This window comes from Microbulbifer sp. CAU 1566, assembly GCF_023156515.1.
Taxonomy (GTDB): Bacteria; Pseudomonadota; Gammaproteobacteria; order Pseudomonadales; family Cellvibrionaceae; genus Microbulbifer.
Genome location: NZ_JALNMG010000007.1, coordinates 1 through 230,686 on the forward strand (window position 1 = coordinate 1; position 230,686 = coordinate 230,686).

The following is a 230,686-nucleotide window of genomic DNA, read 5'->3' on the forward strand; positions in this document are numbered from 1 at the left end:
ACAAGCGATTGAATCGCTTCTCGCTGCGTGGCAAACGTAAAGTGCAGGGGCAGTGGCAAATGTTCTGTTTGGTGCATAACATTGAGAAGTTGATGAATTACGGAGCTATCCACTGATTAACAGGGTTGTCCACACGTGCGGTGGCCAATTTCCCAAATACTGCGCACAAGCGTGATTATGTTAAAGGTTTGTGGTTAAATCTTGGTCAGGTAATAGTCAATTGAAAAGAGCTGGAAGAGAGTAGTGATGAATATCGTTTTTCTACAGGCTCGTTATGTGAAGTTATGAGAACACCAGAAAAGCTTCTTTTCGAAGGAAAAGTTGTAGCGAAACTCCATAATTTTAGCTACGAAACTCCGTGGGCCTCAGCTTCGCCCGAGTTCCTGGAAGCATCATTGGGCAAAAAGCTAGAAAATCTCGCAGCATTTCGGGTTTTCGATCAAGACCTTGAGGATAAAGGCTTACCCGATGATAAAGAGAATGTTCTCTGGGAAAGCAAGCTTTCGGAGCTAGGTTTGTCTTATCCTGATCTAAAGCTGGATAAAGACGGTTTTTGGAGGGTAATTTGTTCCAATGGCCAGGCTTACGAGGCTCGTTCTGTGTCTTATTCTGGTGGGGTTCTGAGGTGGCGTGCATAGGTCCACATAACAAACTCAAGCAGGATGCTCCGGGCCTTCGGCCCTCCGCGGGACGCCCAACGCTATGCACATTTTGTACGGGTCGCTGTGCTCCCAGTTTCGCACAAAACGTGCACAGCATTGGTCGCCCCTGCTGCGGGCGTTAACTTTTCAGATAGATCGTAACATTTAAGGAATAATGTGAAAGAAATTACCAGAATAAACCATATCGGGATTCGTGTTTCTGACCTGAATAAGTCCAGAGACTTCTATAAGAAAATTGGCTTTGAATTTATCGTTGGGCCTGTCGGTCCTGAGCCTGTCGCGATAATGGAGCATTCAACGGAAATAAATATAAATTTCATTCTTAATGCCAAGTAAGAAAAGGTGGAAAATGTTTTGATGGATATTCCAATAAAACATACTGGTTATACGCATATGGCTTTGGAGGTAACAGACATTGAATCTGTTAAATCTCAATTATCAGACAAAAAAACCCCCATCACGGGAGGCCCAATTATTTTGCCAGATGGTGCAGAATTCATATTTATAAGAGACCCTGATAGCAATGTCATTGAGTTTCATAAGCCAGCAAAAAGTTAACAAGACGCTGCAACCCACCTCCGGCAACTGTCACCTTTTGTGCATAACCCCTGCACAAAAGGCGCCAATTACCTACGGCGACTGAGCACGATGTTAGCCCTATGAGTAGAACATGACACTTAATGATTTAACTGTGAATTTTTCCCATCTTGAAAGAGAAAAAATCCTTTCTGACTGGCGGTGGCTAATCGGAGATGAAAAGCTTCCAATATTGATCACGGCGTTTGGCGAAGCCTTCCTACAAGATGTAAACGACAACAGTGTGCATTTTCTAAATGTCGCGGATGGAGTTATTTCTCATATTGCAGCCTCTCCAGAGGCATTGAAGGCAAAGCTATCTGACAAAGAATTTGTGTCGGAGTTTTTAGCTGTCCAAGCTGTCGGAGATTTAAGGCAAGCGGACAAGTTGCTTGAACATGGTCAGGTTTATAGCTTTAAGCTGGCGCCTGCTCTAGGTGGAGATATCACAGCTGACAATCTGGAACCGTCCGATATAGAAGTTCATTTTTCGGTTCTGGGGCAGATTCAGGAACAGGTCAAAAATTTACCAAATGGAACTGAAGTTGAAAGGGTGGAGTTTCAGCCCTCCAAAAAGCCTTGGTGGAAGCCCTGGGGCTAACAAAGTGCTGCAGCTGACGTCTTACTTTGTGCACTTTTTGCACGGTCGCTGCGCTCCTATTTTCGTGCAAAAAGCACACAAAGTAAGCCGCCGCTGAGCACGGCATCAAGCACAAAGGGATGAAACCATTGAGAATTTTAATAGCAGTTGTCATTTTGTTGTGTGTTTCAACATCGGCATTGTCTAGCACTCCTTTGTCGGAAACTGTACTGAAACATAAGGCGGAAGAATTTATTCGCGCAAAAAATGCGAGGCAACAACCGAACACCTCGATAGAAGATGTCGAAAAATTCATCTCACTATTCTCTGACAACTTCATTGATGAACATATAAAGTTCAATGTCACGGTAACAAAAAAGTCTGAACTCCGAAAAGGTATGGTTGCGAAGTTGGAAGACAAGGTCTATTTCTGCGAGGTAAAAATAGATCAATTAATGTTTGGTCGTAATGTTGCTTTCATAAAATATACCGAACACGCTAAAGTAAAGCCGTCACACATGAGCAAGGCAGTTGAATACACAAGCACCAATATTGTCTCATTAGAATTTGATGACAATGGACTTATCAAACATCTTCGACGGCATCACGGTTAGCTGTGCTTAACAAAGCTATGAAATTCGCGCCTTGCGGCGCCGGACAGCCTACGCTGCGCTCCGGCTGCCGGTTATGCCGACGTTCTGTGTTGTAGATACGATGGATCAATATAAATATCCTATATGGGCAAAAATCTACACGATTTGGATGGCTCTGTTTGCGTTTGCGATTTTGGCGTTTCTAGACCTTTTTTGGATTAATTCGGAGCATCCACAAGGTTATATTTGGTTGGTTTTGGTTGTTATTCTGCAGTACTTTTTTACTGAATATAGGGCAAGATATTGGCCCATTTCGGTGAAGCCAGAGGGGTTGCAGTTTCATGCGCGTAATTCGACAATTTGTGTCCCTTGGCAATCAATTGTATCTATCAAGTCATTTCCCTCAGCTGATTATCAGCCTGCGCAATGGAGCCAAGCTATGTTTTCGTCTGGCTCCATAATTTTCACTACGGAAGGGCGTGAGTACGTAATTTACGCAAAGATACGTGGGTATACTGAGCTAATTCGAAAGTGCAGTGAAAACACATAACTATGTGCTGCAGGCCGGCGCCCAACTTTGTGCACTTTATGGGTAAGTCGCTTCGCTCCTATTTTTGCGTATAAAGTATCCAAAGTAATCTGTCGCCGCTCGCGACGTTATACACAGTCAGTAACGGAGTACGAAATATGAAAAAATTAAAGTTCACTTTATTCAGTGTCTTGCTGGTAACTGCATTCTTTGCACACGCTAATGGGTCTTTTCGGCTTCCAAATGGAAAGCTCATTCAGGAAGGAAAAAGCAAGCAGGAAGTAATCTACATTGCGGGTGCTCCAATGTACTCGGAAGTAGAAACGATCGCCGTTGATGAAGGAAACGGCGGCACACCAATAAAGCGTGAAATACTATCGTATCGTCTTCCTAGTTCTCTTGGCGGTATGTCACTTGTCGTAGTTACGATAGAAAACAACAAGGTTGTTTCTGTTGAGTCTAAACAAGAGAGCAGGATGTAGAGTCAGAGCGGAGTTCGTGTATAGCAAGGCTGGGCAATATGCTCCAGGCCTGCGACCCTCCGCCGGACGGGTTACATTGTATGCGTCTTGCGCAGGTCATTTCGCTCCAGTTATGACGCAAATTGCCAAAAGGTAATCTACTTCTGCTGACGGCCTTATGTGTCAGAGTACTAAAGGAACTTCATGAGTATGAAAGGAAGCTGTTTGTGTGGTCAGGTTCAGTATCAAATAGAAAGGCTAGAAGGCTCAATTCAGCACTGCTCCTGCAAAACCTGTAGAAAAGCACATTCGGCAGCATTCAATACCGCTGCTGCAGTTTTGAAGAAAAATTTTAAGTGGAAAAAGGGCGAGGATAAGATTTCGGGTTACGAATCATCGCCCGGAAAAATTCGGTACTTTTGCTCAAATTGTGGATCTCAGCTAGTCGCCGAGAAAGAAGGTAATCCCAATTACGTTCTTCGTGTAGCTACTTTAGACGAAGATCCTGGGGTTAGAGCAGAGTTCGGTATTTGGAAATCCCACGAAGTTTCTTGGTTGGAGTACGGAGAGCATATCCCCGTGCACCAAGAGTGGCAGCCCGGTCGATAGCCCGCAATACATAATAATGCAATGCCGCCGGCGTCTTGCTTTGTACATTTTTTGAGTGGGCATTTTCGTGTGAAAAGCACACAAAGTAAGCCGTGGCTGGTTGCGGTATTCGGCTCCCGTGTTACCCACAATAAGTTCAAGATAAAGGAATTTTAGAATTTATGAGTTCGCTGTATCAGTATTACTTTTTGGATTGGGCAGGGATGATTCTTAGCCTGCTTTCAGCCTATTTGCTAGGGAATAGACAAAGGTTGGGTTTTTTATTGTTTGCCTTTTCTAATCTCATTTTCATATTTCTTGGTCTTACCTGGATGGAAAGTGTTGGAATGGCTGTGGGGAACGTGGCATTTATGATTATAAATATAAGGGGCTATGTTCATTGGACTAAAAATGTTGAACCTGAAGCCAGTGTCACTCCCGCTTGATCGCAAAAAGTTTAGTCTGGACCTTCGGGAATCTGCGGGGCATTAGAATTTAGTGAGCACTGAAACTAGAATCATTTTTCATGATGGTAAACTTTTTCTCTGGGACGAAATTGATTATAACGAGGCTCTAATTAATGTTGAGCCAGGTGCGGTTCGTTCACTAAGAGTCGGTGCCAAATGCTACAGTTGCGTCGGTCTAGAAAAGTTGATTTCAGAACTTGCAATTTACAATAACGTAACTGAAGTTGAGGTGGCAGATGATCGTATCCAAGATGAGGATATGGCGCATACAAGAAGTCTGTTTTTAGAAAAATTTCCTTCGGCTACTTTTAAATGGAGTTATGACTCGCTGGCAGGCGGTAAGCATGGTCGGTAGCGTGAAAAACTTAATTGGCTCAAGTATTGCGTTGCTAGCCTTCGGTTCTTCACGTAGTTTCTATGACCTAAATTTCGTAGGACAAAATGCAGTAAACGAAAAAGCCTCGAGAAGAACATCTGGTCGATTGCCATGATGTAGTCCTCGGGGCTTTCCGGTTCTGTTGACTGCTAAATGTCCGGCTCAGCTCATGAGAAGTTGAGCATGCGCGATCTTCGTTGCGTCTGGGCCCGAAGGCTTTCCGGTATGTGCCAGGTCATAAACTCCTGGACGGCATTTGAGAGCTGGTCTGGGTTTACATGCACTTCTTCAAAGTAGCGGTTGTACACCTGATTTGGTCGATTTTCGTCGAGGAACAGTTGCGCAAACCGATTGAACTGCTGTTTTATTTCCGGGGTGATGTCGATATTGCCGTAAGCGTTGGAGGTGGTTTGGTTGGGATTTTGCGCGAGCCTGGTAAGCTTTTCGCGCACCTCAAGGTTGGTTTTGTTCGTCCATTCACCGGTGGGGCTCATACTTAGTACATTCAGCATGTCGCGCACGGTACAGGTTGCTTTCGCACTTCTCACGGCCTTTAGACTACTGGCGACGGTTGCGCCATCCCGACGGCGCTTTCCCAGTTCCTTCAGGAAGGTTTTGTAGGTGTTACTAAAATTCTCCGCGCCTCGCGCAATAATGGGCAGGTTGTTGCCCTGGGCAAGTTCGTGAAGCGTCGCGTTGGCCTGAAGTCCTTCACCCGTCTTGTTTTTATGGTGCCAGCTCTGCAGGTGGGGAATGATGCCCGAAAGCCCGGTGGTGTGACCTTCCGCCTTCAGCATCAGGTAGGTTCGGTCATTGGTTTCCTGCCACTGTACCAGTAGTTCCCGGTAGCCTACGAGGAAGTTCCAGCCGCTGTGTGCGGAGCGCCCACTCTTGCTGAGGTGGCTACTTTTTCGCGTGGGTAGCTTTTTAAAGCCCGCCTTGACGTTATTGGCCTCGCTCTGCGTCATACGAATAAAGTAAGTGCCTTTTTCCATTGGCTTGTAGATCCAGCAGGCGACATAGAGTGCGTGGAAATCTACCGTTTTCCACTGGTCTTTATCGTTACCCTTGGCTTTCCAGGTGGCGTGAATGTCATGTCGCTGCCCAAAGTGCTCATCAAAATAACTGCAAAAGTCACCGTAGCTCTGGAACTTTGGGCCGAATATGCGGGGGCTGATGTTGCTTTCAATTAATGTGTACAGGAATTGGCTGATGTCAGAGGGTGTGTCGGGCATGGGGCATCCTTGCTAAATTTGAACTGCGGTTACAATCGCAATTTCGCGTGAATTAGTTGGTACTGCCGTGCGTGAATCGGGGCGGTCATCCGTGGAGAACACTGTCCTGAAAAATACCGCTGGTGCGTTTTCCTGTCCATGGGATATCGGCTCGACAGCTGCTGGAAGGAAATTTCGACGTCATTAATTGATTCTTTGGGCTTCGATCTTTGCCAGGGCGAGTAGGCTGTTTTGTGTGTGCGTCAGTTACGGGGTTCTGTCATTGGGGAATGACTAAATTTTCCGGATCGGTCCGTGGCGGTAGGGTGGTAACCCTATACTGTCATTTCCTGTATCGATGCAATTGTTCAAACGGTGGGTGATTTTTATGGAAGGTGTTTTTGGATTTCTCGTCCTGCTCGCGGATATTTACGCCATCATCAAAATTATTCAGAGCTCTGCGAGTGGTCTCAAGAAATTGCTCTGGGTATTGTTGGTCATCGTATTGCCGATTTTGGGGCTGATTCTCTGGTTCTTTATGGGGCCGGGAGGCAAGGGCGGCTAATACATTCATAAAGCCGTGGTTGCCCTATGACCGATAAGGTGAATCTTTTCCATGCGCTGCCTGATGCGAAAAATGCGGAAGTACTTGAAGTCCTTTTACGGCACCAGAATATACGGATTGAGCGCATCACTTCCCGCGGCCAGATAACGCCGAAGGGTGAGTGGTACGACCAGAAGGAGCATGAGTGGGTGCTTTTACTTCAGGGCGCTGCCCGGTTGGAATTTGAAAATCCATTTGAAGAAGTAAAGGGCGCGGGTACGGAAGGGGGGCGGGGTAAAGCCAGTGATAGGCAGGGCGACACCAGGGAGGTTGCGCTTGAGGCGGGGGACTACGTCAATATCCCCGCGGGTTGCCGGCACCGAGTCAGCTGGACGGATCCCGCCCAGCTGACGGTATGGTTGGCCGTTTTTTATCGCTGAGCCTGTTGGAGGCTGTCGGCTTAGCGATGGTCTCTGTCAGGATGTGCGGGCGCTGAGCACACCGGTGCTCTGGTCTGGCAGTGGCAATTGCGGCAGGTCGGATACCGCCTGCAGCAGGCCCTGCTCGTAGAGGCGGGCGGCCTGCTCCTTTTCGCCCAGGGCGTACAGCAGTCGGGCTAATTCCGCAGAGGTAACGGGATCCGAGCGTAGCAGCAGGCTTTTCTCAAAGTACTGACGGGCTTTACCCCAGATTTCATTGCGCAGGCACAGGCGGCCCAAGCAGGTGAGCAAGTCGGCATTTTCGCCGTACTCTTTCTGCCAGCCATCGGCGACGACCAGCTGTTGGTTGGGATCTGCTCCGGTGAGGTGTCCGTAGAGGCGTACGGTGTCGCCGCGCCATTCGCGGTTCAGAATCCAGCGCAGGTGCTTTTCCGCTTCGGTATCACTACCTACCTTGTGCAGCATTTCCCCATACAGGTTGCGCAGCTCGATATTGCGTTGCCAGCGGCCGTTCAGGCTCTGCCAGATCTCACGGAGCTTTTCACTGTCGTTGCGGTTGGCGGCCTCGCGTAGCAGGTTCTGGTATACCTCGAGTTCCAGTTGCTGCAGTTGCGATTCCGGCATGGTTCCGTGCTTTTCCAGTCTTGGCAGCAATTCCCGCAGACCGTTCCATTCACCGATGTGGTAGTAGGCCTGGCGCAGCAGTTGCAGTAGCGCCGGGTGGTTGGGTTCTTCCTGCATGGCGCGCTGCAAACTGGCGATACATTGTTCGTAGTGTTTATCCAGCAGCTGCATGCGGGCCTGGCTGATGGCGACGGCGAGCTGCGTATCGTCGCCGGTGGCTTCCGCTTTGGCGAGCAGTTCATTGGCTTCGTCCCGGTAACCGAGTTCGAAGGCGCTACGCGCCGCGGCCAGATAATTGATGATAGGGGCGTCGGACCGCGCGGCGCTTTTTAGCAGCAGGCGACGGGCGCGGGCCCAGTTACCCTCCATATATTCCACCAGGCCGTTGGTCAGGCGTCGCCGCGCCATGCGGCTGCGGCCGAAGCGGATACGGCTGAAGCCGCCCTCAATGGCACGAGCGAGGCTGCGCAGTAGCCAGAAGAACAAAAACAGCGCGAGTATGCCGAGAGCGAGGCCGCCGACCGCCACCCACAGGTTCATCTCGATGCGTTTGCCGGTATCGCCGCCAACCATCAACAGCAGGTATCCGGGGTAGGACCGCATAGCTTCGGCCAGTAGCGCACCGCCGAGCAGCAGTATCAGGGTGAAGAAGAGGAAGCGTTTCACGGGTAGCTGCCTCCGTTATCGTTATCGGGGGTTTGCCCGGAAGAAACCTTGTGCATTTTGTCGATGTAATTGCGCAGGGCACTTTGTGACGCGCTCAGGTCAGGAAACTCGGCCTCCACTTTATTTTGCGCCAGTTCCTCTAGTTCGCGCAGGATGACCTGCCGCTGGGGGTTGTCGACACCGTAATCCATCAGCAGTTGGCGGGCGTGATTAAGGGCGTCTTTGTAGACGGTTTCGTTCGCGCGCAGTACCGCGAGTTCCGCCTGCTCCATGTTCAGGCGCAGACTTTGGCGAAAGCGGGTTTCACTCTGGGGTGACAGTAGTACCGGGTCGATCTCCCCATCGCGGATGCGCACCGAGTCTTTGAGGAAGTTGACGAAGTTGCCCCAACTGGAGCGGAAGTGCGCTTCGCCGACGTCGGTGTTGTCTTCCTGCGCCTGTGCCGCTGCGGCGTCCCGTTTCGCGAGGTCAAATTTTGGCTGGATGTTGAGCTTCACCATCTGCTCTTCCAGTGCGCGCAGGCGGAGGTAAAGGCCTTCGCGGTCGACATTGTCCACCAGCTTGAGGGCGGTGATATCCCGTGCTAATTGCTGGCGCACGCCATAAAGATCCGGCATGTCCACTTCCCGCACGATGGTGTCCACTTCCTGTAACAGGCCGAGGGCAGCGCGGCTGTCCTGCTCGAGCATCAGGCGCTGGTTCGCCAGCCGCAACAGGTAATCGGCTTCCGCCAGCTGCCAGTCTTCGCGACTGGCGTTGCCTAGCTGGCTCAGGCGATTCCCCTGGGCGGTGACATTGCGCTGTACGCCGGCGAGCTGCTGTTGTAGCTGCTGGATGGTTTCATTTTGTTGCCCCAGTTGCTGGCGCAACTCAGCGATCAATCGTGCGCTGTGATCCGGTGGCGGAACCGGGGAGGTGGCCGAGGGGCGGGAGTCGCCGGGTTGCAGCATGGGTTGCTCTGGCACCGGCTGAGGTGCGCTTTGTTCCACGGATACCTGGGGGCTTGGCTGCGGCGTAGTCTGGGTCGCGGGCGCGCTCGCGCTATCGGTAGTTGAATCTGTGGACGAATCCGTGGGCTGGGATTCTGCGGCAATACTGTTAGAGGCGCTGCTTTCGGCCGGCGCCTTCACTTGGGCTCCATTTGCCGCGCTGGTGTCGCTTCGGAAATGTTTTCCGACTACCGGCAGCCCCTGCAGCTGCTGGTTGACCTGTTGGCGCACACTCGGGAGGAAGTACCAGGCGACTACGGCTGCGGCAACCAACAGCAGAATAAACAGCCAGAACCAGGTCCAGACACGGCTTCCTGTTGTGCTGCGTGCTTTGGGTGGGGTGCTGGTGGTTTTCTTTCCGTCGCTCTTGCCTGGCTTGCCGCCTGCAGCGGCCTTGGCGAAGTTGCTTTTGGGTTCGGCCTTTTGGGTCACCAGCGGCACATCTTGGTGCGGGTCTTTGGGGTGTGAATCTTTCTGATTGCCGGGATTGCTGTCGCCAGTGGAAGAGGCTGGGGCTTTTTTATCGCTCATGGACTCGCGTGCTCAGAATGTATGCCGTAGGAGCCGGTTGCTACCGGGTCCGCAGCGGGGCAGCGGCGGAAGGCGCTGGTGCCGAAAGAAATTTTGTCGCCAAATTATAGCGACTGCAGCCGTTCTTTATACGAAGTCTGGCGTGGAAATGAAATTTTTTACCGATACTGGCGCGAATTCAGGAATGCCCGGCAGCCAGCACTTCCTTCAGTGCGGCGAGCATGGCGCTATCGCTGGCATTGCTTGCGGCGTAGGCGTGGGAAAAGCCAAGGGCTTTGGCGTGGGACGCGACGCGCTGGCTGGGGCAAATCAGCGGGCACGCGCGCAGGGTGTTGCGGCCGCTAGCCTGCAGGGCGTGCTGCAGGTTGTCGAGTGTCTCGCCGCTGTGCACCGTAATGGCCTGCGGAGTATGGGGGTAGCTGCGCAATTGTTCTTCCGCGTCGGCGGGTAGCAGGCGCTGATAGAGCTCGCAGTAGTCGAGGCGCGCACCGCGTTCAACCAGGGTGTCACCCATCAGGGTGCGGCCGCCCTGGCCGCGGAAGATGATCACCCGCTGGCCTCCGGGGCTTCGCAGCCCGGGTAGGGACAGTAGCGCTTCGGAGTCCATGGAGGTGTTGTGATTATCCGTTTCCGGCTCTGCGCCACGGTTCTGGATGGCGCGGGCTGTCGCGGCGCCAATGGCGTAGTAGCGGGGACCCTGGGGAAGTTGCGGCCAGTAATCATCCAGCCAGTCGAAGGCATACTGTACGGCGTTCTGGGAGACAAAAATGGCGTGGTCGAACTGGTCGAAGTCCATAATCAGGCTTTTGATCGCCTGCGCCGCATCCCCGTCTTTTATCGGCGCAATGTCCAGCAGGGGAATACAGTCTGCCTCGGCCCCCTGTGCCAGCAACAGGTCGCGCCAGCCGCCACACTGGTGAGCGGGGCGGGTGATCAGTATGCGCTGGTGTTGCAGGGGCGAGCTCATCGGGTGTGGCGTCGTTACCGTTGGCAGGTGCGGCTTAAGGTGCGGCTTAAAGTGCCGCGAGAATTTTATCGGCACCGGCCTGCAGCAACTGCTCGGCAAGGCGAATACCGAGGGCATCGGCGTCGGCCTGGTGACCGTGTACTTCTGCAGTGAGCATGGTTTCGCCGTCGGGGCTGCCAACCAGGCCGCGCAGGTAGAGTTGTTCACTGTTGCCCGGGGTAAAGATTGCATAGCAACCGATGGGGACCTGGCAGCTGCCGTTCAGGCGGCGCACCATGGCGCGCTCTGCGACCAGACGGTGGCTGGTTTCTGCGTGGTGCAGCGGCGCCAGCAACGCTTCCAGCGCCGGATCGCGGCGGCATTCAATACCCACAGCGCCCTGGCCACCGGCGGGCAGCAATACTTCGGGCTCGATAAAGGCGGCGATACGCTCACGCATTTCCAACCGAAGCAGGCCGGCGGCAGCGAGAATAATGGCGTCGTATTCACCGGCATCCAGTTTCGCCAGGCGGGTGTTGACGTTGCCGCGCAGGAATTTCACCTGCAGGTCCGGGCGCAGGGCGAGTATCTGGCACTGGCGACGCAGGCTGGAGGTGCCGACTATCGCGCCCTGGGGAAGAGACTCGATGGTGTCGAAGTGATTGCTCACAAAGGCGTCGCGCGGGTCCTCGCGCTCGCAGATTACCGGCAGGTGCAGCCCCTCCGGGAATTCCATCGGTACGTCTTTCATGGAGTGCACGGCGATATCTGCGCGGCCTTCGAGCATGGCTTTTTCCAGCTCTTTCACGAACAGGCCCTTGCCGCCCACCTTGTTCAGGGGGATATCCAGCAGCTGGTCACCGCGACTGGTCAGGGGCAACAGTTCCACGGTGAGCTGCGGGTGGTGCAATTCCAGCTGTTGCTTGACGTAGTTGGCCTGCCACAGGGCGAGAGCGCTTTCACGGGTGGCGATGCGGATGGCTTTGATCGGAGTAGATGGAGAGTCGGACATGCGCGGAATCGGGGCCGGTTGGGAATTTCCGCGCAAGTTTAACAGCTTGTGAGGATTTAGTGACCGCCGTGCTGGCGCAACCAGTCCTCCAGAAAGATACGCGCGGCGATGGAATCCACGGGTTGCGTGGCATAGTTGCCTTTGTGGCCGCGGTCGCGCGCCTCTTCCTTGGCGGCACGGGTACTCAGGCGCTCGTCCACAAGCTCGACGGGCAGTCCCAGGCGGCCGTGCAGGCGCTGGCTGAACTTGCGCGCGCGGGCACCGAACTCACTTTCACTGCCGTCCATATTCAGGGGCAGGCCCACCAGTAGAACTTTGGGTTGCCATTCATCCACCACGCGTTGGACGCGATCCCAGTCCGGCTTGCCATCTTTGGCTGGCAGCGGGTCCAGTTCACGGGCACTGCCGGTGAGGCTTTGGCCATAGGCGACGCCGATGGAGCTGGTACCGAAATCGAAGGCGAGGGCGGTGATGGCTTTCATTTTGGGAGAGAAACCTAGGCGTGTCCGGACTGGGTGCCAATGCCAGACAAATCAATGCCGTGACGGGCGGCGGCCGTCTGCCAGCGCTTTTCCCAGGGGGTGGCGAACAGGATTTCCGGCGCGGCGGGCAGGGTCAGCCAGGCGTTATCGGCGATCTCTTCTTCCAGTTGCCCCGGTCCCCAGCCGGCGTAACCCAGTGCCAGCAGCACGTCGTCGGGACCGCGGCCGGCCGCCAGGGATTCAATGATGTCTTTGGAGGCCGTGAGACTGATGTCTTCAGAAACCTCGGCAGTGGAGGCGAATTGCATGCCGCGGCCGTGCAGGACAAATCCCTGCTCCTGGGCCACGGGGCCGCCCACCAGCACCGGCTCGTCGCCGCGCAGGCTGGCGTCATCCAGCGATAACTGGGAAAAGACTTCCTTCCACAGCACCTTGCTGGGGGCATTGATCACAATGCCCATGGTGCCTTCGGCGCTGTGCTCGCAGATAAAAGTGACCGACTGCTTGAAGCGCGGATCCTGCATGCCGGGCATGGCGATCAGCAACTGGCCGCGCAGACTGGTGTGGGTGAGGTCGCTGTCGATGGACGGTTTCATGGGCTGCATGGAATTAGTTTAGGTGTTCTCTGCTTTTGTGTCGCCGGCGCTGAATGGCGGGCGGACCAGCGTCAGCCGCGCTTCGGGCTGGTGCCGGCGGCGGTGGAGAAGCCGGTCATTTCAAAGCGCCAGGTGCGGATGATTTCCAGGCGATCTGCCTGCTTGCGGATTTCCGGCGGGAAAGGCGCGAAGGGCGCAGCCAGGCGCACGATTTGCTGGGCCGCGTCGTCGAGGATGCGCTCACCGGAGGAGTCGAGGATGACGACTTCCTCCACCGCGCCACTGGGCAGCAGCCGTACCATCATACGCAGGTCGCCGGTGATCTGGCGGGCCAGTGCTTCTTCCGGAAAATTGTCGTTGCCTATCGCTTCCACTTTCTGGCGCCAGTCGTGCAGGTAAGCCGCGTCTGCGGACGCCTTGGTGGCGACGGAAGTGAGGCGGCGCACGCGTGGGCGCTGGGCGATGGTCTGGCGGATCTTGTCCAGGCGCGCTTGCAGGCTGGCGATCTCCGGATTGCTGGGGGGCAGGTCCGTGGGGGCATCGCCACGCTTTTCGTCCGAACGCTTGTCTTCTGCCGGTAGCTCCGGTGCTTGTTGCGGACTGTCGCCAATGGTGGTGACCAGCTGGCGCAGCTGGTCGGCCGGGCGTGCGGCCTGCTGTTGGGGCAGTGGATTGACCTGGCGGATGCTGGTATCGGCGATTTCCGCCTGGCGATCGGTGGAGAGTTCTTTCGGGGTTTCCGCAGTTCCGCTGGCCTGCTGGTTGTGTTGTGCCAGGTAGTCGGCGTCTTCCGGCGCTTCCAGGGAGCGGTGCTGCGCCAGGGTGACCTCCAGGGTTGGCGGCGCCTCGCGGGCTTCCGGTGCCGTGAAGGTCACACCAAAGATCACCAGCGCGTGTGCCGCGCAGGCCAGAAACAGCGCAAAGGTAAAGCGGTCGCCCTGAGCTGGGGGCGCTGAGGTTGGGGTCGGGTGACGATTGGATTGGCTGGTGGCTGCTGTCATTGTGCTTATTGTTTTACTGCTTGTTGTACTACTTGTTCTACTGCACGTTGTTTGTTGTCGTGCCACCTGCAGCGTCCCATACGGACGCTGCAAAATGCGGTAGCCGCCAGTTTATCCTTTTTTGCCCAATCGGTCTGTGATCGCGCGCATCAATAGTTCGCCGATGTCGGTGCCGTAGGCGGCGTCGATTTCGCGCACGCAAGTGGGGCTGGTTACGTTCACTTCGGTCAGGTAGTCGCCAATCACATCCAGGCCTACAAACAGCAACCCCTTTTCCTTCAGTGTCGGGCCCACTTGGCGCGCGATCCACAGGTCGCGTTCACTCAGCGGGCGCGCTTCACCGCGGCCGCCGGCGGCCAGGTTGCCGCGGGTTTCTCCCGCCTGCGGAATACGCGCTAGGCAGTAGGGTACCGGTTCGCCATCCACCATCAGGATGCGCTTGTCGCCTTCCTTGATTTCGGGAATGTAGCGCTGGCCCATGATCTGGCGCTGGCCGTTGTCGGTAAGGGTTTCAAGGATGGCACCGATGTTGCTGCCGTCTGGCTTGACGTGAAAGATACCGGTGCCGCCCATGCCATCCAGCGGCTTGAAGATGACATCCTTATGCTGCGCGTGGAAGGCGCGCAACTGCTGCATGTCGCGGCTGACGATCAGCGGCGGGCAGCAGTCGGCGAAGTGGGTGGCAAATATCTTTTCATTGCAGTCGCGCAGGGATTGGGGCTTATTGGCTACCAGGGTGCCGGCGCGCTCGGCCGCTTCCAGGATATAGGTGGAATAAATGTACTCATTGTCGAAAGGCGGGTCGACGCGCATGAGCAAAACATCCAGGTCACCGAGGTGTATCGGATTGCGCTCTCCGAGCTGGAACCAGTTTTCCGCATCGTTGAACACTTCCAGGGGGGAGCCGTTGCCCATGGGCTTGCTGCCGTCCAGGTAAAGGTCGGACTGCAAGAAATAGTGAAGCTTGAACCCCGCGCGCTGGGCCGCCAGCAGTAGTGCCAGCGTGGTGTCTTTTTTGAAGGAAATATTGGCAATCGGGTCCATGACCACGCCGAGAGTTTGGCTCATGTGCGAATCCATCAATCTGAAATTGCCGCGGTCCCGGTCGGGGGCGGCAGGGTTGCTAGAGAGTTGCTAATGGTGGCTAAGGTAAAAGTAGTGGGCGGTGACTGCAAGGATGTTGCGGGCCGGTGAAAATCTTCACCGGGAGACGCAGAAGTGCGGTCTTGCTCACAAATTGATCATTGCCTGTCGCGAGCCCCGGTCGTCGCTAGATTCACTCTGGTATCTGTGATAAAAGTTTCCTCCTGACCTGTGTGCGCTTGGCGAGACCAATTTCGGTAGCTCTCAGCGACCGTCAGCAACACACGTCGGACCCCGTAATGAGGTTGCACAGAAAGGCGCTGAAACGGTACTCGTTTCCAGGCGGCGTCTGAAAATAAGTAAAAGGGGATTCAGGAACACTATGGAACTCAACTGGGAAAGTCTCACCGTGATGGTGATCGACGACAGTAAAACCATTCGTCGCACTGCGGAAACGCTGCTGCAAAAAGCAGGCTGTTCTGTAGTTACCGCTACCGATGGCTTCGACGCTTTGGCAAAAATCGCCGATTCGCGTCCGGATATTATTTTTGTAGACATCATGATGCCGCGTCTCGATGGCTATCAGACCTGCGCGTTAATCAAGAACAACAGCGAATTCCGCAGCACGCCGGTGATCATGTTGTCCAGTAAGGACGGTCTGTTCGACAAGGCCAAGGGGCGTGTGGTTGGGTGCGATCAATATTTGACCAAGCCCTTCAGCAAAAGCGAATTACTTGGTGCAATTTCTGCTCACGCCAAACCGCATCACGCGGCTTGATGAAATTAGTGGGAGTTGTCTCCCACTTGGCGCGTGAAATGTTTGGCAAAAATGGCGTAGACTATGCCGGCTCTCTTTTCTAGTAAGAGCCGGGGTGCGACATGAAAGTCCCGGTATTCACGAAAGTCAGCAGTAAATAACAAAGCGTGTGGTCGCACAGTGGAAACTCGTGCGATCTGTGCCAACAACAGCCGCCCGGCGGAGAGCAATGATCGGAGCGGAAACACTATCTCGGGGGAAAAGATGGCCAGAGTGCTAATCGTCGATGACTCGCCAACCGAAACTCACAAGTTGACCACCATTCTTGAAAAAAATGGCCATGCCGTGCTGACCGCCACCAATGGTGAGAATGGCGTTGATGTTGCTCGTGAGCAGCGTCCCGATGTCATTCTGATGGATATCGTCATGCCGGGCCTGAATGGTTTTCAGGCTACCCGCCAGCTCAGTAAGGGCGGCGAAACCAGCGGTATCCCCATCGTCATCGTGACAACCAAAGATCAGGATACCGACCGCGTATGGGGCATGCGCCAGGGTGCGCGCGCTTACCTGACCAAGCCGGTCGATGAGAGCAAATTGCTCGGCACTATCGAGGAGGTGTTGGCCTGAGGCCGACGTTGAGTCGACGTGCAATCAACTCTTACCCCCTATCTCGCGCTGGTTGATATTGCCAATCGCGCAAAAGCGCAGGCGCAGGGGCTGCCTGCCCGCCAGGAAATCAAACCTTACTGGACGGGCATCGGCTTTTCTCTTCTGGGACACCGCTTTGTCGCGCCAATGGAAGATGTCGTGGAATTGTTGGAGGTACCGCAGTACACCTTCATTCCCGGTGTTCAGCCATGGGTGCGAGGCGTGGCCAATGTGCGTGGTCGCCTGCTGCCATTGTTTGATATGGCAGCCTTTTTCGGCGGCCACCTGATCAGTCCGCGGCAGCGTCGGCGAGTGCTGGTGCTAGAGCACGATAAAATTTACGTCGGCCTGATTGTTGACGAGCTTCACGGTATGCAGCATTTGGCGCTGGAGTATGGTCAGCTGCCTCCTGCGGACTTGATGGAGCCGTTCGCGCCTATGGTCAGTGGCCAGTTCGTGCTGCAACAGGGGCGCTGGCTGGTGTTTGACCTTCAGGCCTTGATCAACGATTTCCAGTTTGCGAATGCCGCGGCGCACTGAGCCGCGGCATTCTGTTTTTTGAAGCGCCCGCTGCGCGGGCGTGCGGTCCGCTTAGGCTGGGCTGCTGAGGGGAAGCGCACGCTGTGCGTCAAACTTCTTGTAAACGGCGGAGCTTGCTCCGGTGTTTGTGAACCCTGGTGTTAGTGGCGCCAGTGTTTGCGAACCATAGTCGGCCATGGCCGGTTGGGGGTGCCCACTTACTGTGGGTGGTACGGGATGCGAAGTCGCTTGGCTTCGAAAGTGGTGATAACAAGAATTGGCCTGCTGCACAGGTCCGTCAGGAGTAAATTATGAAAACAGGCTCGCAGAGTTCATTTTCCGCGTTGCGCAGTAACCCTGCAGCGCTGTTTATGGGTTTGCTGGTACTCGCCACACTGGCGGGGCTGATTGTCAGCATCTACCTGGTGCAGAGTCACGCGGACCGCGATAAGGAATACCTGCAGGATGTGGCGGAACTACGCGCACTGTCCTATCAGGTTGTATCCTACGCGCCGGCAGCGACTGCTGGAGACGAGCAGGCGTTTGCGGACCTGGAGCAGACCGTCAACCAAATGTCGGCGACCTGGAACGAGCTGCAGGGCATGGACCCGAGCAGTAAGCGTGCGCTGGAGCAGGAGCTGGCGGTTTACGGCCAGGTATGGCGCCAGCTGCGCGAGCAGGCCGACACCATTATTGGTAACAAAGATTCCATTATCTTCCTGAACGATGTGGCGAGCACCCTGAACGACTCGCTGCCGGAACTGCAGGCAGAGCACAACAACATTGTGGAAATCCTGCTGGCCAACAATGCACCGGCCAACCAGGTGGAGCAGGCTCAGCTGCAGGTGTGGCGCGCCGAGCGTATCGGCCGGAACATCGATAAGATGCTGCAGGGCGGTGACGACGCTGAATCCGCGGCGGACCAGTTCAACACCGATGCCAGCCTGTTCGGTAAGGTGGTTGAGGGCATGAAGGGCGGCGACGTGGTGATGGGTATTTCACGCGTTACCGACACCGAGGCCCGAGAGTCCCTGGAAGAAATTACCGAGCTGTTCGAATTCGTAAGCTCCTCGGTGCGCGAGATCTTCGAAGCGACCCCGGCCCTGTTTGCCACCCGCCAGGCAGCCGATGGTATCTCCACATCCTCTCCCCAGTTGCTGGAAGCCCTGTCTACCCTAAACGACCGTATCGTGAGCCTGTCTGGTGAGCGTCAGCCCAACAACCAGACCATCGCGATCATTGCCGGTGTCTTCGTACTGTTGATCTTCGGCATGATGATCACCGCCTTCTCCGGTACCCGCCGTACCCTGAAAGAAGAGACCGAAACCAACGAGCGTAACCAGCAGGCGATTATGCAGCTGCTGGACGAACTGGCCGACCTCGCGGATGGTGACCTGACCACCTCTGCCACGGTAACCGAGGCCTTCACCGGTGCGATTGCGGACTCCATCAACTACACCATTGACCAGCTGCGCGTACTGGTGTCTCGAATCACCGGTGCTGCCCAGGAAGTATCCTCGCTGTCCCAGGAAACCCAGCAGACCGCTCTGCACCTGGCCGAGGCCTCCGAGCACCAGGCTCAGGAAATTGCCGGCGCATCCGCGGCGGTGAACGAAATGGCCGTGACCATTGACCAGGTATCTGCGAACGCCGCCGAATCGGCGCAGGTAGCGGAACGCTCGGTACAGATCGCGAGCAACGGTGCCAAGGTGGTACAGAACACCATCAAGGGCATGGATACCATCCGCGAACAGATTCAGGACACCTCCAAGCGAATCAAGCGACTGGGTGAATCTTCCCAGGAGATTGGTGACATCGTAAGCCTGATTAACGACATTGCCGACCAGACCAACATTCTGGCACTTAACGCCGCGATCCAGGCCTCTATGGCTGGTGACGCAGGCCGAGGCTTCGCGGTGGTTGCGGACGAGGTACAGCGCCTCGCAGAACGTTCCGCTGCCGCAACCAAGCAGATCGAAGGCCTGGTAAAAGCGATTCAGTCGGACACCAACGAAGCGGTAGTTTCGATGGAATCCACCACCACCGAGGTGGTGCGAGGTGCCCGCCTGGCACAGGACGCCGGTGTTGCCCTGGAAGAGATCGAAACGGTATCCACCAACCTCGCATCCTTGATTCAGAACATCTCCAACGCGGCACGCCAGCAGGCCTCGTCCGCGGGTCACATCTCCAACACGATGAACGTGATTCAGGAAATTACCTCGCAGACCTCTGCCGGTACCCAGGCTACCGCACAGTCGATTGGTAACCTGGCTCAGACCGCTTCCGCACTGCGCGACTCCGTTGCCGGCTTCAAACTGCCGAACGAAGACGAAGTGGAAGGCGAGAGCGATCTGTACGATGGCGACCTGGCCGAGCTGTCTGAAGAATTCCCGATGCTGGATGACGAGACTGTCTCCGCTGAGGAAGACGGTCTGGCCGCACTCTCCCAGGAAGAGCGCGAAGAGCGGGCCCTGGCCTGATTTACCGCAGATACCCATAACGACAAAAAAGCGGACACCCCGGCTGCGCCAGTAGCGGGGGTGTAAAGCAGCCCTCCGGCCGCGGCTTTTCCGGCCGCTGTCGTTTGGCGAGCAAACTGAATTACCGAGGACTTGGCGTGAGTCGCGACAATCCCAATTTTGTAGCCCTGGATTGGCTGATAGGCGAAATCAACGAGACGTTGGCTCAAGCGCGCCAGCAACTGGAAACTTTTGCCTCGGATTCTTCTGTTTCTGATTCCTCAGGCCTGGAAGCTTCCGCTGACTCCGCCGGCCTGCTGAAAAACTGCCTCAACCTGATTCACCAGGTGCACGGCAGCCTGCATATGGCAGAGCTGACCGGTGCCGCCATGCTTGCCGAAGAGATGGAGCAGCTGGTTCACGCCCTGGCCAGTGGCGAAGTGGAAAATAGCGATGAAACCCGCGAATTCCTCATGCGTGCGCTGCTGGAGCTGCCCCTCTACCTGGAAAAAATTGCTTTCCAGCGCCGCGACAATGCGGTGCTGCTGTTGCCGCTGCTGAATGATCTGCGCGCAGTGCGCCGCGAGCGCCTGATTACCGAGGGCGCGCTGTTTGCCCCGGATCTGTCGCCGTTGGATGTTGCCACCGGCAACCGCCAGCCTCTGCTGGGCAACCCTGCCAAATTGCAGGAGCTGGTGGCCAAGCTGCGCAAGATGTATCACGTCGCAGCCGCCTCCCTGATTCGCGATGTGAACAGCGGCGAAAGTCTCGCCTACCTGAATAAAGTCAGCGAAAAAATGGGGCTGCTGTACAGCGGCAGTCAGCGCCAGCACCTGTGGGAAATCTTGCAGGGTTTGCTGGAAGGCATCGCGGATCACCGCGTGAACGTGCTGCCGGCACTGCGTCAGCTACTGCGCCGGATTGATGTGGAATTTCGCCTGTTGCAGGGCCAGGGCGCGCGTGTTCTGGATCTGCGTCCCGATCGCGACCTGACACGCAACCTGTTGTTTTATGTTTACCTGTGTGGTCCCAATGGGCCGCGCACCAGCGCGCTGTATCAGCAGTACGCCCTCGACAAGGCAGTGCCCGGCACGCCCCGTCCGGATACCGAAGATGCACTGGCCATGGGGCCGGAGGCCATGGGTACCGCGGTGACCGCCCTGCGCGAAGAGCTTGCCAGCGTCCGTGAAGCGCTGGATCCGAGCGTCACCACCACTGAGCGCCCGCCGCTTTCCGATACCTCCATCGTTGCCAAGCGTATTGCCGACACCCTGGGCGTGCTCGGCCTTGAGAATCAGCGCAGCCGTGCGCGCAAGATTTACGAGCACCTGCGGGACGCCTCCCGTGCGGCAGATCCCGATGAATTACTGATGCAGGCGGCCTCCGAGCTGGTGCAGCTGGATTCCGGTCTTGCCGCCGCTGCTGAGCGCGACAAGAAAGTCGACAGCGAATCGCCGCTGATGGGGGAAGCTACCGATCAGGTACTGCGCGAGGCCCGTATCGGGCTGGAAACGGTAAAGGAAGCGGTAGTCGAATATATTGCCAGCCACTGGGATGCCGGCCACCTCTCCCAGGTGCCGAAGCGCCTGCAGGAAGTTTGTGGCGGTCTCGACATGGTGGGCTACCAGCGCGCCGGGGAAATTGTCGGCGCCTGCAAAAGTTATATTGTTGAACGGCTGATCGACGCCGGCGATCAACCGGACTGGAAGCTTCTGGATACCCTCGCTGATGCGGTAACCAGTGTCGAGTATTACCTTGAGCGCCGCGCGGACGGCATTGAAGATGCGGACATGCTGCTGGCTTTGGCTGAAGACAGTGTGGCCACTCTGGGCTACGCCGTTGCCAATAGTGAAATGCCTGCAGCGGACACCGCGCCTGTCGATACCAATTCCGCCGACATCCTGAGCCCCGCTACGGATGTGGTCGCTGCGGTTGAGTCATTTGAGTTGCCCCTGGCAGCCGAACCCACAGAAACCGAGTCTGCGGATGAAAGCCCAGAATCTGAGGTAGAGCAGGCGCTCGACAGTTTCGAGTTTACCCTGGATCCGGAAGTGCTCGCGGACGAGCCCGGGGAGACGGCCGCCGCACCGGTGAGCGAAGACCCGCTGGCCGGCCTGTCTGCATCGCTGGTTGAAGAAGCAGCGCGAGAGGCTGTGGATAACACTGTAGAAGACGCTGCGGAAGACACCGCGGGAGACACCGCAGGGTCGATTACCGGCGAGAATACGGACGAGCCGTCCCTGCTGGAAGAAAGCTGGTTTGCCGCCGACTCCGGCAGCAACCAATCTTCGGTCGAGCCGGAGGTAGAAGTATCTGCGGAAGCTTCTGTTGATGGTCCTTTTGAAGCTTCTTTTGAAGACCCTTTTGACGGTCCTGCGAAGGCGCCCGCCGTCAACGCGCCGGTCCTCGAAGAGGACGATGAAACCAGTATCATCGACGATGAGATCGTTGAAATCTTCCTAGAAGAGGCCAGCGAAGTCCTCGAAACCATCGGACATTATTTCCCGCTGTGGGCCGCCAATTTTGATGATCGCGATGCGCTGGTGGAGTTCCGCCGCGGCTTCCATACCCTGAAAGGCTCGGGCCGTATGGTGGAAGCGCTGGAAGTCGGCGAATTGTCGTGGGCTGTGGAAAACATGCTCAACCGGGTGCTGGATGAAACGGTATCCCCGGGACGTGCCCATGTGCGTTTGATCGAGCTGGTTGTTGCCAAGTTGCCATCCATGGTTGACGGCTTCCGCACCCGCAGCGGCGATCCGGACCCTGCGCGCACCGCCGAGCTTGAAGGCTGGGCCAAGCAGTTGGCTCATGGCGAAGTGCCTGAGGCGCTGCTGCAGGCGCAAGTGGCGGCCGCCAGTGATCAGGATAGTGAGACTGCCGCGGCAAATGCCTTTGTGGCAGAGCCCGTAGCGTCTGAAGATTTTGAGGTGGACGACAACGCCCAGCTGTGGGACATCTTTGCCCAGGAAGCCGAAACACATCTGGCAACCGTGGCAGAGTTCCTCAGCGAAATGGAGCGCGCCGCTCCCGTCTACGGCATTCCCTCCGACCCCCTGCACCGCGCACTGCATACCCTGAAAGGTTCCGCCCATATGGCGGAGGTAACCCAGGTGGCCGAGCTGATGGCGCCGCTGGAGCGTTTTGCCAAAGAGTTACGGACCTATCAGGTTGCCATCGACAGCGATATTTTTGATTTGATCGCCGATGCAGCAAGTTATGTGAAAGGTGTACTGAATCAGATTTACGCTGGCGAGCCGTTGTTTGTCGAGCGCAGTGAACAGTTCCTGGCGCGCGTCGCGGAACTGCAGGAACGTGCCGTGGGTCACCTGATCCGCGAGCGCGAGGCCAATGAGCCGAAAGCGGTAGACCCCCAGTTGCTGGCGGTCATTATGGCCGACGGCATGCGGGTGCTGCTGGACGCGGATGAAATGCTCAACCAGTGGCGCCAGCACCCGGGTGACAAGACCATATTGCTGCCGGTGGCGGAAGAGCTGGATGTGCTGCAACAAGCTGCCGGTCAGGCACAGCTGCCCACCTTGCAGGAACTGGCACTGCTGTTGCTGGCGGTTTATCGCCAGGTTATCGACGGGCACCTGGAGGAAGAGCCTGCCCTGTGGGCGGCGTTGGAACAGGGCCACAATGAATTGCTCGACCTGGTGGATGCCGTGGCCGCGGCCCAGGATCTCCCGCAGGTCAGCGATGCCGTAGGCGAAGCACTGCGTTATCTGGCACAGGGCGACGATAGCGGCGAAGAAGAAGAGTTTGACCTGTCTGAATACGGTATCGACAGCAGCGAATTCGAATATGCCGATAGCACGGCTGAAACTGCCGCAGATACCCCTGAAGACCTGACTCTGGTCGACGACGCTGCGGTGGCGGAAGACGTAGTACCGGTCGAAAGTGATATTGCCGACCTCAGTTTCGACGATCTGCTGGCGGCGGAAGCGGTCGACGAGGTGCCCGCTCCCGTGGCTGAGGTGATCCTTGAGGCCGACGCTGAAGAAGATGCGCCCGAGCTCACCGTGGAGTGGCTGGAGGCGGAACTCGCCGGCACCGACTCTGATCGCGACGATATTGCGAGTGGTGCTTTTGAGGGTGCGGTTGAGGGTGCGGTTGAGAATGCAGCCGAGAGCCTGCCGGAACAGCCCGCGCCCAGCGAAGATGAAATCCTCCTGGACGTCGACGTCGACGTCGCGATGGAAAGTCCTGCGGCTGCGAGTCAGCGGCAGGAAGATCTCAGCACTCCTGTGTTCTCTTCTGAACCAGTAGCAGCACAGCCTGTGTCCTCGGACGAGATCAGCGAAGCCCAGCGCGCGTTGCTCGCGGATATCGACCCGGATGTGGTGGAAGTATTCCTCGAGGAAGCCAGCGATCTGGTGGATGAACTGGAAGAGCTAATTCAGAACTGGGAGCAGGAACCAGAAGACAAGGCTTCGCCAGAAGCGCTCAAGCGTGTGCTGCACACCTTTAAAGGTGGTGCGCGTATGGCGGCGCTGATGGGCCTGGGTGAAGTGGCGCACCGTTTTGAAACCGTGATTGAGAATATGCAGAGCGGTAGTTCGCCTTCTGCCGGATTCTTTGCCGACGCCCATGGCATTTACGACCGACTGGCAGCCGGGGTTGAAACCGTGCGTGCCTGGATGGGTGGTGAAGAGCTGCCCGCCTTCTGTGCGTTACTGGAAACCCGCTGGGCAGATGGTCAGGTGTCTGAAAGTGTCGATCATGCCGACAATGGCATCGACACTGCGGAGGTTCTGGAGCCCACTGAGCAGCAGGCGACAGCCGCCATTCCCGAGTCCGGCGCGTCCGATGAGGCGGAAACGGAAAGTGCTGCCTCGACGGGCGATCCCGCTCCTGAAATTGAGGTCATCGAGAAGGGCGTTGTCCTACAGCCTCAGGCGCCGGCCGCGTCCAGCAATGTATTGCCGTTCATCCGCAAGTCGAAGAATGTCGGTGATCGTGATGGCGGTCAGCCCCGCAATCAGCCCCAGGAGATGGTGCGGGTTGCCTCTGAACTGCTGGAAGAGCTGGTAAACCTGGCCGGTGAGACCTCGATTTCCCGTGGACGCCTGGAAGAGCAGGTGGGCGAGTTCGGACTGGCACTGGACGAAATGGATTCCACTCTGTCCCGCCTCAACGAACAGCTGCGCCGCCTGGACAAAGAAACCGAAGCCCAGATTCTGTTCCGTCAGGAGCAGCTGGCCGAGCAGGACGGTGACTTCGATCCGCTGGAAATGGACCGCTACTCGTCCATCCAGCAACTGTCCCGTTCCCTGTTGGAATCCACATCGGATTTGCTGGAATTGCGCCAGACCCTGGGCCACAAGGCACGAGACACCGAAACCCTGTTGCTGCAGCAGTCTCGGGTCAACACGGAATTACAGGAAGGCCTGATGCGTAGCCGCATGGTGCCTTTCTCGCGTCTGGTGCCGCGCTTGCGCCGCATCGTGCGTCAGGTCAGTGCGGAGCTGAGCAAACAGGTGGACCTGGTATTCTCCAACGTAGAGGGTGAGCTGGACAGATCCATGTTGGAGCGGATGGTCGCACCGCTGGAGCATATGCTGCGCAACGCGGTCGACCACGGTATTGAGTCGCCGCAGAAGCGTCTTGATGCGGGCAAAGCCGAGCGCGGCCGTATCTCTGTCGCACTGGCCCGAGAGGGCAGTGAGGTGGTACTGACCATCAGTGACGATGGCGCCGGTATCAACCTGATGCGGGTGCGGGAAAAGGCGATCGAAAGTGGCCTGATGCGTCCGGATGCGGAGCTATCCAACAACGAAATTATGCAGTTCATTCTGCAGGCGGGCTTCAGTACCGCCGACAAAGTGACCCAGATTTCCGGGCGCGGCGTTGGTATGGACGTAGTGTCTGCCGAGATCAAGCAGATCGGTGGCAATGTCACCATCGCCTCGCAGGCGGGTCAGGGCACTGAATTTGTGGTGCGGCTGCCATTTACCGTATCGGTCAACCGCGCTCTGATGGTGAAGGTCGGCGAGGACCTGTTCGCGCTGCCACTGAATACGATCGAGGGTATTGTGCGGCTCAGCCCGTTTGAGCTGGAGCACTATTACCGCAGTCCTGAGGCCCGCTTTGAATACGCCGGCGAGCCCTACCAGGTCAATTATTTCGGCAACCTGCTGCAGTCCAGTGCCCAGCCGCGGTTGAACGTGGAAGACATGCAGTTGCCGGTATTGCTGGTGCGCTCGGAAAATACTGCCATGGCACTGCAGGTCGACGCCATCATGGGCAGCCGCGAGATTGTGGTAAAAAGCCTTGGGCCCCAGTTTGCCACGGTGCAGGGTGTGTCCGGCGCTACTGTGACGGGTGACGGTACCGTGGTGGTGATCCTCGACGCCCACGCGTTGCTGCGAAAACAGGCGGCACTGCTGGCGCGACCGGAAGTGCCGTTACTGCAACAGGCACCTGAGGTTAGTGCCCGGGAAGAACCGGAAGCTCAGAAGCTGGTAATGGTAGTGGATGACTCGGTAACCGTGCGCAAGGTAACCACGCGCTTCCTGGAGCGGGAAGGTTTCCGTGTAATAACGGCAAAAGACGGCCAGGATGCCATTATCCAGCTGCAGGATGTGATTCCGGATGTGATGTTGCTGGATATCGAAATGCCGCGTATGGATGGCTTTGAGGTGGCGCGTAATATTCGCTCCAGCAGCCGCTTGCGGGATATTCCAATCATCATGATTACTTCCCGTACCGGTAAAAAGCACCGCGACCACGCGCTGTCTCTGGGCGTAAACCACTACCTGGGCAAACCCTATCAGGAAGAAATATTGCTGGGCGCAATCCACGATTTCACCGAGGTGGAGGCGGGCGCCTGATGTCAGTAATCATCTTCCAGTCGGTGCACCACGCCGAACGAAATGACGGCCGCAGAAGCGGCGAAGAGGCAACAGCATGAGCGGAGTCGACGCCCTGCCAACGACCGAACTTCCCCAGGAAGTGAGCAGTCTTCTGTTACCGCTGTCGGATGGGCAGCTACTGGTACCGGTGGACACGCTTTCTGAAATTATTGCGCTGCAGAGCCCGGTGTCTGCGTTCGATGCGCCGGACTGGTATATGGGGGAACTGCACTGGCGGGAACTGCGACTGCCGCTGGTTTCCTTTGAAGTATTGCGCGGCAATCCGATGCCGATCCTGCGTAGTAACTGTCGAATCGCGGTGCTAAGCAGTGGCAATGCCGATGGCGATCTGCCGTTTTTTGCCGTGGTGCTGCAGGGCACGCCACGCCTGGTGCGGGTGACGCCGGATGACCTGGCGGGACGCGAGGGTGAATGTGCCATGGGAGAGTTGATGCATGTGGCACTGTCCGGCGAAGCAGCGGTAATCCCGGATCTGGGTGCACTGGAAGAGGCTTGTCTGGCCTATCGCAAGCGCCGCTAGCTTGAGAGGCCGGATGAGCCGGCCGGCACAAACCATCTTCCATAAAAAACGCCGCTTCTTCCGGAGCGGCGTTTTTATTTGTGGGGGCTTTTTAGGAGTGCGGGATTCTAGGTATAGGGTCTGCGCATCCGTCAGAGAAGCGAAGACCCTTTATTCGCGGTTAGAAGAGCTCTTCCGGCAGTGACTCCTGCGCCTGTTCGTTGCCGGCAGGTGGGGTGTCCGGGCCATCGGAGTAGATCGACGGGTAGTTGCTGTAGGTTTCGCGTCCGGGCACCCGGTCAGCGCGGAAGATTTCAAAAATACCGCCGCTGGACGTGCGCAATCCGGTGCGCGGATTGATGCGCATGGTCACTATGCCATCCGGTTGTGGCAGGTGACGCTCCGGCAAGCCCGCGAGGGCGTTGCTCATGTAATCGATCCAGATTGGCAGTGCCGCCGAGCCACCATATTCATTGCGGCCAATTGGCGTGTTGGCATCAAAACCCACCCAGGCGCTAGTGGCCAGATAGGGGCTGTAGCCGGAGAACCACGCATCGCGGGGACCGTTAGTGGTACCGGTCTTACCGGCAATATCCCCGCGCTTCATGACCAGTGCCTTGCGCCCGGTACCGCGCTTGATCACGTCTTTCAGCATTGAATCCATGATGTAGGCAGTTTCCGGCGACATGGCGCGGGGGGCTCTGGGGCGAGCCTGTTCGTCAGCCTCAAGCGGTGCCACCGGCAGGGTGCGCAGCTCCAGGGGCTCCTGCTCTTGTGCAGCCTGCGCAGTTTGTTGCTGCAGGGACTCGAGATCGATGGGCTCCGCGTCCGGTGTTGGCGCCTCGCCGATTTCCGGGCAGTCGCGGCAGACGGTCAGGGGCAGGGCCTGGTAGACGGTATCGCCGTGTACATCCAGCACCTGGTCCACCAGGTAGGGTTCCACCCGGAAGCCGCCGTTGGCAAATGCGGCATAGCCGCGGACCATCTCCAGCGGGGTGAGCGCGGAGCTGCCGAGGGCTATAGACAGGTTGCGCGCCAGCTTGCTGCGCTCAAAACCAAACCCTTCCGCGAAGGTCAGGGCGCGATCGAGCCCAAGGGACTGCAGCAGGCGAATGGAGACCATATTGCGCGACATATACAGCGCTTTGCGCAGGCGTGTCGGCCCGAGGAAGGTGCCGCCGTCATTTTCCGGTCGCCATACATCTTCCAGGTTAGTCTGTTCAAACACGATCGGCGCATCATTGATGATACTGGCGGCGGTGTAGCCTTTTTCCAGCGCGGCGGAATAGATGAACGGTTTGAAGCTGGAGCCGGGCTGGCGGGCAGCCTGAGTCACGCGGTTGAAGTGGCTCTGGCGGAAATCGTAGCCTCCCACAAGAGCGCGAATGGCGCCATCTTCCGGTTGCAGCGACACCAGGGCGCCCTGGGCAGCGGGGACCTGGGCCAGGTGCCACTCTTCCCGGGCCTGGGGTAGCTCTGCCGTTTCTGTTTCCTCCAGCCCTTCCGGGGTGGCGAACGGGTCTTCCGTGATCGCGGTATCGGCAAGGGCTTCAGCGGCGGATGCCACTGCTGCGGCACCGGCCTGCTTTTGCTTCTCTGCCAGCTCTTTCGCGACCTGTTCGGCGGAGACCACCACATGGCGCAGTCGAATGACGTCTCCTGGTGCGAACATTTCTTCGGCGGAGGTCAGGCGCGGTCCGCGGGCGTTTTCAGAAATATAGGGGCGCAGGCTGCTGAGACCGCGATCCCAGGGGATTTCAATCACACGGCGATCGCGCAGCTGCACACTGAGGCTCTGCGGCGCCACGGCAGTGACCACTGCGGGTTCCAGGTCGCCGAGCTCCGGAATCTCCTGCAGCAGGTCCACCAGCTGGTCGTTGTCATCCAGCAATTGCGGGTCCAGTCGCTGCTCGGGGCCGCGATAGCCGTGACGGCTGTCGTAAGATTCGAGACCACCCTGCAGTGCTTTGCGGGCGGCATCCTGCAATTTGCTGTCCACGGTTGTGATGACCTGGTAGCCGTCGGTGTAGGCGGCGTCGCCGAACAGGTCGACCGCCTCTTTTCGCGCCATTTCGGCGACGTAGGGGGCGCTAAGGTCCAGGTCGCGACCGTGATAGCGGGCAGTGACCGGGGCAGTTATGGAGTTTTTGTATTGATCCTGGTCGATGTAACGCAGGTCCAGCATGCGTTTGAGGATCCAATTGCGACGCACCAGTGCTCGCGACGGGTTGGCAATGGGGTTGTAGGTGGAGGGGGCCTTGGGCAATCCCGCCATCATCGCCCACTGGGCCAGGTTCAGCTCGTTGATGTCCTTGCCGTAATAGACCTGGGCGGCCGCCTGGAAGCCGTAGGCGCGGTTGCCGAGGAAGATTTTGTTGATGTAAAGGGCGAGAATTTCGTCCTTGCTGAGTTCCTGTTCGATTTGCAGTGACAGCAGAATCTCATTGAACTTGCGGATAAAGCGCTGTTCCCGACTGAGAAAGAAGTTACGTGCCACCTGCATGGTCAGGGTGCTGCCGCCGGACTGGATAGAGCCGCTCTGCACCAGTTGGCGGAATGCGCGCATCAAACCCTTGATGGATACGCCGCTGTGAGAGTAAAAGGTGTCATCTTCCGCCGCCAGAATCGCCTGGATAAACATCTCCGGCGTCTGCTCAATGGTGATGGGGCTGCGGCGTTTTTCGCCAAATTCGCCGATCAGCTGCATATCCCGGGAGTAAATGCGCAGGGGAGTCTGCAGGCGGATATCGCGCAGGCTCTCAACGGAAGGCAACCCGGGTTTCAGGTACAGGTAGATACTGGAAAATGCCATGGCGCCAGCGGCGGCACCGGCCAGGGCCAGCCACAACAGGGACAGCAGGCGGTTGCGGGCTTTCTCGGTCATTGGAATGCTTCTGTATACGTCTTAATCAATTTTAGCGGCACTGTTCGACAATTATACGAATAATGTGCGCTGATACCTATGCAAAAGGCGGTTGCGGCGGTAATTTAAAGTGCTATACCATCAAACCTCCATAACCCACGGAAAAGATAAGAAAAATGGGGATGCTCCCTTTCTTGAATAAGGGCCCGAAAGCCATGCTTGGGCTCGATATTAGCTCCACCTCGGTAAAGTTGCTTGAACTGAGTCGCAGCGGTGACAAATATCGCGTGGAAAGCTATGCAACCGAGCCTCTGCCACCGAATGCGGTTGTGGATAAGAATATCAATGACGTTGGGGCGATCGCCGAGGCCATCCGCAAGGTGGTGCGCCGCTCTAAAACCCGCCTGCGCCAAGCGGCCGTGGCGGTTTCCGGTTCTGCGGTTATCACCAAGACCCTGGATATGCCGGCAGACCTCTCTGACGATGCCCTGGAAGCGCAGATAGCGCTGGAAGCCGACCAGTACATTCCCTACCCGCTGGACGAGGTGAATCTCGACTTCGAGGTGCAGGGACCTTCCGAGAAGGGCGAGGGTCAGGTTGAGGTGTTGCTGGCGGCTTGTCGCAGCGAGAATGTCGAGCAGCGCATCTCAGCTCTCACCGAAGCGGATATGCAGCCCGGGGTTGTGGATGTTGAAGCCTACGCCATCGAGCGCGCTTACACCTTGATGGACAACCAGTTTCCCGCGCAGGAGCAGCTGGTAGTAGCGGTTATCGATATCGGCGCCACCATGAGTGCGCTGTCGGTGATGGTGGACGGACGCACTATTTACACCCGTGAGCAGCTGTTTGGTGGGCGTCAGCTTACCGACGAAATCCAGCGTCGCTACGGCCTGTCGGCGGAAGAGGCCACGTTGGCCAAGCGCCAGGGCGGCAGCGGTCTACCAGACGATTATTACCCCGAGGTGCTGGAGCCCTTCCGCGATGCGGTAGTGCAGCAGGTGACCCGCTCCCTGCAGTTCTTTTACTCTTCAACTTCCTATAGCGATGTGGATTACATCCTGCTCGGTGGCGGTGTCGCCGCCATGGAAGGGCTTGCCGACCTGGTGGGCCAGAAACTCAACAAACCCACAATGGTGGCTAACCCCTTCCGGGACATGAGCGTGGCATCCCGTGTCAATCGCCAGGCCCTGGTTAACGAGGCGCCGTCGCTGATGATTGCCGCCGGCCTGGCCATGCGCGAGCGGGAGTTCTAAGACATGGCAAAGATCAACTTACTCCCCTGGCGCCAGGAATACCGGGCGCAGAAGCAGAAAGAATTTCAACAGGTTGCTGCGCTGGTGGTGGTCGCCGCCGGCTTTTCCGTATTCATGTGGATGAAAACGGTAGATGCGCAGATTGCCAATCAGAATGAGCGCAACCAGCTGTTGAATACGGAAATTACCGCACTCAACAAGCAGGTAAAGGAGATTCAGGATCTCAAGAAGCGCCGCCAGGAACTGATCGACCGCATGCGGGTGATTCAGGAGTTGCAGGGTAATCGTCCATTGGCGGTTCGCTATTTCGATGAAATGGTGCGTGCGGCACCGGAAGGGCTGTGGCTTACCAACCTCAAGCGTACCGGTAAAACCCTGAAGATCTCCGGTGTGGCTGAATCCAATAACCGTGTTTCCTCATTTATGCGCAGCCTGGACCAGTCCGAGTGGTTTCAGTCCCCGAACCTCACCGGGGTAACTGCCAAGCCGGAATTTGGTGAGCAGGCCAGTGCGTTTGAAATGACGGTCAGTGTCAGCGGCCGCAAAAAAGAAGAAGATGGCGACGCCGCCAACAGTGGAGTCTAACCGTGGCCCTTGAAGATACTCTCAAACAGCTGAATCAGCTGGATATCAACGATATCGACTTTTCCCGGGTCGGTGTCTGGCCGCTGGCCGGACGAGTGGTGTTGCTGATCCTGATTGCCGCGGTACTGGCCGGTGGCGGTTATTTCTTCATGATCAAGGACCGCTATCAGCAACTGGAATTTGCGGCCAATAAAGAGCGTGAGTTGTTCACCCAGTTTGAACGCAAGTCTTTTGAGGCTGCGAACCTGGATGCCTACCGCGAGCAGCTGGTGGAGATGGAGGAGACCTTCGGTGCACTGCTGAAGCAGTTGCCCAAGGACACCGAGGTGCCGGGGTTGCTGGAAGATATCGATGAGTTCGGTCGTGGTAGCGGCCTGACGATCCAGAAAGTGGCCCTCGAGGGCGAGCAGGTGGGCGAATTCTACGTCGAGCTGCCAATTCGTATTGAGGTGCAGGGCGGCTACCACGAGTTTGGTGCCTTTATCAGCGGTATCGCCGGTATGCCGCGAATCGTTACCCTGCACGATTTCGATATTCAGACCAGTAAGGATGGCGCAGCACTACTTAACATGGTGGTGAACGCTAAAACCTACCGGTACAAGGATCAGGGAGAAGAGGGATGAATAAATACTTCGCTCTGACCGCTGCGCTGCTGGCTCTCGGAGGCTGCAGCCTGGATGGTAACCACAGTGATCTGCGCCAGAAGATGGCTGCGGTCAAGCACAAGCCCAAGGGGCAGATTGACCCGATTCCTACATTCACCCCATACAGCCCCTATGTCTACAGTGTGGCCGCGATGCGCAGCCCGTTTCTGCGTCCGGTACTGGAGGCAGATCAGCGTTTGGTCGGACGCAAGCTGGATGTGGCTCCGGACCTGAATCGGCAGAAAGAGTTGCTGGAGCGGTATCCTTTTGACGCCCTCGGCATGGTGGGAACTCTGTCCCGGGGTGGACAGTTATGGGCTCTGGTTAGCGACAGTGAAGGCGGTATTCACCGCATTACCGTCGGTAACTACATGGGTAAAAATCACGGGCGTGTAGTCAACGCCTCATCGTCACAAATCGATGTACTGGAAATTGTGCCGGATGGCACCGGCGGCTGGATCGAACGGCCGCGGGCTCTGACTTTGGAAGAGAAGGACAACTAAAAATGATTACCAAGCAACTCGCCAAAGGTTTGGCGCGGGTCGCCAATGTATTGCCGCGCACAAATGCGTTGCTGTTGGGCCTGCTGTTACTGCCGTTGGCGGCGCCATCCCTGGCTAGCCAGTTAAACGATATCCAGTTTTCGGAGCTGCCGGGCAGCCGCCTGCAGCTGCGGCTCACTTTCAGTGATGTGCCGCCGGAACCCACCGGCTACACCATCGAGCAGCCAGCGCGCATTGTGATGGATTTTGCTGGCGTGGAGAGTGTCCTGCCGGAGAAAAAATACAGCCTGGACATAGGCGCTGCGCGCAGCGCAGTGATCGTGTCCAGTGAAGATCGCACTCGCCTGATTCTGAACCTGGACCAGCTGCCGGTATACACCAGTGAGCGCGTGGGCAACCAGGTGGTTCTCGAGGTCGGTGCCGATACTGCAACGACCGCTGCGGTTGCGGCCGCGCCTAGCCATAGTGGCACCAATATCGGTGGCAGCGCCCAGTTCAAGCCGGCGGGCAATGTGGGCATCAACAATGTGGACTTCCGCCGCGGTGAAGGTGGCGAGGGCAAGGTCATCGTCAGTCTGACGGACCCCGCAGTAAATATTGATGTCGAGCGCACCAAGGGCAAGATTGTACTGACCTTCCTCGGGGCCGAGCTGCCGCCAGCGCTGCGCCAGCGACTGGACGTTACCGACTTTGCCACGCCGGTCAATTCCATCAGTGTGGACTATGACGGTCGCAATACCGTGATCTCTGTTGATCCTCATGATGGCGATTACGACTACCTGGCTTACCAGGCGGATACCGAATACGTGCTGAGCGTAAAACCGTTGACGGTGGCTCAGGTGCGTGAGAAGCAGAAGGAGTTCCAGTTCACTGGCGAGAAGCTGTCTCTGAACTTCCAGGACATTGAAGTGCGCTCCGTATTGCAGCTGATCGCTGACTTTACGGACCTGAACCTGGTTGCCAGTGACACTGTTCAGGGGCGTATCACCCTGCGCCTCGACGGTGTGCCCTGGGACCAGGCGCTGGAGCTGATTCTGAAGGCCAAGGGTCTGGATAAGCGCCAGGAAGGCAATGTGGTTATGGTAGCGCCGGCGGCTGAGATCGCAGAGCGCGAACGCCGCGAGCTGGAAACCCGCAAGCAGCTGGAAGAGCTGGCGCCCCTGCGCACCGAGTACATCCAGATTCGCTACGCGGATGCCCGTGAATTGTTTACTCTGTTCGCCGGCAATCAGAGCGGTCAAAGCGGCGGAGCCGGTGGCTTTGGTCAGGGCAATTTTGCCGGTGGCCGAGACGATCAGGAAGGCCGCAGCATTCTGTCGTCCCGTGGTAGTGCCATCGTCGATGACCGTACCAATACCATCATCCTGACCGATACCGAGGATAAAATTGCCCAGTTCCGCGATCTGATCAATGCCATTGATATCCCGATTCGCCAGGTGATGATTGAAGCCCGTATTGTTACTGCCAATACCGACTTCACCAAAGACATCGGTGTTCGCTGGAACTACATGGAAAGCCACAACATTGATAACGATGCCATCGGTATCGGCTCTGGTAGCCAGCTCGGACAGATCTCTGACGGCGATGGCAATGGCCCAAGCCTGTCTGCACCCGAAACCCTGCACGATCCCATGTTGGTTGATCTGGGTGTTTCCAATGCAGTAGGCAACGTAGCTTATGCCATCCTTAAAGATGACTTCCTGCTGGGCCTGGAGCTGTCGGCACTGGAAGATGTGGGTAAAGCCGAGGTTGTTTCCCAGCCCAAAGTGGTAACTGGCGACAAGCAGGAAGCCAGCATTCGTTCCGGTGTGGAAATTCCCTACCTGGAGGCAACCTCTTCCGGTGCGGCATCCGTTACCTTCAAGGAAGCGGTACTGTTGCTGAATGTCACTCCGCAGATTACGCCGGATGACAATATCATCATGAATCTGAACATCGATCAGAACAGTGTTGGTGAGTTGTTTACCAACGTGATCACCGGTGCGCAGATCCCGGCAATCAACGTGAACTCGCTGCAGACCAAAGTACTGGTGGCCAATGGCGAAACCATTGTCCTGGGCGGTATCTTTGAGGCGCAAACCCTGGAGGGTGAAACCAAGGTGCCTTTCCTTGGCGATATTCCTTTCCTGGGCCACCTGTTCAAGCGCACCAGTCGTGAGGAAGACAAACGCGAACTGCTGATCTTCATCACGCCGCGGATCATGCAAGACGAGTTCATGTCCTTCAGCAAGTGATCACGCAGCCCATCTTTCTAGTCGGCCCCATGGGGGCCGGCAAATCCACCATCGGCAAACTACTGGCAGCCCAACTGGAGCTGCCTTTTGCCGATTCGGACAAGGTTCTTGAAGACCGCACCGGTGCCGATATTCCCTGGATCTTTGATGTGGAAGGGGAGGCGGGCTTTCGCCGTCGAGAAAGCGAGGTGCTGAGAGACCTTTGCGGCGGTACCCCCCAGGTGGTCGCCACCGGTGGCGGTATTGTGCTGTTGCCGGAAAACCGTAAGTTGCTCAAAGCTCATGGCTTTGTGGTGTACCTGCGGGCTGGCCTCGAACAGCTGGTGGAGCGGACCTCCAAAAACAGCAATCGACCACTACTGCAGGTGGCGGACCCCAAGGCCAAGCTGCGGGAAATCCTGCAGCAGCGAGAAGCCTTTTATAGTGAGGTGGCAGACCTGGTTTGCGATACCGACGACTGTACCCCGAAGCAGGCTTCCCAGTTGGTGGCAGATCGCCTGGCGGCAAACGCTGTGGGTTGAACGATAGTTTGATTCGCCACACCGCCCTGGCCGCTAGCCTCTCCTCCACACTGGCCCCCGGTGCAATGTGCTAGAGTGCCGCCTTTCCTCTGTTTCTCATCTCTGACCTGTTTGTGCGCGAAAGGGAGTAGCCATGCACAGTCTTAATGTCGACCTGGGTGAACGTAGCTACCCGATCCTGATCGGTTCCGGGCTGCTGCAGGATCCGCAGTATTTTCAGCAGTATGTTCGCGGCCAGCAGGTGCTGGTAGTGACCAACGAAACCATCGCGCCGCTCTACCTGCAGTCCGTTCTCGAAAGCCTGCAGGGTTTTGCCAAGGTAGACTCGATCCAGTTGCCCGACGGCGAAGCCTTCAAAACGCTGGATACCCTCAATCGCATATTCGATACCCTGCTGGAAAAGCGTCACGACCGCAGTACCACTATCCTTGCGCTCGGCGGCGGGGTTGTAGGGGACATGAGTGGTTTTGCCGCGGCCTGTTACCAGCGCGGCGTGGATTTCGTGCAATTGCCGACCACGCTGCTGTCCCAGGTTGACTCCTCGGTGGGCGGCAAGACCGGAGTGAATCACCCCCTGGGCAAAAATATGATCGGTGCGTTTTACCAGCCGCAGCTGGTGCTGATCGATATCGATACCCTGTCCACTTTGCCCGATCGCGAACTGTCTGCGGGTATTGCCGAGGTGATTAAGTACGGCATGATCTGCGATGCACCTTTCTTTGAATGGTTGGAGCAGAATATGGATCGCCTGCTGGCGCGAGACCCGGAAGCTCTGGCGTACGCGGTGGAGCGCAGTTGTGCCGATAAGGCAGCGGTGGTGGCTGAGGATGAAAGGGAATCCGGGCGTCGCGCGATATTGAATTTTGGCCATACCTTCGGGCATGCGATTGAGGCGGTACAGGGTTACGGCAACTGGCTGCACGGTGAGGCAGTGGCGGCTGGAATGGTTATGGCCGCAGAGCTCTCGCAGTTGCGCGGCTGGATTTCGTCGGACGAGGTGGGTCGTCTGCGCGCTCTGCTAACCAAAGCCAATTTGCCGCAACAATCCCCCGCGGATATGGCAGTCGACGATTACCTGCGCGCGATGTCTGTGGATAAAAAGGTGCAGGATGGCAAATTACGCCTGGTGCTGCTGGAGGCGCTGGGGAGTGCGCAAGTTGTCGCCGATACACCGCGAGCGTTGCTGATAGACGCTTTGCACACCTGTGGTGCGCGGTGATGGTTTTGTAGTTTTACTACCGAACTGAGGATTCTTTGACAAAAAGCATCACGAAAAGAAGATAAATCGGTTAAACCTGCTGTCAGCAGCGAATAAATCTGGCGAATCTTGCAATTGCAGGGGGGCACGAGTAATATTGCGCGCCCCCTCGGTGAAAGCCGGGGTTAGGAGCCGATAACAACAAACGCAGGCTCGCATTCAGCGAGAAACACCCAAGCCCCTCACGCGGGCTTTTTTTGTCATTGGGGTTCCAAAAACTCAGTGAATTCTGCGGCACCTTTGGCTAGAGAGTAGATAAATATACCCCCAGGGCGGCCTTCGGGATGTGAACTGATTGTCAGTGTGGCAGATCAGGGCGTAGAAGGCTCCTTAGCGCGGGTAGCGATAACACTTTGAGGAATTCTATGGGTAGCGGTCTGTATCGATTGGATGAGTTCAAAGATAACTGTGGCTTTGGACTGATTGCCCACCTGAAGGGCCAAACCAGCCACAAGTTGTTGCAGACAGCGATTGAGTCGCTGACCTGCATGACTCACCGCGGCGGAATTGCCGCCGATGGCAAAACCGGTGACGGCTGTGGCCTGTTGCTGCAAAAGCCGGATGGCTTCCTGCGCACCGTAGCCAAAGAACAGTTTGGCCAGGACCTGAGCGACCTGTATGCGGTCGGTTCCATCATGTTGCCGCTGGACGAGGCCGAGGCCGCCAGCGCCCGCGCCATTCTCGAGCGCGCTGTAGAGGAGCAGGGGCTGCAAGTCGCCGGCTGGCGTGTGGTGCCCACCGATGAGGAGTGCCTGGGCCCGATTGCCCGTGAATCCCTGCCGCGTTTCGAGCACCTGCTGATCAACAATGCCGCCAGTGCGCTTGAGCAGCAGCAGTTCAATGCGCGTCTGTTTGTTGCCCGCCGCAAGGCTGAGCAGCAGCTGACCGACGCCACCTATATTGGCAGCCTGTCTACCTCAGTGCTGTCCTATAAAGGCCTGATGATGCCAGCGGACCTGCCGGCCTTCTTCCCGGACCTGGCAGACCCGCGCCTGGAAACCGCGATCTGTGTGTTTCACCAGCGCTTTTCCACCAACACCATGCCGCGCTGGCCGCTGGCACAGCCATTCCGCATGCTCGCGCACAATGGCGAAATCAACACCATTACCGGTAACCGCAATTGGTCTGTAGCGCGCACCAACAAGTTCATCACCGAACTGGTGCCGGAGTTGTCCGAGCTGAAGCCGCTGGTCAACCGCGTGGGTTCCGACTCCTCCAGCCTCGACAATATGCTGGAACTGCTTACCGTGGGCGGCATCGACATGCACCGCGCCATCCGCATGCTGGTTCCACCGGCGTGGCAGAACGTGGACACCATGGATTCGGAGCTGCGCGCCTTCTATGAATACAACTCCATGCATATGGAGCCCTGGGATGGTCCCGCAGGGCTGGTACTGACCGACGGTCGTCACGCCGTGTGTACCCTCGACCGCAACGGCCTGCGTCCCTCCCGCTGGGTGATCACCAAGGACGACTTCATTACGGTTGCCTCGGAAGTGGGTACTTACCAGTACGATCCTGCCGACGTGGTTGCCAAGGGCCGTTTGGGCCCGGGTCAGATCCTGTCGGTGGATACCCTGAAGGGTGAGCTGCGCCACACCGCTGAGGTGGATGGTGAGCTGAAAAATGCCCACCCGTACAAAAAGTGGCTGAAGGAAAAGGCCCGTCGCATCCGTTCCACCCTGGTGACTGCGCCGGTAGACAACAATTTTTCTTTCGAACAGTTCAAGGTCTATCAGAAACTGTTCAGCTCCTCACTGGAGGAGCGCGACCAGGTCATCCGCCCGTTGGCGGAAGCCGGTCAGGAAGCCGTGGGTTCTATGGGTGACGACACGCCCATGGCGGTATTGTCCGAGGGCAATCGCTGCCTGTACGACTATTTTCGCCAGCAATTTGCGCAGGTTACCAACCCGCCGATTGACCCGCTGCGGGAAACCATCGTCATGTCCCTGGAGACCTGCCTGGGCCGTGAAAAGTCGGTATTTGAAGAAACCGTCGAGCACGCCGACCGGGTAATCCTGTCCTCGCCAGTACTTTCCCATATGAAGTACACCGCGCTGCTGGATCTGGGGCGTGATGAATTTACCGCAAAAATTTTCGACCTCAATTACGATCCCGCGCAGCTGGACCTGAAGAGTGCCATTGAAAAGCTGTGCAGCGATGTGGCGGATTCGGTGCGCAAAGACGGCACCGTGATCGTGGTGTTGTCGGATCGCGAAATCGAAGAGGGCAAGCTGCCCATCGATGCGCTGATGGCCACCGGTGCGGTGCACCACCACCTGGTGCACAACGGTTTGCGCTGTGACTCCAATATCGTGGTGGATACCGCCAGCGCGCGTGATTCGCACCAGCTCGCCTGCCTGATCGGCGTGGGCGCTACCGCGGTACATCCGTATTTCTCCTACAGCATCATCAATCACCTGATCGAAACCGGTGAACTGTTGCTGGATGCGGCCACCGCACAGAAAAATTACCGTACCGGTATTTGCAAGGGGCTGCTGAAGATCCTGTCGAAGATGGGTATCTCCACGATTGCCTCCTATCGCGGTGCACTGCTGTACGAACTGGTGGGCCTGTCCCAGGACGTGATCGACCTGTGCTTCCCGGAGGCACCGGCGCGTGTTCTCGGCGCCGGCTTCCCGGAATTGGAAGACGATATGCGCGAACGCGCGCAGCTGGCGTGGAAGCCGCGCAAGAAAGTTTCCCCCGGTGGTCTGCACAAGTTTGTTTACGGTCAGGAATACCACGCCTTTAACCCGGATGTGGTCAAGGCGCTGCAGGAAGCAGTGCGTACCGGTGATTACGGGGCCTGGCGCGATTACGCGACCCTGGTGAACCAGCGCCCGGTGGCGACGCTGCGTGATCTATTGGGGCTGAAAAAAGATGTTCAGCCGGTTCCGCTGGAGGAAGTGGAGCCAGTGGAAAATATCCTGCGCCGCTTCGATAGCGCCGCCATGTCCCTGGGTGCCCTGTCACCGGAAGCCCACGAGGCATTGGCCCAGGCCATGAACCGACTGGGTGGCCGCTCCAACAGCGGTGAGGGCGGCGAAGACCCGGTGCGTTTCGGTACCGACAAGGTTTCCAAGATCAAACAGATCGCCTCCGGCCGCTTCGGGGTTACCCCGCATTACCTGGTGAATGCCGAGGTGCTGCAGATCAAGGTAGCTCAGGGTGCCAAACCCGGTGAGGGTGGCCAGCTGCCCGGTGGCAAGGTCAACGATCTGATTGCGCGCCTGCGCTATTCGGTGCCGGGCGTGACCCTGATCTCGCCACCGCCGCACCACGATATTTATTCCATCGAGGATCTGGCGCAGCTGATCTACGACCTCAAGCAGGTCAACCCGGATGCGCTGGTGTCGGTGAAACTGGTGTCTCGCCCGGGTGTCGGCACCATTGCCGCCGGTGTGGCCAAGGCCTACGCGGACCTGATCACCATTTCCGGTTACGACGGTGGTACCGCGGCGAGCCCGATTACCTCTATTCGCTACGCTGGCTCTCCGTGGGAGCTGGGCCTGGCAGAAACCCACCAGACCCTGCGGGCAAACGATCTGCGCGGCAATGTACGGGTGCAGACCGACGGCGGTCTGAAGAGCGGCCTGGATGTGGTCAAGGCAGCGATGCTGGGTGCCGAGAGTTTCGGCTTCGGTACCGCACCCATGGTGGCGCTGGGCTGTAAATACCTGCGCATCTGCCACCTGAACAACTGCGCCACCGGCGTCGCCACCCAGAACAAGGACCTGCGCGACGACCATTACATTGGCACCGTGGAAATGGCGATGAACTTCTTCAAGTTCGTGGCTGAGGAAACCCGCGAGTGGATGGCGAGCCTGGGCGTGCGCACCATGGACGAACTGGTGGGCCGCGTGGACCTGCTGGAGACTCTGGAAGGCCGCACCGCCAAGCAGAAAACACTGGACCTGTCGCCGCTGCTGCATACCGATGCACTGCTCGACAGCAAGCCGCAGACCTGCCAGCGTGCCAAGAACGAGCCCTGGGACAAGGGCTTGCTCGCCGAGCGCATGGTGGAAGAAACCCTGCCGGCAATCGAAAACCTGGCCGGTGGCGAATTCAGCTTCAAGCTGACCAACTGCGACCGCTCCATCGGCGCGCGCCTGTCCGGTGAGATCGCCAAGCGTCACGGCAACCAGGGCATGGTGGATGCGCCGATCAAGTTGCGCCTCACTGGCGTTGCCGGTCAGTCCTTCGGAGTGTGGAACGCTGGCGGCCTGGAAATGTATCTGGAAGGCGATGCTAACGATTACGTCGGCAAAGGTATGGCTGGTGGCAAGCTGGTTATCCGTCCGCCCCAGGGCAGTGAATTCGCGTCCCAGGAAACCAGTATCGTCGGTAACACCTGCCTGTACGGCGCCACCGGCGGCAAGCTGTTCGCCTCCGGCTGTGCCGGCGAACGCTTCGGCGTGCGCAACTCCGGTGCCTTCGCGGTAGTGGAAGGCGCAGGTGATCACTGCTGTGAGTACATGACTGGCGGTATGGTCGCTGTGCTGGGTAAAACCGGGGTCAACTTCGGTGCCGGTATGACTGGCGGCTTCGCCTATGTGCTGGATATGGATCGCGATTTCTTCGACAAGTGCAACCACGAGTTGATCGAACTGCGCCGCATCAGCAGTGAGGCCCTGGAGGAATACCAGAGCCACCTGCGCGAAGTGATCGAAGAGTTCGTTGCCGAGACCGGTAGTGCCTGGGGTGAGGAGTTGCTGGACAACTTCGACGACTACCTCAACAAATTCTGGTTGGTGAAGCCGAAGGCAGCCAGCCTCGCCGGACTGCTGTCCGATGTACGCAAGCGCGGCGAATAAGGGGGAGATTTACTTATGTCACAGCGTCTCAACAACGATTTCCAGTTTGTCGACGTGGGCCGAGTGGACCCCGCCAAAAAGGACATCATCACCCGCACCAACCAGTTTGTGGAAATCTACCAGCCGTTCTCCGAGCGCCAGGTAGCCAGCCAGGCGCACCGTTGCCTGGATTGCGGTAACCCCTACTGTGAGTGGAAGTGCCCGGTGCACAACTACATCCCCAACTGGCTGCGACTGGTCAGTGAGGGCAACATCATGGAAGCGGCGGAGTTGTGTCATCAGACCAACTCGCTGCCGGAAGTCTGCGGTCGCGTGTGCCCGCAGGATCGCCTGTGTGAAGGGGCTTGTACCCTGAATGACGGTTTTGGTGCGGTAACTATCGGTAACGCAGAAAAATATATTACCGATACCGCTTTCGCCCTGGGCTGGCGCCCGGATATGAGCGCGGTGAAGAAGACCGACAAGCGCGTTGCCGTTGTCGGTGCCGGCCCTGCCGGTCTGGCCTGTGCCGATATTCTGGTGCGCAACGGTGTACAGCCGGTGGTGTTCGACAAGTACCCGGAAATTGGTGGCCTGCTGACCTTCGGTATCCCGGAATTCAAACTGGAAAAATCCGTGATGCAGCAGCGTCGCGCGATCTTCACCGACATGGGTGTCGAGTTCTGCTTGGAAACCGAAATCGGTAAGGACATCACCTTCGACCAGTTGCTGGCCGACTACGATGCGGTGTTCCTGGCGATGGGTACCTACAACTACATGAAAGGCGGCTTCCCCGGTGAAGACCTGCCGGGCGTGTACGATGCGCTGCCGTTCTTGGTGGCGAACGTAAATCGCAATCTGGGCTTCGAAAAGAACCCAGAAGATTTCATCTCGGTGGAAGACAAGCGCGTTGTGGTACTGGGTGGTGGCGACACCGCGATGGACTGTAACCGTACCTCCATCCGTCAGGGCGCTAAGCGTGTAACCTGTGCTTACCGCCGTGACGAAGAAAACATGCCGGGTTCCCGCCGCGAGGTGGCGAACGCGAAGGAAGAGGGCGTACGCTTCCTGTTCAACCGCCAGCCGGTAGAAATTGTCGGTGACGGCAAGGTGGAAGGGGTCAAGGTCGTAACTACCAAGCTGGGTGAGCCGGATGAAAACGGCCGCCGTCGTCCGGAAGTGGTGCCGGGCTCCGAAGAGATCATTCCGGCGGATATGGTGCTGGTAGCCTTCGGCTTCCGTCCGAGCCCTGCTGAGTGGTTCGGTAACCACAATATCGAAGTGGCCGACTGGGGCGGCGTTGTTGCGCCCGAGAAGCAGGAGTACAAGTTCCAGACCAGTAATGAGAAGGTCTTTGCCGGCGGCGATATGGTGCGCGGTTCTGATCTTGTTGTGACGGCGATCTGGGAAGGGCGCCAGGCTGCCGAAGGTATTCTTGATTATCTTGATATCTGATTGAAAGTCGCATTGAAAAAAGGGGCGTTAACGCCCCTTTTTTTCGCCTGTCTATTTTCCATTTCTTGAAGCTTCTTTCTATTTCTTGAAGCTTCTTTCCATTTCTTGAAGCTTCTTTCCATTTCTTGAAGCTTCCCCGCGTTTCCGCCAGTCGCTCCATCATTCTACGACGGTAAATGATCAGGCCGGCATCAGGCCAGCATATAGCCGAGCGCGACAAAGCCTGCGCTGGACACGGCCGCTGCGATCAGCGCATAGGGCAGCTGGGTCAGCGCATGGCTCATTGGTGTACAGCCACTGCCCTGGGCCGCGAGCACGGTGGCATCTCCATAAAAACTGGCATGGCTGCCGAAGGCACTGGCGGATAGCAACGCGCCGATCGCCAGCGGCAGTGGGCAGCCTACCGCTTCGGCCAGGGGAATGACGATCGGAATCGTGATCGCGAAGACTCCCCAGGATGACCCCGTCGCAAAAGAGATCAGCGACATCGACAGGAATGCGACCAGCGGCAACCACTGCGCGGTCATCAGGGGCTTTACGGACTCAATGACATACTGGGGCATGCCGAGGCTGTCATTGACCGCCTTGAACATGAACGCAGCCACCACGATCGCCAGTGGCGCAATCATGGTTTTGAAACCTTCCAGTATCGTGTCGAAAATATCGCCCCATTCGATCAGTCGCTGAAAGGCCAGCAGTGGAATGGTGATTGCGAGGGTGGCAATCACGCCCTTCAGTACGTCGATGTCGTAGTACCAGCTGAAAGCTACCAGGCTCACGATGGGAAGGATGAAGTTCAGCGCGTGATACCGGGGCCGTACGGCGGCCGCGCCCAACGACTGGGGCACCAGTTCTATTTCATTCCGGTCGAGCGGCTGTACGTCTGTGGCCTGTGCTTCCGCTTTTTTCATCGCGCCGAGCAACGGAATGCGGCTGGTTGCCACAAGCGGGACCAGCAGCAGGGCCAGCCAGGAATACAGCATGAATGGAATCGCGCTGATATAGAGGCTCATGCCGGCGCCCTCACCGGCAATGCTGGAGGATTCCAGTATTCCCGAGAAATACACCGCCCAGGTCGATATGGGGATGAGGAAGCAGGCCGGTGCAGCGGTAGAGTCCGCGACATAGGCGAGCATCTGGCGAGAAATACCGAACCTGTCGGTGAGCTTTTTCATCGAGGCGCTGACGGCCAGCGCATTCAGGTAGTCATCGATAAAGATGACCAGCCCCAGCAGCCAGGTGCTGAGCAGGGCGCGGGCGCGGGTGTTCGCTCTGGCGGCGAGAATTTCTGCGAAGGCGCTGGCACCGCCGGCGCGTATCAGCAGCGCGATCAGGCTGCCGAACAGGCCGCAGACCAGAATGATCCAGCCGATCGTCTCGTCCATCATCACAGACAGCGCGGTGTCGGCGAGCGGGGTCATGATGTTGCCGGGGTCGAGCATTAAGAGTGCCACGATCACGCCGGTGACCAGTGCCACGATCGGGCGATGGGTCGCGACCGCGGTGGCCACCACCACCGCCGTAGGCAGCAAACTGAGGAGTCCGTAGGTTTCCATTGGAATTCCCGGGTTGCGGGGCTGCGGGATGCAGACCCGCCTTGGTTGATGGGGGCGCGACGGCAGCCCGGCGCACAGGGCACCGGAGCCGTCGCCGCTTCCGGTCAGAACTGCATGGTGAAATCCATGCCCACCGTGCGCGGCTTGCTGGGCCACACCTGGGTGTTAACCAGGCCATAGCCCCACTGGTTATCCACATCGGCATTGGCCCAGCCGCGTTCGAAGTACTGTTCTTCAAACAGGTTCTCCACCCACAGGGTCAGGTTCCAATCGGCATTGGCCTGGTAGCCCAGGCGCAGGTTGCTCTCCTGCCACGCTTTCTGTGCGACCAGCTCGATGTTGTCGATATCGCTGTACTGCTTGGACTGGGCAATGTGCTCGAAGCTGAACAGCAGTTCGCCGGAATTGAGTGGGTGGCGATAGCTAGCGATAAATGCGGTGCTCAGCTCTGGAGAAAACGGCAGAGACTTGCCCTTACACCCGGATTCATCACAGGCCTTACCGCGAATATCGCTGTCGTTGGTAATCTCCGTGTCCATGTATGACAGGGTAAAGAAGAAATCCAGTCGGTCGTTGGGCAGGTAGCGCAGGTCGAATTCCGCGCCGCGACCGCCGGCCTCACCCAGGTTTTCCACCAGCTGGCTGCCGTTGTCGAAGTACACGAACTGGAGGTCTTCGTAGGTGTACTGGTAGATGGCCAGGTTCGCCTGCAGGGAGTTGTTCAGCAGCTTGCTCTTGATGCCGGCCTCGAAGCTCTGCACCGTCTCCGGGTCGAATTGCATGGGGGTGGACCCCGGCATGGCGATCCCGTCGTCGTCGATGCCTGTCAGATCCACACCAAAGGTGGCGAAACCGCCGGTCTTGTAGCCGCGGGCAGCGTTGGCATAGAAGCTGATTTCATCATTCAGGGCATAGTTTGCGGCAACGCGGGGCGTGAATGCACTCCATTCGTCATCGGCGGAAATCCAGTCGGGAACTGCGAATTCATAGTTAAAGTTGTTGCCCAGCCAACCCCCGGAATCCGGGATCAGCATATCCATATCCTTGCGATCCACCGTGTAGCGCGCGCCCAGCATCAGGTCGAGCTGGCTGGTGGCGGACCAGGTGGCGTCGGCAAACACCGCCCATCCGGATGCGGAAACCAGGTTGAAGGTGTCCTCGCGCTTGTTGATGGCAAGCTCTTCGGCCTCCGGGGCGGCGTCGGCTTCCCAGTAATCCATCCAAAAACCGGGGTCGGCACAACCGCTCACTTCGCCGTCGAAGTCTTCTGCATCGGTGCGACTGATGGCGCGGCACAGGGCGTCCTCGTCATAGAGTGCCGACGCGAGGTTGTCGATATCCTCCCGGTACAGGCTGGCGCCCGCAAACCAGACGAAGTCACCACCGTCATCAAAATTGACGCGAACTTCCTGGCTGAGGTAGTCAACCTTGGAGTTCTGCAGGTAGTTGTTTACCCGTTCGGGGCTCGCGTCGTAATCCTCCAGATAAAAGAAATTGAAGGTCTTGTACCCGGTAATCGAAGTCAGGGTGTATTCGTCGGAGAGATTGATGGTGACATTGGCCGTGGCCGAAAAGATTTCGCCTTCATCAATCGCGTCGCGCCCGCGCAGATCGCTATTCACCTTGTTTTTGGGCAGGCCGGCTTCCGGATCCCAGTAGATCGAGCTGTTCTGCGCGCGATCTTCGTAGTTGAGTGTGAGAGTGGCGTCGGTACTTTCGCCCTCGTAGCGTAGCGCAGCGCGCGCGGCATTGCGTTCGTGGAATCCATAATCCTCGCCACCCTGCAGGTTTTCCAGCCAGCCGTCGTCGCTGAGGGTGTAGAGGCTGCCGCGGAAATAGAGGTTGTCGGTCAGTGGCAGGTTGATGGTGCCGGTCGCTTCGCGCTTGTTGTACTGGGCGACTCCCAGTTGCACCTTGCCCTCGAACTCCTCGGTGGGTTTGTTGGTGAACACGCTAACAGCACCGGCAATGGCGTTGCGTCCAAACAGGGTACCCTGGGGACCTTTGACCACTTCGGCACGCTGCACATCAAAGTAACTGGTCTGGACACCGCCGTTACGGCCCTGCCAGACACCGTCCATAAACACGGCAACCGAAGGGTCGCCGCCAACACCGAAGTCGTTGGTGCTGATCCCGCGCATGGCCATGGCATCGGAGAAGCTGTCTTCAGTGGCGCCATTGAATCCGGGGGACAGGGCGACCAGTCCGCGAACATCGTCGATATTCGCCTGTTCCATGAAGTTATCGCTGAATGCGGATACGGCGATCGGTACTTCCTGCAGCGTCTGCTCTCTCTGCTGGGCGGTAACCGTCACTTCTTCAATCTGTTGGGCATCGGCGGCAACCGACACCAGGCTGGCCACGGCGGCCGCGAGCGCACACTGGCGCAGGGGTACACTTCTCATAATTGAGTTCCCGGATCTTTATTGTATTTATCACCGCTGGGACGTGCCTTTAGTAATTTTCGTGTTAGGCACTGCAGACATACTATGAAGAGGTAGGGATGCAGGGTATACCCCAACTGGGGTACAAATCAGGAATCCGCAAGCTGCATGTTCATGTAGGTAGCGAGGGGATCCACATTGGGGGTGTGATCCAGGCAATGGAGTGAGCTCAGGAACAGGGAGAAGAGCTCATTCTGGGAGCTGATATCCAGCTTGCGGTAGATGTTTTTGCGGTGGCGGCGCAGGGTTTCTGCAGAAATACCCAGCCTTTCGGCCGCTACCCGACTGCGGTAGCCCTGCAGGATGAGGCCCAGTACATCGCGCTCGCGCCCGGTGAGCAGTGACTGCCCGAACAGGCCAAAGGCCTGTTCCACATTTTTCTCCATCCCAACCTGGGTTGCCGGCTGCGGCGGGAGGAGTTTCAGGTGCTGCCGAAGCAGTGCGCTGACGACAGGTTCAGCAACCCTCAGAAATTCCACTTCCCAGTCCGTGAAGCGCCCCGAGGCTTCGCTGCGCATCAGGCACACCTGCAGGGAGCTGTCCGCATTGATGTCCGCAATAAATACGATTTCATCGGTGGCATTGAGTAGCGCGTAGTAGCTTTTGTAATAGTCGCTGCGCTCAAAACGCTGGGCGGCGATTTCGGTGAGCCGGTAAACGCCCGGCTCACCCCGTTCGAACGCGGTGAGGTAAAAGGGGTCTTGCTTGTAGGAGCCGGCGACATACAGGTCTATCTGATTGCGCTCGTCATCCGGCGGCAGGTCGTAATAGAGGGGGGATGGGCTGTGCTCACGGTGATACAGCCAGACTTGCGGATAGTCGACCGGCACCTGGCTGCGAATGGTGGTCAGCAGTTCCCGGTAAAAGAGATCGCTACTCAGCGCTGTCACCAGATTGCCGAGGGCGCTGTGCCAATCCGCCAGGGGCTGCCCCTTGCCAATCACGGCACCGTACCCGCGGTGCCTGCCGGTTGCGCGTGGCTCGAAGAGCCACTCATATAGCCAGATATCGTCATCATAGGTGGTGAGACAATAGTCCCGCTTGCCCGGGTGGTCAATTGTCCGTCGGGCGGCAAGCCATCAGTGTTTTATCGCGAATCCTGTTTTCCCGCGCGGCACCCCGGTACAATGGCTGCCCATTTACCCAGCCGTTGCCCACATGTCTGATACCCAGTTTGCCCCGCTCCAGAACGACCGTTTCCTCCGCGCCCTGCTGCGCCAGCCCGTCGACCGCACTCCTGTATGGATGATGCGCCAAGCCGGTCGTTACCTGCCCGAATACCGGGCCACCCGTGCCAATGCCGGTACCTTCATGGACCTGTGTCGCAACACCGAGCTGGCCTGTGAAGTGACCCTGCAGCCGCTGGAGCGCTACCCACTGGATGCCGCCATCCTGTTTTCCGACATCCTCACCATCCCCGACGCCATGGGCCTCGGGCTCTACTTTGAGGAGGGCGAGGGACCCAAGTTCAAAAAGCCCGTGCGTACCAGCGCCGATATCGCGGCGCTGGAAGTGGTGAATACGGCAAAAGATCTCGCCTACGTCACCGACGCCGTCACCACTATCCGCCGCGAGCTGAACGGCCGGGTACCGCTGATTGGCTTCTCCGGCAGCCCCTGGACCCTGGCAACCTATATGGTCGAAGGCGGTTCCAGTCGCGATTTCGCCCGCTGTAAGGAAATGCTCTACAACCGACCGCAGGACATGCACCAGCTGCTAACGGTGCTGGCGGATTCGGTGATTGATTACCTGAATGCCCAGATTCGCGCTGGTGCCCAGGCGGTACAGATTTTTGACACCTGGGGCGGTGCACTGAGCCACACGGCTTATCGGGAGTTTTCCCTGCAGTACATGGCCCGCATCCTGCAAGGCCTGATCAAGGAACACGATGGCCGCCAGGTGCCGGCGATCCTGTTCACCAAAGGCGGGGGCCAGTGGCTGGAAAGCATGGCCGATACCGGTGCCGATGCACTGGGTCTCGATTGGACGACTGATATTGCCCAGGCCCGCGCGCGCGTTGGCGACCGGGTAGCGCTGCAGGGGAACCTGGATCCGGCCATTTTGCTGGCGAGCCCGGAGCGAATTCGCGAAGAGGTGGCGTCCATCCTTGCCGCCTACGGCCAGGGCAGTGGTCATATCTTCAATCTGGGGCATGGCATCACCCCGAAAGTCGACCCCGCCCATGCCGGCGCCATGATTGAGGCGGTGGTGGAGTTGTCGGCCCGCTATCACCAGTAACCAGCCTGTCCGCTGTTCTCTCCGGTAAGAGGTGGCGAGGGAAATGACAGCGTGAAGGTGATGGGGCGAAGGAAATGGGGCGAAAGAGGAATATTGTGCCAAACCGGTGGGATATTCCCGCAATTCGTCGCGGCCAGGTGGTATTCAGTTCACTTATCGTGAGATGCATCACAAAACAAATGTCTACTCGGGAGTAGACTTGTGTGACAATTCGCCCCGCTCTGGTTTTGCGACCTGGCGGGGCGCTGTCTGTAGGCTGTGCGGTCAGGGGAGCCGACTGGGCAATCTTGTGGGTAAGGCCCGCTAAGCAGCAGGCAGCGAGCATCGGGCAATTTGCCGATACAAAGATGCGCTAACAAATACAACAAAACATCAGCAATACGCGGCACACAATCAGTGGCAATCCAACAGGCGAAAGTATTCGTTGAAGACTTGCAGCGAGGCATGTTCGTGTCTCGTTTGGATCGCCCGTGGACCCGCACGCCCTTCGCCCTTCAGGGCTTCTATATCCGCGATCTGGAAGAAATCCGCCAGCTGCAGAAGTACTGCCGCTTTGTGTATGTGGATGTCGTAAAAACCGTTGGTGATGTCGGCGTCAAGCTGCGCAAGATAACCAGTGCGGCCAGCCAGGCAGCGGAAGTCGAAAAGACCGCTCCCGGTAAAAACAGCCGCCGCATTCCGGTGGCGATCAATTGCAAGCCGGTTCAGGTAAAGCACAATCACTACACGGCGCCAGAGCCCGCCCGCAAAGAAGCGGTCAAAGCCAAAGAGCTGCACCAGCGTATTCTGCAAGGGATGCATGAGGTGATGGTGCAGATGCGCAGCGACCATCCACTGCCCACCGCACAGATCAACCAGGCCATGTCGCAGATGGTCGACAGTGTGCTGCGCAGTCCGGATGCCTTTTCCTGGTTGGCACGGGTGCGGGAAAAAGATGAAGAGACCTACAGCCACTCGGTTCGCGCCAGCGTGTGGGCGGTGGTGTTTGGCCGGCATATTGGTTTGCGTCGCCAGGAGCTTGTACAGCTGGGGGTAGCGACCCTACTGAAAGATGTGGGCAAGCTGTACCTCTCTGAAGCCGTGCTGAAGGCGGAAAAGCGTGACCCGCGGGCGGAACTGGAATACCGCAAGTTTGTGGATTTCAGTGTGAAGTTACTGTCGGCGGACCCGAATATCGATCCCCAGGTGCTCACCATCGTTCAGTGCCACAAAGAGCAGTACGACGGTAGCGGTTATCCGAATGGTCTGCGTGGCGGACAGATTCCGGTGCTGGCGCGTATGTGCGGCATTGTCACCTTCTACGATGAGGCCACCAATCCTCGCGGTGCGGAATTCCCGGTGCCGCCGTCAAAAGCCGTTGCGCAACTTTACGATCTACGCAATTCCGCCTTTCAGGAGCAGCTGGTGGTGGAATTCATCCAGTCCATCGGCCTTTACCCCACCGGCACCCAGGTAGCGCTTTCCACCGGTGAAATTGCTGTGGTTGTCGAGCAGAGCCATCAGCGGCGACTGAAGCCGAAAGTGATGCTGGTGACCGATCGGGCAAAGAAACTGCTGGAAAAGCCGCAGTTGTTTGATATGGCTGCGGATGACGATCGCAAGCTGGCACTGGTGGACAAGGGCAAGAAATCCCTGGATCAGGTCGGCCTGGTTACCATTACCCAGGACCTGGACCCCAGCCGTTTTCCGCAAATCAATGTTGCCGCGGTTCGCGACCAGTATCTGTACGAGCAGCGAGTGCCAACCTTTCTGGCGCGTTTTCTGCCTCGCCGATAAGCCTCTTCCTTCCTCTTTTCGCCCATCAGGCGGTCGCCTGCTGCCGTTGCTGCATATTCGTCCTGCCTGCGACTGAGGTCAGCAGGCAGGCAGCAAAAACTATCCCCGCTAGTAGCAAGGCCAGGGTCATAGCATCCCATCCGTGATCCAATAGGAATCCGACCAATAATGGCGACGCCGCAGTGGAAAATACCATGCTGGCCTGAGAGATAGAGCGTATTGCCCCGAGGTGGCTACTGCCATAGCGCTCGGGCCACAGCGCACTGCCCGCGGTACCCGTGCCTGCCTGGGCGATGCCAATGAGCGCCAGGTAGACATAAGGCACCCAAGCCTGCTCGCAGAATGCCAGCAACAGCAGGGCGCCGATCATGGGGGCAAGCGCCAGGGGCAGGCTGCGTTGGGCGCCGATGCGATCCACCAGTGGTCCGGCAAAAAACAGCGCAAGCAAATGCCCCGCGGCATAAGCGCCAAAAGCTCCCGCCATTGTCTGTAGTGACCAGCCCCGCGCGTCGGCGATGGCACCCTGGTGAAACAGTACTGCGGTTACCACAAACGGCGTCATCAGCGCTGCTGGCAGCAGGCAGTAAAAACCCCGGTCGCGCAAAACCTGCGCGCGGGTGTAGTCGCCATTGGTTTCCGCTGCGGCCACCGCGCCCGCTTCGCTTTTTTCTCCGGCATTTCCCGCAAGCCAGACAAGAGCGGGGAACACCAACATTACCAGCAGTGCCGCAGAGGCCAGCCACACACTGCGCCAGCCGCTTCCCTGAATCATCAGGGAACCGGTGGTGGGCAGTAAGGCTTCGGCGATGGGGAAGCCCAATGCCGCCAGGGCAATGACCTTGCCGCGATTGCTGGTGAAATAGCGCCCGGCGGTGGTCATGCCCATATGGGTCATAAATCCCTGGCCGGCGAAACGCAGCAGGAAAAATCCCGGCAGTAACATCCAGGCGCTATTGGCCAGTGCCAGTGTGATACAGCCGGCGCTAAGCAATAAGGCCCCCAAAAGGGCAACACGCCGCAGCGGCCAGCGATCGACCAGTGTCCCTGCGCCCAGTAACACGAAAGCGGATAGCAGAGTCGCGGCACTGTAACTGGCGCCGTACCAGCTGTTGCTCAGCTGAAAGTCTTCGCGAATGGCCGCGCCAAAAATGGCGATAAAGAAGGTCTGGCCGAAGCCGGAGGCGGCGACCGCAAGCAGTGCGAAAAAGGCGAGTTTTGGGCTACTGCGAATAAATTCGGGGGTGGCAGGCATGAAAAATTTACGGGTATCGTGGTCGCTCGAAGGAGTCTTGGGGCGGTGCCGCTACCGGGTACTTGCTTGCGAGACACGCCGTGAACCCATCCCTGGGGGCTCTTCCGCGAGGTCCCTCTCGCGGAAGGTCTCGCAAGCAAGTACCCGGTATCGACACCTTCGCGTCGAGTTAAGTACTCCGAAAAATCTGGAATTATTTTTGGAGTTAAACCAGATCCCCAAAGTGCTCGCCCATTCTCACAGGCGTTTCCGCAGACAACGCTTCCAGCCACTTCACCTTGTCGGCACCAAATAGCAGTACCACGGTAGAGCCGAGTTTGAAGCGACCCATTTCGTCGCCTTTTTTCAGTGCAATGGGCTTCTGCTCATCGTAGCGGGTGGTGCGGATCTGGCGTTTGACCGGCGCTACCTGTCCCGCCCACACGGTTTCAATGGCGGCAACAATCATGGCACCGACAAGGATCATGGCCATGGGGCCGGCGGCGGTATCGAAGATGCACACCAGGCGTTCGTTGCGGGCGAACAGGCGCGGGACGTTTTCGGCGGTGGTGGTGTTGACCGAGAAGAGTTCGCCGGGGACGTAGATCATGCGCTGCAGTACGCCGTCCAGCGGCATGTGTACGCGGTGGTAGTCTTTGGGGGATAGGTAAATGGTGGCGAAGTTGCCGCCGGTAAATTGTGCGGCTACTTCGGGGTCGCCGCCGACGAGTTCCAGCAGGCTGTAGTCCTGGCCTTTGGCCTGGAAGATTCTGCCGTTGTGAATTTCACCCAGTTGGCTGATGGCGCCGTCGGCGCAGCCGGCGATGGTGTTTTCACCTTCGACGATAGGGCGGGCGCCTTCTTTCAGGGCGCGGGTGAAGAAGTCGTTGAAGCAGGTGTAGGCGGTGTAGTCTTCTTCCAGTGCTTCGCTCATGTCGACTTTGTATTTTTCCACGAACCATTTGGTAAATGGATTTTTAATGCCGCCGATACGGGTTTCTGCGAGCCAGCCTGCAGCTCGGGAGAGCAGATGTTGCGGGGTGATGTACTGCAGGAAAATAAACAGTTTCGGGTTCATTGAGTTTTATTGGTCCCGTTAGTGGTGGCTTGGTGCCAGGTTCTGCTGGCGCTCTGGTTATGTTGGCGTGGCGGCCAGGCACCGGGTATTCGTTTTCGAAACCGCTGTGAATACGTCCCTGTACGCTGCGTCGGCAACATCCTTGTTGCCGACGCTTTCGAAAACGAATCCCCGCCACCTGTCCTTCGCTTCAAAGATAATTACTTCGTTAGCGAGTAAAAATTCAGAATCAATTTTCTACCGGAGTGTCCGGCAAATTGCCCCACTCGCTCCAGGAACCGGGGTACGCCTTGATCGGGAACCCCAGTGACTTCCCCACCAGCCAGGTAAAGGCCGAGCGGTGGTGGCTCTGGCAGTGGGTGGCGATTTCCTTGTTGCCGTCGATACCCAGTGCGGCGAGGAATTCTTTTGCATCTTCGCGAATGCGCAGGTCGCGCTGTGGGTCCATGAGCTGGGTCCATTCACAGTTGATCGCGCCAGGGATGTGGCCGGCTTTCATTGCCAGTACCCGTTCTCCGCTGTACTCGGCGGGGGAGCGGGCGTCCCAGATTTGCAGGTCGTTTTGCGTCAGCCGCTGTTGAATCTGATCCGCGTCGAGCATGGGTGCGTCGGCGGCGATGGCAACGTCGATTTCGCTGGGGGTGATGCTGACTTCTTCGGTGGAGAGTGGCAGGTCGGCCGCTTTCCAGGCGAGCATGCCGCCGTTGAGGTAGCTGTATTTTTTGTGGCCAATGACTTCCAGTGTCCACAGTAAGCGCCCGGCCCAGCCGCCGCCTTCGTCGTCGCAGGCGACGATGTGGGTGTCGGGGGTGAGGCCGATGGCGCGGAAGACCTGGGTGAGGCGTTCGATTGAGGGCAGTTTGCCCGGAGCCGGTGGGGTGCCGGCCAGCAGAGCCTGGAAGGGCAGGCCAATGGCGCCGGGGATGTGTCCCGCCAGGTAGTTGGCGGGGGCGCTGAGGTCGACGACTTTGATCTCTTCGTGTTCCAGCAGTGGCGCCAGTTGTTCTGGCTCCAGGATCAGGGGTACTTCGCTCACGTGTTTTTCCTAGTGTGGTGTTGCCCTGCTCCGGGCTTATTCAGTTTCCAGGCTGTTGCGCAGGTGCAGGTAGCTGTCCATGCGTCTTTCGCTGACGTCCCCGCGCAGCAGTGCGCTCTGAATGGCGCAACCGGGTTCGCCCTGGTGGCGACAGTCACGGAAGCGGCAGTGGCCGATAAACGGGCGGAATTCCACAAAGCCTTCCAGCAGTTCCTGCTCGCTCATGTGCCAGAGGCCGAATTCGCGAATGCCCGGGGAGTCTATCAGATCGCCGCCACTGGGCAGGTGAAACAGTTCCGCGGCGGTGGTGGTATGGGTGCCTTTGCCGGTGGCTTCGGAGAGGGCGCCGGTGCGGGCATCGGTGCCGGGCAGCAGGCCGTTGATCAGCGAGGATTTGCCGACGCCGGACTGGCCGACAAACACGCTGGTACCCTGGGCCAGCAGTGCGAGTAATTCTTCAAGGCCCTCGCCGGTGCGGGTAGACAGTTTCAGTATGTCGTAGCCGAGCCCGGGGTAGGGCATCAGCAAATCGCTGAGGTGATCGCGGTTGCTGTCGTCGATCAGGTCGATTTTGTTCAGCAGTAGCAGTGGCTGAATACCGGTGGTTTCCGCGGCGACCAGATAGCGGTCGATGGCGTTGGCGAAGGGCTCCGGATAGGGGGCAATGACGATCAGGATGCGGTCGATATTCGCGGCGACGGTTTTCATATCGCCGTAGCGGTCCGGGCGCTGCAGCTCCGAGTGGCGCGGCAGGCGTGCGCCGACGACCCCGAGGCCACCGGTGGACTCGCCGATGGACGGGCGCCAGGCCACTTTGTCGCCGGTGACCAGGGTGTCGATATTGGAGCGTACATGGCAGCGCTGTCGCAGCTCGCTGTCGTTCTCACTTTCTACCAGTACCTGGGTGCCGTAGTTGGCGATGATGAGGCCGGTTTGCTCCTGCCCGAGGTCACCTTCTTCCCCGGCCTGCTCCAGGCTCTGCTCCTTTTTGCGTGCGCGCGCCTCCCGCTCCTGCTGGATTTTGGCGATGCGCCACTGCTGGCGGCGGTTGAGTTTGCGTTTGCTCATGGAGGCTCGGTTTGGGGAAAGCGCCGGATTATAACTTGCATCGATGGGGGATTGCGGTACCTTGCGCTTTTCCCGCCATTTCACCCGTTATCTGCCCGCCGCCGGGGCTAGTAAGGAGTTTACTGTGGACCAGAATAATCTGATCTGGATCGATCTGGAAATGACAGGCCTGGATCCGGAGAAGGAGCGCATCATTGAGATTGCGACGGTGGTGACGGATTCGCGCCTGAATGTGCTGGCGGAGGGGCCGGTCATGGCAGTGCATCAGAGCGATGCGCTGCTGAATGCGATGGATGACTGGAACACGGAACAGCACGGTGGCTCCGGGCTGGTGGCGCGAGTGCGTGAGTCTCACATCAGCGAGCGCGAGGCGGAGCGGGAGACCATTGAGTTTCTCGGCCAGTGGGTACCGGAGGGCGCCTCGCCCATGTGCGGTAACTCCATCGGCCAGGACCGCCGGTTCCTGGTGAAATATATGCCGCTGTTGGAGCAATACTTCCACTATCGCAACCTGGACGTGAGCTCGGTGAAAGAGCTGGCGCGGCGCTGGCGGCCCGATGTACTGGAAGGGGTGAAGAAAACTTCATCGCATCTGGCGTTGGATGATATTCACGATTCTATTAACGAGCTGAAACATTATCGTGAGCACTTTTTTCGCATGAGTTGAAGGTTTGGTGGTTTTTTGGCGCTCTGTTTTTGCTTTAGTGGCGGCGGAGCGCCAATAAAGTGAGAGCAGAGCACTCAATACCTCTGGGGGCACTAAGAAGACCGTTTGATCTTCCGTCTCCGCCGCCGTCCACTGCGCAACTGCCCCAGTGCCCACTCAATATGCTCTGCAACTAGCGGCGTTGCAGATTCCAGCGAACTTTCCAAAACCTCGAATATCTCCGGCGCAGGATCTGCATTGCCAAGGGCAACAGCCAAGTTCCGCTGCCAGCGCTCAAACCCGATTCGCCGAATCGCAGAGCCCTCGGTATTCTTCAAAAATTCCGGCTCGCTCCATTGAAATAGATTCACCAGCTCGCCACTGTCCAGCCCATGTCGCGGATGGAAGTCATTCTCCGCAGTGGGTTTGGCAAATTTGTTCCAGGGGCAGATGATCTGACAATCGTCGCAGCCAAAGACCCGGTTGCCCATGGGCTCGCGGAATTCCAGGGGGATGGGGCCCTTGTTCTCGATGGTCAGGTAGGAAATACAGCGGCGCGCGTCGAGGGTGTAGGCATCCACAAACGCATCCGTGGGGCACACCTTCAGGCAGGCGGTGCACTCACCGCACTGGTTCGGCTGCTCACTCACGTCCACCGGTAGCGGCAGGTTGGTGTAAATTTCCCCAAGAAAAAACCAGCTGCCTGCCTCGCTATTGATCACCATGCAATTCTTGCCAATCCAGCCGAGTCCGGCTTTTTCTGCCAGGGCGCGCTCCATCACCGGTGCGCTGTCGGTGAAGGCGCGACCGCTGGCCGCCAATCCGCGCTCTTCGCAATAGCGGTCAATCTGCTGTGCCAGCTGCGCCAGGCGTTTGCGGATCAGCTTGTGATAGTCGCGGCCGTTGGCATAGCGGGAGACATAGGCCTTGCCCGGGTCTTTCAGCACCTGTACCGGCTGTGTGTCCGGGGGCAGGTAATCCAGGCGCACACTGATGACCCGCAAGGTGCCCTCTTCGAGCAATTCCGGGCGCCAGCGCTTTTCGCCATGGGCACCCATCCACTCCATATCCCCGTTGTAGCCCGCGTCCAGCCAGGCCTGCAGGCGCTCGCCGTGCTGTTGCAGCTGGCAGTCGGTAATGCCCACCTGCTGGAAGCCGAGCTCCCGCCCCCAGAGTCGAATCTGCGCGGCCAGCTCCTGCATGGTGGCGGTATCGGAAGAGGGCTTGGGAGTGCTGGTCATAGGGGCAGTCGGGGGTGTGAAGCGGTATACTTTGCCGTTATTTTGCCACAGTTTAAAAATTGACCACAGTCGGAAGCAGTACGGATTTATGGATAGCCAGAACCAAGTGACCCCGGATGGCGCCCTCGCGCAGAAACTTTACAGTGCGGCCGCCGTGCGCGAGCTGGATCAGCAGGTCATCAGCCAGCAGCAGATACCGGCGCTGTCGCTGATGAAGCGTGCCGGTCGCGCGGCCTTTGATCATTTGCGCGGACGCTGGCCGGAGGTGAGCGGGCTGCAGGTATTTTGTGGTGGCGGCAACAACGGTGGCGATGGCTATGTGATCGCCGGCCTCGCGGCCCAGCGCCAGTTGCCGGTGGTGGTCTATAGCGCCGTACCGGCCGATAAATTGAAAGGGGAAGCGCTGGAAGCCTATCGCTTTGCCGAACGCGAGGGTGCGACCCTGGTGTCGGACCTCACTGCAATGCCCACAATCGAGGCAAATACCGTACTGGTGGACGCGCTGCTGGGTACCGGATTCAGCGGTGCGCTGCGCGCGCCCATGGATGCCACAGTGGCCTATATCAACCAGTTGTCCGCGCCGGTGCTGGCGGTGGACATTCCTTCGGGCCTGAATGCAGACAGTGGCGTCGCAAGCGATGCGGTGCAGGCGGATCTCACCGTTACCTTTATCGGCCGCAAGAGCGGGCTGTATCTGGGGCGCGGTCCCGCGTTGACCGGCGAGGTGCGCTTTGAAGACCTCGGCGCCGCGCCAGAGGTCTACACATCGATCCCGGCCTCCCTGTTGCGCTATGAGGGCAGCAGCCTGGAGCGGTTGGCGCCCCGCGCGGCCGACAGCTACAAAAACCAGTTTGGCCACGTGATGGTGGTGGGGGGTGATCACGGCTTTGGTGGTGCGGCCCTGATGGCGGCCGAGGCGGCTGCGCGTACCGGCGCTGGCCTGATTTCCATTGCCAGTCGTCCGGAGCATGTGGCGGCGGCATTGACCCGCTGCCCGGCGGTGATGGCACATCCGGTGGTCTCTGGCCAAGAGCTGGAGCCGCTGCTGGAAGCGCCAGGTGTTATCGCTGTGGGCCCCGGCCTTGGCCAATCTCCCTGGAGCGAACAACTGCTGGCGCGTGCCGGCCGTGCACCGGCGGCACTGGTGGTGGACGCGGATGCACTGAATATTCTCGCCGGCGGCCGGGTGCTGGCCGGTGTCCAGCGCGACGACTGGGTGCTGACGCCCCACGTGGGTGAAGCCGCGCGCTTGTTGGGCATGACCACCGCTGAAGTGATGGCGGATCGGGTGGCCGCGGCCAGAGCGATTCAGCAGAAATTCAGCGGCGTGGTGATACTTAAGGGCGCAGGCACTCTGATCGCCCACGAGGATGGGGTGGACCTGGTCAATACCGGTAACCCGGGCATGGCCTCCGGGGGTATGGGTGACCTGCTGACGGGAATTATTGCCGCATTGATCGGTCAGGGTATGGCATTGCCAGCAGCGGCGCGCCTCGGTGTCTGGCTGCATGGCGAGGCGGGTAACCTGGCGGCGGCAGATGGCCAGCGTGGCCTGTTGGCGACGGATCTGCTCCCGCATATTCGCCGTCTGGTCGATTAACTCCACTAAGTGAGGATTTGAGTTGATGGCAATGCAGCCCGCGCAGGTCACGCAGTTTCTCGCCGACGAGGTCGCCACCGTGGCCGCCGGTGAGCAATTGGGGAAAGCCTGCAAGGATTCCGGTCTCAGCGAGGGGCTGGTGATTTTTCTCGGTGGCCAGCTGGGCGCGGGTAAAACCACCTTTAGCCGGGGCGTGTTGCGGGCTTTTGGCCACCGTGGCGCGGTAAAAAGTCCGACGTATACTCTGGTGGAACCATATGAGTTCACCGAGCAGCGGGTTTACCACTTCGACCTGTATCGCCTGGGGGATGCAGAGGAACTGGAGTACATGGGGGTGCGGGATTACTTCGGCCCCGGGAGTCTCAGCCTGGTGGAGTGGTCTGAGCGCGGCACAGGCGTTTTGCCGGAGCCGGATCTGACGCTTTCTCTGAGCCTGGAAGGCGAGGGCCGCAGGCTGGTGCTTGAGGCGCTGAGCGAGGCGGGCAACCAGGTATTGGCGCAATTGCAGTAGCCGTTGCCGGGCACAAAATAAAAACCGATCGACAGGGCAATAAGAATGATCGCAGCAGGATTGCCGCTTGAGACACCGCCTGGAAAGCGGGTGTATCGTAATCATCACACCTCGCGGGCGCGTCGCGCCGGAGGCCTCTTGGGCCTGCGCAAAACATGGCTATTGCCTTTCCTGGCCGTTTTGAGTGTGCAGCCGACATTCGCCGCGGACGTGGAAGGTGTGCGCCTGTGGCGCGCGCCTGATCACACCCGCCTGGTACTGGACCTCGACGGCCCCGCCGAACACAAGCTGTTTACCCTGGAAAACCCGCACCGGGTGGTTATCGATGTGAGCGGCGCCAAACTCAAGGCCTCGGTAGACAACCTGCCCATTCAGGATACTCCCATTGCCGGTATTCGCTACGCGACCAAAGATAAGCGCGACCTGCGCCTGGTACTGGACCTGAAGCAGGCGGTAACCCCGCGCAGCTTCGACCTGCGCCGCCACGAAGCGCTGCCGGATCGCCTGGTCATCGACCTGCACGACCGCGACAAGGTGGAAGAGAAAACCATCGAGCAGGTACAGGTCCGCGGCCAGCGAGATATTGTGGTCGCCATCGATGCCGGTCACGGTGGCGAAGACCCCGGAGCCCTTGGTCCTGGTGGTGTGCGGGAAAAAGATGTGGTGCTGGCCATTTCTCGCCAGCTGCACAAGGAGCTCGATCGCGAGCCCGGCTTCAGCGCCAAACTGGTGCGGACCGGGGATTACTATATTCCGCTGCGCAACCGGGTGAAGAAGGGGCGCGAACTGCGCGCGGACCTGTTCGTTTCCATTCACGCCGATGCCTTCACCCGCAAAGAGGCCCGGGGCGTGGGTGTCTATGCGGTATCCTCCCGTGGCGCCACCAGTGAGACAGCGCGCTACCTGGCCCAGCGAGAAAATGAATCCGACCTGATTGGTGGTGTGGGCAGCCTGAGCCTGAACGACAAGGACGATACCCTGGTGGGCGTACTACTGGATCTGTCCATGACCGCCACCATGAGTGCCAGTCTGGATATCGGCAGCAGTGTGCTGAGCTCCCTGGGCAGCTTCACTCACCTGCACAAAAAGAAGGTTGAGCAGGCCAACTTCTCGGTACTGCGCAACCCGGATGTACCTTCGATCCTGGTGGAGACCGGGTTTATCACCAACCCCGGTGAAGCCCGCCGCCTGCGTGACCCGGCATTCCAGAAGCGCATGGCAGAAAAACTCAGCGAGGGTATAGTGGCCCACTTCAAAGCCAGGCCCCCGGCGGGGAGCTGGCTGGCGGCCAACGGCAACCGTATCGATCGCAAGCACACCATTTCCCGAGGTGATACCCTGTCGGGCATCGCCGCCCGCTACAACATTTCTGTGACCGACCTGAAGAAGGCCAACGGGATGCAGACGTCGATGATTCGAGTGGGGCAGACGCTTACAATTCCTTCGGGTTGAGTGGTAGCCCGCCGCTATATCTTGGGTTTTTTGCGCACCCGTTGTGGCGTCGGGCTGGTGGGTATGGGTTTTCAGGACCGCTGTGAACCCATCCCTGGGCGCTGCGGCGCAAACATCCTGTTTGCGACGCTCCTGAAAACCCATCCCCACCACCCCGCCTTCGCATTGAAGCCCGGTGGTAACGAAAACTTATAGTTCCTGACGTAGCTCAGAACTCCGAAGATAAGCCGGGGTGCCGGGTACTAGTTTTTGGAAGCGTCGGCGCCATGGACGACGCCGACGCAGCGTACAGGGATGTATTCACAGCGGTTCCAAAAACTAGTGCCCGGTGCGCCGGCGCCACCGGAATACCAAAGAACCCCAAAAAAGGGGGCGGCACACAGTCAATTCAAGGTTCAGTCGCAGATCCAATGCCAGAAAATATCCAGTTACTTTCCCCAAGACTCGCCAACCAGATTGCCGCCGGTGAAGTGGTCGAGCGCCCTGCATCCGTGATCAAAGAACTGCTGGAAAATAGCCTCGATGCCGGTGCCACCAGACTGGAAGTGGACCTGGATGCTGGTGGGGTAAAACGCATCATGGTGCGGGACAACGGCAAAGGGATCGAAAAAGACGATCTGCACCTGGCGCTGGCCCGCCACGCCACCTCCAAAATTCACGCACTTGAAGACCTTGAAGCCGTTGCCACCCTCGGTTTTCGCGGCGAGGCTCTCGCCAGTATTTCCTCCGTTGCCCGCCTGGCACTGACCAGCAGCCGTGACGACACCGGCAAAGGCTGGGTCGTCTCCGCCGAAGGCCGCGAAATGGAAACCCAGTTGGCGCCCGCGGCCCATCCGCGAGGCACCACCGTCGAAGTGCGGGACCTGTTCTTCAACACCCCTGCCCGCCGAAAATTCTTGCGTACGGAAAAAACCGAATTCAACCGTGTCGATGAGACCATCAAGCGTCTCGCGCTGTCGCGCTTCGACGTATCCATCAGCCTGCGCCACAACGGCAAGGGTGTACACAACCTGCGCGGTGGCACCAGTCGTGCGGAAATGGAGCGCCGGGTCGCGCAGTTGTGCGGTCCCGCCTTTATGCAAAACGCCCTGCACATCGAAATGGAGCGCAACGGCCTGCGTCTGTGGGGGTGGGTGGCGGAGCCTGCCTTTTCCCGCTCCCAAGCAGACCTGCAGTTCTTTTACGTCAACGGCCGCGCCATTCGCGATCGCGTGGTGAGTCACGCGGTGCGCCGTGCTTTTGCCGATGTGCTATACCACGGTCGCCACCCGGCATTTGTGCTGTATCTCGAACTGGATCCGGCATCGGTGGATGTGAACGTGCACCCGACCAAGCACGAGGTGCGCTTCCGCGATAGCCGGCTGGTGCACGATTTCCTGTTTGGCTCCCTGCACCGGGCACTGGCAGACGTGCGCCCGGGGCAAAAAGATGAGGTGGAAGAGGCGGCACCGCAGGTGTCCGGTCTCGCTGCCGGTGAATTCGGTGGGCAGGAGCGGATGCCGCTGTCCTCGGCGCCGTCTCAGCCGGTTCCGCAGGGCGTTGGGTTTGTCGGCCAGAGCTACAGCCAGCAGTCGTCACCGCAACGGATTCAGCAGCAAATGCAGGGTTATGGCGAATTGCACCAGCCCTATGAAGGCGGGGTGCAAGAAGCGCCGGTGGCCGCGGCAACCGCCGGGGCTTGGTCGCAGCAGATGCCCGCCGAGTCCGAAAGTGAAACTCCGCCCCTGGGCTTCGCCATCGCCCAGCTGCACGGTATCTACATTCTTGCGCAGAACGAGCTGGGCATGGTGGTCGTGGACATGCATGCGGCCCACGAGCGTATCGTCTATGAAAAGATGAAAAGCGCTCACGCCACCGGTGGTATCCAGGCGCAGCCGCTGTTGGTGCCGGTGAGTCTCGCGGTCAGCGAGCGCGAGGCAGATTGCTTTGAGGAGCGTGAGGAAGTCTTCACTTCACTGGGCTTTGTGTTGCAGCGCGGCGGTCCGGAAACCCTGATGGTGCGGCAGGTGCCCAGCATGCTGCACGGCGCGCCGGTGGAACAGCTGGTGCGCGATGTGTTGAGTGACCTTCTCGCCGAGGGCAGCAGCGATCGGATTGGCAACCAGATCAATGAAATTCTCTCTACCATGGCCTGTCACGGCTCGGTACGCGCCAACCGTAAGCTGACCATTCCTGAGATGAATGCACTGCTGCGGGATATGGAGCGCACCGAACGCAGCGGCCAGTGCAACCACGGTCGTCCCACCTGGACGCAGGTCAAGCTGTCCGATATGGATAAATGGTTTATGCGTGGCCAATAAACCTACTGCGCGGGCGGCTGGCGGCGTCCGGCGGTGCTCGGCTGCTCATGTATTAGCAATACACTCCGCTGCCTGCGCTCCGGCGGACGCCGCCAGCCGCCCGCTCGTTACGGTTTATACGGGTTATTTATGAACGATCCACGTCCTCGCGCTATTTTTCTGATGGGCCCGACGGCGTCGGGCAAGACCGACCTGGCCATGGCCATCAGTGACCATTTGCCGGTGGAGCTGATCAGTGTGGATTCCGCCCTGGTATATCGCGGCCTGGATATTGGCTCCGCGAAGCCCAATGCGGAAGAACTTGTCCGCTACCCCCATCGGCTGATTGATATCTGCGACCCGGCCGAAAGCTATTCCGTAGGTCGCTTTCGCGACGACGCCCTGGCGGCCATGGCGGATATCAGTGGGCGCGGAAAAATTCCGCTGCTGGTCGGTGGAACCATGCTCTATTTCAAGGCTCTATTGGAGGGCATGGCAGAAATGCCGGAAGCCGATCCGGAGTTCCGCGCCGCAATAGAGGCCCGCGCCGAGCAGGTGGGCTGGCCGGTACTGCATCGTGAGCTGGAGCAGGTTGATCCCGAGCTGGCCGCGGAACTGCACCCGAATCACTCGGTGCGGATCGAGCGCGCGCTGGAGGTGTTTCACCTGACGGGCAAGACTATGAGTCAGCTGCGCGCCGAGCAGGTGAGCGAGTCGCCACTGGCGGGTTACCGGGTGCAGCAGCTGACGATACTGCCGCGAGACAGGGCAATACTGCACCAGCGCATCGCGCTGCGTTTCGAGCGGATGCTGGAGCAGGGTTTTATTGACGAAGTGAAAGCGCTGCGCGCCCGCGGAGACCTGCACCCGGACTTGCCGGCAATCCGCGCGGTGGGTTACCGCCAGGTCTGGCAGTACCTCGACGGCGAGCTGGACTATGCGCAGATGCTGGAGGCGGGCATTGCTGCAACCCGGCAGCTGGCAAAGCGCCAGCTGACCTGGCTGCGCGGTTGGCCTGATGTGCATCCGATTTATGCACAGGAGCCTGGCGGCAAAGTACGCAAAATCGATGAAATGTTGACTGAGGCCTTGAAATTTCTCAGTTGAGCAGCCATAACGTGAGTGGGCCGGTGTATCCGTCCCAATTCAGTCAGTTACTCACAGAGCCTTGGTTACTTTTTGGCTCTTTTTATACGCCGCATCACCATGGCCGTTTCTTAGTCCGCGGGATTCGCGGGCGCGATCGTGCGTCATCTGGCGACTTATCTTTTGGCAAGGAGAAAAAAGATGTCAAAAGGGCACAGCTTACAAGACCCTTACTTAAATGTTCTGCGTAAAGAGCGTATCCCGGTTTCCATCTATCTGGTAAACGGCATCAAATTGCAGGGCCAGATTGAATCATTCGACCAGTTCGTGGTGCTGTTGAAAAACACTGTGAGCCAGATGGTCTACAAACACGCGATTTCTACCGTTGTTCCCTCCCGTGCTGTGCGCGTGCCCCTGATGAACCCGGCTGGCCCGGGCGCTGAAGGCGCTGGCCCTGAGGGTGGTGAACGCGATACTTTCGGCTGAGTCCGAATCGGTTGAACCCCCATGTAGTATTCACCGGCGCCTGCGTAGTTCGGGCGCTGACTGAAATGGGTTTAACCTGAATGCACTACTGGCCCCAGGGGCTCGATTCTCAGTGCGTTCACCCTGTTGTTGTAAACAGCCAGTTGTAAACAACGCCCCGGCTCGCCCGGGGCGTCTGTTGTTCAGCACCAGAGTTCTGGTGCAGTCTTGAGCTCAAGAGAATAATCCTTGTTTTTTGATCGCCCGGAATCCGGTGAATTGGCCGTGCTGGTTCACCTGGAGCTCTCCGCCATCGACAGTCCCGAGGACCCGCGGGAATTCGAAGAATTGGCCCTGTCCGCAGGTGCCGATCCGGTGGCATTCATCTTTGGCCAGCGCGCCACCCCAGACCCGAAAACTTTTGTTGGCCGCGGCAAGCTGGAAGAAATTCAGCAGACGGTACAAAAGCATGGCGCGGAGTTGGTGATTTTTGATCACACCCTGTCGCCGAGCCAAGAGCGGAATATTGAGCGCGAGCTCAAATGCCGGGTACTGGACCGCACCGGCCTGATCCTGGATATCTTTGCCCAGCGCGCCCGTACTCACGAGGGTAAGCTGCAGGTAGAGCTGGCGCAGTTGCGGCACATGTCCACCCGCCTGGTACGAGGCTGGACCCACCTTGAGCGCCAGAAGGGCGGTATTGGCCTGCGTGGTCCGGGTGAAACCCAGCTGGAAACCGACCGCCGCCTACTGCGGGCGCGTATCGACTCCATTGAAAAGCGCCTGGACAAGGTGCGCCGTCAGCGTGAGCAGGGGCGCCGCGCGCGCAGTCGCGCCGAAGTGGCCACGGTATCCCTGGTGGGCTACACCAACGCCGGTAAGTCGACCTTGTTCAATCGCATCACCGATGCCGACGTCTATGTGCGCGATCAGTTGTTCGCCACCCTGGACCCGACGATGCGCAGAGTGGAACTGCCCAATGTGGGTGCGATGATCCTGGCGGACACCGTGGGCTTTGTATCCCATTTGCCTCACCGCCTGGTGGAGGCTTTCCGCGCGACCCTGGAAGAGGCGGCCAGTTCGACGCTGTTGCTGCACGTGGTCGACGCCGCGGCGGAAAATCGCTTGCACCTGATTGAAGAGGTACAGTCGGTACTCGAGGAAATCGGCGCGGCAGATTTGCCACATCTGCTGGTGTACAACAAACTGGATTTGCTGGCAGATGCAGAACCGCGCATCGATCGCGACGATCAGGGCGTGCCGCGCGCGGTATGGTTGTCTGCGGTGACCGGTGCCGGCTGCGACTTGCTGGTGGAGGCCATTGCCGAGCGTATCGGCGAGCAGATGGTCAGTGGTGCGATTGTCATCCCTCCGCAGCACGCGCGTTTGCGCGCACAGCTGTTCGAGGGTAACGCCGTGCAGCGGGAGCATTATCGCGATAATGGCGATATCGAGCTGCAGGTGTTGATGCCACGCTCGGAGTTGCAGCGCCTGATGGCGCCCTTCAAAGAAATTAACAATCCGCCACAGTGGCTTCCGGAAAAGCCGGACGAAGAGCCGAAGCCGGAGGATTGGGAGGTCGAGTGAAGACCTCCGTGGCGTAAGAACACTGTCCTGTATGCGGATTACTCCCGGCAATCAATGCTAGAATTTCGCGACAGCTAACGATTAATAAGTTGAATGAGTTGGAGTTGATAAATGGCCTGGAACGAACCGGGTGGTAATAACAAGGACCCCTGGGGTGGTGGCAATCGTAATAATGACGGCCCCCCCGACCTCGACGAGCTGCTGCGCAAAATGCAGCAAAAATTGAACGGCCTGTTTGGTGGCAAACCCTCTGGCGCGGATGAAGGTCGCCCCGGTGGCGGCAGCTTCCCCTGGTCACTGGTATTGATCGTGCTCGCCGTTGTGTATGGCCTGTGGGGTTTTTATCAGGTAGATGCCAACGAATCCGCTGTGGTGCTGCGCCTGGGTAAATATCACAGCACCGAAGAATCAGGTCTGCACTGGAATCCCCCGCTGATCGATCACGTCACCAAGGTGAACATGACCGAGGTACGTACCGAGCGCACCACCGGTCAGATGCTTACCGAAGACGCCAGCATCGTCGACGTGGTGTTGCAGGTGCAGTGGCATATTGATGATGCCGAGTCCTTTGTGCTGCGCGTGGCCGACCCGCTCAAGAGCCTGCAGGAAGCCACCGACAGTGCCCTGCGCCACGTGGTGGGCTCACAGACCCTGAACGGCGTTATCTCCCAGAACCGTACCCAGGTATCTGCCGATACCCAGGTGCGTCTGCAGGAATATTTGGATCTGTATCAGACCGGCATTCGCGTCGACGTGGTCAACCTCACCGATGCCAAGGCACCGCGGGAAGTACAGGACGCGTTTGACGACGTCGTGCGGGCTCGCGAGGATGAGGTGCGCTTGCAAAATGAGGCCCAGGCCTACTCAAACCAAGTTATCCCAGTAGCCCGTGGTCAGGCCCAGCGCATGATCGAGGAGGCCGAAGCCTACAAGTCCCGAGTCGTGGAAAGTGCGCGAGGTGAAGCGGCGCGCTTCACTGCGCTACTGACTGAGTTCGAGCGTGCGCCGGAAGTGACCCGCGAGCGTATGTACCTGGACGCGGTGCAGGACGTAATGAGCAACACCTCCAAAGTCATGGTGGATATCAAGGGCGGTAACAACATGATGTATCTGCCCCTGGACAAGCTGACCGAAAACAGCGCCAGCAGTAGCAGTTCGCGCCAGCAGGTGTCGCCTCAGGTGATCGATGAGATCTCCCAGCGGGTTATTAACCAGCTTCGCACCGAAGTGAATAACGCCCGTCGCGGCCGCGAAGTACGCTAAGGGGAAGTGCAATGAACAGTAACAAATCACTTTTTGTCATCGCGCTGATACTGATTGGCCTACTGGTTCTGTCCAGCAGTGCCTTCGTGGTGAAAGAAACGGAAAAAGCGGTGCTGGTGCGCTTCGGTGAAGTCGTGCGGACCGATTATGGTCCCGGGCTCTACTTCAAGATGCCGCTTGTACACGAGCTGCGCAAATTCGATGCGCGGATCCAGACCGTGGACTCCCAGCCGGTACGCATGCTGAACAGCGAAAACAAGTTCATGATGGTGGACTCCTATGCGAAGTACCGGATCATGGATGTCGGCCGCTTTTATGTGGCGACGCGCGGTGACGAACGCAATGCGGTACGCCTGCTGGCGGAACAGATCAACAACCGTCTGCGTAACCAGTTTGGTGTGCGTGATTTGCACGAAGTGGTCAGTGGTCAGCGTGATGAGCTGATGGCGGAAATCACCAAAAACCTGAACCAGACTGCGCAAACCGATCTGGGTGTGGAAATTGTCGATGTTCGGGTGAAGCGGATCGACCTGCCGCCAGAGGTGTCCGAGTCGGTATTCCAGCGGATGCGTACTGGCCGTGAACTGGAAGCGCGGGATCACCGCGCCAAGGGCCAGGAAGCCAGTGAGCGCATCCGCGCCAATGCGGATCGCCAGAAGGTGGTTATTGAGTCTGAGGCCTACCGCAAGGCAGAAGAGTTGCGCGGTACGGGTGATGCCGAAGCGGCCAGCATTTATGCGAACGCCTACAGCAAGAACCCCGAGTTCTACCGTTTTTCCCGCAGCCTTACCGCTTACCGGGAGTCGTTCAAAGACAAGAGCGACATGCTGCTGGTGGATCCGGACAGCGAGTTCTTCCGTTACCTGAAGGATTCTCAAGGCAAATAAGCCCTATCCATTGCCGGGACTGGTCACAGCCCCGGCAATTGATGGTAAAATCCTCGAAACCGGGCCGGCGCCCGGTTTTTTTGTGCCGGCCCGATCGCTGAAACTGTCCCGGTGACAGTGCTGGACACTGGTTCACCCCGGTCTTTTTGACCGCCCAGTTAAATCGCAACGCTAATTAGTCGAACGCCCACACCATGACCCAAGCCGAACGCTGGATGCTACCGGATGGCATCGCCGAGATTTTGCCCGCGGACGCCACGCGGGTGGAAACCCTGCGCAGAAACCTGCTGGATCTCTACCACCGCTGGGGTTACGAGCTCATCATCCCGCCCATGGTGGAATTTACCGATTCACTGTTGATCGGTATGGGGCGCGACGTGGACCTGAGCACCTTTCGGGTGACCGATCAGTTGTCTGGCCGCAGCCTGGGCATACGTGCGGATATCACCCCGCAGGCCGCGCGTATTGACTCCCACAGTTTTCCCCGCAGCGGCGCCAACCGCCTCTGTTATGCGGGCCAGGTGCTTTACACCCGCCCGCGCGCGCCCATGGGCCCCCGTGCGCCCATTCAGATCGGCGCTGAGCTCTATGGGGTAGAAAGCCTGCAGGGCGATATCGAAGTCATCAGCCTGATGATCGAAACCCTGCACACTGCCGGTATCCGCGAGATACATCTGGATCTGGGCCATGTGGCCATTTTCCGCAGTCTGGCCGAGGCCGTGGGCCTGAGCAGTCAGCGTCAGGCGGCATTGATCGAGCTGCTGCAGAGCAAGGCGGTAGCGGATATCGAACGCTGGGTCGAGGCGAATGTTGAAGACGCGGAAGCGGCCCAATGGCTGCGCACACTGCCGCGTCTCGCCGGTGGCAGTGAGTGTCTGGCCCGCGCTCGCGAACTGTTTGCCAATGGCCCTGAGCCCCTACGCCTTGCCCTGGAAGAGCTGCAGCAAGTGGCCGATGCGGTAGCGCGTCGTTACCCCGAGGTTGCCCTGTTCTTCGATCTCAGCGAGATGCGCGGCTACGACTACGAAACCGGCCTGGTGTTCGCGGCTTACTCGCCCGGCCACGGCCAGGCACTGGCCAACGGCGGTCGCTACAACGGTATCGGAGCCGTGTTCGGGCGCGACCGTGCGGCCACCGGATTCAGTACCGACCTGGTGGCGATCAATACCCTGGGAGCCAGCGGTGCGGCCGAACCCCCGGCGATTCTCGCCCCCTGTAGTGATTGCGAACAGTTGTGGCAGAAAGCCGCAGAACTCCGCGCCCAGGGCGAAATAGTGATCAGCGCCATGCTGGACAACAGCAGTGAGGACAGTGAAACCCTGGCCCGCTGCAACCGCGAGCTGGTGCAGGAAGGGGACACCTGGGTGGTGAAACCCCGGGGCTGAACCCTAAGCTTTCCAGTTGACTTGATATTGATTTCAGGCCGCTCGACGGGCGCGGCCGACCTTATTCCTTCCGCCCGTCTAACGTTGAACTGACGACACGAGATTTACGCACATGGGCAAGAATGTAGTGGTGCTGGGCACCCAGTGGGGCGACGAGGGCAAGGGCAAGATTGTCGACTTGCTGACGGAGAAAGTCGCACTGGTAGTCCGCTTCCAGGGCGGTCACAACGCCGGCCACACTCTGGTGATCAACGGTGAGAAAACCGTACTGCACCTGATTCCTTCCGGTGTGCTGCGCCCGGACGTAACCTGCCTGATCGGCAACGGCGTGGTGCTGTCTCCGGAAGCCCTGCTGAAAGAAATGGCCGGGCTGGAAGCTGCTGGTGTGCCCGTGCGCAAGCGCCTGCGTCTGTCCCCGGCCTGTCCGCTGATCCTGCCGGTGCACGTGGCTCTGGACCAGGCGCGGGAAAAGGCCCGCGGTGACAAGGCTATCGGCACCACTGGCCGCGGTATCGGTCCTGCCTATGAAGACAAAGTGGCCCGTCGCGGTCTGCGTCTGGGCGATCTGTGCAACTGGGACAACTTCTGTGCGCAGCTGAAAGAATTGCTGGAATACCACAATTTCGCGCTGACCCAATATTACAAGGTCGACCCGGTCAGCTACGAGGACACCCTCAAGCTGGCGGAAACCTGGCGCGAAGAACTGGTACCCATGATCACCGACGTGGCGGATCACCTGCACAAGGCCCGTGAAAACGGCGAGCACATCCTGTTTGAAGGTGCCCAGGGTTCCCTGCTGGATATCGACCACGGTACCTACCCGTTCGTTACCTCGTCCAACACCACCGCCGGCGGTACCGCCACTGGTTCCGGTTTTGGCCCCCTGTACCTGGACTACGTACTGGGTATTACCAAGGCCTACACCACCCGCGTCGGCGGTGGCCCATTCCCCACCGAGCTGGATTGCGATGTGGGTCGTCACCTGGGTGAAAAGGGCCACGAGTTTGGTGCCACCACGGGTCGCCAGCGTCGTACCGGCTGGTTCGATGCGGTTGCTGTTCGCCATGCCATCCGAATCAACAGTATTTCCGGATTGTGCCTGACCAAGCTGGACGTGCTGGATGGTCTGGAAGAAGTGAAAATCTGTGTGGGTTACCGCAATGCCGCCGGCGAAGAGGTACCGGTGCCCTTTGATGCCGCAGGCTGGGAAGGCGTAGAGCCGGTATACGAATCCATGCCGGGGTGGAGCGACACCACCTTCGGCGTGCGCCGTGAAGCGGAGCTGCCCCAGGCAGCGCGCAACTACATCGCCCGTATCGAAGAGCTGGTGGGTGCGCCCATCGATATCATTTCCACTGGCCCGGACCGGGTGCAGACCATTGTGCGCGAATCTTCAGCACTGTGCGAAATGGGTATCCACAACGCCAGCGTCTGATATTCCTCTCGCAAAGCAAGGTACCGGCGCAACCCGCCGGTGCCTCGTTTCTGTTCTACCCTGATTCCTCTCGCGTCTCCCCTCAGGTCTTCTTCGAATCCCCCGCCTCTCTCTATCAACCGCTTCCCTCAATCATCCGATCGCATTCCAAAACTCGTCAGTCCCAAAGTGTGCTTGCCTCTGGCTGTGCAAATGCTGATCATGAAACCGTAATTCAATTCGTGGTCACAAAAGTCTGCCATACTGGTGGCCATGTCCAATTTGGGATTCGACTATGTCCAGCAGCCTGCCCACCAGCAATCGCTACAGTTTTGCGGAAGAGATCGCCAATAGCGTCACCCACGGTGTTGGTGCCCTGCTGGCGATTGCCGGGCTGGGAGTACTGTGTGCGTTCGCCGCGCTGCGAGGGGATGCCTGGCACATTGTCAGCAGCAGTATTTACGCGGCGACCCTGATTCTGTGTTTTTCTGCCTCTACCCTGTACCACAGTGTTACCCATGCCGGTGCCAAGCAGGTGCTGCGCACCCTGGATCACTCATCCATTTTTCTGCTGATTGCCGGAACCTATACGCCGTTCACCCTGGTGACTCTGCGCGGCCCCTGGGGCTGGTCCCTGTTCGGGGTTATCTGGGGACTGGCATTGATTGGCCTGGTTATCCAGTTTACGCCGCTGAAAAAATACCGCGCGCTGTCCATCACACTCAGTGCCCTGATGGGGTGGGTGGTGATTGCTGCCATCAAACCGTTGATGGACAACCTGGAGCCAGGTGGCCTGTGGCTTTTGGTGTTGGGTGGCCTCTGTTACACCGGGGGTATCGCGTTTTACCTGTGGAAAAGTTTGCGCTTTTCCCACGCCATCTGGCACTTGTTCGTACTGGCGGGCGGTGTGCTGCACTTCTTTGCGGTGCTCTTTTATGTGATACCGCCCGCGGGCTGATGACACCGGTTGTTCCTGCGTTACAAGAGGAAAAGAGTGTCGGGCCGGTCACAGCCTGAGTGACTGGCGCTTTTCGTCCCTTTCCGTTGGCTGGCTTCCGTTCTACCCTTGTGCGAGCTGTTACTGCCAAGGAGTTGTTATGGGCCATTTTGCCCCCCTGCCCACTAGCCGAAAGTTATCGGGTCCTGCGCCTGCAACCCGGCTTCACCTCTTTTCATTTTTTATTGCCCTGCTGCTCTCAGTGCCATTGATGGCAAATGCAGCCGCGGATGCGGGGTTTGAGAAATGGAAGCAGGAGTTTCGAAAAACCGCGATGAAAGAGGGTATTACCGCCGAAACTTTTGATCGCGCTTTTAAAGGGATCGACTCTCCTGACCAGTGGGTACTGGACAAGGCCAGCTTTCAGCCCGAATTCACGGCCCCGGCCTGGCAGTATTTCGACAACCGCATTACCAAATACGCGGTGCAGCGCGGTCGCGCCAAAAAGAAAGAGTTGCAGCCGTGGCTGGATAAAATCGAGAAGCAGTCCGGGGTGAACCCGAATATCCTGCTGGCCATCTGGTCTATGGAGTCGAGCTTCGGCGCGATTCTGGATAACCAGACCGTTATGCGCAGTGTGGTCCGCTCACTGGCGACCCTTGCCTACGCGGATCCCAAGCGCAAGAAGTTCGGTACCAGCCAGCTGTTGGCGGCACTCAAGATTCTGCAAAGTGGCGATATTGATGAGAGTCACCTCACCGGCTCCTGGGCTGGTGCCATGGGCCACACCCAGTTTATTCCCACTAGCTACCAGGCCTATGCGGTGGATATGGACGGGGATGGCAAGCGCGATATCTGGAATTCCGTACCGGATGCCTTGGCTACCGCGGCCAATCTGCTGAAGAAAAATGGTTGGGTTTCCGGGCAGACATGGGGTTACGAGGTCACCATTCCCGATCGCAAGCTGCCGGCAGGAAAGCTGAAAATCTCCGAGTGGGAAAAGCTCGGTGTGAAGCGCGTTGGCGGCAAGGCCTTCCCGCGGCCGGATGACGTGGCAGAGTTGAAAGTTCCCGCGGGCCGCGGTGGTCCGGCTTTCCTGATGCTGAAGAATTTCTTCGTGATCAAGCGTTACAACAACTCCGATCGCTACGCGGCGGCCGTCGGGATTCTCGGTGATCAGATTGGCGGCGCGGCACCTTTAGCCAAAGACTGGAAGCGCCCCTTCACCCGTCTCGATCACGATGAAGTGGTTGAGCTGCAAACCAAGTTGAAAGAAAAAGGCTTTTACGACGGTGAGATTGACGGTAAAGCTGGTGGTGGGACCCGCAAAGCGATTCTGAAATTTGAGGAAAGTGCCGGGGTAGAGCTACAGGGTTTCCCCAGCAAGGAAGTTCTGGAGTTACTGCGCAAGCCGTAAGTCTTTCGTTTCGTAGCCCTGGCTGCCCTGTTTTCGTTGCAGTGGCGGCCGGGTTACTTCACACCGCAAACGTTTGCGTCAGAAATTTTCTTCCGGCAGCAGCGTATCCTGCAACAGTTCCAGGTTTTCCAGCACCTCGTTCGGTTCCTGGAAATAGGCCACGTGGTACATCGCCTCTCCCTCCTGCACCAGGGGGATATTCTGCTTGCCAATAATGATGCCGTCGGCGTCGGCCAGAACCTTGTCCAGCTCATTGCCGTAGAGATCGGCGATGGTAGCGAGGGTGTCCCCTTTCTTTACATGATCCCCCAGCTGTCGCTTGTGGTTGACGATGCCGCTGTCACCGGCGCGCAGCCAGCCACTGCGCCTTGCCACAAAGGGTTCTATGCCCTGGCGGCCTTTCTTCGGCGGTAGCATTTGCAGTTGCCGAAGAACATTGAGTACACCGCGGACACCCGCACGAATACACAGCTCATCAAAGCGCAGCGCCTCGCCGGCCTCGTAGAGCAGAATGCGCACGCCCAGATCAGCGGCGGCCTGGCGCAGGGAGCCATCGCGCAAGGTGGCGTTCAGGAGCACGGGGACGCCGAACGCGGCGGCCATATCCCGGGTTTGCTGGTCATCGAGGTTGGCGCGGATTTGCGGCAGGTTACTGCGGTGCAGAGCGCCGGTATGCAGGTCGATGCCGTAGTCGCACTTGGCGACCACTTCTTCCAGGAAAATATGGGCCATGCGCCCGGCGAGGGAGCCGCGGGCGGAACCGGGAAAGGAGCGATTGAGGTCCCGTCGATCCGGCAGGTAGCGGGATTGGTGGAGCACACCATAGACATTGACCACCGGCACTGCGATGAGGGTACCGCGCAGGGATTTGAGTGCCTTGCTGTTGATCAGGCGGCTGATGATTTCAACCCCATTGAGCTCATCGCCATGTATGGCGGCGCAGACAAACATGGTGGGCCCGGATTTCTTGCCGCGGTGTACGTATACGGGAATGGCCATTTCCGTATCGGTATACAGGCGCACTATCGGGAGTTCGATTTTGCGGGTTTCGCCGCGGGCAACGGTGACACCGGCGATGGTGAAGGGCTCGTCCATGGAGGTCTCGAATTTGGGTGAGTGAATATTGTAGAGGTGACTCGGACTCTGGGGGAAGTCAGCGTGAACGTTGATTCACAGATGGCCGCCGCGAGGGGCGCGGCTGCTAGTGGCTACTGTTAGAATCGGGAAGAGTCTGGGTGCAAACTGCCCGCGATAAACGACGGAAAGGTATCTGCTTCGTGAAACCTGATTTGATCAAAATGGCCCTGATACTCGGGCTGTTAAGTTGTGTTGGCCCCTTCGCCATCGATATGTACCTGCCGGCAATGCCGGCGATGGCGGAAGACTACGGGGTGCCGACGGCCATGTCGCAGTACACTCTGGTGTCTTTTTTTATTGCCTTTGGTGTCTGCCAGCTGTTCTACGGCCCGGCAGCGGATATGTTCGGGCGCAAGCCGCCCCTGTATTTCGGGCTGGGATTATTTTTAGTGGCGTCGATAGGGTGTGCATTGGCACCGACGATCGAATGGCTGATCGGGCTGCGTTTTGTACAGGGGGTAGGGGCTGCGGCAGTAATGTCGATCCCGCGGGCCATCATCCGCGACCGTTACACCGGCAGTGAAGCCACGCGTTTGATGACCACCATCATGCTGGTGGTATCTATCTCGCCGATGCTGGCGCCGCTGGTTGGCAGTTTGCTGATGACCCCCTTCGGCTGGCCTTCGGTGTTTTATGCGGTGGCACTGGCCACGGTCGCCAGTTTGCTGCTGATTTATTTTGCACTGCCGGAAACGCTACCTGTGGTTGATCGGGTTCCCCTGCGCCTGGCTGCCATGGGTGATGCTTTCCGGGTATTGGTGCGGGATTCCTATTTCATGGGGATGACCCTGATCGGCGGTATGGGAATGGCGAGCTTTTTCTCGTTTTTGTCCATCGCAGCTTTTCTGTATACGGATTATTACGGATTGACGCCCACCCAGTTCAGTCTTGCGTTTGCATTGAATGCTCTGGGTTTCTTTGTTGCCAGTCAGTTTGCCGCCAATCTCTGTGATCGTTTCGGCGGTGTCGCGGTGGTCAAATGGGCGGTGCTCGGTTTCGCACTCTGTGCTGGCTTGAACCTGCTACTGAATCTGGGTGGTGTGGATAATTTTGCGGTATTGGTAGCGCTGCTGTTACTGGGGAATGCGTTTCTCGGCCTGGTGGTACCGACCACCATGGTGTTGTCGCTCGACGATCACGGCCCTATTGCGGGTACCGCGGCGGCACTCGGTGGCACCATGCAGATGATGTTGGGGGCGACGGCCATCGGTATCGTCGGTGCGGTTTTTGATGGCACGCCGCAGGTTCTGGTAGTAGCGATTGCCATCTGCGGCGCGGCGGCTTTTCTGCTGTTCATGCTGACATTACGCCAGTCGCCGGAGCCGGCGGTGGGCTGAGGATACATAGACGGTAGATAGACCGTAGATTAAGAGCCTCGATCAATAAAAACGCCCGGAAATTCCCGGGCGTTTTTATTGGTGACACTTTTATGGGTGACCCTTTTATGAGTGACATGGCCAGCGCTCACTCGCGCTGGCGTATCGTCACAGCGCGATCCAGGCGTCGCCCCAGTTGGTGCCGCTGCCCGGTGCATAGTGATAGGCACTGTTGATATTGCACCACTGGCCCTGAGGGAATGGGCGGCACTGATAGCGGTTGCCATCGCTTCCCTGAACCACGGTTTCCCCGGGTACATAGTTGCCGAGCCCTTGTGGATAGACGTAGTCGTAGTCACCGCCGCCGGTAGAGGCGGGTTGCTGGCTGACAACCGCCGTCGCGGTACTTGTCAGGCTGCCATCGGAAACGGTGAGTTTAACGGTCACGGTGCGCGCTGTGGCGGGTGCATCCAGCTGCAGGGCGGTTTCCACGGCGGTACTGCTGCCGAGACTGCCGGCACTGCTGGTCCAACTGTATGACAGCGGGTCGCTGTCAGGGTCGCTGGACTGAGTAGCAGAGAGGCTCACGCTTCCAGCGCCGCTGAGGTTGTCCGGTGTCAGTGTGATCACCGCCTGCGGGGGCAGGTTGCCTTGCGGCGTCTCAATATCCACTTCCACCGCCAGGCTCATTTCCGTCGGCGTGTAGATACGATTATTGCCACCACTGACGGCAGTAATGTCACCACTGCTGGGGTCCAGAACACCGATGCGTGCGTACTGGGACTGGCTGTTGACCATCTGCGAAAACGCGTAACCCCAATCGGCACCAGTGGCATCTTCGCTCAAGGTATAGCTGAGGGTTTCCAGGTCGTTGCCTGCGCTGTTAAACAGCCGCAGGGTAACGACACTGTTGGCAACCAGGTCATTCTGCGCGTCCAGTGGGCCCTGGTCTGCCCAGGGGCTGCTGCCGCCATCGCCGAGTACGACATCGGTACAGGTATAAAAAGCTTCGGTGCTGTCGTTGCGCTGCCAGGTGGTGTAGATCACATGCTTACCAGTTACCTGCGGCAACGGGCAGGTGAGGGTATAGCGTTTGTCAGCACCTACGGGTTCGTTGCCCAGGCGGCAGAATTCAAACAGGTCGCTCCACTTTAGCGGTTCGCTGCCGGTATAGCCCTGACGGGTAATGTAAAACACCCATTCGCGTGTGCTGTGGGGGGCGGTGGCGTAAAAGCGGAAGTCAAAGGTGCCGTCCGCTTTGGGGGTGATCGGGGTTGCCTGCCAGTCGCTGCGGGCCAGATCCATGCCGGCGTATTTACTGCGCCCGGCGGAGCAGAGCTGGCCGTCGGGTACCAGCGCGCGGTGGTTGCCATCGGCGCTGGCCTGGTTGATTTCGTTCCAGTCGTAGAATTGCTGGCTGCCGCTGGTGGCCTTGGCTGCGGCACAGGCGGGGTCTGAAGGGTTTTCCGGGTTGTTCAGAAAGCAGTTGTAAATGCGGCTCTCGGGGACTTCCATGGTGCCGTGGGCGAAGCTGTTGCTGCTTAAAGAGAGCGTGGTGGCGAGCAGCAACAGCGGCAGTGAGGTTGACGCTGCGACACCGGCGAGGGCGCTGCGGCCGAGGTGTTGGCGCGATTCCCTGTCGAGTGGGGATATGGTCTGTCTCATGAAGGTTTCCTTGCTTATTGTTAGGTTTATTGTTGGATGTGTTGGGTATTTGGTGTGCACCCAGGGAATCGCTGTCTCGACCACAAATGACAGCGCTGTCTTGCGGCAACCATGCTAGCGGAACCTGCGACCGGGAGAAGGGGATAGGGCGTCAAAAATGGATACACAGGTACCAGTTATGGTGCCTGATTGCGATTATGTGACTTTGGCCGATTTCCGGTTCGGCCAAAGTCACCTACGTCAGTGGATCGACGGCGGCGGTCGGCGCGAGTGCACGCAGCTGACTATCGCCAAACGTGGCGGGTTTCTTTAGAGAAGCCTGAGGCAGACAGATGAGCCTGTCGTGGCCGGCATCCAGCGGCGCGCTGGCATCTGCCGCATGCCAGTAGCTGAAATCTCGGTATATCAACTGGGTTTCACTGTCGTAGAGACCGGCACAGCCGTGGAAACTCCCGGGACTGTGATTTTCTCCACCGCCCTGGCGCTCCCAGACAAGGTTGCCCTGAGCGCCAAGTAACGCCAGCAGGTGGCCGAAGTCATCGGCGATGTAGTACTCCATCTGCGTCTGCAGCGGGCAGCTATCCGCGATGGAGGCGCGGGAGGCAGGATTGATTTCCGCCTGCGCTTGGCTTGGCGCAGTCGTAGAGTAGTTTGCAATAGCCTCATCTTTCAATCGCGCCAGGGGGAGCGCGCTTTGCGGGTGTAACAGATAGTGAATCCGGTTGTTACTGCCGTCGAGCTGGGCGTTTTCACTCCAGAGTCCGAGGCCCGACCAGTGGCTGGTTAGCCGCCGCTGTCGTCGTGAGCGACGGTGTGTACTGGTTTTACTGAGGCGTCGCCCGAAAGCGTCGTAGCGGAAATAGGTTTTGAAGTCACCGCACTCAGCGCTGTGCAGCAGACCCCAGCCATCGTACTGATAATGGTATTCAAGCCCCTGATGTTTGCCGGTTGCTGTGGAAATTTCCGGTATTTGCGCGTCTCCATCACCTTGGCTGCGGACTTCGCTGATGATGTTGCCGCGTAAATCCAGTTTTTCGCTATTTTTAAATGCCCTTGCCGATTGTTCAGTGCCCACTGAGCCGTTAGCACCCCTGGAGCGGAAATAAACAGCGGGACGAGGGAGTTGCCACCCCTGCGCAATGGGTTGCCATTGGTTGGCGTCGCCCAGTGAAATTTTTGTCTGGTCGCCACACTGATACTCTTTTTTCACACGGTTGTGGCCAAAATTCCAGGTCTGCTGCGCCTCCTCGCACTCGATTCGGAGCACCATCTGACCATTGCTGTCGAGGCCGTACAGCATGCCGCTGGCGCTGAACGTAAACGCGGTATTGAAGTGTTCAGAGCCGGACGACTTCAGCCAGCCGCGGCGGTCGAATTCGTAATTGATACTGAGGCTTTCGCCATCGTTGACATCGTGGTGCTCTGCGAGGAGTCGATTACGACTGTCGTAACGAAAGCGTTGGTTGCTGTGATTGTTCGCTGCCTGTAACAGGCGCCCAAAGCTGTCGAAATGGAAACGGCAGAACTGCCCGCTGTTATTGCGTATCTCTTCCAGCTGTCCGGATTCACTGTATTGCAGATACCAGTGGTTGTCACTGTCATGAAATTCGGTGACGCGCCCGCAGAGATCGTACTGCCACTCACGTTGCTGCTCGCCACCGGGTGTGAATTGCTCCAGCTGCCCAAATTGGTCGTATTGCCAGTGGAAAATATGCTCATTGGTACGCATTTCCCGCAGGCGACCCCGGGGGTCGTATTCCAGGTCCCAGGGAGGCGCATTGTCAAAGCGGACGTGTCTTATCTGGTTGCGATCGTCATATTGCCACTGCAGGAGCGTATGTTTTTCTTGTGTAATTCCACAGGGGCGCTGCAGTTCATCGCGATTGATGCAAAGTTTTTGTGTGCCGATTTCTGCGCTGCAAAGCGCTCCATCGGCAGAATATTCCCAGCGCTGAAGAGGCTGCTGATTGCTCTCGCGCAGAGTGAGGTTTCCCTGCTGATCATAATTCCAGGAAATAGAGAGTTCACCTCGTTGCAGGGCGCGCAATTGCGACTGCGCATCCCAGTCCAGAACAAGTCGGCCACCTTCTGGATCGGTTAGCTGGCGCAGCTGGCCGCGCTCATCGTAATCGCAGGCCCAGTGATTGCCAGCGGGATCAGAGATACTGACCGGGTGCCGGTGATCTTCATAGCGAAATTGCCAGCGCGCCGTTGCCGATTTTTGTGTGTGTGAATCGCCATTTTTGACCGTGGTTGCAACGATCACCCCTGCGGCTAACAGGCGTCCGAGGTTGTCGTAGATATAGCGATGGTGATTACCATTCACCGTACTCCTCAATAACCGGCCGAATTCGTCGTAGCGAAAAATGCGGCGCTGTCCATCGGCATCAATGATCTGGCACAGGTTTCGGTAGTGATCGTACAGATAGCGTTTGCTGCGTGCCTGTTGCTGCTCCAGAACCAGATCGCCACGGGTGTCGAACTGCCACAGGGTGGAGTGAAGATCATCGCAGGATAGGGTGCAACGACGCCTGGCAGGTTGCCATTGCAATCGGAATTCCAGTGAGCCCTGGCGAACTCGATGGCAGCGGTCAATTTTATCGTATTCAAACGCGAGCTGGCCGGCAGGTTGGCCTTGTAAGCCTCTGAGCTGTTCGCCCTGGTACTTGTAATCTTCCCAACTGGTTTCATCGCTGGCTCTCACCAGGTTTTTATTCTCGTCATACTCGTAACTACAAAGAGCGGGAGCGTCGTTGCCGGCCTGAGCGTTGCTGATGCTTCGCAACTGCCCGTCTTCATAGTTGCACTCAAGGACACGCCCCCAGGAAGTCACGATTTTCTGGGGCACGCCCTCGTGATAATCCACCGAAAGGGTATTGCCGAACGCATCGCGGATCTCGCAAAGGGGCGCGGTATTACCGGTGCCATCTGCCCGAAAAATTCTGTCTGGCTGATTAAAGCTGCTGATGCGGAAGCTGTGCAGGCTCTGGCGCAGGAGGTACAGGCGTTCGCTGCGATTGAAACAGCCGTGACCGATCGCCGGTAAATCAAAGGCAATGATACGGCCTTCACTATCGTGCAGTATGACTTTGTGGCTATTTTCACTGCCGGCTTGGGGTAATTGCAGGGATTCACAGAGCGAGTGTCGCCAGCCAATGCCCAGTCCGACATCGGTATCCAAGCTTTGACGGAAATTGCGTTGCCAGCGAAAGGTGAATGGACCAGGTATCTCAAAATCGACCCGGGAAAAGGCCAGCTCACCATTGGCGGCAACAACGTGATCGGCAGCGAGCTGACAGTTGGACAGGCTTGGCAGCAGGTCGCCACGAGCATTGTGCCCCGGAAAATTGCACAGCCGAACCGGTGCGGCAGGTAAAAATAGCAGCGGAATATTCGGCGCCTGCGCGAGCGCATCGTCGCAGGCGGTGACCGCCGGTGGCTGGGGCCAAAGAGGTGATCGAATGCCGGTTGGTACTGGTGTACTACTTGTGTACTGCTGCCTGTTCAGCCACTGGCAAATGGCCACTGCATCGCCAGATTCCTGTGGCATTTGGGGTGGATGGATTTCACGGAGAATCGAAGGAATAAAATCGACCAGACGATCCGGTGTCATGCCGCTTACTCGCAAAAATAGACTGTTGATGGGTGGCCATGATGCCTTGAGGCCACTGCTGACTAGCGCTGTAGCTTCCGCACCGTAATATCGTCCTTGTGCTTTGGCTTTAGTGTTATGGGGTCACCGGAGAATTCCGCCACAGCATCAGAACGACAGCAGTATTCGATAATGCCCGCGCTGATATTGTCACGTCCACCGCACTGATTTGCATCGTCGATAAAGTGGTAAACACTCTCAAGGGCTGGTCGATAGGTTGCCAGCACTCGCTCGATGGTATGGTCGTTGAGATATTCGGTCAGGCCATCGCTGCAGAGCAATAAAAGCGCGCTCTCCTTGAGCGTCCAGCTGTTGATGGTTGCTTCCACCTGCTCGGAAACACCTAGCGCCCGGGTGATGTGATTGCGTACTTGGGACGAGTGTGCCTGTTGCGGCGTCAGTTGGCCGGCATCAATCATTTCCTGCACCACACTGTGATCCCGGGTGAGACGCTGAAGTCCGTAGTTATTCCACAGGTAGGCGCGTGAATCCCCAATATGACCGACGATTAAAAAATCCTGCCATATAACGGCAACCACCAGTGTGGTACCCATGTGTGAAAACTGGGGGCGCGTTTGTTTGGTTTCCAGGATTTTGCGGTTGGCACTACCGATTGCATCCACTAGCGCAGCGCGCAACATCAGTTGTTGCTGGTTTGGTGAACAGGCCAGGAAAGTCGCGTTGAGCAGGCTGTCGAGCTGAAATTTAAGGGTCTCAGCAGCAATTTTGCTGGCGGTAGCGCCACCGCTGTAGCCGCCCATTCCATCGGCAACCACGACGTAGGCAAACGGCTGATCCGGGTCGCTGTAGCAGTGAATGCTGTCTTCGTTTTCTTCGCGCACTTGGCCTATATCGGTACGGCCATTGACTGCCAGCCTGATGGGCTCCATGTCAGTCGCTACTCCATGCTGTGTCGTCTAATACGAGATTCCGTTCTTCTCGCGATCGAAATTCCGGTGATTAAGTTCGGTAATGTTAACTTGCTAACGCCTAACGTTTGAATTTTTTTTGGATCATTTGCAATAATGCCAACCCCTTCCCATGAAACGGATGTGCAGTTGGTACGACTGTGCAATTTAAAAAGGAATTTTTGGCAAGATGCCCCGTCTTCCGAGACTTAATCTGATTGATATTCCTCAACATATTGTCCAGGTGGGGCATAACAATCTGCCCTGCTTCTTTGATGAGGAAGACTATCGGTTTTACCTGAGCAGCCTGCGCAATGCAGCGGATCAGTATCGGGTGGATGTGCACGCCTATGTACTTTTGCCAAATATGGTGCAGATTATTGCGACACCCCGGGTGCCCGATGGTATTCCCTCAATGATGCAATCCCTCGGCCGGCGTTACGTTCAGTTTGTAAACCACCGCTACCGGCGCTCGGGAACCCTCTGGGCTGGACGCTACAAGTCGAGCCTGATCGATTCCGATGCCTACCTGCTGACCTGTTATCGCTATGTGGAACTGCGCCCGCTGTACCTGGGGCTTGCGGATTCTCTCGGTGCCTACCAATGGTCCAGTTTCAATCATCATGCGAGTACCGAAGACAGTGATGTGATCACCGATCACCGCCTTTACCGCGAGCTGGGAGAAACTCCGCGGGCAAGGGCGGAAGCCTATCGGAAACTGTTCCGCTACCGCTTTGATCGTCGATTGTTGGAATATATTGCCGAGACCATCAAGCTCGGGCAGGTGCTCGGGGGGGATGTGTTCAAAGACAAAATCGAGCAGATTGCGAACCAGCGAGTAAGGCCGCTAAAACGTGGGCGCCCGCGCAAAACAGCGAAGTCAGCAAGTAAAGAGGCCGCTAATCAGGCGGCAGCCTCGAAAGACTCTGCGGGGCAGGATGCGTTGAGCCAGCGTGTCATTGAAAAAGAAATGAATACTGTGGGAACCGGCGACAAGATGCCGCCTTCCGGCAGCAAGGATGAAAATAACGTCACCATGGAGAGCGGACTATGAGTCGGGCAAGCGTGCATACCAATGCAGCAATTTTCGGTGACCTAAAGCAAGGTGCCGATACGCGGGAAGCGGGAGATCGTACAAAAGAGTACGCTAGTGCCAGTTTGAAGGTGGCAATACTCGGCGACTTCAGTGGCCGTGCCAGTCGGCAGCAGTGCGCACCGGAATCCATTGCTTCGCGGCCGGCTTATCGCTTGCGCAAAGATAATTTTGAGCAGCTGTTTGAGCGTATGCAGGTTGGGCTGCAGCTTCCGCTAATGGATGATCCATTGTGGTTGATGGAGTTTGACGACCTGCACCCGGATTACCTGTACAACCGGGTGCCACTGTTTCGTCAATTTATCGAATTGGAAAAGCAGCTGCTTACCCCGAGTGAATTTGATCGCGCAGCCAGTGAAATTCAGCAGTGGCGCCCGGACTTGGGGCCTTTGTCAGGTGCTGCGCCAGGCACAAGTGCGCAGTCGTCTTTCCAGTCTTCTTCCCAGTCCATGCTCGATGCGATTCTATCCGGCCAGCATTACCAGGCGTTGCAGCGAGAAAGCGCGGGTGGCCAGATCGACCAGCTGATCAAAGATATCGTCGCACCTTACGTGCAGCAAAAGCCGGATGCCAATCAGGATGTTTACTTGCAGGCCGTTGCTCAGGCAGCGTCCGAAGCCATGCGCAAGATCATGCACCACAGTGATTTTCGCCAGCTGGAGGCCAGCTGGCGCAGCCTGCACCTGCTGTTGCGCCGGCTGGAAGATCACCCTGGCCTGGAATTGCACCTGATTGATATCACCAAGGCTGAAATTCTCGCAGACCTGGCGCAGGCCGAGAGTGATCTTGAAAACTCCCAGTTGTTCAAGTGCCTGGTAACACGGGAGGCAATTGCCGGTAGCCAGCCCTACAACCTGATTGTGGGGGATTTTTATATTGCCGATGAAGAGCGCGATCTCCATATGTTGATCGACCTCGCCACCATGGCAGAAGCCGCGGGCAGCGCGATGGTAATGGGTGGAGACAGTCGTCTGGCTGGCTGCACCAGCCTGGCGGGCTCCATGGATCCCGACGACTGGCATTATCCACTGGCCGAGGATTTCGCAGAAAGCTGGCAGGCAGTGCGGGACTATCCTGCGTGCGAACATCTGGCACTGGCCGCGCCGCGCTTCATGCTGCGTTTACCCTATGGCGCCGAAACGGCGCGCACCGAAGATTTCGCGTTTGAAGAATTGACGCCGGAACTTGGCCACCAGTATTACCTCTGGGGCAATAGTGCCTATTTGCTCGCACTTTCCCTGTGTCGTGAATTTGTCACCAACGGAAAAGCGAGCCCGGTAACCGCGGACCAGTTTGCGGATTTGCCGCTGCACTTGCGCAACCTGCCCCAGGGGCAGTGGATGACACCCTGTGCAGAGGCATTGATGACGGATCGTGGCGCCGCGCGCTTTCAGGCCGCGGGGATCAGTACCCTGAGATCCGTGCAGGGACGTGACGAAATACTGCTGCCGAAGCTGCAGTCGCTTTCCGGTGCGATGCTCAAAGGGCCCTGGTGTTGAGGGCCCTGGTGTTGAGATCCGTTTTTCCGCCCGCGGCAGTGCCGCTCCATTTACCCAAATAGCGCGAGTCTGAGTGACATGGATTTAATGCTTTCTGTGGTTGCCGATCCCGAAGGCGCCAACATGCTCAAACATACCAAGCTGTTCAAAGTGGGCGGCGGCAGTCTGGGCCGTGCTGACAGCAATGACTGGGTATTGCCGGACCCTCAGCGGGTGGTCTCGTCGCGCCACGCGGAAATTGTATTCGCCAACAATCAATACCATCTGGTGGATCAGAGTACCAATGGCACTTACCACAACCAGTCCGGCGAGCCTCTGGGCAAGGGCAATCGTATCGCGCTCAATGATGGCGACGTCATCGCGCTGGGTGATTACCAGCTGAAGGTTGCGATTCGGCAACCGGAAGCAGAAAGCGGATTGCCAAAAGGCCTGGGTGGTGCCGATTTTCTGGAAAATGCCGATCGCACCACGTTTAGCCCGGCAGCGGCGGCAAAAATGCAGAGCGCCCAGGAAGCCAGGGAACTGGACAGCTGGCTGGAGCCCGGCGCCGGCGGCAATAACAATCACAGTGGCGAATGGGGATATCTGGCCAATTCACAGTCCGCGGACTCGATGGATGATTTCCTCGGTCAGGAAGCGCCGGTCGATCCGCTGCAGGCCCTGAATGCCAATCCAAGTGCCCGAAACTCAGCGGATCCACTTGCCGGCCTTGTCGGTGGCATGGGCAGCAGCACCGATTTTGGCTCGGGATTGGGCGGCGGATTTGGCAGTGGAGGCGGTATGCCATCCGCCGGTCAGTCCCAGTGGAGCGATGACGAAGCCTGGTGGAAGGATGGGAGTGAGCAGGACCATGCGCCCGCACACAATCACGCAATGCAGTTTTCAGCGGCACCGCGGGTTGAAGCACAGCCACAACCGGTTCTATCGCCAGCGCCGGTTGTTCCCGAATTCCAGTCTTCGGGATTGCAGGACTCTGGATTTCAAAGCTCGGGATTCCAGGACTCGGGGTTTCAGGACTCGGGATTCCAGGGAGGCGCAGTGCAGCCGATGCCGGCACAGCCGCAAGCACAAATATCGGTGCCGCCTGTAGTCGCTCCTGCTCCTGCTCCCGCTTTGGCCGCGACGCCAGCACCCGCTGAGCCCAACCCTTTTGCGGAATCTCTGTCCGCGATGGTCGGCGAGCAGGTGCAGGGTGCGCCGGGCTTTGATGCTCCGGCTGCCGAGAGTTTTGCTGGCGCCTCCAAGGCCTTTTCTCCTCTGCCGGTAGAAGCACAAAGTCCGCAACCGCAACCGCAACCGCAACCGCAACCGCAACCGCAACCGCAACCGCAACCGCAACCGCAACCGCAACCGCAACCGCAACCGCTGCAGCAATCAGTGCCCGCGAGTGGCGTGCTGGCGACAAAGATTGGTTTGAACCTTACAGCGGAACAGCTACCGCAACTGGATCAGCAGGCCGCAGAGATTGTCGAGGAGACAGTGTCGCGATTGATCGACCTGCTGCGTGCACGTACCAGTATCAAAAATGAGTTGCGGGTGCAGCGCACCATGATTCAGACCGAGGCTAACAATCCCCTGAAGTTCAGCGCCACTGCCCGCGACGCGCTGGGTGCGATGTTTGCCGGTAACGGCGCCTTTATGGCACCGGTCGAAGCGGTGAGTGACAGTTTCGATGACCTGTCCGATCACCAGGTGGCGGTGTTGGCGGGAATGCGTGCCGGCTATGACGCCATGCTCAAGTTCTTCAATCCAGACAATATCGAACGGCGCAGTGGATCACAGGGCGGTGTATTCAGTAGTAAAAGTGCACGCAACTGGGAAAATTTCGTCGAGATGTATCGCGGGCTTGTTGCTGATCCGGAGGCCTGCTACCGCCGGTTGTTCGGAGAGGAGTTCGCCACCACCTACGAAAGTCAGCTTTCGGAGCTGAAAAATGCCAGAAGTTTCAGTAATGGCTAACAAACATTTGTGGATTACTGGAAAGTGTAGATCCCAGAAAAATACGCGACATCGAAAAATTAGAGTCGTATCAAAAACCCGGAGACAATCGTGAAAACAGAAAAATTAGTACATTTCCTGCTGGTAGCAGTACTGGCAGTGGCGCTTTCCGCCTGCCAGACAACGCGTCGTACGCTCAACTTGGATACCAGCGTGGCGCTGGCCGTGGATATCCAAAACAACGTAAACCCGGACAGCGATGGTCGCGCGTCACCGGTAGTACTGCGCGTGTTCATGCTCGCAGACGATCGCCAGTTCTCGCGGGAAGAATTCCTGAACCTCTACGAAAATGCAGAGTCGCGCCTGGGCAAAGACCTGATTGATACCGTGGTGCTAAAGGAGTTTGCTCCGGGCGAGCAACGACTGGAGCGGCTGCCGCTTACCCCTGAAGTCAAATATATCGGTCTGTTGGCGGAATTTGTTCAGTATCAACAGGCCGATGGCCTGATGTTATTACCGATTACCGATCACAAGGAAAACGAATACGCGATCACCCTCGCCGGAACCCGCATCGCCTCCACCGATGCACTCAATATGCGCCGTCGTGCGGCTGCTACCAGTCAAACGGGCAGCAGTAAGCGCGGCAGTAGTGCGCCGAAGGGAAATTCGGGCGAAACCGTCACCATCTCCAGCGAAGAATACGAGCGCCTGAAAGGTTTGCGCGAGTCCGGCAAAGGACTTTAAACGCGATCGCGTAAAAAGATTAACGCGATCGGACAAGGCGCACTAACAACATCTCGCGAGGCTAAAGCCTGGCGCGACAACAAGGATCATGTATGTCGGCGAATAACAAGGTGATTTGGAGCGAGGGAATGTTCCTTCGCCCGCAGCACTTTCAGCAACAGGACCGTTATCTCGAACAATTGCTGGAAGCCAGGACCGGGGCTTTGGGGCCCTATACCTGGGGAATGCTGGAGTTGGCCATCGACAGTGAGCCGTTGGCAATGGGGAAAATTTCCCTGTCTCGGGTCAGTGGTATTTTTCCGGATGGAACACCGATGCTGGCGCCGGAAAATGAGCACCTGCCGGATGTGCTCGATGTGCCGGTGAATACCCGCGACGAGGTGGTCTACCTGTGTATCCCGATGAAGCGCCCGGGTAATCAGGAGTCCGTAAGAGACCAGGAAGATTTCCCGCAGGCGCGATACCAGGCGAGTAACTTTGATGCGCGCAACAGTGCGTCAACGTCCGGTGAGGCAGCGCGTATTCAGGTTGGCAAGTTGCGCACCTGTCTAAAACTGGGCAGTGATGATCTTAGTGGCTACGCTGCCATAGGTATTGCGCGTATTCGCGAGCGGCAGCCGGAGAAACCGGTGGAGCTGGATTCCGACTATATCCCACCGCTACTGAATGCCGAGGCATCCTCGGTCATCAAAGCCTATATCGAAGAGGTAAAAGGACTGCTGGATCACCGGGGTTCTGCCCTGGGGCATCGCCTCAGTGACAGCGGCCGCAGCGGTTCCGCTGAAATTGCCGACTACCTGCTGTTACAGGTAATCAACCGCTTTGAGCCACTACTCAAGCAGATCACCGCGCAACCGAGATTGCACCCGCACAACCTGTTCCTGGAGCTGTTACAGCTCGCCGGCGAATTATCCACATTTACTTCTGGCAATAAGCGACCGCCGGAAATACCTCGCTACCAGCACGACAACCTGCAGCAGAGTTACGCCGGCCTGTTCTCTGCGTTGCGCCAATCCCTGTCTACGGTATTGGAACAGAACGCCATTGCCATGGACCTGGTGCAGCGCAAGTTCGGTATCTATGTCGCACCGATCACCGATCCGTCACTGGTCAAAACGGCCAGCTTTATCATGGCCGCAAAAGCCGATATGCCGGGTGATCTCTTGCGCAGTCGCTTCCCGGGGCAGACCAAGGTGGCACCGGTCGAGGCAATTCGTGAATTGATTTCGGCGCAGCTGCCGGGATTGTCGATTCGTGCACTACCGGTGGCGCCGCGTCAGATCCCCTACCATGCGGGATTTACCTATTTTGAGCTGGAACGTACCGGTGAGCTCTGGCAAGCCATGCAGCGGTCTGGCGGATTTGCTGTTCACCTGGGTGCCGAGTTTCCAGGTTTGACCATGGAACTCTGGGCAATAAGGAATAACTGACAATGAGTAATGATGCCTTCACACCCCCGGCGGCTCCCAGTGCCGGCGACCGCACAGTTATGATCCCTACGCCTGGTGCCGCACGAGGTGGTGCAGGGGGGGGCGCGCAACCTCAGTCACAACATCAGTCGCAACATCAGTCACAACCCCAGGGATTTGCGGGTGCCGAAGGTGCGGCAGAGATACGCATCAAAAACAGCCTCAACCCGCTGATTTCGGCCGCGTCAAAGCTGCTGGGCGCCATCATCAAGCTGCGCACCACCATGAACCACAGCAATGTGCCGGATCTGCACAAGCGGCTGACCCGTGAGATACAGAATTTCGAACGCGAAGCAAAGCAGTTGTCCCTGTCTCCGGAAACCGTGCTGACCGCCCGCTACCTGCTGTGTTCGGTGGTGGATGAAATCGTGCTGTCTACTCCCTGGGGTACCGCCAGTGGCTGGAGCCAGCATTCCCTGCTGAGCCTGTTTCACAAGGAAACATTTGGCGGTGAAAAATGTTTTCAGATTCTTCAGCGCACGCTGGAAACACCTGGATCGCATATTGAGCTGCTGGAGTTGTTTTACCTGTGCCTGAGCCTCGGTTTCCAGGGAAAGTATCGCCTGGTGCAACGTGGCTACGAACAGCTGGAGCAGATTCGTGAAAACCTCTATCGCACCATCGAAAGTCATCGCCCGCCAATGGATCGAGACCTTTCTCCCCGCTGGCAAGGTTGCGTGGAACGAAAAACCCGCTTGATCCAGTACATACCCCTGTGGGTGATTGCCAGCGTGGTACTGGGAGTCCTCGCGGCGACGTTCAGTGGCTATCGCTGGTGGCTGTACCAGAGCGCGACACCGGTAGCGACGGAAATCGATCAGCTGATGATTGAAGTCCCCAAAGAAACAAAAACTATTGCGCAGCCACGCTGAACGCCAGAACTGATTCCCCCGGCCGCAAGGGCGCCGGAACCTGGAGCTTTGCATGAAACGAGTGATCAATTTTTTTACCAACAAATGGGTGTTGGGGCTGATAGGGTTGAGTGCGCTATCGCTATTGATCTGGTTTGCAGCCGACTACATCAAGTTTGGCAGTGATAACGCCACACTGAGTTCAGGTGTGCGGATAACCATAATTGTCTTTATTTTTGCGATCTGGCTGGTCTGGAACCTGAGTCAGTGGCTGGTAGAGCGTCGCCAGAATCAGGCACTTATTGAAGGCATAGAGGCATCCCAGGAAGAAGAGGTAGACCCGGATCAGGAGCGCAGCCGCGAAGAGTTGAGTGCGCTGTCCACCCGTTTTCGTGAAGCAATGGAAGTGTTGCGCAAGGCGCGCTTCAAATCTGCGCACGGTAAAGTTTCCCTCTACCAGCTGCCCTGGTACATCATCATCGGACCGCCTGGCTCGGGTAAAACCACGGCGCTGGTGAATTCAGGGCTGGAATTTCCCCTGGCACAAAGTCACGGTAAAGAAGCGCTGGGTGGCGTCGGCGGAACGCGTAACTGTGATTGGTGGTTTACCAACGATGCGGTCCTGATTGATACCGCTGGCCGCTACACTACCCAGGACAGCCACCGGGTGTATGACAATAGTGCGTGGAAGGCATTTCTGAGCCTTCTGCAACGCTACCGCCGTCGCCGTCCGATCAATGGGGTTCTGGTTGCCATTAGCCTGCAGGACTTGATGGTGCAGACCACCGAGCAACGGCTGCATCAGGCGAAAACCATCCGCGCGCGTATTAATGACCTGCAGCAGCAACTGGGCATCCGATTCCCCATTTACCTTACCTTCACCAAATGCGACTTGGTGGCAGGTTTTAGCGAGTTTTTTGACAACCTGTCCCAGGCTGAGCGGGAACAGGTGTGGGGTGTCAGTTTCCCGGAAGAGCAAAGTGCTGCAACGGGAGCACCGCTGGATACGTTTGTTGGTGAATTCCGTAGCCTGGTTGAACGCCTGAACCAGCGCGTACTATGGCGGATACACCAGGAGCGCAACGTGGAGCGGCGCGCATTGCTGCAGGGCTTTCCTGCGCGAATGGAAGGGCTGCAGACCGTACTGAGCGACTTTATCAAGCAGACCTTTAGCCCGAATCGCTACGATACAGTACCCATGGTGCGCGGAATCTACTTTACCAGTGGTACCCAGGAGGGAAGTCCGATCGACCGGATGATGGCCTCCGTCAGTGCGGATTTTGGACTCGAGCGCGATGTGGCGCAGAAGTTCCAGGGGGCGGGCAAGAGCTACTTCCTGCATCGGCTGCTGAAAGATGTCATCTTCCCGGAGGCAGAGCTGGTTGGGGTAAACCGGAAGCTTGAAATGGCAACCCGCTGGTTCCGCGGTGCTGTTTACGCCGGGTCTGCTGCCGTATTTGTCGGTGCACTGTTACTGTGGACCGGTAGTATCACCCAGAACAAAATTTACATGGGTGAAGTGGAAGACAAGATTGCCGAGTTCCAGTCGCAAAAGAAAGGTACCGCCGGCCAACGTCTGACGCCGGTGGATTCACTCAAATTGTTGGAGCCGCTGCACGCCGCGTCCCGTGTTTATCAGAAAGAAGAGCATCCCTGGCTGAATAACCTCGGGCTCTATGACGAGCGCGTCGACCTGGCCGCCGACAAGCTCTACCGTCAGCAGTTGAGCACGAGCTTCCTACCCGCGCTGCAGCGTTCACTCGAGCGTGATCTGGCGCGCTTGGATAGTAGCGATCCAGCCCTGACCCAGACGCTGAAAACGTATTTGATGTTTTTCAATCCGGAGAAGCGTGATATTGAGGGTCTGAAGAGCTACTTCAGTGCTGACTGGTCCCGGCAGCTTTCCGGAGAGGCCGCCAAGCAGGAGCAATTGCTCGGTCACCTGGAGCGACTCTTTGCCGAGCCATTACCAGAGGGCCTGGAGCCTAATGAGCGCGTGGTTGCAAGTGCGCGACAGCAGCTGCGTCGGATACCCGTGCCGCAACGCCTGTACGCGCAGATGCAACGCAGTGAATTGGGCATGACAGAAATCGATCTTTATGGCGAAGTGGGTGGAGACACTGCCCAGCTCTTCGGAATCGATGCATCCGATACACAATTCAGGATGCCGTACCTGTATACCAAGGCGGGCTACAAGGAGCTGGAGTTTGGCGCCGATTCACCGCTTCTGGATCAGCTCGCGGAAGAGCGCTGGATTTACGGCGGTGAACTGAGTGGTGAAGACTTCACGGAAGACGATCGGGAGAAACTCGGCGAAGAAGTGAAGCGGATTTACCTGGGAGAATACCAGCAGCGCTGGCAGAAATTCCTGACCGCCTTTTCCATTCGTGGATTCCAGTCCACCGCCCAGGCACTGGACGTGTTATCCAAACTATCCGATCCGGTGTATTCACCGCTATTGGCCGTATCAGAAATAACGGCGGACAATACACGGCTAACGCCTCGGCCTGAAATTTCGGTGGATGCCAGTGGTGTTCCACTGCCGGTCTCCAGTACCACGCGAAGAATGGGTGCCGCTGCAGTAAGCGGCGCCGCCGATGCGATCACCGAAAAATTTCAACCGACGATCGTCGATTTGCGGTTTGAAGAGTTACAGCGCATGACGCGTAGCGAAAAAGGTCGACCGGCGCGTATTCAGGAATATCTTTCCAGTATCAATCAGCTGCAGGAATACCTGGCGGAAATCGACAGTGGTGTAGACCCGGACGAGGTTGCGTTTAACAAGGCCAAGGCGCGATTCAATGGCGCGGGCGATGCAATCAAGCAGTTGCGAATCAAGGCAGCGAATGCGCCGGCACCTTTTGATCATTGGCTTGAACAAATTGCTGATAGTACCTGGTCACTGGTGATGGCTAAGGCCAAGCACCACGCCGACAGGGTGTGGCGAGAGCAGGTGTACAGCGTGTTCAATCGCAGCTTGTCCGGCCGCTTTCCCCTGCGCTCGACTGGCGAGCAGGAAGCGCCAGTAATGGAGTTCAACAGTTACTTCAAGCCGGGCGGCGTCGAGCAGCAGTTTATACAGGAGTACCTTAAGCCATTTATTGATACCCGTAGCTGGAAATCAAAATCTCTCGAGGGGCGCAGCCTGGGGGTCTCGAGTTCAACTCTTGCGCAGATGCAGCGAGCGGAGCGCATTCGAAAAACCCTGTTCAGTCAGGGGGAACAGGTCGGGTACAGCTTCCGGGTGGAACCCACAAAACTCGATTCCGGCGTGCGGTTGTTTGCCCTGGAAATGGGCGCACAGCGAGTGCCCTATTCACACGGGCCGCGCACCAGTACCAAAGTCGACTGGCGGGGCGGAGAAAGTAATCGCGTACGGGTTATTTTCGAAGACTTGAATGAAACGGTTCATCGTCAGCATTTTGAAGGGGACTGGGCCTGGTACCGTCTGCTGATGAATTCTCGCCTGGAGCAGGGTAAGAGTAGTTCGGAGTATCTGGTGACTTTCAGTGAGTCTGGGCGTTCAGCACAGTTGCGTCTTTCCGCCACCGGTGTTTACAACCCATTTGATCAAAACCTGCTTGGCAACTATCGCTGCCCGCAGGTGTTGTGAGCGCTGGCGTACCGCCAATATCAGTAGAGGGAATACGATATGGATGGATCAATGGCGATGAAGCCCGCTGGCAAAGGTATCTTCGGTAAGTTACCTGGCCACGGTGACTTCGTGCAGAGAGACCTGCCCTCAAGTTTTGTTACGCCATGGGACGAATGGCTACAGCGCGCGGTGCACGGTTCCCGGGAGCTCGTGGGTGAAAAATGGCTGGATTATTACCTGACCAGTCCGATCTGGCGTTTCGCACTTTCGTCTGGAGTGTTGAGCGAGCGTGCGTGGGCCGGGATTCTGGTTCCCAGTGTCGACAGTGTGGGGCGATATTTTCCGGTAACAATGGCGGTTCCCCTGGCCGCCGGCACCAATCCATTTGATATTCAGGTACGGGCAGAAAGTTGGTACGCAGCGCTTTCTGAACTGGCCATTGAGGCACTGCAGAATGCTCTGCTTGTGGATCACTTGTCGGAGCGCTTCCCGGCGTTGGCAATGTCGGATGCCGGTGCTAGCTCCCCGGAGGGGGCTGCGGAGCAACGGTTATTGAGTGTTGAGGGAGCCGTCGATCTGGCATACCCGGAGTTGCTGCAAGCCATGTGCAAGGATCAGTATTCCAGCTTCAGTCTCTGGTGGTGCGCACCATCACCGAGTGTGAATCACAACGTAATGTTGAGTGCAGGGCTGCCGGATCCATCTGTCTATTGCACCATGCTTGGGGCGCCAAAGTATCACTGGTGAGCCTGGACGTATTATGTGAGGAATAAACTGCTGTGCAGCGAGAGAATCAATTTCCTTTTAATTGGTATATCCGTACCAATAAAAACGCGGATTTCCCCGGGTGATCAAGGAAAACGGTGTTTAATCAAAATCCAATTTCGATAAAATAGTAGTTTGGTTTTTCCGTAACGGGTACGTGCGTACCGTTTATTGCCGCTGGCATTTATTCGCATATACAGCCTCTCAGTAGAAAAAGTACTGGAGGCGAGTGCGCGTTGATTTGGAAATGCCTTTGAAGATTTGTGTGGCGGCCGGTGCCAGGCCGCGTTCAATCTGTCGATACAACAAGTTATCTCTGGTTCAAGGATTTAGAGCCAGGGCGAAAAATCAGGGATGAATAATGTCTGCAGACTCATGCCAGGTCATTTTTACCGGGGTGTTGCGGGATGGCGTTGAGCGCCGGGAAGGGATTAGACGCCTGGCGCAGAGCTTTAATCTGGATTTTTCCCGTATAAAGCAACTGTTGACCGGGGGACGGCTGGTAGTGAAAACCTGCGCGAATTCGCGACAGGGCGAACAGTTGATCGACGCTTTCTGGCAGGCGGGCTGGTACGCCGAATTGATTCAGGATGGGCAGCTATTGCGTCGTGGTGAGGGTGAAATTCAAACGGTAGCGGTTTCGTCAGAAATTTCATCGGAAAGCAACGATGAAAAGTCCGAAAATTCCAGGTTGCCCGTTGACACCGTAATCCGGCGTTATACCGAGGTTTTTGCCGAAGATCGAAGTTGCTCACTCAAGGTGCCGGCTAGCTGGCAGATATTTGAAGACCTGAACAAGGGTTCTGTCATTCAGGCGGGAAATATCCAAGAAAATCAGTTTCTTGTAGTGTTGTGTCAGTCGCTCAGGGAGCTTCAGATGGCTCCGTCGATCGCTGAATATTGTGATGCTCAGTTGAAGCAGTGCGCCTCCAAGGTGGCATCGGGACTTGTTGTGATGCCTCCGACACCCCTTGAGCAGGGTTGTTTTCCAGGATATTTTGGTGAAATAGCGGCACAGGTGGATTCGGTACCGGTGCACTATCTGGTGGCCTGTATTAAAAATGGCGGCCAGATTTTTACGCTGTTTCTCTGGTGTGAGGCCGAGGACTACGCCGCTAGAAAGACAGATTTTGAGCAGATAGTCGCAAGTTTTTCTGCTGATACCGGACTGATTCCGGACGCCAGTGCGCGAGTAAAGTCCTGCGGAGCCGCAGTGCAGTCTGTTGCTGAAATTTCCTAGTAATGGATTATGGAATCTGTTGATTGAATCCGGTCATTCAGGTTCTCCGGTTTGATCTGTTGTGGTCTAGACGACCTAACTGAAAAGGAATTCTCATGGCATTTGCCAACGTGATTGATCTTGATGCTCTTACTCAGGCCATTTCTGGCGATTTGGCACAGGGAGAGGACATTCGCGCCGATCGTTCGCCCACCTCCGATTACTACACCATCAAGGACGCCAGAAATAGTGCCCGCGCCGCTGAGCGCTCGGCCATGTTTGATGAGGGCGATACCGACCTGATGGCGCCCTGGCGGGATGTTTCCAAAACCGCTGAAAAAATCCTCAAAGAAAAAAGTAAAGACCTCGAAGTCGCGAGCTGGTATGCCGAGTCCCTGATTCGGCTACACGGCTTTCCGGGGTTGCGTGACGGCATTGATCTGATCGACCGCCTCATCGATGGCTTTTGGGAAAACTTATATCCAGAGCCAGATGAGGATGGTATCGAGACCAAAGTTGCGCCATTGACCGGTCTCAATGGTGACGGTGCCGATGGCACTTTGTTGATGCCCATTCGCAATGCAGATATTACGCCGGAAGGTGATTTCGGTGGCTTCTCTTTCTTCCATTACCAGCAGGCGCGGGACGCGGATCGAATTGCGGATGATGATGCAAAGGCTGCGCGCGTTGAAACTCTGGGTTACAGCCTCGCTGAATTTGAACAATGTGTTCAGGGTGCGGGCGCGCAATGGGCGCAGGATCTGGTAGAAACCCTGGAAGAGGCCCTGGCGCGTTACAAAAATATCAATGAAAAACTGCGTGAGCACTGCGGTCACGACGCACCTCCACATTCAAATATCAGCGCACTGCTGGATGAGGTGCTGCGCACCACGCGCTTTATCTACAAAGCACAATTGGAATCTCTGGCCGTTGCTGAGCCTGTGCCAGAGGCGACCGCGGCAGAAGTTAGTTCTGCGGCCGCGACCGGAGAAGTTTCCGCCCCCATTTCCCAGTTGATCGCGGTACCAAACGGTGCGGTGGCCTCCCGTGAAGATGCCTTGCTGTTACTGGAAAAGGCCGCGAAATATTTCCGAACTTACGAGCCTCACACACCGCTTGCCCCGGGCCTGGAGCGCCTGATCAGCTGGGGACGCATGACGGTGGCAGAGCTAATGACCGAGTTGCTGCCCGACGATCAATCCAGAGCCCTGTATTCACAGCTTACCGGGGTGAAGTTGGATGGTTCCGATAGCCAGCGTTATGTAGCACCCCCGGCGCCGCGGGAAGCATCTCCCGCTTCCAGTGCCCCGGCGGTAACCAGTGACCCAGACCAGCAAGATAGTGGGTGGGAAACAAAAGAAGAGACCCCTGTAGCCGAAACCAGTTGGTAAATTCGACCTAATCATCACCATCCCCGTATTGAGGAAAGGAGACCCTGATGTCCGAGAGTATTCACAACAAACTGAAGCGTGTGCGCAAGCCGCGTGTTCACATTACTTATGATGTTGAAACCAATGGCGCTGAGCAGAAAAAGGAATTGCCTTTTGTTACCGGTGTCATGGGAGATTACTCCGGTGACAACATGGAGAACCGCAAGGCGCTCAAAGAGCGCAAGTTCGTCCAAATTGACCGTGACAACTTCAATGATGTGATGAGCAAGGTAAATCCAAAATTGAACCTGCAGGTTGAGAACACCCTGGCCGGTGACGGCAGCAAAATGGCGGTGGACCTCGACTTCAATCATATGGATGACTTCTCTCCAGAGCAAATCGTTGAGCAGATTGAACCGCTGAAACAGCTGTTGGAAGCCCGCAGCAAGCTGCGCGACCTTTTGAGCAAGGCGGACCGCTCAGAGGAGCTGGAAAAAGTTCTGGAAGATATTCTAAAAAGCACCGAAAACGTCGGCGCGATTTCCGAACAGTTGGGTCTCGGTGAAGACAAGGGAGAGGATGCGTAATGAGCACCGAAGTTGAAAATGTAGCGGAACAGGAAACGGAAGAGCAATCGGTCAGTCTGCTGGAGCAGGCTATTTCTGCAACCAAACAGACTCAGCCGGAAGAAGCCCAGGATCTGATTGCCAATCTGACTCAGCAAGTACTCAAAGGTACCGTCACCTGGGATCGCAACCTGACTCAAACCATCAATCAGGCGGTGCATGCCATTGATCAGGCGATGTCAAAGCAGCTGTCTGCGATCCTGCACGATGAAAAATTCCAAAAACTGGAAGGTTCCTGGCGCGGCTTGAATCACCTGGTAATGAACAGCGAAACTGGCTCCACGCTGAAGATTCGCATGATGAACATCACCAAGCGTGAACTCTTCCGGGACCTGGACAAAGCCGTGGAGTTTGACCAGAGCCAGACCTTCAAAAAGATCTACGAAGAGGAATTCGGTACCGCCGGTGGCGAGCCGTTCGGCAGCATGATTGGTGACTTCGAGTTCACCAGCCACCCGGAAGACGTCGAGCTGCTCAGCAAAATGTCCAACGTTGCTGCCGCAGGTTTCTGCCCATTCATTTCTGCCGCTGGCGCGGGTATGTTTGGATTCGGCGACTTTACCGAGCTGTCTAAGCCGCGCGATCTCGGCGGCATCTTCGAGTCTGGCGAATACATCAAATGGCGCAGTTTCCGCGACAGTGACGACTCCCGTTTTGTAACGCTGGTAATGCCGCGCACCCTGGCGCGTACCCCTTACGGTGCCAATACCAAGCCGGTCGAGTCGTTCAACTTTGAGGAATTTGAAGTCGATGAGTCCGGTGTATCCAAGCCCGCCGAGCACGACCAGTACTGCTGGATGAATGCCGCTTATGTTATGGGAACCACCATGACCAAAGCGTTTGCAGAAAACTCCTGGTGTACCGCGATTCGCGGAGCCGAGGGTGGTGGTAAGGTCGAGGGCCTGCCTACGCACGTGTTCAAAAGCGACGACGGCGACCTGGACCAGAAGTGTCCTACCGAAGTCGGCATTACCGACCGCCGGGAAGCGGAGCTTAGTAATCAGGGCTTCCTGCCTCTGTGTCACTACAAGAATACCGATTACTCGGTCTTCTTCGGCTCCCAGAGTGCGCAGAAGCCCAAGGTATTTGATAACCCGGATGCCACTGCCAACGCGTCAATCTCTGCTCGTCTGCCCTATTTGATGGCCACTTCGCGTATCGCCCATTATCTGAAAGTAATGGCCCGCGACAAAGTGGGTTCCTTTATGGAAGCGGGTGACTGTGAGCGCTGGTTGAACAAATGGATTTCCCAGTACACCAACTCGAATCCGGACGCGAGCGCGGAAATGAAAGCCAAGTACCCGCTGGCTGAGGCGCGTGTTGAAGTGAAGGAAATCCCAGGACAGCCCGGCTGCTACAGTGCCGTGGCCTACCTAAAGCCCTGGTTGCAAATGGAAGAACTGACGACTTCCATGCGTATGGTCGCGAATATCCCCACCGCGGGATAAATCGCAGGCGGCCGCCCCGAGGGCGGCCGCAACCATTCGGCGCCATGATTTGACATCCGACACCGGTTGTCTGACACCCGCCATCCCTGTATCTCGCTCCGGGAGAGCCCGTCTTGGCTTCCATTCCATCTGCAAAAGACGCCACAGAAACAGATTATCTGTTGTCGACTGCTGTTCTGGGCAGTGACCGCGAGCCATTGCAGAAATTCCTGAATGAGCCGGACGAATTGTTCGCCTTTGAATACTGGCTGCTCGAATTGTGCAGCTGCGCCAATGCCCAGCGCTACAGTGTTCGCCAGTGGCTGAATCAAATCATTGGTGAGCTGGATGAGCTGATCTGCGATCAGTTGAACAGTATTCTGCACCACCCGCGTTTTCAGCGTCTTGAGGCCAGTTGGCGCGGTCTCTCAATGCTGATTCACCAGACGCCCAGCGCGGAGAATATCAAGACCAAGCTTTTGGATGTCAGCTGGAAAGATCTGTCCCGCGATATCGAAAGGGCACCGGATTTCGACCAGTCTGGCTTTTTCCATCTGATTTACAACGAAGAATTTGGAACTCCCGGCGGAACGCCGTTCGGGCTGTTGATCGGTGATTACTACGTATCCCATCAACCATTTGATGGCCACCCCTACGATGATGTGTTTACCCTGCAGGGGATAGCGCATACGGCGGCAGCCGCATTTGCGCCCTTTATCTGCAGTGCCACACCGCAACTGTTCGGGGTCGACAATTTTGACGACCTTGCCAAACCGATCGATTTCGCGGAGGTATTCCGCCAGAAACAATATATTCGCTGGAATAGTCTTCGGGATCTGGAAGACAGTCGATTCGTTGGTATTACTCTGCCCCAGGTGCTGATGCGTCAACCCTATAGTGTCGGGTTTTCCGCATACGGTGGTCTGCGCTTCCGCGAAGAGGTTGCCGCGGTACACAGCCGTAACTATCTATGGGGCAACGCGGTGTTTGCGATGGGGACGGTGCTCATTCGCGAGTTTGACGATGTTGGCTGGTTCTCCCACATCCGTGGCGTCGCGCGCGATCACCTGGGCGGCGGATTGGTAACCCAGTTGCCCACTTTGGCCTACGGGGTGGACAGTAGCCCCCAGACGGTACGTATGTCGACCTCCATCCTCGTGACCGACTTTGCCGAGCGGGAACTGAGTGACCTCGGCTTTACCTGCCTTTGTCACTGCTACGACTCGCCATATAGCGCCTTCAATAGCGCACCGTCACTTCAGCGACCAAAACAGTACAACTCTAAGTCGGCAACGGCCAATGCCCGCATCAGTAGTATGTTGCAGCAGATACTCTGTGCGTCGCGCTTTGCCCACTACATCAAAGTAATGATCCGGGACAAGGTCGGCGCTTATCTGAATGCCGCCGATTGCGAGCGGCAACTGCAACAGTGGATGGATCGCTACACCACCGGTCGGGATGACCTGTCCTGGGAAATGCTCGCGCGCTACCCCTTGCGTGAGGCGCGGGTCCGGGTGGTCGATGAGCCCGGCAAACCAGGCAGTTATCAAAGTGTGATTCACCTGAAGAGCCACTACACCGTGGATCACCTGGTGTCGGAATTGAAGTTGACCACAGCCCTGTCGCAGATCGGTGTGGGAGCAGTGAGCTAATGAGCAGGGAAAAACGTTTACTGGCGCCACTACTGGATCGCTTGCTGACATCCTCCGGTGGTATGGACCTCAATCGTCCTCACCAGGTGTTGCGCCAGTTGCGGGAAGGCGTGCGCCGGGATCTTGAGTACCTGTTCAATACCCGCTTCCGCTGCCTGTCCGCGCCAGAAAGCCATGAAAACCTCGAGTGCTCGAATATCAATTTCGGCCTGCCCGACCTGTCGACGATCAATTTGTCGTCCGCAGAGAGTCGCAAGCGCTTCTGCCGTGAAATTGAGCGCACCATCATCAATTTTGAGCCGCGTATACGTTCGGTCAAGGTCACTACCCAGCAGAACGTTGATGTTGAAGATCCGAGTATCCGGTTTCGTGTGGAAGCGGTGCTGCATATCAATCCGGCGTCCGAAGTCATTGTGTTCGACTCGGCACTGAACCCGGTGACACAGCTGGTCGATGTTTCGGAGATTATGTAATGAGTGAAAAACTGATCGACCTGTACGAGCGAGAGCTGGCTTTTGTCCAGCAGACCGCGGGTGAGTTTGCACGTATGCACCCGGCGGCGGCTTCGCGCCTGCAACTGGATACCGATACCGTTGATGACCCCCTGGTAGGCCGCCTGTTATCCGGTTTTGCCTATATGAATGCCCGGGTCCAGCAAAAGCTGAACGACGATTTTCCCGAGCTGACCGATGCAATGCTGGAGACATTGTACCCCCATTACTTACGGCCAATTCCCTCCTGCGCGATTATCCAGTTTGAACCGGAGCAGGACCTGGATGCGATCGTTACTATGGAGGCTGATACGCTGCTGGAGAGTGAGAGTTTTCAGGGGCAGACCTGTCGCTTCACCAGTCGCTATCCCGCTGATATCTGTCCGTTTCAGGTAGAAAGCGCCAGTCTGATGCCGAGGCCCTTTATTGCTCCGGGCTGTAATGAGATCCAGGGCGCCAATGCGGTACTTAAATTATCCTTAAAGACATTTAGTAGTGATATTTCCTTTTCAGAATTGAAGCCGGAAAAGTTGCGCTTTTTTCTACGTGGGCAGCCGAGCCATATTTACGACCTCTATGACCTGCTGCTGAGTAAGTGTGTAAAAATCGTCGCCGCCACCGGTGAAGGCGACCCGAAGCCGGTGAAGCTGGAACCGGATAGCATTCGCCAGGTAGGTCTGGAGCCGGAAGAGGGATTGCTGCCCTATCCAGACACGGCCTTTATGGGTTACCGGTTACTGACCGAATATTTTGCGTTTCCGGAGAAATTCCATTTCGTGGATATTGTGTCGCTGGCCGACGCCATCGACGAAAACTATACCGATACGCTGAATCTGTATTTTTACCTGTCGGAGACGCACGATGAGCTGGAAAAACAAATAGCACCCAGCATGTTTGCCCTTGGTTGTGCCCCGGTGGTGAATCTTTTCCGTCACAGTGCCGACCCGATTCCATTGACACATACCGAATACAGCTATCACGTGGTCCCTGATGTCCGTCGCAGTGAAGGGCTCGAGGTTTACTCCATTGATGACGTCAACGCGACGGACAGTAGTGGCAATACCACAGGCTATCGACCTTTTTATGGTATTCAGCATAGCCAACACCAGGCCCGCCAATCGGCTTTCTGGTATATGCGCCGGCGAGATGTGGTTGAAGGTGAACACCGCAACGAGCAGGCATCTGAGGTCGAGGTCAGTCTGGTCGACCTGGAGTTTTCCCCTCTCAAGGTCAGCAACCAGACCCTGGATCTCAAACTCACCTGCTGCAATCGAAACCTGCCCAAGAAACTACCTACGGGCAACGCGCAACCTTATCTCTCTGTCGTGGATGGCGATGCGCCGGCCAAGCGCATCAGCTGTGTGGTATCACCCTCAGCCACTCTCAGGCCGCCACGACGGGAGCGCGGTTACTGGCGGCTGGTATCTCACCTGAACCTGAATCACCTGTCCCTGAGCGGTGCCGGTGGCTGCGATGTGCTCAAAGAAATATTCAGGCTCTATGACTTTCGAAATTCCGGCAGTACCCGGAACATGATCGAGTCGCTGCTGAAGCTGGATACCCGGCCAATCACCGCACCGATCCAGATCGATCACAGTGTCGTCCTCTGTCGGGGTACTGAAGTGACCCTGGAACTGGACTCCATGATGCTGACGGGTACCAGCCCACTGCTGTTTGCCAGCGTGATAGAACGGTTCCTCGGTTTGTACTGTTCTATTAATTCCTTCACCAGGTTGATCGCCAAGCAGAGCGGTCGGGACGGAGAACTGAAGCGATGGCCTCCTCGCGCCGGCGACAAAGCCTTAGTGTAATCGACCAGCTCCAGGCTGAACCTTACCGCTTTGAGTTCTTTCAGGCGGTACGTTTGCTTGAACAGGCAGTTTTGCCGGGTGGAGTGGAAAACAATAACTTTGCATCGGAACAACTGGCCGGTGCTGCACCGCCTGCACGGGAATTGGTGCGTTTCAAGGCGCAAACGTCCCTGTCATTTGTCGGTGCCGATGTGCTCAAAGTGGCCAGTCGCGACCTCGGCGATAGTATCTCCGGGAGCGAAGAAATTGCCACGCGCGATGACCAGGCCGAAAAGCAGTGGTTGATGGAGATTGGCTTTGCCGGGTTGATTGGTAGCCAGGGTGTTACACCTTACTATCTCACCGAAGTCGTACACCGGGAATTACGGGAAAAAAATGCCGCTCTGCGAGATTTCCTGGATGTCTTTCACCACCGGAACATCTCACTTCTCTATCAGGCCTGGCATAAATATCAATTACCGGTGAACTATGAGCGCGGCCGCCTGCGCCAGACCCGAGAACCAGACCCCTTTACACAGGCACTTGCCGCGGTCGCAGGTCTCGGTACTAGCGAAATGCGATACCGGATGCCGGTGCCAGACGACGCCCTCTACGGTCTTGCGGGGCACCTGGGTCGCCAGCAGTGCTCTGCTGCGGCACTGGCAGGGATGATCCGGCAGTATTTTGGCCTGCAGGTATCGATAGAGCAGTTTCAGGGGCAGTGGGACGAGTTGCCGGAAGATGTCCTCACGCGACTCCCTTCTCCAGAGTACCCCCAGGGCGTAAACAACTGCCTCGGCGTCGACACCATTATGGGCACCCACTGTTTTCAGGCGCAGAATAAATTCCGCGTAGTGATAGAACCCATGGCCTACGAGGACCATATGACCATTGCGCCCGGCAGTGACAAGCTGGAAGCGCTGAAGTCGTTTATCCAGTTTAGCGCTGGTATCGAGATGGACTTTGAAATCTCGGTAACTCTGGGCACTGGCCAGGTAGCGCCGGTACAGCTGGCCGCAGATAGTGAACACCAGCCACTGCTGGGCTGGAACACGCATATGTCCAGTGACCAGGAGCACGACGAGTGCGTAAATATCAATCTCAGCGCCGATCAGATTTCACCGGATGAGGCACTGCCCGCGGCTTGAAAACCGATGATGTGACTTTTCAAATTTACGCCCGCTATCGGGAATAACAAGGACGGTAAAAAGGGAATAAAGACCATGATCAACATTGATCTAAAACGGCTCGTGGACACCATGACTCCGCATATGCGGGACTCCCTGGAAGGGGCCGCCGGCTTATGCCTCGCACAGAGTCAATACAATGTAGAGCTGGAACACTGGCTACTGAAGCTGCTGGATCAGGCGGACACCGATTTGTACCACCTGCTGGAAAAGCACGACGTCAATCCATCCAATCTTGCCAAACAGTTGGCTACCAGTATTGCCCGCTTCAAGTCCGGGAGCAGTCGGCCGGCGGCCTTGTCCCCCACCATTGTTGAAGGGGCGAAGAATGGCTGGATGCTTGCCTCTATCGATTACGGCCACCGTGCCGTTAGCTCCGGTCACTTACTTGCCGCGTTACTGCTGGAAGAAACATCCCGTCGCCAACTGCTGGATTCGTGTCCGGAATTGAAAGCGATTGCTCCGGAATCCATCCGGGAAACGGCTCGCGCCATGTACGGGCACAGTGGTGAATCCAACCACCTGGCCAGTGGCAGCGCTGACGCCGGAGCGGCAGCCGTATCTGCGGCAGCCAGCAAGGCACCTGCACTGGACAAATATACGGTTAACCTGACCGAGCGCGCCCGCAAAGGCGAGATCGACCCGGTACTGGGACGGGATGAAGAAATTCGTCAATGTATCGATATCCTCACACGCAGGCGCCAGAACAACCCGATCCTCACCGGTGAGGCCGGGGTTGGTAAAACGGCGGTGGTGGAAGGTTTTGCACTGCGGATCGTCAGTGGCGATGTACCCACCCCACTGCGTGACGTCACTGTGCGTACGTTGGACCTCGGGTTGTTGCAGGCTGGCGCCAGTGTAAAAGGTGAATTCGAAAATCGCCTCAAGTCCGTCATTGAAGAAGTACGCGCATCGGTAACGCCGATCATCCTGTTCATCGATGAGGCGCACACCATGATCGGCGCTGGCGGAAAGGAAGGTCAGGGCGATGCGGCAAACCTGCTCAAGCCTGCCCTGGCGCGTGGCGAACTGCGCACCATCGCAGCAACTACCTGGGCGGAGTACAAAAAGTATTTCGAGCGCGACCCGGCATTGACCCGGCGTTTCCAGGTGGTGAAGGTAGAGGAGCCCGATGAGCAGAAGGCAATCGACATGATGCGCGGTATAGCCGCCAGTCTGGAAGCACACCACAAGGTTCGCATCCTGGACGAGGCGGTAGTGGCCTCGGTAACCCTTTCCCACCGTTATATTCCCGGCCGCCAGCTGCCGGATAAGTCGGTCAGCCTTTTGGATACGGCTTGTGCCCGCGTCGCCCTGAGCCAGTCTGCAACCCCGGGCGCCATCGAGGACGCTCAGCGAATCATCAATGGCTCCACAAGAACCATTGAAAAGCTGGAGCGCGAAAATGCCGCAACCGGGGTGCATGAAGAGCAATTGCAACAACTGCAGGAGCAGAAGGCGAACGCAGAGTCCAGACTCGAACAGCTGCAAAGTCAAAAGCAGCAGGAGCTGGAGCTGATTACCCAGATCCGCGCCCTGCGCGATCAGATTGATGAGGAGTTCAGCAAGCAGCGTAACGGTGACGAGAGTGCCGACCCTTCATTGATGGGTGACCTCAAGCAGCAACTGCAATCGCTTTCCGCCCAACTGCAGGAAATTCAGGGCGATACACCGTTGATGCAACCATCCGTCGATGAACAGGCAATCGCGGAAGTCATTGCCAACTGGACGGGTATTCCGGTAGGTAAAATGGTGAGCGATGAGATCGTCGCGGTGCAGAGCCTGGCAGAGCGCCTGAATCAGCGCGTAATTGGTCAGCCCCATGCCCTAGAAGCCGTTGCCCAGGCGATCCGTACGTCCCGTGCCGGACTGACAGATCCACGCAAACCGGTAGGCGTCTTTATGTTCTGCGGCACCAGTGGCGTCGGTAAGACCGAGACAGCCCTGGCACTGGCCGATGAGCTTTTCGGGGGTGAGCAGAATATCACCACGATCAACATGTCGGAATTCAAGGAAGAGCACAAGGTATCGATGCTGCTGGGCTCCCCTCCCGGATATGTCGGTTATGGTGAAGGCGGTGTATTGACGGAAGCGGCTCGCAGAAAGCCCTACTCGGTCATCCTGCTCGACGAAATGGAAAAGGCGCACCCGGGGGTGCAGGATATTTTCTATAACCTGTTCGACAAGGGCACCATCAAAGATGGTGAAGGCCGGGACATCGATTTCAAAAACACCGTCATTATCATGACGTCCAACGCCGGCGAAGATGCCATCCGTGCAATCTTCAGTCAGGTGGAAGAAAAGCCGGAACCCGAGGTTTTGCTGGACAATATTCGCCCGCACCTGTTGCAGAAGTTCAAGCCGGCATTTCTCGGTCGCGCCAATGTGATCGCGTATTACCCGTTGGATGACGAGAACCTGATAGAGATCTGTAAGATCAATATGCGTCGAATCGAGAAGCGCGTGAAAGAGCACTACGGTGCCAGCTTCAGCTATGACGACGATGTATTGATCAATATCGTCGCCCGTTGCCAGGAATCTGATACCGGTGCACGCAATATCGAAGTGATATTGAACCGCACCTTGCTGCCTTCATTAGCCAGTGAATGCCTGGACAAGATGGCCAAAGGAGAGGAAGTGACGGCGATCCACGTGGGCGCTGATGAAGAGGGTGACTTCAGCTATCAGGTCAACTGAGGTCCCGAAGAAGCCCCCCGGCAACGCGTGTTGCCGGGGGGCTTTTAATGGCTTTGTTCAGCTAGTAGCTTTGTGCAGGTAGTAGCTTCGCTCTGCTAGTAGTTATTTTTTGCGGTTAATGATCAAAGATAGAGTGCACGGCAATCTGAACTAGGCGGTCAATCTTATCCTTCAGCTGCTTGAATATATGGCGAATAAAGCTTGTGGTGAAGTTGATGTCTTTTTTGATCTTCATTCCCAGAGCGACCATGATCCGCTTGATCAGCTTGTACACCCAGGTGGACAGCTTCTTGGAGAAATCGATTCCCTTTTTGAGCACGTACGCGAGCATGTCCAGCAGCGTTACGCCGGAGGCAATGCCAAGCTGCAGGCTTATTCCGGCGACCTTCAAGATTTTCTGCAATACGTAAGCAATCGCTTTATTGATCATGTTCATGGTGTTCATCGTCAGGCTTAAAGGCCCGTCGGAAGAAAGCCACTGTTCGATTGCGCTCTGCGAAACCTCTGGTTCCAGCTCATACATGGTTTCCCAGGATGAGGTTTTGCTCACACTGGCGATATAGTTTTTCATCTTGTGAAATTCGCCAGATGGCATACTGCCAGGGCTTTTAAGGCAATATCCGGCCTTGCTTTCCGGAAGGTGGTAAAAAGGCCAAAGGGGGACCATGGGTACCACGTCTGTTTTGTGATAAACGCGGTAGATGTCTTTGCCCTTATCCATCTCCTCGGTAACCAGTTTTACAAACCGTATGCCACCGACGCGGGGGCTTCCAAAGGTGTACAGTTTTACATCGGTATAGTGGAGATGCTTGGATTTGTTCAGCCATTCGGCGGTTAAGGTGGCGAGGGCGCCGCCGAGACTGTGGCCCACGCAGTGGATTGTCCGGACCGTTTTATTGGCAGCCTGAAAACGCTGCTTTATAACATTGAGCTGGTTTTTAAGCTCCGGAAGAATCGTGTGGAAGCAGGCGTTAAAGCCGGTGTGCACGAATCTGCCGGTGGCTGATGGAGAGAATCCAACAGTGGCGTCGGTAGCCCAGTCAAAGTTATTGTCGGTTCCGCGAAGAAGAATCAAAATGTCTCCCGCAAAATCTCCTCGACCTTCGGCAACAACACCGAACCCGGTTTCTTTCTTTATGACCCAAAGGGTACCAGAAAGCCCGTTAACCACGCTGCTTTCATTTGAAAGATCCCAATTACTTTTGAACCTGTCGATCGTCGCGGGCGTAAAGGTATCGCTTTGAATTTCATAAACTGCGCTTGCCAGGCTCGCTGCGTCTGTATGTGAAATTAAAGATGCCATGACTTTCCCTTAGTTATCCCAGCTGCAATTGGTGCCGATGGAGTGCAGCATCATGTGAATGAAGCGGGTTTCGTCCGTTAGTTCACAGGTGAAATTCAGCGGTTTTCCTTCCAGTTCGGCGTTTTCTTCTTCACTTCTCTTAACCGTTTCCCAGATCAAAATATCTTTGGCATCGTGCTCGGCAATCAATTTTTGATGGGATACGAATTCTTTTGGCAAGATGGCCCTATCTTTCTTGGTCAGGGCCTCAAATGAAAATAGCCCTTCGCTATCGGTTTGTACCGTGTCTTCGTAATGCTTTCCATCGACCTCCACAAGTCGACGTACTGTGGTATTTGAGGCTGGTTTGTTTTCGTAGGTTAGTTTGCCGGAAACGTTTGAAAACAAATAAACCTCTTTTCCTCCAAAAATGGACATGGCAAATCCCGTAGTAGACAGTGTTAATCCAAAAAATAATGCAATAGCAAAATGGGTTGGTCGCGTTGCTCCAGGCCACATTGGTTTAGCCCCCAATCAAAACGGTAGGGCAGCCGAGTATGATCTTTCCGCCGTGAGCTGTTGTATCACCCATGCGCGCAGCAGGCTTTCCCTGGATCATTACGGTAGAGCTGCCCACGGCAATGGAGTCGGGAGGACCGACACAGACACAGACACTGCCTACAGTGGCTGAGGGCATTTTACCGATTAATACTGTAGGTCCACCGGGCACCGCGATCGGCCCGCCAACATGAGGTACGGGACCCGTGGACATGGGACAAACGTGCATATCGGTAATACGTGAGGCTGGTTTTCCCATATCGGTTATCTCTGTTTTCCGTTGCCACCGCGTGCGAGGCTCAATCCCTGCTGTAAATATCGGGTGAATGGCTCATCGGGAGTCACTGGATCTGAAAGCACTGCTGCCAGGGTGACGCTGCCGGCCACGGCGTGCGCATACAGGTGCTCGGGCGGCTCAATGGCCGGCTCATCCGGGCCAGCCAGGCTACCGTGGCACCAGGCGGCCGCCGTTGCTGCCCAACTTGCGGGTGTTTTGAATTGCGTCATCTCGCCAAGTTGCTTGCACGCCTGACGTCGCTCCTCAGTGGGGCTTTTTACCCAGTTCTCCGCGGCGATCAGTGCGTTGACATTGTTGTCATCCGTTTCCGGGCTTTGGATATCGCGAGCACAGAGGCAGGACCACCAAACCGCTTCGCGCTTTGGCAGGCCTCTGGCGAGTAACTTGATGGCATCGGGGAACAGGCCGGCGTCCATCAGGCGTGTAATACTGATTTCCGGTGCCGTATCCAATACCAGGTGTGGTGCTGCCTCATCACTTAATTCTATATGCTCAAGCAACTCGGCAGCCGTTGTCGCACGAACCTTCACCAGATCAGTCATCTTACTACTCCATTAATTGATCATCGTGAGGCCACCCTTGAGGGTGAGCATTGCGCCAGCTTTTACTTCCGCTTTCGCGTCCCCTTTACAGGACACCATGGTTCCTTTGATTTCGACCCCGGAAGGACTGATCTTGATGCTGTTGCAACCAACTTTGAGCTCGATCGATGCCTTGGATTTAATCTTAATGGCTCCCATCGCATCAATGGTTTGGGTGCCTTTGCTGATCTTCAGGGACTGGTTGCCAGACTTGATCGTGGTGCTCTGGTTCCCTTCAATCGTGGTGGTCTGCTTGCCTTTGCTCAGGGTAATGGTTTCGTCACCTTCGGTAATGGTTATGGAGCGGTTGTTTTTGACCTCGAGGGTTTGATCATTCTCGATTTTCCCGGTTTGGTCATTGTGAATCACAAAATTGTGATCCTTACCGGCTTCCATGTAGATTTCTTCGTTCTCTTTTTTGTCGTCAAAGCGCAATTCATTGAATTTGCTGCCCTCAACCAGAGTCTTCCAGCCGCTCTGTGTCGATGTGTATTTGGGCCCGGGATTATCGCCGTTATACACAGCGCCGGTAACGATCGGGCGGTCGGGGTCACCATTGAGGTATGTGATGACCACCTCCTGGCCCTTCCGGGGGACGAAATTTGCCCCCCAATCCTTGCCTGAGAATGACTGCATCACACGTACCCAACAGCTGTTCTGTTTGGAGTTCCATGGAAACTTGACCTTCACCTGGGTAAAGGGATCGTTGGAGCTATCTGAGTCAGTGGCCTTTAGCTGCACCACCTGTGCAATCTGAGGTGAGTGTATTTTGTGCGCATTACTGATGGGGTCCGGGCGTGGCATGACTTTTTCTGGGATGCAGCTGAAGGTATTGCGGAAGTGCGTCTCTTCGCTGTTGCTGTCGGTCGCGGTTATGCGGACAGATGTCAGAAGGTATTTGCCTTTTTCTGACTTGATGGTGTGCTCTAAATTGAACAGGCCACCGGCGGCAAGTTCCGGAACGTCGCTACTACCATGGCCGATATCATGTCGGCACTCCTGCGATTCAATCGCACGATCTGCCAGCGCTTTGTGGTAGTCATCCTTGAACTTGTGTTTGTGTTCGGCGTCCACTTCGAAATGGTTGAGCCCATACAGGTCCTGTATGTACTTATCAACTTGGTTGATTTTATTTTTGGTTTTTACTTCCTGGAGATTGTCCTTGCCCACCGTGAATTCGTTGTAGTCCTTCAGGGAGAATCCACCACCGTGGTAATTAAAGTCCCGGTGCCAGCTACTGACGGTATTTTTCATCGGGTGGCTACCGCCGCCGTCGTACTCCACCTTCTCGGTCACGCAATCGTAAAAATCTTTGTGTTCGTCACAGATGACCATCTCATGATTGCCATCGGTTTGCTTGAAGTAGTAAGCAATACCCTCTTCGGACATCAGGCGGCTGATAAACTGAAAGTCAGTTTCATTGAACTGGACACAGTATTCCCGGGTGATGTAGTTGCCGGTCATCTTGTCAGTGAATTTGATGACACTGCTGTACTCTTTGAGTACTTCGCCAATGATGTCTTTGGCGGATTTCTTTTCAAAAATCCTGTTTTTTCCCGCTAGATTGGTGAACCAAAATCCTGGCTGTATGACCGCAATGTACTGCCGCAGGCCTTCCGGGTTGATGTCGTGTAGTGAAAAGTGCGTGACGTAGCCGTTGATATATCGTGGGGCTTTGGCGTGATGAATGCTGGCGGTAAACAACTTGCCAACAATCTGATCCTGAGAGATGTCGTGATTGTCGGAAAGTAACTTGATCTGGTATCGGTAGGGCTTGGAAACGTACTCTTCACCACTGATGGCACTGGCGATAAAGGTATCTTTGCCAATCGGACAGCTTGTCCGGATCATGCGCTTGTCTTGATTTAGTGAAGACATATCAGCCCCAATTCCTTCTAGGTGCCAACAACCCGGGTGTTAAGCCGACCAGGTTGTTTTCATTTTCAAATTATCTGCATGCGAACGTCAAAAGCCGGGCGCTGCAACTTTTGGCTGCGGCGCCCGGCTTTGCGATATATCCGGCCGGATTACAGCGGGGTAGCAGTAGTCAGGTCGTATCCAACACGCATGTTTTTCGGGTTCTTGTTGGTCTTGTCTGCGTGGTTCAGATCGGCTTCGATCTTGGAGAAGCTCAGGGAGATGGACTCGGCTGGCGCGCCGCCAGAAGAAGCGGAGATGCTGTAAGAGGAGATGATCACGTCTTCCAGAGTGTAAACCGCGAACTTCTCAACAGAGTTTGCGCCAGTCTGCACAACGTGAATTTCGACTTTAACACCTTCGTCACCGGTTACGGATGACTTGAACAGGCCGCCGGAAGCCGCGTCGATGCGCTTGGTTACGGTGACTTCACTCAGGCTGGGGCGGGTTGCTTCACGGTTGGCAACGGCGCCTGCTTCCATGGTGATGCCGCGGCCTACGCCGAAATTGAAGCTGTCTACTTCGATCCAGTCTTCGTAGCCTTTTGCGGTTACGTTACCGGCAGGCGCCTTGTTGTTGAAGTTCATGTAAATAGCCATTTTTAATCCCTCAATATGGTATGGGCTTTAGGGTGGTTATTCCTTTACCACCGCAATTGCAGCAGTTCAGGTATTGCCGATTTGGGCAAGCGGGAAAGATTTAAGCAGACGCCGATTGAAAAAAAAACCTTAAATTACAACTAAATAATCGACTCTGGCACCAATTTAAAGGCAATGGATGAGAGGCATTGCAGGATGTTTACGGATTGCTTGGGGCAAGGTGAATTTTACTCTGGTACGAATTTATTAATGGTATTTGGCGTCGGTTTATTTCTATGGTCAGCACTCGGAACTCTGCGTCCAGGGTCAGCCTGATTTTCTGGGAATTCGCTCTGGCGGAGAAGAATAAGCCAGGACTTAATTGGTACGCGTGTTTGCCTCCGGTCCTTTTCCTGCCATTTGTTGGTACGCATGTTTCACTTATGGCGGCGCGATTTGAATGTCTGTAAGAGTGTGTAATCAATTTCCGTGAAAATCGTGGGCTACTTCAATTGTTGCAGTAGAAGGCGTTCGATATACTGCGCGACCTCACAAGCAGATTGGCAAGAGCTCTATTTCGCAATCTGAAACTACCGTACCAATTCTGCGGTGGTAACGAATCCCCGAGTTTTCCCTACGACAGTTTTAGCCGGAAAACTCGGGATTCTTTCACGCTGATTTTGCGATTCTGCTGGGCCAATGCCACCGTAGCGATTGGACGCGCTACAAATTTACGCCAGGGAGATGGTTGTGAATGACAAAACCCGAATAGTCAAAAAAGCCGGCGAATCGTTGTCGGCGTGTGATGACTCGGATGTAACGGTATTTGTTGGCCATGAAAATACCGGGGCCAACGACCACCCGCCAGTTGGGGGGAATCCGGGACTGGTGCCAAGTTCTCAAAACTTCGACACTGACGATCTGCTGAGTTCGGGTAACCCGGACGCCACGGTCATTATTGATAGTAATCATCCGCTACCCAAGCCGCGTGATGCGGTGCATTTCGAACCTTCCACTTCCCGTGAGGGCGCAGTCACCAAGACGGTCATTAAAGGGCGTTTTGAGCTGGATAAGCTCCTTGGCGTTGGCGGTATGGGTGCCGTATACAAGGCGCTCGATCGGCGCAAGCTCGAGGCCAGCGATAGTGATCCCTATGTGGCGATCAAACTGCTGAACGAGGACTTCCAGAAGCACCCCGACGCCTTTATTTCTCTACAGCGTGAAGCGCGAAAGTCGCAGACGTTGGCTCACCCGAATATCGTAACGGTGTTCGACTTTGACCGTGAGGGTGAGCGGGTCTTTATGACCATGGAGTTTCTGGAGGGCGCGCCTCTGGATAAACTGCTGCGGGAACATGCGGATGTCGGCCTGGAAAAAGAAAAGGCATCGGCGATTCTGCGCGATGTCTCCCAGGCGTTGATTTATGCCCATTCCCACAGAATTGTTCATTCGGACTTCAAGCCCGGCAATATTTTCGTTACCGCGAAAAAAGGCGCAAAGGTTATCGACTTCGGTATTGCGCGCGCGGTAACCGAGGGTGGGATTGCCAGTAAGGCCGGAGAGCAAACGATTTTCGATGCCGGCACGCTCGGGGCGCTAACCCCGGCTTACGCCAGCCTTGAAATGCTTAAAGGTGGGGAGCCACAGCCTTCGGATGATGTGTTTGCGTTGGGTTGTGTGGCCTATGAGCTGTTCAGTGGGCGCCACCCCTACGGAAAGACACCCGCGGACAAAGCCTTCCAGAAGAAGCTCAGACCCAAGCGCATTCGCAGCCTGACACGTCGACAGTGGCGGGCGCTGGAAGCCGCACTCGCATTCCATCGTGAAGATCGCACCGCGACCGTCGACAAATTTGTCCACCAGTTTTTCGGAAAAACCGGTTGGAAGTGGGCCTTCGGTGCACTCTTCGCTGCAACTCTAGTGGCTGGTGGCGTCGGCTACTCCCATCTTGAGCAGGAAAATGTCGCAGAGCAGCAGCGGGTAAAAATAGAGTTGGAGAAAAAGCTGGAGCGTGAGCTGCTCGAGCGTCGCATCGCCGATAAGCGAGAAGCGATTGATCGTCTGCTGGGCCTCAGTGTGCTCACGTCTTCCTGGGAGCGCGACTTGCGTATCGAGCTCGAGGAATACACCAAGCTGAACCCTGAGGATGTCGCCTTCCCGGAGTCGATTCACCGTCAGGTATCTGACCTGTTTATCGCCGCAGCCACTGGCCAGTTAACCCTTGGCAACCTTGAGCCAGCGGAGGAGATGCTTGGCCGGGCCGGAACCTGGAATGAACAGGTGGAAGGCGCGGACGAAATTCGCGGGCAATTGGCGCTGGAGCGGGAAGAGATCCGCCAGCGTCTCGAAGAGGAGCGCATTGCCGCCGAGCGCGAGGCTGAGCGTATCCGTCTGCAAGAGCTCAGGGAGCAGCAGCGCCTGGCTGCAGCGGAATTACAGCGCAAAATCGACACAGTAGTCGATGAGATGGAGTCTTCGCTGAAGTGTGGCTTCGGTATGCAGGTTTCCGGAATCGAGGCTGCGCTGACCCGCCTTGCAGAGCTCGACAGTGCCAAGGCCGCGGTTCTGAGGCCGGTGCTGGCCGATGAGCTTAGTTCCTGTTTTGCTCGCCTTGCCGTCAAGAGCCCCGAGCGGACAGAAGGGCTTCTGAAGGAGGCGCGCATCATGCTGCCTGCGCAGCGCCAACTGGCCAACTTCGATATTGATTATTGTGCCCATCTGCGGCCGGGAAGTGGTGCCAAAGGTGATAGATACACCTGTGCTGACCCTATGGGTGACGGTGGTTTTGGCCCGCAAATGGTGGTAGTGACGGGGACTTCGGGAAGGCCTCTGGCGGTAGGGCGCTATGAGATATCCAATGGCGAGTTTGCTCGCTATTGCAAAGCCAAGGGCGGCTGTGGGGGACTCGCGTTGGAGTCCAGCGGACTTCCCGTGCACAACATTTCACGAGAGCAGGCTGAGCAATACATTCAGTGGCTGAGTGCGGAAACCGGGCGCAGTTATCGTTTGCCTACCGAGAGTGAGTGGTTTGCCGCCGCCAGTGCCAACGGGCAACCGGAAGTTACCGACAGGAACTGTTCCCTGCGCTACGGCGGTATCGAGCGGGGGTTGGAGCTGGTCGCGGCGAACGCAGGTATGGCCAATCCATTTGGTATCGTCAATGCGGTAGGCAATGTGCAGGAGTGGGTTGTCGGCGTCGACAAACAGCTGATCGCCGCAGGCGGCAGCCGCCTGGATGCCATGAGCCGTTGTCTGGCTACGTCAAAAACACTCCACAATGGCGCCGGTGATGAAATTACTGGCTTCCGTATCGTGCGCGATCTTGTGCGCTGAGCACATTAAAACGTTTGAATCTGGCCGGCAGTGATTGATCGTTGCGATCGGGAAATACGGCTGCAGCAGGCATCTGGCATATTCCAAGGGGGAAGTGTGGCATTGTTCAAAAAGGGATTTCTTTCAATTTCTATCGCGGGGCTGTTGCTGTCGACAACCGTTGCAAGCGCGCAAGACGACGATAGTGGTTTTCGCAGCCGGGTGCGCCAGGCATTTGAACAGGACGTGCCACACATCAATGACGCCGATGTGGCCGAAGAGTTTGAGCGCCGGTCACGGGAAGCCAGAGATCCGAATCTGGATACCGATATTCCCGAAGTATCCGGGCGGGAAATCGGGCCGAGAATTTCCGTCAAAGAATTTCGCTTTCATCGCCTGGAAGAGTATCCGGAGTTCGGTATAGACCGGGAAACGGTTGAGGCGAAAGCGGAGGCGCTGCGTGTCAAGTACATGCAGGAAGACAAGATGGTTGCCGCCGGCTATACGGTCGACAACCTGAAGGAAATTGCGCTACTGCTCGATGGTATGGGTGCGCGCTTCGCGCCGGAAAGCCTCGGTCCGAGGGAACTGCGCAAGCTGGTCAATGTGCTGGAGCGACAGAACAACCAGCGCGGCCTCAGTTATGTGGATCTTGAGGATATTGCGGCTGAGCTAACCCGTTTTTACCGGCAGCAAGGCTTGTTTCTCGCCCAGGTACAGATTCCCGCTCAGGAAGTGAAGGACGGTATCGTCACCTTTTCTGTCCAGGAAGGCATTCTCGGCCAGGTCTCGGTACACGATAACCAGAAGTACAGTGAGAAGCAGCTGGCGGCAGCTTTTTCCAGCCAAAAAGGCAAGCTGGTCAATCACGATAGTATCGAGGAATCTCTGTACCTGTTGAATGACCTACCGGCATTGAACGTAACCGGCTATTTCAGTCCCGGCGATAATCCTGGCGAAACACGCCTGAACCTGAAGGTAAGGGATGAGAGTGATTGGCGCCTGGTTACCCGTATGGATAACCACGGTTCCACCTTTACTGGCGACAACCGAATTTTTACTGCAGTGGATTGGTTCAACCCCCTTGGGATTGGGGATGAGCTGACGGTGGGTTATCTGAAGTCTTCCGGTATTGATGACTTCGACTCCGGATTTGGTTCCAATCTCGGCCAGCTTAAATACAGCCTGCCATTGTTCAGTCCCCGTACCCGCTTGCTGGTGTCTGCCGACTACAACAAGTTCAAGATTCACGATGCGGAAGATGATGAAAACTTCATTAACCTCCTGGAGCTGGAAGGTGTCAACGAAAACTATGGCGTAACCGTCGAGCAAAAATTCAAGCGCTCGCGGGACTTCAATATCACGGGCTCCTTCGGTGTAACTGACAAGAAATCGGATATTACGTCCATCACTCCAGTGCTGGATAGCTGGGATCACGCGCTCGGTGGTGAGATCGGTGCTTATATGGATCGTCTGTCCGGCGGTGCCATTCCGATGTTGAATGTGGTCAATGCAAAATTCCAGTATGGCGAGCTGACCAGCTATTCCGGCGAATCTGAGCTGGAGACAGACTCCGACTTCCAGAAATTTGCCGCGGAAACCAGCTCACTCTTGTTCCTGCCGATGCCATTCACCAGCGCGCAATCCCGGCTTATTCTCAAAAGTCGCTGGCAATACAGTGAAAATGCCCTTCCTTCTTTCGAACAGCTGACGTTGGGCGGCGCGAATGGTGTTCGCGCATTTGATGTGCGTGATTTCTCCGCCGATCAGGCAGGTCTGTTTTCCGCGGAATGGTATCCCTCATTTCCCGACGCGATAAACCCGAGGATTTTCGGTAGTCGCCTGAACGACATTCTTCAGGTCGCGGTAATCGCTGATGCGGGCTACGGGGTAGTAAATAACTTCGAGCCCGGGCTGGACAATGACTGGGCCGCGTTGGCCGGCGCGGGCTTTCTGTTCAAGTTCAGCTGGAGTGAAAACTGGGCCAGCCAGCTCTCTCTGGCCTGGCCTACCACGTCAAAATCTTCCATCGATGGCACCGGAGATAATGCCGACGACCCGACGATATACGCAGATTTCTCCTACTTCCTGCAGTAAACAAACTTCAAATTTAATGATATTGGCAGCGCCCAGGCGCCGCCATGGAGCTAAGTGGCAAACATCATGAACATGAAACGAAATTTGCTCTCTGTTGCGGTGAGTGTAGCGGGAATGGGCTTGGCGTTATCTCAGAGTGCTAACGCCGCGCCCGGTACGATCGATGTTAGTACTGGTGCAAATGTAACCAAAGTTGACGACACGAAAAAAAATGTCGGCGGAGTCGATTTGACGGTATCCAACTACAACATCAACGGGGATTTTGCCCACATTGATTGGCAATCATTCAATATCGAAGAAAGTGAAGGTGTCAATTTTGATTTCATTAATGTTGAAGATGGAAAATTTGACGCGTCATCGATGGTGATAAATCGCGTCTTAAATGGAACCTCAAATATAGCGGGTCTGATTGAGTCCAATGGGCATGTAGTGCTTATTAACCCTCGAGGAGTGATGTTCAGTGAAGGAGCCTCAGTAAACGTTGCCGCGCTGACGGTTTCCGCAATGGATGGCGATGTCATTGGCGCTAGTGGGATTTCGAATTTTAAGCTGAAAACTCGTTTCGAAGATGAATCTGAAGAAAGCGGTTTTGTTACTGTCGATAGCGCAGGCTCGATTGATATTGCGACTAACGTGGTAATAAATGCTCATGGAGATATCACACTTATTGGGTCAAGTATTGTTAACTCTGGGAATCTGACCGCTTCAGGGGAGATGATAGGTGAAACCCTGATCGGTGGAACAATCAACTTCGTTGCGGGTGAGCAGGCTACGCTGACTTTGAATGACGGATCAGTGACAGCAGTATCCATTAAAGATGAAGACCTGGAGGAGGAGTTCGGCACCGCGTACAGTGTGATAAACGGCGGTAACTTGCACTCCGTTCAGGTTCTCATGGAGGCGCGTGCGGCAAGCGAATTTCTTAGTGCTTCGGTAAATAACTCTGGAACCATTGTTGCAACCGGGATCGATACTTCGGGCGGAAAAATTACACTGGGTGCATATTCATCTGAATCTTCCGAATTAAATAACGTCGGTAAATTACAAGTAACTAATGGCGATGTAGTTGAAGGGTCAGGGGCGTCTGCGGATGTGTCAGCCGGTACCATAACGCTCAGTGCTAATAAAGTTGTCCTGGGCGCAGCCAGTAATATTTTCGCTGACGTCACTTCATCTACTGAAATTGATGGGGATACTGGTATCGAGACGACTGACTACACCAATGCCGATGGCGGTGTCGTAAACATATCTGCGTCGGATATTTTGCATCTCAATGGCACTGTTAGTGCTGTGGGCAGCGGTGAAGGTAACTCTGGCGGTACTGTTATTACATCCGCAGGTGAGTCGTTATTTGTTGCTAATTTAGAAAGTGAAGATATACCAGGAGCACCAAAATTTTCCGTTAATACGGTAAACCACAATGTGGGGGACCTGGCTAGTGGAGGTGAATGGCAAGTTTCCTCGGCAAACCTGACATTGACGAATTCAGGCTGCACTGATAACTGTATCGATTCTGAGATAATTGCGTCAGCACTGAATAATAATGACAAGATTACTATTTCCGCCATTGCTGGCGAAACCGAAAGTACAGGGTTCCTGAGTGTCGCAGGCAACTTGCAGTGGGACGCATCGTCATCATTGATTCTTGAAGCATCAGAAACAGTTGTTTTTTCTGAAAAAGGTGAAGGTGAGAATTATCTTATTAATGCGGGCGGCGGTAATCTGGGTGTCGTAGCAGAAGCTGGGTTTACCAATTTGGCCGATGTGGATGTCAATGCTTTCTCGTTAACCGTTGGCCAAGTTGGTGCAGATGAGGCCAGTAGCTTGGTTACCAGTGTATTGGGTGATGTTCGTGCGAACGAAAAACTGAATATTCAGGATATAGGTGGCAACCATCGCTTCGATGTCAGCGATATTTCTCTGGCCATTTCGGATACAGAATATGAAACGATTACTTCTGTTGAAGTGAATTCGGGAGTGGTTAGCTTAAATGGTAATTCAAATGCGATCGCCGATATCCAGGGTGCAAACAGCATTGTGGTCGGCGATGGCATAACCCTGTACGGAGTTGACAGTAGCGTTGTTGGTGAAGAAGATCTTTTCGAACTCACTGACGATTCGCTGAATTACGCCGCTGTTGATTTCTATGGTGTTTTTGCAGTTGATGGACGTGCTGGAAACGACCACATTGATGCCAGTGCGGTCACTGATGGTATTAAACTCACCGAGTTTGAGGGCCAGCTGAGTGCTAAGGGTCTCAACACTAGCACCACCATCACCAATACTTCCCAGGTCACGACCGGAACGCTAACCGGTACATCTGATGCTGAGATATTTGCCCTGGACTCCGAAGGCGATATCACGGTTGATACTTATAATGGCTATGTTTTCAGAGGTGTAAGTGAGCTTGTCGCTGGTGGTGAAGTTGGTGGCGATGAAATAGATACGCTGGATCTTAGCAGCCTAAGTGCTGCTGAATTGAATGTGATTGCATCGAACGATATTGAATTTAGCGATTCAAGCTTTGAGGCTAGCGGGCTTGAGGCGCTGATTGGTGGTTCTTCGGATCATAAGGTGAGTGCCACAGGTAACTGGTTTGTCGAGAATAGCGGCGCGACTAACCAGAGTATACATTTCAGTGGTGGGTGGGCGGTTATCTCTGATGGCGCTAATTTAGCAGCAGTAGATAAAGCAGTTAATAATTTCGTTGTTAACGATGAGGGTTCCGTTGGTATACACGATATCTGGTTTTCCGATCTGAATAGCGTGTTGTATTCAGGTAAAGGAAAAGGCGCTTTTACACTTGACGCCACTGCATATGAAAAAGGTGGTGTGAGGCTGCAGGATGACGCCAATAGTGTCCGGGTGATCAATGAAGACGGCTCTAATGGAACGTTGATTTCAGAGCTCACCGGCGTAGATACCTACTTACTTGCAGCGCGAGATGGGGAAGGTATCGAGACTACATTTTCCCGTAGCGGAAACAATACGGATGGATATGTGTATGAGGTAACGGGAAGCGACATCGAGTTTGGGAAGCTAGAGGTTATTCAGGGTACTGCGAATGGTATTGAAGTTATCGGATGGGACGATAGCTGGACATTTAATGGTGGCACTCAGTTTACGAACGGGGACGGTCATCCTGCCAGTAACCTTAACGTCGTCGATATGGACACTATCAATACTTCCGATGGTGTGCTGAGCTTTAACGAAGGTGCGCTATTTCAGCTGGATAGCGATGCTGATGTAATTGTTGGTCAAACTGAAATTACAGGCCTTGCTCAATTGAATAAAGGGACTGACTTTAACGTTAGCACACTCGCTGACCTTTCCCTGAATGCAGAAGGTTACGCTGAAGGCGTTACATTATCTGAAAGCGGTGGCCAATTGAGTGCCGGCTCCCTAGCCATTACCGGAGTGACTAAGATCACCACTGGAAAGCTAACCGGCACTAAGTTTAGTGAAAATTTTATTCTTAGTGAGGATGGCTATCTCACAGTTGTTGTAGATAACGATTCCGAAAAAGATATTTTTTCAGGGTACCAATTCACTGGTGTCAGAGCTCTTGATGGGTATAGTGGTGCAGATGATTTCTTTGCCAGCGAGTTGGACGGAAACTGGGTGCTGGCAGAGGGGTTGTCCGGTGTTACGCTGGACCGGGATGAGGGAGATGGATCTGATGTCAGCATTTATGACTTGGCCATTTCTCGCGTTAAGACATTCTCTGGTGGTTCAAGGGTTGTTAAGGGTTCCGATACTGGACACAATTTTCTAGTTACTGATTTGAACGATGTTGCAGTTGATGGTACCTATCAATTTAATAACATAGTCAGCGTGGATGCCGGCACCGGCACCGACGATGTTGAGGCCATTGCGGAAGTCACCCTGGCTGGCTCAAATGGAGCTTTTGAAACCAGCGAGATAATCTTCACCGGTATCGATTCCGCCAGCGCGTCCATCCTGCAGGGCAGTGTCTCCGGAGAGACCTTTGCCATGACCGGCACGGGAGTGCTCACGGTTACCGATATCGACTTCAGGGACCTAGTTACCGTCAAGGGCGGAACCGGCACCGAGGCCGATGTGGTCACGTCCCGCAGTGGCCAGGGGTATATCCTGAACAGCGCCGGAACGGTGGATCACGACGGCATCACCTTCAGTGAAATCGAAACCTTCAATGGCGCAGGTAGCGTGGCCCTCACCGGCACCAGTGGCAATGATGTGTTCACTCTCACCAACGGCAGCGATGGTCTGACCGTTGGCTACGAAGCCATGAACTTTACCGGTCTGAGTGAAGTGCTCGGCGGCGGCGCCACGGACACCGACGTTGGCGACCAGCTGGATGCCAGTGGCTACGGTAAATCCCTCACCCTGACGGGCACCGACGGGGAGCTGAAGGCCGACAATACCCTGACCTTCAAGGCCCTCAATTCCGCCATTCTCGCCAACCTGATGGCAACGGACAGTTACGAAGAGTTTGCTGTTACTGGCGATAACGCCCTGACGGTAGCCGGCCTTAACCTTTCCGGGCTTTCCCTGGTGCATGGCGAATTAGGAAGCGACAAGTTGATCGCTGTAGATACGCCAACCATGGAAAGCGGTTATGTGCTCAGCAGCGGTATCAATTTCTACGACCTGGGTGTGATCAGTGCGAGCGCACTGAATGCGACCAATGATGATGACGTCATTACCTACGACGTCGACAATTTACTCGTCAATGGTATCCAGGTTGAAGGGGTTACCACCATCGATACCCGAGGTGGTGATAACGACAGCGTAACCGGTAAGTCCGGGCAGGACTGGGAGCTTCTGAGCCAGACCAGCGCCAGAAATAACGGCATCACCTTTACCAATGCCGAGGCCCTCACTACCGTGAGTGCCGACCTTGTGGGCACAGCCGGTATCGATGCGTTTGCGCTGACTAGTGGCGGTAGCCTGGCGCTGCTGGACGACGACAAAGCGGTCACCATGACCATCTCCGGTATGTCGTCCCTTAAAGGCAATGGAGGTAACGATACGCTTGATGCCAGTGCCTTTACCCCGGGCATCAACCTGACTACCACCAGCGGCCAGGTGAATGCCGCTACCCTGGCCATCACCGGAGTGAGCGAGATCACCACCGGCAAGCTGACCGGCACCACCGGTAGTGAGATTTTCACTCTTAGCTCCGGTGGCACCCTCACCGTAGATACCTTTGCGGGCTACAACTTCTACGACGTTTCTGATCTGGATGGCGCTAGCGGTAGTGCCGATACCCTGAACAGTACCGCAGATCGGGACTGGGGCCTGACCGAAAACCTGGCGAGCATCACTCACGGCAGTCTCACCGCCAGTAATATCACCACCTTTGACGGCGGCTCGGGTCGCGTTGTCGGCGATGTCAGCGGCCACGATTTTGTGGTCACTGGCGACAATGCGGTTCAGGTCGACGGTAGCCACCAGTTTATAGGCATCGCCAAGGTGGATGCTGGCACCGGCACCGACGATGTCGAAGCCATAGCGGATGTCACTCTGGCCGGTAGTAACGGTGCCTTCAATAGCAGCCTGATCAATTTTACCGGTATCGATTCCGCCAGCGCGTCCATCCTGCAGGGCAGTGTCTCTAACGAGACTTTTCTCATGACCGGCGCTGGGGAGCTCACAGTTGCCAACATCGAATTCAGTGAACTGGTTACCGTCAAAGGCGGAACTGGAACTGGCACCGAGGCCGATGTGGTCACCTCCCGCAGTGGCCAGGGGTATATCCTGAACGGCACCGGAACGGTGGATCACGACGGCATCACCTTCAGTGAAATCGAAACCTACAGTGGCGCAGGCAGCGCGAACCTCAATGCCAGCGCCTATACCGATGGACTGACCCTGACCGGTAATAGCCGCGAAGTGAGCGCGGGCAGCACCACCTTCACCGGACTGGTCTCGGCGCAAGCCGGATCCCTGACCGGCAGCGACCAGGATGATGTGTTTGCCCTGAGTGGCAGCGGCATCACCGCCCGCAATATTGCCTTCACCGGAATGACCAGCGTGACTTCTGGTGGCGCCAGCAACAGCGTTTCCAGCGCCAGCGGCTTCGACTGGGCGCTGACCGATGCCGACACCGCGAGTAGTAATGGCATTGATTTTAACGGCTTCGTCACCATCAAAACCTCTGCGGCCACGCTCACCGGCACCAGTGGCAACGACGAGTTCACCCTCACCGACGGCAGTGATGGCCTGACCGTTGGCTACGCAGCCATGAACTTTACTGGTCTGAGTGAAGTGCTCGGCGGCGGCGCCACGGACACCGACGTTGGCGACCAGCTGGATGCCAGTGGCTACGGTAAATCCCTCACTCTTACGGGCATCGACGGGGAGCTGAAGGCCGACAATACCCTGACCTTCAAGGCCTTCAATTCCGCCATTCTCGCCAACCTGATGGCAACGGACAGTTACGAAGAGTTTGCTGTTACTGGCGATAACGCCCTGACGGTAGCCGGCCTTAACCTTTCCGGGCTTTCCCTGGTGCATGGCGAATTAGGAAGCGACAAGTTGATCGCTGTAGATACGCCAACCATGGAAAGCGGTTATGTGCTCAGCAGCGGTATCAATTTCTACGACCTGGGTGTGATCAGTGCGAGCGCACTGAATGCGACCAATGATGATGACGTCATTACCTACGACGTCGACAATTTACTCGTCAATGGTATCCAGGTTGAAGGGGTTACCACCATCGATACCCGAGGTGGTGATAACGACAGCGTAACCGGTAAGTCCGGGCAGGACTGGGAGCTTCTGAGCCAGACCAGCGCCAGAAATAACGGCATCACCTTTACCAATGCCGAGGCCCTCACTACCGTGAGTGCCGACCTTGTGGGCACAGCCGGTATCGATGCGTTTGCGCTGACTAGTGGCGGTAGCCTGGCGCTGCTGGACGACGACAAAGCGGTCACCATGACCATCTCCGGTATGTCGTCCCTTAAAGGCAATGGAGGTAACGATACGCTTGATGCCAGTGCCTTTACCCCGGGCATCAACCTGACTACCACCAGCGGCCAGGTGAATGCCGCTACCCTGGCCATCACCGGAGTGAGCGAGATCACCACCGGCAAGCTGACCGGCACCACCGGTAGTGAGATTTTCACTCTTAGCTCCGGTGGCACCCTCACCGTAGATACCTTTGCGGGCTACAACTTCTACGACGTTTCTGATCTGGATGGCGCTAGCGGTAGTGCCGATACCCTGAACAGTACCGCAGATCGGGACTGGGGCCTGACCGAAAACCTGGCGAGCATCACTCACGGCAGTCTCACCGCCAGTAATATCACCACCTTTGACGGCGGCTCGGGTCGCGTTGTCGGCGATGTCAGCGGCCACGATTTTGTGGTCACTGGCGACAATGCGGTTCAGGTCGACGGTAGCCACCAGTTTATAGGCATCGCCAAGGTGGATGCTGGCACCGGCACCGACGATGTCGAAGCCATAGCGGATGTCACTCTGGCCGGTAGTAACGGTGCCTTCAATAGCAGCCTGATCAATTTTACCGGTATCGATTCCGCCAGCGCGTCCATCCTGCAGGGCAGTGTCTCTAACGAGACTTTTCTCATGACCGGCGCTGGGGAGCTCACAGTTGCCAACATCGAATTCAGTGAACTGGTTACCGTCAAAGGCGGAACTGGAACTGGCACCGAGGCCGATGTGGTCACCTCCCGCAGTGGCCAGGGGTATATCCTGAACGGCACCGGAACGGTGGATCACGACGGCATCACCTTCAGTGAAATCGAAACCTACAGTGGCGCAGGCAGCGCGAACCTCAATGCCAGCGCCTATACCGATGGACTGACCCTGACCGGTAATAGCCGCGAAGTGAGCGCGGGCAGCACCACCTTCACCGGACTGGTCTCGGCGCAAGCCGGATCCCTGACCGGCAGCGACCAGGATGATGTGTTTGCCCTGAGTGGCAGCGGCATCACCGCCCGCAATATTGCCTTCACCGGAATGACCAGCGTGACTTCTGGTGGCGCCAGCAACAGCGTTTCCAGCGCCAGCGGCTTCGACTGGGCGCTGACCGATGCCGACACCGCGAGTAGTAATGGCATTGATTTTAACGGCTTCGTCACCATCAAAACCTCTGCGGCCACGCTCACCGGCACCAGTGGCAACGACGAGTTCACCCTCACCGACGGCAGTGATGGCCTGACCGTTGGCTACGCAGCCATGAACTTTACTGGTCTGAGTGAAGTGCTCGGCGGCGGCGCCACGGACACCGACGTTGGCGACCAGCTGGATGCCAGTGGCTACGGTAAATCCCTCACTCTTACGGGCATCGACGGGGAGCTGAAGGCCGACAATACCCTGACCTTCAAGGCCTTCAATTCTGCACAAGTATCGGAGCTGGACGGTAGTGCCGGCGACGAGACGTTCCGGGTTGCTGGTACCGGTGCGATTTCTGTCGCGGGCCTGGCGATCTCTGGGTTGAGCCGGGTAAACGGCAATGAAGGTAGCAACAGCATCAGTTCCAGCGGCACCGCCAATTTGAGCGAAGACAAAACCTTTGTTACTGCGGAGGGCATTGCGTTTTACGATATTGGCAAGGTGCTTGTAGGGTTTCTGGAAGCCACTGACGGCGATGATGAAATTGCCTTTAGTGAAGATGGCAATGTCACCATCAACGGCTTTGAGATTTCTTCTTCCACCCAGGTGGACGGAAAAGGCGGTACCGATACGGTAACGGGATTCAGTGGTTCTGACTGGACAGTAACCGGCGACAGCAGCGCAGAAAATAACAGTATTGCCTTCCTCAACGTAGAAATCCTCAATGCGCTAAATGCCGGTCTTTACGGCACCGGCAACCAGGATGACTTCGTTCTGAATAGCGACGGCAGTGTTTCTGTCGGCGCGCTTACCGTCAACGATATGTCTTTTGTGGATGGGCTGTCGGGCAACGACACCCTGAATGCCAGCGCATTTGATGCCGGGTTGACCCTGTCGGATACCACTGGTGACTTGCTTGCAGGTGCTCTGACATTGACAGGGATAGCGCAGGCAACCACAGGAACTCTGATCGGCAGCAGTGGCGCAGATCAGTTTGAATACGGCAGCGATGGTGTAATCACCGTTGGCAGCCAGGGGTTTAATGGCGTCGGTGTACTTGGCGGCGGTGCCGGTAACGATACCTTTGTCAGTGCCGCAAGTGCGGACTGGCTGCTGGCGCAGAATGCGGCCAGCCTGAGCCATGATGGTGTCACTGTTTCTGCAGTAGAGACTTTCTCTGGCGGCGCCGGGCGCATCGTCGGAGATGATAGCGGGCACAATTTTGTGGTGACCGCTGACAATGCGTTGCAAGCGGACGGAGTCAGCTTTACGGGGGTGAATACGGTCGAGGGCGGTATCGGTAGCGATGATGTCAGTGCACTTGCTGCCGTAAACCTCGCGGAAACGGATGGCGCCTTCACCAGCAGTGCAATGGCATTCAGTGGCATCGACACGGTGAGCACCACTGCGCTGCTTGGCTCCACTGCAGCGGAACAGTTTGAGATGCTGGCAAGCGGCGCCCTTTCGGTGAACGGATTGACATTCCGCAATCTGGAAACCGTGTCCGGTGGTAATGGGGAAGCGGATGAAGTCACTTCCCGCACGGGGCAGGGCTACGCACTGGCGGCGGACGACTCGGTTACCCATGAAAGCATCCAGTTTACCGGGGTGGAGCTTTTCCAGGGCCAGGGTGCAAGTCTCGCAATTAGCGGGCAAGAGCAGGCGCAGGTTACCGGCAGCGGTACACTGGCTGGCGGAGCTTCCAGCTTCAGCGGCCTGCAGAGCGTGACTCTGGAAGGCGGAAATATCGATCTTGCGGCCTGGAATGGCGTAACCCTGAATGGCGCAGGGGCGGTGACCAGTGGCCAGATCAGTGTGACCGGTGTGACCACGGTGTCGTCTTCCGGTGCTGTGACCGGAAGTGCAGGGGATGACCAGTTTACGGTGACAGGCGATGGAGCACTGTCCAGTGCCGGCATTGCATTCAGTGATGTATCCGCGGTGGCGGGTGCCGGTGGTTCCGATTCCATTGTCGGTCACGAGAGCAGTGACTGGCAGCTGGGTTCTGAAGCGGGTGCCCTCAATCACGCCGCAATGGCGTTCAGTAATGTGGAACAGGCCAGCGGTGGCAGTGGCATCGTCAATGGTAGCGATGCAGATACCCTGTTCACTCTCGATGCCGCGGGCAGCCTGGTTGCGGGCGGAATCGCCTTTGAGGATGTGGTCGCGGTAAATGCGGGGGTTGGTGCAGACCGCGTAGAGACTGCGAGCGGTGAGCGTTGGGCGCTGGGTGCCGGTGCCGGCAGTGCCAGTGCCGCAGGGGTTAGTTTCCAGGGAATCGAGCAGATCTCCACAGAGTCCGCGATTATTGATGGCACCCAGAACAGCGTGTCTGAAAGCTTCGCGTTGAATTCAGACTCGAGCGAAATTTCCGTGCTCGACATGCTGTTTGACAGTGTTACGGAAGTATTTGCCGGTAGTGAGGGCGATAACGAGGTGGTCAGCGATGCAGGCAGTTGGCAGCTTGTCAGCGGCGCGCGAGTGGCTGCGAACGGAGTCACCTTCAATGGCATCGACCGCGTTGTTACGGCAAATGCCCGCCTGACAGGCACTTCCGCTGCAGAGCAGTTTGCACTGGGTGGTACCGCGGAGTCCCTGAGTGTTGAGGGTATCGACTTCAGTGGTATCAATCAGCTCGTGGGTAATGGCGGCGCCGATTCGCTTCTGGGTACGGCATCAGCGGATACATTTGACCTGGCAAGTGATGGCGGTATTACTGCAGCGGGTATCGATTTTGATGGTATCGCCCGTGTCGATGCTGGCGGCGGTGCCGACTCTGTCAGCGGTGGCGCCGGTAGCTGGGCTTCCGTCAGTGAAGACGGGGCGCTGGTTGCCGGTGGCGCGGTGGCAACAGTCGAATCCATCAGCGTGCTGTTTGAGAACCTTGAGCAAGTCGAAAATACCGGAGTCTATTCCGGACCGTCTTTCGGGACCGATTATTTGATGACGGGCCCGGCTAACCTGGAAATGGCCGGGGTAACCTTTGCCGCGGTTGAGACCATCAACGCAAGTGCCGGCAGCGATACGCTCTATGGTCTGAATGCGGATATGAGCTGGGTTATCGGGGGCGCCGGGGGGAGTGTTTCCGGAGGAGGAGAATCCGTTGCCTTCAGTGGTTTCGAGCAGATCGTCGCCGGTAGTGGTGCCGATAGCTTCAGCCTGGAGGGCGGCACCCTGACCTCACTGGATACCGGCGACGGCAGTGACACCGTGGTGATGAAGGGTACATTGCTCGATAGCTTACTGCTGGGATCCGGAGACGACGTGCTGCAGCTTGTCACCGGCAGCCAGCCTGCGCAGTTGTCTGCCGGCGAGGGGAATGACCAGCTGGAAACGCAGCTGGCCGACCAGCAGTGGCAGATCACCGGTGGCGTCGATGCCCAGAACAGCGTCGGAGAATTCACGTTTACCGGCTTTGAAACGCTCGTGGATGCTGCGGGCGGCCTCGACCTGCTCACGAATCAGCAGCTGGATTTCACCGCGTCTGGTGATAGCGCCGGTGTCGACTTTTCCAGCGGCGGCATGACCCTGGCCTATGACGGCAGCGGTGACTTGGTACTGGTGAGTAACAGCCGTGCCGCTATTGGCGGCTCGCTCCAGGCGCGCAGTGCGGATCTGACCCTGGCGGGGGATATGGATATCGAGTCCGAGCTCGAGTCCCTGACGCTTCGTTCGAGCGTTGGCAATATCGATGTGGCGATTGTCGAGAAAGACGATCTGGTGATCGGCCAGATCAACGTCGGCCGCGGTAACTTGTCGCTGGCCAGTTCCGGTTTCGGACTGCTGACGGCGGAAAGCTTCCGCGATACCCACATCACCGCGGGCACAGCCCGCCTGGGTAACGATCCGCAACTGTGGAGCAATATCGGCACCGTGATCAATCCGCTGCGCCTGAATGTCACCGAGTCTGTGGATATCGTTTCGCTCTTCTATTACGAGCCGGCCTTTGAAGGACAGCTGCCCGCGTTTACCGCCGTGGGTAACAAGGGCGTCTCTATTGCCAGTAGCCAGACGTCGCAGGGGCTAAAGTCGGCAGTGCAGAACCCGGTGGACGATATTGCGCAACTGGATCCGGGTATCTTCAGTGAGGTGGCGCCCTACAGCCTGGGTATTGATGTGTTGAACCTGCCGGAAGTGCGCCTGCATGGCGGTGAGTTGCTGCCAATGGATGAGCAGGAAGAGGAGGAGCGCCGTCGCGCGGTGCCGGTTGCTGCCGGCGGCAATTAACCGCGGGGTAAGTACGCCGTGCTGAGCCTGCCGGGCGATTCGACCCGGTGGGCTTTCTGCATATGGTGCATATGCCGGGAGTTTTCGGGGAGAGTCTTTAGGGGGCTCTTTAGGGGGCTCTTTAGGAAAATTCCGCGCGCAACAAAAAAGGCCGACTCTTGCGAGTCGGCCTTTTTTGTAAAGATGGTGCCCAGGAGAAGACTTGAACTTCCACGACCGTAAGGCCACTAGCACCTGAAGCTAGCGCGTCTACCAATTCCGCCACCTGGGCAAACAGCGTTATGCGCTGTTGAGGCTGCGCACTATAGCCATTTTCTCGGGGGTGTCAATTGTCAGGTGTGACCCATGAGGTCTGTGCGGGCGTCTTTTTTGTAGTTTTTTTACAAGAAGTGCCCCGGAGGCATCTCACTTGCGCGGGAAATATGTAGAATAGGGCAAATTTTTGTTCCGGTAAGGGGGGATTTGACCATGGATCAAGACCAGAATGCGCCGCTCAGAGAGGACGTTCGTCTGCTGGGCGAAGAGCTGGGCGCTGTGCTGCGCGGGCAGGCCGGTGAGGAATTGTTTGATACCGTGGAGACCATTCGCCAGGTAGCGGTGGAGAGTCGCGGCCAGGGCGAAATGCCTGTAGGGAAACTACGGGAGCTACTGGATCCGCTGGACGATGAGACTCTGCTGGAGGTGGCGCGAGCCTTCAGTCAGTTCCTGAACCTGGCCAATATTGCCGAGCAGCGCCACCGTGAGCGCCTGCGCCGCCAGCACGAACGTTTCCCCGGTGACCCGGATACCGACCGCGGACTGCGTCAGGTATTGGAAGAGCTCAAAAAGGCCGATGTGAATCCCGAGCAGGTCCGCCAGGTGCTCGCCGACCTGTCCGTTGAGCTGGTGCTTACCGCTCACCCCACCGAAGTCACCCGGCGCACCCTGATTCGCAAATACGACCAGATGGCGGACCTGCTGACTGGTCTGGATCGCCCCGACTGCACTCCGGAGGAGGCGGAGCGCCTGCGCCGCCTGTTGCGCGAGCAGATATTGTCCGCCTGGTGCACCGACGAAATCCGTCGCGAGCGCCCGACCCCGGTGGATGAGGCCAAGTGGGGCTTCGCGACCATCGAGCAGTCTCTGTGGCAGGCGGTGCCCCAGGGGATGCGTGAAATCGAAGACGAGCTGGCTCTGGCTGGCCTCGATCCCCTGCCTTCCGACTGGGTGCCCATCCGTTTCGCTTCCTGGATGGGTGGCGACCGCGACGGCAACCCCAATGTGACGGCCAAGGTGACCCGGCAGGTACTGACCCTGGCCCGCTGGATGGCGGCCGACCTCTATTTGCGGGATGTTGAGAGCCTGCTGGCAGACCTGTCCATGCACCGCGCCAGCGATGAGCTGCTGGCGCGCACTGGCCCCAGTCAGGAACCTTACCGCCTGCTGTTGCGGGAGGTGCGCGACCGCCTGCGCAATACCCGCGCGTTGATGGAAGCGCGTGTTAATGGCAGCGTTGAGCCTGAAGGTGAAATTTACGCGAGCGGCGGTGAGCTGCACCTGGAGCTGAGTCTGATCGACCGCTCTCTGCGTGCGGTGGGTCTCGCTGCCATCGCCGACGGTCAGCTGAAAGACACCCTGCGCCGACTCAACTGTTTTGGTATTACCCTGCTGCGTCTGGATATCCGCCAGGAATCCACCCGTCATGCGGCGGCGATCGATGCCATTACCCGCTTCCTCGACCTCGGAAGCTATATGGAGTGGGGCGAGTCGGTAAAACAGAAATTCCTGTTGGCGGAATTGGAAAACCGCCGCCCGCTGATCAATGGCGCTTTCTATCGCAGCGATTTCTGTACCGATGAAGTGCGGGAAATTCTCGACACCTGCCAGGTAATTGCCGAGCAGGGCCCGGAGGGGCTGGGTGCTTATGTAATCTCCATGGCCCGCACTTCGTCGGATGTGCTCGCGGTGATGTTGCTGCAGAAAATTGCCGGTGTGCGCGAGCCCATGCGGGTGGTGCCGCTATTTGAGACTCTCGACGACCTCAACAATGCATTCGACACCATGAGTGCACTGCTGGAAATTCCCTTCTACCGCGAGCGTGTTGCCGCCGGCCAGGAGGTGATGATCGGCTATTCCGACTCCGCTAAGGATGCGGGTTTCCTTGGTGCTGCCTGGGCCCAGTTCCGCGCTCAGGAAAAGCTGACAGGCATCTGCCGCGAATACGGCATTCCGCTGACCCTGTTCCACGGTCGCGGCGGCTCCATCTCCCGCGGCGGTTCGCCCACGCGCATGGCGCTGCTGTCGCAACCGCCGGGGTCCGTGGCGGGTCGTATCCGGGTTACCGAGCAGGGCGAGATGATCCGCTTCAAGTACGGTCGCCCCTCCGTTGCTGCATACAATCTGGAGCAGTATGTGGCCGCAACCCTTGAGGCTACCCTGTTGCCACCGGCGGAGCCCCGTCCAGAATGGCGCGCGGAAATGGATCGGCTGACCCAGGCCTCGGTGCGCGCTTATCGCGAGGTTGTGCAGGATGACCCGGCACTGGTGTCTTACCTGCGCACCGTTACCCCGGAAACCGAACTGAGCCGCCTGGCCCTCGGCAGCCGCCCGGCGCGACGCAAGCCCGGCGGTGGCGTAGAAACCCTGCGCGCCATTCCCTGGGTATTCGCCTGGACCCAGATGCGCCTGATGTTGCCCGCCTGGCTGGGCACCGGGGCGGCGCTGGAGACCGGGCTGGAAAATGCCCCGGATACCCTGCGCGAAATGAGCGAGCAGTGGCCCTTCTTCCACACCGTGGTGGACATGCTGGAGATGGTGCTGGCCAAGTCAGATCCTCGCGTGGCTCTGTGGTATGAAGAGCGCCTGACCAGTGACCCGGAGCTGCAGCGCCTTGGTGTCGAGCTGCGCAGCCGCCTGGCGCGCACCGTCAATGCGCTCAGTCGCCTCACCGGGCGCGAGAGTCTGCTGGACAACAACCCGGTGATGCGCTGGTCCATCCGCGTGCGCGACCCCTACACCGATCCGCTGCACCTGTTGCAGGCGGAGCTGATGGAGCGTTTGCGTAACCGCGAGGAAGATCCGGTGCTGGAGAGCGCCCTGATGGTGACAATTGCGGGTATTGCGGCGGGAATGCGCAATACCGGCTGATGCCTGGGTGCGGTGCCCGGTTTGCCAGAATGCGATTGCAGGATGGGAAGTCGGGCGCTGGCAGAGGGCGATTGCCGGAGGGCAGAAACGAAAAAGGCCGACTCTTGCGAGTCGGCCTTTTTGCGAATTATGGTGCCCAGGAGAAGACTTGAACTTCCACGACCGTAAGGCCACTAGCACCTGAAGCTAGCGCGTCTACCAATTCCGCCACCTGGGCTTTCAGCGGTGTGCTCCGCTGAGGACGCGCACTATAGGGATTTGCCCTGGGGGTGTCAACGGTTTTCGTGAAATTCGCTGCCACCCAATTGACGGCCAGGTCACTAATTCGCTCGCCGCAGGTAAAACGGATCGGGAATTGGTGGCCAAATCGCTTATACTGCCCGCAATGTGCAAGACTCAGGGCCGCCAGACGGTCCCATCAAACAATCAGGCATTCGCCACTCTCAACCTTTGTCCATCACCACATCGACATGGACCAAGCGCTTGCACCCACTCATACCCCCTGTGCCCGGTGTACCCCGGGGCCGCGCAGACTGCGTGGCCAACCGCAGAACAATGGAAGCTGTTTTGAATCAAGACAAACCTAACTCTCCCTCCGCGCCTTCTCCTGAGGCGGTCTCCAAAGAAGACCCGCATGCGGAGCGTGAGGCAGAAAAGTACGAAAAGCCCGTTCCCAGCCGCGAATTCCTGCTGGACCTGCTGGAACAGCAGTCGGAGCCTCTGGCCTGGGAGGCGGTGGCAGACCTGCTGAGCCTCGACGATGAAGATCGCCGCGAGGGCGTGCGCCGACGCCTGATCGCCATGTCCCGGGACGGCCAGATTGCCAGTAATCGCGCCGGCGACTTTGGCGTGCTCGACAAGATGAGCCTGGTGCGAGGCCGTGTGATCGGCCATCGCGATGGCTTTGGCTTTGTGTCGCCCGGCGATGGCAGCGATGACCTGTTCCTGTCTCACCGCCAGATGCGCAAGGTATTTGACGGCGATGAGGTGCTGGTACGGGAAACTCCCGGAGGATTTCGCGGCAAGCGCGAAGGCGCCGTGGTGCGGGTCATCAAGCATAATACCCAGCAACTGGCCGGCCGCCTGTACCGTGAAGACGGCATCTGTTTCGTGCGCCCGGACAACCCCCGCCTGACCCTGGATGTGCTGATTGCCGAAGGCAAGTGCGCCGACGCCGTCAGTGGCCAGTATGTGGTGGTGGACATCACCACCCAGCCCGGTCGTGACAACCTGCCCCAGGGTGAGGTGAGCGAAGTGCTCGGTGACCATCTGGCACCGGGGATGGAAATTGACGTTGCCATCCGCAATTACGGCATCCCGCACACCTGGCCGGCGGCGGTCAATGCCCAGGTGGACACCATTGCCGACGAGGTGCTGGAAGCGGACAAAAAGGCCCGTATCGACCTGCGCCAGCTGCCACTGGTCACTATTGATGGCGAAGATGCGCGGGATTTTGACGACGCGGTGTTCTGCGAGTTGTTGCCGGACGGCAACTGGAAACTGCTGGTGGCGATCGCCGATGTGTCCCACTACGTGCAGGTAGGCAGCGCACTGGATGTGGAAGCGCATCAGCGCGGTAACTCAGTGTACTTCCCGGACTTTGTGGTGCCCATGTTGCCGGAGAAGCTCTCCAATGGCCTCTGCTCCCTCAACCCGGAAGTGGATCGCCTGTGCATGGTGTGCGAAATGCGCATCGACGAGAGCGGCAGTATTCTCAGCTACCAGTTCTTCGAGGGGCTGATGCGCAGCCACGCGCGTTTCACCTACACCCAGGTGGGGCAGCTGGTGGACGAGCGGGATAACCGCGACAGTGGCCTGCGCAAGCAGTTTGCCGCGCTCACACCGCATATCGATAACCTGCACGATCTGTACAAAGCCCTGCGCAGTGCACGGGACAGACGCGGTGCCATCGATTTTGAAACCACCGAGACCCGCATCATTTTTGATGCCGCGCGCAAAATCGAGCGCATAGTTCCGGTGCAGCGCAACGACGCGCACAAGATGATCGAAGAGTGCATGCTCGCTGCCAACGTCTGTGCCGCCGAGCTGATGGAGTTGTCGGAACTGCCCGCGCTCTATCGGGTGCACGATATTCCCAAACAGGAGCGACTGGAAAACCTGCGCGCCTATCTCGGTGAGCTGGGCCTGCGCCTCGAGGGGGGCAGCGAGCCCCAGCCCAGTGACTATCAAGCGCTACTGGCACAGGTAGAGGGGCGTCCGGATTTCCATATCATCCAGACCATGCTGCTGCGCTCGATGAACCAGGCGGTGTACCAGCCGGAGAATCGCGGCCATTTTGGCCTGGATTATCGCGCTTACGCGCATTTCACGTCGCCAATCCGCCGCTATCCGGATCTGCTGCTACACCGCGGCCTGCGCTGGCTGGTCCGCAATGGCAGCGCCAACCCCAAGCCCATTGCAGATCGGGTGCGCCAGGCCCCCGGTGCCCACGCGCTGGCGCGCGAGACGATCCTGCCCTACGACATGCCGGCCATGGTGGAGCTGGGGGAACACTGCTCCATGACCGAGCGCCGCGCCGACGATGCCACCCGCGATGTGGTCAGCTGGCTCAAATGTGAATACCTGCAGGACCATGTGGGCGAGGTGTACCGCGGTGTGATCAGTGCCGTCACCGGCTTCGGCCTGTTTGTGGAGCTGGACGACCTCTATGTGGAGGGTTTGATTCACGTTACGGCGCTGCCCAAGGATTACTACAACTTCGAGCAGGCGCACCAGCGTTTGATCGGCGAGCGCAGCGGGGCGCGCTATCACCTGGGTGATGGTGTCACCGTGCAGGTAGCGCGGGTGGACCTGGAGGAGCGCAAGGTGGATTTCACCTTTGTCGAATTGCATCCGCGCCCTTCGTACCAGAACCCCAAATACCGTAAGCCTAAAGTTGGTAAGCGCGACAAATCGCTGGAGGACGTAGCCGAAACGGATACGCCGGCAAAGGCGGCGAAAAAGCCGAAGAAAAGTAACAAAGACGCAACAGAAGTAAGTGGTCGAGCAATGGAAATGGCGGTGGAGTTCCAGCAGGAGCGCAAGCGCAAAGGTAAATCCGACTTCAGCGCGGAGGCGGAAAAAGCCAGCCCCTGGGGCGGAGGTTTGAAAAAGAAAGAAGGCGCGGACGATAGCGATGCACCGCGTCCGATTCGCCGGCGCAAGGTAGGCAGTGACGACGTCGAGGTTGTTCGCCCCTCAAAGGCGCTGCCGAGCGATTCACCGGATACCGAAGATTCGGAGCCCGGCCTGGACGGCGAGCAGCCGAGGAAGAAGCGCGGACCGAGGAAATCGCCGACGCGCAAGGGTGGCAAGCGACCGGCCGTGGCCGCGCGCAAGGCGGCACACAAGGCGGCCAAGGCCGAAATTGCCAAGAAAGCCGGCAAGAAAAAGCTCAAGAAAAAATCCAGCAAGAACAGTCCAGGTAGGAAGAAGTAAGCCGTGGCCCAGCAATTGGTATACGGCCTGCACGCGGTGCAGGCCCTGTTGAAAAGCTCCCCCCAGCAGGTACAGGAACTGCTGTTGCTGCGCGGGCGCAAAGATCAGAAGCTGCAGAAAATTATCCGCCAGGCGGAACAGAATGAGATCACCATTCGCTTTGTGGATCGCAAGGCACTGGATGAAAAGGTCGCCGACGAAGGCAATCACCAGGGCGCGGTGGCGATTTGTGCCGGTGAAACCCGGGTGTACGACGAGCAGTACCTCAAGTCATTGCTGCAGCAACTGGAAGACAAAAGCGAAGCGCCATTTCTGCTGATTCTCGACGGGGTTACCGACCCCCATAACCTCGGCGCCTGCCTGCGCTCGGCCGAGGCCGCCGGGGTGCACGCGGTCATCGCCCCCAAAGATAACGCCGCGGGGCTGACACCCACGGCGAGAAAAGTCGCCTGTGGCGCTGCCGAAGTGCTGCCGTTTATTACCGTCACCAATCTGGCGCGAACCCTGAAAATGCTGCAGCAGGCCGGGGTGTGGATTTTCGGCGCCGCCGGCGAGGCGGAGCAGGATGTCTATCAGTCATCACTGACCGGCCCCATTGCCCTGGTGATGGGTGCCGAAGGGCCAGGGTTGCGCCGACTGACCCGGGAAAACTGCGATCACCTGATTAAAATCCCCATGGCGGGGGAGGTCAGCAGCCTGAACGTCTCCGTCGCCACGGGTGTGTGCCTGTTCGAGGCGGTGCGCCAGCGGACACGCTGAACACCCCACATTTCGCAAGTGAGAAAAGCCGGCCGGAAACTCCGCCCGGCTTTTTTTGTGCCAATTTTTCAGGGTAATCACGCCAGGAAATAACTGGCAGCTCACTACCTTTATTTTGCATTTTTTGAGACCTGTACCTGGTTTCGCCCCGCGCTCGCCCGCCCCTACCTGCTTTAATTTTTTCAGTCTTTTCCAATTGAGTGGGAACCTTTTGGTCTCCCGCTTCGTGTATAGGTGCAGAAGCCGGCAAATTGTGGTCGCCGGTTCCAGGGCAAGGGAGTGCGGTAGTGAAGGCCTGGTTTCTGAGTCGACGGCGTGCGCGGGAAGATCGTTTTGTTGCGCTGGTATTTCCCCACCTGCGGCAATTGCATCGCGTGGCATTCCGCCTGTGCGGTAGTGCGCAGGAAGCCGAGGACCTGGTGCAGGACCTGATGCTAGGGCTGCTACCAAAGGTGGATGAGCTGGACGCGATCGAGCGGCTGGGGCCCTGGTTGGCGAAGGTTTTGTATCGCCGCTATGTGGATCAGTATCGCCGACGCCGCGCTTCACCGGTGGACGATCATATACCTTTCAGTGACTGCGACACGGTGGATGGATGCATTGTCACCGCAGGTGGCGCTGAAGAGTCAGGTGGCTGTGAATTTGCGCGCCTGGATCTGCGTCGTAGCCTGGCGGTGGCCCTATCGGCGCTCCCGGAAGGCTGGCGGGAGGTGGTGATGCTGCACGATGTTGAGGGTTATACCGCAGAAGAGGTCGCGGATATTCTCACGCTGCAGTTGGGCACGGTGAAGTCTCGGTTGCACCGGGCACGCAAAAAACTGCGTTTGCTCCTGGGGGAGTTTTCGCCGCCCCGCACTGGCGCAAGTGCATCGGTGTTGAGAGTGTGAGTATCAGAGTGCAGGAGCGAGTCATGCGGACGAAAATATCGAGTGAGCAGCTGCAGCAGGCGCTCAGAGCGTTACCTGCGCCGGATCCGGGCGAGGAGTTCGAATCGCGGCTGATGGCCAGGGTCTTCACCCATCGCGACCATGCGCGAATCGCTTCGCAGAAAGTGACAGGGAACCGGTTGCGACTGTCTGCTGCGATGGCCGCAAGCCTATTGCTGGGCCTGTGGCTGGCACCACTGCTGACAAGTTCTGACCACAAATCTGAAGTAGTCGCGGGTGTCGGCACCGCTGGAGTTCGGCCACTGACGGTACGCCTGGACAGCCCTGTTGCGTTGAATGGCGCAATCATACGAGTGCAACTCCCGGCGCACGCCCGTATCCAGGGGTACGCCGATGTGCAGCTGCTGGAATGGCAGACAGACATTGCTGCTGGCGCTAATCAAATCACACTGCCCCTGACGCTAGACCCCGCTTTCGAGCGTAAAACTGCCGGGCAATTAACGGTAGAGGTGGAATACCGAGGAGCCAGAAAAACCCTGCGCTACGCGGTGCCGCCGACCAATCAGACGATGACGCAACTTTGATCCATCGAGGTAAAGGACTATGTCAAAGATTCAATCCACAACCCGTAAATCCGCTGCTTGTAACAGTGTTTTATACCCTGTGTTACTCGCCGGTTTCTTGCCGCTGTCTTCAGTGGTGTGGGCACAACAGGAAATGGCCGCCGAAGCGGATCTGCAAGCCGCAGTGGAGGCTGCCGAGATGGCCGACCTGGATATTACCCTGCAAGTGATCGAAGACACCGAGAGCGCCCAGGATCTGCTCAACAACATTGAGCTGCCGGACGAGGTGCGCGAGATTGCCGAACAGAAACTGGCCGCCGCACTGGCGGCAATCAAGGCCATGCGCGAGGCGCAGCCGGGAGGCCAGGTACCGAGCGGAGATAGTGCGGCAAGCAGTGAGGCGATGCTGGCAGAAATGGCTGAGCGCCGGGCAGAGCTGATGAACAATGCGCAGAACTCAGCCCTGGCAGCCAATGAGCAGGCGCAGCAAGCGGTGGAATCCGCACGCGAGGCAGTGGAAGAGGCGCTTAAAAATGGCCTCACCAATGCCGAAATGCAGGGCATGATCGAGCAGATGATGCAGGACATCCTGGGTGTGCTGCCGGAAGAGGCGCGCGGCAGTATGGGCGATGTCGATACGCTGCTGGATTCTTTGCGCGGCGACGTCGCCAGCGAGCCGGTGAGTGATACGACGGATGGCACCGGCGGCTAATTGCTCTGTGTGACCGGTGACACGGATGCCGATTATTGGGCGTCCGGGCTGGCGCTATTTAAGAGCGCAAAGGATTCCGCGCAGGGAGCGTGTGGATGGTGCGGAGAATGGCGGGCAGGGAGGTGGACAGAAAGGTGGACAGAAAGTTAAGCAAAGCGAAGAGGCACGGAATGCGCGGATTTATGCACCTGATTTTTTTGCTGGTGATGCTGGTTACGATTTCTGTTTTCGGCCCGGCGCGGCTGGCAGCGGAAGAGCTTCCCAGCGCGACCGGTGCTTTCAAGCGCGGCGACTACCCCAGGGCTCTGGCGCTATTTCGGGAAGCGGAGCAGAGCGGTGACGACAGTGCCAAACTCAAGTTCAACCTTGGCGTTACATTGTTCAAGCTTGGCCGCTATACGGAGGCCTCGGAATATTTCTGGCTGCTGGTGCCGGAACCTCAGTGGCGCGATCTGGCGGAATACAACCTGGGCCTGGTGGCGCGACGGCAGGGAGATCAGTTACTAGCGGCAAAGTTTTTTCGTCGAGTGAGTGGGCGCGCGGCTTCTCCACAATTACAGCGACTGGCGGCACTGCAGCTGGGCAGCCCTGCCGTTGAGCCAGTGACACAGGTGCGGCCCTGGCTCGCCATGGCCAGTATCAATGGCGGTCAGGATGGCAACCCCTATGCGGTAAAGACGGAGCTGCTGGGTGAAGGCGCCGTCGGCGAAGACAACTTTTTAGAGCTGTTTGGCTGGGGGCAGTACCGCCTGGCGGGTACAGAGGCTGATGGCTGGCGGTTGCAGGGCTACGGATTTACCCGGCGCTACAGCGAGCTGGATAGTTTGAATCTCGCCAGTCTCAGCACTTTACTGGTTCGCGACATCCACTGGCGAGACTGGGCGTTGGAAACCGGTGCTGGCGCCGAGTGGGTAACCCTTGGGGGTGAAAGGGTGAGTCAGCAGCTGCAGCTCGTTGGTCGTGCAAAGCGGGATTTTGGTGCGACCAGCGTGCAGCTGTCGTATATCCCTGCCTATTACACCGGTGGCGACAACTACAGCTACCTGGACGGCTGGCGCCAGCGCTTTTCTGCGGGCGCGCGCCGCGAGACATTTGGCGCAGACTTTGGCATCTACTACCTGTACGACACCAATGATCGCGAGGATCTTCAGCAGGCCGCGGACTACTACAGTTATTCGCCGGTGCGACACGCATTTGGCAGCGATGTGCGCTGGCGTTTTCTGAGTCGCTGGGAGCTGCGCGCCGGCGTTGAGTATCGCTATAGCGTATACGGTGGGCAGAATCGGGTAGTCGATGATGCTGGCAATTTGCTGGAGTTTGAGCGGGAGTCCGATCGCTTCAAATCCTGGGTCTCCACCCGCTATCGGTTGACGCCACGCCTCAGCCTTGATGGCAAGCTGTTAAACATCGATAACCGTGAAAATCGGGAGCTGTACGATTTCGATAAAACTGAAATGAGCCTGGGGGTTAGTTACGTCTTTTGAGCGGACGGATGCGTTTGCTGAGAGGGTGAATGATGAATCCTGTGCCATATCGGCGATGATGCGGATTCCTTAATGCCGATGCACAACGACTTTCTATCAAATCGTTACGGGCTGCCGTAGCGTGCATGCCTCGAAATAATAAAAAACGATTTGAGGAAAATGCGATGAATTTGAACCCATGGCGCGGCGGCTTGTTGCTGGCCGCAGCAGTGTTGTTTTCATTCGGGTTGAAGGTGCAGGCCCAGTCCTGCCCTGCCAGCCACCCGCTGGCCTGCGGCGGTGCCTGTTACACCGATGAGGCGCAGGCGGCTTCCGCCGGCTGTACGGTAGATTCCGGCAGCGGCTCCGGCGGTTCCAGCAGCTCCAGCTCCAGTTCCAGCAGTTCAGGTGGCAGCAGTTCGGGCAGCAGTAGCGGCGGCGCGCAGACCTGCCACAGTGATACCAATCCCTCCCATGTCATTTCCGGCCGCCGTGCGGAGTTCACCCAGTCCTGGTGCGATACCGTCTGTGTCACCTACGTGGGTAATGGCACCGGTTGCCTGAATGCCGCGGGTACTTTTGTCAGCAACGCGAGTATCTGCAGCGACCCGGCCAACGCCCGCGAGGCGATGATTGATATCGAGTACAACCTGGGCATCGAGATTGACGATGGTTTCCAGGCGTTGGCCGGATATCAGGGCGCGGTTCCGTCGATCAATCCGAGCATGTCGGTGGCCGATGCAGAGACCTATTTCAGTGCGCTGATCGGTGCGGAAAAAGGTGAGGAGTTGGTGCGCTTACTGAATACCAATGGCGACAGCATTGTGACGCGCAACGAAGCCAGCCAGGCCAAGGGTTCAGACCCACTGCAGCTGTTGAATACCGATTTCGGTTGTGGCCTGTCCACCGATGACATCATGGCCTATGTGGGTCTGTATATGGGAGACGGTGCCATCGATAAATATGCCGGCGACCTGGATGAGTCCGTGAAAGCGGCAATGCTGGAATTTACCCGCAGCTGGCAGCCCGGAGTTTCTGCCCAGGATTGTGAATATCGCGGTGGTTGCGATGGCCAGACCACCCCGGCACCGCAGCCGGAACCCGAACCTGAGCCTGAGCCTGAGCCCGAACCTGAGCCTCAGCCGGCAAACAACTGCCCGGCGTCCCACCCGCTGTTTTCCCAGCAGTGCAATCAGTGTTTCGCGGATGAATCCCAGGCAGCATCGGCCCAGTGTGCGATCTGAAATAATCGCTGCCTAGTGTTATGAGCCGCCTGTCGATAACAGTTGCCGTCGTGGGCCTCAGTGCCGCGGCGGCGCTTTGGTTTGCGCAGCATGCTGCGCTGGATCCCATCGCGCCGCCGGTTGCGGTGATTGCCTCGCCGGAGCGCTTGCCCGCGCGCATGTCGGAGGGGACAGTGCTGGAACCCGTGTCGGGTAATGTCGCGCCGCAAAGTGCCCCTCAAGTCGATTCAGTGTCTGTGCCTATGCCTGTACCTATGGGCGGCAGCGACTTCGTGGCGCTTATGCAGCGTGCCGTCGCTCAGGACCGCAACGGCAACTACTGGGTTGAACTGTCGACGGCGGGTTTTCCTTCCCGGGAGTTTCTGGTCTCAACCTGGCCGATTTTCTATCCGGACCAAACCATGCTCGCACGCGGGGTCGAAGGTTGCCCGCTCAGTGGCTATTACATCGAGCTACAGGCGCAGGCGAGCCTGCTGGTGGTGGGGGCGGGCGGCGCCCGGGAATTTCACTACCGCTGTGTATTCGACGGCGCGACTAATCAATACCTTTTGCAGGAGACTGCCGCCGACGAAGTTTTGGCCGTCAGTGTGCGGCAGCTTGCGCGCGATGTTCTTGAGGAGCGTGGTTGATGATGGGATGGCGAACTAGGGTGCGATGTCTTGGGGGGAAATGTTGAGCGTGGGTTGTTTGTTTTATCGCTGTATGACGGCGGCCAAAAACAGGATTGCTGACAGCGTGCAGAATCGGCTCGGCAATAAGCCGCTTGTTCCCCGGTGTGCGCGGCTGCTAACGGTCGCCTGTACGCTGGTTGCGGCCGCCAGTCACGCTGCAGGCTCGGAGCCTTATTGCCCCGAGAGTCCCTTGGCGTTGCCGGTCGCTATCGATAGTTTCGACCCTCCACCGCGGGCGGGCGAGCCGGAAATGACGGTGTCGGGGCTGTGGGATTTCATCCGTTCCCGCGAAATTGACAGCATCGATGAGCTGGTCGGATTTTTTCCGGCTGAATACCGCCACGGGTTTTCCCTGGTGGAGCACACGCGTGCAACCGGGCAATCCAATCTCACATATCCGCGGGTTGTACTCTTCGGCCCGGATGGCCGCTTTCTACTGAATCTGGGTACCAAAGCGGATGACCCCAAATACGACCTGCTGGATGTGGCGCAATTGCACGGTGACAGCGGGCGCTGGGAGTTTTCCGTGTTCGATTTTTCCGGCGAGGCGCCGCGTCTGGTGCGCAATGACCTCACTTGTGTGGAATGTCACGGGGATGCAGATAGCCGCCCGGTCTGGGGAACCAATCTGGAGTGGCCGGGGGTGTTTGGGGACAATGTGGCGCCGGGACCTCAAGGCGAGGCTCTGGACAGTCGCCACCTGGAAAGAATGCAAGAGCTGATCGCTGGCAATACCGGTCTGCCGCGCTTTGATTTTCTGCAGTGGCGCAAAGAACCCTTGCGCCGCGGTGGCAAGCGACGCATTGCCCACCACGCGTTTGGTGTCGAGCTGATCCTGTCGAATATCGCCATGGGCAGTGCCAGTGCGCGCGGTGCCTACCTGCGCCTGCGGCAGGCGCGCCCGCAGGAATACCGGCGTCAGCGCTATGCCATCCTCTACGCCTACTACGCGCGCAAAGGTCATGTGCTGTGGCAGGCGCAGGTGGCGCAGTCGCTGGGGTTGGCTTCGACGATCTCTGCTGGCGCTGCGCTGGATACTCTGCTGCAACAGCTGGGGCTGGATACCGCGGAGGCCTTTTCACTGGCCACGCTTGCTTCCCGAGAGCCGCCGGATACTTCCTGGAGCATGGGCCGGGGCGACCTCTACGATATGTTGGCGCTACAGGTGCTGGACGAACTGCTGCGAGAGGACGCGGGGGTTGTGGCAATTTTATCCGGACGCAGGCTGGCCGAAGGTGTGCTGGACTGTCCGCAAACGGCAAACACGGTCGCCGATGTGGTCGCTTTTAAAATGTTGCACCTGTTCAGGTTGCGTGGGCGCGCACGCTATCAGGTCAATCAGCATTTTTACCCGCTCGACCTGGAGGACATCTACGCGCGGGTGTTCCTGCCGGTTACCCACGAAATGCTGGGTTATCTTTCAGGGAAACTGGCGAATCAGGCGAAACTGGCCAACAAGCTGGATCGCACATCAGGCAGCGCTGAATTTGCAGCTGAGAAGGGCTGAGCTGATTGGCATTCTGGGGGCGGCAGTGACGTTGCTGGAGGAAGAAAAAGCGAAGGGGCGAAAGCCCCTCGGCGGAGGTGATCCCGTTTGTTGTTCTTGGGTCCCTGGGGTTTATTATTATTGGTTGTTCATTATTGTTGCGACCAATACACCTATGACGGCTGGGCGCCTGAACCCCTCATAATTTTTTTTGCGAAGGGCATGTCGGCCTGGCTTCCTACTCATATTCCTACTCGTCTTTCTACTCTTCTTCCCACCCGCATTTCTTCCTGGTCGTCTTGCTTCCTATTTCAGCGGGGCTGCCGCTGCAGCCAGCCAGGGTTGGATCATATCCAGTACCGGCGCAGGGTTTTTGATCCAGCTCAGGTGCGGATTGCCCTTTGGATGAGTGGCGGCGATTTCCCGGGTCTCGCCGCCAACCAGGGCCGCCAGCTTGGCGGTTGCCGCCGGCGGTGCGAAGGGGTCGCCCTGTACGGTGATGTGCAGGGAACGCCCGGATTCCGGGGTGGCGTTTTCCAGCCGGTACTCGGGGGCAAAGCGGCCGCTGATGATGCCGCGCCCCCAGCCCCGCATCAGTCGTGAGGCCTCGCGGCCGCCGAACTGCAATGTCTGTCCGGGGAAATAACCCAGAAGGCGGGTGCTACCCAGGGCCGCCAGCGCGGCAATCAATACCCCCACGCGTTTGAGGCCGCGCCAGCTGCGGTGATCCAGGTGCCCGGAGGCCACGCTGACCACTCGGGTGGTGCCGAGCAGGTCAGCGCGCGCCGCGAGCGTCGCGATCTGGCCGCCGATGCTGTGGCCGAGAATCAGGGTTGGTGCGCGGCCATAGTGCTGTTGCAGGTGTGCCAGCAGCTGCGGGATCCACTGGAACACCAGGTCGCTGTAGCCGTAGTTGGCGCCGCGGCCGGGTTGCGGGCGGCTGTCGCCGGTGCCGGGCATTTCGCAGGTAGCGCAGTCGCATCCGCGCTGGGCCAGGGTTTCCAGCAGGGTGCGGTATTTACCGGCGGGCACCCCGAGGGCAGGCAGGACCAGAATGAGCGGTGCGGTCGTTGATTCGGCATCAGGCTCGCTATCGGTGCTGTTGGTGATGGCCTGGTAGCGGGTGACCGGTACCGAAAAGACACCGAACTGGAGGTGGTCAACGGCCGGTGGGGAAAGTTGGGGGTGACTGTCTGGTTTCATGTGCCGTTTACTTAGGTACTGCTTAGAGGGTTATTTCGGGTGTTCCGGGGCGCAGAGCAGGCGGGGCGCGCCTTTGTATGAGCGCCTGTGCATGAGCGCCTGTGCAATATAGGCAGCGGCGCGGGCCGCGCCCAATGACCGATTCGCTCCAAATACTGGTTCTTTCGGCTTGATCCGGGTCTGTGCTGGCCGCGGCTCTGGAATGTCGGCTGATCAACTTGCAACCAGTTGTCAGCGCGCATAGAATACGCCGCCCGCAATAGGCCCTTGTGCCTTGTTGCGAACTCCTTGCCTCACCGGGTTGGCACTGCTAGTTGGCAGTTACTTACCGGGAGGCTGTTTTAACCCGTAAGGAGCTAAAATGCGTCATTACGAAATTGTATTCCTGGTTCATCCGGACCAGAGCGAGCAGGTGCCCGGCATGGTCGAGCGCTACACTGCGACCATCAAAGAAAGCGGTGGCGACGTTCACCGTCTGGAAGACTGGGGCCGCCGCCGTCTGGCTTACCCGATCAACAAAATCCACAAAGCCCACTACATTCTGATGAATGTTGAGTGTACCGAAGAAGCGCTGGCGGAACTGACCACCAACTTCAAGTACAACGATGCGGTGCTGCGTAACCTGGTGATTCGTGAAGACGAAGCCATCACCGAAGAAAGCCCGATCATGAAGGCTGAGAAAGAGTCCCGCGAGCGCAAAGCAGCGCGCGCAGAGCGCTCTGAGCGTCGCGAGCGCGCCGAGAGGGAAGACGATTCCTCCGAGGGCGCTGAAGAAGCCGCGTCTTCCGACAACAACGAAGACGAAGAGTAAGGGGATAATCTGATGGCACGTTTTTTCCGTCGTCGTAAGTTCTGTCGTTTCACTGCCGAAGGCACCAAGCGTATCGACTACAAAGATCTCGATACCCTGAAAGCCTACGTTTCTGAAACTGGCAAAATCGTACCGAGCCGTATCACTGGCACCAAAGCCAAGTATCAGCGTCAGCTGGCCACTGCGGTCAAGCGCGCGCGTTACATTGCGCTGCTGCCGTACACGGACAGCCACGAAGCTTAATCAGCTTCGTAAGCATTGTTGTAAATAGAGAAGCTATCTAGTGCGCGCCATCGCTGAATTTGCCATGCGATCGCGCGTGCGCGCGGTGATCCTCACCCTGGTGGGAATCCCGCTGATCAGCCCCGCAGTGCTCGCACTGGTGGGGTTGCGCCGCGGCAGTAGTGACGGCCTGTTTGTTCTGGCCTGGGCAGTACTGCCGCTGGTTGCCGCCGCTGGCGCTGGCTATATGTCGCCGCTGATGGCGGGCCTGGCAATCACCCACTTTGTGGGGGTGCTGGCTGGAGCGCTGGTACTGCGTGCCACCCGGGCCTGGAGCTGGGCTTTGGTCGCACTGACCATCGTATCGGCACTGGGCATACTGGTGACCTCACAGGCCGCCGGCGGGGTGCTTGAAACCCTGACACAGGCGATCAACGAGGCAGCCGGTGGGGCGGATACCCCCGAGGCGCAGCAGCTGAGCCAGGCATTTGCCAGCGAGGTGCAGGCCACGGGTTACCTGACCTGGGTGTCTGTAATCAGCGCGGTTCTGGCACTGTTGCTGGGACGCTGGTGGCAGTCACTGCTGTATAACCCCGGTGGTCTGCAGCAGGAGATGCACGCCCTGCGCATGCCGTTGCCGCTTGCGGCTGCCGGTATGCTGTTGTGGGTATACTGCCTCGTCAACGAGCACTTTGTGTTTTGGGGCGCGGTGGCGGCCTTCCCGATGATGGTGGCCGGTATCTGCCTGGTGCACTGGCTGGTCGCCCGCAAGGGCTGGGGTCGTGGACCCCTGATTGCCATGTATATAACCCTGGTGATCGCCGCCTTGCCGCTGGCAGGATTCCTGTGCGGACTGGCACTGATCGATAGCTGGATTGATATTCGCGCGCGCTCGAGCGACAACCGCTGAGCGGCGCACAAGAACTGAAACTGAGGGTTCCGAGATGGAAGTTATTCTGCTCGACAAAGTAGGTAAATTGGGCAACGTGGGCGACCGCGTTGACGTTAAAGCGGGTTTCGGCCGCAACTTCCTGCTGCCTACCGGTAAAGCCGTACTGGCCAACGCAGCAAACGTTGCTGAGTTCGAAGCCAAGCGCGCTGAGCTGGAAGCAGCTGCTGCAGCCAAGCTGAGCGAAGCTGAAAGCCGCGCAACCAAGCTGGCGGAAGTGGTAGTAACCATCGCTGCCAACGCTGGTGACGAAGGCAAGCTGTTCGGCTCTATCGGCACGCGTGACATCGCTGAAGCGATCACTGCGGCCGGCGTAGCAGTCAGCAAGGCAGAAGTGAAGCTGCCGGAAGGCGCTCTGCGTGAAGTAGGTGAGTTCGATGTGGACGTGCAGCTGCACTCCGACGTGATCACCACCGTTAAGGTTGTTGTAGAAGCCGAATAAGCTTTTGCATCAATTTTGCGATTGGCGGTAAAGGGGTTGCCTCTTTGCCGTCGAGCCGCGCACAATCAGGCGTTGGATTCCCCCCGTTGTGGATTTGGGAGTTCAGCGCCTGACTTGTTTCTGAGCCCTGTAAATGGTCTCTGCGCCCGGTAAAACTGCAATAGCGCCCCAAAATGAACGAATACGCTCCCCCGGAAGAAGATACCCAAGAGACTCAAACCAGCTCACCGCTGCCGCACTCGGTTGAGGCGGAGCAGTCGGTCCTCGGTGGTCTGATGCTGGATGCCTCGCGCCTGGACGCGGTGGCGGAGCAGTTGAGTGAAGAAGATTTCTTTGTAGCCAGTCACCGCACCATTTTTGGGGTGATGCTGCAACTCTCCAGTGGCGAGCAGCCGCTGGACATCGTCACCCTCGCCGAGGGGCTCGCCAGCCGGGATTTGCTGGCGGACATCGGTGGCCCCGCGTATCTGGCGGAGCTGGCAGAAAACACCCCTTCCGCAGCCAACATCGTCGCCTACGCCAAGATCGTGCGCGAGCGCTCCATGCTGCGCCAGCTGATTGCCGCCGCCGGTGAGATCAGCCGCACCAGCTTCAATCCCGGTGGTTTGGGTTCTGCGGACCTGCTGCAGATGGCCGAACGCCGGGTAGCCGAGATTGCCGAGGGACGCGCCAAAGAGGGCGGCTTTGTCGGTGTCGATTCGCTGCTGAAAAAGACCGTCGAGCGTATCGACGAGCTGTTCAAATCTGAGGGTGACCTCACTGGCCTCAGTACCGGTCTCACCGAGCTGGACCAGCGTACTTCTGGTTGGCAGCCGGGGGAGATGATCATTCTCGCCGCGCGCCCCTCCATGGGGAAAACCGCGCTGGCACTGAATTTCGTTGAAGCGGCCATGCTCAGCCAGGAAAGGCCAACTCTGGTCTTCAGTATGGAGATGCCGTCGGACAGTCTGGTGATGCGGATGCTGTCGTCCATCGGCAAGATCGATCAGGGTCGTATCCGTAACGGCAAGTTGCAGGAGGAAGACTGGCCGAAGCTGTCCAGTGCGGTGCAGAAGATGAAGGGCAAGGGCCTGTACATCGATGACACCCCGGGGCTGTCACCTTCTGAGGTGCGCGCGCGGGTGAAGCGCACGGTGCGCGACCACACCAACAAGCTGATGCAGCAGGATCCGAAGCTGTCGCGCGAGGATGCGGAGCGCCGCGCTTTACCGGCGATGGTGATGGTGGATTACCTGCAGTTGATGCAGGTGAAGGGCAGCACCGAGGGTCGTACCCAGGAAATTTCGGAGATTTCCCGCTCTTTGAAGGCGCTGGCGAAAGAATATGAGTGTCCGGTGATTGCGTTGTCGCAGTTGAACCGGGGGGTGGAGCAGCGCCCGAACAAGCGGCCGATGAACTCGGACCTGCGGGAATCGGGGGCGATCGAGCAGGATGCGGATGTGATTCTGTTTATCTACCGCGATGAGTATTACAACGAGGACAGCCCGGACAAGGGCATGGCGGAGTTGATTATTGGCAAGCAGCGGAACGGTGAGATTGGCACCTGTCGCGCGGCCTTTGTGGGTAAGTACACCCGGTTTGATGACCTGGCGCCGGAGTATTATCAGGGCGAATAACAGAGGTGGGGCTTTGAAGCTGGTCTGGTGGCGGTACCGCTGCCGGGTAGGGCTTTGTGAGACACGAGCTAGGCGCCCCCCGTTAACCCATCCCTGGGGGCTCTTCTAAAACATCCCTGTTTTAGAAGGTCTCACAAAGCCCTACCCGGCATCGCCACCTTTGATTCGAACTTAATTGCTTCGATTTCCAGCGCGCTGGCGGAAAGCTTGGTGGTGTGTCCGATTACGGAAAAATCTCAATCGGCGTACCGGTATCCACCATCGCCCAGATCTCATCCATCTGCGGGTTGGTCACCGCAATGCAGCCGTCGGTCCAGTTCATACGGGTCAGGTAATCTTCGATACCTTTCCAGTGGGGCTTCTGGCCGTGGATCATGATGGCGCCGCCGGGGCTTTTGCCCAGTTTGGCTGCCCGCTTGCGGTCCGTGGCATTGGGGTAGGAGACCTGAATGGCACGGTAGTAGGTGCTGTTCTTCTTTTTCCAGTTGAGGGTATAGCGCCCTTCCGGGGTGCGCGAGTCGCCCTCGTACTGTTTGTGCCCCACGGGGTTTTTGCCAAACACCACCTTGTAGCTCTTTACAACTTTGCCGTTGCGCTTCAGCTGCATCAGGTGCTTGGATTTGTAGACCACCACTTCATCCACTGGCTTGATCTTGGCGAAGGCCAGGGTGGGGATCAGGAAAAGGGCTATCAGACTCAGTTTTAGGTATCGCATGGCTCTCATCGGTAGTAATGGCATCAAAGGTGTCATTCCGGGGCTGAAACATCAGCTTCCGTGCTTTCGCACTTCCACATCCCTGACATTTGCGGGGAGGCTTGGTGTGGTGGGCGGGGTTGAGTCCGCCCTGGCTAAGCAATGTGGTTGCGCGGTGCGACTTGGTGACGCAATAGCGTTATGACAGCGCTGTCCTAGGCTGTCACCCCAGACCAGGTCCGGGGCTCTTGTTAGGCAATTATCCTAACCCCGGCCGTGATTGGCGAAGCGGGTTGTACGATTGCTGCTCTACATGGTCAATTTATCAGCAAGTAGACTAGGTTTAAAGGGGCGTCAACATAAAAGATTTCAATGAGCGAGGTAAGTTTCCGTGACCCGTACGTTTTTTGTAACTGGAACAAATACTGAAGTCGGCAAGACCTATGCCACGGCGGCGTTGCTGGATGCTGCGGCCAGGCAGGGGCTGAAAACGGCGGCGATGAAGCCGGTGGCGTCCGGTTGTGAAGAGACGCCGGAAGGTTTGCGCAATAGCGATGCGCTGACCCTGATCGATGCTATGACTGCGGTGATGCCCTACGAGCAGGTCAACCCCATTGCGCTGGCGCCCGCAGTTGCTCCGCATATCGCGGCGATGGAGGCGGGACGCCGGCTGGATACATCGCGTCTGGAAGGCATATGTCGCGGGGTGATGAACAGTGGCGCCGATCTGGTACTGGTGGAGGGTGCTGGCGGCTGGCGGGTGCCACTGGCGCCGCGGCAGTTTCTCTCGGACTTGCCCCGGGCGCTGGAATTGCCGGTGATTCTGGTGGTCAGCATGGAGCTTGGGTGTATCAACCATGCGCTGCTTACGGCGGAAGCCGTGCGTCGCGATGGCCTGGTGCTGGCCGGTTGGGTGGCGAACTTTGTGCGTGGACCGCAGGCTGACATGCCGAAGGCGGAGGAGAACCTGATGACTCTGCGCGCCCTGTTGCCTGCTCCCTGCCTGGGTGTTCTGCCCTTTGATGATTCTGGTGACTACCGTCAGGGCGCTGCGCACCTGGACCTTTCCCCCCTGCTATCTTCTCCTGAATGAGTTCTTCAAACGACTGACCAGCAAGCCGGATTCGCCCGCCCGGCTTGACTTGAGGATGGCTTGGCCCTAGATTTCAAACATCTGTTTGAAACAAACGATTGAGCTAATTTGGCGCAATCCAACGAATACCTATCGGAGAGGCGACACCATGGCCGAATACAAGGCACCACTGCGCGAAATGAACTTCCTGCTGCATGAAGTGTTCGAGGCAGACAAGCTGTGGGCGCGCCTGCCGGCGCTGGCGGAGACCGCCGATCGCGAGACCGCGGACGCCATTCTGGAAGAAATGGCCAAGCTGGCTGCCAATACCCTGGACCCGATCAACCGCAGCGGCGACGAAGAGGGTTGCCACTGGAACGACGGCGTGGTGACCACGCCGAAAGGTTTCCCGGAAGCCTATGCCACCTACTGTGAGGGCGGCTGGGGTGCGCTGGTGGGCAACCCGGAATTCGGTGGCATGGGTATGCCGAAAACCCTGGGTGCCCAGGTGGAAGAGATGATCTGCGCGGCGAATATTTCCTTCGCCCTCTACCCGGTGCTGACCAACGGCGCCTGCCTGGCAATCGACGCCCACGCCACCGAAGAGCTGAAGCAAAAGTACCTGCCGAACATGTACTCCGGCACCTGGGCCGGTGCCATGGATCTGACCGAGCCGCACGCCGGTACCGACCTGGGTATCATCCGCACCAAGGCGGAGCCGCAGGAAGATGGCAGCTACAGCATCACCGGCTCCAAGATTTTCATTACCGGCGGTGACCATGACCTGTCCGAGAACATCATCCACCTGGTGCTGGCCAAACTGCCGGATGCACCCAAAGGCCCGAAAGGTATCTCCCTGTTCCTAGTGCCGAAAATCATGGTCAACGAAGACGGCAGCCTGGGCGAGCGCAATGCGGTCAGCTGTGGTTCCATTGAGCACAAGATGGGTATCAAGGCCTCGTCTACCTGTGCGATGAACTTTGACGGCGCCAAAGGCTGGCTGGTAGGTGAAGTGAACAAGGGCCTCGCGGCCATGTTCACCATGATGAATTACGAGCGCCTTGGTGTGGGTATCCAGGGCCTGGGCGCTTCCGAGCGCTCCTATCAAAGTGCTCTTGAGTACGCCCGTGACCGCGTACAGAGCCGTTCGCCGGAAGGTGCCAAGCAGCCGGAAAAGGCGGCCGATCCGATCATCGTGCACCCGGATGTGCGCCGCATGCTGCTGACCCAGAAAGCCTACATTGGTGGTGGCCGTGCGCTGTCTACCTATGTAGCCAAATGGCTGGATATCGCCAAGTTCGGTGAAGGCGAAGAGCAGAAGCACGCGGAAGCGATGGTTGCGTTGCTGACGCCGGTGGCTAAAGCCTTCTTCACCGACAAGGGCCTCGAGTGCACCGTACTCGGCCAGCAGGTGTTCGGTGGCCATGGCTTTATCCGCGAGTGGGGCCAGGAGCAGCTGGTGCGCGATGTGCGCATTACCCAGATCTACGAAGGTACCAACGGCATCCAGGCGCTGGACCTGATCGGTCGCAAGACCGTCGCCAATGGCGGTGCCTTCTTCGAACTGTTTGCTGCGGAAATTCAGGAGTTCATCGCAGCCAACGCCGATAACGAGGCCATGGCGGAGTTCATCCAGCCGCTGGCGAGCGAGCTGCAGCGCCTGAAAGACGTCACCGCAGCGGTGATCGAAGCGGCCAAAACCGATCCCAACGCACCGGGCGCCGCCTCTGTGGAGTACCTGCACCTGTTCGGTTTTGTCGCCTACGCCTACATGTGGGCCAAGGTGGCCAGCGTTGCGCTGCCCCAGGCAGACGACTTCTACCGCGGCCAGATCAAAACCGCACGCTTCTATTTTGCGCGCCTGCTGCCGCAGACCAATGCGCTGGCGGCCAGCGTACTTGCCGGCAGCGAGACGCTGATGGACATGGAAGACGAGCTGTTCTGATCCGCGACTGTCCAGATTCGACTCGCCAAAGCCCCGCACCCGCGGGGCTTTTTTCGTGGCGCCGGATCTCCTAAACTCGGGCTATCAAAATAAGAAGATCCCGGGTTAGCCATGTCGAATCCAGAGTCCGAATCCGAATTCACCGTCCCGCCGAAGAAACTTTCCGCAGAAGACCAGGCCAAGGTCGACCGTTATCTGCAGCGCGGGCACAACGATGTGGACCGCAAGCCATTTCGTCCCTTACTGCTGCTGGGCATTATTCTCGCAGTACTGACGCTGCTGTCGCTGTTGAGCCTGTTTATCGCGCGGTCCAAGGGGGTAGTGTAATGGCAGACTCCGGCAAGTTCGCGCCATTACAGTTCGAACAGTTCGACGATGCGACCAAAATTGCGCGTGCGCGCACCTTTTATCAGTGGATGCAGCAGCGCCGCTCGGTGCGGGATTTCTCAACTGCACCAATACCCCGCGAAGTAATCGAGCAGGCGGTACTGACTGCGGGCAGCGCACCCAGTGGTGCCAATATGCAGCCGTGGCATTTTTGCGTGGTGGAATCTGCGGCGGTGAAACAAGAGATCCGCATGGCGGCGGAAGCGGAAGAGCGGGAATTTTATGAGAGGCGTGCATCGGAAGAGTGGCTGGATGCACTCGCCCCGCTGGGAACCGATGCCCATAAGCCCTTCCTGGAAACCGCACCCTACCTGATCGTGATTTTCCTGAAAAAGTTCTCCGAAGGTGCGGCGGGTGAGCAGCGCAAAAATTACTACACTTCCGAGTCTGTCGGTATCGCCACCGGCATGTTGCTGGCCGCACTGCACAATGCCGGTGTCGCTACTCTCACGCACACGCCGAGCCCGATGAAGTTCCTGAACCAGATTCTCGGCCGCCCCAGCGACGAGCGCCCCTATATGATTGTGGTGGCCGGGCTGCCGGCGGAGGGCGCACAGGTTCCGGCAATTGGTAAAAAGCCATTGCGCGAGATAGCAGAATTTATCTAGCGGAACTTTTGTTCGTGAAACTTTTGCTCGTGAAACTTTTGTTAGTAAAACTTTGTCCTATCCCTATCTCGGTAGGCGCCGACACTGGACTCTAATAAACAGGGAAGAAATAAACAGGGAAGAATCATGCACCGCAAACTCATTTTTATTCTGCTATTCATTGGCTCGGCCGCTGGTTGTGAAACGCTGACGCACATGGCGCTCGAGGGTGCCAGCAACAGCAAGGTCCGCTATGGCTCCCAGTGTCAGGCCCTGCGTATGCAGTGCCAGGATGCCAATTACAGCGAGTGGCAGACTCTGGATGGCCGCCTGGGGTGCTCCTGTGCCAAGGAGCCGACCCATTCCCGCTCCCCGGCGGACATCCAGCCGGATATCTGAAGGTTTGTGGCGCCGATCTTTACCAATCGGCTGACTGCCCATTCTCGAAAATAAATTCTTCGCTTATGATCCCCGGGTCGCCAATCGGCGGCCTGCGTCGCTCGGACGGTTCCGGGCGCTTACGTAAACAGAGGAATTTATGAGTAAGGATATGAGTGCGCCTTCCGAGCGCCGTTTTTCCCGTATTGATCGCCTTCCCCCCTACGTTTTCAATATCACTGCCGAACTGAAGATGGCTGCGCGACGGCGCGGCGAAGACATCATCGACTTCAGTATGGGCAATCCCGACGGACCTACCCCGCAACATATTGTCGACAAGCTGTGTACTGTGGCCCAGCGCGAGGACACCCACGGCTACTCCACTTCCCGCGGCATACCCCGCCTGCGCCGGGCCATTTCGCAATGGTATGCGGATCGCTACCAGGTGGAGATAGACCCGGAAGAAGAGGCGGTGGTGACCATTGGCTCCAAGGAAGGGTTGGCGCACCTGATGCTGGCGGTGCTGGATCACGGCGATATGGTGCTGGTGCCCAATCCCAGTTATCCCATCCACATTTACGGTGCGGTGATTGCCGGCGCCCAGGTGCGCTCGGTACCACTGGTGCCCGGCATCGACTTTTTTGCCGAGCTGGAGCGGGCCATTACCGAGAGTATTCCCAAGCCAAAAATGGTGATTCTCGGCTTCCCGTCCAACCCCACCGCGCAGTGTGTCGAGCTGGATTTTTTCGAGCGGGTAGTGGCGCTGGCGAAGCGCTACGGCATTCTGGTGGTGCACGATTTGGCCTACGCCGACATCGTTTACGAGGGCTGGAAAGCGCCCTCGATCATGCAGGTGCCCGGGGCCAAAGATGTGGCGGTGGAATTCTTTACCCTCTCCAAAAGCTACAACATGGCCGGTTGGCGCGTGGGTTTTATGGTGGGCAACCGCGACCTGGTGAATGCGCTGGCGCGCATCAAGAGCTACCACGACTACGGCAGTTTTACCCCGCTGCAGGTGGCGGCCATTGCGGCCCTGGAAGGGGATCAGCAGTGTGTGCGGGATATCGCCGAGCAGTACCGCCAGCGTCGCGACACCCTGGTTAAGGGGTTGCACGAAGCCGGCTGGATGGTGGATGTACCCAAGGCCTCCATGTATGTGTGGGCGAAAATTCCGGACGCTTACCGGGAGATGGGCTCACTGGAATTTGCCAAAAAGCTGCTGGCGGACGCCAAGGTGTGCGTGTCGCCGGGAATCGGTTTTGGCGACTACGGCGACGACTATGTGCGCTTTGCCCTGATCGAAAACCAGAATCGCATTCGCCAGGCGGTGCGCGGCATCAAGTCGATGTTCCGCGCGGATGGGTTGCTGGGCTCGCCCCGGACCACTAGCGCCCCAGCTGCTGAATAATGTCCCACTCTTCGCTGGTGACCGGCTGAATTGACAGCCGGCCCTGTTTTACCAGCACCATCTCCGCCAGCGCCGGGTTCTGTTTGATGTCTTTCAGGGCCACGGGGCAGCGGAATTCACTCTGCCACCGGATATCCACGCAGAACCAGCGCGGTTTGTCTGCGGTGGCCTTGGGGTCGAAGTACTTGGATTCGGGATTGAATTGCGCCGGATCCGGGTAGGCCGCCTTTGCCACTGTCGCGGTACCGGCAACGGCGGGGATTTTGCAGGCACTGTGATAGAAGAGCACGCCGTCGCCCAGCTGCACCTGATCCCGCAGGAAGTTGCGCGCCTGGTAGTTGCGGATGCCGTCCCAGCGGCCAACGTGACCAGGCTCTGCCTTCAGGTCTGCAAGTCCGTACTCGTCCGGCTCTGATTTGAACAACCAGTATTTCAAGGTACTTGTCTCCCGTTTGGCCCCAGTCTGCGGCAGTCTGTCAGATTGTTGCGTTTGGTGGTATTTCACCCACGCTTCCAGTCAATTAGGCTATTTTCCCAGATTGGCGCAGTCTTTGCGCCACGTTTGCAGGTTTATTGGGTTTATTTATGGGAACTTCGGTTTTCAATTGGCTGACGACAAAGCTGGCTTCCGAGCGGTGCCAGTACTGGGCGTTGCAGTGCAGTGGCTGGGGTGCCTATACACTGCTGACGTTCGTCGGCAGCTTCTTCTGGGTGGAGAGCCATTGGCTCCACACCGGCTATATTGCCGTGGCTACCGCCTCTGGCGTGGCGATTTCCGAGGGCATGCGCCGGGGTTTTCAGCGCCTGTGGCACAAAGCGCCCGCCGCACGACTGATGGGGTCCCTAGGGGTGATTATCCTGGGGGCGGCGCTGTGGGCGGCGATCAAGTTTGGCGGCTCCCTGTGGCTGTACGGAAAGGAGAGTGATGAGCATCCGGCGGTAGTGGCCGTCTACTGGTTCTCCTACTCCTTCCTGATCTACATGACCTGGACGGCGCTCTACTACGGCATCAAATACTATCAGGCCTCCCTGCTACAGCAGGAGAAGGCCCTCAAGGCGGAGTCCATCGCCCACCAGTCGCAGCTGAAAATGCTGCGCTACCAGCTGAACCCCCATTTCCTGTTCAATACCCTGAATGCGATTTCCACCCTGATCCTGGATCAGGACGGCAAGACCGCCAACAGCATGGTCACCCGGCTGTCCCAGTTCCTGCGCCACTCCCTGGACAATGACCCCATGCAGAAGGTCACCCTGGCCAAGGAAGTGGAGGCGCTGATGCTGTACCTGGATATCGAGAAAGTGCGCTTCGCCGATCGCCTGCAGGTCAATGTGGATCTGGAGGGCGACGCCTCGCGCGCCCTGGTACCCAGCCTGCTGCTGCAACCTCTGGTGGAAAATGCGATCAAATACGGCATCTCCCAGCGGGAGTGGGGCGGCGAGATCACGATCAAGGCTCGGGTATTTGCCGGTGAGCTGCTGATCGAGGTCAGCGACAACGGGCCCGGCGTGCCGGAAGAGGCGCTGGCGGGGCTCGGCAGCGGCAGCGGCGTGGGCATTCGCAACACTTGCGAGCGGTTGCGGGCCCTGTATGGCGTGGAGCAGAAGACCCGCTTCTGCAATCGCCCGGAAGGCGGCCTGGCAGTCAATCTGCGGATTCCGTTTGAGCAGGAATAGTCTGGATCCAGTAAAGAGAGCAGCAATATGAGCGGCAGTGGCGAGATTGTGGATAACAAACTTCTGAAAGTCATCATTGTGGACGATGAACCGCTGGCCCGCCGCGGCCTGCGTCTGCGCCTTGAGAACCTGGCTGACAGCGAGGGCGGGATCGAAATCCTGGCGGAGTGTGGCAACGGCCGCGAAGCGCGGGAACAGATACTGGCACTGAAGCCGGATGTGGCCTTCCTCGACATCCAGATGCCGGGTGTCAGCGGCCTTGAGCTGGTACAGCTGCTGCCGAAGGACGAGATCCCGCAGATCGTTTTTGTGACGGCCTACGATCAGTACGCGGTGGAGGCTTTTGAGGTCAACGCGGTGGACTATGTGCTGAAGCCCATCGAGGAAGACCGTCTCAACCTGGCGCTGCAACGGGTGCGGCAAAAACTGGGCAGCGAAAATCTCGCCGCCCAGCGCGAACAGCTGCTGGAGGCAGTGGCGGATCTGACCCAGGAATCACCCCAGGCACTGGAGGAAAAGTTGGCTGCGGGCGAGCTGGGCAGCAGCCGTTACCCGGAAAAGATCGCCATCAAGGACTCCGGTAAAATTACCCTGGTGCCGGCGCGGGAGATCGACTGGATCGACGCCGCCGGCGACTATATGTGTGTGCATGCCAATGGCGAAACCCATGTGATGCGCATCACCATGAAAGAGCTGGAGCAGCAGCTGGATCCGAAAGTGTTCCAGCGCATCCACCGCTCCACCATCGTCAACCTGAAGCGCGTGCGCGAGATCTGCGCGCACATCAATGGCGAGTACCACCTGGTATTGAATAACGGCGAGCGACTGAAAATGAGCCGCAGTTACAAAAACAAGGTACAGCATTTTATCTGAGTCGCTGTTTGCGCAACTTCACCCTATAACTCCCGACGAAATAGTCTCAAAGCGTCGGGAGTTATCATGACCAGGAATTCCATTTCCCTTTCCGATCGCCCGCTGCTGCGCGCCATGGCCGACAACTGGTGGGTGGCGCTGGTGCGGGGCCTCTTCGCCATACTGTTCGGGGTGCTCACCTTTGTGTGGCCGGGCATCTCCCTGTTGAGCCTGGTGATCCTGTTCGGGGTCTATTCGCTGATGGATGGCATCGTCGCCATTTACGGCGCGATCAAAGGGCGCGGCGAGGTGAGCCGCTCCTCCCTCTGGTGGCTATTGTTCGTCGGTATTACGGGCATCGCTGCGGGTGTTGTCACTTTTATTTATCCGCAGGTCACCGCGCTGGTACTGGTCATTTTCATCGGTGCCTGGGCACTGGTGCGGGGCATTTTTGAAATCATCGGCGCCATCCGCCTGCGCAAGGAAATCGAGCATGAATGGCTGCTGATTTTTGCCGGCATGCTGTCGGTGATTTTTGGCCTGGTGTTGCTGCTCAAGCCCGGTGCCGGTGCACTGGCGCTGCTGTGGCTGATCGGAACCTACGCGATCATTTTTGGTGTGATTCTGGTGTGGCTGGCACTCCGGCTGCGTAAATTGGCACGTAATACGCATTAATCAGACCCACAAGGTGGGCACTCTGGTCCCTACTTGAATGCCCGGCGTATGCCGGGCAAACTCCCTCAGTACATAATAAGAACGACAAAAAAGAGCCTCATGAGCGAAGCACTGATCGTCCTTGATCCCGCCGCAGACAAAAGCCTGCAGCAGCAGATCCGGGAGAAACTGGTCCAGGGTATGCTTTCTGGCAGTATTCCCGCAGGCCACAAAATGCCCTCGTCGCGCCGCATGGCGGAACAGCTGGGGGTGGCCCGCAATACCGTGGTCATCGCCTACCAGCAGCTGGTGGATGACGGCTTTCTGGTGACGCGTGAACGCAGTGGTTTTTATGTCAGTGACACCGTTTCCCAGCAGGGAGTAATAAGCCACAGTAATGACCTGCCTCACAATGAGGAGGACAATCGTCACTTCTGGCGCGACCACTGCAACCCGGTGTCCGTCAACCGTCGCGCCCTGAAAAACCGCCCCGCCAACTGGCTGCAGTATCCCTACCCCTTTGTCAGTAATGAATACGATCCGCGACTCTATCCCGGTGCGGAGTGGCGTGAGTGTACCCGGGATATTTTTGCCGGACGCGAAGTCGCCCAGTGGGCCACGCTTGGCAGTAACGAAGATGATCGTCATTTGGTGGAGCAGATCTGCACTCGCCTGTTACCGCGCCGCGGCATTTACGTGGAGCCGGGGCAGGTATTGCTGACCAGTGGCGTCGAACAGGCCTGCTATCTGCTGGGTGAGCTTTTGCTGGGAAGCCAGCGTAGCCTCGCACTGGTTAAGCCTGCCGGTGGCGAAGTGGGGGAAATTTTTCGGCGCACCGGTGCGGAGCTTCTGTCACTGACACAGGATGCCGATGGCACGTTACTGGCGGGCAACTTCCAGCAGGCAGACTGTCTCTACCTGCAGCCCAATGTGCACAACCCCACGGCAGTGACCACTAGTTTGGAGCGGCGGCGCCAGTTATTGAAGCAGGCGCGGGAACAGGGCGCCGTGATTATCGAGAACGACTGTGACCACGACTTCTGTTACCACGGGAACTCGCTGCCACCACTGAAAAGTATGTCGGGCGGCAGCTCGGTAATATACCTGTATCAATTCCCCAAGGTGATTGACCCGGGGATGCAGCTGGCGTTTGTGGTGGCTGCCAAACCGGTTATCCAGCGGTTGCGTGCACTGCGCTACACCTTGCGCGAGCGAGTGCCGGCACTCAATCAGCGCCTGTTAGCCAAATTCGTTGCCGCTGGCCACCTGGATGCCGCACTGTTCAAAATCACGCAGCAGCTGAAAGAGCGCTGGACCGCGCTGGGCGAAGCCCTGATGTACCACCTGCCGAAACTCAAGGTGCGCCGCGCCAGTTGCGGTACTGCCTGCTGGCTGGAGTTACCGGAGCATATCGACGCGGCGCAATTACAGATCACCGCAGAGCAGAACGGTTTACTACTGGAAACCGTCAGCGACGGCAGCGCTGTGCGTCTCGGCTTTTCCGCCATTGAGGCAGGCAAGATCGAAAGTGGGATCAAGATCCTGGCGAAACTAATCCATGGCGAATTGCGGGCGGAAGAGGAAACACTGGCGTCTGCCCGCGGGCGGCGTCTGTCTGCGCAAGACCTGCAGCGGGAAATGCCCGGTGCCGTTTTCCTCGGAACCAATACCTTAGGGGAATCTTACCGCATCGAACTCAAGCCGGACGGCACCATGCTCGGCTACTCCCGCAACGATGTGGAAATGGATGAGACGGATATGGGACGCTGGTGGCTTGATGGCGACCAGTGGGTGCGCCAGTGGCGCAGCTGGTCCTACGGGCGCAGGGCCAGCTTTTTTGTGGTGACGGAAGGCCACCGTATCAAGTGGTTTAGTGAAACCGGCAAACTGATAGATACGGCGATTATTGCCAACGAATAATTATCAGTCAGATCGGGCTCTGTGGCCCGCTTTGTCTTCATTTCTAAGCTCTGCACTATGTATGAAAAATCTCAATCTGTGGCGCGATCCAGCCGCGCCGCCGCAGGAACGGCAATCAAACAGATACCAAGCACCACCGTAACCACAACAATCAGCTGCGTGTAACTCCCACCACCGGTAATGAAATAACCCGCGAACAACGGCCCGCAAGCAAGACCCAGCTTGGACGCAAAACCGCCGAATGCCCCCATCTGTCCCGCACTGTCAAACCGTGATGTCATGGTCAGGAAATAGGGTACGCAGAATGCCCAGGTAATACCGGTAACCACGTTGGCGATGATAAATATTTCTCGAATACCGCTGGAAACAAACATCAGCAATCCCACTACCGTTATGAGCAGAGCCAGTCCCAATGGTTTTGCCAGTGGGAACTTTTGACCGGTCACCGCGGCCAGAGCGGCACCAGTGATCGCAATCAGGTTGGCCCAGAACAGGGTCTGGCTGATAAAACTGAGCGGAAGTGCAAAGGATTTTCCGAGATCGAAGATGAACGCAAACAGAGCCATATTTGCGAACTGAAAGCAGAACAGGGCGATCAGTGTGATGGCGATGGGGCGAACTGACAGTTTGTGTTCTCTGCTGGTCACGGCCGTTACCGGCACGGATTGCTCGGGCAGCGGGTAATCTGCAATCAGTGGCAGCATCATCAGTGTGATCGCACTGAAAGTAATCAGAGCATAAAAAGGCACGTAAGGGCCGTGTTCCACAACCAGCGCCGGCAGAAAGCCCATGCCGATGGCACCACCGATGTATTGCACCAGCAGTACCATGCTGTAACTGCGCCCGGCAATACCACTGCGTGCAATAGCCGCAAAGCCCAACCCTACCAGCGCCCCACCAAGTATTCCGTGCACCAGACGCAGGGGAATCAGCAGGTCCAGATTTGCCAGCTTGATCGTCAGTACGTCCATACCGATGGAACAGCACAGCAAAATCGTCGCCGCCAGTTTCCAGCGGGGGATGTAGCGGATCAGCCAGGAAACCGTAAATGCGCCGATCACCGCACCAATGGTGTTGGCGAAGGTGATTTGCCCCGCCTGCTCAGCACTCAAACCGGCCCCTACCATCAGTGCATCGACAATCACCGGAAAGATGTTGACGTAATAAAGCCCTGCAGAGGACAGGAAACCGAGAAAAATACTCGCTAGCCAGCCGTTGCTCGCCAGTAGTCCAGTGTGCGTGGAAATTTCAGGAAACTGTCCTTCGGGTGTCGAACCGCCTGGGAGCTCGGTTGCTTCGGTAGTGGATGGGCTTTGCATAAGAACTCCGGAGGTCGGGACGCTATTGTTATATCTCTGGTGTTATTTCTCTGAGCCGGACCAAAACTAACCTATTACAGCACTGGCGATAGTGCCAGTTTTACCGAGCCTTTGGGGCCACTTCGCCGGTTTCCTGCCAAATCCCCCCATAACCACCTTGTGGACTAATCGTCAGCGCCAATCTGGACCTATAGCTGAGCCATTGGCTGGGCCAGTATTACTCCAGCCGAGAATAATCAAGTAGGACACGGTGAGCGATGAATACCCAACCCCGCCGCTTCGGAATTGCCGCACTGCAGCTGAACCTGGATGAAACCGACAATCTGGAGCTGCTGCTGCAAAAGATCCAGCGCACCAAGCTCCGCTATCCCTGGGTCAAGATGGTGGTGTTGAGCGAGCTGGCGCTGCGTGGTGTTGGCGCCCAGCATGCGCGGGAATTACCCTCAGCCGAAGAGGAAGCATTTTGCCGCGCAGCCCGCGAGCTTGGTATCTGGCTGGTGCCGGGCTCCATGTACGAGAAATGCGGAAGCACGGTTTTCAATACAACACCGGTGATCAATCCCACGGGCGAAGTCATCGCCCGCTATCGGAAGATCTACCCCTTCCTTCCCTATGAAAAAGGCGTTACCGGTGGCGACCAGTTTGTGGTGTTCGAGGTCCCGGAAGTGGGGCGTTTTGGGGTTTCCATCTGCTACGACATGTGGTTCCCGGAAACCACCCGCGCGCTGGTATGGATGGGGGCAGATGTGATTATTCATCCCACCAAAACGGACACCATCGACCGCGTGGATGAACTGTCCATTGTGCGCGCCAGCGCCACCATGAACCAGTGCTACATCGTCGATGTGAACTCGGCTGGTGCCCAGGGCGTAGGCCGCTCGATTATTGTCGGCCCGGAAGGTGAGACGATTCACGAGGCATCGGTTGAAGAAGAAATTATCACTTTCGAGGTTGATCTGGAAAAAGTTACCCAGGTCCGCGAGCGCGGCATGAAGGGCCTCGGCCAGCCTCTGAAAAGCTTTCGCGATGGCCGGGTGTACTACCCACAGTACGAGCAGGGTGCGGTATCCCCGGCTCTGGCGGAACTGGGAGAGCTGAAAATTCCGGAGTAGTCACGTCTCGGGTGATTTCATTTTCGCAGGGTGAAATATAGCTGGACCAGTCGTTGTAGACTAACTGGCTCTAGGTTTGAGCCAGGGTCCACAAGTAAAAACGCAGAAAACGAAAGCCGGCGCAGTTTGGCCTGCATGTAACCTTTCAAAATAAGAGAACCAGACCTAGCAGAGGGCATCATGAAACAACCGATCAAACAGGGGTTTTACCGAAGCGCGCTCGCCACCGCAATTGCGGCAGTTTCCACTGGAAGTATTTTTACGGTGCCGCAGGTTTTCGCGCAAGAGAGTGGTCCGATCGAAGAGATTGTTGTGACGGCAACCAGCCGTGAGGCGTCCATGCAGGACATCCCCTACAACATCTCTGCGGTTTCCGGCGATAACATCAGTGCCGCCCAGATAACGGATCAGGCGGAGCTTATGCGCAATATTCCCGGCGTGGCCGTGGTTGACCGCGGAAGCCGCAACTCTGGTGTGATCAATGGCATCATGATCCGGGGGCTCAACGTGGACGGCGCTGCACTCGGTGACTATGCACTTGCCGCTTCCCCCACGGTGTCTACCTATGTCGACAGCACGCCGGTCTATGCAAACTTCATTCTCAAGGATCTGGAGCGGGTGGAAGTTCTGAGGGGGCCACAGGGAACCCTGTACGGTTCTGGCTCGCTCGGTGGCACCGTGCGTTATATTACGCGGGCGCCCAGCACTGAGGCGGTCGAAGTGCAATTGAACTCCGGGGTGTCCTCTACCGCCGGCTCCAGCGGCCTGAACTATTTCAGCGATGCGATAATCAATATACCGCTCGCCGACAATATCGCCGTTCGCGGCTCCGCCGGATTTGTGGATAGCGCGGGGGTTGTGGACTATGTCAATGTTTACCAGCTGGACAATACGGGGTTGCCGGTAGCGCCCAACGGTGTTCTCTCGGCGGATGCAAATTATCGCACCGTAAAAGATGCCGATACGGTGGATATCAAGTATGTAAAAGTGGCCGCGCTGTGGCAGCCCACCGAAAAAATCGAGGCTGTGCTGACACATATGATGCAGCAAGACGACATCGGTGGTCGTCGCCAGCAGACGGTGGGAATGGATGGATTCGGAAATAGCTATGACGAATATGAAAACGGCTCGGTACAGCTGGAGCCTTCCAGTCGCGAAGCCGATTTGACGTCACTGGAAGTCGATATTGACCTGGGTTTTGCCACCCTGACTTCCTCCACCTCACAGTACGACCATGTTGGCGAATCCGTTTCTGAGAATACGGGTTTTTACGCCCAGCTGGGCTGGCTGGGGCAGTGGTACTACAACTACACCCGGCCAATGGCCGAGGCGGCGCGTCAATATGAAGACAGTGCCTTTATCCAGGAGCTACGTCTGGTATCGAGCACCAGTGGCAATTTTGATTGGACATTGGGTGCTTTCCATATCAATCAGGACACCGCAGGTGCTCAGCAGAGTTACCTGCGCGGCTTCGATCGTTGGGCTGCAACTGCCTGGGGTATAGACCTGGTCGCCACGGATCAGGACTGGGATTACAGCCGCATGGACGAATTCACCGAGAATGCCGTCTACGGTGAAGCCACCTGGCACATGGACAAATTGCACTTTACCCTGGGCGCACGTTACTTCGATAACGAATATCAGTCCGACGTATTTATGGACCTGCCGCTGTGGGGGCCGGGGGTGATCGGTGATGCGGTCAACGAACGCCGTACAACCTCGGATAACGGCACCCTGTTCAAGGGCAACCTGTCCTACGACATCAACGAAGACACTATGGTCTACGCGACCGTCTCGGAAGGTTATCGCCGCGGTGGTACCAATGCCGTGCCGCTGAGTGGAAATTTTGCGGAGAGCGATGCCTGGCTGGAGTACGACTCTGATGCCGTGTTGAACACCGAGCTGGGTATCAAGGGCAACCTCGGAAATGCCCGCTATACACTGGCGGCGTTTATGGTGGACTGGCAAGATGTGCAGATGAATACATCGACGCCTGTTGGTGGCTTCTACGCGGTCGCAAATGGTGAAAGTGCCAGCACCAGCGGTCTGGAATTTGAAATCCAGGGCAGTGTCACTGAAACGCTGAGTTATGGCATCGGCTATGCCTATGTCAATGCAGAACTGGACGACGCGCTGGTTTCCCCGACCGGTGGCCTTCTCGCCAGTGCCGGAACCCGCCTGCCGGGAACGCCGGAGCATACGCTATCCGCGGCTCTGGATTACCGCGCTCCAATCGGCAATCAGGGGCTGGAGTTGATTGCGCGGCTGGCTTCCTACTATCAGTCCGATACACAGAATGCGGCCAGCGATAGTGTGCGGTTTGCGCAGACACTGGATGGCTTTGCCATTGTGGATGGGCATGTTGGTATTGCGGGTGATTGGTGGTCGGCGACGCTGTTCGCGAAAAACCTGGCCAATGCGCAGGGCTCGACCGGTATTTTCAAAGAAGAGTATATGGGCACGGATCCTTCGCAAAATTATTTCGGCAACGGATCCAAGGAATTCCTTGCACTGCCCAGAACCATTGGTGCAAACCTGAAAGTGACTTTCTGATCGCAAAGAATCAAGTGTGAGCCTTGTCATTGTTGCTTGATTTAATTGGTGTATTTGGGGGCGCTCTGCGCCCCTTTTTTGAATGCTCGGAGTGCTTGGCATAATGGTAATCCAACACAGAAAATTCAAATGACGGAAAACGTGGATAAGATTGAAGCAATGCCGCAGGGTGCAATTCGGCAAGCCAATGCCGCACTTCAGGGCGGAAGGTTTTTTGACGCCCTGGAAGTGCTTTCCGATGCTCGAAAAAAATATTCAGATGCACTGGTGCTGTTCCCGCACACAATTCGCAGCCTCATATTCTGTGGGGAACACCTCAAGGCGCGGGCGCTGGTGCGCGAGTATCTCGATCGTGCTGTAGATATGCCCCAGCACCTTGCGGAGTGCGCCCAGCTGCTGGTTCAGTGTCAGTTGCTGGATGAGGCGGTGAGTACTTATCGGCAGCTCGCCGCGGGAGGAAGCCGCGATGGTAAGTACAACCTTGCGGTCAATCTGGTGGCCCTGGGAAATACGACTGAAGCAGAAGAAATACTGACGGCGTTACTTGAGAGCAACCCAACGGATGGCCAGGCTCAGCTGGTAAAAAGCGGTTTAAACAAGGCCACTACGGCGTCAAATGATGTTGCGCACATTGAGTCTTTGTTGGCAGGAGCGCGGCTGTCGCCGATGGATCGGATCCAGCTGCACTATGCCGTTGGTAGAGAACTGGAAGATTTGCAAGAGTTCCCCGCTGCCTTCGCACACTTCCAGAAAGGGGCGAACCTGCGCCGTCGGGGTATGCAATATCGCGTAGAGGGTGACCTGGAGACATTGGATTTGATCCGCCAGTGTCATGGCGGTGGCGGTGGCGGTGGCGGCGAGCAGGAAGCGGATGCACAAGTGGGGCAAGAGGCGGTTTTTGTACTCGGCTTGCCGCGTTCGGGTACCACATTGGTCGACAGAATTTTGTCTAGCCACAGTGACTGCAGGAGTCTTGGGGAGATTACCGATTTTCCGATGTCACTGATGGTCGCTTCCGGCAGAAAGCTTGCGAAGAGCGAGCTGGTCAGGGAAACCGCACGTTGGGCTCCGGAAAAAATCGCGCAAAGCTACCTTAAGCGACTGCAGAATTTTCCGGGGTCGCTCCCTCGGAATATTGATAAAACACCGCAAAATTTTCTCTACGCCAGCCTGATCACCCGGTCCATGCCCGGCGCAAGTGTCATCTGGATGGATCGTCACCCCCTGGATGCCTGCTTTGCCATGTACAAGACACTGTTCCAGATGGGGTACCCCTTTTCCTATGACCTCAGCGACCTGGGGCGCTACTACATAGGGTATTGGAAGTTGAAGTCCCAGTGGCAAGACAGATTGCAAGGCAAGGTTCGATTTCAGCGTTATGACCGGCTGGTAGAGGACTTCCCGAGACAGGCGAGAGAGCTGGTTAGTTCTGCCAAACTCGACTGGCAGCCAGAATGTGAAGCATTCCATCATAACCGCAGTGCCGTGGCGACGGCCAGCTCGGTACAGGTTCGGCAACCACTGTATAAATCGGCGGTAGCGCACTGGCGGCACTATGAGCATCAGCTCGAACCCCTGGCGGCCATACTACAGCAAGCGGGCGTACCGCTATAACAACTCCGCTGTCCGCTCATGCATCGAAAATGAAAGCAAAAACAAAAACAAAACCAACAAAAACGCATTGCCTGGCACTGCTGGCCCTATGGGCAGGAGCGACGTATTGCTGGGGAAACACCGGCAATGAATATGCCCAGTTGACCGGCGATGGCAAGGTGTCCCGAATGCTGCTGAGTCGCGAGGCGCTGTTGACCGGCGATGGCCCGAGCAGCCCGATCAATTTTTCGGGCTATGCGTTACCCGCTGCGGCGGCGCACCCGCAACATGTTTTTTCCGGCACGCTTACCCTGCACGGCGAGGCCCACGGCGGCAACTTTACAGAAATCAAGGACACCTATAACTACACCGACACCGGTAAAGACGACAGTTCCCTCAAGCATTTGCCGGAATTTTCATTCCAGTTTCTCCAAACAGGAAGCCACATTTTTCCCCTGGAACGCGGTTCCATCGCCAGCAGTCACCCGCACTGGGAATATGTGCTGACTCCCGGACGCGTGTGGCAGGAGGTTGGTGATAAGGGCTACAGCCGCGCTGCGATTCCTTTTGCGCTGCAACAGCGCAATGCAAATTGTATCCACAACGGCGTGCTGAGTTTTTTGTTCAAGGGCGATGGCTCTGTTTCCAGAGTTGCCTATCAGATTAGTAGTGAAACCTGTCTGTACTTCAAGGCAGACTGGTGGGGGTTGCTCGATGCGACCTACACACCGCAGGCCATTGCCAACCAGAAGCAGCGAATTCAGGATTATCAGGCAGAGGTGGCAGCGCGGATGCCAATCAAGGCACTGTCGCTACTAAATACAGATTATCCGGGCACCGATTACACGGCTTTTCAAAGCCCCGGCAGTACCGATCCCAGTCATGTCACCACCGCGGGTTTTGTGATTGACGGCAACCACTACCGGGGCGATTGCGTTACCCGCCACGGGAACTATCCCTATTGTGAGTCTCTGGTGTTGCCTTCCTATTCCATCGCAAAATCGGTATTTGCCGGTGTCGCGATGATGCGCCTGCAACAGCAGTATCCGGGGGTGCGCGACACCATCGTCAGCGACCATGTGCCCGCGTGCAGTAAAAGCAACTGGGGTGATGTCACCCTCGATAATCTGCTGGACATGGCTACCGGCAATTACGACAGCGCAACGTACATGGTAGATGAGGCTGCCGAGCATACCGACGGCCTGTTTCTGTCTGACAGCCACCGCGGCAAGCTCAGCTACAGCTGCGGCCATTACCCGCGCAAGGATTCCCCCGGCAGCCAGTGGGTTTATCACACCTCGGACACCTACATTGCCGGCACGCTGATGGCGGACTACCTGCGGGGGGAGCGGGGCAGTGACGCGGACTTGTTCGGAGACACGATGGTTGCCGATCTCTGGGGCCCCGTGGGAGTAAGTCCTACCGGGCAGTATACTCGTCGCACCTACGATGCCGCGGCGCAGCCGTTTGCCGGTTGGGGGCTGATGTGGTTGCCGGACGATGTGGCCAAAATTGGCCGCTTTGTCGGCATCGACAAGGGCAGAGTTGGCGGGCAACAGAAACTGGATCTGGGGGAGCTGAACGCGGCTCTGCAACGCAACCCCTTGGATACCGGCACGATTCCCCTGGCCGATTACCGCTACAACAACGGCTTCTGGGCGCACAATGTGGTGGGGAAATTAAGCGGCTGCCGCGGTAATCACTGGATTCCGTTTTTATCCGGCTTTGGTGGAATCACTGTGGTGTTGTTGCCGAACGACAGTATTTATTATTACTTCAGCGACAACGATACCTATTACTGGCTGGATGCTGTGCAGGAGGCCCATGGTATTCGCAGCCTGTGCCAGTAGGCTCCTCGCTAAAACACAAATACTTGGGCCAAAGTAAAAACGGCAGCCAGTGGCTGCCGTTTTCGGAGTGGCGCTTTGCGCTATTTCAGGCTCGCTGTCAATGCCTGCCCTTTTTCCTTCAGCGCCATACACAGGTTGATGCCTTCTTCGGTCTGGTCCAGCGCGCGCTGGTAACCCGGTACCAGTTTTTTCTGCTGGGTGAACAGTGCCTGTACCTGTTGCAGGGAGTGCTGGTCACAGAAGCTCGCAGCGAAGCGCGGGGTGTTGCGGCGCCACTGCTCCGGGATCTTGTTGACCACTGCGCTGAAGTTATCCTGCAACCACTGCCAGTTTTTTTCCTGCAGTGCGGGTTCTGCCAGTGCATTGTGGATCAGGCCGAAGGCCTCGCGGGAACCCATGTCATCGCTGAGCGCCAGGTTGTGGATGATGTGCAGTTGCGAAGGGTCGGTAACGCGACCGATGGCGTCGGCACTGGCGCTATCGAGCAGCGGGTCGTCGAGCTCGCTGCGAACCTTGATCAGGTGATTGAGGAATTCCTTGCCGGAATCCTGTACCGCGACCGTCAACGCACTGGTGTACAGATCTGAATCCAGGGCTTTGGGATCGCGCGCCTGATTGAAGCCGGTAAACTGCTCGGCTTTCTCCTGCAGCAGCTTGCGCGCTTCCGCATTTTTGCCTTCCAGTGCCAGGAAGCCGATCAGCTTGCTGTACAGCAGTTTGCTTTCTGAGTCGCTACTGCCTGCCAGTTGCTGGGCTTTTTTCCCGTAGAGTTTACTCAGGAACGCCTGCCAGTTTTTGCTGTGCGCTTTTTCCACATAGTGATCGGCGTACTTGCCGAGGTAACCGAGCGAAGCTTCCACCACCTGGCGCTTGTCGGAGGCGGCAGAGAGCTGGATGACCTCGGTGAGCGTCGTCGGCTTCAGCTGGCCCGCTTCAAACGCGGCGAAGGCGCTGTCGATCACGGCCAGTTGCTCGGTGGGCTCGAGTGAATCGAATTGCTTGAGCAGTGCCTGCCAGTATTTTTCTTCCATATTGAAACGGTAGTAGCCACTGCCGTTGACATTCGGCATTACCCACTCGGGGCAGCTGCCGCCGGATACCTCGATCTCCTGCTGGGCACTGGTGAGGAATTCGCACTGGCTAACGCCGGAGCTGCCGCGCCCACAGAAGGGGATGCTCCACTGCTGCCCGTCGTCACTGATCGGTGAGCCCAGGGGTTTGTAGCGCTGCTGGGAGACACGGATTTTAGCCGCGTCTGGGGTGCTGCAGTCCACGCTCATGGTCAGCAGGGGGACGCCTTTCTGTTCCACAAAGGTGCGGAAGGTTTCGGTCAGTTGCGGGCTGTTGGTTTCATCGCCGATGACTTTATAAAAATCCGGTGAGTCGGCAACGCCATCGGCAAAGGTCTCGATATAGCGGCCCAGTGCCGGGCGGAAGGTATTCGCACCGAAATATTCATCCACCATGTGGATAACACCCAGGCTTTTGGCGTAGGTGATGGCATCGTAGGCGTTGCGGATGTCGTTGTTATCGGTGATCGGCTCGCGGATGGCACGGGTGCTGGCGAGGGAGTCCAGTTTCATCGCACTGATGGCGCGCACCGCGGCATTCAGGTCGTGGCCGCCGTCCGGTTCCATGATGGTGAGTACCAGCGGGGTACCCCAGGTGGCGAAGCCTTCCTTCAGCCACAGGTCGTCCCACCAGGGTGGGGTGACCAGGTTGCCAAACCACATATGGGCAATTTCATGGGCGTGTACGCCGAGCAGTGCCAGGCGCAGGCCGGGTGCCGGTTCATCGCCTTCCACCAGAATGCGCTGCTCGCGATAGGTGATGGCGGCGGAGAGCTCGGTGGCGCCGCTGGGCCACTGGGGCGCGGCGACTATGTCGAGCTTTTTGAACGGGTAGGGGCGCTGCAGCTGTTCTTCAAAAATACGCAGCATCTGCGGGGTGACGTCGAGAATATATTTCAGATCCTTGCCGCGGCCTTTGCGGGCAAAACCGCGCAGGGGAAGTTCCTGCTTGCGGTATTTGTTTGCTGGAATCGCCGGGCGTTCCACCACATCGAACGGGCCCACGGCCAGCGACAGCAGGTAGGTGGGCATGGGGCGGGTCTGGGCAAAGGTGACTTTTTCCAGGCCGTTGCCCGCATCGCTGCGGCCCACCTCAGGCGCATTGCCGATGGCCACGTAGCCCTTGGGGATCGTCAGGTTGATGTCGTAAGTGGCTTTGAGGCCGGGTTCGTCAAAGCCTGGCAGGAAACGTCGCGCCTGGATGGATTCGGACTTGGCGAGTGCATAGGCCTCGCCCTTTTCCTCGACCTTGAACAGGCCCGCGAGATTTTTATCAAAAGGTGCACTGTATTTGATGCGCAGTGTGATTTTGCCGGCAGGCACACCGCCGGCGAAATCCACGCGTACCACGCCGCTTTCCAGCATCTGGCGATAGTGGGCAGCTACGACCTTGTCCTCGGCTTTCTGTTTGTCGGCGGCGCCGGGGATCAGGGCCTCGATGTGGGCGACGTCGATATTGTTGCCGTGCATCCAGATATGGTCGGTGGGCTTGTCCAGCTCGATGTCGATCTCCACCTGGCCGTCGAAGCGGTCCTGGCGCGGGTCAAGGTTCAGGTCCAGGCGGTAGGCGGTGGGGCGCACGCCGTCGGGCAGTTTGCCCGCCGGGGGTTGCTCTTCTGCAGAGCTGCCGGCTTCGGTGGCGGGCTGCATGCCGGCCTTGGCGGCGTCTTGCGGCGCGCTTTCAGTGGCAGCGGGTTTGTCTGCATCACTGCCGGCGGGTGTGTTTTTATTCTGGGTATCGCAGCCAGCCAAGAGTAAAAGTCCGGCCAGCAATGTTGGTAAGGCAAGTTGTCGCATAATTGCTCGATCTTTTGGGAAATTCGCGGTCAGAAGTGACCCAATTGTAGCGGTTTACGCGTGTGTTTCTAAAACGCCAGCGGGAGATAAACGGACGGGTGGGGCGTGAAAAGCGCCGGAATGAATCCGGCGCCGGCAGGGTGTGCGTTACCAGTGTGCGCTACCAGTAGGCGTTACAGGTGGGGAATCGTCAGCACCGATTGCCGGTTGCTGCGATAGGGCACCTCGATTTCGTAATTGGTATCAGCAGGCTTCTGATAGATGGCGCCCTGGGTGTCGATGGCCAGGGTAACCACATGCCCGGGCGGTACATCGTAGGAGGTGGTGAAGAGTTCCAGGGAAACTCTCTGTGCCTGGCCCACCGCAGCATCGTGCAGGGTGACCGGGGCGTGGGTGATCAGGCGGCCGAGGCCAAGTGGACCCGTGTCGTAGAGGTGTACCTGGAGTTGCACTTCGGGCTTGCTGGGTTTGATCCACATCTCCAGTGTCGGAGTACCGCGGATTTTGAAGGTGCTCCAGTGCACCGGTGAGTTGTACTCGATGGCGTGGTAGCCGTTGATGCCGGTCATGTTGGTGTACACCGGGATACCAAAACCTTCCAGCGCGTCGGAAATCACGGGAATGCCGGTACCGGCTTTGGTGTCGGCGCCGCCGTGGAAGTCGTTGCTCCAGCCCCAACCGTTGTAGGGGCTGGTTTTCATACTGGCGTTATTGAAGTAGCTGAGGCGCGGGTGCAGGTGGTAGCGGGTGCTTTTGTCGGTTACCGGGAAGTCGTCGAACTGTTCGATCTCGTTGCTGATGCGCACGGTCATGTCGACCTTGGGTTCGCTGTCGATGCCGTTGGCGTCGCCCTTGAGGTGGTGGTCGAACCAGCGAAAGGTAGTGGCCCAGATGTGACCATTGTTGCCGCCGAGGGTTTCGGTGACGGCGTGGGTGCCCGGGTTGAGGAGCAGTTTTTTGGGACCGTCCAGCAGGCTGTAGAGCTGGGTCATGCTGTTGGGTTTGAACAGGTAATCGGCGAAATTATTCGACATCAGCACAGCGGTACCGTTGCTGTTCAGTTCCGGTACGTAGGAGAGTGCGGAGCGGGGGGCGGCGAATTCTTTTACCCCCTGGATATTTTCGGTGGCGCGCAGGTTGGCCCAGATGGTGTCCACTTCCGGATCGAGGTTGAACGCGGTGGTGGTGAGGATGGTGCCCCACACCAGGTTGACGGTGTTGCCCGGGTAGAGCCCTTCGATGACATCGGACCAGCCGGAGAGCGCTGCCACGGCGTCCACCCGCGTATCCTGCGCGGCGGTGATTAACGAGACGCCGGCGCCATAGGAAATGCCGGCCATACCCAGCTTGCCCACCGGATAATGGCCTTCCAGCCAGTCGATCAGTACGCTGGCATCGGTGATGGTGTTGTCACCGGCGACGTCTACCAGACCTCCGGAGGCACCAAAGCCACGGGTGGAGTAACTCATCACCAGATAGCCATTCTCGGCCAGTGCTTTGGCCTGCAGCAGGTACTGATGCTTGTCCAGCACCCAGCTGTTGGTGAAGAGCACTGTGGGGTAACCGCCGGCGGGCGCCGGGGTCTCGGGGATAAACAGGTTGGCGTCTAGCTCGGTACCGTCGAAGCTGGTGATATCCAGGTCGGCAACAAAGGTCGGGGCCGCCTGGGCGGCAGGGCTAAGGGGAATAAAAGTGCACGATAGGGCACCGGCCAACAGCGCCGGCAGGGCGATTGTCTTCATGGTTTTCTCTCTGATTATTGCTTTTATATTTGTGACCCGGTGAGAGTGCTTGTTCACGGGCGGATTCATTCTAGGAGGGCAAAGCGGGGCGAATCTGACCATTTTTACCAACCGGGATGGCATTCCCGGCCACTGGCGGCGGCTTAAACGCGAAACCTGCCAGTCATGCCGGGACTAGTACGGACTTAACAGTCGGTACTGTCTGGTCCCATATAACGGGATGAACTTAACCCTTAAATTGAAATTGCTCTTTTTTTAACCAGTGAAAACGGGTAATGTGGCAATTCGCGCAACGCTGTACAAAAAGCAGTCAGTTGCTTCGAGAACCCAGAACCAGGTGGCCAGAATATGTTTTCACGATTCATCGCTTCCATAGTCCTTCTTTCCAGTGCGCTGCTGTACGCCGGCGGAGCCATGGCCGACAACCTGGCCAAAGACACCTGGTACAAAATTGACAGCGCTAACTTCCAGATCATCACCAACGGCGACCCCCAGGCGGTGCGCACCCTGGCGGCGGATCTGGAGCGCTACCGTGCCGTGTCCCTCGCCCTGCTGGGCTCCGAGGGTGACGACACCAAGCTGACCATCTACGCCGCCGCTGACCGCGAGAGTTATGCGGGCCTGGTGGGTGAGGACCTGTCGGAAATGACCAATGGTCTTTTCGATACCACCGCCGAGGGCAGCTATGCATTGGTGAACCTGGACGGCCGCACCGGCGAGCGTCAGCTGGCGGCGCGGGAGTTCCTGTTCCACGAGTACACCCACTTCCTCAGTTACAACGGCACCACCACGCACTACCCCTACTGGTACAGCGAGGGCTTTGCCGAGTTCATGTCCACCATGACCTTTGGCCCGGGCAACACCTACAAGCTGGGCGCCATTCCCAGTGAGCGCGCCATGACCCTGCTGTACACCAGCCCGATGCCGCTGCAGGAACTGTTGCGCGCCACCGTACACAACACGCCGGATGAAGAAAAAGGCCGTGTGTATGCCAGTGGCTGGATGCTGGCCCATTGGCTGGTGATGAAAAGCGGCAAGACTGAGGCCTTCAAAGGCTATGTGAAGGACTACAACAATGGCGCCGACCCGGTGAAAGCGCTGGCGAAAAACCTGGGCATGTCTATCGCGCAGCTGGAAAAGGTCTACAACGACCAGTTTGCCAGCGGCCAGTTTGACCTCGCCAGTGGCAAGGTACCTGCGAGCTTCAAGCCGGTGACCCCGAAAGTGGCGACCCTGAGTGGCAAGCAGACCGTTGTTGAGCTGGCGCGCTTCCTGGTGAAGTCCGGTTACAACATGCAGAACCTGGATGCGATGGTGAAGTACGCGGAGAAAGAAGGTATTTACAGCTCGGAACTGACTGCTGTACAAGCCGATGCAGCTACTCGTATGGGTGATTTTGACAGCGCTGCCATTTTGCTGGGCCGCGTTGCCCCCTCGGATCGGGACAACGCCTGGTACAAAAAAGCCCAGGCCTGGTTGTGGCTGAACCGCGAGATCAACACCATGGGCCGCGACCGCAGCAAAACCCTGCTGAAGAAGGCGCGCGACCAATTTGTTGAGCTGGTAAACACCCGCGCGGAAGAGGCGATGAACTGGTACGGGCTGGCGATCACTCTGGAGATGCTGGGTTACCCGAAAAAGCAGTACACCGACATGCTGGAGCAGGCTTACCTGCGCGCACCGCGGGAACTGCACATCGCCCAGTGGTGGGCACAGGAGCTCTACAACCGTAAAGATGCGGAGTACTTTGCCCAGGTAGCACAACCGCTGATGCTGGAACTCACCAGCGAGGCGGAATACAACCAGATGAAGATGATGCTGGCGGAACTGAAGCCGAAGGCGGCGCAAATGGCGAAAGGTGTCACCAAAAAAGAGACCACCCACAACCACGCCCATGCGGCAAAGCCGGACAGTGCCGCAGGCGCGACTGGCAAAGGGGTTGCGGCCTCGGCACCTTAAATGGCCGCGAAAATATAAAGACCTATCAGACCTGAAAGGGGGAGCTTTGCTCCTCCTTTTTTATTGATCGCGACAAAACACTGGTTGATATGCTGTACCACCGTGACGGATAGCCGGCATAAAAATAGTGCGCCGGCTACTGCTCGTACAACTCCAGCGGCAATCCGTCCGGGTCGCTAAAGAAGGTGAAACGCTTACCGGTGTATTCGTCCACCCGCACCGGTTCCACCGCTACCCCGCGCGCTTCCAGTTGCGCCTTTACATCGTCTACTGAGTCCACCACAAACGCCAGGTGCCGCAAGCCCTGGGCCTCCGGGTAGCTCGGTCGTGCCGGTGCGTCGGGGAAGGAAAACAGCTCCACCTGGCCACCATTTGGCAGTCGCAGGTCGAGTTTCCAGGAATTGCGCGCGGCACGGTAATTTTCCGAGATTACTTCCAGTCCCAGAATGTCGGTATAGAACAGCTTTGAGCGCTGGTAATCGGAGCAGATGATGGCGGCGTGGTGCAGGGCTTTCAGCATTTTGGTGCCAGTAGAAAAAATTTGGCACAGGTTAACCAGGCGGGCGCCAAAGTCCAGTGACTACCCGCGTACTCTGCCAAATCCGTATTTTCATTCTGGTGATCGTCGCCACCGACATTGCTGCTAGCTGTCCAGTAAAACGGACACGGGGACCGGTTTCACAATGCTATTGAAAACCGGCGAGTACTTTTGGGCCATCTGAATCAGCTCTTCTTTCTGGCCTTGCAGGGCCTGGACCTGGCGGGCCTTCATGATGATGCTGCGACTACCGAAGGCGTGCACAGTGCGTGACTCGAATCACTGCCTGCCATTACCGTTGTGGGAATACCCTCGGCGCCGGCATAGAAGACGATGATTTCCGCATCGCCATTTACCGCGGTACCGCGGTGCAGGGTTTTCAGTACCTCGACGGCAGACTCGCCCTGCTTTAACAGCGTTTTATTACCGTCTTTGGTTTCCACCTGCACATCGCCCTTGAGGATATACCCCATGGTGGGCACCGGGTGACAGTGGAACGGCGAAGTTTTGCCGGCGGGAATGCGCAGTTTCTCAGAGGTAATCTGAGCCTGTCCGTCGGGATATGCCAGCTTCTCGCCAGCCCAGGTGGTGGAAGTCTGCAGGAGTTGATCGCCAAAGCAGCTGGCACTGCAGGTGAGTGCGAGGGTAAAACCGTATAAAAGCCTGATTTTCATGGTGCGTTCCTTCGTGATGCGTCGTCAAGCGACGGTATTCTGATTCAGCATGGTTGTTGGTTCACATAGGTTTCCGGACACGTGTTGGTGTGCCATTCATATTCCATCTGACGGGCGGTCAGTTTCGCGAGCTCAGGTGACGCGAGTCGGGCTACCAGGTGCAGGCTCATATCAATACCGGCGGAAATACCGCCGGAAGTCACAAACTTGCCCTGATCCACCCAGCGTTGATTGGCGATGACATTGAGGTCGGGAAACGTTGCTTGCAATGCCTGCTGATCCTCCCAGTGGGTCGTCACATCCAGTCCGGTCAGCAAGCCCGCCTGCGCCAGGATAAAAGCACCGGTACACACCGAAGTAACCAGCTTGGTGTTTTTTGCAGTACGTCTCACCCAGTCAATCACCGCCGGCTTTGTCAGTTCGTTGGTGTGAACACCGCCGACCACGATGAGCAGGTCCAGTGCCGGGTGATTGTCGATACTGCAGTGGGGGACCACCGGGTAGCCGCCTCTGGCATTTACTGTGCGCGCTTCTTCTGCAATTAAAAATACCTTGAACTGCCCGGCCGGCGCAGTCAGTCGGCTGGCTGTTGAAAACACTTCAAACGGGCCGGAAAAATCCAGCACCTCGGCATCGTCGTAGAGATAAATTCCGATATTCAACGGTGGTTCTCCCGGGGAAAGGCGGTGAAGGGTAAATGATCGGTTATGTGTTCGGCTCGATTTTCGGTTCGATTTTTGGTTCGATGGTACGAATCACTCTGGCCGGGTTGCCCGCTAAAACCACGTTATCGCCAAAACTCTTGGTCACCACCGCACCGGATGCGACCACCACGTTATTACCCAGGGTTACCCCGGGGTTGATCACCGCCATACCACCGATCCAGCAGTCGTTGCCGATGGTGATGGGTTTGGCGTACTCCAGCCCGCTCCGTCGTTCCACCGGATCCAGCGGGTGGGTAGCGGTGTAGATGCCGACCTGTGGTGCCAGCATACAGTTATCCCCAAAGCGCACCTCTGCCACATCCAGAATGACGCAGCCAAAATTGGCAAAGAAGTTCTCGCCGACGTGGATGTTTTCCCCGTAGTCGCAGTAAAAGGCGGGCTCTATGACAATATTCTCGCCACAGCTGCCGAGCAGCTCGCGCAACAGGACCGAGCGCTCTTCGCTGCTGTCGATTCCCGTGCGGTTGTAGGCTTCGAACAACTGGCGGGCCCGGGTGCGCAGTGCCGTCAGCTCCGGATCGGCAGGGGCATACATTTCCCCCACCAGCATTTTCTGTTTTTCGCTCATAGCAATCTCCCCAGAAACTCGACCAGTTTGGTTTGCTGACTCTGGCTCAGTTTGTCGGTGAGGTCACTGGAAATATGTCCAAAGCTGACACTGGCTTCTGCAAACAGCTTGTGGCCGGTAGCGGAAAGCTTCACCAGACTCTGGCGGGAGTCGCGCGGGTTTTTGAAGGTTTCGATGATGCCGGTTTTCTCCATGGGCGCGAGCAGGCGGGTCACCCCGGAAGCGCTCATGCCGAGATGCTCGGCCAGTTCAATTCTGGATGGCTCGCCGTGGGCCGTCTGGCTCAGGTAATCCATCACCAGGTATTCTGTCAGGCTGATACCGTGCACACTGAGCCGATTGGTCATCTTCCGCGCGAGCCGGGTGGCCAACAGGGCATTCTGGGTAATGACTAGCGAACTAATGGACTGCTGAGACATAAAAACCTCTTCACATATGCTTGATTAAGCAAGTATATGTGAAGAGGTTGTGAGGTCAACCCCGGAATCGTGTATCCGCTTGGCTGGGAGCAGGCAGTGAGAATCTAATAGCGCCGCTCATAGGCTGGGGTCTCGTACAGACTGTAGTCCGTCTCCTCGTAAATCCACGACACCGGCGTGTCCAGTTTTCGCTCTTCAATGGTCTTGCGAAATATCGCGAGATGCGTTTTTTCCATAATGGCGTTGAGTTCACTGCGATTGCACAGGTTCATGAACACGCCCGCCTGCATAAAACCCTGCAGGCGGTGGCGTTCCGCTGGCGGTATCGCATAGCCGCCCTTGGAGGCCTTGAATAACTGGGTGAATCGCCGTTCGACTTCATTGAGAAAGGTAGGTTTATCCATTTTTATCCCCATTCAGAAAGGAAGCGCTGACAGCAAACTGTGAAGAAAGGCGTTGCCCTCGGGCGTGAGCAGGAAGAGAAGGATGGCGATATTGGCAATCACCGTGATCCAGAATAGCGACCGGAATGGTTGCTTGCGCGTCTTGTGGCGCAGCCGGTGCCTGGCGATGAGCGCGGCGGGCCAGCCTCCGGCGAGGGCGAGTGTATGCAGGGTGTTTTCCTTGATTCGCCAGGCGCCTCTGCGTGCTGCGGATTTATCCCAGGCGTAGAGTCCGTAGGTCAGCAGGTTCAAAAGGGCCAGATAACCCAGCAGCGGCAGTGCCATCTGTGCGAACGCAGCATCACCAAGCATACCGCCCCCTGTGGTTCATGCGCGGAGACATTGTTGGGAAGTCTGAGTTGGGAAGTCTGACCGCATCATTGTCACGGCGCCATTTTCTCGCTTAGCGCCACTTCCTCCATGGCCGCAGCCAGATCGTTGGCGTTTATGGCTTTCAGTTGATCGATCACCTGGCGCCGGTCCTGTTCCGGACGATTCTGGCTCAGCTTGTACTGCCCCTGAATCTCGGAAATGGTGATTTCCACACCGACAATGGCATTCAGCATTGCGTCTTTGTAGCTTGGTTGCCAGGGATTGGGGAAGCCCGATTCGTATTTGTGTGTCAGCGCGTCGACGATGCGCTTGAGTTCCTCTGGATCCGTAATCACGGCGCCGTGGCCATAAACATGGACCGCTTGATAATTCCAGGTGGGAACGCCGGGCCCCGAATACCAGGAGGGGGAAATATAATCGTGAGGTCCCTGAAAAGTGACAAGCGCTTCCTGGTTGCCAAGTTCACGGTGCTGTGGATTTATTTTCGCGAGATGCCCAAGGAGTTTGCATCCATCGTCCGAGACCAAAAATGGCATATGCGTGACAACCGGGCGGCCGTCCACCGTTGAAATCAACTGCCCAAATGCATTTTTCGCGATGAATGCGAGGAGTTCAGTGTTGTCGGTGACAGAAAAGTGTTTCGGGGTATGCACTATCTTCCCTTGGGTTATAAACCTGTGCCGAGTGAAAAATTGCCTGGCACATAGTTTTCCACAAGGATTGCGCGATGGACAGCGAAATGCACGGAGAATTGACTGGTAACGTTGCCAGGGAATTCGCTAGAGAAGCAGCTAGAGAAATCGGTAGCGCGATATGTGGTCGGGTGAGGGGCCGGGCATTGCGCCCGGTCCCTGTGGCAAGTGTCAGCGATTAGTAGACGCTGACGTCGGAAGTGGATACATCACAGTTCGCGGTGTTCCAGTATTCTCCGTATTTGGTCGAGGAGCTGCCTTTCTGTACGCCCTGGTACTCGTCACACACGTGTGGGCTTCCCTGGCTGTAGTTCTTGATACGCAGATTGCGGATTGTGGCTACATCACCGTAATTGCGGTTTACACCAACGATAGAGCCGATATCGGCATTGATGTTTACGTCGTAGATCAGCACATTGCGTGGGCCACCGTTATTGGTGCAGTTGCCACAGGAGCGCCACAGCTTGCCGTGAGTGCCGGTGGCCATGAAGCCGCCGGAAATGATGGTGGTGCTGTTTTTGGAATTGTGCTGGAAGATTTTGTCCGGGGTGCCGCCATAGCCACCGGTGCTGTTGTAAGCGGAGCCGCCAACAATCGTCATGGTACCGCCTTCGGACTTATTGGTGGCCGCATCTTCACAGATATCGTTCCACACCACATCGGCGAGGGTACAGTTACCGCCGTTACAGTGGATGCCATCGGAACCGCCGTTAGCCGCGAGTTTTACATTGCGGATGGAAGCGTTGTTCAGTGAGAGTACTGCGGGCTGGCTCTCGCTGTCACCGGAACAACTGAGCCCGATGGTTTTGCCTCCGCAGTCCACAAAGCGGTTGGAGAGAGAAGCACCGGCATAGCATTCACTGGAACTGCCCACTTTCTGGAAGGTCCACAACTGGCCTGGACCTCCCCAGTAGGTGTAAAGCCGCGCGTCGGCGCCCGCGTACATGCTCACACCCCAGACATCAATGGCCTTATTACTCAGCTTGGAAGTGATCGAGTAATAGTTGCCGCCCTGGCTGTCGATCCACCAGCGCTGGTTGTCGCCGCCGGTATAGGTCCACTGCCGCAACTCTGCACCATCATTGGTGTTCCACTCCCATACATCCAGCGACTTGCCACTGTGTACCGGGCGTATGGAGTAGCTGCCATCGCTGAGCTGGGTGATATCGAACTGCTGGTTGTTGTATCCGAGCGTAAACCAGGTCATCACATTGGCACCGTCAGTTGTGTCAAAACTGTTTACGTCCAGGGCGTTGCCGTTGAGCTTCGAGACAATCACATAGCGACCGGAATCCAGAGCCGTCGCATTCGTACAGAGCACCAGCAGTGCAAGGGAAATAAAAGAAAAATAGATTTTTCTCATCATGCAGTCCTTATCTTATTGATTATTTTCGGCTTCAGCTTTGTATCAAGGCTGATCCGCAGTGGGGCCACAAGACTTCAACGTCAACCGGGTGCCAGTACTGCATGGCGTTAGGAGGGGCTACAGCGCGTTACAGGTAGCGAGTTACCGGGCAAGAGAAAATCCCGGCGGGCGGCAGTTTAGCTCATATTATATTTTGGTACTACAAAATGGTGGGTTTTGGTAAAGCCAAACACCTGCCGTATTTCGACATAGGTCTGGCCGTGCGATTTGTGTGGAATTTGCTGCCAGTTCTGGGCGCTAAACAGCAAAAGATGAAAGGAACAAAGCGGTTGGTACGATCGTTTTGTTTTGGCGCGATGGTCGGCGGTGAGCGGGTCTGGCAGTTATTCGGGCACCGTCAGACCGCTACTCGCAGTCGGTGCGGCAGAGTGAGTAAAGGGGCATCTTGAAGAGAAGCGACGCTCATATTTCTGGCTTTTCCAGTTCGTGGATGGTGTAACTGAACTCTTCCATTTTTTCGTTCAATATCTGCTGCGCGTCGAACAGTCCGCGATTGTAGAAAGTGGGTCCGATTTCTCTGGCAAGAAAATCCAGCAGAAACTCGGCCTCAAAACCACCGATATCCTGTTGTAGCTCTTCCTCGAAATAAGATTTGATTTTATCTACCGCCCTTTCTTTCTGGTCTTTCGATAGTTTGATTTCTGTCATGTGCATCTGGTTGTTGATGGAGGTTAATCAAGCTCGTAGGTTTTCTGGCCACTGCCGAATAGGTGTATTTGTACATTTCCTCACGAATAATTTCACCTATTGACTTGAAGGAATTGTGCGGTTGCTGAGGCTGGAACAGTCTGCCCCTTTCGGTCCATCAATCGAGCCGGGGCGACGAAGGCGGCAATGATCGTGAAGTAGAGCCAGGTAGTTCTCGGCTGGTCCCAACGCATGCTGCACAAAACTTGCTATTGCTATACCTTCCCTTTCCGCCATCGATTCAGCCGTTTCTCTATTCGCACCAAATCGCCATACCGTCCATACCGCACCCAGGTTCTCATGAATCCGAATGGCAGCAATATGAAACTCATCTTCGTCGCCCCCTGCTACTTCAGCTTCGCAGAGTAATACGGCATTTTCTGATATTTGCTCGGGCGCAACTTGTGGGTATCTATCTTGGCGCGCACAGCGAGGGCCGCCTGGAGTATTTGTTGTCCAATTGCGTAAATCCACCAGCTTGAAACGGTTCGCCGGTAGCGCTTGCTGAATGGCGGACCAGGGGTTGCGGCAGACAGAGCGGGCCCATTCGCGCGTGAAAAGCGGACAGGCCGCGTAATTGTAGCTCCGTACCGTGACGGAAATTGTTTCCATTGCCAATGGCTGGCTTGGATCCGAGGATTTTTGCAGCAGAGTTTCTAGTGCACTTTTAGCCTGCTCTCTGTCTCTTTTCCGGTTCAGGGGAAATGAAATTCCGCGGTAGGCGTGATTTTCCATCGCTGTAAACGGAAGAGTGAGGTCATTCTGCGCCACAGAAATATAAATATCTTTGGTCAGTAATTTAACATCAGCCGGCTCTGGCTTGGTCTCCTCGCATGAGGCTAAAGCAAGGCATGCGAGCAATGTTAATGCACAGCGGAGAGATTGATTCATTGCTAGATACTTGGTGATTGTGGCACAAGATCTTGGCTGCGATAGCTTGCTAGGTCTCGTCCGCGCAGTGAACTCTATTCCAGCTGTATGCGACCGCTAAAAAGTAAACCCCAAAGGTTGAAAAGAAACATAGGTAAAGGAACAGCAGGTACTCATTGAATGCAAAATCTGTTTTCAGGTTGATAATGAGAGATGAGATACACCAGAGGTAGGTCGGGTATAGCAGCATGCAGGTGAAAAGCCTGGACTTCCCAAATGGCTTCCCATTTTCTGGCCTGAGGAACGGGAATGGCCACCAGCCGATGGTTGGCTGTGATATTGCGGACAGGAATCTTACGATCGACATGCGGTGACTCTCGGGTGCGGTAGCTGAGAACTCTGGCGCTAACTGGGCTTCGGTTGAAAATGAAAAATTTCAGATTTACACATAATGCCTGCAATTGGCTATCCCGACCACAGTTCACCACTCTCCCTTGCTACCCGTTTACCACTAGCACCTCCAGAAACAATCGCACCGCCGGTTGCTCTGCAGCGCTGCTTTTAAACGTCAGTGCATTTTGAATCTGGTAGCGGAACCGTTCGGGGTCGAGCGCCACCAGTTCTTTCCGCTGCACATACTCCGCCGCCAGGTACTCCGGCAGAAAGCCGATAAATTTTCCGGACAGAATCATCGCCAGCCGCGCCGCCATATGGTTGGCGATACTTTTGTGGGGGAACAGGCGGTAGAGGTGGGCGGCTCCGGACAGCACGGCGTGATCGGGGGCGGCAAGTTCCTGCTGTGTGAGCTGTTCTTCATCGGCTTCTGTCCGGTTGGCGCAGGGGTGATGCGCGGCGCCGTAAAGCAGCGACTGGTGGCTGAACAGCGGCTGGTAGCTGAGGCCGGGGCGACGGGAATGCAGAGGGTTGATGCCCACATCGGCGCGGCCGCCGAGGATTTCCAGCTCCAGTTCGTGGGGCGCGGCCAGTTTGATATCCAGTTGTAACTGGGGCGCGCGCTCGCGCAGTCGTGCAATGGTGGCAGGCATGTCCAGCTGGGGCATGGCCAGCATGTCGTCCGGCAGGACGATGCGCAGTTTGCCGGTGAGCTGCGACTGGATGGCGTTGACCTGGCTGCGGAAGCTGGCCAGGTGGCCGTCGAGCTCTTCGATGGCCTGGTAGAGGGCCTCGCCCTCGCGGGTCAGCTTGAAGTCAGCGCGGCCGCGGGAGCGGATGCACAGTTGCATGCCGAGCCGGGTTTCCAGGTCCGACAGGTGCACGCTGATGGTGGAGCGGCTGATATTGAGTGCCACTTCCGCTGGCGCCAGGCCCCCGGCCTGCACCACCTCGCGGAAGACCCGCAGCAGGCGCAGGTCCATATCGCTGAGGCGCCCGGAGAGGGGCTTTTTGGGTAGCTTTTGTGGCTTTTGCGGCGTAGTGGGCATGGGGGTACCTGTGGGGCGGCTCCGGCGGCGGTGTTTTCAGTAAAGTTTGATGGATCCGAACTTTAGTTGCAAAGATCTTACTATTCGCCGACGGACTGCTTGGCCAGAATCCCTGAAAAGCTCAGTATGCATTGGTCAGGGAGTATTCGATGGAACTAAACAATAAGCAGTTATTACAGACCCGCAACTATATAAACGGTGCATGGCGGGAAGCGGCCAGTAAGTTGGTGGTCACTGACCCGGCCAATGGCGCGGTGCTGGCAGAGATTGCCGATGGCACTGCCGCGGATGCCGCCGATGCGGTTGCGGCGGCCCACACGGCGTTCCCGGCGTGGAGCCGCAAGACGGCATCCGAGCGCGCCGCGGTGCTCAAGCGCTGGTACCAGCTGATTGCGGACAACCGCGAAGATCTGGCGCGGCTGCTGACCCTGGAACAGGGCAAGCCACTGGCGGAGGCGATGGGCGAGATTGACTACGGCGCTTCCTACATCGAGTGGTATGCCGAGGAGTGCCGCCGCGCCTACGGCCAGACAATCCCAACCCACAACCCCGCAATGCGCCTGCAGACCATTCGCCAGCCGGTGGGCGTGGTGACCTGCATCACGCCGTGGAATTTCCCCAATGCGATGATCACCCGCAAGGCGGCGCCGGCACTTGCCGCGGGCTGTACGGTGGTGATCAAGCCGGCCTCGGAGACGCCGCTGTCGGCACTGGCGCTGTGTGCCCTGGCCGAGGAGGCGGGCCTGCCCGCGGGTACCTTGAATGTGGTGGTTGGCAGTGATTCTGCCGCCATCGGCAAGGTACTGACCCAGGACCCGCGAGTGGCCAAGTTTACTTTTACCGGCTCTACTCCGGTGGGCAAGCTGTTGATGGCGCAGTGTGCCAGCACGGTGAAAAAGATGTCGATGGAGCTGGGGGGCAATGCGCCGTTTATCGTGTTCGATGATGCGGACATCGATGTGGCGGTGACCGCCTGTGTGGCTACCAAAATGCGCAATGCGGGCCAGACTTGTGTGTCTACCAACCGGATTTATGTGCATGAGGCGGTGCACGACGAGTTTGTGACGAAGCTGCGTGCGCAGATGGAGAAGTTACAGTCGGGCCACGGTCTGGATGAGGGGACGACTTTTGGTCCTTTGATTTTCCGTCGTGCAGTGGATCGGGTGCACGGTCTGGTGGAGGAGGCGGTGGCCAATGGCGCGCATCTTGAACTGGGCGGGGACTTTCTGTCGCACGGTGAAAACTTTTATGCGCCGACGCTGCTGACCAATGTGCACGATGAGATGCGCATTGCTCAGGAGGAGATTTTCGGGCCGCTGGCGGTGGTGCAGAAATTCTCGGATGAGGAAGACGTGATTGCGCGCGCCAATAATACGCCGTTCGGGTTGGCGGCTTATGTGATGAGTGAAAACATTCGCCGGGCGAACCGGGTGGTGGAGGCGCTGGAGTACGGCATGGTGGCCTGTAATGCGGGCGTGTTTTCGACCACGGTGGCGCCCTTTGGCGGCTGTAAGGAATCCGGTATCGGCCGCGAGGGCGGTGTCGAGGGTATGGCGGAATTCTACGAGACCAAATACTGCTGTTACGGAGTCTAGCCCGGGCCTGCTGTTTTAAGAGGTTTGTTTTGACTCTGTGGCGGCAGGGTACCGGGTGCGAATTTTCAGGACCGCTGTGAATACATCCCTGTACGCTGCGTCGGCGACGTCCATGTCGCCGACGCTCCTGAAAATTCGCACCCGGCACCCCGCCTTCGCATTTGAATTATTTACTACGTTAGAAAGATTCTAATTTTTAAGACTTGGAGAAAACCATGTCCGAACTGAAAACCAACGCTTTCTGGATGCCTTTTACCCCCAACCGCTCCTTCAAGGCGGCGCCGCGTATCGTTGAGAGCGCGGAGGGGATTTACCTGCACGAAAAGTCCGGCCGTAAGATCATTGATGCCACCGCGGGCCTCTGGTGTTCCAATGCCGGTCACTGCCGTACGGAGATTGCGGATGCCATTTCTGCGCAGGCGCGCAAGCTGGATTACAGCTCGATTTTTAATTTCGGCCACGAGCTGAGTTTTGAATACGCGGAGCGCCTGGTGCAGTACACGCCGGATCCGCTGAATCATGTATTTTTTGGCAACTCCGGTTCCGAGGCGGTGGAGTCGGCGCTGAAGATTGCGCTGCAGTATCAGCGCGCGCGGGGCAAGGGTAGCCGCACCATGTTTATCGGCCGTGAGAAGGGTTATCACGGGGTGAACTTCGGTGGTATCTCTGTCGGTGGTATTGCGCCGAACTACCAGAGTTTTGGTCAGCCGGTGAAGGCGAATCATATGCGCCACACCCTGGATATCGAGCGCAATGCGTTTTCCAGGGGGCTGCCGGAGCACGGTGTGGAGTTGGCGGAAGATCTGGAGCGTCTTGTTGCTTTCCACGGCGCGGATCAGATTGCGGCGGTGATTGTGGAGCCTTTCTCTGGCGCCGGCGGTGTGGTTTTGCCACCCAAGGGATACCTGCAGCGCCTGCGGGAGATTTGTGACAAGCACGATCTACTGTTGATTTTTGATGAGGTGATTTCCGGCTGGGGCCGCACCGGTTCGCCGTTTGCTGCACAGGAATTCGGTGTGACGCCGGATATGATTACGTCCGCCAAAGGCATCACCAATGCGACGGTGCCCCTGGGGGCAGTGTTCGTCAGCGACAAGATTTACAACACGGTGATGGATGCCGCCGGTGAGGGGATGGTGGAGTTTTTCCATGGCTATACCTATTCCGCGCACCCGGTGGCCTGCGCCGCGGGTATGGCGACGCTGGATATTTACGACCGTGAGGGCTTGCTGACCCGCGCCGCCGGAGATATTGGCAAGCACTGGGAGAATGCACTGCACTCGCTGGCGGATATGGATCAGGTGATTGATGTGCGCAACTACGGGCTGGTGGGTGCCATCGAGCTGAAAGCGCCGGAAAATCTCAAGGGCAAGTTCGGGGCCAAGGCGTCGGCACTGGCCTGGGAGGCGGGCGTGATGGCGCGGGGTATCGGCGATGCGCTGTGCATGTCGCCGCCGCTGATTATCGAGGCCCACGAGATCGATGCCATCGTCAGCAAGTTGCGCGAGGTCATCGCAAGCCTGTAACGGGTTTTGTTGGGAATTGCCGCTGGCGACACTACACTTTAGATGTAGTCGGCCGTGTAGCAAAAGCGCGGGGCCGAGAGGTCTGAGCGCTCTGCTGCGTTCGCCACTCAGTATGGGAGGGTGGCGCCTCCGGCTACCGTGTCGCACGCGGCTGCTGGCCGTCTCTCTTGTCGTGACTGACGGCGGAGAAGGCGGCGGCGCCGTGTGTGGCTGTCTATTGGGTTCCGCTATTTGATTTTTTAGTCTGATGAATTGCTGGTATTCATCGGTCGGTCGGGGGGCTTGTTGTGAGGTAAGACATGCCCCAGTTGTTTCTGGAACCTTCTCGATTCTCCTTTGGGTTCTTTTTCACTCTGCCCTCTCTTCTTCCTGCCTGCCTCTTATTCGCTGCTGTACTTGTTCCTTTTGACGCTTCGATGGCGCAGGGTACGCTGCCGGACCAGTCCAGTGGTGAGGCCGCTGACGATTACCGGCGTGATCCCAACCGGCAACGCCAGCTGTCGACAGACGCGATCCAGCTTACCCTGAGCGGCAATATCTACTATTACCAAGGCGGCTATTTTTACCGTCGCGAAGACGATGGCTATCTGCGGGTGGAGCCGCCCTTGGGGGCGGAGCTCAGTTTTGTGCCACTCGGCAGTACCGGCTTTGATATCGATGGCCAGCGCTTTTTCTACAGTGCCACCGGTACCTTTTTCCGGTTCGAGCCGCGCAACCGCACCTATGTGGTGACCACGCCGCCGTACAATTGGCGCCGCTATTACGGTGGAGACCTGGTGGGGGCTAATGAGGATCGCCTCTACGGCTATCCGGATGCAGACCTGGATGACCTGCGCGACCGCTCCGGTATTCCCCGCGCCTACCCACCGGATGCCCTGGATCCTGACACTCTGGATGGTGAGGGGATGCCGCTGTTTGAGGCCGACCGCTACCGCGACCCGCGTCGCCGCGCGCCGCGTCCCTATGCCAATATCCGCCCGCCCTATGATTCCAGTGGTGAGCGCTACGACAACCGGGTACTGGCGGAGTCCGCCTGCCGCCAGGATGCGTCGGATGCTGCGCGCCGGGGAAGCAGCCTGGACAGCCAGCGACTGCGGATCTATCAACGGGAATACCGCGACTGTATCCAGCGTTACGATCGCCGCCGCCGCTAGCGGCTATAGCTTGGCGACTTCGTAAAAGCGCTTTTTTGTAAAAGGCCTTTGTTGCGTGCTATTGCGGCGGGGCGTCGGTTGGTCTCATCTACACTAAAGCCAATGCGCTCAACCCAATGCACGAATGCCATCGCGCGTCGCTCGCTTTTGTGGCGCTTATCCAAACCTCGGTTACGGCAAAGAGATAAAAGGACAGGGATCGCCTCCGGCATGGCCGCCATAAGTTCCTCGCTTGATCATCGCTGGCTCGCACCCTTGTGGCTGCGGGTGCGGTCGTGGCTGTTGTTTTTGTTGTGTCTCTCGTTTTGTCTCTCGCTATTTCTGCCGCTGCTGGCGTTCGCCCAGTTGCCATCTACCAAGCCGAAAGAGTTTTCCCCGGTTATTCCGGACTTCAATAATCTTGCCGCGGATTGGTGGACCCAGTGGCCAGATATCACCAGCGACCAGCGCAAACAGTGGCTGACGGATGTGGAAGCCGCCTGGAAAGAATGGAATACCCTGTTGCCGGAGGAAGCTGAGCTGGGTGACAAAGTGAAGGCCATCAACCTACGCTTTGACGGTATTCGCAAAACCTGGGGTAAACATGAGGAGCTGAAAAAAGTCGGCGTTTTGCCGAAAGTGACATTTCCCAAAGACCCGACCGTATTGCAGTGGGCCGAAGCGGACGCGGGTGTGGCCCGGGGGCAGCAGCGGTTTGACGGGCTGAAGCTGGAAATGTCGCAGATGGACGACAGTGTCGGCCAGTCGCTCAAACGATTGCGGGAAAAGGTGACGGCACTGAAAGAAAGGCCACGGGCGGATGCGCGCCATCTGGAGGCCACTGTCGACCTGTTCCTGGCGCAAATCAGCCACCTGCAAATACTGGAAGAACAGCGCATGCTGCACGAGCAGCTGAATGCCTGGGGCGAGGAGCTCGACTACGCCGATGCCGAGTTGACCCGCATGCTCAAGCAGCTGCAGTACAGTGCCGATGTGGCAAAAAAGCTGATGGCCGCAAGCACTGAGGAAAAATCCAACCTGGAGGACCTGGCGCGGGCCCGCAGCGATTCCCAGAATCTGGTTTTTGAAAGTTCCAGCGCCGTGGTCACCATGGAGCAGCAGATCAAGATGATGAATTACAGTGTCGAGGCACTGGAAAATCGTCTGCAACTGCGCAAGCAGGAATTGCTGTCGGCAATGAACAGCGTTCTGCAGCCCGATGGCGAGGCGCAGAAAATGTCGATCAGCAAGGACCTGGTGGCGAATGCGGAAACCGTCCGCGAGAACCTCACTCGTCAGCTGAATGTGCGCCAGCGCCAGATCGTCGCCTGGGTGGGAGAGGATCCCAAAGCCATGCGCAGCTGGTGGCAGCGGTTCGAAAAGGTCAACAGCGCCCTCGGGCGGGCCGGTGACCTGATTGAGGACGTGAAGCGCTATGAGACAGCGCAGTTGCTGGTCTACCGCCGCGCCCAGGGGTGGTGGCGCACCATGGGGGAAAGAATCCAGCACCAGATTCAGGAACTGCACGTCGGTTGGCGCAATCTCGCCAATTACGAACTCTTTGCGGTCAGTGAGCACCCGATCACCCTGAAAGACATAGCGCAGATGCTGCTGGTGATCCTGGCGGCCTGGGGCTGTTCGCGCGCTCTGAACTGGGTGCTGCGGCGCATGGTGCGCAAAAACCGCACCAGCGAACAGGCTTCCTACACTCTGTGGCGCATCCTGAATTACTGCATCGTCCTCATCACCCTGATCATCATTCTCACCATGGTGGGGCTGGATACCTCCAAGTTGACGTTGATCGCCGGTGCCCTGTCCGTGGGTATCGGCTTCGGGATGCAGGCGATTTTTTCCAACTTTATTTCCGGGATCATTCTGCTGTTTGAGCAGCCACTGCGGGTGGGGGATCTGGTGGAGCTGGAGTCCGGCGTGTTTGGTCGCATTCGCGATATCAATGTGCGCTCCACCCGAATTACCACCCGCGACAATGTGGATATCCTGGTGCCCAATTCTGAATTCGTTACCGGGCGGGTCACCAACCACACGCTGGAAGACCCGGTGCGGCGTATCCACGTGACCTTCGGCGTAGCCTACGGCACGGATCCGGAAGTGGTGCGGGAGGCGGCGATGGCCGCGGCAGAGCATGTGCCGGTCACCTTTACCAACTGGCAGCGCAAGACCGAGGTGTGGCTCACCGGGTTCGGCGACAGTTCGCTGGATTTCAAACTGGTGGTGTGGGTCAACAGCAACGCGGTGTCCTCGCTGGGGGACCTCAACGCGCTGTACAACATCGAGCTGTTGCGGGAATTCAACCAGCGCGGTATCGAAATTCCCTTCCCGCAGCGAGACCTGCACGTGCGCAGCTGGTCGGAGTCACCGCTGCCGGCGACGGAACTGCATTCGACCCCGGCGAGCAGTGAGCAGGGGACTGTCGCCGAGGAGCCGCGCGGTTCCGCGGGTGTCGAAGACTGGTCGGGCAATGACGACGGTGGTTCGGGGGAGGGCGATAGCGGCGAGAGCGACGGTGGTGAGGGCAATGGCTCCGGCAATGGTTCCAGTAATGGCTCGGGCAACCAGTGACGCCAGAGTCAACTCGGGCCAGCCTGTAGTCCCGGACAGCCGCCGGCTTCGGCCGTCAGGGGGCTGGCCTTATTCTGCAACCCCTGTATTCTGGAGAGCTTGAATCCGCCAACTCCAACCGCAACCGCGCCGCAGGTCCGCCCTTGCTGATCATCCCCATCCAGAACCGGCCCGACTGGCGCCGCCCACCGCTGGTCTGCTTTGCTCTGATCCTCATCAACCTGCTGGTGTTCCTGCTCTACCAGAGCGGCGACGAGACGCGCTGGCAAGCGGCCGAAGACTATTACTTCGCCAGCGAATTGCCGGCTCTGGACGAGGAGCGTTTCTACGAATATGTGGAAACGCAAAAACCTGAATGGCGCACCCTGGCCATGGGCGCCGGGGAAGAATTCATCTACGAGCAACTGCTGTGGAGCCGGGAGTTCCACAACTGGCTGTTGCCGCAGCTGGCGCAGGAGGGGGAGCAGACCTGGCTGCAACAGCGGCGTCAATTTGGTGAGCTGCGCGACAGCCTGTCGAGCTTTGCCTACGGCCTGACACCGGCCGCGCCGACACTGCAGGGGTTATTCGGGCATATGTTCCTGCACGGCGGCTGGGACCACCTGCTGGGCAATATGATCTTCCTGCTACTGTTTGGGCTTTCCGTTGAGCTGGCGTTGGGGGCAGCCTGGTTTCTGGGTCTCTATTTACTGGGGGGGATTGCCGCCGCCGCCCTGCACCTGGGCGTGGAAGCGGGCAGCCTGATGCCGGTGATCGGTGCCTCCGGCGCTGTCTCTGCGGTGATGGGGATGTTCGTGGCGGTCTACGGTATCCGCCGGCTGCGCTTTTTCTACACCCTCGGTTTTGCCTTTGGCGAATTTACCGCACCGGCGCTGTTGGTATTGCCCCTGTGGCTGGGCAAGGAAGTGTTTGGCTACTTCTTCGGTAGCGACAACATTGCCTATTGGGCCCACTTTGGTGGGCTGGTCGCCGGGGTTATCTGCACCCTGGTGTTGATCCGACTGCGCCCAAGCAGTGAAATCCACGTGGAAGAGGACCTGCCGCCGACGCCGGAACAGCTGGCACTGGCACGGATCGAGTCCCTGCAAAACAGCGGCAAGCTGCTGGAAGCCGGTGAGGCCGCGACCAATGCCCAGCGGCAGCACCCGGAATCCCTGCCGCTGATCCACAAGGCGATTGAACTCACCGCCCTGGCGCCAGACAGCGAGGGGCACCACCGCGCCTGGCTGGCCCTGTTCGCCCTGGCGAAAAAACCGGAGCAGGACTTTGCGCCTATTGCCCGCGGTGTCGAAGACTACCTGAACCGCGGTGGCGAGCCGCGAGCGCTCACCAGCCAGGTGTGCCTGCTGCTGGCCCAGCGCGCCGGTCGCGAAAAGCAGTGGGGATTGGTGGAAACGCTGCTGTTACGGTTGCAGCAAAAGGAACAGCGCCATCCGCTGATGGCGCGTCTGGCCCATGGCCTGGTGGAACACTACCGCCGCTGCGGCGACGAGGAGCGGGCGCGCAAGGCGCTGGATTTTGTGCGGGCGTTGCAGCCCGCTGTCGTCTGATAGGGAAAATGACTTACGCCGGCTGCGGTCGCAGCGCGGGCTTCGCTTCGGCAGCCAGGATGGAATCCAGCTGGCGGACTTCCGGTAGCACCGCACTGTTGGGAAATTTCTGTTGCACGAATGCCAGCAGCTTGCGGCTGTTGTCGATGCGGTTGAAACCGTCCATATAGATTTTCGCCAGCAGCAGATAGGCCGCGTCCAGCCGGGTGTAGTGCGGGTCTTCCTTGTGCAGGTTATTCACCAGGGCCAGTGCCGGCTTGAACTGTCGCTGCCGATACAGGGCCTCGGCAATCTGGTGGCGCAGCAGTGACTTGTCGATGGCCGGTGCGCCCTGGGTTGCGAGGGTCGCCATATACAGCTCTGCGGCTTTGTGCGGCTGGTTCAGCGTCACGAACCGCTCCAGCAGGTGCGGTCCCAGTTCCCTCAGTGCTTTCTTGTCATCGGTGGCCAGCAGCAGTCGGTAGTAGCGCTCGTTGAGGGTGATATCGTTGGGCTGCTGGCGCAGGGTGGTTACCAGTACCTTGCGCGCCTCATCGTGGCGCCCTTCACGCAAGAAAATACTGGCATCAGCCAGCGCTTTGCGTCGTGTGAACTCAGGCTCCTCCAGAAACTCATCGTCATCCACTTGGGAGGCTACGCCCAGCTGCTGCTGCCGGGTAAGGCAGATATAGCCCATCATGGCGCTGGTGACGATGGAGAAGTAGCTGGTCGTAAATGCCAGTAACGGCAACAGCATCCACGCTGGAATCTTACCCATCACCACCGGCATCAATAGCGCCGGTGCCGCGGACACCGCAGTGGTGGACAGCCACAGCAACCAGTAGGGCCAGCCGATAATCAGGGTGAATTGCAGTAACTTCAGTGGGTTTACCGCTGCCCGCATACTGTGCTCCAGTGCCAGCACAATCATTGCCGCCGGGCCCAGTAGCGACAGGGCGATGGAATATACCTGCACCGCCCCCTCCCCAAGGCCCGCCATTAGCACACCGCCGCCACCGGCCACCAGGATCATGCCGATGATCTTGGCAAATACCGCGGCACTGCGGCCGTCCTGGGCGTCGCCAAAAGAGGGTGCGTCCAGCTGACCGCTGGCGAGTGTTTCAATCACCAGCAGGTTGTAGCGCAGCACTACGGCAAGCATCGCCACCAGCACGAAGATCGACAGCCAGCCGAGCCCGGTGATGGCGAGGGCCGCCACCGCACAGATACTGGAAATGGTCAGGGGCCCGGCGGCGATGGCATAGCGAAAGTAGTAGGGGGCCATCTGCCAGAAGGGCCTGGCCTTGTTGCTGGCGCCGACGTTGTTGAGGCGGTTGTTGCACAGAATGCATTTGGGGGTGGATTTGTAATAGTTATCCACAGAACCCGGTACGCATTCGCCGCAGTAATCCTTGCTGCAGCTGTCACAGTGCCAGGAGGCATCGGTACCCGAGTGGTAGTGGCAGGATTCGCCCATGGTGACTTCCTTGTTGTCCCTGTCGTTATATTTTTCCGGGTGAGTATATCGGGTGAGTGTATCGGCAGACCGTGAGCCGGCGCAAACGACCACTTGTTCGCTGCTAAACTGACCCAATATCCGTATTCAGACGCGTCGAAGCCGGCGCGCACTCTTATTCCCAAAAATCACGATTCAATCAAGGTGTACAGATGACAACAGCGATGCAGGTACGGCTGGAAACCACGGCGGCGGCGGAACACTGGGGCAACAATGCCCTGCTGAGCTTCAATGACAGCGAGGCCCGCATTCACGCCACCGAGGCCACCGGCGGCACCCTGGTCGCGGTACAGCGCGCCGCGCGCCGGCTCGATGGCATGGGGGTGACCGATGTGGCGCTGACCGGCGACAACTGGGATCTGGAGAGTCGCTGGAGTTTCTGGGCCGGTTACTACAATCCCAACCGCAAGAGCACCCTCGACTGGGGCCTGGGTGCCGGCGATGAGCTGAATGAACTGCAGGCGCGCAAGGCTGCGAGCCTGTGGGTGCGGGAAATCACCAATGGCACCCCGGAAAACGTCTCCCCGCGCGCGTTGGCAGAAAGTGCGGCAGATATGCTGCAAAAGCTGGCCCCGGATGCGGTGAGCTACCGCATTGTCTCCGGTGATGCGTTGCTGGATGAAGGCTTCATGGGCATCCACAATGTCGGTCGCGGCAGTGTACGCGGCGGTGCCATGCTGCAGCTGGATTACAACCCTGCTGGCAATGCGGACGCGCCTGTGGATATCTGCCTGGTGGGCAAGGGCATTACCTTTGACTCCGGCGGCTACAGCATCAAGCCGTCTGCGGGCATGGCCCACATGAAGTCGGATATGGGCGGTGCGGCGATGGTTTCCGGCGGCCTGGCTTTGGCCATTGCACGTGGATTGCAGAAACGCATCAAACTATACCTGTGCTGTGCGGAAAATCTGATCTCCGGCCACGCGTTCAAACTCGGCGATATCATCCGCTACAAAAATGGCGTGACCGCGGAAATTCTGAATACCGATGCGGAAGGCCGCCTGGTGCTGGCGGATGGCCTGATTGCCGCCAGCGAGGAAAACCCCCGCTATATCCTCGACGCGGCAACGCTGACGGGCGCGGCTAAAATGGCGGTGGGCCGGGATTACAACTCGGTGATGAGTTTTGAAGATGAGATGGCCGAAAAAGTACTGACGGCGGCCAGGTCTGAAAATGAAAAAGCCTGGCGCTTACCGCTGGAAAAATTCCACCTGGAGCAGATTCCTTCCGGGTTTGCGGAAATTGCCAACGTGGGCATCGATGGCAGCCCCGGTGCATCGACGGCGGCAGCTTTCCTGGCCAAGTTTGTGCGCGATGAAGGCCGCGGCTGGGTACACATGGATCTTTCCGGTTCTTACTTACCGGGCGCTAATGATCAATGGGCGCAGGGGGCCAAGGGGCACGGCGTTCGTACCATTGCCCGGTTCCTGTTGGATAACTGAGTTTTTGTGGTAACTATTTAGCGGACTCCGTGGCGGTGGAGCACCGGGTGAGGGTTTTCAGGACCGCTGTGAATACATCCCTGTACGCTGCGTCGGCGACGTCCCTGTCGCCGACGCTCCTGAAAACCCTCACCCGGCACTCCACCTTCGATTCGAATATTTGTGCTTTGCTGGGCAGAGAGGAATGGATGTATGGAAGAGTATCAGGTGATGATTCAGTCGCGGGAGTGGCTGGTAGGCTGGGGGACGCTGTCGTTGATCAACGCTGGGTTGGCTCAGGGAAAAAACCGGAGTGGTTTGATCTGGTGGATTTTGAGCCTGATTTTTGGCCCCCTGGCAACGCTTGTACTTGTTTTACTTAGCAAGGCGCCTGCAAAAATACACGATTGACTCCTCCGCTTACGAAGCTCATAGCTAAAAGCGAAGGCCAAGTGGCGGGGATCTGTTTTCAAAAGCGTCGGCGACAGGGACGTCGCCGCCGCAGCGCCCATGGATGGGTTCACAGCGGTTTTGAAAACAGATACCCGGTGCTTGGCCGCCACAGGACCTGCCTCAAAGCACGCTTGCCACTTGATTTGGTCAAATCCCAAAACAAAAAAACCGGCTACATGAGCCGGTTTTTTTATATAAGAAGGCGAGATCAGACAACCGCCCCAATATGCCAGGGCGCAAATTCATTATCACCGTAATCGAGTTTCTCACTGGCACTCTGCTCGCCAGAAGCAATGGCCAGAATGTGCTGGAAAATCATCTCACCACATTCGGCAACGGTATAACGCTTGTCCAGGATACCGCCACAGTCGATATCCATATCCTCGCGCATACGCTCAAACAGATTGGAGTTACTGGCCAGCTTGATACTCGGCACCGGCTTACCGCCAAAGGCAGAACCGCGACCGGTAGTAAAGCAGACCACATTCGCACCGCTGGCAACCTGGCCGGTAACGGAAACCGGATCAAAGCCCGGGCTATCCATAAATACCAAGCCTTTCTTGCGCACCTGCTCACCGTAAAGGTAAACATCCTGCAGCGCAGTGGTACCGCCCTTCGCCTGTGCACCGAGCGACTTCTCCGCAATGGTTGTCAGGCCGCCGGCCTTGTTGCCCGGAGAAGGATTGTTGTTCAGCTCGACACCGTTGATCTCGGTGTAGTGTTCCCACCAGTGAATGCGATCCACCAGCTTCTGCGCCACTTCCGGATTCACTGCGCGGCGGGTCAGCAAATGCTCGGCGCCGTAAATTTCCGGGGTTTCTGAATAAATGACGGTACCACCCTGGCGCACCAGGATGTCCGCCGCCGCACCCAGGCCCGCGTTGGCGGTAATACCGGAGTAGGCGTCGCTGCCGCCGCACTGCACCGCAAGGGTCAGTTCGGAAGCGGGAATGGGTTCGCGTACGCAGGCGTTGGCTGCCGGCAGCATTCCGGTCAGGCGCTCGATACCGGACTCAATTGCCGCACGGGTGCCGCCCAGTTGCTGAATGGTCATCACCTGGAAACCGTCGCCTTCCTGCAAGCCGGTTTCGCGCATCAGGCTGGTGATCTGCATGGCTTCACAACCGAGGCCGATCAGCAGCACACCGGCAAAATTCGGGTGTGCGATATAACCGTGCAGGGTGCGCAGTAGTGTCTGGTAGCCTTCACCGGACGTGGACATACCACAGCCGCTGTCGTGGCCAAGTGCCACTATGCCATCGATATTCGGGAAATCGCGCAGTTTGCCGCTGTCGCGAAAGTGCGAGGCAATGGCGCGGGATACGGTGACGGAACAGTTTACGGTTGAGACAATGGCGAGGTAATTGCGCGTGCCGGATTTACCACTGGCGCGCCGGTAACCCATAAAGGTTGCGCGATCTTCCGGCGCAACCAGCTCGGTGGGAACATAGTCACTGCAGAAGTCGTGCTCCACCTGGTGGTTACCCGCCTCCATGTTGAATTCGTGCACGTGGGTGCCGGGAGCAATATCCTCCCGCGCAAAGCCGATGACCTGGCCATACTTGATGACCGCTTCACCGGCAGCAATCGCGCGTACGCAGACTTTGTGCATCGCCGGTACATCGGAAATCAGCGGCAACATGCTGCCTTCCCAGTTCACCAGCGTACCGGCGGGCAGGGGAGCTTTGCTTACGGCGACGTTATCGTCGGAATGTATATGAATTAGATCCATCTTGTCCTGACTCCGCTTACGGACTTGCGGTCAGTTGTCGTTATGATTGGTTGCAATCTAACACTATATTGGTAAGGCCGCAATCCGAAGGTTAGTACAATTTGGTAAGACTGAGTAGGCAATTCCCGTGTTGTGGTGGCTAAACCCCATCTGCTAAACTGCGGCGAAACATTTCCGCAACCTATATATAAGTACCGATCACCATGGCATTGGTCATGACATTGGTAAGCAATGCGGGAAACCCAGATGGGTCAGGCAGGTTGTGAGGAATTTCCTCTGCTCTGGATTACCATAGGGATATTGCTTAGGCTGCACTCAAACAGTGCATTTCGGGCGCGTTACGCCGCCCGACAAGTACAAGAAAGACAAGACAGATAACAGGTCATACGCAGGAGATTCGGCAGATGCAGGGTGCCAGACTTTACCAACAGGTAGCCGAGAAGCTGGCTGCCGCTATTGCCGCCGGTGACTACCCGGCCGGCACACGCCTGCCTGCGGAGCGCAAACTGGCTGAGCGTTTTGAAGTGAGCCGCCCCACCGTGCGCGAGGCGATCATTGCACTGGAGCTGGCGGGCTGCGTCGAGGTCAAAGGTGGCTCCGGTGTCTATGTAACAGATACCGAAGCCAGTGCTTTTTCTGCCGGTGAAAGCGATATCGGTGCCTTTGAAATCCTGCAGGCGCGCATGATGTTTGAGGGTGAGGCCGCCGGCCTCGCCGCGCGCGAGATGAGCGATGCAGAAGTCGCGCAACTTGAGGCGATTCTCGAGGAAATGGTTGCGGAAAACGCGGCTGAATCCAGTGCCGAGGTAGCGGACGAGAAGTTCCACCTGCATATTGCCCAGTGCACCCACAACGATGCAGTGGTGTCCGTGTGTGAGCACCTGTGGAAGCTGCGCAACAGTTCCTCGGTATCTGCCCGCATCCTCGAAAAGGTGCGCCAGGCGGGCTCCAAGCCCCGTATTGAAGAGCACCGCCGCATTCTGGAAGCGATCAAGAATCGCGACCCGGACGGTGCCCGCAACGCCATGCGTGACCACTTGCAGCGTGTGGTTCAGCAGCTGCTGGATGCCACCGAAGCGGAAGCCCTGGAGCAGGCCCGTCGCGAGATGAGTGCCGCCCGTCAGCGGTTTGCACTGCCCTGATCGCAGGAACAGTCAGCCCACCATCCTCAGGATGATCGAAAAGCCGGCCCTGGAGCCGGCTTTTTTGTGCCTGTCTATCGCCACATTCCCCCCGCGTTTAGCTGCCACCGCCCGGCGAAGGGGTGGGTTTGGCAGCGCGGCGGTGACCGTGTGGTTGTTGCTCTCCCAAAATTGGTATGACAGTATTGCCTCAATTTTGACACTGGTCTTGCCAGATATGCTGGCCTTGCCTGGTGTGGCGATGAATAAATCCAATACTGAAGTCAGTAAAACAATAAGCCCGGGAGGTATTTATGACTGGATTTAACCGGCGAGTATTCTTGCAATCTCTGGTGGCCGCTGCGGCCGTGCCGGCTGTCCCCGGGCTGCTGACCCAGGCGGTAGCCATGAGCCGCCCGCCGCGTGCGCAATACAATGGTCCTTGGGCACAAGTGCCAAAGATCCTCTCGCAAATCAAGCTGCCGTCGATTCCGGCCCGCGACTTTGACCTGAAAGCGCTGGGCGCCAAGGGTGAGGGCGAAGACGCCAGTGCATTCTTTGTCGCCGCGATTGAAGCCAGCCGCAAGGCCGGCGGTGGTCGTATCGTGGTACCCGCGGGCAAATACCGCACCGGCCCCATTCACCTGGTCTCCAATACCGAGCTGCACCTGGCGGAAGGGGCGGAAATTCACTTTATTCCAGAGCCCGAGCGCTACCTGCCGGCGGTGAAGACCCGCTGGGAGGGTATGGAGATGATGGGCTACTCGCCGCTGATCTACGCCCACAACTGTGAAAACGTGGCGCTGACCGGCAAGGGGTTGATCGACGGCGGTGCCGACTGCAACACCTGGTGGCCCTGGAAGGGGGAAAACACCAAGTGTGACAACAGCTCCAACGAGGGCGATACCCAGCACGCGGCGCGTGCGCGCCTGATGGAAGAGATGGAAGCCGGGGTGCCGGTTGCCGATCGCCACTACGCCGAGGGCTCCTTCCTGCGCCCACCACTGGTGCAGTTCTATGAGTGCAACAATGTGCTGATTGAAGGCGTGACCCTGGAGAATTCTCCGTTCTGGGTTGTTCACCCGGTGCTCTGCGAAAGCCTGACCGTACGTGGCGTGACCACAAGAAGCCACGGTCCCAATTCCGACGGCTGCGACCCCGAGTCCTGTCGCAATGTCCTGATTGAAGATTGCCTGTTCGACAATGGCGATGACTGTATCGCCATCAAATCCGGCCGCAACGCGGATGGTCGTCGCCTCAATGTGCCCACCGAGAATGTCGTGGTGCGGAACTGCCAGATGCGTGATGGTCACGGTGGCCTGGTGCTGGGCAGTGAAATCTCCGGCGGTGTGCGTAATGTATTCCTGGAGGACTGTGTGATGAGCAGTCCTAACCTGGAGCGCGGTCTGCGCATCAAGACCAATGCCATGCGCGGCGGCGAGATCCACGATATCTACGTGCGTAACCTCACTATCGGCCAGGTAAAAGACGTCATTGTGATCAACTTCTTCTATGAAGAGGGGGATAAGGGCGACTTTGATCCCAATGTGTACAACATTCAGGTTGAAAACCTGGTGTGCAAGGAGGCCAACCGCGCTTTCCACGTGCGTGGCTTCGAGCGCGCGCCGATTCGTGGTCTGCAGATCTCCAACAGCCGCATTGACCAGGCAGCGTCACTGGGTGTGATTGAGGAGGTGACTGGCCTTACCGTAAAAGATGTCACCATCAATGGTCAGGCCTTCAAGCCCAGCTGATCTGCCAAATTTTTTCCCACCTCTGAAGACGACCGGTGCGGCTTAATCCGCACTGGTTATGGGGGCTTTGGCGCGGTATTCTACAAATTGACGAGAAAAAAGCCGAAATAAGCGAATTAATTGGTCAGCCAAAAGTTGCCAGTTGGTAATCCGTATGCGAATATCGGCATGCATTGATAATAAGCGGTATAACCAAAAATAGGTTTTACCAAAATAACGACGACAAGCGGAGATGAGAGTCATGAAGACTTTTGAGCTGAAACCACTCACTCTTGCGATGGCCATTGTTGCGGTGCCGGCCTTTGCACAAGAAGCAAATACCACTGGCGATGCCACTCTGGAAGAGATCACAGTAACCGGTAGTTACCGTGCCAGCCTGGCCAAGGCGCTGGACCAGAAGCGCGATGCGGTAGGTAGCAAAGACACCATCCTGGCGGAAGACATTGCAGACTTCCCCGATCTCAACCTGGCAGAATCCCTGCAGCGTATTCCTGGTGTAGCGATCACTCGCGATGCCGGTGAAGGCCGTAACATTGCGGTGCGCGGTCTGGGCTCCCAGTTTACCCGTGTACGTATCAATGGCCTGGAAGCCATCTCCACTACCGGCGGCGCTGACTCCTCCGGCGGTGCCAACCGCGATCGTACCTTTGACTTCAACACCTTTGCCTCTGAGCTTTTCTCCAACCTGACCGTGCACAAAACCATGGCCGCGGATCTGGATGAAGGTTCTCTGGGTGCTACCGTTGACCTGGGCACCGGCCGACCGCTGGACATGGCTGACGATTTCACCTTCGCTGCCAACATGCAGTACGGCTACAACAGCCAGTCCCAGGAAGCGAACCCGCGTACCTCTTTCCTGGTAGGTGGTAAGAACGAAGCCGAAACCTTCGGCTGGATGGCTTCTTACTCCTACTCCGACCGTAATATCCTTGAAGAAGGTTTCTCCACCGTTCGCTGGACCGCCAGTGAAGAGATCGTCAACTGTTCCGCCTGTGCCGACGACAGCGAACTGGCGGCTCTGAACGAAGGCTTCTTCCCGCGTATCCCGCGTTACGGCAAGTTCACCCACGAGCAGGAGCGCCAGGGCTTTACCGGTACCCTGCAGTTCCGCCCGACCGACAGCACCGAAATCCTGGTGGACTACCTGACCTCCCGTTTCGATGCCACTCGTGAAGAAGAGTTTGTTTCCGTCAGCCTGAAAGATGGCGGCAACTACAAAGAATACGATGTAACCGACTACACCATGGACGGCAGTGGCACCATCACCTCCATGACCGTCGAGAACTACGACCTGCGTGTAGAGCATCGTTTCGACGAGCTGGAAACCGCGTTCGACCAGGTTTCTATCCGCGCATCGCACGACTTCACCGATCGCCTGCGTGGTGACGTGCTGTGGGGTACTTCCGAGTCCAACTACAGCAACCCGATGCAGACCACTGCCATCGTTGATGCGATCAACGTGCAGAACAGCTTCACCTACAACGCGACCACTTCTGGTGGCAGCATCGACTTCGCCGATTTCGATACTGCCAACGCAGCGAACTACGACTTTGTAGAACTGCGTCACCGCCCGAACACCGTTGATAACAGCTTTGATACTGCGGCCTTCAACCTCGAGTTCGACCTGACCGACACCATGAGCCTGAAAGGTGGTCTGTCGCAGAAGAGCTTTGAATTCGACGTTGCCGAAATGCGCGCGGGTCCGAAATTCAGCGGCATCTCCGCGACCGAGCTGCAGGGCAGTGTGACCAGCATGAACGGCATCAGCTGGTTCTCCCCCGATGTGGGTTCCACCCTGGCTACCTATTCTGCGGAAGTGGCTGCGGGCATGGCGCCGCGCGCTCAGGATATCCGTAACGTAAAAGAAGACAGCCTCGGCTACTACGTACAGCTGGACTGGAACACCGAAGTTGCCGGCCTGCCACTGCGCGGTAACGTTGGCGTGCGCCAGGTAACTACCGAAGTGGAATCCGCAGGTCTGGCCGATATCGGCGGCAACCTGGTGGGTGTAACCGCTGAGAACGAGTACGACGATACCCTGCCGTCTCTGAACCTGGCCCTGGACGTACACGAAGACATGGTTGTGCGCTTCTCTGTGGCCGACGTCATGGCGCGCCCGTCTCTGGGTACCCTGACTCCGGGCGGTAAGATCGACCAGTACAACGGCAGCATCAGCTACGGTAACCCGAAACTGGATCCGTTCCGTGCCCGTGCCTACGACATCTCTTACGAGTGGTACTTCTCTGACGAAGCGGTATTCGCAGCAGCGTACTTCTACAAGGATATCGACTCCTTCATTACCCGCCAGACCGATTCCGGCATCACCTGGGCTGAAACCGGCCTGGATGCTTCCGCACTGGCGAACGAAGGTACCTACGACGAAACCAGCATCTGGGACGTTTCGCGTAACGTGAACGGCGAAGGTGGTGAGCTCAGCGGTATCGAGCTGCAGTACCAGCAGATGTTCTTCGACAACTACGGCCTCATCCTGAACTACACCTACGTAGATTCCGAGATGAACTACGGTACCGAAGAAGAGCCGCTGTACGACGTGCTGACCGGTATGTCCAAAAATACCTACAACGCGACCGTTTACTACGAGAACGAAGACTGGAGCGCGCGTGTTTCCTACGCCAAGCGTAGCGATTACCTGACCCAGTCTCCGGCTGCCGTACGTAACGGTAACGACACCGAGTACACCGAAGGTACTGGCAACATCGACTTCGTCGCCAGCTACAACGTGAACGACAACTGGAAGCTGAGCTTCGAAGGCATCAACCTGACCAACGAAGCCAACCGCCAGATGATCGACAGCTCCGGCCGTATCGTGGTTGACCACACTACCGGTCGTCAGTACTACGTTGGTGCTCAGTACAAGTTCTAATCTGACGTAACGATTAAGAGCTGAACGCAGCGGCCGGGTGCAGGGATTCTGCCGGTGGAAACACCGGCGCATGGATTCGAAGTCGCACCCGGCCGTTTTTCGATTTACTGGTTATTCAAATTCACCGAATAACAACAAACAGAATAAAACCCGAATTCGTGGAGATGTCTGTGAAACTGTTTGAACCGTCCAACCGAACCCCGAGCCTGAGTGTGTTGGCCTTTGCGCTGACCGCGGCAACGCTGACCGCCTGCGGAGAGAAAGCCGCGGTGGAATCTGCGCAATCCCCGGAACCGGCTGCACAGGCCGAAAAGCCCGGTGCCATCGCCAGCCTGGAGCTCGCTAACCCCTCGGACTTCCCGCGTCTGGACGAAGCGGTTTACCTCAGTTACTACGAACTCGGATTAAAAGCCGGATTTGCGTCGCCGATTGCGGTGTGGAACCAGGCAGAGCAGATTCCGGTACAGGCCATCGACAAAGATGCCGACGGGGAAAAGGACGGCATCCTCTTCACCGTGGATGTGGCTGTCGATGAAACCCTGAAACTGCGCATCGCCAAAGCCGATGCAGAATACGCTCAGCACACCAAACGCACCCAGGCGGAAATTTCCCACAAGGTGGGTGGCGAATGGAAAGAGCGTGAATATCTCGGCGGCAGCTTCCAGAACGTAAGCTCGCTGGAAGTGCCCAAAGAACACACCGACCACTCCTGGTATATCCGCTACGAAGGCCCGGGTATCGAGTCCGACCTGGTGGGCTATCGCGTATACCTCGACTGGCGCAATGGTTTCGATATTTTTGGCAAGCAGACCCTCGAGCCGGTACTCCAGAACGTGGGCCAGGACGGATTTGATTCCTACCATGAGTCCGCCGACTGGGGCATGGATATTCTGAAAGTGGGCAGCGCCGTGGGCGTTGGTGGCTACGGCTACTGGGATGGCGAAAAAGTCATTCGAGTAAGCGACGTACAGGACTGGCAGGCCGATATTACCGAAAACGGTGACCTCTACTCCTCGTTCAAGATCCAGTACAAAGGCTGGAAACCCACCGAAGATTTGCAGACCGACCTGACCGCGGTGCTTTCCATGCACGCCGGCAGCCGTCTGGTGGAAGTGAATGCGAAAACCAGTGAAGAGCTGGATAACCTGATTGCCGGTATCGTCGATCACGAAGGTACCGAACTGATTGTCGGCGACATGGACATCACCGGTCACGCCTACACCTATATCGGCACCTACGGCGCGCAGAGCCTGGACGGCGCCAACCTGGGTATGGCGGTACTGGCCAAGCGCAAAGCCATCAAGGAAACCACCAAAGACGAGCACAACCAGGTGGCCATCCTGAAACCGGCGGGCAACGAGGTTCAATATTACTTTGTCGCCGCCTGGGCCAATGAAGTGGCCAGCGAACACGGCCCCATTACCAGCAAAGCCCAGTTTGAAACCTACCTGCAGCAGGAAGCTGAAAAGCTGACCATGCCCCTGCGCCAGCGTCTGACCACGGCCGCAAGCGTTGCTGAAACCGAACAGCCGCTGACTGCCGAAGTCGCCCTCGCGTGGAGCAAGCGCCTGGCGGACTCCGAACTGGAGCGCAAGACTCTCGAGTACGCATATGGAGGTTACGACCATATCCGCAAGCGTCCGTCTTACTTCGAATACACCACTGGCATGGTGATGCAGGCCTACGACGAACTGAACCAGGTTTCTCCGGACGCCCGCTATGCGGATGCCGTGCAACAAGTCATGGGTTCTTTTGTCGCCGACGATGGCAGCATCAACGGTTATGTGCAGGACAAGTACAACATCGACAGTGTTCGCGCCGGCACCATGCTGCTGCGCATGTACGAGCGCAACCACGATGAAAATTACAAGAAAGCCGTAGATCACCTCTACGAGCAGCTGGAACACCACCCGCGTACCGAAGCCGGTGCTTTCTGGCACAAGAAAATCTACCCGCACCAGGTCTGGCTGGACGGCGTCTACATGGGCATTCCGTTCCTTGCCCAGTACGAACAGCTGATGCACGACAAGCCCAACGTGGAAGAAGTGCTGGCTGAATTCAAACTGGTGAATCAGATCCTGAAAGATCCGCAAACCGGTCTCTTCTATCACGCCTGGGATGAGAAACGTCAACAGGTTTGGGCCGACAAGGAAACCGGCCTTTCCGGTTACCACTGGGCCCGCGGCATGGGTTGGCTGGCGATGGCGCTGGTAGACGTGCTGGACTACATCCCGCAGGAAAATACCGAAGAGCGCCAGTACCTGCTGAAAATGATCACCGAGATCGCACCGGTGATCGAAAAATACCAGGACCCGGCAACCGGTACCTGGTGGCAGATCATCGACAAGCCCGGTGAGCGCGGCAACTATCTGGAGTCCTCTGCCAGCACCATGTTTACCTATTTCTTCGCCAAGGCGTTGAACGAAGGTTACCTGCCCAAGGGCAAATACCTGGGTACCGCGAAAAAAGCCTATAAGGGCCTGCTGGATGAGTTCGTGCAGGTGCACGCCGACGGCACCATCAGCATCACCGACATGTGTCAGGTGGCTGGCCTTGGCTTTGGCCGCGACGGCAGCTACGAGTACTACATGAGCGAGCCGATTTACGATGACGACCCCAAGGGCACCGCGCCGTTTATCACTTCCGGCGTCGAGATGTACAAGCTGCTGAAGTCAGAGTCTTAAGTCTTAAAATTTGTAACCGTTGTTGAAAAGAGTTCCGGGAAAGTTTCATGACCACCGTATTTGAAGAGCGCTACGCCAGTCACCCGAGTGACTATGTGAAGTACGATACCGACCGTCTTCGTAAAGAGTTTCTCGTACCGAAACTCTTCGAAGCGGATACGGTGCGCCTTACCTACACCCATGTAGATCGCATGATCGTTGGCGGCATCATGCCGGTGGAAAAAACCGTACAACTGGAAACCGTCGAGGAACTGCGCTCCGAGTATTTCCTTGAGCGCCGCGAGATCGGATTCATCAATATCGGTGGCGCCGGTACTGTGGAAGTCGATGGCAAGGTGCACGAGATCGGTCACAAGGAAGCACTCTACGTGGGGCGCGGTTCCGTTGAGGTAAAGCTGAATAGTGCGGACAAATCCAATCCGGCCAAGTTCTACCTGAACTCCGCGCCGGCACACCGTGCCTATCCAACAGTAAAAGTAAGCAAAGCCGACGCGAATGTCATGGAGCGGGGCGCCAGTGAAACCTGCAATCAGCGGGTGATCAATCAGCTGCTGGTACACGGTGTCATCGAGACCTGCCAATTGCAGATGGGTATGACCGAGCTGGCGCCGGGCAGTGTCTGGAATACCATGCCGGCCCATACCCACAGCCGCCGCATGGAAGCCTACATGTATTTCAATGTGCCTGAAGATCAAGCGGTATGCCATTTCATGGGCCCGCCCCAGCAGACCCGTACGATCTGGATGCACAACGAGCAAGCGGTGATCTCTCCCACCTGGTCACTGCACTCCGGCGTAGGTACCGCCAATTACACCTTTATCTGGGGTATGGCGGGTGAAAACCTGGATTACGATGATATGGATTTTGTGCAGCCCCACGAGTTGCGTTGATCCTGATCTAAGCCTGAGTAATCGCGAAAAATTTTTGGAGTAAAGAATGTCCAAGTCACTGTTTGACTTAACCGGAAAACTCGCCCTGGTAACCGGCGCTACCCACGGCCTAGGCATGGCCATGGCGGAAGGCCTGGGTAACGCCGGTGCCAAGCTGGTAATTACCGGTCACTCCTCCCAGGAAAAACTGGATGGCGCCGTCGCCGCGCTGCGCGAAAAGGGCTATGACGCCCACGGTTACCTGTTCAACGTCACCAATGAAGACGAAGTGAACGAGATGGTACCGGTGATCGAGCAGGAGCAGGGCCCCATTGATGTGCTGGTGAATAACGCCGGTATTATCCGCCGCGTGCCGCTGCTGGAAATGGAACTGTCCGAGTGGAACAAGGTACTGGAAACCAACCTGACCGGTGTGATGGTGATGAGCCGTCCGGTGGTGCGCCGTATGATCGAGCGCGGTGCGGGCAAGATCATCAACATCTGTTCCATGATGAGCGAACTGGGTCGCGACAGTGTTTCGGCCTACGCCGCTTCCAAGGGCGGCCTGAAAATGCTGACCCAGAATATGGCCACCGAATGGGCGCGCCACAATATTCAGGTGAACGGTATTGGCCCCGGCTATTTTGCCACCAGCCAGACAGCGCCGATTCGTGTGGATGGCCACCCGTTCAATGATTTCATTGTTGGCCGCACGCCCGCGGGCCGCTGGGGTAACCCGGAAGACCTGCAGGGTGCTGCGGTATTCCTTTCCAGTGACGCGAGCAATTTCGTCAATGGTCAGGTGGTGTATGTGGATGGCGGAATTCTGGCGACCATTGGCAAGCCTTCGAACGAATAATTGATACAAGCCGGCGTCCTGTCGGTAGTGGCACATTCTGTTGCCACGGGATGGGCTGGCCTTGAATAGGCCGGCCCGTCCAGATCCGAAAATAGAAAAAATGCTGTAGTTGCTTCCCTCTCAAGTGGTTGAGTGAGAGGGCGGGTGCGCCTTCGGCCGCCCAGAATAAAGTTTAATAACGTCCTTCGGGAGCAACGATGAACGCGATGATGTCTCCTCCCCGTTTTCTGCGGGGGCTATGCCTGTGCGCCTGTATGTTTGGCTCTGTGGCTGCTGCAACTTTGACGTGGGCAAAAGACCCGCAAGCCGATAGCGACTGGCTGCTGGCCGATGAAATTGTGGCTGCCATTCAGCTGCCCAATATTCCCCAGCGCGAATTCCCAATCTCAAACTTCGGGGCCGAACCCGGTGCCGACGTACGCCCTGCCATTCTGTCTGCGATTGATGCCGCAGTGGCCACCGGCGGCGGGCGGGTGCTGATCCCCGAGGGCGTCTGGCTGAGTCATGGCCCGGTGGTGTTGCAAAGTCGGATTGAACTGCACCTTGCCGAGGGTGCGGTGCTGCGTTTCTCCCCGGACCCTGCCGACTATCTGCCGGTGGTGAAAACCCGCTGGGAAGGCACCGAGCTCTATTCCTATTCCCCGCTGGTGTACGCCAATAATGTCGAGGATGTGGCGATTACCGGCAAAGGCACTATCGATGGCAATGTCGATAGCGTTTTCAAGCAGTGGCACCCGAAGCAGGGGCCGGATATGCAGCGCTTGCGCACCATGGGCGCCAGTGGTGTACCCGTGGCCGAGCGTGTGTTTGGCGAGGGGACTTATCTGCGCCCGCCACTGATCCAGCTGTTCGGCGCCAAACGGGTTTTGCTGGCGGACTTCACCGCAATCCATTCCCCCTTCTGGGTCAATCACCTGGTGTATACCGACCACGCGACGGTGCGCGGTATCCGTGTCGACAGTCACTTCCCCAACAATGACGGTGTGGATATCGAATCCAGTAGCAATGTATTGCTGGAAAACAGCTGGTTCCGCACTGGCGATGATTCAGTGGTGGTGAAGTCCGGGCGGGATCAGGACGGCCGTGAAATCGGTATCCCCAGCCAGCGGATAGTGGTGCGCAATAACGATATGGGCGGAGAGGATGGTATTGCCCTCGGCAGTGAAATGTCCGGCGGTATTCGCGATGTCTTTTTTTCCGATAACGTTCTGCGGAAAGGTATTTCCGCGTTTCGCTTCAAGGCCAACCTGGACCGGGGCGGCCTGGTAGAGAACGTACGCCTGCGCAACCTGACGGTCGAAGCCTTCGACAATCTCTTCTGGTTTCAACTGAATTATCCCGGTGAGCTGGGCGGATTTTTTCCGTCAACCTACCAGGACATTGTGTTTGAAAATATTCAGGCACAGAAGGTGGGCACCTTTCTGGAAGTTCACGCACCGGATGCCGCACCGCTGAAAGATGTGGTTTTCAGGGGAATCCATGTATCAGAGGTGGAAACACCGATGGTTATTGAAAATGCGGTCAACCTCCGATTCGAGGCGGTAAAAATTGCGGAACAGCGTATAGACGGCGTCTTGAGCTGGCGAAAATGAATGAAGTGAGAGTGAAGAGCGCAATAGCAGAGTTAAAAAAGAGTTAAACAGCAGAGATAAACAGCTGAGAAAAACAATAGTAATAAACAACAGAGAGAAGAGAGTAGCCATGAAAAATTACACAATAAAACCACTGGTACTGGCGATGGCTTTTGCCTCCCCCGCGTTCGCGCAGGAGGCGGCACAAGAAGCCGAGCAGCAGGATAGTCAGGTACTCGAAGAAGTTGCGGTTACCGGTTTCCGGCAGTCCCTGGAAAGGGCGCTGGATACCAAGCGCATGAGCGCCAACAATACCGACAGCATCATTGCCGAAGAAATCGGTAAAATGCCGGACCTCAACCTGGCGGAGTCCCTGCAACGGGTGCCCGGGGTGGCCATTTCCCGCGAGGGTGGTGAGGGCCGCAATATTACCGTGCGAGGCCTGGGGCCGGGTTTCTCCCGCACCACCTTGAACGGCATGGAAGTACCGGCGAGCACCGGTGGTCTGGACTCTTCCGGTGGCGTAAACCGCGGCCGCGATTTTGACTTCAACGTCTTCGCGTCCGAACTGTTCAACCGCATTACCATTCACAAGTCGCCGGTGGCCTCGGTAGAAGAGGGCGGCCTGGCGTCGACCGTTGAACTTTCCACGCCGCACGCGTTTGATAATCCCGGTCAGCAGGTTGCATTTAGCGGTAACCTGGTCGCCGACAGCTTTGCCGGCGAGACCAACCCGCGCCTCACCGGCATGTACAGCAACACCTTTATGGAAGACAAGGTGGGCGTGCTGTTCAGTGCCGCTTACTCCGAACGCTCTGTGCGCCAGGAAGGTTTTGGCTCTGTGCGCTGGACCGGCCCCGCCAGTAACGGTGGCCGCAGCTGGGCAAATACCGATGCCGATACAGTAATCAACGGCACCCCAAACCCGGGCGCTAACTACCCGGGTGAAGCCATCGACCAGAGCCAGCAGCTGGATTACATGTGGACGCCGCGCCTGCCGCGTATGGATTCGTTTAACCGCGAACAGGAGCGCCTGGGCTTAACCGGCTCGGTGCAGTTCCGTCCGACCGACAATATGGAATTTGCACTGGATGTGCTGAGTTCCAACCTCAAAGCCGACGTAACCTCTTACAACTATTTCGCCCAGTTCCGTAACAGCTACGGCAATATTTCTCCCAGCGAAGTTACCCTGGATGACAGCGGCCGCTACATCGTAGCGGGGACTTTTGACAATGTGACGCCGCGCTCCGAGAGCCGTGGCCAGTTCAGTGAATCCGATTTCACCCAGACGGTATTGACCGGTAAGTTCGACCTCGCCGACAACATGCAGTTGAACCTGATGTACGGCAATGCAATATCCGAGCATATCGAAGAGCAGTACCGCTACAACATTACCGCTGCTGAGGGACACGAGTTTTCTTACTCCTTCCTGAAGGACAGCGATATTCCCGAAATGTCGTATGGCTTCGATATTCTGGATCCATCCAATTACGTATGGTCGGGTCCCACCCTGCGCCACGAGGAAGTGCGCCGTCAGAATGACACCTTCCGCGCGGACTTCACCATCGAAGACGACAACTCCAACATCAAAACCGGCCTGATCTGGAACAGCCGTGAAGTGGATTCCGAATTCTGGAACCCCACAGAAGGCAGCATTACCCAGCCGGGATCTGTCACTGCCGCGCTGACCGCCAATCTGGCGGATATTATTGATGGCTACGGCAGTGGTATTGATGCGCCGTCTGGCTTCCCGCGCAACTGGCTGGTGGCCGATTTCAATCGCGCCAATGCCGCCTGGGGTGCCGGTCAGTTCACCCTGGATGAAGACAACTCCAACACCTACAACATCACCGAAGAAACCCTGGGCGGTTACATAGAGACCAACGTGAATACCGAGCTGCTGGGTCGTCCGCTGACCTTCAATGCCGGTCTGCGCCTGGTCGACACCACCGTGAACTCCAAAGGGGTTACCAGCGACGGCCAGGGCGGCTTTGTGCCCACGGAACTGGAAGACAGCTACACCGAGTGGTTGCCTTCCACCAACGTACTGTGGGAATTCCAGGATGACCTTTACCTGCGTGTGGGCCTCGCGCGCAACCTGTCGCGCCCGGGTCTGGGCAGTATGGCGGGTACCGTCAGCGTTACCCCGATCAACGGCAATGTATCCGTGGGCAACCCCGGCCTGGAGCCGATTCGCGCAAACTCTGCGGATATCGGCCTGGAGTGGTATTTCGGCGAGGAGTCCCTGCTGGCTTTCACCGTATTCCACAAGCAGATTGAAAGCTTTATTACCGGCACTACTTTGACCGGCCAGGAGCTGCCGTCTGATATCCGCGCCATTGTTGCCGCGCGCCCCGAGTACGATGTGAACAGCCCGCTGTACGACGCGAGCGTGCTGTCGCCGAACTCGGACGACTGGAACATCACCACCAGTGAAAACGGCGAGGGTGCAGACCTGGACGGTTACGAGCTTTCCTACCAGCAGCCGCTGCGCTTCCTGCCAGGCTGGGCGAGTAACTTCGGTGTGCTGGCAAACTTCACCCATGTGAAATCCGAGGCGGAATTCGGCAACGGTATTGTCGGCTCTCTCGAGGGTCTGTCGGAAAACAGCTACAACCTGGGCCTGTATTACGAAACGGATCTGTTCGGTGGTCGCCTGATGGTCAATGGTCGTGACGACTACATCACCGATCAGACCGGTTCCGATGGCAACACCGCCCACGCCACAACCGGGCCAACCCGCCTGGATATGTCGGCGTTTTACAACGTGACCGATTACATGAAGGTCACCCTGGAAGCGATCAACCTCACCAACGAAACCGAGCGGTTGTATACCACCGGGCCTGTGGGCGACCTGGATATGGTGCGGGAATACAACAGCACCGGACGTGAAGTCTTGCTGGGACTGCGGGTGAATTTCTAATCCGCGGAGGAAGGGAAATGGCATGGGCCTGATTAACGGACACGGTTAGAGGAAGGCCGTGCCATTGAGAAAGCACATCGTGCCTGCAGGCTGGGGATTGCTCCAGTCTGCAGGTGGGTGTATTACATGCGGTTAATTGTAATTCTCATTTCCGTTTTGCTTGCCGGGCTATGCCCGGCTTTTTTATGTCGGATTTTTCCGCCGCTTACTTAACGCGCTTTCCCCTCACGTCCGCTCACGATTCCCACATTTTTTAATTCCCGACTTTGAAAGCCGCGCCGCGTTGATCATTTATCTGTAAATTTACTTGTTGGTTCTAGCCTCCTTTCTAGACTCTAGTTATATGTCCAGAAATGGCGTCAGTGAGTACTTGTGCCTTTATTTGTTGTGCAGGCGCGCCTTGACGCACGCGATAGCAGTTAAGTACATATTAACGCTGGTCGTAATTTCATTCCGTAATGAACAGGGTGGTGATCTTGGCTAAGCAGAAACCGACATCAGGATCGACGCAGCGAGGTCGAGAGGCGCGCCTGGTACTGTTTATTCTTGTTTTCCTTTTTCCCCTTCTCGCCATCGCCATCGTCGGTGGATACGGATTTATGGTCTGGATACTCCAGATGATCTTTGGCCCGCCGGGGCCGCCCGCTTGACAGGTCCATCAACGGTGATGGTCACTCCAGTGAAATCGCTACGCCCGTGAAGCGGTATGTTTGGGCTTGGCTGGATCCAAGTAAATGTGATGAGAGCAAACGGAAAATGACGCAGCAAAAGGTGGATCTTGATCCGGTAACGCAGGCGCAGACGTTACACATTGTCAGCCTGATCGTGCACGTTCGGCCGGAACATATCACCGCGGTGAGTTGCTGGTTCGAAAGTCGCCCCGAGCTGGAAATTCACCTCGGCTGCGAGTCGGGAAAACTGGTGGTAGTGCTGGAAACCCAGGATCACCTGCAGATCAACGGCATGATCGAGACCATCAAGGATCAACCCGGTGTGCTTAACGTGTCCATGGTCTATCACGAAGAACTGGCACTGGCAGATATCAACGACGAGCTGGTGGACAGCGCCTGCGACGACGATCAGGCACAACCGGTCAAAATCTTGGGAGAACTGTGACATGGCGATTACCCGACGGGAATTTACCAAGGCCAGCGCGGTAGTGGCCGCGGCTGCGGCTGCCGGTCTGGCAGTGCCCGCAAAAACCCAGAACCTGGTGAGCCAGGGGGGCGCCAATGAGCTCAACTGGAACAAGGCGCCCTGTCGTTTCTGTGGCACCGGCTGCAGTGTCATGGTTGCCACCAAAGACAATCGGGTGGTGGCCACGCACGGCGATATCAAGGCGGAAGTGAATCGCGGCCTCAACTGTGTCAAAGGCTACTTCCTGTCGAAAATTATGTACGGCAGTGACCGACTGACCAAACCGTTACTGCGCATGAGTAACGGCAAATACGACAAGAATGGCGATTTTGTCGAGGTGTCCTGGGACCAGGCCTTTGACGTCATGGAGCAGAAATACAAAGAGGCGATCAAGAACCACGGGCCCGAATCCGTGGGGATGTTCGGCTCCGGGCAGTGGACGGTATGGGAGGGGTACGCCGCCAGCAAATTGATGAAGGCGGGCTTCCGTTCCAACAATATTGACCCCAATGCACGCCATTGTATGGCATCGGCGGTGATGGGTTTCATGCGCACGTTTGGCATCGACGAACCCATGGGTTGCTACGACGATTTTGAAAATGCCGATGCTTTCGTGCTCTGGGGCTCGAACATGGCGGAGATGCACCCGATTCTCTGGTCGCGGGTCACCGATCGACGGCTCTCGCATCCCGGCTGCAAAGTTGCTGTGCTGTCTACCTACGAGCACCGCAGTTTTGAACTGGCCGATATTCCGATTGTATTTTCACCGCACTCCGATCTGCTGATTCTGAACTTTATCGCCAATTACATTATTCAGAACAACAAGGTAAATCAGGAGTTTGTTAAAAAGCACACGAATTTTGTGCGCGGCGAAACCAATATTGGCTACGGCCTGCGGGATGAACATCCCCTGGAACAAGAGGCGAGCGGGCGCGACAAGGCCAATAGCTGGACCGACATGAGCTTTAAGGAGTTTGCCGACTTCCTCAAGCCTTATTCGCTGGACCGGGTGTCGAAGGAAACCGGAGTACCGAAAGAGAGCCTGACCGCACTGGCGGAGCTTTACGCCGATCCGAAAACCAAAGTCATGTCCCTCTGGACCATGGGCTTTAACCAGCACACTCGCGGTGTCTGGGCCAACAACATGGTGTACAACCTGCACCTGCTTACCGGCAAAATTTCCAGCCCTGGCAACAGTCCATTTTCCCTGACCGGACAACCTTCCGCCTGCGGCACCGCGCGGGAAGTAGGGACCTTTTCCCACCGATTACCCGCCGACCTGCTGGTGGCCAACCCCAAACACCGCGCCACGGCGGAAAAAATCTGGCGTTTACCCGAAGGTACCATTCCACCGAAGCCCGGCTTCCATGCGGTGGCACAGAGCCGCGCACTGAAAGACGGCAAGTTGCGGGTCTACTGGACCCAGGCTTCCAACAACGCTCAGGCCGGCCCCAACCTGATGCAGGAGCTGCTGCCCGGCTGGCGCAATCCGGAGACTTTTGTGGTGGTGTCCGATGTGTATCCCACCACGTCCGCCCAGGCCGCCGACCTGATTTTGCCCACGGCCATGTGGGTGGAAAAAGAGGGCGCCTACGGCAATGCGGAACGGCGCACCCAGTTCTGGCACCAGCAGGTGAAAGCACCGGGGGAAAGTAAATCCGACCTGTGGCAGCTGGTGGAATTTTCCAAACGCTTCAAAACCGATGAAGTCTGGCCGCAGGAATTGCTCGGCAAGGCGCGGGAGTACCGGGGCAAAACCCTGTACGAAGTGCTCTTCGCCAACGGCCATGCCAACCGTTATCCCAACTCGGATAGAGACGGCGCTTACGCCAATGACGAGGCCGATGCGTTTGGTTTCTATATCCAGAAAGGACTGTTTGAAGAATATGCGGAGTTCGGCCGCGGCCACGGTCACGACCTGGCGCCGTTTGATCGTTACCATCAAGAGCGCGGCTTGCGCTGGCCGGTGGTCAACGGCAAGGAAACCCTGTGGCGTTTCCGCGAAGGCTACGATCCCTATGTGCAGACGGGAGCGGGCGTGCAGTTCTACGGCAACAAGGACGGCCGCGCGCGCATTTTTGCGTTGCCTTACGAGCCGCCCGCAGAATCCCCGGACAAGGAATATCCCTTCTGGCTGTGTACTGGTCGCGTGCTGGAACACTGGCACACCGGCTCCATGACCCAGCGGGTACCGGAACTGTTCAGCGCTGTACCTTATGGACTGGTGTATATGCATCCGGACGACGCCCAGGCCCAGGGCTTCCGTCGCGGCAGTGAGATCAAAGTCGTCAGTCGCCGCGGTGAAATGGTTGGGCGGGTGGAAACCCGCGGTCGCGCGCGGCCACCCAAGGGGCTGGTGTATGTGCCTTTCTTCGACGCCCAGCGCCTGATCAACAAAGTCACGCTGGATGCGACCGATCCTATTTCCAAGCAGACCGACTTTAAAAAATGCGCGGTGAAGCTGGAACTGATATCCCTGGCCTGACGGGAGGCAATGATGAACGGAAAACAGGTTTTCTCAATCGTCGGAGCGCTGATCGTTCTGGTGTGTGGCCTGGCGACGGTAGCGGAGCAATTTCCCAATACCCCCGGACCGGATGGTATTCGCAAGGGCGGTACCCTGTTTGAAGAAAAGGATGCACCGCAGCTGGCCGATCCGGTGAATGCGAACGGTAAGCGCGTGCGCGCCTATCCGGAACAGCCGCCGACCATCCCCCATACCATCCGCGATTACCAGATCGACAAGAACAGCAACCGCTGTCTGGAGTGCCACCACCGCATCCAGACCGCCGTCAGCGGTGCGCCGATGATCAGTATTACGCACTTTATGGATCGGGATTTCCAGGTGCTGGCCGATGTGGCGCCGCGACGCTACTTCTGTTTGCAGTGTCATGTCCCGCAGACCACGGCGAAATCCTCGGTGGGCAATACCTTCAAGGATGTGGATATTTTGCTGCGTAACCAGAAGCAAGAGTCTGCCCAGTAAGGTTTGGCGAGTGAAGCAAGCCAATAGATATTTTGCCAACCACTATTCGATCCGGAAGCTGAGCGATGATTGACTGGATTAAAGGTTACTGGCACACCCTGAGCCACCCGGCCACCGCATTCAGCTTGGGCTTTCTGCTGTTGAGTGGGTTTATCGCCGGGATTATTTTCTGGGGCGGTTTCAACACCGCGCTGGAAGCGACCAATACCGAAAAGTTCTGCATCAGCTGTCACGAGATGCGCGACAACGTCTATCAGGAACTGAAAGGTACCATTCACTGGACCAACCGCTCCGGCGTCCGCGCCACCTGCCCGGATTGCCATGTGCCCCACGAGTGGACACACAAAATCGCGCGTAAAATGCAGGCCTCAAAAGAGGTGTGGGGGAAGATTTTCGGGACCATAAGTACGCGGGAAAAATTCCTCGACAAGCGCCTGGAGCTGGCACAACACGAGTGGGCGCGCCTGAAAGCCAACGACTCCCTGGAATGCCGAAACTGCCACGATTTCGAATACATGGATTTCAGTGTGCAGAGCCTGCGCGCGCGCCAGATGCACTCGACCCAGCTGGCCACCGGCAAGGCGACCTGTATCGACTGCCATCGCGGTATCGCCCACCACCTGCCGAACATGGCCAACGAGGATGCCTGGGGCCCGGACAACCCTGCCCACGACGCCAGTCGGTTTGGCGACGACAACCCGCTGAAAGCGGACGACACCGAGCAAAAGGCCGAAGACAAGGACTAACGTGCGCCCATAAAAAAATCCCGCGGGGTTAGCCGCGGGATTCAAAAGAAAGTTTCCAAGGGAGATTCTCAAAACAGAGCAATGGAAACTAATGGCAAACTACCAAACAAAATACGAGTGCTTTAAAACAAAGCAAAAATAAACAAACAAAAAGACAAACTGTTGATTCCCGAAGGAAAGGCCGGCATTACTGTAGGTAATTGGTTAACAGCCGCCGGCAGATAGATCACAAAAAACTTACAGACTTACTGGCTTAAAAAAATCACAGGCTCGCGAACGCTTCTTCCACACAGGCCAGGGTGCCCTGTGCATCCAGCTTGTTCAGCCAGTTCACCACGGCATCCTGCAGGGGTGCGCTCTGTTTCAGGTCGTCACCGAACACCGGCGTAAACGCGAGGAAGTTCGCGGCCAGTGCTTCGTTTCCTTGCGGCTTGTACTGATCGCAAATCGCTTTCAGGTCTGCCGCCAGCGGATCGGAAACCTCGATGGCATTGCCTTTCTCGTCCACCGCGGATACGTAACGGATCCAGTTGGCCAGGGCAAAGCTCAGCACTTCGATGGGACCGTTATTCGCCAGCTGGTGGCGCAGGGTGCCCAGCCAGCGCTGCGGAATCTTCTGCGAACCGTCCATGGCGATCTGCCAGGTACGGTGGCGCAGGGCGCGGTTCTCGAAGCGCTCGATCAGTTCTGCCTGGTAAGCGGCAATATCAAACTCGGCAGGTACCTCGATAGAGGTAGTAGCCTCGGACTGCATGAAGTGCAGTGCCAGCTTGTTGAATGCCGGTACCGCCATCACGTCTGCAACAGTTTCACAGCCAGCCAGATAGCCGCTGTAAGCCAGCATGGAGTGGCTGCCGTTCAGCAGGCGCAGCTTGATCAGTTCGTAGACTTCCACATCGTCCACAAAGGTCGCGCCGGCCTTGTCCCACTCCGGGCGGCCGCGCAGGAAATTGTCTTCCACAACCCACTGGGCGAAAGGCTCCGCCATTACCGCCGCCTCATCGCGACAGCCGATCAGCGCTTCCAGCTCCTCGCGGTCGGCATCGGTGGTGGCCGGCACAATACGGTCCACCATGGTGGACGGCGTGGTGGTGTTTTCCGCAATCCACGCTGCCAGTTCGCTGTCGACTTTCTCCGCAAACTGCCCCAGCACGTTGCCCAGCAGCTTGCCGTTGGATGGCAGGTTGTCACAGGTCAGTACGGTAAAGCCCGGCAGACCGCGCTCCTTGCGCAGGGCCAGGGCGCCGACGATGTAACCAAGCGCAGACTTGGGAGCTTGCGGATTCGCCAGATCGTGAATCACGTCCGGGTGCTGCGGGTTCAGGTCGCCGCTCGCCGGATCGTGGCAGTAGCCTTTCTCGGTGATGGTCAGGGAAACGATACGCACGCTTTCCTGGGCCAGCAGCTCCAGCAGTTGCTGTGGGCTTTCCGGGCCCACCAGCACATCGCTCACCGCACCGACGATCTGCACCTTGGTGCCCGCATTGGACTTCTCCACCACGGAATAAAGGCCGTTCTGCGGCACTAGCTGATCGCGTACCCCGGCGGAGCGCAGGCTCGCACCCACAATGCCCCAGTCCTTTTCACCGGCGGCAATACGGTTTTCCGTGTACCACGCCTGGTGTGCGCGGTGGAAAGCGCCGATGCCCAGGTGCACGATGCCAGTAGTGACTTCGTTGCGGTCGTAGGCCGGTTTGATCACCTCGGCGGGGAGGCTTTCCAGAAGTTGGTTGTTGAGTCTTTCTTGGCTCATTTCTTTCTACCTATCAAAGCTTGTAGGCTTTTTTCGCCAGGTTGTAGGCAAGGTCCGCGGCCAGTTCGAAGGCTTCGTCTTCCTGCAGGCGGTGGTCGCTGACCAGTTGCGCCAGCCATACACAATCCATACGGCGCGCCACATCGTGGCGGGCGGGGATGGACAGGAACGCGCGGGTGTCATCGTTAAAGCCAACGGTATTGTAGAAACCGGCAGTCTCGGTCACCTGCTCGCGGAAACGACGCATGCCTTCCGGACTATCGTGGAACCACCAGCTCGGGCCCAGCTTCAGTGCCGGGTAGTGACCCGCCAGCGGTGCCAGTTCGCGGCTGTAGCTGGTCTCGTCCAGAGTGAACAGAATAATTGTCAGGTTCGGCTCATTACCTACCGCTTCCAGCAGCGGCTGCAGCGCGTGTACGTAGTCGGTCTGGGAGGGGATATCGCAGCCCTTGTCGCGACCGAAGCGCTCGAACACCACCTTGTTGTGGTTGCGGAAAGAGCCGGGGTGGATCTGCATCACCAGACCATCTTCGATGCTCATGCGCGCCATCTCGGTCAGCATCTGGCCGCGGAACAGCTCCGCATCTGCTGCGCTGCCGTTACCCGCGCTCACCTTCAGGAACAGCGCCTCGGCTTCCGCCGCAGACAGGTTCGCGGTGGTCGCAGTGGGGTGACCGTGGTCGGTGGAGGTAGCGCCCATCTGCTTGAAGAATTCACGACGGTTACGCAGCGCCGCCAGATAACCGGACCAGGTGGAAGTATCTTCACCAGTGATCTCGGCCAGCTGCGCCAGGTTATCGGTAAAGCCCTCGAAGTCCGGGTCCAGTACCGGGTCCGGACGGAATGCGGTAATCACACGGCCCTTCCAGCCGCTGTCCAGAATCTTCTGGTGGTGACGCAGGTCGTCCAGCGGGGATTCGGTGGTGGCAATCACTTCGATATTGAAACGCTCGAACAGCGCGCGCGGCAGGAACTCCGGCTGGCGCAGATAGCTGTCGATACGCTCGTAGTAAAGATCGGCCGTCTCAGTGCTCAGCTGTACATCCAGCTCGAACACATCGTGGAAAACGGTATCCAGCCAGGTGCGCGACGGGGTGCCGCGGAACAGGTGGTAATTGTCCGCCAGCAGTTGCCAGATCTTGCGTGGATCCTGCTCAACCTGGGCGCCGTCCTGAGTGCGGATACCCAGGCTCTCCAGCGGGATACCCTGGGAGTAGAGCATACGGAAGACATAGTGATCCGGGCGAATCAGCAGGTTGGCCGGGTTGCCGAACGGCTGGTTCTCGGCGAACCAGGACGGGTCCGTGTGGCCGTGCGGGCTGATGATCGGCAGGTCTTTCACGCTCTGGTAAAGATTGCGCGCGATATCCCGGCTCACTTTATCGGCCGGAAATAGACGGTCGGGATGCAGAATCAGAGGGCGTGTCATGGGTATGCTTCCAGATTTCGGGTTTGCCATTTGGGATCAGCTGCGCGGGTTGTTGTGTAGCCGGTGCTGGCCCCGTTTATTGTTGTGTGGTTTTCTCAATCTCTCACCTGTAACGCCGTACATCTTCTCTCGCTGTGCGACTACTTTTCTCGCTGTGCGACCACCCGGTGACGTGACTGTCCGGTGAAAAGAGGCGGAACAAGAAAAAGCCCGGCTCTCCGCCCAGAACAACGCTGGGGCGGGAGCGGGCGGTATGCGCTAAACAAAGGCAAAGGGGTCCAAACCAGCCCCCTCGTGCCCGGTGCGCCAGGCGATGGAGAAAACCTCGATGCCCGATGAAGAGCAGCGATTGTTGTCATGTTGCCAAAAATTGGTTATACCAGTCAACCATTCTGGTAAGGCATTTTGAATTGGGCGATAATTCCAGCCCTCGATACCCCTTATCCGTACCGAATAACCGCCATAAGAAAAAGCGCCAGCGGGCGCGTAGGAGAGAGTAGTGAAGCTGGCAGCACTGGGAGAAGTCATGGTGGAACTGGCGCCGCAGGCGTCGGTTCAGGAGCAGGCAGGCAGCGACAAGCCGCTGCTGGCGCAGTCCTACGCCGGGGATACCTACAACACCGCGGTGTATATCGCCCGCGGCGGTGTCAGTGTCAGCTACGTGACCCTGCTGGGGGATGACCCCTACAGTGAGGAAGTGCTCACTCGCCTGGCCGGGGAGGGGATTGATACCAGCGCCATCGCGCGCCTGCCGGGCCGCTGCCCGGGCCTGTACATGATTCAGAACACGCCAGACGGCGAGCGCTACTTCACCTACTGGCGCGACCAGGCCCCGGCCCGGGAGCTGTTTGCGGATGCGGACCGCCGCGAGGCGCTGAAGGCCCATTTGCGCGAAATGGACTGCCTCTACCTGTCTGGCATCACCCTTGCCATCATGAGCGCGGATGCCCGCGTCGAACTGCTGGCGTTCCTCAAGGAATACCGTGCCGCTGGCGGCCGTGTGGCCTTCGACAGCAACTATCGCCCGCGCCTGTGGAAGTCTGCCGACGAGGCGCGGGAAGCGGTGGCCGCCTTTATGGCCGTGACCGATATGGCGCTGCTGACCTTTGAGGACGAGCAGGCGCTGTGGGGCGACAAGCGCGCGGGCCAGTGTGTACAACGCAATTCCAGGGCGGGTGTGGTGGAGTTGGTGATCAAGCGCGGCGCCGAGCCGGTGTTGCTGCAGCTCGACGGCGAACTGACCGCCATCGACGTGCCCCCGGTCAGCCGTGTGGTGGATACCACTGGCGCTGGCGACTCTTTCAATGCCGGTTACCTGGCGGCCCGTTTGCAGGGTGCCAGCCCGCAACAGTCCATCGCTGCGGGCAACCGCTGTGCCGCGCGGGTTATCGGCCACCGCGGTGCCATTATTCCGCGCGCTGAGTATCTGGCTGCTGCTGCAGAGGCGCCGGAAGCCGAGGCCTGCTGAGCAGGCTTGCGGCGGCTGGTCAGGCCCGGTGGTCGAGCCGCTTGTGAATTAACAGGTTAAAAATGCGCCGTTTTGGCGTAATATTCACCGCGAGTTGCGGGTCTACAGCGTTTTTCCTGTCGCCGTCTTGGGGAGGGATGTCCCCGATGCCACTTGCCGGGAGCTCTCGCCAGGGTAAATCTGCAAAGACCGTTTGCACCCGCTGACCGGTTGTTGGTAGTATGGTATGACCAATTTGGTCTGCCATGCGTTTGGATGCCCGCTGTATTCCGGGGCCCGGCAGTACCGACACACCTGTACCCGATAAGAAATAAATCGCAGGTCACGATGATGATAACGAGAAGATTCTGGCAGCAGCTGCGCGCTGCGGCGCTGGCAGGCGCCACCATCCTGATGGCCAGCTGCGGCTTTCAGGAAGACCAGGTTGCCCTGAAGCTGGCCCACACCCTGGACCAGCAACACTCGGTACACCGCGCCATGGTGTTTATGGACAAGCGCCTGCGGGAGTTGTCCGGCGATACCATGCGCATCGATATCTATTCCGGCGGTCAGCTGGGCAGTGAGCGCGAACTGATCGAACTGCTGCAGATCGGCAGCCTGGCCATGACCAAGGTCTCCGCCAGCCCCATGGAGGGCTTTGTGCCGGAGATGAAGGTCTTCAACCTTCCCTACGTTTTCCGCGATTCCGAACATTTCTGGAATGTACTGCAGAGCCCAATCGGCAAAGACCTGCTGGTGGCCTGTGAGCGTGCGCGCCTGCGCGGCCTGGGTTACCTGGATGCCGGCAGCCGCAGCTTCTACATGAACGATATCGGTGTGCAGTCGCCGGCCGATCTCGCCGGCCAGAAAATCCGTGTCCAGAACAGCCAGACCGCGATCAAGATGGTCAACACCCTGGGCGGCGCCGCCACCCCGGTGAGCTGGGGTGAGCTGTACACCGCGCTGCAGCAGGGCGTGGTCAACGGTGCCGAGAACAACCCACCGAGTTTCTACCTCTCCAAGCACTACGAAGTGTCCAAGTACTACACCCTGGACGAGCACACCTATGTGCCCGACCTGCTGCTGATCAGCACCGAGGTGTGGAACAAACTGGAACCGCAACAACAGCAGTGGTTGGAGCAGGCCGTGGCCGAAGCCGTGACCTACCAGCGCAAGCTGTGGCAGGAATCCACCGAGGAGTCCCTGGCGGCCGTGAAGGCGGCAGGTGTGGAAGTCATCTACCCGGATAAACAGCCCTTTATCGATGCCGTAAAACCGCTGCACGACAGCTACAAGGGCACCGAGGTTGGCGATCTGCTGGACCAGATCAAAGCCATTAATTAATTGTTAAAAAATAAAAGCCCACTAATAACGAACGATTAAAAGTGGAAGGCAAAGATGATGCAGAAAATTGAAAAGGCCCTGGCCTTTGTGCTGGGTACGCTGCTGGCACTGATGGTGCTGGACGTGACCTGGCAGATCCTCACCCGTTTCCTGCCGATGCAGCCGAGCTCCTATACCGAAGAAGTGGCGCGCTACCTGCTGGTGTGGATCGGCCTGCTGGGCGGTGCCTACGCCTACCGCAAACGCTCCCACCTGGGTATCGACCTGTTGAGCAATGCCCTGCACGGTGCCAAGCGCCGCGCGCTGCAGATTTTTGTGGTGCTGGTGTGTTTTGCCTTCGCCGCCCTGGCGATGGTTTACGGCGGTGCCAAGCTGATGCTGCTCACCTTTGAGCTGGAGCAATACTCTGCGGCGCTGAACCTGCCGATGGGTTATGTCTACAGTGTGCTGCCATTGTCCGGCCTGCTGATCTGCCTCTTTTCCATCGATCATCTGGTCGAGCTGATTACGGCGAAAGAAGAGTTGCCGGCGGAATTCGATTCCGGGGTACATCCCTACACCGATGATGACGCTGAAGCATCGGCTTCCGGTCAGCAGAACCAACAAAAACAAAAGCAGCCCGAAGCTGCCGTCGAAGCCTAAGCGAGGAGAGTCATCGTGGAAGTTGCAGTTCTGGTATTGCTGGTCAGTTTTCTGATCCTTCTCGCGCTTAATGTGCCTATTTCCATCAGTATTGGTGCGGCTACCGTGCTCACCATGCTGTGCACCATCGATTTTGACCCGGCCATGATCACCATGGCCCAGCGTATGGCCAGCGGCATCGACAGCTTCGCGCTGCTCGCCATTCCGTTCTTTATTTTTTCCGGCATGTTGATGGGCAGCGGCGGTATCGCCCGGCGCATTATCGACTTCGCCCGCGTGCTGGTGGGCATGTTGCCCGGCGGCCTGGCGTTCGTGAACATCATCAGCTGCACCCTGTTCGGCTCCATTTCCGGTTCTGCAGTTGCGGCCACCTCGGCCATCGGCGGCTTCATGATTCCGTCCATGACCAAAGAGGGTTACGACAAAAACTTCAACACGGCGGTGACCGTGGCTTCTTCCACCACCGGCCTGTTGATCCCGCCGAGCAATATTCTCATCGTCTTCTCGCTGGCCTCCGGTGGTGTGTCCATCGCTGCGCTGTTTATTGCCGGCTACCTGCCAGGCCTGCTGCTGGCTCTGGGTTTGATGATGGTGTGTGGCGTCTGGGCGAAAGCCAAAGGCTACCCGGTCGGTGAAAAGCCCACCCTGAAAGAAGCCGTGCAGAAAACCGTGGACGCGGTGCCCAGCCTGTTCCTGATCTTTATCGTGATCGGCGGCATCATCAGTGGTTTCTTCACCGCTACCGAAGCCAGTGCCATCGCCGTACTTTACTCGCTGCTGCTTTCCTGTGTGGTGTACAAGGAAGTGAAGCTGAATCAGTTGCCGGCGCTGCTGACCAAGTCCGTTGAGACCACCGCGATCGTGATGTTCCTGATCGCCGCTTCCTCGGCCATGTCCTGGATCATGTCCTACCAGAATATTCCGCAGACCATCAGCCAGGCCCTGATCACCCTGAGTGATAACCCGCTGCTGATCCTGCTGACCATCAACCTGATTCTTCTCGCTGTGGGCGCCTTTATGGATATGACCCCGGCGGTACTGATCTTTACCCCTATCTTCCTGCCGGTAGTGACCGAGCTGGGAATGTCACCGCTGCAGTTCGGTATCGTGATGATCCTGAACCTGTGTATCGGTCTGTGTACGCCGCCGGTGGGCAGTGTGCTGTTTGTGGGGGCAAGTATTTCCAAAACATCAATCACAGCGTTGATCCGCCCGCTGATGCCCATGTACCTGATGATGTTCGTGGTACTGGCACTGGTCACCTTGGTGCCGGCCATCAGCGAGTTTCTGCCGCGCGCGCTGGGATTGATTGAGTAACTGCCCCAAAGGTTGCTCATCGCTGTACCGGAGGTTGGGCTAGGCCTCCAATGTAGTATCGCCCTGCGTGGCACTTTTCATTGATTTCCTCGCATCATCTCAGGATGGTATTGCCGGGCTGGTTAGCCCGGCTTTTTTTTGTCCTGAGTTACTGACGTAGTGTCCATTGTTTGGGGCAGTGTCTATCCGAGAGCGGCCTGCCGAGGGGCGGGTTGAAACGGCCGCTATCTCTATGGTTATATCTTGAGCCATTTCGCATCTCAAAAGGAATTGCTCTCACCGTGAAATTATCTCTTTCTGGTCTCAACGGATTTTCAGTTGTTCTGCTATCTTCGCTATTGGTTGCTTGCGGCGGCGGTGGATCCTCGTCTGGTGAATCCGGGGATGGTCCTGGAGGAAGCTCGTCATCCAGTTCCAGTTCGTCTTCAAGTTCTTCCTCTAGCTCATCTTCAAGCTCCTCCTCTAGTTCGTCTTCCAGTTCATCATCAGGCAGCTCATCCGGTGGTAGTTCTTCTGGTAGTTCTTCGAGTAGTAGTGGCGGAATGTCGGACACTTCGGCGCCTGAAACATATCTCGACTTTCCCCACCTCGATGGGCTTTGGGTCGAAGGTGAGTACGCGACTATTCGCGGGAGAGCGGAGGATGAAAGTGAAATAAAGTCGATCGCGGTAAACGGGCAGAGCGCATGGACAGAGGATGACTATCGCACCTGGATGGTCACCATTCCGGTATCAGAAGAGGCGATTCAGGGGGCGCAGACCCATTTATCCATCCGCGCAGAAGATATACACGGAAATATCTCCGAAGTCGCCAGCCCGAGAGTGCTGTATTCACACATAGTAAAAGGCGGGCGACTGTGCGGGAGGATGAATTTCGATCGCAATCGCGGAACGTTTCTCGACCTGAGTGTTGGCGTGGTAGAAACCAGCCTTGACCCTTTCCAGCGGGTAAAGCTTGGTGATTTCACTAATAAAAATGTGCTCCGTTTCTACAGCTCGGTTACCCAGGGGTTCTACAGCATAACCCGCGAGGAACTGCGTCAAATTACTCCGAATGGCGATGAGGGCGATCTTGTCTCGAGCCACGGCCAGAACGATGTGTATTTTTCCTGGGTGGGAATCCCTGTTCCTGATGATACTTTGCCGAGAGCTTTTTTCTTCGGCGCCCCTCCCGGTGACAGCGAAGCCGACCTCGAATCGATTTATGCCATCGATTTATACAGCGGAGAGCGCAGCCGCCTCTCGGGCCCTTTCATCGGGAATGGTCCTGCGATCAGTGAATTCGACATACTCACCGTGTCCAATGGCAGAGTATTTGTTGTTACCGATGATGCGGAGGCTTCCATCAAGGGGCTTGCGGAGATTGACCTGGATTCGGGGGATCGTGTTTTGATCAGTAGTGAATCCATCGGAAGTGGTCATTTATGGGATTTTGCCACCGGATTGGCGGTGGATGAAAATGCCGGAAAAGCCTATATCACCGATTTGGGCAATGATCTGGTGGAAGTCGATATCGCTACCGGTGACCGAAAAGTGCTCTCGGCAAGTAGTACATCCGCGCATTCGAACTTGGTGTTTGAGCAGAACCTGGGCCTTGCTGCGAGTGTGGCGCGGGGTGCGATCTATATCAGCAGCTGTCAGGCGAACCATTTGTTGGCCGTTGACATCGAGTCCGGTGAACGGAGTCAAGTTTCACCTTCACTGCGCGGCGCGGGCCCGACGGTGAACAGAATTTCGGACGTCGCCTATGATCCAGCGAACAATCGGATTATTACCCTGAATAAGCTTAACCAGCTTCTGCCCGCGCAACTGATGACTATCGATCCTGTGTCGGGTGATCGAAAAGTATTATCCGGGGAATATGTGGGGGCTGGTGTGGATATCAGTTTTTACTCCGGAGGCCTGACCGTAGATGAGTTGACCGGCGAGGCCTACGTATTTAGCACGCTACGGCCTGAAATTATTAAAATTGACCCGATTTCCGGAGCGCGCAGTATGGTATTGGCTGGCGCGGGATCAGAGGCATCATTGATCGCGAATCCAACAAGCCTTTTTGTCAGCGGCGCCCTGAAGACGCTGTACGTTGGTGATGCTGTGTCGAATGCCTTGATCGGTGTCGATCTGGTATCTGGCGAAGAATTTGTGGTCAGTGCCCCCGGTAGTAAAGGATTGGGCGAAAGTTGGGTTGGCTTGACGGATATTGCGCTCAGTGAAGATCAGCGGACACTCTATGTATCCGATTACGAACAGGAGACAATTTTCAGGGTCGATCTGGAGAGCGGGGATCGCACGATATTGTCCAGTCCATCCATTGGGTCGGGGGAATCGCTGAGACTTTTGCGGGATATCACCCTGGACCCAACGCGTAATCAACTCGTCGTCAACGCCAACAGCACATACGCGCCGCTTGTATTTGTAGATGTGGAAACCGGTGATCGGGAGTTTCGCTACTTCTCCGCGGACTGGCGGTCTCACGATGACCTTACGGTTGATCCGAACAGTGGTCGTATATATTTCGTGCAAGGCTTCACTAATCTGGTTGCCGTGTATGACTACGAAGCGCGTCAGGCGTTTACTTTGTCACAGTAGTTAACTCCAAGGTAAGGCCTTAGTTAAGGCCTTAGTGCCACTCGCCTCGCCCTCAACCGGCCGCCAATTCTGAAAGCAAAATTCTGGCTTGCTCACCGAGAGCCAGTCAGAATTTTGTGTATCCCTGTAAAACTATCATCTGGTCATACTGGATTGGTAAATCCAGATTTTCGCTTTCAGTCACTGCTGGCGGATAAAAGATGATTTAAGTGTCAATATTGCAATTAGTTTTAGATTTTGGCGGATTAAGTCACGTTTTACGGGATTGCCTATCTTTTGTGCGTTTACATTAGCGCCAACCTTGCCTAACCTTGGCTTTAGTTTGGTATTGCCAATTTAATTATCGGTATAACAATAATGGCAAACCGAATTTTTCAGGGCGGTTACGCGGTATCTACCACCCACTGCGATGATGATTGGTCCTGCTCTCCTCAGCTGTATCCCGGACAGTAGTTTCTCAGCGGCACCCGTTTGGGTGGCTTCGCTGTGGCCGGTCGTCTGTCAAAAATCTTCTCGATAAGAAAATAAACGGAAGGTCACATGCAATTTGAGCTGAAGAAGACAGCAGTGCTGGGTGCGCTGCTGGGTAGCTTCGCGGCCGCGGGTGCCACTGCGCAACCCATTGGCTTCGCTACCCAAAATGGCGGTACCACCGGCGGCGCCGGCGGTGAAGTGGTGTACGCCACCACCGGTACCGAAATCCACGCGGCCCTGTGTAATCGGCCGTCGAGTGATACCCCGATCATCATTCATGTCGAAGGCACCATCGATCACAGCAACACCTTCAAGGTATCTGGCGATAGCTGTAATACCGCCGACGGCGTCATCGAAATCAAGGAAGTGAGCAACGTATCCATCATCGGTGTGGGTAACGGTGCCCTGTTCGATGAGCTGGGTATTCACCTGCGCAATTCCTCCAATATCATTCTGCAGAACCTGCATGTGCGGAATGTGAAAAAGTCCGGCTCGCCGACATCCAACGGTGGCGATGCGATCGGAATGGAGACCAACGTTTACAACGTATGGGCGGACCACCTGACTCTGGAAGCCCAGGGTGGTGAAAGCGACGGTTACGATGCGCTGTTCGATATGAAGGCGACGACAAAGTACGTCACTCTTTCCTACAGCATTCTGCGCAATTCCGGGCGCGGTGGTCTCGTAGGGTCCAGTGATAGTGACGACAATAACGGCCCGGTAACCTTTCATCACAACCTTTACGAGAATATCGATTCCCGTACCCCGTTGCTGCGCCACGCCACTGCACACGCGTTCAATAACCACTACCTCGGTTTGAACAAATCCGGTATGAATCCGCGTATCGGTGGGGTCATGAAGGCGGAAAACAATTACTTCGAGGACTCCAAGGATCCGCTCGGTACTTTCTATACCGACGATATGGGGTATTGGGAAGTCAGCGGAAATATCTGGTCCAATGTGACCTGGACCGCGGAAGATTCCAGCAATCACCCGGCGGGCCCGGACCCGGTTTCCACCACTTCCGTCAATATTCCCTATAGCTATTCTGTGAGCGACGCGGGATGTGTGCCGCAGATCGTTGCCGCAACCGCGGGTGCCAACAAAGGTCTATTGGTCGATGACGGCAACTGTGAAATCACCGGCGGCAGCTCTTCCAGCTCATCCGGAGGAAGTTCCAGTTCCTCGAGTTCTTCCAGCTCTTCTAGCTCGGGCGGTACTTCTTCAAGCAGCTCCAGCTCATCCTCTTCCAGCAGTTCCGGTGGTACCGGTAGCTCTGGCGGCAGCGTGCCGGGCGAGCTGGGTACGAACCTGTCCATCGGTGCCGGCTCCGACGGCTCCAGCAAGGGCAGTGGCAGTTACGGTGATGTGCGCGATGGCGATGTAAGTTCTGCCTGGCAGCCGTCTTCTACCAGCGGCGAGCGCATCTCCATCAAGTGGGGTGCCGACACCAGCTTCAATACCGTGATCATTCGCGAGAACGGCAATGCGGTACAGGGCTGGCGCCTGGTGAACAACGACACCGGTGCGGAACTGGCTTCTGGCAGCAGCATCGGTGCGGAAATGCAGGTGTATCTGGGCGATGTGTCCATGTCCAAGATCAACTTGGAAATCGACAGCGCCAGCAGCGCGCCCTATATCGCTGAGTTTGAGGTGTACAACGCGACCGGCGATGTGAGCTCTTCCTCCAGCAGTTCTTCCAGTAGCTCGAGCGGTGGTTCTTCCTCCGGTTCCGGCAGCAGCTCGTCCTCCTCTTCCAGCTCCGGTGGCGGTGGTACTGTTTCCACCCTGGTACTGCAGGAAACCGAAGCGGGCTTCTGTGCCGTGGATGGTGCTCTGGAATCCGAGCACGCGGGCTTCACCGGTTTTGGCTATGCCAACACCGAAAATGCCAGCGGTACCGGCGTGGACTGGTCTGTGGTGGTTCCGGCTGCGGGTACTTATACCCTGGACCTGCGCTTCGCCAACGGTGGTGGTGATCGCCCGGGCAGCGTACTGGTGAACGGTTCCGCGCAGGCTTCGGTATCCCTGAGTGACACCGGCGCCTGGTCTACCTACACCAGCGAAAGCGTGACCGTAACCCTGGCGGCCGGCTACAACGAGATTCGCCTGGAAGCCACTGGCAGCAGTGGTCTGGCAAATATCGACAGCCTGTCGGTGACCGGTGTTGAACCTGTTGCGGGCGACTGTGCCGGCGGCAGTGACGGTGGTTCTTCCTCTGGTGGCAGCAGCTCTTCCAGCAGCTCCAGCTCTTCTTCCGGCGGTAC

At 57.3% G+C, this 230,686-nt stretch carries 170 protein-coding genes, 2 tRNA genes and 1 pseudogene (1 of these 173 cut by a window edge); 119 read left to right on the forward strand and 54 right to left on the reverse strand.

All coding sequences use genetic code 11. From position 1 onward, the window contains the following. Nucleotides 1-8: 8 nt before the first annotated feature. From M0G74_RS16125 to M0G74_RS16165, 8 genes and pseudogenes are all read left to right on the forward strand, one after another. Nucleotides 9-116 carry a transposase gene (locus M0G74_RS16125; protein ID WP_282450153.1) on the forward strand — a complete coding sequence of 36 codons (108 nt, stop codon included), beginning with the start codon at nt 9-11 and terminating at the stop codon, nt 114-116. Between the two features lie 168 nt (nt 117-284). Next, nucleotides 285-638, forward strand: a complete 354-nt coding sequence (locus M0G74_RS16130; protein ID WP_248219557.1) for a hypothetical protein — start codon at nt 285-287, stop codon at nt 636-638. Nucleotides 639-818: 180 nt separating this feature from the next. Beyond that, nucleotides 819-1,220 (forward strand): annotated as a pseudogene (locus M0G74_RS18405) (VOC family protein). A gap of 112 nt (nt 1,221-1,332) precedes the next feature. Beyond that, on the forward strand, nt 1,333-1,839 hold the full coding sequence (locus tag M0G74_RS16145; protein WP_248219567.1) for a T6SS immunity protein Tdi1 domain-containing protein: 507 nt from the start codon (nt 1,333-1,335) through the stop codon (nt 1,837-1,839). A 119-nt stretch (nt 1,840-1,958) separates the two neighbouring features. Further along, complete coding sequence (locus M0G74_RS16150; protein WP_248219568.1) at nt 1,959-2,432, forward strand: hypothetical protein; 474 nt, start codon at nt 1,959-1,961, stop codon at nt 2,430-2,432. A gap of 666 nt (nt 2,433-3,098) precedes the next feature. Further along, complete coding sequence (locus tag M0G74_RS16155; RefSeq protein WP_248219571.1) at nt 3,099-3,422, forward strand: hypothetical protein; 324 nt, start codon at nt 3,099-3,101, stop codon at nt 3,420-3,422. 749 nt (nt 3,423-4,171) lie between these two features. Beyond that, nucleotides 4,172-4,435: a nicotinamide mononucleotide transporter gene (locus M0G74_RS16160; protein WP_248219573.1), complete on the forward strand. Its 264-nt coding sequence runs from the start codon at nt 4,172-4,174 to the stop codon at nt 4,433-4,435. 52 nt (nt 4,436-4,487) lie between these two features. Then, entirely contained in the window at nt 4,488-4,811 is a 324-nt protein-coding gene (locus M0G74_RS16165; protein ID WP_248219576.1) for a hypothetical protein, read from the forward strand. A 188-nt stretch (nt 4,812-4,999) separates the two neighbouring features. On the opposite strand, the gene M0G74_RS16170 is transcribed toward M0G74_RS16165, so the two are convergent. Continuing rightward, nucleotides 5,000-6,067, reverse strand: a complete 1,068-nt coding sequence (locus tag M0G74_RS16170) for a hypothetical protein (protein WP_248219579.1) — start codon at nt 6,065-6,067, stop codon at nt 5,000-5,002. Nucleotides 6,068-6,434: 367 nt separating this feature from the next. Between M0G74_RS16170 and M0G74_RS16175 the strand changes: the two genes are divergently transcribed. Both M0G74_RS16175 and M0G74_RS16180 read left to right on the forward strand, forming a co-directional pair. Further along, nucleotides 6,435-6,611 carry a PLDc N-terminal domain-containing protein gene (locus M0G74_RS16175; protein ID WP_248219582.1) on the forward strand — a complete coding sequence of 59 codons (177 nt, stop codon included), beginning with the start codon at nt 6,435-6,437 and terminating at the stop codon, nt 6,609-6,611. A 26-nt stretch (nt 6,612-6,637) separates the two neighbouring features. After that, nucleotides 6,638-7,030, forward strand: coding sequence for a cupin (locus tag M0G74_RS16180; RefSeq protein ID WP_248219586.1), 393 nt, complete (start codon nt 6,638-6,640; stop codon nt 7,028-7,030). A 36-nt stretch (nt 7,031-7,066) separates the two neighbouring features. On the opposite strand, the gene M0G74_RS16185 is transcribed toward M0G74_RS16180, so the two are convergent. From M0G74_RS16185 to gshB, 8 genes are all read right to left on the reverse strand, one after another. After that, a complete protein-coding gene (locus M0G74_RS16185) occupies nt 7,067-8,320 on the reverse strand; it encodes a heme biosynthesis HemY N-terminal domain-containing protein (protein ID WP_248219589.1) in 1,254 nt (417 codons plus the stop codon). Next, a complete protein-coding gene (locus M0G74_RS16190; RefSeq protein WP_248219591.1) occupies nt 8,317-9,840 on the reverse strand; it encodes a uroporphyrinogen-III C-methyltransferase in 1,524 nt (507 codons plus the stop codon). Before M0G74_RS16190 ends, M0G74_RS16185 begins: the two co-directional genes overlap by 4 nt. 178 nt (nt 9,841-10,018) lie before the next feature. Further along, nucleotides 10,019-10,807 (reverse strand): uroporphyrinogen-III synthase, encoded by a 789-nt coding sequence (locus M0G74_RS16195; protein WP_248219593.1) that lies wholly within the window; start codon nt 10,805-10,807, stop codon nt 10,019-10,021. 46 nt (nt 10,808-10,853) lie between these two features. Then, the gene (hemC, locus tag M0G74_RS16200) at nt 10,854-11,798 is read right to left on the reverse strand and encodes a hydroxymethylbilane synthase (RefSeq protein WP_248219595.1); all 945 of its coding nucleotides are present in this window, start codon (nt 11,796-11,798) and stop codon (nt 10,854-10,856) included. Between the two features lie 56 nt (nt 11,799-11,854). Beyond that, nucleotides 11,855-12,280: a Holliday junction resolvase RuvX gene (gene ruvX / locus M0G74_RS16205; protein WP_248219597.1), complete on the reverse strand. Its 426-nt coding sequence runs from the start codon at nt 12,278-12,280 to the stop codon at nt 11,855-11,857. 14 nt (nt 12,281-12,294) lie between these two features. Then, nucleotides 12,295-12,885, reverse strand: a complete 591-nt coding sequence (locus M0G74_RS16210; RefSeq protein WP_236250506.1) for a YqgE/AlgH family protein — start codon at nt 12,883-12,885, stop codon at nt 12,295-12,297. Between the two features lie 62 nt (nt 12,886-12,947). Continuing rightward, nucleotides 12,948-13,877 (reverse strand): TonB family protein, encoded by a 930-nt coding sequence (locus M0G74_RS16215; RefSeq protein ID WP_248219601.1) that lies wholly within the window; start codon nt 13,875-13,877, stop codon nt 12,948-12,950. 111 nt (nt 13,878-13,988) lie between these two features. Then, nucleotides 13,989-14,945 carry a glutathione synthase gene (gene gshB, locus M0G74_RS16220; protein WP_160151702.1) on the reverse strand — a complete coding sequence of 319 codons (957 nt, stop codon included), beginning with the start codon at nt 14,943-14,945 and terminating at the stop codon, nt 13,989-13,991. 397 nt (nt 14,946-15,342) lie between these two features. On the opposite strand from gshB, the gene pilG reads away from it, so the two are divergent. The 6 genes from pilG (at nt 15,343) to M0G74_RS16250 (ending at nt 26,738) form a co-directional block, all read left to right on the forward strand. After that, a complete protein-coding gene (gene pilG, locus M0G74_RS16225; protein WP_160151701.1) occupies nt 15,343-15,738 on the forward strand; it encodes a twitching motility response regulator PilG in 396 nt (131 codons plus the stop codon). 243 nt (nt 15,739-15,981) lie between these two features. Continuing rightward, entirely contained in the window at nt 15,982-16,344 is a 363-nt protein-coding gene (gene pilH / locus M0G74_RS16230; RefSeq protein WP_160151700.1) for a twitching motility response regulator PilH, read from the forward strand. A gap of 18 nt (nt 16,345-16,362) precedes the next feature. After that, entirely contained in the window at nt 16,363-16,905 is a 543-nt protein-coding gene (locus tag M0G74_RS16235; protein ID WP_248219604.1) for a chemotaxis protein CheW, read from the forward strand. 290 nt (nt 16,906-17,195) lie between these two features. After that, a complete protein-coding gene (locus M0G74_RS16240; protein WP_160151698.1) occupies nt 17,196-19,364 on the forward strand; it encodes a methyl-accepting chemotaxis protein in 2,169 nt (722 codons plus the stop codon). A gap of 137 nt (nt 19,365-19,501) precedes the next feature. Further along, entirely contained in the window at nt 19,502-26,176 is a 6,675-nt protein-coding gene (locus M0G74_RS16245) for an Hpt domain-containing protein (protein WP_248219607.1), read from the forward strand. 76 nt (nt 26,177-26,252) lie between these two features. After that, nucleotides 26,253-26,738: a chemotaxis protein CheW gene (locus tag M0G74_RS16250; protein WP_248219610.1), complete on the forward strand. Its 486-nt coding sequence runs from the start codon at nt 26,253-26,255 to the stop codon at nt 26,736-26,738. Between the two features lie 160 nt (nt 26,739-26,898). On the opposite strand, the gene M0G74_RS16255 is transcribed toward M0G74_RS16250, so the two are convergent. Then, nucleotides 26,899-29,601, reverse strand: a complete 2,703-nt coding sequence (locus M0G74_RS16255; RefSeq protein ID WP_248219612.1) for a penicillin-binding protein 1A — start codon at nt 29,599-29,601, stop codon at nt 26,899-26,901. A gap of 155 nt (nt 29,602-29,756) precedes the next feature. On the opposite strand from M0G74_RS16255, the gene M0G74_RS16260 reads away from it, so the two are divergent. The 9 genes from M0G74_RS16260 (at nt 29,757) to M0G74_RS16300 (ending at nt 42,829) form a co-directional block, all read left to right on the forward strand. Further along, on the forward strand, nt 29,757-30,833 hold the full coding sequence (locus tag M0G74_RS16260) for a pilus assembly protein PilM (protein ID WP_160151694.1): 1,077 nt from the start codon (nt 29,757-29,759) through the stop codon (nt 30,831-30,833). Between the two features lie 3 nt (nt 30,834-30,836). Then, nucleotides 30,837-31,418 carry a PilN domain-containing protein gene (locus M0G74_RS16265; RefSeq protein WP_248219615.1) on the forward strand — a complete coding sequence of 194 codons (582 nt, stop codon included), beginning with the start codon at nt 30,837-30,839 and terminating at the stop codon, nt 31,416-31,418. A 2-nt stretch (nt 31,419-31,420) separates the two neighbouring features. Continuing rightward, complete coding sequence (gene pilO, locus M0G74_RS16270; RefSeq protein ID WP_248219618.1) at nt 31,421-32,041, forward strand: type 4a pilus biogenesis protein PilO; 621 nt, start codon at nt 31,421-31,423, stop codon at nt 32,039-32,041. After that, complete coding sequence (locus M0G74_RS16275) at nt 32,038-32,565, forward strand: pilus assembly protein PilP (protein ID WP_248219620.1); 528 nt, start codon at nt 32,038-32,040, stop codon at nt 32,563-32,565. Before pilO ends, M0G74_RS16275 begins: the two co-directional genes overlap by 4 nt. Before the next feature lie 2 nt (nt 32,566-32,567). Next, complete coding sequence (locus M0G74_RS16280) at nt 32,568-34,799, forward strand: type IV pilus secretin PilQ family protein (RefSeq protein ID WP_248219623.1); 2,232 nt, start codon at nt 32,568-32,570, stop codon at nt 34,797-34,799. Further along, nucleotides 34,799-35,320, forward strand: coding sequence for a shikimate kinase (locus tag M0G74_RS16285; protein ID WP_248219885.1), 522 nt, complete (start codon nt 34,799-34,801; stop codon nt 35,318-35,320). Before M0G74_RS16280 ends, M0G74_RS16285 begins: the two co-directional genes overlap by 1 nt. 133 nt (nt 35,321-35,453) lie before the next feature. After that, a complete protein-coding gene (aroB, locus tag M0G74_RS16290) occupies nt 35,454-36,539 on the forward strand; it encodes a 3-dehydroquinate synthase (protein WP_160151688.1) in 1,086 nt (361 codons plus the stop codon). A gap of 404 nt (nt 36,540-36,943) precedes the next feature. Next, a complete protein-coding gene (gene gltB, locus M0G74_RS16295) occupies nt 36,944-41,395 on the forward strand; it encodes a glutamate synthase large subunit (protein WP_248219626.1) in 4,452 nt (1,483 codons plus the stop codon). A 15-nt stretch (nt 41,396-41,410) separates the two neighbouring features. Next, nucleotides 41,411-42,829 (forward strand): FAD-dependent oxidoreductase, encoded by a 1,419-nt coding sequence (locus M0G74_RS16300; RefSeq protein ID WP_248219629.1) that lies wholly within the window; start codon nt 41,411-41,413, stop codon nt 42,827-42,829. A 191-nt stretch (nt 42,830-43,020) separates the two neighbouring features. Here the strand turns inward: M0G74_RS16300 and M0G74_RS16305 are convergent, their stop codons facing one another. From M0G74_RS16305 to M0G74_RS18410, 3 genes are all read right to left on the reverse strand, one after another. Continuing rightward, nucleotides 43,021-44,385 (reverse strand): Na+/H+ antiporter NhaC family protein, encoded by a 1,365-nt coding sequence (locus M0G74_RS16305; RefSeq protein WP_248219632.1) that lies wholly within the window; start codon nt 44,383-44,385, stop codon nt 43,021-43,023. Between the two features lie 104 nt (nt 44,386-44,489). Beyond that, nucleotides 44,490-46,790, reverse strand: a complete 2,301-nt coding sequence (locus M0G74_RS16310) for a TonB-dependent receptor (protein ID WP_248219635.1) — start codon at nt 46,788-46,790, stop codon at nt 44,490-44,492. A 128-nt stretch (nt 46,791-46,918) separates the two neighbouring features. Then, on the reverse strand, nt 46,919-47,773 hold the full coding sequence (locus M0G74_RS18410; RefSeq protein ID WP_248219639.1) for a helix-turn-helix transcriptional regulator: 855 nt from the start codon (nt 47,771-47,773) through the stop codon (nt 46,919-46,921). A 214-nt stretch (nt 47,774-47,987) separates the two neighbouring features. Between M0G74_RS18410 and hemE the strand changes: the two genes are divergently transcribed. After that, nucleotides 47,988-49,067 carry a uroporphyrinogen decarboxylase gene (gene hemE, locus M0G74_RS16320; protein WP_248219642.1) on the forward strand — a complete coding sequence of 360 codons (1,080 nt, stop codon included), beginning with the start codon at nt 47,988-47,990 and terminating at the stop codon, nt 49,065-49,067. A gap of 396 nt (nt 49,068-49,463) precedes the next feature. After that, complete coding sequence (locus M0G74_RS16325) at nt 49,464-50,843, forward strand: DUF3391 domain-containing protein (protein ID WP_348983719.1); 1,380 nt, start codon at nt 49,464-49,466, stop codon at nt 50,841-50,843. A gap of 25 nt (nt 50,844-50,868) precedes the next feature. Here M0G74_RS16325 and M0G74_RS16330 read toward each other — a convergent pair whose 3' ends face one another. The 4 genes from M0G74_RS16330 to rsgA form a co-directional block, all read right to left on the reverse strand. Beyond that, complete coding sequence (locus M0G74_RS16330) at nt 50,869-52,095, reverse strand: MFS transporter (RefSeq protein WP_248219643.1); 1,227 nt, start codon at nt 52,093-52,095, stop codon at nt 50,869-50,871. 205 nt (nt 52,096-52,300) lie between these two features. Then, entirely contained in the window at nt 52,301-53,152 is an 852-nt protein-coding gene (gene asd, locus M0G74_RS16335; protein ID WP_248219645.1) for an archaetidylserine decarboxylase, read from the reverse strand. 229 nt (nt 53,153-53,381) lie between these two features. Then, a complete protein-coding gene (locus M0G74_RS16340) occupies nt 53,382-54,188 on the reverse strand; it encodes a rhodanese-like domain-containing protein (protein ID WP_248219646.1) in 807 nt (268 codons plus the stop codon). A gap of 36 nt (nt 54,189-54,224) precedes the next feature. Next, on the reverse strand, nt 54,225-55,256 hold the full coding sequence (rsgA, locus tag M0G74_RS16345) for a small ribosomal subunit biogenesis GTPase RsgA (RefSeq protein ID WP_248219648.1): 1,032 nt from the start codon (nt 55,254-55,256) through the stop codon (nt 54,225-54,227). Between the two features lie 124 nt (nt 55,257-55,380). Between rsgA and orn the strand changes: the two genes are divergently transcribed. Further along, the gene (gene orn / locus M0G74_RS16350) at nt 55,381-55,923 is read left to right on the forward strand and encodes an oligoribonuclease (RefSeq protein WP_160151676.1); all 543 of its coding nucleotides are present in this window, start codon (nt 55,381-55,383) and stop codon (nt 55,921-55,923) included. Nucleotides 55,924-56,015: 92 nt separating this feature from the next. Here orn and queG read toward each other — a convergent pair whose 3' ends face one another. Further along, on the reverse strand, nt 56,016-57,143 hold the full coding sequence (gene queG / locus M0G74_RS16355; RefSeq protein ID WP_248219651.1) for a tRNA epoxyqueuosine(34) reductase QueG: 1,128 nt from the start codon (nt 57,141-57,143) through the stop codon (nt 56,016-56,018). Between the two features lie 88 nt (nt 57,144-57,231). Here queG and M0G74_RS16360 point away from each other — a divergent pair, with 88 nt between their 5' ends. The 13 genes from M0G74_RS16360 to M0G74_RS16420 all read left to right on the forward strand — a co-directional run bounded on the left by M0G74_RS16360 (nt 57,232) and on the right by M0G74_RS16420 (nt 73,426). Continuing rightward, nucleotides 57,232-58,743, forward strand: a complete 1,512-nt coding sequence (locus tag M0G74_RS16360) for an NAD(P)H-hydrate dehydratase (protein WP_248219653.1) — start codon at nt 57,232-57,234, stop codon at nt 58,741-58,743. 25 nt (nt 58,744-58,768) lie between these two features. Next, on the forward strand, nt 58,769-59,254 hold the full coding sequence (gene tsaE, locus M0G74_RS16365; protein WP_248219656.1) for a tRNA (adenosine(37)-N6)-threonylcarbamoyltransferase complex ATPase subunit type 1 TsaE: 486 nt from the start codon (nt 58,769-58,771) through the stop codon (nt 59,252-59,254). A gap of 138 nt (nt 59,255-59,392) precedes the next feature. Beyond that, nucleotides 59,393-60,706, forward strand: coding sequence for an N-acetylmuramoyl-L-alanine amidase (locus M0G74_RS16370; protein WP_248219658.1), 1,314 nt, complete (start codon nt 59,393-59,395; stop codon nt 60,704-60,706). Nucleotides 60,707-61,116: 410 nt separating this feature from the next. Next, the gene (mutL, locus tag M0G74_RS16375; protein ID WP_248219660.1) at nt 61,117-63,006 is read left to right on the forward strand and encodes a DNA mismatch repair endonuclease MutL; all 1,890 of its coding nucleotides are present in this window, start codon (nt 61,117-61,119) and stop codon (nt 63,004-63,006) included. Nucleotides 63,007-63,135: 129 nt separating this feature from the next. Further along, nucleotides 63,136-64,092: a tRNA (adenosine(37)-N6)-dimethylallyltransferase MiaA gene (gene miaA / locus M0G74_RS16380; protein ID WP_248219662.1), complete on the forward strand. Its 957-nt coding sequence runs from the start codon at nt 63,136-63,138 to the stop codon at nt 64,090-64,092. 180 nt (nt 64,093-64,272) lie between these two features. After that, the gene (gene hfq, locus M0G74_RS16385) at nt 64,273-64,557 is read left to right on the forward strand and encodes an RNA chaperone Hfq (protein ID WP_160151670.1); all 285 of its coding nucleotides are present in this window, start codon (nt 64,273-64,275) and stop codon (nt 64,555-64,557) included. A gap of 228 nt (nt 64,558-64,785) precedes the next feature. Further along, the gene (gene hflX / locus M0G74_RS16390) at nt 64,786-66,123 is read left to right on the forward strand and encodes a ribosome rescue GTPase HflX (protein ID WP_248219664.1); all 1,338 of its coding nucleotides are present in this window, start codon (nt 64,786-64,788) and stop codon (nt 66,121-66,123) included. Between the two features lie 111 nt (nt 66,124-66,234). Continuing rightward, nucleotides 66,235-67,386, forward strand: coding sequence for an FtsH protease activity modulator HflK (hflK, locus tag M0G74_RS16395; RefSeq protein WP_160151668.1), 1,152 nt, complete (start codon nt 66,235-66,237; stop codon nt 67,384-67,386). Between the two features lie 11 nt (nt 67,387-67,397). Continuing rightward, a complete protein-coding gene (gene hflC, locus M0G74_RS16400; protein WP_160151667.1) occupies nt 67,398-68,273 on the forward strand; it encodes a protease modulator HflC in 876 nt (291 codons plus the stop codon). A 194-nt stretch (nt 68,274-68,467) separates the two neighbouring features. Continuing rightward, nucleotides 68,468-69,658, forward strand: coding sequence for an ATP phosphoribosyltransferase regulatory subunit (locus tag M0G74_RS16405; protein WP_248219667.1), 1,191 nt, complete (start codon nt 68,468-68,470; stop codon nt 69,656-69,658). 112 nt (nt 69,659-69,770) lie between these two features. After that, nucleotides 69,771-71,093 (forward strand): adenylosuccinate synthase, encoded by a 1,323-nt coding sequence (locus M0G74_RS16410; protein ID WP_160151665.1) that lies wholly within the window; start codon nt 69,771-69,773, stop codon nt 71,091-71,093. Between the two features lie 274 nt (nt 71,094-71,367). Next, nucleotides 71,368-72,030 carry a hemolysin III family protein gene (locus M0G74_RS16415; protein ID WP_248219669.1) on the forward strand — a complete coding sequence of 221 codons (663 nt, stop codon included), beginning with the start codon at nt 71,368-71,370 and terminating at the stop codon, nt 72,028-72,030. Nucleotides 72,031-72,280: 250 nt separating this feature from the next. Further along, complete coding sequence (locus M0G74_RS16420; RefSeq protein WP_248219671.1) at nt 72,281-73,426, forward strand: lytic murein transglycosylase; 1,146 nt, start codon at nt 72,281-72,283, stop codon at nt 73,424-73,426. Between the two features lie 78 nt (nt 73,427-73,504). On the opposite strand, the gene M0G74_RS16425 is transcribed toward M0G74_RS16420, so the two are convergent. Next, nucleotides 73,505-74,521 carry a succinylglutamate desuccinylase/aspartoacylase family protein gene (locus tag M0G74_RS16425; RefSeq protein WP_160151662.1) on the reverse strand — a complete coding sequence of 339 codons (1,017 nt, stop codon included), beginning with the start codon at nt 74,519-74,521 and terminating at the stop codon, nt 73,505-73,507. A 182-nt stretch (nt 74,522-74,703) separates the two neighbouring features. Between M0G74_RS16425 and M0G74_RS16430 the strand changes: the two genes are divergently transcribed. Next, nucleotides 74,704-75,900 (forward strand): multidrug effflux MFS transporter, encoded by a 1,197-nt coding sequence (locus M0G74_RS16430; RefSeq protein ID WP_248219673.1) that lies wholly within the window; start codon nt 74,704-74,706, stop codon nt 75,898-75,900. Nucleotides 75,901-76,047: 147 nt separating this feature from the next. Here M0G74_RS16430 and M0G74_RS16435 read toward each other — a convergent pair whose 3' ends face one another. The 3 genes from M0G74_RS16435 to M0G74_RS16445 all read right to left on the reverse strand — a co-directional run bounded on the left by M0G74_RS16435 (nt 76,048) and on the right by M0G74_RS16445 (nt 82,086). Next, nucleotides 76,048-77,544: a lytic polysaccharide monooxygenase gene (locus tag M0G74_RS16435; protein WP_248219675.1), complete on the reverse strand. Its 1,497-nt coding sequence runs from the start codon at nt 77,542-77,544 to the stop codon at nt 76,048-76,050. A 235-nt stretch (nt 77,545-77,779) separates the two neighbouring features. Further along, nucleotides 77,780-81,157, reverse strand: coding sequence for a DUF6531 domain-containing protein (locus M0G74_RS16440; RefSeq protein WP_248219676.1), 3,378 nt, complete (start codon nt 81,155-81,157; stop codon nt 77,780-77,782). Between the two features lie 62 nt (nt 81,158-81,219). Continuing rightward, a complete protein-coding gene (locus M0G74_RS16445; RefSeq protein ID WP_248219678.1) occupies nt 81,220-82,086 on the reverse strand; it encodes a Stp1/IreP family PP2C-type Ser/Thr phosphatase in 867 nt (288 codons plus the stop codon). Between the two features lie 208 nt (nt 82,087-82,294). Between M0G74_RS16445 and M0G74_RS16450 the strand changes: the two genes are divergently transcribed. From M0G74_RS16450 to tssH, 17 genes are all read left to right on the forward strand, one after another. After that, nucleotides 82,295-83,158: a transposase gene (locus M0G74_RS16450; RefSeq protein ID WP_236250502.1), complete on the forward strand. Its 864-nt coding sequence runs from the start codon at nt 82,295-82,297 to the stop codon at nt 83,156-83,158. Beyond that, nucleotides 83,155-84,696: a type VI secretion system contractile sheath large subunit gene (locus tag M0G74_RS16455; protein ID WP_248219680.1), complete on the forward strand. Its 1,542-nt coding sequence runs from the start codon at nt 83,155-83,157 to the stop codon at nt 84,694-84,696. Before M0G74_RS16450 ends, M0G74_RS16455 begins: the two co-directional genes overlap by 4 nt. Nucleotides 84,697-84,774: 78 nt before the next feature. After that, on the forward strand, nt 84,775-86,655 hold the full coding sequence (tagH, locus tag M0G74_RS16460) for a type VI secretion system-associated FHA domain protein TagH (RefSeq protein ID WP_248219682.1): 1,881 nt from the start codon (nt 84,775-84,777) through the stop codon (nt 86,653-86,655). A 90-nt stretch (nt 86,656-86,745) separates the two neighbouring features. Continuing rightward, entirely contained in the window at nt 86,746-87,378 is a 633-nt protein-coding gene (gene tssJ, locus M0G74_RS16465) for a type VI secretion system lipoprotein TssJ (RefSeq protein ID WP_248219684.1), read from the forward strand. Between the two features lie 92 nt (nt 87,379-87,470). After that, on the forward strand, nt 87,471-88,808 hold the full coding sequence (gene tssK, locus M0G74_RS16470; protein ID WP_248219686.1) for a type VI secretion system baseplate subunit TssK: 1,338 nt from the start codon (nt 87,471-87,473) through the stop codon (nt 88,806-88,808). A 2-nt stretch (nt 88,809-88,810) separates the two neighbouring features. Continuing rightward, entirely contained in the window at nt 88,811-89,719 is a 909-nt protein-coding gene (gene icmH, locus M0G74_RS16475) for a type IVB secretion system protein IcmH/DotU (protein WP_248219688.1), read from the forward strand. A gap of 52 nt (nt 89,720-89,771) precedes the next feature. Continuing rightward, nucleotides 89,772-93,311 carry a type VI secretion system membrane subunit TssM gene (gene tssM / locus M0G74_RS16480; protein ID WP_248219690.1) on the forward strand — a complete coding sequence of 1,180 codons (3,540 nt, stop codon included), beginning with the start codon at nt 89,772-89,774 and terminating at the stop codon, nt 93,309-93,311. A 39-nt stretch (nt 93,312-93,350) separates the two neighbouring features. Beyond that, nucleotides 93,351-94,040: a type VI secretion system-associated protein TagF gene (gene tagF, locus M0G74_RS16485; RefSeq protein ID WP_248219691.1), complete on the forward strand. Its 690-nt coding sequence runs from the start codon at nt 93,351-93,353 to the stop codon at nt 94,038-94,040. Between the two features lie 559 nt (nt 94,041-94,599). Then, the gene (locus M0G74_RS16490; RefSeq protein WP_248219692.1) at nt 94,600-95,298 is read left to right on the forward strand and encodes a hypothetical protein; all 699 of its coding nucleotides are present in this window, start codon (nt 94,600-94,602) and stop codon (nt 95,296-95,298) included. 95 nt (nt 95,299-95,393) lie between these two features. Beyond that, complete coding sequence (gene tssA, locus M0G74_RS16495) at nt 95,394-96,668, forward strand: type VI secretion system protein TssA (protein WP_248219693.1); 1,275 nt, start codon at nt 95,394-95,396, stop codon at nt 96,666-96,668. Nucleotides 96,669-96,715: 47 nt separating this feature from the next. After that, complete coding sequence (gene tssB, locus M0G74_RS16500) at nt 96,716-97,234, forward strand: type VI secretion system contractile sheath small subunit (protein WP_160151651.1); 519 nt, start codon at nt 96,716-96,718, stop codon at nt 97,232-97,234. Continuing rightward, nucleotides 97,234-98,721 carry a type VI secretion system contractile sheath large subunit gene (gene tssC, locus M0G74_RS16505; protein WP_160151650.1) on the forward strand — a complete coding sequence of 496 codons (1,488 nt, stop codon included), beginning with the start codon at nt 97,234-97,236 and terminating at the stop codon, nt 98,719-98,721. Before tssB ends, tssC (M0G74_RS16505) begins: the two co-directional genes overlap by 1 nt. A 161-nt stretch (nt 98,722-98,882) precedes the next feature. Further along, complete coding sequence (gene tssC, locus M0G74_RS16510; protein WP_248219694.1) at nt 98,883-100,352, forward strand: type VI secretion system contractile sheath large subunit; 1,470 nt, start codon at nt 98,883-98,885, stop codon at nt 100,350-100,352. After that, nucleotides 100,352-100,825, forward strand: a complete 474-nt coding sequence (gene tssE, locus M0G74_RS16515; protein ID WP_160151649.1) for a type VI secretion system baseplate subunit TssE — start codon at nt 100,352-100,354, stop codon at nt 100,823-100,825. Before tssC (M0G74_RS16510) ends, tssE begins: the two co-directional genes overlap by 1 nt. Then, nucleotides 100,825-102,654, forward strand: coding sequence for a type VI secretion system baseplate subunit TssF (gene tssF / locus M0G74_RS16520; RefSeq protein ID WP_248219695.1), 1,830 nt, complete (start codon nt 100,825-100,827; stop codon nt 102,652-102,654). The genes tssE and tssF overlap by 1 nt, the downstream gene beginning before the upstream one ends. After that, on the forward strand, nt 102,618-103,781 hold the full coding sequence (gene tssG, locus M0G74_RS16525; RefSeq protein ID WP_282450274.1) for a type VI secretion system baseplate subunit TssG: 1,164 nt from the start codon (nt 102,618-102,620) through the stop codon (nt 103,779-103,781). Before tssF ends, tssG begins: the two co-directional genes overlap by 37 nt. A gap of 75 nt (nt 103,782-103,856) precedes the next feature. Next, nucleotides 103,857-106,517, forward strand: coding sequence for a type VI secretion system ATPase TssH (gene tssH / locus M0G74_RS16530; RefSeq protein WP_248219698.1), 2,661 nt, complete (start codon nt 103,857-103,859; stop codon nt 106,515-106,517). A 115-nt stretch (nt 106,518-106,632) separates the two neighbouring features. Here tssH and M0G74_RS16535 read toward each other — a convergent pair whose 3' ends face one another. The 6 genes from M0G74_RS16535 to M0G74_RS16560 all read right to left on the reverse strand — a co-directional run bounded on the left by M0G74_RS16535 (nt 106,633) and on the right by M0G74_RS16560 (nt 111,752). Then, nucleotides 106,633-107,820, reverse strand: coding sequence for a lipase family protein (locus M0G74_RS16535; RefSeq protein WP_248219699.1), 1,188 nt, complete (start codon nt 107,818-107,820; stop codon nt 106,633-106,635). Between the two features lie 9 nt (nt 107,821-107,829). Continuing rightward, nucleotides 107,830-108,237: a transthyretin-like family protein gene (locus M0G74_RS16540; RefSeq protein ID WP_248219701.1), complete on the reverse strand. Its 408-nt coding sequence runs from the start codon at nt 108,235-108,237 to the stop codon at nt 107,830-107,832. Nucleotides 108,238-108,322: 85 nt separating this feature from the next. Next, nucleotides 108,323-108,616, reverse strand: coding sequence for a PAAR domain-containing protein (locus tag M0G74_RS16545; protein WP_160151644.1), 294 nt, complete (start codon nt 108,614-108,616; stop codon nt 108,323-108,325). 5 nt (nt 108,617-108,621) lie between these two features. Continuing rightward, nucleotides 108,622-109,197, reverse strand: a complete 576-nt coding sequence (locus M0G74_RS16550) for a hypothetical protein (protein ID WP_160151643.1) — start codon at nt 109,195-109,197, stop codon at nt 108,622-108,624. A gap of 12 nt (nt 109,198-109,209) precedes the next feature. Continuing rightward, nucleotides 109,210-111,114 (reverse strand): type VI secretion system tip protein TssI/VgrG, encoded by a 1,905-nt coding sequence (gene tssI, locus M0G74_RS16555; RefSeq protein WP_160151642.1) that lies wholly within the window; start codon nt 111,112-111,114, stop codon nt 109,210-109,212. A 149-nt stretch (nt 111,115-111,263) separates the two neighbouring features. Next, nucleotides 111,264-111,752: a type VI secretion system tube protein Hcp gene (locus M0G74_RS16560; RefSeq protein WP_160151641.1), complete on the reverse strand. Its 489-nt coding sequence runs from the start codon at nt 111,750-111,752 to the stop codon at nt 111,264-111,266. Nucleotides 111,753-112,619: 867 nt separating this feature from the next. Between M0G74_RS16560 and M0G74_RS16565 the strand changes: the two genes are divergently transcribed. Beyond that, complete coding sequence (locus M0G74_RS16565) at nt 112,620-115,064, forward strand: bifunctional serine/threonine-protein kinase/formylglycine-generating enzyme family protein (RefSeq protein WP_248219705.1); 2,445 nt, start codon at nt 112,620-112,622, stop codon at nt 115,062-115,064. A 96-nt stretch (nt 115,065-115,160) separates the two neighbouring features. Then, complete coding sequence (locus tag M0G74_RS16570; protein ID WP_248219707.1) at nt 115,161-117,140, forward strand: ShlB/FhaC/HecB family hemolysin secretion/activation protein; 1,980 nt, start codon at nt 115,161-115,163, stop codon at nt 117,138-117,140. Nucleotides 117,141-119,138: 1,998 nt separating this feature from the next. On the opposite strand, the gene M0G74_RS16575 is transcribed toward M0G74_RS16570, so the two are convergent. After that, nucleotides 119,139-119,327, reverse strand: coding sequence for a hypothetical protein (locus tag M0G74_RS16575; protein ID WP_248219710.1), 189 nt, complete (start codon nt 119,325-119,327; stop codon nt 119,139-119,141). A gap of 1,596 nt (nt 119,328-120,923) precedes the next feature. On the opposite strand from M0G74_RS16575, the gene M0G74_RS16580 reads away from it, so the two are divergent. Then, a complete protein-coding gene (locus tag M0G74_RS16580; protein ID WP_248219712.1) occupies nt 120,924-129,431 on the forward strand; it encodes a hypothetical protein in 8,508 nt (2,835 codons plus the stop codon). Nucleotides 129,432-129,615: 184 nt separating this feature from the next. Here M0G74_RS16580 and M0G74_RS16585 read toward each other — a convergent pair. After that, nucleotides 129,616-129,702: transfer RNA gene (locus M0G74_RS16585), tRNA-Leu, on the reverse strand. A 197-nt stretch (nt 129,703-129,899) separates the two neighbouring features. On the opposite strand from M0G74_RS16585, the gene ppc reads away from it, so the two are divergent. Then, the gene (ppc, locus tag M0G74_RS16590) at nt 129,900-132,557 is read left to right on the forward strand and encodes a phosphoenolpyruvate carboxylase (protein ID WP_248219714.1); all 2,658 of its coding nucleotides are present in this window, start codon (nt 129,900-129,902) and stop codon (nt 132,555-132,557) included. A gap of 130 nt (nt 132,558-132,687) precedes the next feature. Here the strand turns inward: ppc and M0G74_RS16595 are convergent. Beyond that, nucleotides 132,688-132,774: transfer RNA gene (locus M0G74_RS16595), tRNA-Leu, on the reverse strand. Between the two features lie 338 nt (nt 132,775-133,112). On the opposite strand from M0G74_RS16595, the gene rnr reads away from it, so the two are divergent. The 9 genes from rnr to M0G74_RS16640 all read left to right on the forward strand — a co-directional run bounded on the left by rnr (nt 133,113) and on the right by M0G74_RS16640 (nt 143,801). Then, complete coding sequence (gene rnr / locus M0G74_RS16600; protein ID WP_248219716.1) at nt 133,113-135,995, forward strand: ribonuclease R; 2,883 nt, start codon at nt 133,113-133,115, stop codon at nt 135,993-135,995. Nucleotides 135,996-135,998: 3 nt separating this feature from the next. Beyond that, nucleotides 135,999-136,754, forward strand: coding sequence for a 23S rRNA (guanosine(2251)-2'-O)-methyltransferase RlmB (gene rlmB / locus M0G74_RS16605; RefSeq protein WP_248219718.1), 756 nt, complete (start codon nt 135,999-136,001; stop codon nt 136,752-136,754). A 287-nt stretch (nt 136,755-137,041) separates the two neighbouring features. Then, nucleotides 137,042-137,641: a sigma-70 family RNA polymerase sigma factor gene (locus tag M0G74_RS16610; protein WP_248219720.1), complete on the forward strand. Its 600-nt coding sequence runs from the start codon at nt 137,042-137,044 to the stop codon at nt 137,639-137,641. A 23-nt stretch (nt 137,642-137,664) separates the two neighbouring features. Continuing rightward, nucleotides 137,665-138,225: a hypothetical protein gene (locus tag M0G74_RS16615; protein ID WP_248219723.1), complete on the forward strand. Its 561-nt coding sequence runs from the start codon at nt 137,665-137,667 to the stop codon at nt 138,223-138,225. A 19-nt stretch (nt 138,226-138,244) separates the two neighbouring features. Then, nucleotides 138,245-138,916, forward strand: a complete 672-nt coding sequence (locus M0G74_RS16620; protein WP_248219724.1) for a hypothetical protein — start codon at nt 138,245-138,247, stop codon at nt 138,914-138,916. 170 nt (nt 138,917-139,086) lie between these two features. Then, a complete protein-coding gene (locus M0G74_RS16625; protein ID WP_248219726.1) occupies nt 139,087-140,400 on the forward strand; it encodes a tetratricopeptide repeat protein in 1,314 nt (437 codons plus the stop codon). Nucleotides 140,401-140,564: 164 nt separating this feature from the next. Then, nucleotides 140,565-141,623 (forward strand): hypothetical protein, encoded by a 1,059-nt coding sequence (locus tag M0G74_RS16630; protein WP_248219727.1) that lies wholly within the window; start codon nt 140,565-140,567, stop codon nt 141,621-141,623. A gap of 50 nt (nt 141,624-141,673) precedes the next feature. Further along, nucleotides 141,674-142,252 (forward strand): hypothetical protein, encoded by a 579-nt coding sequence (locus M0G74_RS16635; RefSeq protein ID WP_248219729.1) that lies wholly within the window; start codon nt 141,674-141,676, stop codon nt 142,250-142,252. 232 nt (nt 142,253-142,484) lie between these two features. Further along, nucleotides 142,485-143,801, forward strand: coding sequence for a hypothetical protein (locus M0G74_RS16640; RefSeq protein WP_248219731.1), 1,317 nt, complete (start codon nt 142,485-142,487; stop codon nt 143,799-143,801). A gap of 285 nt (nt 143,802-144,086) precedes the next feature. On the opposite strand, the gene M0G74_RS16645 is transcribed toward M0G74_RS16640, so the two are convergent. Next, complete coding sequence (locus tag M0G74_RS16645) at nt 144,087-144,983, reverse strand: alpha/beta fold hydrolase (protein WP_248219732.1); 897 nt, start codon at nt 144,981-144,983, stop codon at nt 144,087-144,089. Between the two features lie 361 nt (nt 144,984-145,344). Between M0G74_RS16645 and rpsF the strand changes: the two genes are divergently transcribed. The 5 genes from rpsF to dnaB all read left to right on the forward strand — a co-directional run bounded on the left by rpsF (nt 145,345) and on the right by dnaB (nt 149,023). After that, the gene (rpsF, locus tag M0G74_RS16650) at nt 145,345-145,794 is read left to right on the forward strand and encodes a 30S ribosomal protein S6 (protein WP_160151626.1); all 450 of its coding nucleotides are present in this window, start codon (nt 145,345-145,347) and stop codon (nt 145,792-145,794) included. A 12-nt stretch (nt 145,795-145,806) separates the two neighbouring features. Continuing rightward, complete coding sequence (gene rpsR, locus M0G74_RS16655) at nt 145,807-146,037, forward strand: 30S ribosomal protein S18 (RefSeq protein WP_066960629.1); 231 nt, start codon at nt 145,807-145,809, stop codon at nt 146,035-146,037. A gap of 64 nt (nt 146,038-146,101) precedes the next feature. Continuing rightward, entirely contained in the window at nt 146,102-146,926 is an 825-nt protein-coding gene (locus M0G74_RS16660; RefSeq protein WP_248219735.1) for a hypothetical protein, read from the forward strand. Between the two features lie 34 nt (nt 146,927-146,960). Then, complete coding sequence (gene rplI / locus M0G74_RS16665) at nt 146,961-147,407, forward strand: 50S ribosomal protein L9 (RefSeq protein WP_160151624.1); 447 nt, start codon at nt 146,961-146,963, stop codon at nt 147,405-147,407. 173 nt (nt 147,408-147,580) lie between these two features. After that, nucleotides 147,581-149,023 (forward strand): replicative DNA helicase, encoded by a 1,443-nt coding sequence (dnaB, locus tag M0G74_RS16670; protein ID WP_248219736.1) that lies wholly within the window; start codon nt 147,581-147,583, stop codon nt 149,021-149,023. 223 nt (nt 149,024-149,246) lie between these two features. Here dnaB and M0G74_RS16675 read toward each other — a convergent pair whose 3' ends face one another. Next, a complete protein-coding gene (locus M0G74_RS16675; protein ID WP_248219738.1) occupies nt 149,247-149,738 on the reverse strand; it encodes a L,D-transpeptidase family protein in 492 nt (163 codons plus the stop codon). A gap of 370 nt (nt 149,739-150,108) precedes the next feature. Between M0G74_RS16675 and bioD the strand changes: the two genes are divergently transcribed. The 6 genes from bioD (at nt 150,109) to alaC (ending at nt 155,494) form a co-directional block, all read left to right on the forward strand. After that, nucleotides 150,109-150,810: a dethiobiotin synthase gene (gene bioD, locus M0G74_RS16680; protein WP_248219740.1), complete on the forward strand. Its 702-nt coding sequence runs from the start codon at nt 150,109-150,111 to the stop codon at nt 150,808-150,810. A 148-nt stretch (nt 150,811-150,958) separates the two neighbouring features. Further along, the gene (locus M0G74_RS16685) at nt 150,959-152,734 is read left to right on the forward strand and encodes an acyl-CoA dehydrogenase C-terminal domain-containing protein (protein WP_248219743.1); all 1,776 of its coding nucleotides are present in this window, start codon (nt 150,959-150,961) and stop codon (nt 152,732-152,734) included. Nucleotides 152,735-152,845: 111 nt separating this feature from the next. Continuing rightward, nucleotides 152,846-153,061 carry a DUF3094 family protein gene (locus M0G74_RS16690; protein WP_248219744.1) on the forward strand — a complete coding sequence of 72 codons (216 nt, stop codon included), beginning with the start codon at nt 152,846-152,848 and terminating at the stop codon, nt 153,059-153,061. Further along, nucleotides 153,061-153,729 (forward strand): nitroreductase family protein, encoded by a 669-nt coding sequence (locus tag M0G74_RS16695; RefSeq protein ID WP_248219746.1) that lies wholly within the window; start codon nt 153,061-153,063, stop codon nt 153,727-153,729. The genes M0G74_RS16690 and M0G74_RS16695 overlap by 1 nt, the downstream gene beginning before the upstream one ends. Before the next feature lie 126 nt (nt 153,730-153,855). Beyond that, nucleotides 153,856-154,107: a hypothetical protein gene (locus tag M0G74_RS16700; RefSeq protein ID WP_248219748.1), complete on the forward strand. Its 252-nt coding sequence runs from the start codon at nt 153,856-153,858 to the stop codon at nt 154,105-154,107. A 139-nt stretch (nt 154,108-154,246) separates the two neighbouring features. Further along, nucleotides 154,247-155,494, forward strand: a complete 1,248-nt coding sequence (alaC, locus tag M0G74_RS16705; RefSeq protein ID WP_248219750.1) for an alanine transaminase — start codon at nt 154,247-154,249, stop codon at nt 155,492-155,494. Here alaC and M0G74_RS16710 read toward each other — a convergent pair. Further along, nucleotides 155,472-155,930 carry an EVE domain-containing protein gene (locus M0G74_RS16710; RefSeq protein ID WP_248219752.1) on the reverse strand — a complete coding sequence of 153 codons (459 nt, stop codon included), beginning with the start codon at nt 155,928-155,930 and terminating at the stop codon, nt 155,472-155,474. The genes alaC and M0G74_RS16710 overlap by 23 nt on opposite strands. Nucleotides 155,931-156,079: 149 nt before the next feature. Here M0G74_RS16710 and M0G74_RS16715 point away from each other — a divergent pair, with 149 nt between their 5' ends. The 4 genes from M0G74_RS16715 to M0G74_RS16730 all read left to right on the forward strand — a co-directional run bounded on the left by M0G74_RS16715 (nt 156,080) and on the right by M0G74_RS16730 (nt 160,594). Then, entirely contained in the window at nt 156,080-157,168 is a 1,089-nt protein-coding gene (locus tag M0G74_RS16715) for a histidine kinase (RefSeq protein ID WP_248219754.1), read from the forward strand. Between the two features lie 27 nt (nt 157,169-157,195). Continuing rightward, entirely contained in the window at nt 157,196-158,041 is an 846-nt protein-coding gene (locus tag M0G74_RS16720; RefSeq protein WP_248219756.1) for a LytTR family transcriptional regulator DNA-binding domain-containing protein, read from the forward strand. 66 nt (nt 158,042-158,107) lie between these two features. Beyond that, the gene (locus M0G74_RS16725) at nt 158,108-158,695 is read left to right on the forward strand and encodes an HdeD family acid-resistance protein (protein ID WP_248219758.1); all 588 of its coding nucleotides are present in this window, start codon (nt 158,108-158,110) and stop codon (nt 158,693-158,695) included. Between the two features lie 99 nt (nt 158,696-158,794). Beyond that, nucleotides 158,795-160,594: a PLP-dependent aminotransferase family protein gene (locus M0G74_RS16730; RefSeq protein ID WP_248219760.1), complete on the forward strand. Its 1,800-nt coding sequence runs from the start codon at nt 158,795-158,797 to the stop codon at nt 160,592-160,594. Nucleotides 160,595-160,665: 71 nt separating this feature from the next. On the opposite strand, the gene M0G74_RS16735 is transcribed toward M0G74_RS16730, so the two are convergent. Then, the gene (locus M0G74_RS16735) at nt 160,666-161,913 is read right to left on the reverse strand and encodes an MFS transporter (protein ID WP_248219762.1); all 1,248 of its coding nucleotides are present in this window, start codon (nt 161,911-161,913) and stop codon (nt 160,666-160,668) included. Between the two features lie 257 nt (nt 161,914-162,170). Here M0G74_RS16735 and M0G74_RS16740 point away from each other — a divergent pair, with 257 nt between their 5' ends. The 4 genes from M0G74_RS16740 (at nt 162,171) to M0G74_RS16755 (ending at nt 169,021) form a co-directional block, all read left to right on the forward strand. Further along, nucleotides 162,171-163,025 carry a carbon-nitrogen hydrolase family protein gene (locus M0G74_RS16740; protein WP_248219765.1) on the forward strand — a complete coding sequence of 285 codons (855 nt, stop codon included), beginning with the start codon at nt 162,171-162,173 and terminating at the stop codon, nt 163,023-163,025. 180 nt (nt 163,026-163,205) lie between these two features. Beyond that, nucleotides 163,206-165,578, forward strand: a complete 2,373-nt coding sequence (locus M0G74_RS16745; RefSeq protein ID WP_248219766.1) for a TonB-dependent receptor — start codon at nt 163,206-163,208, stop codon at nt 165,576-165,578. A 48-nt stretch (nt 165,579-165,626) separates the two neighbouring features. Further along, entirely contained in the window at nt 165,627-167,192 is a 1,566-nt protein-coding gene (locus M0G74_RS16750; protein ID WP_248219769.1) for a sulfotransferase, read from the forward strand. Between the two features lie 167 nt (nt 167,193-167,359). Then, nucleotides 167,360-169,021, forward strand: coding sequence for a serine hydrolase (locus M0G74_RS16755; RefSeq protein WP_248219770.1), 1,662 nt, complete (start codon nt 167,360-167,362; stop codon nt 169,019-169,021). Nucleotides 169,022-169,101: 80 nt separating this feature from the next. Here the strand turns inward: M0G74_RS16755 and M0G74_RS16760 are convergent, their stop codons facing one another. Beyond that, complete coding sequence (locus M0G74_RS16760) at nt 169,102-171,888, reverse strand: M1 family metallopeptidase (protein ID WP_248219773.1); 2,787 nt, start codon at nt 171,886-171,888, stop codon at nt 169,102-169,104. Between the two features lie 173 nt (nt 171,889-172,061). Further along, nucleotides 172,062-173,630 carry an alpha/beta fold hydrolase gene (locus M0G74_RS16765; RefSeq protein ID WP_248219775.1) on the reverse strand — a complete coding sequence of 523 codons (1,569 nt, stop codon included), beginning with the start codon at nt 173,628-173,630 and terminating at the stop codon, nt 172,062-172,064. 348 nt (nt 173,631-173,978) lie between these two features. On the opposite strand from M0G74_RS16765, the gene M0G74_RS16770 reads away from it, so the two are divergent. Beyond that, a complete protein-coding gene (locus M0G74_RS16770) occupies nt 173,979-175,589 on the forward strand; it encodes a hypothetical protein (RefSeq protein WP_248219777.1) in 1,611 nt (536 codons plus the stop codon). A 136-nt stretch (nt 175,590-175,725) separates the two neighbouring features. On the opposite strand, the gene M0G74_RS16775 is transcribed toward M0G74_RS16770, so the two are convergent. The 12 genes from M0G74_RS16775 to M0G74_RS16830 form a co-directional block, all read right to left on the reverse strand. Further along, the gene (locus M0G74_RS16775; protein ID WP_248219779.1) at nt 175,726-176,109 is read right to left on the reverse strand and encodes a VOC family protein; all 384 of its coding nucleotides are present in this window, start codon (nt 176,107-176,109) and stop codon (nt 175,726-175,728) included. 248 nt (nt 176,110-176,357) lie between these two features. Then, nucleotides 176,358-176,801, reverse strand: a complete 444-nt coding sequence (locus M0G74_RS16780; RefSeq protein WP_248219781.1) for a cupin domain-containing protein — start codon at nt 176,799-176,801, stop codon at nt 176,358-176,360. A 44-nt stretch (nt 176,802-176,845) separates the two neighbouring features. Next, nucleotides 176,846-177,463, reverse strand: coding sequence for a DJ-1/PfpI family protein (locus tag M0G74_RS16785; RefSeq protein ID WP_248219784.1), 618 nt, complete (start codon nt 177,461-177,463; stop codon nt 176,846-176,848). Nucleotides 177,464-177,506: 43 nt separating this feature from the next. Next, the gene (locus tag M0G74_RS16790) at nt 177,507-178,094 is read right to left on the reverse strand and encodes a sugar O-acetyltransferase (protein WP_248219786.1); all 588 of its coding nucleotides are present in this window, start codon (nt 178,092-178,094) and stop codon (nt 177,507-177,509) included. After that, on the reverse strand, nt 178,091-178,513 hold the full coding sequence (locus tag M0G74_RS16795) for a MarR family transcriptional regulator (protein ID WP_248219789.1): 423 nt from the start codon (nt 178,511-178,513) through the stop codon (nt 178,091-178,093). The genes M0G74_RS16790 and M0G74_RS16795 overlap by 4 nt, the downstream gene beginning before the upstream one ends. Nucleotides 178,514-178,617: 104 nt before the next feature. Next, entirely contained in the window at nt 178,618-178,917 is a 300-nt protein-coding gene (locus M0G74_RS16800) for a hypothetical protein (RefSeq protein WP_248219791.1), read from the reverse strand. Nucleotides 178,918-178,929: 12 nt separating this feature from the next. Next, nucleotides 178,930-179,268 (reverse strand): DUF1294 domain-containing protein, encoded by a 339-nt coding sequence (locus tag M0G74_RS16805; protein WP_248219793.1) that lies wholly within the window; start codon nt 179,266-179,268, stop codon nt 178,930-178,932. 71 nt (nt 179,269-179,339) lie between these two features. Further along, the gene (locus M0G74_RS16810) at nt 179,340-179,942 is read right to left on the reverse strand and encodes an FMN-binding negative transcriptional regulator (RefSeq protein ID WP_248219795.1); all 603 of its coding nucleotides are present in this window, start codon (nt 179,940-179,942) and stop codon (nt 179,340-179,342) included. 217 nt (nt 179,943-180,159) lie between these two features. Next, nucleotides 180,160-181,347, reverse strand: a complete 1,188-nt coding sequence (locus tag M0G74_RS16815) for a pectate lyase (protein ID WP_236250494.1) — start codon at nt 181,345-181,347, stop codon at nt 180,160-180,162. Nucleotides 181,348-181,809: 462 nt separating this feature from the next. Continuing rightward, nucleotides 181,810-182,055 carry a DUF2164 domain-containing protein gene (locus M0G74_RS16820; RefSeq protein ID WP_248219797.1) on the reverse strand — a complete coding sequence of 82 codons (246 nt, stop codon included), beginning with the start codon at nt 182,053-182,055 and terminating at the stop codon, nt 181,810-181,812. Nucleotides 182,056-182,151: 96 nt separating this feature from the next. After that, nucleotides 182,152-182,985, reverse strand: a complete 834-nt coding sequence (locus M0G74_RS16825; RefSeq protein ID WP_248219800.1) for a hypothetical protein — start codon at nt 182,983-182,985, stop codon at nt 182,152-182,154. 476 nt (nt 182,986-183,461) lie between these two features. Beyond that, nucleotides 183,462-184,406: a LysR family transcriptional regulator gene (locus M0G74_RS16830; RefSeq protein WP_248219802.1), complete on the reverse strand. Its 945-nt coding sequence runs from the start codon at nt 184,404-184,406 to the stop codon at nt 183,462-183,464. A 149-nt stretch (nt 184,407-184,555) separates the two neighbouring features. Here M0G74_RS16830 and M0G74_RS16835 point away from each other — a divergent pair, with 149 nt between their 5' ends. The 5 genes from M0G74_RS16835 to M0G74_RS16855 all read left to right on the forward strand — a co-directional run bounded on the left by M0G74_RS16835 (nt 184,556) and on the right by M0G74_RS16855 (nt 192,790). Next, the gene (locus M0G74_RS16835; protein WP_248219804.1) at nt 184,556-186,001 is read left to right on the forward strand and encodes an NAD-dependent succinate-semialdehyde dehydrogenase; all 1,446 of its coding nucleotides are present in this window, start codon (nt 184,556-184,558) and stop codon (nt 185,999-186,001) included. A 215-nt stretch (nt 186,002-186,216) separates the two neighbouring features. Next, nucleotides 186,217-187,527: an aspartate aminotransferase family protein gene (locus M0G74_RS16840; protein ID WP_248219807.1), complete on the forward strand. Its 1,311-nt coding sequence runs from the start codon at nt 186,217-186,219 to the stop codon at nt 187,525-187,527. Nucleotides 187,528-187,943: 416 nt separating this feature from the next. Further along, nucleotides 187,944-188,681, forward strand: a complete 738-nt coding sequence (locus tag M0G74_RS16845) for a DUF6515 family protein (protein WP_248219809.1) — start codon at nt 187,944-187,946, stop codon at nt 188,679-188,681. A 210-nt stretch (nt 188,682-188,891) separates the two neighbouring features. Continuing rightward, nucleotides 188,892-191,240 carry a mechanosensitive ion channel domain-containing protein gene (locus M0G74_RS16850; protein WP_248219810.1) on the forward strand — a complete coding sequence of 783 codons (2,349 nt, stop codon included), beginning with the start codon at nt 188,892-188,894 and terminating at the stop codon, nt 191,238-191,240. Between the two features lie 143 nt (nt 191,241-191,383). Beyond that, nucleotides 191,384-192,790, forward strand: a complete 1,407-nt coding sequence (locus tag M0G74_RS16855; RefSeq protein ID WP_248219812.1) for a rhomboid family intramembrane serine protease — start codon at nt 191,384-191,386, stop codon at nt 192,788-192,790. Between the two features lie 13 nt (nt 192,791-192,803). Here M0G74_RS16855 and M0G74_RS16860 read toward each other — a convergent pair whose 3' ends face one another. Further along, a complete protein-coding gene (locus M0G74_RS16860) occupies nt 192,804-194,246 on the reverse strand; it encodes a hypothetical protein (RefSeq protein WP_248219814.1) in 1,443 nt (480 codons plus the stop codon). Nucleotides 194,247-194,437: 191 nt separating this feature from the next. Here M0G74_RS16860 and pepB point away from each other — a divergent pair, with 191 nt between their 5' ends. After that, nucleotides 194,438-195,727, forward strand: coding sequence for an aminopeptidase PepB (gene pepB, locus M0G74_RS16865; RefSeq protein WP_248219815.1), 1,290 nt, complete (start codon nt 194,438-194,440; stop codon nt 195,725-195,727). Between the two features lie 192 nt (nt 195,728-195,919). Then, a complete protein-coding gene (locus M0G74_RS16870) occupies nt 195,920-196,117 on the forward strand; it encodes an antitermination protein NusB (protein ID WP_248219818.1) in 198 nt (65 codons plus the stop codon). Between the two features lie 250 nt (nt 196,118-196,367). Here M0G74_RS16870 and M0G74_RS16875 read toward each other — a convergent pair whose 3' ends face one another. After that, nucleotides 196,368-197,891 carry an altronate dehydratase family protein gene (locus tag M0G74_RS16875; RefSeq protein ID WP_248219821.1) on the reverse strand — a complete coding sequence of 508 codons (1,524 nt, stop codon included), beginning with the start codon at nt 197,889-197,891 and terminating at the stop codon, nt 196,368-196,370. A gap of 404 nt (nt 197,892-198,295) precedes the next feature. On the opposite strand from M0G74_RS16875, the gene M0G74_RS16880 reads away from it, so the two are divergent. From M0G74_RS16880 to M0G74_RS16945, 14 genes are all read left to right on the forward strand, one after another. Beyond that, nucleotides 198,296-199,033 (forward strand): FadR/GntR family transcriptional regulator, encoded by a 738-nt coding sequence (locus M0G74_RS16880; RefSeq protein WP_160151583.1) that lies wholly within the window; start codon nt 198,296-198,298, stop codon nt 199,031-199,033. 31 nt (nt 199,034-199,064) lie between these two features. Further along, nucleotides 199,065-199,340, forward strand: a complete 276-nt coding sequence (locus tag M0G74_RS16885) for a hypothetical protein (RefSeq protein WP_248219823.1) — start codon at nt 199,065-199,067, stop codon at nt 199,338-199,340. Then, nucleotides 199,327-200,766 (forward strand): glycoside hydrolase family 28 protein, encoded by a 1,440-nt coding sequence (locus M0G74_RS16890; RefSeq protein WP_248219826.1) that lies wholly within the window; start codon nt 199,327-199,329, stop codon nt 200,764-200,766. The genes M0G74_RS16885 and M0G74_RS16890 overlap by 14 nt, the downstream gene beginning before the upstream one ends. A gap of 241 nt (nt 200,767-201,007) precedes the next feature. Next, nucleotides 201,008-203,650, forward strand: a complete 2,643-nt coding sequence (locus M0G74_RS16895) for a TonB-dependent receptor (protein WP_160151581.1) — start codon at nt 201,008-201,010, stop codon at nt 203,648-203,650. 170 nt (nt 203,651-203,820) lie between these two features. After that, nucleotides 203,821-206,334, forward strand: a complete 2,514-nt coding sequence (locus M0G74_RS16900; RefSeq protein WP_248219828.1) for a glycoside hydrolase family 88 protein — start codon at nt 203,821-203,823, stop codon at nt 206,332-206,334. Between the two features lie 47 nt (nt 206,335-206,381). Beyond that, nucleotides 206,382-207,224 (forward strand): 5-dehydro-4-deoxy-D-glucuronate isomerase, encoded by an 843-nt coding sequence (kduI, locus tag M0G74_RS16905; protein ID WP_160151579.1) that lies wholly within the window; start codon nt 206,382-206,384, stop codon nt 207,222-207,224. 46 nt (nt 207,225-207,270) lie between these two features. Further along, nucleotides 207,271-208,062, forward strand: coding sequence for a gluconate 5-dehydrogenase (locus M0G74_RS16910; protein WP_248219829.1), 792 nt, complete (start codon nt 207,271-207,273; stop codon nt 208,060-208,062). Nucleotides 208,063-208,259: 197 nt separating this feature from the next. Beyond that, nucleotides 208,260-209,654, forward strand: coding sequence for a glycoside hydrolase family 28 protein (locus M0G74_RS16915; RefSeq protein ID WP_248219831.1), 1,395 nt, complete (start codon nt 208,260-208,262; stop codon nt 209,652-209,654). A gap of 109 nt (nt 209,655-209,763) precedes the next feature. After that, the gene (locus tag M0G74_RS16920; RefSeq protein WP_248219834.1) at nt 209,764-212,556 is read left to right on the forward strand and encodes a TonB-dependent receptor; all 2,793 of its coding nucleotides are present in this window, start codon (nt 209,764-209,766) and stop codon (nt 212,554-212,556) included. Between the two features lie 458 nt (nt 212,557-213,014). Beyond that, nucleotides 213,015-213,206 carry a periplasmic nitrate reductase, NapE protein gene (locus tag M0G74_RS18320; protein WP_282450276.1) on the forward strand — a complete coding sequence of 64 codons (192 nt, stop codon included), beginning with the start codon at nt 213,015-213,017 and terminating at the stop codon, nt 213,204-213,206. 106 nt (nt 213,207-213,312) lie between these two features. Further along, on the forward strand, nt 213,313-213,672 hold the full coding sequence (locus M0G74_RS16930) for a chaperone NapD (protein WP_248219837.1): 360 nt from the start codon (nt 213,313-213,315) through the stop codon (nt 213,670-213,672). A 1-nt stretch (nt 213,673) separates the two neighbouring features. Continuing rightward, nucleotides 213,674-216,178 (forward strand): nitrate reductase catalytic subunit NapA, encoded by a 2,505-nt coding sequence (napA, locus tag M0G74_RS16935; RefSeq protein WP_160151573.1) that lies wholly within the window; start codon nt 213,674-213,676, stop codon nt 216,176-216,178. A 12-nt stretch (nt 216,179-216,190) separates the two neighbouring features. Continuing rightward, nucleotides 216,191-216,679, forward strand: a complete 489-nt coding sequence (locus M0G74_RS16940) for a nitrate reductase cytochrome c-type subunit (protein WP_160151572.1) — start codon at nt 216,191-216,193, stop codon at nt 216,677-216,679. Nucleotides 216,680-216,744: 65 nt separating this feature from the next. Next, the gene (locus tag M0G74_RS16945; RefSeq protein WP_282450277.1) at nt 216,745-217,425 is read left to right on the forward strand and encodes a cytochrome c3 family protein; all 681 of its coding nucleotides are present in this window, start codon (nt 216,745-216,747) and stop codon (nt 217,423-217,425) included. Between the two features lie 262 nt (nt 217,426-217,687). On the opposite strand, the gene M0G74_RS16950 is transcribed toward M0G74_RS16945, so the two are convergent. After that, the gene (locus M0G74_RS16950) at nt 217,688-219,178 is read right to left on the reverse strand and encodes a mannitol dehydrogenase family protein (RefSeq protein ID WP_248219840.1); all 1,491 of its coding nucleotides are present in this window, start codon (nt 219,176-219,178) and stop codon (nt 217,688-217,690) included. A 13-nt stretch (nt 219,179-219,191) separates the two neighbouring features. Further along, complete coding sequence (gene uxaC / locus M0G74_RS16955) at nt 219,192-220,607, reverse strand: glucuronate isomerase (RefSeq protein ID WP_160151569.1); 1,416 nt, start codon at nt 220,605-220,607, stop codon at nt 219,192-219,194. Nucleotides 220,608-221,106: 499 nt separating this feature from the next. On the opposite strand from uxaC, the gene M0G74_RS16960 reads away from it, so the two are divergent. The 4 genes from M0G74_RS16960 (at nt 221,107) to M0G74_RS16975 (ending at nt 225,357) form a co-directional block, all read left to right on the forward strand. Then, complete coding sequence (locus M0G74_RS16960; protein ID WP_248219842.1) at nt 221,107-222,075, forward strand: sugar kinase; 969 nt, start codon at nt 221,107-221,109, stop codon at nt 222,073-222,075. Between the two features lie 393 nt (nt 222,076-222,468). Next, nucleotides 222,469-223,398: a TRAP transporter substrate-binding protein gene (locus tag M0G74_RS16965; protein ID WP_248219889.1), complete on the forward strand. Its 930-nt coding sequence runs from the start codon at nt 222,469-222,471 to the stop codon at nt 223,396-223,398. 54 nt (nt 223,399-223,452) lie between these two features. After that, the gene (locus M0G74_RS16970; RefSeq protein ID WP_160151558.1) at nt 223,453-224,040 is read left to right on the forward strand and encodes a TRAP transporter small permease; all 588 of its coding nucleotides are present in this window, start codon (nt 223,453-223,455) and stop codon (nt 224,038-224,040) included. Nucleotides 224,041-224,055: 15 nt separating this feature from the next. Continuing rightward, on the forward strand, nt 224,056-225,357 hold the full coding sequence (locus M0G74_RS16975; RefSeq protein ID WP_160151557.1) for a TRAP transporter large permease: 1,302 nt from the start codon (nt 224,056-224,058) through the stop codon (nt 225,355-225,357). A 148-nt stretch (nt 225,358-225,505) separates the two neighbouring features. Here the strand turns inward: M0G74_RS16975 and M0G74_RS16980 are convergent, their stop codons facing one another. Beyond that, on the reverse strand, nt 225,506-225,910 hold the full coding sequence (locus M0G74_RS16980) for a hypothetical protein (protein WP_248219844.1): 405 nt from the start codon (nt 225,908-225,910) through the stop codon (nt 225,506-225,508). Between M0G74_RS16980 and M0G74_RS16985 the strand changes: the two genes are divergently transcribed. Both M0G74_RS16985 and M0G74_RS16990 read left to right on the forward strand, forming a co-directional pair. Further along, complete coding sequence (locus tag M0G74_RS16985) at nt 225,900-227,945, forward strand: PQQ-binding-like beta-propeller repeat protein (protein WP_248219846.1); 2,046 nt, start codon at nt 225,900-225,902, stop codon at nt 227,943-227,945. The two genes, M0G74_RS16980 and M0G74_RS16985, sit on opposite strands and share 11 nt — an antisense overlap. 540 nt (nt 227,946-228,485) lie before the next feature. Beyond that, nucleotides 228,486-230,686: the 5' portion of a CBM35 domain-containing protein gene (locus tag M0G74_RS16990; RefSeq protein WP_248219848.1), read on the forward strand. It continues 1,558 nt past the right edge of the window; 2,201 of the gene's 3,759 nt are visible here — the first part of the coding sequence; its start codon is at nt 228,486-228,488; the stop codon falls past the right edge of the window.

Excerpts from the sequence above, each read along its gene's own strand:
- M0G74_RS16130 (WP_248219557.1), top strand. The coding sequence starts at position 285 with ATGAGAACACCAGAAAAGCTTCTTTTCGAAGGAAAAGTTGTAGCGAAA.
- M0G74_RS16145 (WP_248219567.1), top strand. The coding sequence starts at position 1,333 with ATGACACTTAATGATTTAACTGTGAATTTTTCCCATCTTGAAAGAGAA.
- M0G74_RS16150 (WP_248219568.1), top strand. The coding sequence starts at position 1,959 with ATGAAACCATTGAGAATTTTAATAGCAGTTGTCATTTTGTTGTGTGTT.
- M0G74_RS16155 (WP_248219571.1), top strand. The coding sequence starts at position 3,099 with ATGAAAAAATTAAAGTTCACTTTATTCAGTGTCTTGCTGGTAACTGCA.
- M0G74_RS16160 (WP_248219573.1), top strand. The coding sequence starts at position 4,172 with ATGAGTTCGCTGTATCAGTATTACTTTTTGGATTGGGCAGGGATGATT.
- M0G74_RS16170 (WP_248219579.1), bottom strand. The coding sequence starts at position 6,067 with ATGCCCGACACACCCTCTGACATCAGCCAATTCCTGTACACATTAATT.
- M0G74_RS16175 (WP_248219582.1), top strand. The coding sequence starts at position 6,435 with ATGGAAGGTGTTTTTGGATTTCTCGTCCTGCTCGCGGATATTTACGCC.
- M0G74_RS16180 (WP_248219586.1), top strand. The coding sequence starts at position 6,638 with ATGACCGATAAGGTGAATCTTTTCCATGCGCTGCCTGATGCGAAAAAT.
- M0G74_RS16190 (WP_248219591.1), bottom strand. The coding sequence starts at position 9,840 with ATGAGCGATAAAAAAGCCCCAGCCTCTTCCACTGGCGACAGCAATCCC.
- M0G74_RS16195 (WP_248219593.1), bottom strand. The coding sequence starts at position 10,807 with ATGAGCTCGCCCCTGCAACACCAGCGCATACTGATCACCCGCCCCGCT.
- hemC (WP_248219595.1), bottom strand. The coding sequence starts at position 11,798 with ATGTCCGACTCTCCATCTACTCCGATCAAAGCCATCCGCATCGCCACC.
- ruvX (WP_248219597.1), bottom strand. The coding sequence starts at position 12,280 with ATGAAAGCCATCACCGCCCTCGCCTTCGATTTCGGTACCAGCTCCATC.
- M0G74_RS16210 (WP_236250506.1), bottom strand. The coding sequence starts at position 12,885 with ATGCAGCCCATGAAACCGTCCATCGACAGCGACCTCACCCACACCAGT.
- M0G74_RS16215 (WP_248219601.1), bottom strand. The coding sequence starts at position 13,877 with ATGACAGCAGCCACCAGCCAATCCAATCGTCACCCGACCCCAACCTCA.
- gshB (WP_160151702.1), bottom strand. The coding sequence starts at position 14,945 with ATGAGCCAAACTCTCGGCGTGGTCATGGACCCGATTGCCAATATTTCC.
- pilG (WP_160151701.1), top strand. The coding sequence starts at position 15,343 with ATGGAACTCAACTGGGAAAGTCTCACCGTGATGGTGATCGACGACAGT.
- pilH (WP_160151700.1), top strand. The coding sequence starts at position 15,982 with ATGGCCAGAGTGCTAATCGTCGATGACTCGCCAACCGAAACTCACAAG.
- M0G74_RS16240 (WP_160151698.1), top strand. The coding sequence starts at position 17,196 with ATGAAAACAGGCTCGCAGAGTTCATTTTCCGCGTTGCGCAGTAACCCT.
- M0G74_RS16250 (WP_248219610.1), top strand. The coding sequence starts at position 26,253 with ATGAGCGGAGTCGACGCCCTGCCAACGACCGAACTTCCCCAGGAAGTG.
- M0G74_RS16255 (WP_248219612.1), bottom strand. The coding sequence starts at position 29,601 with ATGACCGAGAAAGCCCGCAACCGCCTGCTGTCCCTGTTGTGGCTGGCC.
- M0G74_RS16260 (WP_160151694.1), top strand. The coding sequence starts at position 29,757 with ATGGGGATGCTCCCTTTCTTGAATAAGGGCCCGAAAGCCATGCTTGGG.
- M0G74_RS16265 (WP_248219615.1), top strand. The coding sequence starts at position 30,837 with ATGGCAAAGATCAACTTACTCCCCTGGCGCCAGGAATACCGGGCGCAG.
- M0G74_RS16275 (WP_248219620.1), top strand. The coding sequence starts at position 32,038 with ATGAATAAATACTTCGCTCTGACCGCTGCGCTGCTGGCTCTCGGAGGC.
- M0G74_RS16280 (WP_248219623.1), top strand. The coding sequence starts at position 32,568 with ATGATTACCAAGCAACTCGCCAAAGGTTTGGCGCGGGTCGCCAATGTA.
- aroB (WP_160151688.1), top strand. The coding sequence starts at position 35,454 with ATGCACAGTCTTAATGTCGACCTGGGTGAACGTAGCTACCCGATCCTG.
- gltB (WP_248219626.1), top strand. The coding sequence starts at position 36,944 with ATGGGTAGCGGTCTGTATCGATTGGATGAGTTCAAAGATAACTGTGGC.
- M0G74_RS16300 (WP_248219629.1), top strand. The coding sequence starts at position 41,411 with ATGTCACAGCGTCTCAACAACGATTTCCAGTTTGTCGACGTGGGCCGA.
- M0G74_RS16305 (WP_248219632.1), bottom strand. The coding sequence starts at position 44,385 with ATGGAAACCTACGGACTCCTCAGTTTGCTGCCTACGGCGGTGGTGGTG.
- M0G74_RS16310 (WP_248219635.1), bottom strand. The coding sequence starts at position 46,790 with ATGAGAAGTGTACCCCTGCGCCAGTGTGCGCTCGCGGCCGCCGTGGCC.
- hemE (WP_248219642.1), top strand. The coding sequence starts at position 47,988 with ATGTCTGATACCCAGTTTGCCCCGCTCCAGAACGACCGTTTCCTCCGC.
- M0G74_RS16330 (WP_248219643.1), bottom strand. The coding sequence starts at position 52,095 with ATGCCTGCCACCCCCGAATTTATTCGCAGTAGCCCAAAACTCGCCTTT.
- asd (WP_248219645.1), bottom strand. The coding sequence starts at position 53,152 with ATGAACCCGAAACTGTTTATTTTCCTGCAGTACATCACCCCGCAACAT.
- rsgA (WP_248219648.1), bottom strand. The coding sequence starts at position 55,256 with ATGAGCAAACGCAAACTCAACCGCCGCCAGCAGTGGCGCATCGCCAAA.
- queG (WP_248219651.1), bottom strand. The coding sequence starts at position 57,143 with ATGACCAGCACTCCCAAGCCCTCTTCCGATACCGCCACCATGCAGGAG.
- M0G74_RS16360 (WP_248219653.1), top strand. The coding sequence starts at position 57,232 with ATGGATAGCCAGAACCAAGTGACCCCGGATGGCGCCCTCGCGCAGAAA.
- tsaE (WP_248219656.1), top strand. The coding sequence starts at position 58,769 with ATGGCAATGCAGCCCGCGCAGGTCACGCAGTTTCTCGCCGACGAGGTC.
- mutL (WP_248219660.1), top strand. The coding sequence starts at position 61,117 with ATGCCAGAAAATATCCAGTTACTTTCCCCAAGACTCGCCAACCAGATT.
- miaA (WP_248219662.1), top strand. The coding sequence starts at position 63,136 with ATGAACGATCCACGTCCTCGCGCTATTTTTCTGATGGGCCCGACGGCG.
- hfq (WP_160151670.1), top strand. The coding sequence starts at position 64,273 with ATGTCAAAAGGGCACAGCTTACAAGACCCTTACTTAAATGTTCTGCGT.
- hflK (WP_160151668.1), top strand. The coding sequence starts at position 66,235 with ATGGCCTGGAACGAACCGGGTGGTAATAACAAGGACCCCTGGGGTGGT.
- hflC (WP_160151667.1), top strand. The coding sequence starts at position 67,398 with ATGAACAGTAACAAATCACTTTTTGTCATCGCGCTGATACTGATTGGC.
- M0G74_RS16405 (WP_248219667.1), top strand. The coding sequence starts at position 68,468 with ATGACCCAAGCCGAACGCTGGATGCTACCGGATGGCATCGCCGAGATT.
- M0G74_RS16410 (WP_160151665.1), top strand. The coding sequence starts at position 69,771 with ATGGGCAAGAATGTAGTGGTGCTGGGCACCCAGTGGGGCGACGAGGGC.
- M0G74_RS16415 (WP_248219669.1), top strand. The coding sequence starts at position 71,368 with ATGTCCAGCAGCCTGCCCACCAGCAATCGCTACAGTTTTGCGGAAGAG.
- M0G74_RS16420 (WP_248219671.1), top strand. The coding sequence starts at position 72,281 with ATGGCAAATGCAGCCGCGGATGCGGGGTTTGAGAAATGGAAGCAGGAG.
- M0G74_RS16425 (WP_160151662.1), bottom strand. The coding sequence starts at position 74,521 with ATGGACGAGCCCTTCACCATCGCCGGTGTCACCGTTGCCCGCGGCGAA.
- M0G74_RS16435 (WP_248219675.1), bottom strand. The coding sequence starts at position 77,544 with ATGAGACAGACCATATCCCCACTCGACAGGGAATCGCGCCAACACCTC.
- M0G74_RS16440 (WP_248219676.1), bottom strand. The coding sequence starts at position 81,157 with ATGACACCGGATCGTCTGGTCGATTTTATTCCTTCGATTCTCCGTGAA.
- M0G74_RS16445 (WP_248219678.1), bottom strand. The coding sequence starts at position 82,086 with ATGGAGCCCATCAGGCTGGCAGTCAATGGCCGTACCGATATAGGCCAA.
- M0G74_RS16450 (WP_236250502.1), top strand. The coding sequence starts at position 82,295 with ATGCCCCGTCTTCCGAGACTTAATCTGATTGATATTCCTCAACATATT.
- M0G74_RS16455 (WP_248219680.1), top strand. The coding sequence starts at position 83,155 with ATGAGTCGGGCAAGCGTGCATACCAATGCAGCAATTTTCGGTGACCTA.
- tagH (WP_248219682.1), top strand. The coding sequence starts at position 84,775 with ATGGATTTAATGCTTTCTGTGGTTGCCGATCCCGAAGGCGCCAACATG.
- tssK (WP_248219686.1), top strand. The coding sequence starts at position 87,471 with ATGTCGGCGAATAACAAGGTGATTTGGAGCGAGGGAATGTTCCTTCGC.
- icmH (WP_248219688.1), top strand. The coding sequence starts at position 88,811 with ATGAGTAATGATGCCTTCACACCCCCGGCGGCTCCCAGTGCCGGCGAC.
- tssM (WP_248219690.1), top strand. The coding sequence starts at position 89,772 with ATGAAACGAGTGATCAATTTTTTTACCAACAAATGGGTGTTGGGGCTG.
- tagF (WP_248219691.1), top strand. The coding sequence starts at position 93,351 with ATGGATGGATCAATGGCGATGAAGCCCGCTGGCAAAGGTATCTTCGGT.
- tssA (WP_248219693.1), top strand. The coding sequence starts at position 95,394 with ATGGCATTTGCCAACGTGATTGATCTTGATGCTCTTACTCAGGCCATT.
- tssB (WP_160151651.1), top strand. The coding sequence starts at position 96,716 with ATGTCCGAGAGTATTCACAACAAACTGAAGCGTGTGCGCAAGCCGCGT.
- tssC (WP_160151650.1), top strand. The coding sequence starts at position 97,234 with ATGAGCACCGAAGTTGAAAATGTAGCGGAACAGGAAACGGAAGAGCAA.
- tssE (WP_160151649.1), top strand. The coding sequence starts at position 100,352 with ATGAGCAGGGAAAAACGTTTACTGGCGCCACTACTGGATCGCTTGCTG.
- tssF (WP_248219695.1), top strand. The coding sequence starts at position 100,825 with ATGAGTGAAAAACTGATCGACCTGTACGAGCGAGAGCTGGCTTTTGTC.
- tssG (WP_282450274.1), top strand. The coding sequence starts at position 102,618 with ATGGCCTCCTCGCGCCGGCGACAAAGCCTTAGTGTAATCGACCAGCTC.
- tssH (WP_248219698.1), top strand. The coding sequence starts at position 103,857 with ATGATCAACATTGATCTAAAACGGCTCGTGGACACCATGACTCCGCAT.
- M0G74_RS16535 (WP_248219699.1), bottom strand. The coding sequence starts at position 107,820 with ATGGCATCTTTAATTTCACATACAGACGCAGCGAGCCTGGCAAGCGCA.
- M0G74_RS16540 (WP_248219701.1), bottom strand. The coding sequence starts at position 108,237 with ATGTCCATTTTTGGAGGAAAAGAGGTTTATTTGTTTTCAAACGTTTCC.
- M0G74_RS16545 (WP_160151644.1), bottom strand. The coding sequence starts at position 108,616 with ATGGGAAAACCAGCCTCACGTATTACCGATATGCACGTTTGTCCCATG.
- M0G74_RS16550 (WP_160151643.1), bottom strand. The coding sequence starts at position 109,197 with ATGACTGATCTGGTGAAGGTTCGTGCGACAACGGCTGCCGAGTTGCTT.
- tssI (WP_160151642.1), bottom strand. The coding sequence starts at position 111,114 with ATGTCTTCACTAAATCAAGACAAGCGCATGATCCGGACAAGCTGTCCG.
- M0G74_RS16560 (WP_160151641.1), bottom strand. The coding sequence starts at position 111,752 with ATGGCTATTTACATGAACTTCAACAACAAGGCGCCTGCCGGTAACGTA.
- ppc (WP_248219714.1), top strand. The coding sequence starts at position 129,900 with ATGGATCAAGACCAGAATGCGCCGCTCAGAGAGGACGTTCGTCTGCTG.
- rnr (WP_248219716.1), top strand. The coding sequence starts at position 133,113 with ATGGAAGCTGTTTTGAATCAAGACAAACCTAACTCTCCCTCCGCGCCT.
- M0G74_RS16615 (WP_248219723.1), top strand. The coding sequence starts at position 137,665 with ATGCGGACGAAAATATCGAGTGAGCAGCTGCAGCAGGCGCTCAGAGCG.
- M0G74_RS16620 (WP_248219724.1), top strand. The coding sequence starts at position 138,245 with ATGTCAAAGATTCAATCCACAACCCGTAAATCCGCTGCTTGTAACAGT.
- M0G74_RS16625 (WP_248219726.1), top strand. The coding sequence starts at position 139,087 with ATGCGCGGATTTATGCACCTGATTTTTTTGCTGGTGATGCTGGTTACG.
- M0G74_RS16630 (WP_248219727.1), top strand. The coding sequence starts at position 140,565 with ATGAATTTGAACCCATGGCGCGGCGGCTTGTTGCTGGCCGCAGCAGTG.
- M0G74_RS16645 (WP_248219732.1), bottom strand. The coding sequence starts at position 144,983 with ATGAAACCAGACAGTCACCCCCAACTTTCCCCACCGGCCGTTGACCAC.
- rpsF (WP_160151626.1), top strand. The coding sequence starts at position 145,345 with ATGCGTCATTACGAAATTGTATTCCTGGTTCATCCGGACCAGAGCGAG.
- rpsR (WP_066960629.1), top strand. The coding sequence starts at position 145,807 with ATGGCACGTTTTTTCCGTCGTCGTAAGTTCTGTCGTTTCACTGCCGAA.
- M0G74_RS16660 (WP_248219735.1), top strand. The coding sequence starts at position 146,102 with ATGCGATCGCGCGTGCGCGCGGTGATCCTCACCCTGGTGGGAATCCCG.
- rplI (WP_160151624.1), top strand. The coding sequence starts at position 146,961 with ATGGAAGTTATTCTGCTCGACAAAGTAGGTAAATTGGGCAACGTGGGC.
- dnaB (WP_248219736.1), top strand. The coding sequence starts at position 147,581 with ATGAACGAATACGCTCCCCCGGAAGAAGATACCCAAGAGACTCAAACC.
- M0G74_RS16675 (WP_248219738.1), bottom strand. The coding sequence starts at position 149,738 with ATGCGATACCTAAAACTGAGTCTGATAGCCCTTTTCCTGATCCCCACC.
- M0G74_RS16685 (WP_248219743.1), top strand. The coding sequence starts at position 150,959 with ATGGCCGAATACAAGGCACCACTGCGCGAAATGAACTTCCTGCTGCAT.
- M0G74_RS16690 (WP_248219744.1), top strand. The coding sequence starts at position 152,846 with ATGTCGAATCCAGAGTCCGAATCCGAATTCACCGTCCCGCCGAAGAAA.
- M0G74_RS16695 (WP_248219746.1), top strand. The coding sequence starts at position 153,061 with ATGGCAGACTCCGGCAAGTTCGCGCCATTACAGTTCGAACAGTTCGAC.
- M0G74_RS16700 (WP_248219748.1), top strand. The coding sequence starts at position 153,856 with ATGCACCGCAAACTCATTTTTATTCTGCTATTCATTGGCTCGGCCGCT.
- alaC (WP_248219750.1), top strand. The coding sequence starts at position 154,247 with ATGAGTAAGGATATGAGTGCGCCTTCCGAGCGCCGTTTTTCCCGTATT.
- M0G74_RS16715 (WP_248219754.1), top strand. The coding sequence starts at position 156,080 with ATGGGAACTTCGGTTTTCAATTGGCTGACGACAAAGCTGGCTTCCGAG.
- M0G74_RS16720 (WP_248219756.1), top strand. The coding sequence starts at position 157,196 with ATGAGCGGCAGTGGCGAGATTGTGGATAACAAACTTCTGAAAGTCATC.
- M0G74_RS16725 (WP_248219758.1), top strand. The coding sequence starts at position 158,108 with ATGACCAGGAATTCCATTTCCCTTTCCGATCGCCCGCTGCTGCGCGCC.
- M0G74_RS16730 (WP_248219760.1), top strand. The coding sequence starts at position 158,795 with ATGAGCGAAGCACTGATCGTCCTTGATCCCGCCGCAGACAAAAGCCTG.
- M0G74_RS16735 (WP_248219762.1), bottom strand. The coding sequence starts at position 161,913 with ATGCAAAGCCCATCCACTACCGAAGCAACCGAGCTCCCAGGCGGTTCG.
- M0G74_RS16740 (WP_248219765.1), top strand. The coding sequence starts at position 162,171 with ATGAATACCCAACCCCGCCGCTTCGGAATTGCCGCACTGCAGCTGAAC.
- M0G74_RS16745 (WP_248219766.1), top strand. The coding sequence starts at position 163,206 with ATGAAACAACCGATCAAACAGGGGTTTTACCGAAGCGCGCTCGCCACC.
- M0G74_RS16755 (WP_248219770.1), top strand. The coding sequence starts at position 167,360 with ATGCTGCTGAGTCGCGAGGCGCTGTTGACCGGCGATGGCCCGAGCAGC.
- M0G74_RS16760 (WP_248219773.1), bottom strand. The coding sequence starts at position 171,888 with ATGCGACAACTTGCCTTACCAACATTGCTGGCCGGACTTTTACTCTTG.
- M0G74_RS16765 (WP_248219775.1), bottom strand. The coding sequence starts at position 173,630 with ATGAAGACAATCGCCCTGCCGGCGCTGTTGGCCGGTGCCCTATCGTGC.
- M0G74_RS16770 (WP_248219777.1), top strand. The coding sequence starts at position 173,979 with ATGTTTTCACGATTCATCGCTTCCATAGTCCTTCTTTCCAGTGCGCTG.
- M0G74_RS16775 (WP_248219779.1), bottom strand. The coding sequence starts at position 176,109 with ATGCTGAAAGCCCTGCACCACGCCGCCATCATCTGCTCCGATTACCAG.
- M0G74_RS16780 (WP_248219781.1), bottom strand. The coding sequence starts at position 176,801 with ATGAAAATCAGGCTTTTATACGGTTTTACCCTCGCACTCACCTGCAGT.
- M0G74_RS16790 (WP_248219786.1), bottom strand. The coding sequence starts at position 178,094 with ATGAGCGAAAAACAGAAAATGCTGGTGGGGGAAATGTATGCCCCTGCC.
- M0G74_RS16795 (WP_248219789.1), bottom strand. The coding sequence starts at position 178,513 with ATGTCTCAGCAGTCCATTAGTTCGCTAGTCATTACCCAGAATGCCCTG.
- M0G74_RS16800 (WP_248219791.1), bottom strand. The coding sequence starts at position 178,917 with ATGGATAAACCTACCTTTCTCAATGAAGTCGAACGGCGATTCACCCAG.
- M0G74_RS16805 (WP_248219793.1), bottom strand. The coding sequence starts at position 179,268 with ATGCTTGGTGATGCTGCGTTCGCACAGATGGCACTGCCGCTGCTGGGT.
- M0G74_RS16815 (WP_236250494.1), bottom strand. The coding sequence starts at position 181,347 with ATGATGAGAAAAATCTATTTTTCTTTTATTTCCCTTGCACTGCTGGTG.
- M0G74_RS16820 (WP_248219797.1), bottom strand. The coding sequence starts at position 182,055 with ATGACAGAAATCAAACTATCGAAAGACCAGAAAGAAAGGGCGGTAGAT.
- M0G74_RS16825 (WP_248219800.1), bottom strand. The coding sequence starts at position 182,985 with ATGAATCAATCTCTCCGCTGTGCATTAACATTGCTCGCATGCCTTGCT.
- M0G74_RS16830 (WP_248219802.1), bottom strand. The coding sequence starts at position 184,406 with ATGCCCACTACGCCGCAAAAGCCACAAAAGCTACCCAAAAAGCCCCTC.
- M0G74_RS16835 (WP_248219804.1), top strand. The coding sequence starts at position 184,556 with ATGGAACTAAACAATAAGCAGTTATTACAGACCCGCAACTATATAAAC.
- M0G74_RS16840 (WP_248219807.1), top strand. The coding sequence starts at position 186,217 with ATGTCCGAACTGAAAACCAACGCTTTCTGGATGCCTTTTACCCCCAAC.
- M0G74_RS16845 (WP_248219809.1), top strand. The coding sequence starts at position 187,944 with ATGGCGCAGGGTACGCTGCCGGACCAGTCCAGTGGTGAGGCCGCTGAC.
- M0G74_RS16850 (WP_248219810.1), top strand. The coding sequence starts at position 188,892 with ATGGCCGCCATAAGTTCCTCGCTTGATCATCGCTGGCTCGCACCCTTG.
- M0G74_RS16860 (WP_248219814.1), bottom strand. The coding sequence starts at position 194,246 with ATGGGCGAATCCTGCCACTACCACTCGGGTACCGATGCCTCCTGGCAC.
- pepB (WP_248219815.1), top strand. The coding sequence starts at position 194,438 with ATGACAACAGCGATGCAGGTACGGCTGGAAACCACGGCGGCGGCGGAA.
- M0G74_RS16870 (WP_248219818.1), top strand. The coding sequence starts at position 195,920 with ATGGAAGAGTATCAGGTGATGATTCAGTCGCGGGAGTGGCTGGTAGGC.
- M0G74_RS16875 (WP_248219821.1), bottom strand. The coding sequence starts at position 197,891 with ATGGATCTAATTCATATACATTCCGACGATAACGTCGCCGTAAGCAAA.
- M0G74_RS16880 (WP_160151583.1), top strand. The coding sequence starts at position 198,296 with ATGCAGGGTGCCAGACTTTACCAACAGGTAGCCGAGAAGCTGGCTGCC.
- M0G74_RS16885 (WP_248219823.1), top strand. The coding sequence starts at position 199,065 with ATGATCGAAAAGCCGGCCCTGGAGCCGGCTTTTTTGTGCCTGTCTATC.
- M0G74_RS16890 (WP_248219826.1), top strand. The coding sequence starts at position 199,327 with ATGACTGGATTTAACCGGCGAGTATTCTTGCAATCTCTGGTGGCCGCT.
- M0G74_RS16895 (WP_160151581.1), top strand. The coding sequence starts at position 201,008 with ATGAAGACTTTTGAGCTGAAACCACTCACTCTTGCGATGGCCATTGTT.
- kduI (WP_160151579.1), top strand. The coding sequence starts at position 206,382 with ATGACCACCGTATTTGAAGAGCGCTACGCCAGTCACCCGAGTGACTAT.
- M0G74_RS16910 (WP_248219829.1), top strand. The coding sequence starts at position 207,271 with ATGTCCAAGTCACTGTTTGACTTAACCGGAAAACTCGCCCTGGTAACC.
- M0G74_RS16915 (WP_248219831.1), top strand. The coding sequence starts at position 208,260 with ATGAACGCGATGATGTCTCCTCCCCGTTTTCTGCGGGGGCTATGCCTG.
- M0G74_RS16920 (WP_248219834.1), top strand. The coding sequence starts at position 209,764 with ATGAAAAATTACACAATAAAACCACTGGTACTGGCGATGGCTTTTGCC.
- M0G74_RS18320 (WP_282450276.1), top strand. The coding sequence starts at position 213,015 with ATGAACAGGGTGGTGATCTTGGCTAAGCAGAAACCGACATCAGGATCG.
- M0G74_RS16930 (WP_248219837.1), top strand. The coding sequence starts at position 213,313 with ATGACGCAGCAAAAGGTGGATCTTGATCCGGTAACGCAGGCGCAGACG.
- napA (WP_160151573.1), top strand. The coding sequence starts at position 213,674 with ATGGCGATTACCCGACGGGAATTTACCAAGGCCAGCGCGGTAGTGGCC.
- M0G74_RS16940 (WP_160151572.1), top strand. The coding sequence starts at position 216,191 with ATGAACGGAAAACAGGTTTTCTCAATCGTCGGAGCGCTGATCGTTCTG.
- M0G74_RS16945 (WP_282450277.1), top strand. The coding sequence starts at position 216,745 with ATGATTGACTGGATTAAAGGTTACTGGCACACCCTGAGCCACCCGGCC.
- M0G74_RS16950 (WP_248219840.1), bottom strand. The coding sequence starts at position 219,178 with ATGAGCCAAGAAAGACTCAACAACCAACTTCTGGAAAGCCTCCCCGCC.
- uxaC (WP_160151569.1), bottom strand. The coding sequence starts at position 220,607 with ATGACACGCCCTCTGATTCTGCATCCCGACCGTCTATTTCCGGCCGAT.
- M0G74_RS16965 (WP_248219889.1), top strand. The coding sequence starts at position 222,469 with ATGGCCAGCTGCGGCTTTCAGGAAGACCAGGTTGCCCTGAAGCTGGCC.
- M0G74_RS16970 (WP_160151558.1), top strand. The coding sequence starts at position 223,453 with ATGATGCAGAAAATTGAAAAGGCCCTGGCCTTTGTGCTGGGTACGCTG.
- M0G74_RS16985 (WP_248219846.1), top strand. The coding sequence starts at position 225,900 with ATGTCGGACACTTCGGCGCCTGAAACATATCTCGACTTTCCCCACCTC.